This window comes from Shewanella sp. DW31 (assembly GCF_015767295.1).
Taxonomy (GTDB): Bacteria; Pseudomonadota; Gammaproteobacteria; order Enterobacterales; family Shewanellaceae; genus Shewanella; species Shewanella oncorhynchi.
In genome coordinates this window covers 1-199671 of the sequence record NZ_JADWMP020000007.1, presented here as the reverse complement: position 1 = coordinate 199671, position 199671 = coordinate 1, and the positions used below count along the sequence as shown (strand labels likewise).

Genomic DNA, 199671 nt, shown 5'->3' with positions numbered 1-199671 from the left:
AATTATCGAGAGTAAGTCAGTTGCGCTTTGTACTGAACACTTCAAATTTCAGATACAAAAAAGCCACTCATTGAGTGGCTTTTTTGTTTATATGGTGCCGGCACCAAGAGTCGAACTCGGGACCTGCTGGAATTATCGAGAGTAAGTCAGTTGCGCTTTGTACTGAACACTTCAAATTTCAGATACAAAAAAGCCACTCATTGAGTGGCTTCATTGTTTATATGGTGCCGGCACCAAGAGTCGAACTCGGGACCTACTGATTACAAGTCAGTTGCTCTACCAACTGAGCTATGCCGGCGTAAAGCACAGTAATAAACCCAATCGAATTCATTACCTTAAAAGTGGTGCCCGAACCCGGAATCGAACCAGGGACACGAGGATTTTCAATCCTCTGCTCTACCGACTGAGCTATTCGGGCAACTAAACTAAGCGTTAGTTAACTACTTTGAACTAAGTCGTGAAGACCTTGTTCGTTCGAAGTGCGCGTATAATATAGTGCTCGCTTTAGCTGTGCAAGCCCTTTTTAAGTGACTGATTAACTATTAAACAAAATGCGCTTATTTATTTGATTCTTTCGTTTTACTCTTATTTTACCGCTGAAAGTTTCAGCACTTTAACGCCAATAGGTGTTCCTTATGGCTGTTTATCCTAACTTCCTCATTCATTTATCTGCTATTGGGGAGAGAAAAATTAAGGTTTAAGCTCATCTATTGCAAGCAAGGAGCTGTGGAGCGCAGTGGGTATTGTTGAGCTTTGATTGATGTATTTATAGGGTGTAACTAAGCGGAGCAACTAAGAGTAAGCGAGTGGCTTCATTGTTTTATATAGTGCCGGCGGCACCAAGAGTCGAACTCGGGACTTATTGGTATTGTCAAGAGTAAGTCAGTTGCGATTGACCACAGACTTTGTGAGTTATTATTCAAATTTCAGATACAAAAAAACCACTCATTGAGTGGTTTCATTGTTTTATATGGTGCCGGCACCAAGAGTCGAACTCGGGACCTACTGATTACAAGTCAGTTGCTCTACCAACTGAGCTATGCCGGCTTAAATCTTTACTGCAATTTTTACTACAGAATAATGGTGCCCGAACCCGGAATCGAACCAGGGACACGAGGATTTTCAATCCTCTGCTCTACCGACTGAGCTATTCGGGCAACTAAACTAAGCGTTAGTTAACTACTTTGAACTCGTTGGCTAAGCCGTATCGTTCGAAGTGCGGCTATATTAGCTAGGGTGTTTGACCTCTGCAAGTGCTTTTTCCCGATAAATTACTCGTTCGGCTGTTTAATGCACATCTTGAGTGTTTTTTATCTCTTATTTTGCGAATTCAGTTCAATTTCATTCGTTGGCTGTATTTTTCAAGTCAGAGGGATACTGATGTTTACTATAGCTTTGTGCTCACAGATCATGATTTTTGGCTTACTTTCTAAAATTTAGAAAGATATAAGCGATTTTTACTGATTTTAGTTTTTAAATTTAGATTTATGATAATGAATATTATTTCATGGATAGCATGAAGAAAACGCGAGTACGGAGTCGCAGTATGTTTCGAAATAGTCAGTTTGCTTATGGAATTACCGCCATTGTGACCCATTGGTTGAGTGCGTTCGTCGTGATTGGGTTATTTGCAGTCGGTGTGTGGATGGTGGAGTTAACCTACTACAGTACTTGGTACAAGACTGCGCCGCATCTACATAAAAGTATTGGGATTCTGTTATTGGCTGCGACAATATTTCGTTTGGTATGGCGCTTAGTTAATCCCAAGCCTGTACCTGAGGCGAGTCATAAACCGTGGGAAAAGACGGCCGCACATTTGGCGCATTTTATTATTTATGTCTTGCTCTTTGTCATTATGACTGCTGGCATTTTGATCTCAACCGCAGATGGCCGTGGTATCTGGGTGTTTGATTGGTTTGAACTACCAGGATTGGGACTTTTGTTTGAAAACCAAGCTGATATCGCGGGTGATATTCACCAGTATGCGGCTTACAGCTTGATCGCGCTGGTCGTTATTCACGCGGCGGGCGCATTAAAACATCACTTTATCGATAAAGACACTACCCTACTTAGAATGATTAAATTTAAACGAGGATAATACAATGAAAAAGCAACTGTTAAGCGCACTGATTGGTGTATCTCTATTGGCTCCTGTGGCGGCTTCAGCTGCTGACTATGTGATTGATCATGAAGGCGCTCACGCTTCTATTACATTTAAAGTTAATCACTTAGGTTATAGCTATGTGGTGGGGCGTTTTAATGATTTTAGCGGCGATTTTAGCTACGATGCGGCTAAACCAACTGCGATGAAAGTGAATGTCACTGTGAATACATTAAGTGTCGATTCAAACCATGCTGAGCGTGACAAACATATTCGCGGTGAAGATTTCCTTAATACTGGCAAATTCGCTAAAGCGACCTTTGCATCTACTTCGGTGGAAGATAAAGGAAATGGCGATTTAGTGATTAACGGTAACTTAACTTTAAATGGTGTGACTAAACCCTTAGCGATCAAGGCCCATGCTGTGGGTGAAGGTCAGGATCCTTGGGGTGGCTACCGTGCCGGTTTTACTGGCACAACTACCTTTGCGATGAAAGACTTCGGTATCAAGATGGATTTAGGTCCAGCATCTAGCCATGTTGAATTAGATCTAGTGGTTGAAGGCGTGCGTAAGTAACTCTTTATTCTGCCATTTAGATAAACAAAAAGCGCCGAAGGGCGCTTTTTTGTAAGCTTTATACTTAGAGCCGACTAACGACCAGAATTAATCTTGGTCTTTTTCTGGTACAAAACCTTCAATTTCAACATCTTTACCTTCAAATAGGAAAGAGGTCATTTGTTCTTCAAGAAATTTACGATCATCAACATTCATCATGTTGAGTTTTTTCTCGTTGATCAGCATGGTTTGCTTTTTTTGCCATAGGCCCCAAGCTTCTTTGCTGATGTTATCAAAAATGCGCTTACCTAAATCACCTGGATACAGTTGAAAGTCTAGGCCGTCGGCTTCTTTATTTAAATATACGCAATTGACTGTACGCGCCATGATTATTCCTTACTGACTGCGGATTGAACGAGTGATCCCAAATTGGCTAGCACGCGCTCGGTGGCGGCGGCGAGTCCCACTTTGGAAGGATGACTTATGTTATACCAGAGAGACTGGTTTTGTTCCATGACAGCACCCACGCTCTGTTTATTGCCGAGGGTTTTATCGCCGTGAGTTTTATCTAAGTTAAGCATCATGGGCTGAATATCTAAATGAAAGTGGCTAAATGTGTGCCTAAAGCCAGTTAACCATTCGAGTTGCTGCGCATCAAACCCTTGCTCTTCAAGATGAGTTTCAAGGGTGGCTTGGGTAGCGAATTCAGGGAAACACCAGAGCCCGCCCCAAATTCCCGCTGGCGGACGTTTAGCTAGAAAGACTTGGTTGTCTTGCATCATCACTAACATCCACGCCGCTTTGGTTGGTATGGTTTTTTTAGGCTTTTTGCCAGGGAAATCGGTTTGTCTGCCAATCAGTTGAGCTTTGCAATCAATCGCTACAGGGCAAGCGGCACAGTTAGGTTTGCTACGAGTGCAAATACTGGCGCCGATATCCATCATAGCTTGATTATATTTCTGAATATCTTGCTGCGGTGTGAAGGCATCCGTCAGTTGCCAAAGTTGCTCTTCAACCGTTTTTTGCCCTGGCCAACCTGCGATTGCCCCATGTCTTGCTAATACACGTTTTACGTTGCCATCGAGAATGGGGTGATGTTGCCCAAGTGACAATGACAATACTGCGCCTGCCGTCGAGCGGCCGATGCCAGGTAGGGCGAGCACTTGTTCAAAATGTGTTGGAAATAATCCCTGATAATCATCGCGGATTATTTTGGCTGCTTTATGCAGATTACGCGCCCTAGCGTAATAGCCAAGGCCGGTCCAATGATGCAACACCTCATCGTCTGGCGCGTTAGCAAGTGCTAACACATCGGGGAAACGCGCCATAAATTTAAGATAATAGGGAATAACAGTCGCAACCTGAGTTTGTTGCAGCATAATTTCAGAAACCCATACGCGATATGGGGTTTTATCTTGCTGCCAAGGGAGGGTTTTACGACCGTGATTGTCGTACCAAGAGACGATACGTGTAGCGAAGGAGGCTGTAGATTTCATTGGCGCAGTGTAGCGGCAGTTATCTTCTTAGACAAGCGTCAAAGATAAGTTGGCAAGGGATCTAAAGCTAAAAATCGCTGCTAAATTCGCACTCTTAAATAATCTTGGTATACTTTCGCCCCATTAGTGCTTGCACTGTATGTTGAACTTTGGATAATGCCCTTCTTTTATGATGGTGTTGTCCACTAGACGAGGCAAAAATGAGCGAAGTCACTACCGCTGAATTTAATGAAGAAGGCAAGTATCTGCGCAAGATCAGAAGCTTTGTCCTGAGAGAAGGTCGCCTAACCAAAGGCCAAGCACACGCTATTGAAAGCCAGTGGCCAACAATGGGTTTAGATTACAGCCCAGTGCCATTGGTACTAAGCGACGTTTTTGGTCGTGAAGCTGATACTGTGCTGGAAATTGGCTTTGGCATGGGCGCCTCTTTAGTACAAATGGCTAAAGATGCACCAGAGCAAAATTTCATTGGTATTGAAGTACATAAACCGGGTGTAGGCTCTTGCCTCAGTGATGCCGCCATTGCTGGTGTGAGTAATTTACGTGTGTATCATCACGATGCCATGGAAGTATTAGAACATGCGATTGCTGACGGTTCATTATCCCGAGTGCAATTGTTCTTCCCAGATCCTTGGCATAAAAAACGTCACCATAAACGCCGCATCGTACAAGCTGAATTTGCCGAACTTATTCGTCGCAAGCTAAAAATTGGCGGTGTGTTCCATATGGCAACTGACTGGGAAGAGTACAGCGAGCATATGTTAGAGGTGATGCAAGCCGCACCGGGTTATCAAAACCAGTCGGCCGACGGCAGTGTTGTGCCGCGTCCTGATCATCGTCCATTGACAAAGTTTGAAGCCCGCGGCCATAGATTGGGTCACGGTGTATGGGATCTGATGTTTGAGCGTATCGCTTAATCACGAACTCAATTTTAGCTAATTTTAAACACAAAAGGGAAAATCACTATGGCAACTAATCGTAGCCGTCGTTTACGTAAGAAAATGCGCGTTGATGAATTCCAAGAGTTAGGTTTCGATATGGCTTGGACTTTTGATGCATCAGTATCTGAAGCCGATATCGATGCAACTGTAGATAAATTCATCGATGAAGTGATCGAAACCCGTAAATTAGGTTTCCATGGCGGCGGCCACATCGAATGGGAAGGCATTATCGCCACCCAAACGATTGGTAAATGTACCGAAGAAGATATTGCTGCAGTTAAGGCATTCTGGGCGACCCAAAAAGTGTCTCAGGTTGAAGTTAGCGAACTGTACGACATTTGGTGGGGTTAATGCCCGAGTTGGCATTACTTGAGGAAGTGGTCGAGAAAGTTCGACCCTTGCTCGGCCAAGGAAAGGTTGCAAATTATATCCCCGCACTGGCCAGCGTTGATGCTGGCAAATTAGGCATTGCCGTCACAACCGTTGATGGCGAAACCTTAGGTGCGGGCGATTACCTTGAGCCGTTTTCGATTCAAAGTATCTCCAAAGTTTTCAGCTTAACCTTAGCGTTAACTTTATATGAAGAAGCCGAAATCTGGAGCCGTGTTGGCAAAGAACCTTCGGGCCATTCATTCAACTCTTTAGTACAAGTCGAGTTAGAACGTGGCAAGCCACGCAACCCATTTATCAATGCTGGCGCGTTAGTGATTGCTGACTTATTGCAGAGTCGTTTAGGTGCACCTAAACACAGAATGCTTGAGTTAGTCAGGCAACTTAGCCAAAACGATAAAGTGTGTTTCGATAAACAAGTAGCAGATTCAGAATATCAGCATAGTGCGCGCAATGCGGCTATCGCTTATTTGATGAAGTCCTTTGGTAATTTTCAAGGTGATGTTGATACTGTGCTGCGCACCTATTTTCATTATTGCGCCTTGAAGATGAATTGTGCTGACTTGTCTAAGGCCATGTTGTATTTAGCTAATCGCGGCAAAAGTATCACAGGGACTGAGCTTATTTCTCAAGTGCAAACTCGGCAACTTAACGCTCTGTTGGCAACCTCGGGCTTATACGATGGTGCGGGTGAGTTTGCTTATCGTGTTGGTATGCCAGGTAAAAGTGGCGTCGGCGGCGGTATTATTGCCGTGATCCCTGGAGAACTGTCGATTTGTGTATGGTCGCCAGAACTCGATAATAATGGCAACTCACTTGCGGGCACAGCGATGCTTGAGCATCTAAGTCAGCGTCTCGGTCGTTCTATTTTCTAGTCTTATCTCTCGTTTTTTATTAGCACTATCAGACTAAATGTTAGCGAATTTCGCTAATGACCTTTTAGTGCTAACTTTAAAAATCCAATATAATCATATTGTTATAAGGTTGGCACGTCTCCTGCTATAAGCTATTCAGTAGTTTAGGTTTATCGAATTATTCAGATTAAAGGACGAACAAAAATGAAATTAAATAAGTTATTAACTGGATTTGCATTATCTGGCGTGATTTTAGGGGCATCTAGCGTACAGCTGGCGCAAGCACAAATAGAACCAAAAATAGATGAGCGCTGTGAGGTCTCCTTAAATTATGACGTTATGGTCGAGCCTAAAAAATTAGTCATGAGCGAGAAGGGCACAGAAAAGTATCGCATCGAAGTTGACAAGTTATTTGTGGAAGGTAAGCAAGTTAACTTAACCGACAAGCAGAAAAAATTGGTTACTCAATATGCCGATGAAGTTTCGACTCAAGTGCCAGAAGTGATTGAACTGGTGAATGAGGCAGTATCTCTTGCTTCCAAAGCGGTTGGTATGGCCTTAACACCTTTAATGGGTGATGCCGCTGGTGCAAAATTTGATGAAATGATGGCTGGCGTTCAAAAACGGGTTGATTCAGTGGCTTATAAGAATGGTGATAGCTTCTATTTAGGGGCGACTGAAGACTCGATGCAAAGTACATTTAACGATGAATTCGAGCAGGAAATGGAACAAATTGTCCAGAATTCAATTGGCGCAATTATGATGAACTTAGGTGGCCAAATCATGTCTGGTGGCGGTGAAAATTTTGAAGCTAAGATGGATACCTTCTCCCAAAAAATGGACAAGTTAGGCCAAGATATTGAGCAACAAATTGAGAGCCAATCTAAGGGATTAGAAGCTAAGGCTGACCGTTTGTGCGACCGATTTGAAAATTTGTTAGTGCTTGAAAATCAATTGCGCCAAGAAGTGCCAGAACTAGCGCCTTATGTGTTGACACAAAACTCAACCAAGGAACTGCGTGAATAGTTCTTGCAAATAGTTCTTGTAAATATCTCTTGCGAATCGCCCTTAGTTTTAACTGCAATAACTTCTATCTCCTTGTGCATGAGTCAAACTTGAATGCTACGCCCCTAGTCAATTTATCGACTAGGGGCTTTTTTATTGGCTACTGTTTAATCGTGGCGACAACCCTTATGGCTAAGTTGATGTGGCTTATAGGCTAGGCTTGCAGCGATTTAGTTCGGAATGTTACAGTCTAGAGACGAATATTTGGTATACTCTTAAAATATAATTAAAAGCTGGCATATCAGTCAGATATAACACCCTACTTTAGTGGACTTTTTCGGTCTAAATCTCTGCGTTATATCATTTTAATGCGAGATATCAATGCTATGGTTATTTTTAAGCGATGATTACGCTAACCATAGCTGCTCACCGAAAGTTAATATCATTGTCGTAAACAGCTTAAGGCGACTTCCATGTTAGAACTGTTAGAACCTATTGCGATTTTTACTCATGTGGCCAGAGCAGGTAGTTTTAGTGCCGCCGCAAGAAGGCTTGGGATCTCTAAGTCTAAGGTCAGTACACAAGTCGCCGATCTTGAACATAGACTTGGTGTTCAATTAATTCAACGTACCACCCGCAGCTTAAGTCTGACTGAAGCAGGGCATTTGCTGTATCTGCAAGGTGAAGAACTGCTGCGTGACGCTGAACAAGCGATAGCCAGCGTGCATAACTTAAATGATGCGACCCGCGGCGTGCTTAAGGTGGGAATTTCCCAATCCTTTGGGGTGATGCATATCATTCCTGCGTTGCCATCTTTTATGGCAAAACATCCTGAGCTTGAGCTACAAGTGAGCTTACTGGACCATAAAGTGGATGTCGTGAGCGAAGGCTTAGACTTACTGTTAACTATGTCTGAGCAATTACCGCTTGGCATGGTTGCTAGACCTCTGATGAAGTGCCAATTCCTGTTAGTTGCTTCGCCTGGCTATATTGCTCAACATGGCGAGCCAACTCGACCTGAGCAGCTAGTTGACCACAACTGTTTGGTCTATCAAGGCGAGTGGCACGAGCACAGCATGTGGCAATTTAAGAAGGGTGATGACTACTGTGAAATTGGCGTATCGGGTAATTTCAGGGTGGATAATGCGCCTGCATTAAAATCTGCTGCAATCAGTGGTCTTGGAGTTGTGTATCTTGCGAGTTATCTGATGGAGGATGAAATTGCCAAAGGGACATTAGTGCCTTTACTGAAGGATTGGCAATTGACTCACCATCTGCCATTGCAGGCGGTTTATCCCCGTCGTAAGCACTTAGCACCTAAGGTCAGTTCTTTTATCGAATTCATCAAAGATCACATAGGGACGCCACCGTATTGGGATGCTCCCTATGTCGAATTATTCAGTAAACGTCAGTAAAATAGGAAACATTGTTCTCAAAAGCAGTCTTATGTGGTTTTAAATTGGGCAGGTACTTTTCTGGCCATTTAAAATCAATACTTTAGATTGAGTTGATGAGTACATTTGTTGATGGTTTTTTAGGGGTTACTAAAGCACTTTTTTATAACATCCTTGAACTCTGTTCTTAATTGAATACAATGGTAACAGTTGATTCGGAATGATCTGAGTCCTATACGTTTATTGGAAATGACCCCTTTCAATTTTTGTATACAGGTCGGCGTTAATGCAGTTTTGGATCACAGCCAACAGAAGTTTGAGAACTAAAACAATGTTGGCTCTTTAAACCATCATCCTAGTTTTTGGTTTACCTCAGCCTTATCGCTGAGGTAATTTTTTTATTGATGGTTTGCAGCCTTGAGCACAAGTTTTGTCTCCCTGTACCCTAAAGTCGCAACTGTGTGTTAAATGATGTGAAGGCGAGTGCTAAAGCATATATTAATGCAACAAATATAGTGACCCACAGTGAGAAGGGTTCCGTTATCTAACGGGATAATGGTACCAATAAAAAAGCCACTTTCGAGTGGCTTTTTTATTGGGCGCAGCTTAAGACTTTCACTTATGTCGCTTTAGTCGTGAAGCAAGTTAACAGTGCTTCACGGCTAAGCATTAAGGCATTAGGCCTGCTTCTTACTGGCTATCCAGAGATCGACTTGTTGCTCTAACACATCCAGTGGTAATGCGCCGTTAGCAAGTACTAGCGTATGGAAGTCGCGGATATCAAATTGACTGCCAAGCTGTTGCTCTGCTTTATGTCTTAGCTCTAGTAGTTTAATCATACCTACTTTATAGGCTGTCGCTTGCGATGGCATAACGATATGGCGTTCAACCATTTTCACCGCATCTGATTTAGCATTTGGCGTATTGTCCACGTAATAGGTTATGCCTTGCTCGCGGGTCCACTTTTTAGCGTGGATACCAGTATCAACGACTAAGCGACAGGCACGCCACAACTCCATTGCTAGGCGACCAAAGTCAGAGTAAGGATCTGCGTAGAGTCCCATTTCTTTTGGGAAAGATTCGCTATATAAACCCCAGCCCTCAATATACGCGGTATAGCCCCCAAACTTACGGAACTTAGGAATATTTTGCAGTTCTTGGGAAATGGCTATCTGCATATGGTGACCCGGAATACCTTCGTGGTAGGCCAGCGCCTCCATTTGGTATTTTGGCATGGCTTTCATGTCATATAGGTTTGCATAGTAGCTACCTGGACGCGAACCATCCGGTGCCGGTTGTTCATAGAAGGCTTTACCCGCGGATTTTTCCCTAAAGGCTTCAACCTGCTTCACTACCATGGCGGCCTTAGGTTTTACTTTGAACACTTCATCCAAGCGCAACTTCATATTGTCGATGAACTTAGTCGCCTCAGCTAAATAGGCGGCTTTGCCTTCGGCGGTATTGGGGTAGTAGAACTGGGGATCGTCACGCATAAAGCTAAAGAATTGCTGCAAATCGCCTTTAAAATTGACTTTCTTCATGATGGCACGCATTTCATTATGAATACGTTCCACCTCAGAAAGACCTAAGTCATGGATTTGATCGGCGCTCATGTTTGTCGTCGTAGTACGTGCCAAGGCATTATTGTAATAGGCGGGGCCGTTAGGGAGTTTCCACGCACCATCGCGGTCATCAGCTTTGGCTGCTAAGGTTTTGACGTAACTGATGAGCTTGTTATAGGCGGGTTCAACTTGAGTAACGAGTGCTTGCTCAGCCTGTTTAAGCAGTGCTTGCTTCTCTGTCTCTTGAATCGTTAATGCGTTCACTTTACGGCGAAAATCTGCGAGTAGCGCACTATCGTCGCCCTTATCAAAAGGCGCACCTTTGATAATGTTTTGGCTGTCTGAAATCACATAAGCGAATACAAACTTAGGCGCGATAATGCCTTTATCTGCGCGAACGGCTAATACTGTCTGTAATTGACTTAAGCGTTTGGGCACGCCATTCAAGCGGCTGATATAGGCCTTGGCATCGCTGACATCTGTGATTTGATGTTGGTTAATTAAGAAGGAGGCGATCATAGAGTGGCCACCATACATCTGATTCACAGGGTAATTATGATAGCGCCATTGGTCATCTTCGATATCATTTTGCAGATTTTGCTTCAGTAACGTGAGGCTAAGATGAGTTTGTGGATCGAGTTTGGTCGCATCAATCTGATTGACCCGCGCCAGTTGTTTTTTTGTGCGATCTAGGGTTTTATCATCGGCGGCATCACCTAGTTCATCCCATTTATCATAGTCTTGCTTGATCCCCATATAGGTCTGCGAAATGGGACTCGCCATAATGTTTTCCATGAAGATGGTTTCGAACAGGGCATTGGCTTTTTCTGACTCGGTTTGCGCTACTGCATTCACAGGTTCGCTTGCACTGTGTAAGGGTGGCGCAGTTGATGCTGCATACGCGGGAATGGTCAGCAGAGCTGAAAGGGTCAGTGCGACTAAGCTGATTTTAGTTTTTATTGGCATGATCAGGCTTCCTAGATTGATTTGCATCAATACTAAAGAAGCGGAACAAGAATGTATGGATATTAGTGTTAGAAAATGTGTTAGCTGTAATAGTCTTAAACTGCACTATTGAAAGCTAACACATTATTTATAGAGCTATTTTAACGGCAGGCTTAGCAGAATTGTGTCAGTAAATCATTAACAAACATATGACCTTTACTGGTTAATTGCCAATGTTCAGCGGATTCTGTGAGTAAACCGCGTTGTTTGGCTTTTTCCATTCCTTCGGTCAATGTGTCTCTGTGTTGTCCGGTGCGCAGTTCAAATTCTTGCTTAGGAATAGGTGTCATCAGACGCAGGCGATTCATTAAATATTCGAGCGCGCGGTCTTCCTCTGCAACTTCAATCGATTCGAAGGTGTAGTTGTGGGCACTCAGATATCCCTTGGGATGTTTAATTTTTACCGTGCGTATGATGCGGTTTTCTTCTGGCAGCGTCACTTTGCCGTGGGCGCCACAGCCTATACCTAGATAATCACCAAACTGCCAGTAGTTGAGATTGTGCCTACATTGGTAACCAGGTTTTGCGTAGGCAGATATTTCGTATTGCTCATACCCTAATGCGGCCAGCTTTTGTTGACCTTGCTCATAGATATGCCAGAGCGCTTCGTCATCGGGCAGCTGCGGCGGTTTTGAGTGGAATAGGGTGTTGGGCTCAATTGTTAACTGATACCAAGATAGGTGTGGCGGGTTAAGCGCCGCTGCCGTGTCGATATCAGCCATAGCTTCAGCAAAACTTTGGTTGGGTAATCCATGCATTAAATCGAGGTTGAAACTTAAGTATCCCGCTTGACTGGCTTTTTGGGCGGCGACTTGTGCTTCGTTTTGATCGTGAATACGTCCGAGTAAGTTGAGTTTATCCTTAGAAAAGCTCTGCACACCAATAGATAAACGAGTGACGCCCGCTGCACGATAAGCACTAAAGTCATCGTGTTCTAAAGTGCCAGGATTGGCTTCCATAGTGATTTCGATATTGTCACTAAAGGGAATTAGCGCATTGGCACCATCGAGGATGCGTTTGATTTGTTTAGCATCGAATAATGATGGCGTGCCGCCACCGATAAAGATGGTATGGATCTGCCGCCCTTGGACGAGATGTAAATCTTGGCGTAAGTCTTCCAATAGCGCAGCAACATAAGCTTCCTGTGGCAGCTCACCATTTTGGCCATGGGAATTAAAGTCACAATAGGGACACTTTTGTACGCACCAGGGAATATGGATATACAGACTGAGTGGTGGCAGTTCGAGCTTCATCGTAGTAGTCACGGCAGTTGACGACATTATTGTGCATTCCCGCTTGTTAATACGCCTTGGGCTTGCATGGCAGCGATGAGTTGCACTAGAGCTTTACCACGATGACTTAAGGCATTTTTCTCGTTGCTGCTCAGCTCTGCCGCGCTACATTGATAATTTTCAGGGATAAAAATCGGATCGTAACCATGGCCATTAGCGCCGCGTTGGCTAAAGTCGATTTGGCCTTCCCATGAGGCTTGGCAAATAATCGGGGTAGGGTCTTTCGCATGGCGCATATATACCAGTATGCATTGGAATCTTGCCCCGCGAGGTGCTGGCTGGTCTTTTAACGTCTCAAGTAGTTTCAAGACGTTGTCTTGATCTTTGGCATTTTCGCCTGCGTAACGTGCTGAATAAATGCCTGGAGCGCCTTGGAGTAAATCCACTTCTAAACCCGAATCATCGGCAATGGCCGCAAGTCCGGTGATTTCGGCGGCATGCCTTGCTTTGATAATGGCATTCTCTACAAAAGTGGTACCCGTTTCTGCTACTTCGCTGACATTAAACTGGCTCTGCGGCAGTACAGTGACACCGTAGCTTGCGAGCATTTGATCGAATTCAGCGAGTTTGCCTTTATTACCGCTGGCGAGGACGATTTGTTGCATGGAATACCTATCATAAATGGGGCGACGTGCGTTGGCACTATGATACCCAAGCTCAATAGTAAAGGACAGGGAAAGGGGTTGGCGCTACAGGAAAGCAACGCCAACAAAGTTATAAAATAGGTTTATTCAACGTAGAATTTTTGCTTGAACTGTAAGTTCGTGTTCAGTTGATTGCCATATTTAATTGCGATATTGAAGTTGATTTCCTGATCATCGCGGTAGGGCACTTCGGCAATATAATAAATCGCATCACCTTCGCGGATCTCTTTAAACGTTAGATTGATTCGCGCATCTAACAAATTATTAGCAACTCCAGTAATTTCAACGGGTACTGCGGGCTTATTCGCTTCGCTAATATCTAATACGGCAATATTGATAATGCCAGTGTAGTTACTGCGCTTAATGCCATAGGATTTGGCTATGCTAGGCGTTAAAAATGTACTGCCAAGTGCCATGTAATGAATATCAAAATTGCCGACAGTTTCTTTTTGCTCGGCATTTGCAACACCGCAAAGGCTGGCCGTGAGGGCTAATACAGCGAGAAGATTACGGAACATGATGGGATACCTCATATTAGGGAATGTTGGATTATAGGGCCGCTGTGACTATTTTTTTCAATAAATTAATAGCATTCAAAGGATTAATTCGTTTTCAGTTGTACGATTCTTTAACTTATTGATCTTTCAACTAAATTACTTTTCACTATCTTGCCCCATCAGTTCAGTAATGACACTTGGGATGATCTTAGGGTCAATAATGCGGATTTGTTTATGTCGGCCAAGTTCACCTTTTATTATGTGAATGTCGCTCTTTGGCACTTTAAAAGCTTTTGCTAAGTACTTGCTTAAATGGGCATTCGCTTTGCCATCAATAGGCGGCGCAGTGATGGCTACTTTTAGCTCATCACCGTGCAATCCTACAATTTGATCTCGGCTAGCCTTAGGCTGAATGTAGAGATTAAGCAGCAAGTCACATTGCTGCAAAGTCACTGCACTCATTAGATCACAGCCCAATAAGGGATATATTGAGCAAGTAACATATTGAGGAAATTCATACCAATAATGACCAGCATTACGGATAAATCTAAACCACCAATTGGCGGTATGATACGACGTATTGGTGCTAATACGGGTTCAGTTAACTGACCCATGATCATTACAATTGGATTATAGCCTTGGTTAAACCAGCTTAAGATTGCGCGTATTAATAGCATCCAAAATAGCAGTACCCCTGCTTTTTTGACCACAGATACAACGGCAAACAGCAAAAATAACAGTATGTCTATGCCACCGCCCGCAATGAGACTAATTAGTAGCAGCTTGGCTATCACAACCAATAATGCGAGGACGAAAGATGCGGTATCAAATCGCCCTAAGGAAGGCAAGATACGGCGCATTGGTGCGATGAGCGGGTGAGTTGCTTTAACAATAAATTGGCTAAAAGGATTGTAAAAATCAGCCCTTGCCAGTTGTAACCAAATCCGCAAAATCACCACCATCAAATAGAGATCGAATAGAGTGGTGATTAAAAAGGTAAATGCATTCATCGAGATTTCTACCTATTAAAGTTCGATATAAAAACGTGTTAGTGGATCAAAATGTTTTAGCCATTTCTTCTGCACGATTAATACAGTTTTCCATGGCTTTTTTTACTAAGCCGCGCATATCCGCAGCTTCAAATGTCGCCAGCGCTTGTGCGGTGGTGCCGCCCTTTGAAGTAACATTCTCCCTTAAATTACCTAAGGTCAGTTGTGGGTTTTGCTTTGCCATCATAGCAGCGCCAAGCGCAGCTTGCTGCACTAAACTTCTGGCTTTTGTTTCATCCATTCCCATTTCTTTGCCTGCATCTATCATAGACTCCATTAGCAAAAAGAAATAAGCCGGTGAACTGCCCGATAATGCAATCACTTGATCTAAATCTGACTCTTCATTTACCCACACTATTTCGCCGCCGCTTGACATCAAACGATCGCAAATGGCTTTCTGCTCGGTAGTAATGCTTTGAGGCGCATAGAGGCCAGTCATACCAACACTAATTTGCATCGGCGTATTTGGCATGGCGCGGATAAGCTTGATGTCTTGTGCCAGATAGTCGGTATATCGCTTTGCCTTAATGCCCGCAGCGATAGTGATGACTAACTTATTCGACAGCTCGACTGTCTGTAATGCTTCACAAACTTGTTGCATCAATTGTGGTTTTACTGAAAGTACTATGACATCGGCAGCTTGCGCTGCGGCCAAATTATCCTGAGAAACCAAAATCCCAAAATCGTCTTTTAGTGCATCGAGTTTACCTTGGCTGGGATTAGTCGCTTGGATGAGTTGAGCTGGATAGCCGCTATTGATTAAGCCACTGATGATGCTGCGCGTCATATTGCCGGCACCGATAAAGCAGATTTTCTGTTGATCCATTTGATTCTCTTCAGTGTGTTAACCGTTAACTTGTAACATCTTCACCTTAAATTAAGATGATAAAACGGTTAGTCATTTGAATGACTGAGCCTGATTATCGACTCTCGCTAATTGCTCTTAAATCGTTAATGTTCGGTGTTCTTAAATACAGTATTTGGGCATAAAGTGCTAAAAACAAGGTTAAACTGACCTCTAACTAAATGCCGAACGTGGATTTTACGCAGCGTAATTGCGCTCACCAAAAATGGCACTGCCAATACGCACCATAGTTGAACCGCAGCTAATCGCTGTATCTAGGTCATTACTCATCCCCATTGAAAGCGTATCTACAGCGGGATAATGCGTTTTAAGTTCTTGAAATAGATTGTTTAACATGGAAAACTCTTTAAGCTGTAACTCTGTATCTGCGGTAGCCGTTGGAATTGCCATTAGGCCCCTCAGTGCTAAGTTAGGTAGCTGAGCTATCAGTTCGGCCAGTGGCAGCATTTGAGCCGCATCTATGCCAGATTTTGTGTCTTCAGCACTGATATTAATTTGAATACAGACGTTTAATGGCGCCAATTCGGCCGGACGTTGCTCATTGAGACGTAGGGCAATTTTGTCGCGTGAGAGGGTATGCATCCAATCGAAATGCTGGGCGACTATGCTGGTTTTATTGGATTGGAGTGGGCCGATAAAATGCCATTCTATGTCCGGGAAATCCCCCTTGAGCGCAGTAATTTTTTCAGCGCCTTCTTGGACATAGTTTTCGCCAAAGCAACGCTGACCCGCTTGGTAGGCTGCTATAATGTCTTCAATAGGTTTAGTCTTGCTGACGGCAAGTAAGCGAATACTGCTGGGGTGGCGGGCACATTTTTGCGCTGCTTGTGTGATCCTGCGCTGGGCGATTGCGAGTCTGTCTGCTATTGTTGTCATGATGTAATTATCTAGTTGCAAGGATATCCCAAACGATGGAAATCACTGAGTTATTGGCATTTAGTGTAAAACACAAAGCCTCGGATCTACACCTTTCTGCAGGGATATCTCCCATGATCCGTGTTGACGGTGAAGTGAGAAAAATTAACCTGCCCGCGCTCGATCATCAAGGTGTACACAGTTTAGTGTACGACATAATGAATGATAAGCAGCGCAAGGACTACGAAGAACATTTAGAAATCGATTTCTCGTTCGAAGTCCCTAATCTTGCACGCTTTCGTGTTAACGCATTCAATCAATCCCGTGGTGCAGCGGCTGTGTTTCGTACCATTCCAAGTGACATTTTGTCACTTGAGCAATTAGGTGCGCCGGAAATTTTTAAAAAAATTGCCAGTTTCCCTCGCGGATTGGTGCTAGTGACTGGACCTACTGGGTCGGGTAAGAGTACCACACTTGCCGCCATGGTGGATTACGTGAATGAAAATCGACATGATCATATCTTAACCATTGAAGATCCTATCGAATTCGTTCACCAAAATAAGCAATGTTTGATTAACCAACGTGAAGTTCACCGCCATACCCACAGCTTTAATGCGGCGCTTAGAAGCGCACTGCGTGAAGACCCAGACGTGATTTTAGTCGGTGAGATGCGTGACCTTGAGACCATCCGTTTGGCGATGACCGCCGCTGAAACAGGCCACTTAGTGTTTGGTACCTTGCATACTACTTCTGCCGCGAAAACGATTGACCGTGTGGTCGACGTATTCCCCGCCGGTGAAAAAGACATGGTGCGCACTATGTTGTCTGAATCGCTGCAAGCGGTTATTTCGCAAACCCTGATTAAAAAGGTGGGAGGAGGCCGTGTCGCCGCCCATGAAATCATGATGGGCACGCCCGCTATCCGCAACTTAATTCGTGAAGACAAAGTGGCGCAGATGTATTCGGCAATTCAAACAGGTATGGCCCATGGAATGCAGACCTTAGAGCAATGTTTACAGAACTTAGTCAATCGCGGTCTTATCACTCGTGAAGATGCAATGGCGAAAAGTTCGAATAAACAAGCGACATTTTAAGGATTTATGATGGATGTTCGTCCGTTTTTAAAAGTGATAGTGGAACGCAAAGCCTCCGACTTGTTCATCACAGCGGGTTTTCCGCCGAGTGCCAAGATTGACGGTGAATTGCGTCCCTTGGCAGAAAGTGCGTTTACACCAGCACAATCCCTGGATTTTGTTGAGTCGTTAATGACTGAGGCTCAGAAGCAAGAGTTTCATTCCACTCGTGAGTGTAACTTCGCTTTTGCGGCAAAGGATTTAGGTCGTTTTCGGGTGAGCGCTTTTTGGCAGCGTGAATCGCCTGGCTGCGTGATGCGCCGTATTGAGACTAAAATCCCTGATGTCGATGATTTAAAATTGCCGCCTATTCTAAAAGATCTGGTGATGAGTAAACGTGGCCTCATCATTATGGTAGGCGGAACGGGAACGGGTAAGTCAACGTCCTTGGCGGCCTTGGTGGGTTATCGCAATGGTCATGCTCGTGGGCATATTTTGACTATTGAAGATCCGGTTGAATTCGTTCATGACCACAGAAAAAGCATAATCACTCAGCGTGAAGTGGGTATAGATACTGAGTCTTTTGATGCGGCGCTAAAAAGCTCCCTTCGCCAAGCTCCCGATGTGATCTTGATTGGTGAAATTCGTACCCAAGAGACGATGGAGTTTGCGCTGTCATTTGCTGAAACGGGTCACCTTTGTATGGCAACCTTGCATGCCAACAACGCCAACCAAGCGTTAGACCGGATTATGCATCTCGTGCCTGAGAGTAAACACCAACAGTTATTGTTCGATTTATCATTAAATTTGCGCGGTATTGTGGCGCAGCAATTGATCCCTAAAGTTGATGGCACAGGGCGTCGCGCCGCGATTGAAGTATTGATTAATACCCCAAGGGTGGCGAGTTTAATTGCGAAGAACGAGCTGCATTTACTCAAAGAAACCATGGCAAAATCCAACGAGCAGGGCATGCAGACGTTCGATCAGGCCTTGCTGAAACTTTATGTCGATGGCGAGATTAGTTACGCCGATGCGCTGCACCATGCTGATTCACCAAACGATTTACGTTTGATGATTAAATTGCAGAATAAAGAATCCACGGGCTCAGGTTTTATGGAAGGTGTCACCTTAGACATGGACTAACGCGATAGTCAGGTTCTGGGTTAGGCAGCTCTTTATGGGCTGCTTTTTGTTTGTGTATCAGATTTTCGTTCAGCTCAATCGGTTCTACTTCATCGCTATGTTGCCATTATCCATAGCTTTTATTTTTTAATTCAATATGATCTTTACCTAGTGCGTTTGCGTAATGTACTGGTAAAGGAGAAAGCAATGAAAAAATTACCCATGATATTCGCTATGACAGCGAGCTTGATGAGTGTTGGCGCTATGGCAGCTACTTGTCCCGAGTATCTGAACCTTGAAGTACGAAAATTACATTCTGAAGAGACAGTTAATCTGTGTGAATTGACTCAGGGAAAACCAGTGTTGATTGTTAACACGGCCAGTAACTGTGGTTACACCCCGCAGTTTAAAGCGCTCGAAAAATTGCATGAAAACTACAAAGATAAAGGCTTAGTGGTCATTGGTTTCCCATCGGATGATTTTTTCCAAGAAGAAAATGATGAGAAAGATACGGCTAAGGTGTGTTACATCAATTACGGTGTCACCTTTACTATGCTGTCGACATCGCCAGTACGTGGTAGTGACGCTAATAGTGTCTTCAAATACTTAGCCGAAAAAACCGGTGCGCCTAAGTGGAATTTTTATAAGTATGTCGTCAGCGGTGATGGTGCGGTTGTGCAACAGTTCAATTCTAAAGTGAAGCCAGATAGTGAAGAGCTTAAGCAAGCGATAGAATCTGTACTTTAATCTTACGAATATTTATTAATTAAGAGGCTGTTTTGGCTAAATTTTCAGGCTTATCCAAAGAAGTTGGACACGGGCAGCGCGGCAAAGTAGGCGTGTTGTTGTTGAATTTAGGTACTCCAGATGAACCCACAGCATCTGCTGTTAGACGTTATCTTGCAGAGTTTTTAGCGGATCCCCGAGTCGTCGAAATTCCTAAATTAGTGTGGATGATTATTTTACACGGGATTATTTTGCGGGTACGTCCAGCAAAATCGGCGGCGTTATACCAGAAGGTATGGACTGCAGCCGGCTCACCGTTAATGGACATTAGTTTGCGTCAAACGGCAAAGTTAGCGGATAAGCTTAAAGCCGATAAACATGATGTTTCTGTCCATTTAGCCATGCGTTATGGCAGTCCATCGGTCGCCAGTACATTGCAAACTATGCATCAAAATGGCATTGATAAAATCGTGGTGTTACCTCTGTATCCCCAATATGCGGCGCCAACCACAGGTTCTGCATTTGATGCGATTGCGGCTGAGTTGTCCAAGTGGCGCTATATTCCAGCACTGCATTTTATTAATACTTATCATGACAATGCTGACTTTATTAACGCGTTAGCTAATTCGATCACGGCTGATTTTGAAGCCCATGGTAAACCGCAAAAATTGGTGTTGTCTTACCATGGTATGCCTGAGCGTAATTTGCATTTAGGCGATCCGTATTACTGCTTCTGCATGAAAACGACTCGACTGGTTACCGAAAAGCTTGGGTTAGGTAAAGATGAGTTTGTCATGACTTTTCAATCGCGTTTCGGTAAAGCCAAATGGCTACAACCTTATACCGATGCGACTTTGAAAGCGTTGCCGCAACAAGGCGTGCGTGATATTGCTATCGTCTGCCCCGCTTTTAGCGCCGATTGTTTAGAAACGCTGGAAGAAATTGTTGGTGAGAATGGTCATCTCTTTGCCGAGGCGGGTGGTGAGAAGTTCCGCTACATTGCTGCACTAAACGATGATGATGCACACATTACTATGATGGCAAACTTAGTGAAGCCACATTTTTGATCTGGTAATTTATCGGGTTAAACATCAAACTAAAAGGATAAGGCAACTTATCCTTTTCTTTTTATTGTAGTTTTATTTATTGTGGCATTACTTGCTGAAGTTATTTTCGAAGTAGCTTTCGATGATAAGGACGGCAGACACAGCATCGACTTGACCTTTGGTCAGTGCCTTAAACCCGCCCAATTCGAATAATCTGGCCTTAGCATCAGTGGTAGTTAATCGCTCATCTTGAGTGGCTATTTTGACTTTGAACTTAGCATTGATGCGATTAGCAAATTTACGCGCCCTGTGGGTCATATCTTGCTCTGTACCATCCATGTTTAAGGGCAGACCAACGACGACTAAGTCGGGTTGCCACTCTTTGATTAAATCGCCTATCTGATCCCAATTTGGGATACCATCGACGGCTTTGAGTGACAATAATGGTGTGGCGCTGGCGGTGATTTCTTGGCCTATAGCTACACCAATGCTTTTAGTGCCAAAATCAAAGCCTAATACGGTTTTCGAATTCATAGTGTGCGGACTTATATTAATAAATAGGCTTAAGCGTGACCCGCTTGAGCTGAAACTTGCCAAGCATCAAATCCGAGAGCACGGCTGGCCTGTGGCCAACGGTCTTCGTGTTTAATGTCAAACAAGAGCGCATTCGTTGCTGGAATTGTGAGCCAAGAATTATCGGCAAGCTCTTGTTCGAGCTGATCTTTACTCCACCCTGCATAACCTAATGCGACGAGGAACTTCTCGGGCGATCTGTTGCTTCCAATCGCGGTTAACACATCACGTGAAGTGGTTAGCATTAAACCACAACCCAGATCTGTGCTATTGGCCCAATAGGGCTGAGAGGTATGCAGCACAAAGCCACGATCTTGGGAAACGGGGCCGCCCATCATGACATTGGCATTGAGCACTAAATCCGCGGAGACTTGCTCTGCCGGCAAATCCATTTGTTCTAATAGCGAATTAACTTCGATACCGAGCGGTTTATTGATCACCAGTCCCATGGCGCCTTTGGCATCATGTTCACAGATATAAATGACTGAGCGTTCAAAAAACGTACCGTGTAGTGAGGGCATCGCAATTAAGAAATGGTTCTGCAAACTCTCCATTAAACTACTCCGTTTGATGTGGCTAAGTTGATCTAGCTTGCTGCTATATTGCTAAGTCGGGCGAGATTAACCGCCAGCTAATTTAACTTTGTAGTTCTGCTTCTCAAGCAATAGCTTTAATTGCTCGCGGTTATCGGTTTGGACCTCAATAGTGAAATCTTTAACCGTGCCACCACAACCACATTGTTTTTTAAGGGTTTGAGCCATTGCTTTTAACGCGGTTTCATCGAGACCTAGGCCTGAGATAATCGAAACGCCTTTGCCTTTGCGGCCCTTACTGTCTCTATGGATCCTGACTATACCGTCGGATTCAGGAATCGCTTTAGTGACGGGCTCTGCATTAATACGGCCTTTGTCGGTGCTGTACACTAAGGATACATTAGGATCTGCTTTCATAGATTTCATTCATTGGTGTTAAAAGATGACTTATACCCGTTGAGTTTATCAAATTTGCAGGGGTTCTGGGAGGTAAAAAAAGACCACTTGAGGATTATCCTTAAGTGGTCTGAACAAAATGCTAACTCTTTGCAGGGAAGTAAGCATATTTTTGAAAAAGGGAGCGTTTTCAGCCGTTTTAATTCATGCGCATAAAGACCATGACGATCAGCGCCACTGCGGTCAGTAAGGCGCTGGGCATAATAAATTTATGCAGCTTAGGTAACGCAATTAAGCAGGCGGTAGTCACAAAGCCGAATGCGGCGACTGTGGCATAATTAGTGCCATTCGCGACGGTATCAATGACCAACCAGCCAAGGACTAGGAGGGGTAATATCAGTAAACTGGTAGGCAAGTGACGTTTTATTTTGGCGTTATTGGCCTCGAGAGAAATTTTTTCTGGTGCAAGGAAAAAAATGGCAGATGCAACCATAAACGCGCTAATAAACCAGTACATTTCAACACCTCCCTCAAATCTTAATTGATAATCATTATCATCTTTGGTTTTGCTGAAGTCAAGCTGAATGAGATGCCGCTTTTTAATCAATTGAGTTGTAGATTAGGCTATTGCTCTGTAAGCTAAATTCATATCTCTGATACTTGTCTTTGTTCGGGTCGAACATCTGAGGAAATTAAGATGAAAAATATTTTTGTAGCATTAGCTGTGTTGGCACTCAGTGCCTGTAGTTCGATGAAGTCAGGTTGGGATTTTGATCCTAGCGCCAATTTTACCCAATATAAAACCTATGCTTGGGTTGCTCAGAAAACGGATTCTGCTGGATATCATTTGGATGGCTTGATGGACCAACGGGTCAGAGAAGCGGTGAATAGCCAGTTAGCGAGTAAGGGGATGACATTAGTTGATGCAAAAGATGCTGATGTACTTGTTAATTATCTGACCAAAGTTGATAAGAAGATTAATGTTGATACCTTCAATAGTAATTTTGGCTACAACCCATACTATGGTCCAGGATGGGGTTGGGGCGGCAATATGCAGACCCAAACCACAGTAAGAGAATATGAAGTCGGCACCCTGATTATTGATTTGGTTGATAATAAAACCACTAAACTGATCTGGCGTGGTTCTGTTGCCGATACCATTCGCGACAAAAATACCCCAGAAGAAAGAGTACAGATCATCAATCAAGCAGTGGGCAGTGTAATGGCAAATTATCCACCTAAGCCTGACACTAAGTAGTTCTGATTCAGTTTGAATGAACATTAAGCGGCCTAAGGGCCGCTTTTTTGTGGTTGATTTTTATGCTTTTTGTCCACGGTATTAGATGATCTGCAGTTATTTATCATCTGATTGGATTTACGTTATTAATACTTATCAAAAATTCTATTTTCATAGATGACAATGTGAAGGTAACATTTTTATAACTAGCTATTTTGTATAATATTTATCCTATAACTTAATAAGGTTGTAGGAATCTGCATCAGATTATTAATAAGATAATGAATTAATTTTTCTAATGATGAATTCAAAATAAAATCATTATAGAACTGAGAGGTTATCAGGCAGAATCAATTCTTTGAGTTGTTGGTAGTAGCAAAGATGCATGAGACGCAGATTATTGGATTACTTTGGCTGATTGGGATTATTGCCGAGGCGATGACGGGCGCTCTGGCGGCTGGCCGCAAGCAGATGGATTTGTTTGGTGTGGTGATCATTGGCTGCGCAACGGCAATTGGTGGCGGTACACTAAGGGATATGATGCTCGGAAATTACCCCTTAATTTGGGTTGAGCATGTGCATTACCTTATTGCGATTGCATTCGCTTCTTTGCTCACTGTCGCTATCGCCCCTGTGATGCGTTATCTGTCTAAGTTATTTTTGGCTATTGATGCCTTAGGCTTAGCCGTATTCTCCATCGTGGGCGCACAAAAGACGTTAATGCTGGGATTTAGCCCAACAATTGCCGTAGTCATGGGATTGGTCACTGGTGTCTTTGGTGGCGTTATCCGCGATATTCTGTGTAACCAAGTGCCTTTGATTTTTAAGAAAGAACTCTATGCGGTGATTTCACTACTGACGGCAGGCTTGTATATCGTCTTAAAAGCCTATCAGCTAACGGAATGGATTAATCTGGTTATTTGTCTAAGCGTTGGTTTTAGCTTACGGATGTTGGCGCTGCGATATCATTGGTCTATGCCAACCTTTGACTACCAATCCAGTGGCGATCAGCATACACATTAAATCGTAAAACCAAATCGTAGAAATAGAACCGTTAAACAAAAGGGCAGCTAAGGCTGCCCTGTTTTTAACTGTGAATTACTGCTGGGCTTGCAGGGTTTTCAAGGCTTCAAGCGCGGCATCATAGTTAGGATGCTCTGTGATGTTTGGCACTAACTCTTGGTATTGGAGCTTACCTTCTGCATCTATGATGAAAATGGCTCTAGCCAGCAAGCCGTAATCTTGAATTAACAAACCATACTTTTCACCAAAATCACGCCACACGCTATCTGATAGCACTTTGATTTTATCTACGTTTTCCACTTTACAGAAACGCTTTTGTGCGAAGGGTAAATCGGTACTGATCGTTAGCATGATGACGTCATCGGAAAAATGGCCAACTTCGCTGTTGAAGCGCTTCGTCTGCAGTGCGCAAACACCTGTATCTAGGCTTGGCACGGCACTTATCAGTACAGTTTTACCCTTAAAATCACTTAGCATCACTGGCGTGAAATGCTCATCAACGACTTTAAACCCTGGCGCCATTTGCGACAATTTTGGTCTTTTCCCTTCTAAGGTGACTGTTTTTTCACCCATTAAAACCTGTGTTTTCTCACTGGCGAGTGTATTGGGACTCATCAGAACTAGGCTATAAATACAGCTTGCGGCTAAAAATGAAACATATTTTTGCATTGGATTTCCTCACACATGAATATCTGTGCCTTCGCTAATATCTGTCCATTAAGGTACGCTAAAATGATGCGTAGAACCATAAAAAAAGGCCGGTAATTACCGACCTTTTTTATCCACTAATTGTTATTTGCTTAGCGGTAATTCTTTGACATGGATATCCATTTGTGGGAATGGAATACCTATATCTGCAGCGTCTAATGCATTTTTTATTTGCTCAAGCAGTTGGAAACGTGCAGTCCAATAATCAGATGTTTTTACCCAAGGACGAACCACGAAATTGATTGAAGAGCTAGCCAATTCAGAAAGTCCAACTGTATATGCTGGATCTTTTAACACATACTGGTTGTTATTTAAAATATCGGTCAATACTTTTTTAGTGAGTGCGATATCGGCGGAATAAGATACGCCGATCACTAAATCGATACGACGACTATCCATTGCTGAGTAGTTAGTGATAGTGCCATTCATGATAGATGAGTTTGGCGCTACGATAACTTTATTATCAGGAGTGCGAAGCTTGGTTGAGAATATGGTTATTTCATCAACAGTGCCTGCGATACCTGCAGCTTCAATATAGTCACCTACGCGGCAAGGGCGGAATAACACCATTAATACACCCGATGCAAAATTAGACAGAGAACCTTGTAGCGCTAAGCCTATTGCTAAACCTGCAGCACCGATAACGGCTACCAGTGATGCGGTTTGTACACCAATTTGGCCTAACGTGGCAATAACCGCGAAAACAAATACCACTGCCCAAGCGAGATTTGCGACAAATGAAACGACTGTCGGATCAACTTTACGGCTGTTAAGTAATTTACGAACAAGCTTCTGTGCTACGCCCGCAAAGTATTTACCAACAAAGAAGATGATAATGGCGAATAATGTTTTTAAGCCATAAGTCACAATCAGATCTGGTGCTTGCTTTAATAAACCTTCGAGGTTTTCCATTGAATAACTCCCTAAATATACGCTAACAAAAACTATTTATTATTGACGATAAATTCTACTCGTCGATTTAAACTGCGCCCTTCGCTAGAACGGTTGTCCGCTACAGGTTCAGATATACCTTTACCTATTACGGTAAAGCGATTTGGATTAAAGCCATAATCTTCAACCAAAATACGTTTTACATTTTGAGCCCGTTGAAGTGATAGTTGATAATTAAACTCTGGTGTACCAACGATATCTGTGTGGCCTACTAAGGTTAATTCAGCATCATTTGTTTCTAAGAATGCTTTTACTAAGGCTAAAGTTTTCCATTGAGAAAAGTCAACCTCGGCAATGGCAAATTCAAAATACACCATAGCTGCAGAAATATTATGACAATCTGTGTTTAACTCAGCATTTGAATGACTCATATCGCAAACTGGTGATGCAGTCATTTCCACAGCGGCTTCTTCCACACAGCCATTAGCCATAACAGGTGTATTTGGCTCTGTGTCAGGACAGGCATCTTTGATGTCAGGCACGCCATCTCGGTCAGTGTCAGACCAAGCAAATACCTGTGATGTTAGGCTTAAACTTAATAGCAAAAGCGCTAGCTGAATCCATCGAGATTGGGAGTTTTTCACTACAAATCACCTATTGAACGATAAGTATTAGTCAAAATTACTAAAGCGATCGCATTGTTGTAGCATGACCATCTTAGTGTGGCATTCTAACGAGTAAGACTCTTTTCGCCAAGCTAAACGCGTACAAACGTCCATACATCGACAGATAGATATCGGCAAGATCTTGAGTATATTTATGTTTTTATTAGTAGATGTCAGTATGTCGATACTTGCTTCAAGCATGAGCGAGGTTCTACATCGGTAAATTTGTCGACAAGTATGACGATAAACTATACAAAATAAGCCTTTAGCGCTAGAGTCTTGAGCCCATTATGCGCCAACCAAACTTTAAGTTGAGGACAAGATGATAGATTTACGCAGTGATACTGTTACCCAGCCAACAGCAGCCATGCGGTTAGCCATGTCCAGAGCCGAAGTGGGTGATGATGTTTACGGTGATGACCCTACGGTAAATAGTTTGCAGGATATGGCTGCGGAGATGTTTGGCTTTGAAAGTGCATTATTTACCTGTTCGGGTACTCAAGCAAATTTATTGGCTTTGATGGCCCATTGTGATCGTGGAGATGAGTACCTGTGCGGTCAGCAGGCTCACAATTATAAGTTTGAGGGCGGCGGCGCCGCTGTCCTAGGCAGCATTCAACCTCAACCTTTAATGAATCAATTAGATGGCACTATTGCATTAGCTGACATTGAAGCCGCAATTAAGCCTGATGATATCCATTTTGCTCGTACTCGTTTGCTTAGTTTAGAGAATACGATTGGCGGTAAGGTTCTCCCGCAAAGCTATTTGGCGGACGCGCAGGCATTAGCCTTTAATCGCGGATTAAAAATTCATTTAGACGGTGCGCGAGTTGCCAATGCTGCGGTGGCGCAGAATATCGCGATAAGTGATATCACGGCGCACTTTGATTCAGTGTCGATTTGTTTATCCAAAGGATTATGTGCGCCAGTCGGCTCATTACTCTTAGGTGATGAACGCTTGATTAAGAAAGCCATTCGTTGGCGTAAAATGCTTGGTGGTGGCATGCGTCAAGCTGGGATACTTGCCGCTGCGGGTAAGCTTGCTTTAACTGAGCAAGTACAACGGCTTAGTGAAGATCATGACAATGCGGCGTACTTAGCTCGGCAGTTGGCAGAATTCAGTGAGTTCGACGTCAATTTAGCCGCAGTACAAACTAATATGTTATTTGTTACATTAGCATCCCATATTGATGCGAACTTATTGGCTAAACACTGTCGAGCGGAAGGCATCCTGATAAGCCCAGGGCGTACGCTTCGGCTTGTGACTCATAAAGATGTCAGCCGTCAGGACATAGATAAAGTGTTGCGTGTTGTTAAGCAGTACCTCAAAGCCTAAGTGTGGATTGATTTTCAGTTTTACTGAAATGCCCGAGCTTTGTCTTGGGCATTTTTATCGGCAGATATTGCTTAATGTTGAATTATTAAGCAATTAATGAATGATTTGCTAAAACAAGCTTTAGACAACAGGCGAAATGTTTGCGTTTATCTATACTAAAAACAACAAGATTATATCGCTAAGGTAACTTTAGGTTGAAGCCTAATAACAATACTAATAAAGGGGTCGATTATTGGACAAATCGGATCAGTGAATTGGAAATGCCAGCACTGTGTTCGACTGTTAAATCGCTAGAAAAGCTCGCCAAGGATGACGTTTCCTCTCTCGCATTACTCGGGCGTAGCGTGATGCACGATAACGCCTTAACCTCTCGTATTCTTCGAGTTGCTAATAGCGCTATTTACCATAAAGGTAGTAGCCAAATCTCTACTGTCAGCCGAGCGGCTATAGTGCTTGGTTTCGATGCGGTGCGAAATATCTGTATCACAGCCAAGTTACTCTCAAGCTTGTTAGAGAGTAAAAATTTGGCACCTAACGTATATCAAAGATTAATAAAGTTGATGGCTAAAGCATTTCAAGCCGCCATGATTGCACGGATGATGTTGAGCCATTATGACGAAGAAATGCAGGAGGAAGCTTTTATAGCCTCTTTACTGTATCACATAGGTGAGAGTGCTTTTTGGAGTATTGGTGGTGAATTCACCGAAGAGTTAGATCTAAAACTGCGTGAATGTGCAACGCCAGCAGAGGAACGAAGTATAACCCGCGAAGCCCTCGGCACTTCTTTTTCACTATTAACTCAAAGTATTGCCCGCAATTGGGGATTGGGAGAACTGTTGGTCCATGCAGTTAATAATCCTGAAGACCAAAGACCTGAAATTCGGTCTATTTTTATTGCGGATAAGCTCTGCGATATTTTATCTCAACCTAATCTTGATAAGCAGGAATTAGGGAAACGTATCACGCAAGCGGCGAGTTTTACTGGACTAGAAGAAAATGAGTTTATGGTGCGGATGCAACGCTGCGCGAATGCGACCCATAAGTTAGCTGAAGTATATGGTGCTAAGGTGTTGCTAGACTATCTACCTGATCCCAAGCGTATGGTCACAGTTAAACCTGTTCCACTTCCCATTCCGTTAGATATGCCTGTCTATCAAGTTAACTTGAATATTCAGTTAGCTAAGCTACGAGAATTAACAGGCTTCGCCATTAATAAAGCCGATTTTAACCAAATCATGCAAACGGTTCTCGAAGGTATACTTGAGGGCGTTGGTGTTGACCGGTGCGGCGTGCTGTTATTGTCACCAAGCCGTAAACAACTTCAACCTAGAGTGATATTAGGTCGTGATGCCGATGCCATTAAGCAAGAGTTTATTATCGATTTGAGCGATAGGCGGGGATTATTTTATCAAGCGATGGAGCATAAGTTACCGCTTTGGGTAGATGATCCTAGCTCTAAGAAATGGCAAGAGCAGTGTAAAGAATTACAAGCGCAACATGTGTCACGTCAAGGCTTTTTATTGGCACCATTATTAGTCGATAGTAAAGTGATCGGGTTTTACTACGCGGATAGGGGTCCTTCGGAAAGGGCATTTGAAGACGTGGATTTTCAAAGTTTCATCCACTTCTCTCAATTGGCGAATGTGTGTTTTACTGTGTCCCTGAGATAGTGATATAGCTTAAGCAATTGTTTTTATTAATTTAATTTCAAGCTGTATTCTTTCGAAATTGCACTCTTTCAAACCGTATTTTGGGGAGTGCTGCGCTATTGTTTGTTTGCGGCTTTAATCTCGGCAGTTATTTGCTTGGCTACCTCATTAGGAATGGGAAAGCTTAAATGGTATTGTGCTATTTCCCAGTTGCCATTGGTTTTGATTAAAGTGCCTGTTCCTCGACTGACGCCATAGGCTGGACTATTTAATAACTCGTCAAACAATATGACATTACCGTGTTGGATTAAATGCCGCTCAGTTAAATCATAGCGCCAACCTTTTGTGGGGCGGGAGTAACGTTCAAATTCCGCCATTCCCCAGCGCTCACTCGCATCCGTGCCAATAAAAATGCCGTCTTTTCGGTACAGGGCAAAGTATTTATCCCAATTGGCATCGCTTGAATATTGGTTGAGTAAATCTAATACGTGAGCCGCCGCTTGTTGATCAGGATTCGAAGTCGTTTGAGCGTTTTGTGTTGGCGAGTCCTGTGCCTGTACGCTTACATTAAGGCCGCCAAGCATTAACGCGCTGAGCAGTAACCCCAAGGTAGCGCGATTAATATTGGAACCTTTAGCTGAGAATGCATGAGTGTCTTTGAGCATTTTGCGTGCCTCTACTTTTATGGGTTAATGCCAGTTTATCGGATCGAGTTGATAAAAGCGGCTCAGTTCCCGATACAAGTCTGGGTGTTGTTGGTAAAAATCCTCTGGTTTCTCAAAAAAGACTTCGGTGATGACGGCAAAAAACTCAGCGGGATTAGTCGCTCCATAGTAATTAAATAATGAGTGGGTGCCATAATTTGCACAGTGTTGTAATTGGGCAAATTCCCTACTTAGCACTTCAGACCAAGTGCTGTAGTCGGCAAAATGCTGCAGAATGGGGGCGCCATTGGCTTGGCCATCTTCTTGATCGAGCTGATGGGCAAACTCATGGATTACGACATTATTACCATCATGGGGATCGGCGGCGCCGTCTAAAGTATTTCTCCATGAGAGCACAACTTTACCGTATTCCCATGATTCCCCTGCCAGCACATTGCGTTGTTCCCACACGATACCGCTAGTGTCTTTATGTTGATTATTGACGATAAAGGCATCGGGATAGACCAAAATCTGTTTCAGTTTGGGGTAAAAGTCGGTTTTACGATTGAGTAGCAGTAGACTGGCTTGGGCCGCGATTGTGACTCTTACTTCATCCGTGATCTCAAAATTATCGCAGCCGATAAAGACTTTCTCATCGATGAAAATTTGGATATGCCGTTTGAGTTGCAGTTGTAGATCTGCGGGTAGAGCATGGAAGTAAGGCAGTCTTTTTTTGAGAATGCTGCGCCATTCTTTTGGAAAAGGTTTCATCGTGACTCGTCGACGATGTAAGGTCTTGCGCCAACGACTCGACAGTAGCCAGGTAATTGCGCCAATTCCTAGAATAAGCGTGATAACAATAGCGAGCATACTTCCCTGACTTTATCCTGATTAACTTAGTATTAGCTAATGGGGGTGAAGTCAGCGTAACTCAATCCTCTGGTGAAAAAAGAAACTGAACAGTCGCCGCATTTTATGGTTAGGAATAGCGAACTGGTTGGTTTAGTCGTGTCTCTGTACGATTGCGACCTGTTAGTTTGGCGTGATAGAGAGCCTCATCAGCTTGATTAATTAAGCTATTCGTATCCATAGGTTGTGATCGCTCCCAGCAAGTAATACCAGCGCTGATGGTCAGTATGCCGTCATGGGGGGAGTCTTCATGTGGCATTCTTAAGTTGATGATTTTATTGCGTAATACTTCAGCAAAATGATATGCCTCCTCGAGATTGCTCGATGGCAGTACTATCATGAATTCCTCTCCGCCATAGCGGGCAAGCATGTAAGTGGGTTGTTTCAAGATCGATTTGGTGGCATTAACGATTTTCTTAAGACATTGATCGCCTGCGACATGACCATACCTGTCGTTAAATTGTTTAAAATTATCAATATCAAACAGAATTATACCTAGGGGCATGTTGTGGTCCCTAGCATACTCTAATTCTTTTTGTAGTTGTAAATCTAAATAGCGGCGATTATAGCAGCCAGTTAATCCGTCGGTTTCGGCCATGCCTTTAACCTGAGCTGCGTAGCTTTTTAATGTCTCTAAGGAGCTGACCATTTGCTGGAGCTCTAGGTTATCAGTGACAGGCATTCTGGCGTCGAGTTTTTCATTGGCAATGGCATTCATTGCATCTCGAGTCGCCATGACAGGCTTGATTATTCCCTTAGTGATAAAGTGCCAACTGGTGAGCCAGATGAAGAAGCAATATAAGATGCCACTGCAGAAAATCAATACGATAAATGCGGTGCTATCGTTTTTAAGTTCGCGGCCTGTTTGCTGAATTTCATTTTCAACTTGGTTAACGAGATCCTGCGTATAGGTCGCAACGATTTGTGCGGCATCAGCTTGGTATTCTAAATGCGCATTGGCGATATGAGTGCTTCTAATTGCTTTGCGAGAAAGTTCAAAGAGGTTGTCTTCACCGACCATGGTCTGTTTTATTTGTGATAACAAATTAAAATATAAGTCTTTATCGCCACCGATACTATCAAGCATAGCCTCCATGCTTAACAGCAGCCGCATAGCATCTCTTTGGGTTTGGTTTAGTTCAACCAGATTGTCGATGATATTCACTTGAGTTAACTGGGTAAATAAGTGTTCTCCTAGATGACTAAATAAAGATAGCTTATAATTGGTATTGATATTTAAAGCAATCTGGTCAACGTTTTTCAGCTTAAGCTGACGTTCAGAGTCCGTATTGATACGCTGAAATTGGGTTTGCATTTCATCGCTAAATCCCGACGCCATTGACGTTAAGTTGGCTTGAATATTGGCTGCCTGTGAATTGGCTTGTAAGGCAGTATCGGTTAACGTGTTGAGTAATGGCAGTTGTTGTAAGTAATACAGTTGAGTATCTAAGGCGTAATTTAATTCTTGCTTATTGACAGTAGAAGTTTCTATTGAGGCCAGTAGTCGTGAGTCATTGATGAGTAATTCCCATTGTGTGGAAAGTTCGCCTAACAGGCTAGTTCTTTGTTTTTCATCATAATAATTATTCAAGCGTGCAGTAATGATTTGTAGTTTTTCACTGTTTTTTGCCAGTTGCAGCGCAGTGGTGACTTTTACCACATCTACCCCGACTAAGTGTTCAATTTCTGATTTGAGTTGCTGTGACAGTAATATGGCGACAACACCATTTAATAGCGCCATGCCCACTATGATATAGAAGGCTGAGGTTATTTTTTGTTTCAAACTTTTCAGTGGTTTAGTGCTTGGCATTATTTTCTTTGTCAATAGCAGGTACCTCTCCATAGGTATTTTGGAGGTGTTTTATCTCTGCACTTAATTTAATGAAAATATCTTCACTGTTAGCGGGTCTGCGGCTTGCGCTAAAACAGGCGTGGCTGAGTTCAGGGTAAATTTGTCCCATGGCAGTACTGGTGAAATGCCCAAAGGATAAGACCTTAGTAGACCAAAACATATTGGCTATGTGGCTTGCCTCAAATGCGCCTGCTATGCCTCTTAAAGATTCATCTTTAAATTCTGGGGCTGTTACTACATCCATACGACAGGGATTCCCCCCCCCCATAGCATAGGCATGTTGTGCCTCATAGGTGCCCATATATTTGAGCAGCCAATAGGCAGCTTGAGGGTTTTTGCTGTCGTAGCTAACGGCAAAGGCATAAGCGCCATTGTAGGAATAACCGCCAGGCACTTGGCTTACGGCTAGACGCGCGCCGAGAATGTTCTGTTCAACTTTAAAGGATTTATACCACAGATTATTGTAGGCAAAAGGCCACATTGCCGCTTGACCTGTCGCAATAGCATTAGCTGCTTCATTGAAAGCAAACTGCTCGTTAGCGGGAACGGCATAGGGCATTAATTCGCGATATTGCTTGGCCGCTTCAATGGCTTCATGGTTGATGGTAGGCACTTCAAAATGGGAGATCTGTTTCTGGCTGTTATAGACGGGCTGCATCCAAGTGCCCCCTAAGCTCCAAATCATGCTAGAGAATTCATCGTTAATATGGGGCTTATCACCCGACATTAGCGCTAGACCGTAAAAGTCATGAGTCAGTATTTTATCCGCCAATATAGTGCCTGCTTTACGAGTGAAGAACTGAGCTTGATCTCGTAACTCTGTTAAGGTTTTTGCTGGTGCGAGTGGATAGCCAAACTGACGCAGAAACTGAGCTTTTTCAGTTTTATTATCAAAGAGATCTGCTCGATAATGATTTCCCATAACATAATTGTTATAGGGAATAGCATGGATTTCACCTTGATAGGACAAGATGTTAAGTAGCGATGGGTAATAGGGTTCTAGGTATTTCTCCATGGCCTTTTCGCCATCGGGATCGTACAGTTTAGCGAGTTCAATTAAGGGCACTGTATAACCATTGGCAGCCCATTCTTTAGCCCAGCCCGCTTCCATTGTGAGTAAATCGTATTTGCCTGAACCTTGAAGTAAATTCTGGGTCTGTAAGTTAAACATATCCTCTAATTCAGTACTGACCACCTGCACTTTTACGCCGGTTTTAGCGGTGAATTTAGGTAACATTTCTTGGGTTAAATAGTCGGTCCAAAATCCTTTTTCAGCGACCAAAGTGATGGGGGTTTTGTTTGTTAGCGGCGGGATTTGTGCCAATGAAAATTCTGCGTAACAAGGCATTATTATCGCTGCGGTTAAACAAAGAAAAATAAATTTGATCTGATTTAACAAAAATAACACCTTAATGTTACGTATTGACTCTGAGTTAATATCATTAATTCAGTATTATGTACATTTAAGGATAGGTGGGATCAGAACTTATGCCGCGATTTTATGATGGTTTTTATTGTGTTTTTTTACTTTTTGAGCAAAAAGCCGGTAACTCGATCTTAGCTAAGTTACCGGAAAAGGGTGGGAGTAGTGTGAATCGTTAACGGTTTTGGCGTTGTTGTTCTCGTAATTGCCTCAAAGCAATAGGTAGATCGAAGTGTTGTTCAATCAAGAGTCGGAGCAGCTTTGATTTGGATATACTGCTTTCTTCTGCCAGTGTAGCAAGATGGGTTATAGCCGCTTCACTGAGGGAAAATGTTGCTTTGCGATAGTGTGTTTTAGTTTCTACTTTTGCCGGGAATAATACGTCTATTTCTATGCTTTGTTTGTGCAAGCTCAACACATTGGAATGGCTCCGCGCCATGTCAGTTGTGTCTGTGGTTTTTGTGACAGTTGCATCTGCTTTATGATCTAGATTGCTTTTTATCTTATTCAGACTTTGTCCCATTGCGTACAAGTTTGCCGCTTCAATAAACTCATCTAACGAAAGCGAGTGCTGTAAGCAGCTAGATGACATAGCGTTTTTCTTGAGATCGCTGAGTCCCATTTTGCCCCCTTCGTTGAGTAGTCGTGTGAGTGGATTGAGTTTGATGGGTCAAATGATGATGCATTTGACTCACCCCCTGAGCGTGTATCGCGGGATGTAGGAGATTGGCTAAGCTGGCAGCACAATCGACTTGGAATAGTTCGCAGGCGATAGTGCGAATTTCTTCGGCTGCTTTTCCTGTGGGCTCGATTTCAATTACCGATAATCCTGATTCTTCACTGTCATCATAAACATTGCGGCAATATGTTATCGCGTCAAGGACATGGATATCATAGCTTTTACAGACTTCTTTGGCCTCTAAAATTCGGTTAGCTTGATTGGGGAGACTTGGACATTGGGTGATCACAAAAGAAGCCTGTAACTTGGGATTAATCATCTTACACGTCGCGACGATATCGTCCATGTGACACACGGTTTTTAAATCGCGGCGCTTAGGTCTTAAGGGCATTAAAATGTAAGCGGCGACTGACATGGTTGCTCGTAGCGCTAGGTTATCTTGACCACCGCAGTCGACGAGAACGACATCATAGTGTTGCTCAAGACTGAGTAAGTCATTACGGATCTTACCGTAAAGTTGCACGCAATTGATGCTGGCAAGTTGCGGATTGTTGTTTCTTGCATGGATCCAGTCAGAGGTGGTGCGCTGGGGATCGCAGTCCACCATAATGACTGAGGCGCTACATTCTGTGGTTAGAAATACAGCTATATTTTGGGCCAAGCAACTTTTACCGCTGCCGCCTTTTTCTCCACCGATTAAGACTATCATGACGCATTCCTTAATTCTTTTGATGACCCTTGTGCAGCGAGTTGATGTGTTTGGAGCTATCCGCATTGATGTCCGAAATCGAATGTAAACCTAATGTTAATCTCGGTCAATTGGCTGATTTTTTGACGTTTTTTAATTAAATTGTCGTAGGCGTTTTTTTGTCAGTATTTGGTCATATGCCGTTAATTTGACAAAAAAGATAAGACGAGGAATTTATAAAAATGTTTTTTTATCTTATTGGTTTTACATTGTTTTATCTGTTATCCGTCTGCTAAAAGGTTTGTTTGTGGTGATCGGTAACTGTGCATAGAATTTAGGGTGTAGTTTTTTATTTCTTCCTTGGTACAAATGTTAATTTTATATTTCTAAATGTTATTTAATGATCTGAGTAAATTATCAGCTTCTCAGTCGAAAGTGGTCTTGTTTGGTGAGGCACTTGTCATCAAACTGCCAAATGCTGGCTTTATCATCTCTATAGACTGACGTCTAAATCGCTTGAAATTTCAACCATGGAGAAGGGATGCCAAATGGATATCAAAACTATTATGCCTATTAAGTTTGAACTCGTTGAAACTGCACCGTTATTTCATGAACTACTTAATCTGCGGGCCACAGTTGGCCTCCCTTCTATTGGCGTTGAACTTGCGGATGTACAGGCATTGTTCTGGGTCTCTATTCGATTAAGTGACAAGACTGAATTGGAGCATGCCGGCGCTGGGGCCGCTAAGTCTAATCTATTGGCAACGGCGTGTGTTTATGGCAACAAGCCCGGGCATTTGATGATTGAAGATTTTATTGTCTTACCCGAATACCAATCCTATGGGCTAGCAAAGATAATACTTGAGCGGGTGATGGCCTTTGTTGATGACCATGCGAGTGCGGGAACTTGTGTCAGTATGACCGCCCATGGTGAGCATGAGCGCTTATGTAGTGAATATGGTTTTCAGTATGCTCCCTGCGCTAATTTAGGGCCTAATTTGTTAAAAATTATCGCTTAATATTCATGTGAGAATGCCTTTTAGGTGTTAGCTAGCGCGTATTTTAGCCCTTGGGTATATAGTTACTTTTACGTAGTTAACGGCGACATTCGTTCGCTTATGTTGTAGCATCCGTAGGATTATCGTGACGTTCTGTATGAGATAACAACCTATGGATCAGCAACTCCTTATTGATGCTGTTAATCAAAAAATGCCCTTTGGTAAGTACGCTGGACGTAAGTTGCTCGAACTACCCGAACCTTATTTGGTGTGGTTCCATAAGCAAGGTTTTCCTCAGGGGAAACTTGGTGAGCAATTAGCGCTAATGTACGAAATCAAACTTAATGGCTTAGAAGGCATGCTAAAACCGCTGTTGAAATGAGTTCCCTTCTTTTAAGAAAAATACTGCTTTTGCGATAAGTGTTGTATTTCGTGATAGAGATTAGCGATTTATTGTTTTTAGCATGCTTTAATGCAGCATATTAGCAAAACAAAAGGAACGCAGGCATGATGGCAAAATGGGTAAAATTAGCGGCAGTAGCGACTTTAGCGTTAGGCATGTCAAGTGCCTGGGCTCAGGGTGTCACCCACGAAGGTACTGTTGTTGATACGATGAACGGTGGTGGTTACACCTACGTACAGATTAAAGAAGCTGATACCACTTTTTGGGCCGCGGGTCCTCAAACTGAAGTGAGCAAAGGCGATAAAGTGGCTGTGGTTGAGCAAATGTGGATGAACGAATTCACCAGCAAAACCTTGAACCGCACCTTTGATAAACTGTTATTTGTTGGCCAAATCGATAAGAAATAGTCAGCAGTATCGAGTGCGCTAACCTGAGCGCCTCTGTAATTCAACGGCTTCGATACTTTCGAGGCCGTTTTTGTTTTTAGCGTTCAATGCCGCTAAATCTGAGTTTGTGACTATCTCGATGGGGACAAAGGCGGCAAAATAGCGGCTATTTTTCTAGCCGTTATTACTCAGCAGGGGATCACTCAAGTGATGGCGTTTGAACAGTTCGAGATCCAGCCTTATCAGTCATGTTATGCACGTGAAGTGAGTGAGTTATTTCATCTTTGCGTGCACAGCATTACCCATGTTCGTTATGCGCAGGCGCAGCTTATGGCTTGGTCTGCGGCGCCAAGATCGGCTAAACATTGGGATTTACGGTTAAGCCGCTCGAAGGCGTGGGTGGTTTTAGCCATAGATGAAGCGACTGCTTCTTCAGTTTGTTGCGGTTTTATCAATGTCGAAACCCATTTCCCCCGCCAAGGTTACTTAGATAGCTTATATATACATCCAGATTATCAAGGTCAGGGATTAGGTGAGCGCGCTTATCTTGTTTTAGAAGCTTGGGCTAAGGCACAAGGCTATGTGCGCTTGAGCTTGGACGCATCTTATCTCTCTAAAGGGTTGTTTACTCGGATGGGATTTATTCAAATACAGCGCAGTTATCAGCAAAAACTTGGGCAAGTGATCCCCGGTTTCTATATGGAAAAGAATATAGGAAAGAATATTTAACGCGCGTTTACTATGGTTTCAGCTAGAAAGTGATGTAAGGTATTCCACAGTAAAACATTAGCTTAACGCCGTTTAGTGACACTATTTAACTAAATAAGCACTGTTTAGCTTAAATTAGAATTCGGTTAATCTAAGTCAATTAATGATTCAAGATGGAGGGCAGAGAATGAAGATTCGACTATTTACGCCATCGGATGTCTCGCAGTTGGCGGCAATCTTTGAGGCGAGTGTAATGCAAGGCTCTGGCGAGTTTTACTCGTTTGCCGAGCGCTCTGCTTGGGCTTATATCGAAGGTGAGATCCGCAGTGAGAACTATTGGCTTGAACGCTTACAGGGAACCACTATTTGGGTTGCCGAAACCGATAATATGCTGGTGGGTTTTATCAATCTTAAGATAGGCGCCGACAGCGATGTTGAAGCCGCTGCCGAAGTGGAATGCTTGTTTGTTCATCCAGAATATGCCCGTTCTGGGGTGGCTACCTCTTTGTATTTTGCGTTGTTTGAAGAAGTTAAAATCTTAGCGCTGAAACGATTAACGGTTGAAGCATCCTATCTCGCGCGACCTTTTTTTGAGAAACAGGGATTTCGCAGTATTCGTCGTAATGAACATAAGCGTTTTTTGAATGCGACGGATAAAGCACAGGGCCAAGCTCAAGTGTTGGTTAACTTCAGCATGACGCTCGCCCTCTAACTCAGCTTATCAAGGTGCTGATTTGGTTAGCTAAACGAGGCCGTCAGCACTGCTTTATAACATCGCCATAGAAGCGCCAATAAAAAACACTGCCAAAGATGACTTGTGGCAGTGCTTCTAGGTGAGTGCTTATAAAACTGGCATCTAATCACTTACTCAATCGTTTGCTTGGTAGTTTGCGAATAACGAATAACGAATAACGAATAAATAGTGAAGCTGAATTATTGAATCATTTGTATTACGCGTTAGGCGACAAGTCGAACACTAATGCGGTAACTGGGCCGCTTGTTGCAGTAAAGTCGACACTTGCGAGTTGTGTCAGATGCGCGCCATCCCCAGCCGTGAGTGTTGTGCCATTGATATCCAACGTACCTTCAATCAATTGAACATACAGATGACGATTTGCTTGAGCGGCGCTTCTGTCCATCGTTACTTTTTCGCCTTCACTCAACACTAAACGATATAGGGTCGCATCCTGTTGCACTTTGAGCGTGCCATTTTCACCGTTTGGCGTCACCACGGCTGTCAGTGGTGAGCTTTGCTCAAATGCTTTTTGCTGATAACCCGCATCTATGCCTAAAGTATCTGGGCGGATCCAAATCTGTAAAAAGTGCAGCGGCTCGGTTTTAGAGGCATTAAACTCGCTGTGGTAAATGCCTTTACCTGCGGACATCAATTGAAACTCTCCTGCGGGTAAGGTTTTGATATTGCCGAAGCTATCCTTGTGAGCGATAGTGCCGGATATCACGTAACTGATGATCTCCATGTCTTTATGACCATGGGTATCAAAACCTGCGCCGGGTGCCACTCTGTCATCGTTGATGACTCTTAGGGATGATATCCCCATGTGCTCTGGGTCATAGTAGCTAGAGAAAGAGAAGGTATGTTGACTCTTTAGCCAGCCTAAGTCTGCTTGACCGCGATCCTGTGCTTTTCTTAATGTGATCATCTTGCTTCTCCCTTTATTTGATGCGGTTAGCGAATACGTTATCTACAGCGAATTTGCCAGCACCTGATACTGTCAATGAGACTGTGGCTGCTAATAGGGCGAGACCAAATTCGTAACCGTTATTGGCAAGGAACAGACCGTTGCCTATATGTACCGAGAAAATCGCCACAACCATAGTGAATGACAAGACGAAGGCCGTTGGGCGAGTCAGCAGACCGAGCAACAGGAACAGGCCGCCGAAGAATTCACTTGAACCTGCCATCAATGCCATTAAGTAACCTGGCGTCAAACCAATGGATGCCATCCATTGTCCAGTGCCTTCTAAGCCGTAACCGCCAAACCAGCCAAACAGTTTTTGTGAACCATGGGCGATTAAGATGATCCCGATAGGAATGCGCAGTGCCAGTGGGGCAAAACTCGGGGCTGATTTCAGTGTTTTTGTGATCAGTGCTTTCATGGGATATTCCTCATTTCAAATTATTTAACGAATAGTTAAGGGTATTGTTCACTCAGTCTTAAGTCAGTTTGGCTGCAGTTCCGAAGAACTTCTCCATTGCTAAGCAGTGTAGACTTGACCTTTGGCAAAGAAAATCGGAACATTTTCAATGTCTACTTCAAATAATTTGAATGTGAGGTTTATATGTTGCCATCTATTAGTCTCGATGGATTAATCGTGCTCGATGCTATTGATAAGAAAGGCAGTTTTTCCGCTGCTGCTGAGTCTTTGTTTCGGGTGCCGTCGGCACTGACCTACACAGTGCAGAAACTGGAAAGCGATTTAGGCACAAAATTATTTGAACGTAAGGGCCAGCGTGCGGAGCTGACCTTAGTCGGTCAACTTGTGCTGCGCCAAGGCCGAGAAATCCTTGCGGCAACATCAAGGCTCGAAGAGGCGGTGCGTCAACTCGAGACAGGCTGGGAGTCTTCATTGACCTTAGCGATAGATACAGTGGTGCCGGATTTACCCCTGCTGCAGTTGATTGGTGAGTTTACTGAGCTGGGTAAGCAAGTGACTGTGAATATCAGCGAAGAGTCCTTAGGTGGCGGCTGGGATGCGCTCTATTCTGGCCGTGCCGATATCGCCATCGGCGTAACAGGGGAGTTGCCCAAAGGCCAATATCATGTGGTTGAAATTGGGGAGTTGGAGTTTGTATTTGCTTTAAATCCCGCGCACCCATTGGCGCAACATGCTGGCCCAATTCCGACCGAGGCATTGCTACAATTTCCTTCTATTGTGGTGGCAGATAGTTCGACCGCCCTAGCACAGCGATCAAGTGGTTTATTTGATAGTCGCCAAGTGATCCGAGTGCCGAATATGCAGACCAAAATTAAGGCGCAGCAATTGGGATTAGGTGTGGGTTACATTCCAAAGCACTTGATCTTAGATGCGTTGGCGGCGGGAAGCCTAGTGGCTTGTCATGTGGAAATGCCGCGCCCAACGCAAGCTGTGTTTATGGCATGGCGTAAATATGCTGAAGGCAAGGCGCAGGATTGGTTTACTGCGCGTTTACCGCAATGTGATTGGCAATTTTAAGCTCAGGTTTGGTTAGTGCTTTGTAAGCAGCCACTCACTTTGTTCCTCACAGCATTAATGCTTACGCCATGAGGAGCATAGCGCCTAACCGATACGTTGGCTGTGGCTGGTGTAATGCACATGCTGTGACAATAAATCAGACAGATTCGGTGAGCGATTCAAGAATCGAATAAAGGCCTGTGGCAAAGTCAGTGACTCCATCGACTCCTGCCAGCGGGCTTGCAGCAATGGAGAATAACCTTCTTTACCCGCAGCGGTATAAGATGTTGAAACTCCTACGTAAAGTGACTCAGGTTCAACGGGATACCATAGTGATTGGCTGTCTTGCTGCATCATCTCTAGTCTGAATAAACGCTCACCCAGTGGGCGTCGCCCATCGTAGTAATACCGTAGGCCGTAAGTGTAGGGGAAGCTGCCTGCACCTGTGCCACGGACACTGTTGTTGGTTGCCGCGTTAATCGCCGATTCGAGCGCTTGATAGAGAAACTGACCTTGAATTTCATACTTAACTAATGGTAATTCGAAGGGGAGTAATTGCCCCATCACATCGGCTAGTGTCAATTGTCCTTGGGCCACCGATTGGCGCACACCGCCAGCATTATGCAGAGCAAAGTTCACTCTTGGGTCGACCAGTTTGGCTTCTTGGAACATGCTGCGACTCACCCAAGGTGCTATTTCACTGCCGTGGGGCAGGGCTTTAGAGGGTAAGCGGGTATGGACTAAGTTCTTCGGCACCAGTGCTAACACTTTGTTTTCCATCTCTGCGATAGCCGGTTTGTAGATATCTCGGATCACGCCATCGATATCGGCATCGGCATCATCCCAAAGGATATTTGGATGCTGATTAAGCTGCTGGCGCACAGCTTGGTAATCTTGGTTATCGACGGCCGTGTTAGCACTTAAGATAAAGTGTTGATCTAGCATGAAGTAGTTGCCGCCCTTTAAATTCAGCACTTTCCCATCAGCGTCAAACGTTATCTCGGCTAAGCCGACGACTTCGGCATACTTACCCGCATGCACTATGGGCGTGTTATTGATGACTTCACCGTAGGGCAGGTTGCTCAAACCTAAGGCGCGAAAATCCCCCTGTAGCGTATGCGTGTGACCGCCGACGATAAGGCTAATACCATCGACTTCGGCCGCGAGGCGTTTATCCTGATCTAAGCCTAAGTGGCTGAGCACGATAATATGCTTAATACCTTGATTTTTAAGGTGCTCAACCGTGCGCGCGGTAGTGGCGATAGCATCGACAAAATGGGTGTCGGGATCGGGACGAGCGATCTCTTTCATCTGATCTAAGGTAATACCGACAATGGCTAATGTCTTATCGTGGAAGGGCTTAAGCAGGTATTTCGCGTGTTTTTGCTCATGATCATAATCCAAGATATTAGGCAAACCCCTCAGACAACCGGGTTTGTTTAGATCCTCTTGGCTTAAATCCATATTGCCCGCAAGCAATGGGAAATCAATTTGCCTGGCAAACTCGGCAAGTCTGGCGTTCCCTTCATCGATATCGTGGTTGCCAATGACCATAGCATCAGGTGCCAACAGATTGAGTAAGTGGGCGTTGGCCTTACCTTTAAAATGGCTGAAATACAGCGTGCCCTGGAAGCTGTCACCACCATGCAGGAAAATAAAAGGCGTATTGGTTTGTGCAGCGGTGTGACGCGCTTTTGTGATGTGATGGCCGATGCGGGCATAACCACCGCTATGGCTGGTCACATCTAGCTTATGTTGGCCTATGTTAAGGCTAAATTGGACGCGGCAGGGTTCAAAATTCGAATGGGTGTCATTAATGTGCGCGAGTGAGAGTGTGTAGCTCTGTGTCATAACTTACCTCTATTACGGCGGGTGAGTATATACCCAAGCAACCTGAAAATGCGAGTTTCAGAGGGTTCTGAGTTATCTGCATTCTAAAAGAATAAAGGGAGCTAGGCTCCCTTTATATTAACAAGCACTAAACTTGGTTAGCCTTCAGCCGGATTTGGCTTCGTCATCATCGGATGCGGCTTCAAAATCACCGTCATCGGATAGGCGAATGCCTTTTTGCTTCATGCGCTTAGTCCAAAGTTTACGTGCCAATTGCTGCATATCGGTCGCGGGGTCGTTTAGATCGACAATCTCTAATCCTAACATAGATTCGATGATATCTTCTTGAGTTACGATACCTTGGCTACTGCCGTACTCGTCGACCACCATCGCAATTTGGGTGTTACGTTTAATCATACGCTCAAAAAGTGGCAGAATTTTTGCGGTTTCAGGCACCACAAATAAACTTCGTTTAAGTTCACCAATCGGTGCTTCTGGCGTGTAACGCTCTGCTAGCAATACATCGGTGCGGGTAATGTAACCAATCACATCATCATGATCTTGGTCGTAAACTGGAATTCGGGTAAAAGGCTTGTCGCGGTATTGGCGCACAAACTCATTTTGGGTGAGATCTATGGGTAAAGAAAACATCACAGTGCGCGGCGTCATGATCGCCGTGACTGGCATATCTCGCACCTTCAGCATTTGCGTCAAAATTTTTGACTCTTGCTCATCAAGCTCACCGGATTCATGGCCGATTTTGGCCATAGCACTCATCTCTTGGCGTATGTAGTGGCCTTCATCACCTTTGCCCATTAGGCGAGTGACTTGCTGTGACATCCAGATCAGCGGTTTAGTGGTACGCTTCATCCACAGCACGGCAACAGAAACACTTGGTGCGAGTCGACGCCAATGGTTTGCACCCAATGATTTAGGAATGATTTCTGAGAAAAACAGGATAATAAAGGTTAATACGCCCGAGAAAACACCTAACATATCGTCACCAAATACTTTAGCCGCTTGCGCACCTGCAACGGCGGCACCGACGGTATGAGCGATAGTATTTAGGGTAAGGATTGACACCAAAGGGGCTTCGACATTCTCTTTCAATCTACGCAAGCGCGCGGCTGCGGCACTGTCAGTTTGTTCGAGTGATGCGATATAACTTGGGGTAACCGATAACAGAACAGCTTCGAACACACTGCACAGAAAAGAAACAGCAACAGCGACAAGCACTATAATGATGAGGGTTAACATATAGGTGGAATTACAACTCCGTATTTTAGGCCAATATTAGCCCTTGGAGATTCTATCATAGGTGAATTGAGTTACTGGCTAAAATTTATTTGCGTCTGTATAATTCGCCGCCCTGTTACAGGATCCGTTTTTTGGTGTTGAGGTTAGCTATATGAGTGAAAAGAAGATCAATTTATTAGACCTTGATCGTAAGGCTATGCGCGCATTATTTGCGGAAATGGGTGAAAAACCCTTTCGTGCCGATCAGCTCATGAAATGGCTATATCATTTCGGTGTCAGTGACTTCGAAGAGATGACCAACATCAACAAAGTGTTACGTCAAAAGTTGGCGGCCCGCTGCGAGATCGTTGCACCAGAAATTTCGAGTTTCCAAAAATCGACCGATGGTACGATAAAATTTGCAATTAATGTTGGCCAAGGCCAAGAAGTGGAAACGGTTTATATTCCTGAGGATGATCGTGCGACCTTGTGTGTATCTTCACAGGTTGGCTGTGCGCTGGAATGTACTTTCTGCTCGACGGGTCAGCAAGGTTTTAACCGTAACTTAACGGTTTCTGAAATCGTCGGCCAAATCTGGCGCGTATCGCACTTTTTAGGGTTTGCAAAAGACACGGGCGAGCGTCCGATCACTAACGTCGTGATGATGGGCATGGGTGAGCCATTACTCAATTTAGCCAATGTGATCCCTGCGATGGACATCATGCTCGATGATTTTGGTTTTAGTTTATCAAAGCGCCGCGTGACCTTATCAACATCAGGCGTAGTGCCAGCGTTAGACAAACTGGGCGATGCCATCGATGTGGCACTTGCTGTCAGTATTCATGCACCCAATGATGAGTTGCGTGACATTCTGGTCCCGATCAATAAAAAGTATCCGCTGGATGAGTTTTTAGCGGGTATTCGTCGCTATATTGCTAAATCAAATGCTAACCGCGGCCGCGTGACGGTTGAATATGTGATGCTAGATCATATCAACGACAGCACAGACCAAGCCCATGAGTTAGCTAAGTTAATGAAAGATACGCCATGTAAGGTGAATCTGATCCCATTTAATCCGTATCCTGGCTCGCCTTATGGCCGCTCATCTAATTCACGTATCGACCGTTTTTCTAAGGTTCTTATGGAATACGGTTTTACTGTCATCGTACGTAAAACCCGTGGTGATGACATTGATGCCGCTTGCGGTCAGTTAGCTGGCGATATTCGCGACAGAACGAAACGTTTAGCGAAAAAACGCATGCAAGAAAACCAGATTTCAGTCACAATGAATTAACTCTTTGTTTGCACAGATTTATAGGCTTGCCCATGAAGCATGGATTGCCAAGGTTTTCGTTGATTTTAAGCCTGTCATTATTGATGACAGGATGCGTCACTGAGCGTACTTATACTGGGACAGATATTCCTGTTTCGGAACGAAAGTTAGACAAAGTCGCCGCCGCAAGAGAGCGGATGCAGCTCGGTTTAACCTATTTAAATCGAGGTAGCACGGAACAAGCCAAATACAATCTTGATAAAGCATTAGAATATGCTCCAGAGCTCGAAGATGTGCATACCGCTCTGGCTTATTACTATCAAACCGTGGGCGATTTAGTGCGTACCGAAGAGTCGTACATGAATGCCATTAGTACTAAGGACGCCTCTGGCGATTCCATGAATAATTTCGGGGTGTTTTTGTGCCAACAAAAGCAATACAACAAAGCTGAAAAAATGTTTTTGGCCGCAATTGAAATGCCCAAATATACGCGCACTGCCTCAAGCTATGAGAACTTAGGTCTTTGTAGTCGCGAAGCAGGACAAGCAGAAAAGGCACGACAGTATTTTCAGATGGCGTTAAAGTATGACCCGAGACGCTCGGTGTCATTACTGGAGTTGGCAGAGTTAGAAGTCGATCAAGGTGATTTTATTCAGGCGCGAAACCAATTAGCACGCTATCACCAAGTGGCTGAGCAAACTCCAGAAAGTTTAGCGCTCGGGATCAAAATAGAGCAGGCAGTGAATGATGATGCCGCTGTGAAGAGATTTGGTATTTTATTGCTTGCCAAATTCCCAGCATCACCTCAGGCCAAGCAATACAGAGTTAATTTGCATCAATGAAAGATCATGAAACCAATGCGCCAGTTGAGTCGGTAGCACCGCAATCAGTCGCGCTAGATGTCACGCTTGGTACTTTATTAAAAGCCGCCCGCGAAAAAATGGGCCTTAGTATTCAAGATGCCGCTGTAAAGCTGCATCTACGTCCTCGTATTATTGAAGATATTGAAGCTGACAATTTTACAAATATAGCCTCATCGACTTATGTACGTGGCTATGTGAAAAACTACGCGCGTATGGTCAGTGCCGATGCGGCTTTGATTGAAGCTTGTCTTGTGCAGCAAGTGCCAGTTGTGACTGAGCCTGCAATGCAAAGTTTTTCACGCAAAACCACATATCAAGCTCGCGATACACGTTTAACTTGGCTGAGTATTTTTATCGTCATAGTGTTACTCGGTTCGTTAGTCGTCTGGTGGATGCAAAAAACCACCTTGCTAAGCACTATTGATGTGTCGCAACCCACGGCTGAAGAGGTCGCAGCAGCGAATCAGACGCTGCCAGGTGATGTGTTATTGACCGAAACGGATGCCAGTCCTCGTTTGACTGAGATTGCCGCAAACGGCTCAATGTCTATCGATGGTCCAATTAAAGATACTGATGCAAGCACTATTGATGTCAGCACAGGACCAACGGACAATAATTATCCTCAGACCGTTGATACGAGTAATGAAGATGGCGGTTCAGCAATCGCAGCCACTACGACAACGCCATCTGTTCCGCAAACGACAGATCCTGTAGTCCAACAGCCTGTTAGTGCAACGCCTTCACCCACCACCACAACATCAACGACCACTGCCACTGCAGCAAGTACTTTGGTTGCTGTTGCAGGACAATCGATTATAGATGTTCAGTTGACGGGTGATTGCTGGATAAACATTGTTGATGCTAAAGGTAAAGCGTTAGTCGATGGTGTTAAAGGCGCTGGCGCGACAGTGCAAGTGAGCGGTGTACCGCCGTTTAAAGTCATTTTAGGTGCGCCCCATGTAGCGACTTTAAGCTTAGATGGTCAAATTGTTAGCCTAGCGGATTTCCCCAAGGGACGAGTCGCGCGGTTAACCTTGCCTAAAGCCTAACGACCGCGTAATGATCTGCAGCACGTACCGAAATAGAGCGTATTAAGCATGTATAATGAAACTCCCATAAAAAGACGTCCTTCCACCCGCATTTATGTGGGTAATGTACCGATTGGTGATGGGGCGCCGATTGCTGTTCAGTCAATGACCAATACTAAGACCACAGATGTTGAAGCGACAATTGCTCAAATTCGTGCCCTAGAGAAAGTCGGTGCCGATATAGTGCGTATCTCTGTACCCACTATGGATGCGGCTGAAGCCTTTAAGCTCATTAAGCAAGCGGTCAATGTTCCTTTAGTGGCCGACATTCATTTTGATTATCGCATTGCTTTAAAAGTTGCCGAGTATGGTGTCGATTGCCTTCGAATCAATCCGGGTAATATAGGCAATGAAGAGCGTATTCGTAGCGTGGTGGAATGTGCCCGTGACCATAATATTCCCATCCGTATTGGTGTGAATGGTGGGTCATTAGAAAAAGATCTAATGGACAAGTACAAAGAACCCACACCTGAAGCCTTACTCGAATCAGCCATGCGCCATGTGGATATTCTGGACAGATTGAACTTTGACCAGTTTAAGGTCAGCGTTAAAGCCTCCGATGTATTTTTAGCGGTCGAATCCTACCGTTTATTAGCTAAACAAATTCGTCAACCCTTGCATTTAGGCATTACCGAAGCTGGTGGCGCGCGCGCGGGTTCAGTGAAATCGGCCGTAGGCTTAGGTATGTTATTGGCCGAAGGCATAGGTGATACCCTACGTATTTCCTTGGCCGCTGATCCGGTCGAAGAAATCAAAGTCGGTTTTGACATTTTAAAGTCGCTGCGTATTCGTAGCCGTGGCATTAATTTCATTGCCTGTCCATCTTGTTCTCGTCAAGAGTTTGATGTGATCAGTACAGTCAATGAGTTAGAGCGTCGCCTCGAAGACGTGACTACTGCCATGGATGTGTCTATTATCGGCTGCGTAGTGAACGGCCCAGGTGAAGCCTTAGTGTCGCACATCGGCTTAACCGGTGGGCACAATAAGAGCGGTTACTATGATGAGGGTGAACGTCAAAAAGAACGTTTTGACAACGACAACATTGTTGATTCCCTCGAAGCGAAAATTCGCGCAAAAGCCAGTCAAATGGCGAACCGTATTCAAATCAAAGACACAACTGAGTAATATGTACCCGCATTTGGGCATAGATTACGCCTAATGATGTTGAGCTAGGCCCCGAAACCGACGGGGTCGTTTTACGTTTTACGCTCAAAAGCCTATAATGCGTGACATTTTTATTAATTTAGCGAAATCGGACGAGTCGATACAGTGGCAAAACAGATCCAAGCGATTCGCGGAATGAATGACATTCTGCCAACTCAAAGTCCTCTATGGCAAAAAGTGGAAGCGGTACTACGTTCGAGCGTCAGTGCTTACGGTTACAGCGAAATCCGCACTCCAATAGTGGAAAATACCGATCTTTTTAAACGCTCTATCGGTGAAGTGACTGATATTGTTGAAAAAGAAATGTATACCTTCGCAGATAATAACGGTGACAGCTTAACACTGCGCCCAGAAGGTACCGCGTCGACAGTGCGTGCAGGTAACGAAAACGGTCTGCTATATAACCAAGAGCAACGTCTTTGGTATATGGGTCCTATGTTCCGCCACGAACGTCCACAAAAAGGCCGTTATCGTCAGTTTAACCAATTTGGCGTTGAAGTGTATGGCATTGGCTCGGCTGATATTGATGCTGAAGTCCTAATGCTATCGGCACGCCTGTGGGAAAAACTCGGTATTAGCGAGCACGTCTCGTTAGAGCTAAATACCTTAGGTGATCCTGCTGAGCGCGCTGTTTATCGTGATGCCTTAATAGCGTTTTTAGAGCTGCATAAAGATGCGCTCGATGAAGACAGTAAGCGTCGCATGTACAGCAATCCGCTGCGAGTATTGGATTCAAAAGATCAAAATGTCCAAGCCATATTGGTTGATGCACCTGAGTTAATGGATTTTCTCGGTGAAGAATCGAAGACACATTTTTCACAATTACGTGAACTACTTGATGCTGTGGGTATCAAATACACCATTAATCCGCGTCTAGTACGTGGTTTAGATTACTATAATCGCACTGTATTTGAATGGGTTACATCTAGTTTAGGCTCACAAGGTACTGTACTTGCGGGTGGTCGCTACGATGGTTTAGTCGCCCAGTTAGGTGGTAAGGATACTCCAGCGGTCGGTTTTGCTATGGGCTTAGAGCGCATTGTCTTGCTGCTTGAAGCCTTAGAGCTGACCAAAGATATTCCGCCAGAAGTGGATGTGTATGTCACGGCCATGGGTGATAGCTGTCTGGTTGAAGCCATCAAGGTCGCGCAGGAATTACGTAACGCACTGCCAAACCTTAAAGTGATGAGTCACTGTGGCGGCGGTAACGTGAAGAAACAAATGAAGCGTGCCGACAAAAGCGGTGCGAGTGTGGCACTACTGATAGGTGAAGATGAACTTGCCGAAGGTATGGTTAAGGTTAAACATTTACGCAATGACATCGAACAACAACGGGTAGCTCGAAGTGCCTTAGGCGCATTTTTGGCTGAACTGATCAAATAAAGGGGACGTGCGCGTGGAAATTTATAGCACAGAAGAACAACAAGTTGATGCTATCAAGCAGTTCTGGAAAGATTACGGAAATTCAATTTTAATCGGTGCCGTAGTGGGTTTAGGCGGCCTATATGCGTGGAATTATTATTCTGACGTTAAAGTGGCACAAGCGGAAGAAGCTTCAAAAGCGTTCCAAAATTTGACCACTAAATCTGCCGATGAAGCCGCAATGCTGGCGGGTGTCGCCGAGTTTTCTAAAAATCACGATCAAAAGGGCTATCAAGCCTTGTTAGAACTGATCGTGGCCAAAACTGCGGTAGAAGCGAAGGATTATCCAAAAGCGATTGATGCTTTGAACAAGGTGATTGCGGCTAAACCCGGTGCTGGTTTAGATGTGATTGCGACTTTGCGTTTAGCACGTGTACAAGCAGAGCAAGGTCAAATTGATGCAGCTCTAGCGACCTTAGATCAAGTAACAGATAAAGCTTTCTTCGCTCAGCGCGATGAGTTGAAAGGTGATTTCTTAGTACGTCAAGGTGAAGTTGAGAAGGCAAAAACAGCTTATCAAGCTGCCATGGACAATGGTGGTGTGGTGACAAGCCCTGCGCTTAAAATCAAACTTGATAGCCTAAATCAGGCATAAGGGATCCCTTGATGAAGTCTTGGTGCAAAAACCTGCTAGCCGCTGGATTAAGTCTGGCCATGTTATCCGCCTGTTCGTCGAGCGATGTCGAAGAAGAACCGGTAAGTGAGTTAACTGCCATTCAGGCGACAGTGTTTCCTGAAGTGAGTTGGAGCACCTCTGTCGGCAATGGTGTTGGAGATTATTATTCTCGCCTCGCCCCCGCCGTTAGTTATGGAAAAATTTTTGCAGCTGACCGTTATGGTGAAGTGGTTGCCTTCGATGAGGCCACTGGCGAGCGCGTTTGGACTAAAGATTTCAGCGAAGAGTTTCGTGATAACGCTTTAGCGAAAAATAAAGGTGCGCGTATTGCTGCTGGTGTGACTGCTGCGCGTAATAAAGTCTTTTTAGGTGGTGAAAGTGGGCTGCTTGCTGCACTGAACGCTGAAGACGGTCAAGTGTTATGGCATGTCGTTGCGGGCGGTGAATTGTTGTCTGCTCCCACTGTGGCCGATGACGTCGTGGTGGTCAGTACCAGCTCTGGTTCACTCGAAGCGTTTAACGTTGATACTGGCGCCAAGCTGTGGGTGTATGAAATGCAATTGCCGAATCTGACCCTGCGCGGTACAGGTTCTGCAGCTTACGAAGCGGGTGGTTTCTTCATAGGTACCGCCGATGGCAAAGTGGCTGTTGTGATTAAAAACAATGGTCAAGCTGCGTGGGAACAGGCGATTTACAATCCAACGGGCGGTAACGAGTTTACGCGTATGGCCGACGTGGATATGACCCCCTTGATCCTTGGCGACAATTTATATGCGGTGAGCTACAACGGTAACTTAGTGTCGATGGAACTGCGCACGGGTCGAGTTGTGTGGACACGTAAGTATTCTAGCTTTAACGAGTTAGCATCAGCGGGCCTAAGCTTGTACTTAGTTGACGATCACAGCCGTATCTACTCAGTTGATAAACGTAACGGTTTGGAACTGTGGAGTAATTCTGAGTTAGCTAACCGCACTCTGACATCTCCGGCTGTATATAAAGACTATTTAGTTGTGGGTGATTTCGAAGGTTATTTACACTTCATCGATCGCAGTACAGGGACGATTGTGGGTCGTGTCCAAGTGGACAGCTCAGGATTATACAGCCAGCCGTTAGTGGTGGATGATAAAATCTATGTTCAAGGTCGCAGCGGAAAGTTGGCTGTTGTAACACTTCCATAGTTAAAAGTGTTATCCTTGCTGAGCCCCTGGAAGTGTGTTCCGGGGGCTTTTTATTGAAAAGTTTTTTAGAGGCAAAATCATGATCCCTGTAGTGGCCCTTGTTGGTCGGCCGAACGTCGGTAAATCCACCCTATTTAATCGTCTTACGCGCACGCGTGATGCGCTGGTTGCTGACTTTCCTGGCCTAACACGTGACCGTAAATATGGTCGAGCATTCTTATCCGGCTATGAGTTCATTGTGGTCGATACCGGCGGTATCGATGGCACTGAAGAAGGGATCGAGACGAAAATGGCTGAGCAATCCCTTGCTGCCATTGAAGAAGCCGATGTCGTTCTATTTATGACCGATGCGCGCGCGGGTTTAACCGCTGCGGATCTGTCGATTGCACAGCACTTACGTAGCCGTCAAAAAACCACCTTTGTGGTTGCTAACAAAGTTGACGGTATTGATGCCGATTCAGCTTGTGCCGAGTTTTGGTCTTTAGGTCTAGGTGAAGTTTACCAAATGGCGGCGTCCCAAGGACGTGGCGTGACCAATATGATCGAATACGCGCTGACCCCTTATGCCGAAGCGATGGGCATTGTGCGTCAAGGTGAAGACGAAGTTACTGAAGAGCGTGAATATACCGAAGAAGAAGCGGAAGCTGAGCAAAAGCGTCTGCAAGATTTGCCTATCAAGCTGGCGATCATAGGTAAACCTAACGTCGGTAAGTCAACCCTGACTAACCGTATTCTAGGTGAAGAACGTGTTGTGGTATTTGATGAACCCGGTACGACCCGTGACAGTATTTATATTCCAATGGAACGTGAAGGTCGCGAGTACGTGATTATCGATACCGCGGGTGTTCGTCGCCGTAGTAAAGTACATCAAGTCATTGAGAAATTCTCAGTGATCAAAACCTTGAAAGCAGTTGAAGATGCTAACGTGGTGTTACTTATCATCGATGCCCGTGAAGGTATCGCCGAGCAAGATTTGGGTCTGTTAGGTTTCGCGCTCAATGCGGGTCGCGCTTTGGTTATTGCCGTCAACAAGTGGGATGGTATCGACCAAGGCATTAAAGATCGTGTGAAGAGCGAGCTTGATCGTCGTCTTGGTTTTATCGACTTTGCCCGTATTCACTTTATTTCGGCGCTGCACGGCACAGGTGTTGGCCATTTATTTGAATCGATTGAAGAAGCTTACGACAGTGCCACACGCCGCGTCAGCACTTCTATGCTGACCCGTATCATGCAAATGTCGCAGGACGATCACCAGCCGCCATTAGTGAATGGTCGCCGTGTGAAGCTTAAATACGCTCACGCCGGTGGTTACAATCCGCCAATCGTGGTCATTCACGGTAACCAAGTGAGTAGACTGCCTGACTCGTACAAGCGTTACATGATGAACTACTTCCGTCGTTCGTTGAAAGTGGTGGGTACGCCAATCCAGCTACGTTTCCAAGAGGGTGATAACCCATTTGAAAACAAGACTGAGAAGTTGACTATGAGCCAAGAGCGCCGCCGCAAGCGCGCACAAAGCCATATCAAAGACAGAAAAACCAAATAGTGTTTTTTACCAGACACATTTGAAACAAAAGGAACCTTAGGGTTCCTTTTGTGTTTTAAGATGATTTTAGCCTTGCTCTTGCTAGTGTTATTCGTTATTCGAGCGGCTTTATCTGAGTGACGGTTGAGATCACTTGTCCATGGCGCAAGCGGGTCTGCAAACTATCACCGATGGCCAGTTTATCGGCAGAGTCGACCACTTGATTGTGGATGTCAGTGGTAATGCTGTAACCACGGCTTAAAGTGGCAAGCGGGCTCACGGTTTCAAGCTGATGGGCCGCGTATTTTATCCGCTGTTCACTTTGGCTGAGTTTGTCCTGTAATGCATCCTGTAAGCGGCTCGCAAGATAATTTAAGCGGTTACCCTCAATGGCGAGTTTATGCTTGGGAGATTGCTGTTCAAGGCGGCTTGCGAGCAACTGCTGACGGCGGCTGAGCAGATGCAAGCGATTCGACAGCGCGGACTCTAGTCGTAATTGCATCTCATCGAATCTTTGTTCGAACTGCTGCAAAGTCCGTTTAGGGTCTTGGCGTTGCAGTCTGTGCTCTAGCAAACTAAGTCGTCTTTCTTGTTTAAGCTGATAATGTTTCGCGCTTTGTTGCAGGCGCGATAAGGCTGTGGCGAGTTTTTGCGCCTTATTATCATTGTCTTGTGATAATAGCTCCGCACCCGCAGAGGGGGTTGGGGCGCGGATATCGGCAACATAATCACTGATGGTTGTATCAACCTCGTGGCCGACGGCGCTGACAATGGGTAGGGCGCTGTTATAAATCGTGTGGGCGAGGGCTTCGCTGTTAAAACACCATAAATCCTCAAGCGAACCGCCGCCGCGGGTGAGCAATAATACATCGACTTCTAAACGTTGGTTGGCGATATTGATTGCCTGACAAATACTCTGCGCTGCGGTTTCGCCCTGAACTTGGGTCGGATAGATAATGACTTCGATGGAAGGATCGCGCCTTGCCAATACATGTAACACATCACGGATCGCTGCACCCGTAGGTGACGTAATAACGCCAATGCGCTGAATATTCTTCGGTAGCAATCTTTTGGTGTCGGCGGCAAATAATCCTTCTGCGGCTAGCTTCATCTTGAGTGCATCGAACTGCTGGGCGAGTAATCCATCCCCAGCGGGCAGCATGGACTCAATTAATAATTGATAGTCGCCTCTGGGTTCATAAACGCTGATCGCGCCTTTGACCAGCACTTGCTGACCATTGATGGGCTTAAAGCTGACCGTCTGGTTACGGCCTTTAAACATGGCGCAACGGATCTGCGAAGAGTGGTCTTTTAAAGTGAGATACCAATGCCCTGAGCTGGGGGAGGAAAAGTTGGATATTTCGCCATTGAGCCAGATTTTACCCAGTTGCCCCTCGAGAATTTGTCTGACTTCACCATTGAGCCGCGAGACAGTATAAATGTTGTTTTTGGTGCCTTGCATCGAATAACTCAATAAAATGGGGATATTTACTATTTTCCATTTACCAGTGGCGATATGCAAGGTATAATCCCGCCGCAATATTTCACCTCTAAATCCTACTCAACTGGGGAGATGTTGCATATGCTACGTTTAATTAAAGAAGCGCTTACTTTTGACGATGTGTTGCTTGTTCCTGCGCATTCGACTGTACTCCCAAATACCGCCATTCTAAAAACTCGCCTGACCAATACCATTGAATTGAATATCCCACTTGTGTCTGCCGCTATGGACACAGTTACCGAAGCTCGTCTTGCGATCGCGATGGCGCAGGAAGGCGGCTTAGGCTTTATTCATAAAAACATGAGCATTGAAAAACAAGCCGAAGAAGTTCGTAAAGTAAAAATTTACGAAGCGGGCGTGGTTCAACAACCTGTGACTGTGACCCCATCAACGACCTTAGCCGATCTGAAAGTGTTAACACTGAAGAATGGTTTTGCGGGTTATCCCGTGGTCAACGAAGCCAACGAGCTGGTCGGTATCATCACTGGTCGTGACGTACGTTTCGTGACAGATTGGAGCAAAACGGTAGAAGAAGTGATGACGCCTAAAGCGCGTTTAGTCACTGTTGCCGAAGGCACTAAATTAGATGAAGTGCAAAAATTGATGCACTCACATCGTATCGAAAAAGTTCTTGTGGTTGATGATAACTATAAGCTGAAAGGCCTCATCACAGTTAAAGACTTCGAAAAAGCCGAACGTAAACCTAATGCCTGTAAAGATGAGTTAGGCCGTTTACGTGTTGGTGCCGCCGTAGGTGCGGGCGCTGGTAATGAAGAGCGTGTTGACGCTCTGGTTAAAGCCGGTGTTGACGTTTTACTTATCGATTCTTCCCATGGCCATTCCGAAGGCGTTTTACAACGCATTCGTGAAACTCGCGCTAAACATCCTGATTTGCAAATTATCGGTGGTAACGTTGCTACGGCTGAAGGTGCATTAGCCTTAGTCGAAGCGGGTGTTAACGCAGTTAAAGTGGGTATTGGCCCTGGTTCTATCTGTACGACTCGTATCGTGACAGGTGTTGGCGTACCACAAATTACTGCGGTATCCGATGCTGCCGCAGCCATGAAGAGCCTAGGTATTCCTGTGATTGCCGACGGCGGCATTCGTTTCTCTGGCGATTTAGCCAAAGCATTAGCCGCGGGTGCATCTTGCATTATGGCGGGCTCAATGTTTGCGGGAACTGAGGAAGCACCAGGTGAAACTGAGTTATATCAAGGCCGTGCGTATAAATCCTACCGTGGTATGGGTTCATTAGGTGCTATGTCTCAAGGTTCATCTGACCGCTATTTTCAATCGGACAACGCTGCAGACAAGTTAGTCCCCGAAGGTGTAGAGGCGCGCGTGCCTTATAAAGGCAAGTTGAAGGAAATCATCCATCAACATATGGGCGGCCTACGTTCTTGCATGGGATTAACAGGTTGCGCCACCATTCTAGAGCTGAATGAAAAAGCCCAATTTGTGAAAGTGACTTCAGCGGGCATGGGCGAATCCCATGTACACGATGTGACTATCACGAAAGAAGCGCCGAACTACCGTTCAGGTTCTTAATCGTTTGATAAGAGGGGCGGCGTAAGCCGCCTCTTTGTAAAACGTATGATCCAATACTTAAAGCTGGCAGTCGCTGCTTTGAGCAATGTTAAAACAATAGATGAGATAAAGGTTACCCATGAGCGATATTCATGAGCACAAGATACTGATCCTCGATTTTGGATCCCAGTACACTCAACTGATTGCCCGTCGTATCCGTGAAATCGGCGTTTACTGTGAATTATGGGCTTGGGACGTAACAGAAGCCCAAATCCGCGAATTTGCCCCGAACGGCATTATTCTTGCGGGCGGACCAGAAAGTGTTACGGCTGAAAACTCGCCGCGTGCGCCTGAATACGTCTTTACCGCAGGTGTGCCGGTACTGGGCATTTGTTACGGCATGCAGACTATGTCTGAGCAGTTGGGCGGTAAAGTGATCCAAGGTGTGGGCGAAGGTGAATTCGGCTACGCTCAAATTGAAATGCTGACAGATTCATTGCTATTCAAAGGCATTGAAGATGCGGTTAGCAGTGACGGCAAACCCTTACTCGACGTATGGATGAGCCACGGTGATAAAGTGTCGGCTATTCCTGAAGGGTTTGTGGCGGTCGCTAAAACGGACACTTGTCCATTTGCCGCTATGGCAAACGAAGAGAAGCAATTCTTCGGCGTACAGTTCCACCCAGAAGTGACCCACACTCGCCAAGGCATGCGCATGTTATCGCACTTTGCCTTAGACATTTGTGGCTGTGCGGCGAACTGGAAACCTTCCTCTATCATCGAAGATGCGATTGAGCGCTTGAAGAAGCAAATCGGTGATGATGAAGTGATTTTAGGATTATCGGGCGGTGTTGATTCTTCTGTTGTGGCTATGCTGCTACACCGTGCTATCGGTAAAAAACTGACCTGCGTATTCGTTGATAACGGTTTATTGCGTTTGAATGAAGCCGAGCAAGTGATGGAAATGTTTGGCGATCATTTCGGCCTGAATATCATCCATGTTGATGCGGAAAACCGTTTCCTTGATGCGATGAAAGGCGAAGCCGATCCAGAAGCTAAGCGTAAGATCATCGGCCGCGTATTCGTGGAAATTTTCGATGAAGAATCGAAAAAATGCGCCAATGCCAAATGGTTAGCGCAAGGCACGATTTATCCAGACGTGATTGAATCTGCCGGTAGTGCCACAGGCAAAGCCCATGTGATTAAATCTCACCATAACGTTGGCGGTTTGCCAGCCGATATGGCGCTTGGTTTAGTCGAGCCTCTGCGTGAACTGTTCAAAGATGAAGTGCGTAAAATTGGTCTTGAGTTAGGCCTGCCATACAACATGCTTTATCGTCACCCGTTCCCAGGACCAGGTCTTGGTGTACGCGTATTAGGTGAAGTGAAAAAAGAATACTGTGACTTGCTGCGCCGCGCCGATGCTATCTTCATTGAAGAACTGCATAAAGCCGACTTATACAATAAAGTCAGCCAAGCCTTTACTGTGTTCTTACCTGTACGCTCAGTCGGTGTTATGGGCGATGGCCGTAAATATGACTGGGTTGTATCACTGCGCGCCGTGGAAACAATCGATTTTATGACAGCCCATTGGGCACATCTGCCCTATGATTTCTTAGGTCGCGTATCAAACCGTATCATTAACGAAGTCGATGGCATTTCCCGTGTGGTTTACGATATCTCTGGCAAGCCGCCAGCGACTATCGAATGGGAATAAGTTAATTATTTGAATTAACGATTAAAAGGCGCCTAGTGCGCCTTTTTTGTTGTTCGATGGATTAACTTAGGCTAATGAGTCAGCCGTGAAATATCTGTGCTTGACTGATATAATCCGGCTTTATTTTTTGCTAAAAGAGATAAAGGTGTAAGTGGTGCAAACGCAACAAGACGAACAATCTCAGCAAGATGAACATTGGATGCAAGTCGCGATGGAGATGGCAGAAAAAGCCGAGGCCGAGGGCGAAGTGCCAGTAGGTGCGGTATTGGTCAAAGGCGGTCAGCAGATTGCGACGGGTTACAATTTATCCATTAGCCAGCACGATCCTAGCGCCCATGCGGAAATTTTATGTTTGCGGGAAGCGGGGCGTTTGGTCGAAAACTATCGTCTTTTAGATGCGACTTTATATGTCACCCTCGAGCCTTGCGCTATGTGTGCGGGCGCTATGGTGCATAGCAGAATTGCTCGTGTGGTATTTGGCGCACGCGATGAAAAAACGGGTGCAGCGGGTACTGTGGTGAATTTATTGCGACATCCGGCGTTTAATCACCAAGTTGAAGTCACATCGGGGGTGCTGGCCGATGCTTGTAGCGCGCAATTGAGTCGTTTTTTTAAACGCCGCAGGGAAGAGAAAAAAGCCCTGAAACAGGCTCAAAAGGCGCAGCAAGCTATTGGGTAAGTGACGATTAACGTGACAGGATTAATCCTGAGACTGAATAAAAGTAAAGAAGAGTTTTTGACGATTTAAAATACGGCGATGACGAATTTTTAGCAAAGTACGACGACGCGCAACGGTATTGTTGATGGTTTTTCTTCTCATATTGACCCCATTAATTGTTATTATCGATGCCCTACAGAGATTTATCTTAGGTCATAACCCAAGACAGTAGCAGTTGCACAGGAGTGCAGCAATAGCACTGGTCAGATAAGCTGAACTAAACGATGTTTTTAATCGCAAATTTGAGTTAGGTTGGCAAACCTTAATTCAGCTTGCCTGTTGCTTAGTATCTGACCTTGTTGAAGACATCTACGTACATCTTGATGTTTTTATGTTGATGTTCTAATTGCGTAAAACTCTGTACTTGATATATAAGAAGTGAGTTGTTGGATTGTCGTTTGGCCCATGCACCTGAGCGCTAACGAGTTAAGCTATTTAGGTTGATCAGGACTTAACGTTCCCGCAGGAAGTACGGGTTCTTCCGCAGTAAGATCGCTCGAGTCTTCATCGGGGTCAGGTTGTTTCGACTGATTATCCACCCAGACTAACGTGTCATAGTAGCGACGGATGCTGTCGACGTAATGAACGGCTTCACTGCCTCGGGCGTAACCATAACGTGTTTTTTGATAATATTTACGCTTTTGCAGTAGCGGTAGTACCTTTTTTAAATCTCGCCAAGCATTGGGATTTAACTCCATCGATTCCGCAAGCTTACGTGCATCTTCAATATGGGCATATCCTATGTTGTAAGAGGCCAGCGCAAACCACATGCGTTGACTCTCGGGGATCGATTCTGGCAGGCGATTGATCATATCGTTCAAATACGCCGCGCCGCCGCGAATACTTTCTTCGGCATCGAGTCGGTTGGTGATCCCAATCTCTTTGGCGGTTGGCTGAGTCAACATCATCATGCCACGCACTCCTGTGGCCGAGCGGGCATTAGGATTCCAATGTGACTCTTGATAGCTGGTTGCTGCCAGTTTACGCCAATCTAAATTGCCTGCATGGGTTTCAAATAATTGTCGATAACGCGGCAATACTGTCTCAATGGCACGGATAAATGCGCGAGTATCGATATAATCGAAGCGTTTTACATGACCAAAGTATTTCTCGTTGAGATGATCCAGCGTACCGGCAAGCTTCTCTTGGTGCCAAAAGGCCAGCAATTTACTCATAAGTTCATCACTGTGAGTGGGAGGTAATAGCCAGATCACATCGAGTTTTTCTTCTAGCACAGGGCCTGAGCGTAGGTCGGGCAGGTAGCGACGGTTGATCTGTACGCTGCTGGAGTCGGCGATAGTGTAGTCAATTTCTTTGTTGGCAATCATAGCCAACAACTCTTCACTGTCTTTGTCGGTAATTTGATCCCACACCAGCGTTGGATAATGCTTTTGCAACTGGGTCAAGGTCTCGACGAAGGAAGAGTCGGCGATAACGGTGATCTTGCCTTTTAAATCACTGATGTCTTTTGGGGTTGGCATGCCTTCGCGATACACCAACACTTGATTCACCCGGTATAGCGGTGGACCTAAGCGGAACTGTTCTCGCCTTGTGGGTGTTTCTGTCATGCCTGCAGCAATAATATCGATTTCATTCTTTTTGAGGGCTTCGTACAACTCGATACGGTTTGTGTAGGGCACCATTTTTAAGGGCACATTTAAGTATTCGGCAAACAATACCGCCATATCGTAATCGAAACCGCTATCACCTTGGCCCGAGGTCATATAAATCTGTGGGCCGTAAAGTGTACCGACTCTTAGCTCAGTTAATTTTTTTGGCACGAATTCTGTTTCGTCCACGGTCACCTGCTGACAGGCAGTCAGTAGGAAACCTAAGATAAGAGCGAACAGAAATCGAGTCATTAAATGTACTTATAGTAAATAAAATCAATATTATAGATAGCGAGTTAACAGTGGGGCATTAGTGGTGAACTGGCTGACATTGGTGGGATTATATCCGTTTGTCTGCGATTTCGAAAAAAAATCATTCTGGGGGAAAGTGCAGTCGACACAATACTGGGCTTTTTATATCACAGGAAACACTGTTTTGCGTAAGGTCGCAGGTGATTTGTGACAGACATTTCCTTATAATAGCGCCACCTCTGACCCCTGCAATAATAAATAATAAGGTGAATAGACGTGATGGAGATCATCCGCGGAGCCCCTGCACTCTCGACGTTTAGGGTGCAAAAGCTGATGGAGGCCTGCGAAAACGCGGCGCTTCCGGTACGCCAAATCTATGCTGAGTATGTCCATTTAGCGGATTTGAGCGAGTTGCTCGACACAAATGAACGCCAGCAACTTGAAAAAATTCTCACCTATGGACCTGCGATAGAAGCTCATATCCCCCAAGGTTCGCTCCTGTTTGTCACTCCTCGCCCCGGTACTATTTCTCCTTGGTCTTCAAAAGCCACTGACATCGCGCACAATTGTGGCCTTGGTAAAGTGAAGCGTTTGGAGCGAGGCGTTGCGTATTATGTCGAGTCAGATGCACTGACAGCGCCTCAGCAACAAGCTTTAAATGCGTTGCTGCACGATCGCATGGTTGAAATTATCCTCGATGATTTTACAAAAGCCGATGTGCTGTTCAAACGTACTGAGCCTGCGCCGTTTAAGAGCGTCAATATTCTTGGGGAAGGTCGCCGCGCACTTGAAGTGGCTAACACTGAATTGGGGCTTGCTTTAGCCGAAGATGAAATCGATTATTTAGTCGAGAACTTCGTCCGTTTAGGCCGTAATCCCCATGACATCGAATTGATGATGTTTGCTCAGGCGAACTCTGAGCATTGTCGTCATAAGATTTTTAATGCAGATTGGACCATTGACGGTGAAGTTCAGCCTAAGTCACTGTTCAAGATGATCAAGAACACCTTTGAAACCACGCCTGATCACGTGTTATCTGCCTACAAAGATAACGCTGCTGTGATGGAAGGTTCGGTTGCGGGTCGTTTCTTCCCCGATCCTGATGGGGTATACAACTACCATACTGAACCAATGCACATCCTGATGAAAGTGGAAACCCACAACCATCCAACCGCCATCAGCCCATATCCTGGCGCTGCAACCGGTTCTGGTGGTGAAATCCGTGATGAAGGCGCGACGGGCCGTGGTTCTAAACCTAAAGCGGGTTTAACAGGCTTTAGCGTATCCAATTTAAAAATCCCAGGTTTTGTTCAACCATGGGAAGGTAACTATGGTAAGCCAGAACGTATCGTGAGCGCGCTGGACATCATGACCGAAGGACCACTCGGCGGCGCGGCATTTAACAACGAGTTTGGTCGTCCTGCGCTGGTCGGTTATTTCCGTACCTACGAGCAGGAAGTCAGCAGCCATAACGGCGTTGAAGTCCGTGGTTACCACAAGCCCATTATGTTAGCGGGTGGTTTAGGTAACATTCGTGAAGAGCATGTACAGAAGGGCGAAATCACCGTTGGCGCTAAGCTGATTGTGCTGGGTGGCCCAGCGATGAACATTGGTCTTGGCGGCGGCGCCGCATCATCTATGGCATCGGGTCAATCGAGTGAAGATCTCGACTTTGCTTCTGTGCAACGTGAAAACCCAGAAATGGAGCGTCGTTGTCAGGAAGTGATTGACCGCTGTTGGCAGCTTGGCGATAAAAACCCTATCCAATTTATCCACGATGTGGGCGCGGGCGGTTTGTCGAACGCTTTCCCTGAACTTGTGAATGACGGCGAGCGCGGCGGTTTATTTAATCTGCGTAATGTGCCTTCAGATGAGCCAGGCATGAGCCCGCTGGAAATCTGGTGTAACGAATCACAAGAACGTTATGTGATGTCAGTTGCCCCTGAAAACCTCGCGCTATTTACTGCCATCTGTGAGCGTGAGCGCGCGCCTTTTGCGGTGGTGGGTGAAGCGACGGCGGAAAAACACCTGACGCTTAGCGACAGCCATTTCGACAATAATCCTATCGATTTACCGCTCGAAGTCTTATTAGGCAAAGCGCCTAAGATGAGCCGCGATGTGGTATCGGCCAAAGCCGTATCGCCAGCGCTCGAACAAAACAAGATTGATGTTAAAGAAGCGGTTAAACGCGTACTGAGCTTGCCTACAGTTGCGGATAAAACCTTCCTTATCACCATTGGCGACCGCACAGTTACGGGGTTAGTGAACCGTGACCAAATGGTGGGTCCATGGCAAGTGCCTGTGGCCGATTGCGCTGTGACTGCGGCAAGCTTTGATACCTACGCCGGTGAAGCTATGTCACTGGGTGAACGTGCACCGCTGGCACTGCTTGATTTTGGCGCCTCTGCCCGTATGGCTGTGGCTGAATCAATTATGAACATCGCCGGTGCCGATATTGGTTCATTTAAGCGTATTAAGCTTTCTGCCAACTGGATGTCTGCCGCGGGTCACCCTGGTGAAGATGCGGGTCTTTATGAAGCGGTGAAAGCCGTAGGTGAAGAACTGTGTCCAGAGCTGAGCTTGACCATTCCGGTCGGTAAAGACTCTATGTCGATGAAGACCGCATGGCAGCAAGATGGCGCGGATAAAACCGTGACATCGCCTATGTCATTGGTTATCACTGCCTTTGGTGTGGTGCAAGATATTCGCAATACAGTAACGCCAGAGCTGCGCACAGATAAGGGCGAAACGTCTTTACTGTTAGTGGATTTAGGTGCGGGCAAAAATCGTTTAGGCGGTTCTTGTTTAGCCCAAGTGTTTGGTGAGCTGGGTGATGTTGCGCCGGATCTTGACGATGCAGCACTGCTGCGCGGTTTCTTCGAAACCATGCAAAATCTAGTGGCTAAGAAATCGGTTATCGCTTACCACGACCGTAGCGACGGCGGTTTATTCACAACCTTAGTGGAAATGGCCTTTGCGGGTAATACAGGTTTAGACATAGATGTAGAAGACTTGCAGGGCACTGATTTAGAACGACTCTTTAATGAGGAGCTCGGCGCTGTACTGCAAGTGAGTCGTGACAATGCTGCGAAAATTGCCGCTCAGTTTGCTATCGCTGGCGTGCCTTGCCATGTGATCGGAACTCTAGCCGACGATCAACGCATCACCATTAAAGATGGCGCGCGTGAAATCTTCAGTGATACCCGTGTGGCGCTGCGTACTGTGTGGTCAGAAACCACGTATCGTATGCAAGCTCTACGTGATAACCCAGCCTGCGCGCTTGAAGAGTTCAAACTTAAGCAAGACGAAACCGATTTAGGCTTAACTGTTAACTTAAGTTTTGATCCAAGCACAGATGTTGCCGCACCTTATATCCTTAAGGGCGCTGCGCCTAAGATGGCGATTTTGCGTGAGCAGGGCGTTAACTCCCACGTGGAAATGGCTGCAGCCTTTGACCGCGCCGGATTTGAAAGCCGCGACGTACACATGTCGGATATTTTATCTGGCCGTATCAGCCTAGAGGAGTTCCAAGGCCTAGTGGCCTGTGGTGGCTTCTCCTACGGTGATGTATTAGGTGCGGGTGAAGGTTGGGCTAAGTCGATTCTGTTTAATGAGCGAGCTCGCGATGAGTTTTCTCGTTTCTTTGAACGTGACTCAAGTTTCGCCCTTGGCGTGTGTAACGGTTGTCAAATGCTGTCGAACCTGAAAGAAATTATCCCAGGCAGCGAGCATTGGCCACGTTTTGTGCGTAACCGCTCAGAGCGTTTCGAAGCGCGTTTCAGCTTAGTTGAAGTGCAACAGAGCCCGTCGTTATTCTTCCAAGGTATGGCCGGTTCACGTATGCCTATCGCCGTATCCCACGGTGAAGGTTTGGCTGAGTTTGCCAGCCCTGAAGCGTTGGCGATTGCCGAAGCGTCAGGCACGATTGCGCTGCGTTTTGTCAATGGTAAGGGGGATATCGCGACTCAGTATCCACAAAACCCGAACGGCTCGCCAAATGGCTTGACTGGGATTTGTACCACCGATGGCCGTGTAACCTTGATGATGCCGCACCCTGAACGTGTGTTCAGAACTGTGGCGAACTCTTGGCATCCAGATGCTTGGGGTGAAGATAGCCCTTGGATGCGTATGTTCCGTAATGCGCGAGTGACCTTAGGTTAAGCGTTTAAAGTCAACGGCTTTTGCCTTTGTTGAGGGACAAAAGCAGGTTAATGAAAGCGTAAAAAAGGAGCGATAATTTCGCTCCTTTTTTTATATATAAAATGCATTTTATGGAAGTGATTGTATTTCAAATTATTAACGCTTATTGCAAATAATCTAATGGACTAAAGTGGCAAAATAGCCACTTTAATCGGTAAATACCTATTAATAGGTATGTTGCGCATTTGATACGGGGCGTGGTGTTTTATGGGGTTCTGGGGTTGTAGGGGAATGCTAGGGTCTTAATATAGAAAAAGCCCCCAATCTCAGGGAGATGGGGGCCCGTTTTGCGCTAACAAAACTTCACATAAATGCAATCAATTTCACGAGTAATTCTGGGGATTATTTCAGCTCATTAGCTGTATAAAGTTCAACAAAAACACGCTTGTAGCTGTTAACCAGACGTTCAAATAATTTAGTCATATCGATATCTCCACACCAAAAGTTAGTACCTATGTGCGCGAAGTTGGTCTTGGCTGGGCTACGACACCAGTTCTACCAAATTGTCTCCTTAACACAGGACATATATTAAACAACTTAGGTTAGCTTCTCAAACGAGAAAAAATACAAATATTCATTATTAAAACTAATGCATTTTAGCCTGTTCGATTGTGATTTTTTATATTTATATGTATTTATATTTGATTTTAAAGGTTTTAAATTATGGCTCACTTAAATTTGTGACAATATTTTTTAGTTAATTTGTTGCAACATTATTTGTTTGTTGGTTTTTTGATGATTAGAGCTGATTTTTACTGCCTAGTTGGTAAAAGTATGACTTTATATTAATTAATGGCTGCTCACTACTCTTGTTTTTCTCGATTGTCAATCCTCTCTGGTGGGGAAGTGTGTGCCTCACCGCAAAACCCACCTAAACCCCTGAGTTTGATTGATTTGCATCAAAGCGAGGTGGTATAAAATAGCCACAAATGAAAATGAATAAATATCTTAACTATCTGATATTTATATCGATGAAATCATTTGATTGAGTGAGTGGTAGGGTGTCGGTCTCAGTTACTTGTGATAGTGTGACTCGCGTCTCAATATGCAACAGATATTGGTACTTTTTAGCCCTTGCTGCTTCGAACTAATGCAAAAGATTAAATTTAACGGTTTATACTGTTGTCGCAGATATAAACACAAAATGAAAACTCACTATCCTACAAAGGCACTTGCTGTGATTGACGCGGGTTTTGTCATAGCAATTGGACGCACCAAGTAAGGAGTCACCGATGATTGTTGAAGAGGTTGTTGAGCTATCGCGGTTGCAGTTTGCGCTGACAGCCATGTATCACTTCCTATTTGTTCCCTTGACTTTGGGGTTGGCATTTTTGCTGGCTATCATGGAATCACTGTATGTGATGACAGATAAACAAATTTATAAAGATATGACTAAGTTCTGGGGTAAGTTATTTGGTATTAACTTTGCCTTGGGGGTTACCACAGGTTTGGCAATGGAATTCCAGTTTGGTACTAACTGGTCTTACTATTCGCATTACGTAGGGGACATCTTTGGTGCGCCTCTGGCTATTGAAGGTTTAATGGCCTTCTTCCTTGAATCTACCTTCGTGGGTATGTTCTTCTTCGGTTGGGATCGTTTCACTAAGCGTCAGCATTTAGTCGTGACTTGGTTAGTGGCCTTTGGTTCTAACATGTCGGCATTGTGGATTTTAGTGGCAAACGGTTGGATGCAAAACCCTGTGGGTTCAGTGTTCAACTACGAAACCATGCGTATGGAAATGACCAGCTTCGCTGAGGTTGTGTTTAACCCTGTCGCGCAGGTTAAGTTTGTTCACACCGTCGCTTCGGGTTATGTGGCGGGTGCCATGTTTGTACTGGCGATCAGTGCTTATTACATCCTCAAGAAACGTGACTTACCTTTTGCCCGTCGCTCATTCGCGATTGCGGCAAGCTTTGGTATGGCGGCGATTCTGTCGGTTATCGTGTTAGGTGACGAATCTGGCTATAAAGTGGGTGAAGCACAGCGTGTTAAGTTAGCAGCGATTGAAGCAGAGTGGCATACAGAGCCTGCTCCAGCAGCCTTTACTGCTGTCGGTTTTCCGAATCAAGAAACCATGAAAACAGATTTTGCAGTCAAAATTCCTTATGCGATGGGTATAGTGGCAACACGCTCGTTGGATGAAGAAGTGACTGGTATTCATGACTTGATTGCTGAGCATGAAGTGCGTATCCGTAACGGTATGAAAGCCTATGCCATGCTAGTGAAACTGCGTGCGGGTGAAGAAACGCCTGAACTACGTGCTGCTTTTGAAGAAGCGAAAGTCGACTTAGGCTACGGTTTCTTACTGAAACGCTACACAGACAAAGTGGTCGATGCGACTGAAGAGCAAATTAAAGCAGCAGCTAAAGATTCTATCCCGAACGTAGCACCGATTTTCTGGAGCTTCCGTGTGATGGTAGGTCTAGGCTTTATCATGTTGTTCGTATTTGCTGCGGCATTCTGGCAAAGCACACGTCATCAAATCGCCGAGAAAAAATGGGTACTTAAAGCTGCACTTTATAGCTTGCCATTGCCTTGGATCGCGATTGAGTGTGGTTGGTTTGTGGCTGAGTATGGTCGTCAACCTTGGACGATTTCTGAGGTACTACCGACCTTTATGTCTGCGTCAAGCTTAACGACTGGCGACTTATGGTTCAGTATCCTTTCTATCACCTTGTTCTACACTGTACTGCTGGTGATTGAGATGTTCTTGATGTTTAAGTTTGCCCGCATTGGTCCGAGCAGTTTGAAAACTGGTCGTTATCATTTCGAGAACCTAGAAGCCTAAGCAGAGGATTTCATTATGTTTGATTATGAAATATTAAGAGTTATCTGGTGGGCTCTGATCGGCGTACTGTTCATCGGATTTGCGGTTACTGATGGTTTTGACATGGGTGTCGGTGCGTTACTGCCAATTATAGGCAAAGACGATACTGAGCGCCGTATCATGGTTAACACTATTGCTCCCCATTGGGACGGCAACCAAGTGTGGTTAATCACAGCAGGTGGTGCGTTATTTGCCGCTTGGCCTATGGTGTATGCAGTGTCTTTCTCTGGCTTCTATGTCGCCATGATGTTAGTGCTGTTTGCCCTCTACATGCGTCCAGTCGGATTCGATTATCGTTCTAAAATCGAAAATCCAAAATGGCGTAAGTCGTGGGACTGGGCTTTGTTTGCCGGTGGTTTTGTACCTCCGCTAATCATAGGCGTGGCCTTTGGTAACTTGTTGCAAGGTGTGCCTTTTGAATTCGACGAGTTCCTACGTGCGACTTATCATGGTGGTCTGTTCGGCCTGTTGAATCCTTTCGGTTTGCTGGCAGGTCTTGTGAGCGTGAGCATGTTTATGATGCAAGGCGCTTCTTGGCTACAAATGAAGACTGACAGTGAGCTGCGTGTTCGTGCTGCGAAAGCCACGCAATTCTTCGCACTGTTAGTGGCTGTGTTGTTTGCTGCTGCGGGTGTGTGGTTAGCCAATGGTATTGATGGTTATGTAGTGACTTCAGTACTGGACCATAATGCGGTTTCTAACCCAGCCATGAAAACCGTCGCAATTGAAGCGGGTGCTTGGCTTGCCAACTATGACAAATACCCCATCACTATGCTGTTCCCCATCTTAGGTGTGGCATTGCCTCTGCTAGTGATTTTGGTTAGCCGCTTTAACCGTTCAGGTTTTGCGTTCCTATTCAGCTCACTCACTGTGGCTATGGTGATTTTGACTTGCGGTGCAGCAATGTTCCCATTCGTCATGCCATCATCACTTAACCCTAACGTCAGTTTGACTATGTGGGATGCAACAGCCAGTAAAATGACCTTAGGTGTTATGACTGCTGCTGCAGCGATTTTCGTACCTATAGTGTTGAGCTACACTGTCTGGACTTACTACAAGATGTTTGGCCGTATCGGCCGTAAGCATATTGAAGATAACAAAGCCTCACTCTATTAGGCATTAAGGAGCATCTGCTATGTGGTATTTTACGTGGATATTAGGGGTTTTGTTGGCCTGTTCTTTTGGGATTATCAATGCCCTGTGGCTTGAGAATACAGAGAACATGGACAGATCGGCAGAAGATGCCGAGTAACGTCTAAACTCGATTTAAAAACCTCGCATCAGCGGGGTTTTTTATTGGGATTTTTTGATGGGCTGAGGTTATTTTAGTTTGAAGTAGAGCGGCGTTATCGTATTAGGCCAAGCAGTTAACTTCGCTGCAGAGTGGTGATGTAACTGCAGCGAATAGGCCTGATATCATCGCTTTTTGATTGTGTTCTCTGCAGATGCTTGCTCTGCATGGTTTAAGATATTTTCTCCATTACTCCTTTAACGTCAGGATCCTAAATCAAAGTCCCAAATCCCATTTCTTAAATGTGGCTCCTATCGTTTTGATGTACTGCTGTTATAAAAAATGCCGCCCAGTTAGGGCGGCATTTAACGTTTGATAAAGCACTAACTCTGTATCTAACCTGAACTCGGGATAACGAGTGTCGAAAAATCTAAATTTAACAAATAAAATCAATGGTATAAAATTATTCGTTTAAAGCGAAAAATCTATTTCCTGACTGAATGCGCAGATTTTTGCGCATATCAAGGCGCTCTGTCGTACGCCATAGCGAGCTATGGTTAGACAGAGCAACGCAGAGAGGCCCGAAAAGATGCCTATTCAGCGGCTCTGCTTATCCCGAGCTCAGGTTATCTAAGTCCGTATTTGAGTTAGGCCTTAAACTGGCTTATTTGGCGTTTTAAGGCGGCGGCTAAGGAAGACAGTTCATTGGCAGAATGCACTGTTTCAGTGGCACGGTGCTCGCCTTCGTTAGCGAGTTCGCTGATCTGATGCAAATTGTGGGTTATCTCTTGTGCAACACTGCTTTGCTGCTCAGTAGCCGAGGCAATATTGCGTGAGCTAATCGCGAGTTCGCCAATCCTACGGGTGATTTCCTTCAGTTGTTCACCCGTTGCTTTACCCTGTGCTGCAGATTCCATTCCTAATTGATGACTTTGGCTCATTTGTTCTGTGGTGCTTTTCACTTGAGTTTGCAGCTTTTCAATTGTTTGGCCAATTTCTACAATGGATGACTGGGTCCGCTGGGCGAGAGTCCTCACCTCATCGGCAACGACGGCAAAGCCTCGACCTTGATCGCCTGCGCGCGCCGCTTCAATCGCTGCATTTAATGCGAGTAAATTAGTTTGTTCGGCAATGCTGTTAATGACTTCGGTCACTTTGCTGATCGCTTCACTTTCATGGCTGACTTTTTCAACCGATTGATGACTGTTACTGAGTTGCTGACTGAGTTTGAGTAAATCCTGCACCACTTTCGTCTGTTGGTTTTGACCTTCTTTGGATGCGGCATCCACTTGCTGGCTTTGAACTGCGCCATCTTGGGCATGATTAGCCACATCACGGATCGAGGTCGACATTTCTTCGATGGCAGTTGCGATTTGATCCGTTTGTAGCATTAGAGCTTGAGCTTCTTCACCATTTTGCTTCGCGATACTTTGTGCCTTGGAGGCCTGTTGCTCTAGACTCATGACTGAATCCTGCAATGCAATAATCAATTGCCTGAGCTCTGAGGACATAGTTGATACGCTGGTTGTAATTCGATCCACTTCGTTTTGACTCTGTGGTTCTGATGGCGCTAAGTGATGGCTAAAATCGCCACTGCCTAAATTTTCCATATGCACTTGGAGGGCATGCAAAGGTTTGAGTGCGCGAATTAAGACAACTGATAATAGCGCTGTGATCAGCGCGATCCCTGTGATGGCAACGATGGCGTTGATGGTGAGCAATTGCATACTTTCTTCATTAAGCTCACTTGCCTTGACTTGACCCACTAGCACCCAATTCCAGCCCGTTACGGTTTGGCTATAAGCAAACATTGGCTCATTTTTACTATTGCTGTAATGGGATTCCGCATCATTTTGGGTGGCATACGCAACACTTAAGCCATCAAGCATACTTTCGGTGATGATGTCACCTGCATTGAACTTAGGATGGGCGACCAACACATTGTCCGCTTTGCGTACTAATAGAAAATGGCCACTTTCTTCTAAGGTGATTCTGTTAACTGCTTCTTGTAATTGTTTTAAGGAACTGGTGATGTCGAAGCCAATATATAAGATACCAATAACTTTGCCCTGCGTGTCTTTCACTGGACGATAGACTGTCATGTAGTCTTTGCCGAAAAGTTTGGCATAACCTTCGTATTCATTACCGCTGATCAGCACTTGATAGCCTGGATGTGTTTTGCCAAGGGAAGTACCTAGTGCACGGCTGCCATCGGCTTTTTTAAGCGAAGTCGAAACTCGCATAAAGTCATCGCCATCACGTACGAATACCGTAGCGGTACCGCCAGTTAGATTAGCAAAACGATCGACTTTACTTTTTGATGAGTTCACTTGTTCTTGTTCGTGCATTAGGGCTGGAGAGCCTACTCCCATCACATTGACAGTTTTATTTTGCAGACTAAATTGTCCAGGATACATTTCCTTAAAAACATCGGCGTTGCGTCTCGCAAGCTGCAGAAGACTATCGTACTGCAGCTCTAACATGTCTGAAACTGCACGCATTTCAGATTTCATGGCACTGATACCTTTATCTTCTAATACATTTGAAGCGGCTTTATAGGAGACGGTACTCAGTACGCCAAAGATGAGAAGAGTGAGAATAAACGCGAGGGCGCCAATTTGTTTTGCAATAGGCCAATTTTTATAATTCATCGTAAGATCCTATAGGTAACGGTTACATCAATGTAGCCTAAGTTTTACTCTGTAGTCTTGATGTGGGTCTAAAACTTCTGCAATTTTAAACTCATTTCGTTGATATTTTTGCAGTTTTAGACTTGGACTCATCAGCTTATTTTGCAGAAATGTTAGCAGATAACATGCCCAAGTACTGGCTGTATTCTGAAGGTATAGACTAAGCTGCTTAAGGTGAATGGAGTTCATAGTGTTAGAACCACATTATAGGAGAAGTGAATATGCTAGGTGAGAATCATGCGTTGGTTTATGAGTTTCCTGATTTTGTCGATCAAATTAAGCATTTAAAAGTCAATAATACTGCCTTTGCGACCATGGCTAGTCGTTACCATGAGCTCGATAATAAAATTAGGGCGCTGGAGTTAACAAAAGTGCCCACCGCCGATGAGCACTTTTTAGCGTTAAAATTAGAGCGATTAAACCTTAAAGATAAACTGTACCAATATCTAGTTCATGATGCGATTTGAGCTTGAATCGCGGATGGGGTTTTTGCCGTACGGGTTTTCATCAGCAGCAAATACATAGTTGGAACCCATACCAGAGAAAGTAAAGTCGTCAGCAGGGTGCCGCCCGCGATAGCAATGGCAAAGGGAGGCCAAAACCCGCCGCCAGCAATGATGAGCGGAATAAAACCGCCCACGGTGGTAATAGTCGTTGAGCTGATATGACGACCACAGCTGCTGACGGTAGAGACTATGGTTTCCATATCGCCGAGCCGAGCGCTCGGCATATCTTCTAGTTCGGCCAAGATCACAATCGCAGCGTTAATGGCAAGTCCCATTAATCCAAGCAGTCCTATGATGACAGGGAATCCAAAGGGATAACCAAATACAAACACGGCTAATAGGCCAAGTCCTGCTGATTGTATCGCGCTCAATAGAATAATCGCCGTGAGCCGAAAGGAGTTGAACGACAGCACTACAGTGGCTAATAACAAGGTGACGACCAACATCATATTGGACAGTAAATTACCGACTGCTTCGTTACGCTTAGCACTTTCACCACCGATTTCAATGCGATAACCCGATGGCAACGGTAATTGAGCCACTTTATCTTTAACATCATTAAGTACTTGAGCAGGTAATACCCCACTGACGATGTAGGCTTCTATGGTATTCACCCTTTGGCCGTTGCGCCTTGGAATGGCGCCGCGGCTCACTTGCACTTCGTTGTGGGCGAGGGCGGATAATGCAACAGACTCACCCGAAGGTGTCATTAATTGAATTTCAGAAAGGCGGCTCACCTGCTCGCGACTGTCATCAGTAAGGCGAACTCGTACGGGTAACGATTCTGTTTGCTCAAGCACGCTGCCACCGATAACGCCTGTGGTTGACATTTGGATCTGTTTGGCAATGTCCGTCAGGCTTAACCCACTCATTAGACTGGCATCTTCATTTACCTGTAGCCACAGCTTAGGTGCACCGGCACTTAAGGTTGCACGTGTGTGAAGTACGTCCGGCGTTTGCGCGAGAATATTACGAACGTCGTCGCCCAATGATCGCAAAGTATCTAGATTCGGGCCGAAGATCATTAACTCCACTGGCGCATTAAAGGGCGGGCCTTGCTCGAGTTTTCGAACTAGTACTTGCGCTTCGGGAAAAGCGCTATCAAATTGCTGTTGTAATTCGGGGATTAACTCATTGGCACGCTCAAAGTCAGTCACTTTTACCATGGCCTGTGCATAGTTAGTCGCCCCTTGTTGGCGCTGCGTCAGGTTGTAATAAAATGAGGGCGTATTACCGCCCACCACCCAATCGACTTGAGTGATCCCTGTGACTGCGTGGAGTTTTTTATCCATCAACTGCACTTGGTTCAAGGTGTTTTCTAAACTCACATGGGGCGCAAGATAAATTTCAATTTGGAACATGTCCCTGTCCGATGGCGGAAAGAATTGCTCTGTCATCTTACCCGAGGCGAAAAACCCTAATACTGGTGTAATGCCGATAAGCAGCGCGCTAACGATAGGGCGTTTAAGGGCAATTCTCAGGCTCGCTTGAAAATATTGGCTCACTAGCGGGAGGTTGATCCCGTGTTGATACCAGACATCCTGTTTACCTTCATGACTAAAACGTCCCGCGAGCCCTGCAATTAACGTATGGGAAATCACGTAAGAGCCCAGCAGCGCAAACATCACTGACATGGCAATGCCACCGACAAATTCCCCCGCAGCACCGGGCATGAGTACTATGGGCGCAAAAGCCAAAATAGTGGTGATAGTCGATCCCGCTAAGGGCAGCCAAAGGTGGTGTAAGGTTTCGCTCACTGCGGCTAAACGGCTCATTCCTTGCTGACGCCTTTGTGATATGGCATCGACAATCACTATCGCATTGTCCACCATGATCCCAAGGGCGACGACGAGTCCTGTCACCGACATTTGATGTATCGGCAGACCGATATATTTCATGCAGGCCAAGGTAAACAGCGCTGTGAGCGGCAATGAAATCGCCACTATGATGGCGTTTCTTAGGCCTAGAGTGAGGAGTAATACCAGCAAGATGATGACAAATCCTTGCAGCAGGTTAACCACTAGCCCGCCAAGTCGTTCGCTGGTGTAACTGTTTTGCTCAAATAGCCATTGGATCTGGATATTGGCGGGGACTTCGCGATTGAGTTCGTCAACGACGTTATTGACTTGTGCTTGCCAAAGATCAACACGGGTATTATCGATCATTCGCACTGCAACCATTACGCCTTGTTCACCATCGACTAACGCTATGCTATCCGCTGGGGTTTGAGCTTGGCGAGTCACAGTGGCTATGTCGCCGAGGCGAATAATTTGCCCTTGGCTATCAATTTTAAGCGGCACTTGGCGAATACGGGTTAAAGAATCAAGCTCGCCGGAGACTTCAACTAAGGCACGAAATTCACGGTTGTTGATTTCACCGGCAGCAATTTTACTATCGGCGCCACTGAGAATATGGGCGATGGACGCAGGAGATAGCTGTAACTGGCTCATCTTGTTACCATCAAGCTGCACTAGCATTTCTTCGGTCGGTGCGCCGTAAAGCTTGACAAAATCCGTGCCCGATAACAGCCTGAGCCGACTCTGTAATTCTTTTGCGTAGCGGTTTAGCATGTCGACTTGTACGGGCGTATTACTATTCCACACTAAACTTAAGATGGCGGTGTAGGCATAACCAATTTGATCATCGAGTGTGGGAGATTGTATGCCCTCAGGTAAATTAATTTTCGCATCGGCCAATAAATCCCGCGCTCGAGACCATACGGGAGCCGTTTCTTTAACTGTATCTTTCAATTCTAACTGTATAACTGAAATCCCTGGTCGAGAGGTTGACTGGATCAACTTAATTTCTTCCAAACGTCTAAGCTGGTTTTCAATGACTTCAGTCACTAAGGCTTCGACCCGCTCGGCTGAGGCGCCAGGATAAGGGGTGATCACAGAGGCGAAACGGTTAGTTATGTGGGGATCTTCAGTACGCGGTAGGCTCGATATCGCACCAAAGCCTGCGACAAGTAATAGCGCAATAACGAGGCTGACTAAGCGGCCGTTTTCAACAAAGGCTTTAATCATAATTACCTCGTGGCTGCAGCAATGGGAGATACAGTTTGGCCTACGACCAGCTTATGCAGCCCTTGGCTGACATAGATTTCATTAGGCTGAATCGCGCCTTGAATGTAGGCCATGTCTTGGGTGGTGTAGAGGATTTCCACATCGCGGCGCTCTATGATGGATTGCTGTTCATCATTTACGATGACATACAGATTCCATAATCCGCGAATACCATCCGTCAATGCGGAAATGGGTACCCAATAGCCCGGTTGCGGGATTTGCTGTTGTTGATGCAGATACGCAATTTCGCCATTGATTACATGGGCATCATTTGGCAGGCTTATTCTCAGTTGTAGGGTGCGACTGATGGGATTGACTTCAGCGCTGATACCGGCAATTTCAGAGGTAAAGGTTTGATCTTGCACGCTGACTTGCACTTGCTGTTTGGTGTGAAATTGTTCTGCTAGCGCAACAGGAACACCAATATAAGCTTCAGGATTGATGTTACCCACTAAGGTGAAGATAGGACTGCCCGCGGCAATCACTTCGCCAAGATTATGTAGCCTTTGGCTGATGGTGCCGTCAAAGGGCGCCATTAAAATGGATTTGTCGAGCTTAAGTTGGTTGGCATGCTGCGAGGCAAATAGGCGGTTTTTCGCTGCGGCTAAGCTATTTAATTGTGAGCGGTTTTCATCTAATAGCTGCTCAGAGACATAGCCCGATTTTTTCAATTCTTGATTACGTTTTAGAGTGCTGGTGGCCAGATCAACATCGGCTTGGATTTGTGCCAGACTTGCTTGGATCTCTTGACGCTCGGCTTCGAGTAGCCGGGTATCGAGAACGGCAAGTATTTGTCCTTGCTTAACTTTACTCCCAGAATCGACCTGTAAATTGTTTAACTTCCCCGCTAGTTCAAAGCCTACACCTGTGGTGTTACCAGCACGGATGGTGCCAGTGAAGGTCTGAAAGTGTTCATAACTTGGTGTCTGGATCAACGTTTGGCTTGTGACTGTGGGTAGCGTGGCTGTCGTAGCGTGTTCGGTGACTTCCTTTTGACAGGCGGATAATGTGGCTAAAGCAAACACGCAGACGCTAAGAGTGCGCCAAGAAAGTCGGGCAGTTCGATCCATTTTAAAGGCTTCCACTGTAAGTTAAACGTTAATACTATGTAACTAGACTTGCTAGTCTAGTTGTACAAAACTAGACTGTCTAGTCTATTTTGTGCTTAACTAATGCCAATTAATTATGTCTATCCATTTGAGAGTTGATATGACGCATTCCTCTGAGACGCAATTACCTTTGAGCCGTAGTGAACAAAAACGTCAGCAAGTCCTTGTGGCTGCTATTGATTTGTTTTGTCGTCAAGGTTTCCCTCATACCAGTATGGATGAGGTTGCAAAGCTTGCGGGCGTGTCGAAACAAACCGTATATTCCCATTACGGCAGCAAAGATGAATTATTTGTTGCGGCAATTGAATCTAAGTGTGTTGGCCATAATCTTAATGATGATTTGTTAAGTGATCCCACTAAACCGGAATCGGCATTAACCCAATTTGCCTTGCAATTTGGGGAGATGATTGTCAGTCCTGAAGCTATTACTGTATTCAAAGCCTGTGTGGCGCAATCCGAAAGTCATCCTGAAGTGTCGCGATTGTTCTTTGATGCAGGCCCTAAACACATAGTGGGATTATTGGCGGATTATTTAGTCGCTGTAGAGGCGTTAGGGCAATATCGATTTGGTAATGCTCACCATAGTGCAGTGCGTTTATGTTTAATGCTGTTTGGTGAGCTAAAACTTAAATTAGAATTGGGGTTAGCGGCCGATGAGCTTTTTGACGACAGGAATCATTATATATTGGGTTGTGCTGACATGTTCTTGAGGGCGCATCGGGTAGAGTAAAGGCTTGTTTGTTTCAAAGGTATTAGTTTGTATCTTCATTTTGAAAGTGTGAACCTTTTTATTCAATAGCGCGTATTATGCACAAAAATTTATCCATTATTTTAAATGCAAGGAGCTAGCGTGGCTAATCGAAAACTCGCACCATTAAGCGTAAAACAGCGGTTGCTGAAAGGCAGTTTGTTATTGTTACCGTTAATGAGCTGTGCCGCTATTGCAGCGGATAAACCTTCGCAGGAATACAAACCTTTTAGATTAAGTGTCACGCAGATCAGTACCCAAAGCGCCGAGGTGGCCAATGGCAATACTGAGCTACAAAGGGACAGCTTATTACTGAATGCTGGGATGAATGTATCGCTGGATAAGCAATGGTCGCTAGGCTTTCGTGTGGGCTATGACAGACTTGATTATGACTGGCGTAACATCACGCTTACTGGCGCAAACAATGTCGCACCGCTGTTTGGCACCGACGGACAGAATTGGGATCATATTAATCGTTACCGTGCCGGAGTGTCGTTAAATTATCGCATGGATAAACATTGGGCCTTCTTTTTAGCGCCGCAGATCCAATATGCCTACGCCGATACTGCATCGGCTAGCCAAGCTCAGAGTTACGGTATTGTGGCATCGGCCATGTATGCATTTGATTCGGGAAACATGATTGGTTTTGGCGTCGCGTATCTTAATGATATCGATGAAGTTCGCACTGTGCCTTATCTTGCCATGCGTTGGCAGATAGATGAACATTGGGCTCTGGCTAACCCATTCCAAGCCGGTTTTAGTGGTCCAGCAGGACTAGAGCTCAGTTATCAATTCAATCCTGATTGGAATATTGGTTTGGGGAGTTCACGTCGTACTGAGCGATTCCTTATTGAGGATGATGATATTGCTGTAGAAACGAACGAATGGGTGAGCTATCTGCGTGGTGGTTGGCGAGCAACGCCTGCTTTAACCGTAAATCTCTATGCTGGTTATTACTTTGATGGTGAGTTAGAAGTGACAAATCAAGCTGCGCTTGAAATGGATAACCAAGGCGCAGCGGCCTTGGATATCGAATTCAAATTCTAACGTTAATGTCAGTTATTTGCCCAGCATGGCCTCTTTGAGGCTTTTCTGGGCTGGCTTATCACCTAGCCAAATTTTTAACAGTGCTTGACGGAACATTTCACCTTCGATGGTGGCTTGTTCCTGACCATTTTTATAGGCAGTCACGCCACGGGCTTTATTGGCGACTAAGGTAAATTGGTCACCTTCTTTAATTTCTTCCTTAAACAGTGCCATAAAGGTATCTATTTGCGGTTGAATATCGGCGGTGTTTTCTGCCGTCGCTTGCTCAAAACCTTCAGTGATCGCATCGCGCATTTTTTCTGAGGTAATCATGCCAGAGGTAATGTTAAGGCGTATCGCTGCAATTGGTGCATCAATAACCGCTGCTGTGCTACTCAATGCTGCTGGCAAATACAAACTGCCTACATATAAATCCATAAAGAACTTACTGCGAACGCCCGCACCATTGAGCTGTAATGTTTGGCTATCTAATGTCACTGTCTCGGCGACTTGCACTCCTGAGACTTCTTTGGCCATTAATGTGTGGGGTAATAGCAGCGCGCTTGCTAGGGTAAGAGTGGAGAGTAACTTCATAATACACCTCATTTTTCTATTTTAATTATTGGGTTTTAAGCAGATTTTTATGAGTATTTACAGCAAAAAGTTGACCCCAACTTCTCAAATACTCGGCACCGAAAACGGATGTTAATCTAAAGAAGAGGGGAGTGATAGGCTAATTGTGCTTACGCATCATTCAAACATGGTTAAATATGGCATACTCATCATTAAATATGAGCATGCCAACAAGATGACTCATCCCGCTAAATTATCGGCGTAAAAATGTTGGTGTAAAGCTATCGATGGGAAATCATCAGCGTTAAGCAACCTGTATAAATTATCCGCGAGTGCCTAGCTTGTACTGACCACTCTGTTCGAACATCACCGCTTGTTTCTGTTTTGGCGAGATCAAAATGGGACCGTCGTCAAAGAAAAGAAAACACTTCCAATTGCGGACGAACACATCCCAACGAGTTTCAATAATCTGATATTTTTCATAGCAAAAATACACTGGCGTCTCATCGGGCCATTGTATAAACTCAGCTAACATGGTGGGTAAACTGCTATCTTCACTATCCCAAGCGCTCTGCCAATGATCTGTTTCCACCCAAGCATCAGCCTTCGTCGCCCAGTCTCCCTTAGTAAATTGCTCCGCACGACTACTCTTGTTGCTGATCCATTGGTTCCAGATTTCCATCGCACTTTTATCTGTTAACGGCAGGATGTGCGCCTTGTCCTCGTCGGTGACAGGCAAGTCTTTGTGGTTGAAAATCCACTTACGGCGGTAAGTTTCTAAAGGTATATAGGTATGAGCCAAACAAAATCTCCTAGGATATGCAGATGAGCAATGCTGAAACGAGGCTAATTATACGGTCTAGCGAGGTAATAGTGAAATCACCGAACACGAATATGCGAGTTCGGTGATCTTGAGCCTGTTATTGTGAGACGTTCATTAGTCTTGTGAGTTCAGATAAGTAATCACGTGCCACTTGATTATCGGGATCGGCATTAATTGCATTAGAAAATGCAGTATGTGAAGCTTCTATTTGATTGATTTCAAACATGAATAATCCAAGTTTTATCCATGTTTGTGTATCCGATGGATACTTCTCTAGGTAATCTAGGTAGACATTAACTGAGTCTTGAATCTTGCCCTGGAGTTTTAAAATATGCGCATACTGAGGCATGTACTCATCACTATAAGCCAAAATTTTGACTAGAGTTGCTGTTGCAAGCTCAAGGTTACTTAGTTTGAGCGCCAGTAAAATAATATGCTTTAACTCCATCTCAGTACAAAGTTCTTCAGGCAGAGCAAGTAAAGCATCTAATGCCTGCTGCGGCTGCTGTTCAAGGCTGAGTTGGAATGATAAGGCGAGGTGATATAATCTTTTTGTTTCGTTATCTTTTTCAATGAATGGAAGCAAGTTACTCACAGTTATGGCTAAACCATAACTGTTTTTGGACTGATTTAGTCGTATTATTTTTGTGTAAACATGCTCTAGAGCGTCACCTGAGTTCAATTTATCGACGTAGGCTTGTCTGACTTGGGTAAGATTATTGCTATATAACAGATTAAGTTTTGATAATATATTTTCTTCATCAGCATTAAAAATATGAGACTCGTGCATTTTTTTCCATATAAAAGCTCTACCCGGTTGATTCTCCTCTTCCCATTTTATAGCTAATTCTATCAGAGGGGTATTACTGATCTCGTTTAATCTAAATTGGAGTTTTTGACATGCATTTTCAACCAATCTTAGAATAATCGAGCAAATTGATGAGAAAGCATTATAGTATCTAATTGACATAGTGTTTATATGATGCTGAGTCCAGCTTTCAGTATCTCTAGTTGTCAAGAACTTTGAAAACTCAAAATAGCCGTATACTTTTATTATTTTTGATAAGTCACCGTATTTATTATTTAGTTCCTCTTCTATCATGTTTATTTTATTAAGAGTCAATGCGGAAGATTTAGAGTTTAAATTTAAGGTTTGAGAAAGTCTTTGTGCTTTTTTAATTATTTCCAATGCTTTTGATAGTTCAGTTTTTTTTGTTAAACAATCGGCTAGTACATTAAGTAAATCATTTTTTTTATTTTCAATAAATATGTCTGTACAGTTTGTTTTTTTAGATTCATATTTATTAAGGTTAATTTCATTTTTATTTTTGTAAGATATGCCTTGTATTTTTGCCGCACTGTTGGATAAATTAATTATTTCAACATCAAGATAGACTCTTGCTTCATGTTCAAGAGACTCCATGGCATGTTTGAGTTGTAATAATGTTTCCGCTTGATAGCCATCATAGGTTTCTACCCATATTGTATTATGTCCTAAACTAGGGCCAAGACTCGCCTCTATTGTACCATTTGCATGACTGTAACCAGATTTTGAGTAACAAAAATCAACACCACTTAGTAATATTCTAGAAAATCCCATTTCAATGGCTAAACGCACAGAACTATTCGTTACTGTTGGTCCAACTGTAGGAATATTATCATTATCAATTTTATTGCTCCAAGGGAGCCTTTGGCCCATGTAAAGAGACTTTCCTTGCCATTGAGATAAAATTTTTGGACTAATATGATACGAGTTAACAAGAAGTGTTTTATCATGTAAATCAAACATACCACGACTTACATCAAAGCTTACTTCTTGTGGGTCTACGCTTACGATAATGTCTGGAACTATCCCTGAATTAACTAGTTTTCCTGCAATACGTGAAACTGAAATTATGTATAATTTATTTTGGTTATCTTTAATCCAGTCAATGTTTTCATCTAATGAAGGCCCACCTGCAATAATTATGCAGGTTTGTTCTTTAAATGTATTTCGCAGCAACTTAGATTGAGTGTGATTGTCTGCAATATTATCTAGTTGTGCATGGAAAAATATTTTTTGAGTAAAGTTCACTCGGTTATCAAAGTACTCACTTTGTAATCTTAACTCTAAAATGTTAAATAGAACATTGTAATCTTCGATGTGCCGAGCGGCAACGGCAAGAGAGGCATAAAGATAACATTCATCTTTAGCTATGAATAGCTTAATATCATCTTTGCTAAATAGCTCATCTAAGCCAGATTCATCGATAATAATTATTTTATTCTTAAGTTCTGTAGGAATGTCAATAACCAAAAGTGGAGTGATTGATGAGAGTTCTATAAAGACAAATTTACTACCGTCAGGGATGTTATTTTCAAGTATGAAATTTGTTAATAACCCAGAGTCCATACCAATGATAATGTTCAGTCTATCTTTCTTACTGAATGAATTTTTAAATTTTTTACTATAGATTGTTTTTGAGTCAGCTTTCTCAAAAGTATGGCGATTTACACTGGGCAAGTAGTACTCGTTGAAGCGACTTATTGCAAAGTTATTCAATATGTAGGTATGTAGTTGCATGTTTTCCTCTTTCTTACGAACAACTTAAAAGTGTGCTTTCAGAGTAATAACTATAGTGTCACTTCCCTGAGGTTCATTGCAAGAACGACACAGCGGTGCAAATTTCGCTCCAACAATATTTTGACACAATGAAGCTGGCTTTTTTTGTTGCATAAATGTAATATTTAAAGTCGTCTACAGTAATGGATAGATAAAATCTTCATATTTTATCTATACTTGTCTATAATCACATATCTTAAGTCGTATGATGTTCTTGTGTCATCACCATAAGTTTTTTTTGGCGCAAATTATGCTTAGAGATGCAGTATTGACAAATTTACTTATTGTTGTCTCATGTTGCTAATCGAAAATTTGGATAGTTTAGTGGGGAAAGTCTATGTTTGATGACAAAACGATTTTGATTACTGGTGGCACAGGGTCATTTGGGCAAAAATATACCAAAGCAATTCTTGAAAGATACAGGCCTAAACGACTTATTATTTTCTCCCGCGATGAGCTTAAGCAATACGAGATGCAACAGATATATAATGCGCCATGCATGCGATATTTTATAGGTGATGTGCGCGATAGTGACAGATTAAAACAAGCATTTAAAGATGTTGATTATATTATTCATGCTGCTGCGTTAAAGCAAGTTCCTGCTGCTGAATACAATCCAATGGAATGTATTAAGACAAATATCCATGGCGCTGAAAATGTCATTCGAGCCGCTATCAGTAACAATGTAAAGAAAGTGATTGCTTTGTCGACGGATAAAGCGGCAAGCCCAATTAATCTCTATGGTGCGACTAAACTAGTTTCTGACAAATTATTTGTAGCGGCAAACAATGTTGTTGGTGACGGTCAAACGCGATTTTCAGCGGTTCGCTATGGTAATGTTGTCGGATCGCGTGGATCTGTCGTTCCTTACTTTAAACAGTTAATTGCCAATGGTGCTACATCTTTGCCTATTACCCACCCTGAGATGACCCGCTTTTGGATTACGTTGCAAGATGGAGTGGATTTTGTGCTTAAAAATTTTTCTCGTATGCAAGGTGGCGAAATTTTTGTGCCAAAAATCCCATCCATACGATTAATCGACCTTGCAACGGCCTATGGCGCTGAACTTAAACAGGAAATTGTGGGTATACGACCTGGTGAAAAAATGCATGAAGTGATGTGTCCTGGCGATGATTCACATCATACTATTGAGTTTGAGGATCATTTTGTCATAACCCCTAGTATTAAATTCTTCAATCGTGAAAATGATTACACATCTAATTTGCTGGGTGAAAAGGGTAGATTAGTCGAACAAGGTTTTGAATATCATTCAGGTAATAATCCACACTTTTTAACTGTTGATGAAATCCTTGCTATGGATGCGACTGTATGATCCCTTATGGTAAACAAGATATTAATCAAGATGATATCGATGCCGTTGTTGCAGTGCTTAACTCCGACTATTTAACACAGGGGCCAAATGTGCCTGAGTTTGAACAAGCTATCTGTAACTATGTCGCTGCAAATTATGCAGTTGCAGTTAATAGTGCGACATCTGCTTTACATATTGCATGTCTTGCACTTAATGTTGGTATCGGTGATATTGTTTGGACATCCCCCATCACTTTTGTTGCTTCGGCAAACTGTGCGCTTTATTGCGGTGCCAAGATCGATTTTGTTGATGTTAACTCTTCAACTGGCAATATGTGTGCTCAAGCATTAGAAGCCAAACTTATCGTAGCCAAATCAGCTAACAAACTCCCGAAGGTTATTATACCTGTGCACATGGCTGGTCATAGCTGTGATATGCAAGCGATAGGACAACTTGCTAAACGATATGGTGTAAAGATAATTGAAGATGCATCCCATGGTATTGGTGGCTCATATCAATCGCAGAAAATAGGTTCATGTCAGTATAGTGATATCACTGTGTTTAGTTTCCATCCAGTTAAAATTATTACCACTGCAGAAGGCGGCGTCGCTACGACTAATGATACACAATTAGCTCAAGCAATGCAGAGTTATAGGAGTCATGGGATTACTAAATCTGCAGGAGTATTGGTACGACCCGACGAAGGGGATTGGTACTATGAACAACATCATTTAGGTTTTAATTATCGCATGACTGAGCTCCAGGCGGCATTAGGTAATAGCCAAATTAAGCGACTGGATGAGTTTGTAGAAAAAAGAAATAAGCTCGCTAAACATTACGAGTCGGTACTTACTCATTTAAATATTGAATTTATCCAGCCTCTTACTGATAGTCTGAGTGCTTATCATCTTTTTATTATACAGTTACCAACGTATATTGATCGTAAGTTAACATTTAACCTAATGCGTTTGGCTGGCATTTGTGTTCATGTGCATTATTTTCCTGTGTATCTTCAACCATATTATATGAAGATGGGCTTTGTAGAAGGGTATTGTCCAGGGGCTGAAGCCTACTATGCTAACTGTCTTACCTTGCCACTGTTTCCAGAGTTGAATGAAATTGAACAAGATTTTATCATTGATGAGCTTGTAAAAATTATAAATAAATAATAAATATTTCTTTCATTTTATTTTTCAAAGATATCTATGACATTACTGCCCCATTTTTGAGATATTTCTTTCATTCTACCGCGTGTTGGGGCATAAGTAGGGATTATATAGATTGGAATGTTGCTATTAGCAAGTTCTATACTTGATGAAATGTTTTTTCCTTTATAAGTATGACCAGATAGTTCGTAATCATAAAGTAAAATTAAATCTGATTTTATTGCATCAATCAATTCTGGATAAAATTCAGTTAATAGATAAAAATCGCCGCCGATCCCCCAAAAAACTATTTTTTCTTTATTATCAATTTTATGCTTTATAGCATCGAACAATTCTTTCTGGTATTGTCTATATTGAAAAAATCTAAGCTGAATAGCTTCACTTGCAGATTCTTCAAAAATTATTTTTCTCCATAATAACTCTGATGTAGATGGTTTTTTAATATCATTTTTGGTCAGTAGCACAAGAAGTCGTGGAACTTCATCTGTAGTACGTTGTTCTATATTTAAAACTTTAAGTCCTGATTTTTCTGCAAAAATACCGATTGAACTTCTACTAAAATAATGAATATGTTGCCCATGGACTAAATTTGTCAATGCCAATTTATCTAAACTGGCATTATTACTACAGTCAGGGACTTCAATGAAAATCACACCATTTTTATTAAGTAATTTTCCTATGTTTTTTAAGAACTTAATAGGGTCAATGATATGCTCAAGTACATGTGTGCTGATAGCTATATCAATAGCATCGTGCTCGAATAAGTGTGTGATTTTTTCGAGTTGATTTAAATCTGCATGAATATGCTCTATAGCGGGACTGTTAATATGATTATGAAAATCAACGCTTTTTAGATTTACACTATATTTGCTATTAATAATAATCTGCTTTAGGGTATTTCCTGCTCCAGCACCAAAGTCAACAATAGTCGCATTTTCAGTCAAATAGCTTTTGAAAAAGTCGTACATTTCTTCATAAGGAGATACCACTCCTGATTTTTGAGGTCGCCACATATCTGGTTCTGCTGTGTTTGAAAAATATAATGTATTAAAGATCTCATTTGTATATGGAGTGATTATCTGTATGTGATGGCAGTTTTGGCATTGAGATATAGTGAACGATAATTCTTTTCTAACTATTTCAGTATGATTTTTTTCCCATACTCCCGACACTAAGGTGTCGATATCTTTCCAATTTTTTTCATTACAAAGATTACATTCACTATATTTATTGTGAATTATGTTATTCATATTATTCCCTTAGATAGAAAGTACTATGTTAACTTCAGATCACTAAATAATCTGCATTGGGATCGTAGATTGTTAATTATATTAAATACTAGTTTGTTATTCCACCATCAATAGTGAACGTTTGTCCAGTAATAAATGCTGCGCCATCAGATAAAAGGAAGCTGATGGCTGGAGTGATGTCATCCACAGTACCTAGCCTATGCATTGGGGTTCTGCGGATGATTTGGTCTCGCTTTTTGTCTGTCAGGGTCGATGACATTTCAGTGTCTAAATAGCCTGGAGCTATGGAGTTTACGGTAATATTTCTGCGGCCATTCTCTCTGGCGAGAGCCCGTGTTAATCCATCAAGACCAGCTTTAGATGCTGAGTATGCGGCAAGACCTGTATAGCCACGGTTGCCGATAATTGAACTGATGTTGATAATTCTTCCTGCACTGTTTTGCCGTAAGAAAACCCGTAATGCTTCACGAGCTAAGTAGAGTGCACCATGTAGATTGACTTGCAGAAGAGTATCGGATTCAATATTTGGAAACGTCGCTAAAATTCCCTCTTTAGCAATGCCAGCATTGTTAATTATGCCCCACAGAGGAGTATCTTGGGCCCAATCACAAGCTTGTTTTACAAAGTGCGAAGTCTGTTCCGCATTACCTATCTCAGCATAAAACCATTGAAAAAATGGATATTGTGCTATGAGTTGATCAACTTCAGCTGTTTTTGTTCGGCTGCAAGTTGACACCTTATAGCCTTCTTCTAACAGAGTTTTGACTATTGCAAGCCCAAGTCCTCTGCTTCCTCCGCTGACAATGACATGTTTCATTTAATCGTTCTCTGTTTTTTCCCTGCATCAGTTAATGTTATCTGTTCAGAGAATATAATAATTCTAGGTTTGGCAGCCGGTTCTAGCTGATAACTAAAAGTATCTAGTTCAGCTCTAGCCAATTGTGGATCTTTCGCGCAGAGCTCAACACAGACTAATGCACCAGTAATGGGATTCGCTTTAGCAAATACTCGAGCATCAATAATATGTTCTAGTGCTATTATCTTTTGCTCTAAGATTTCAAGGTTAACTTTAACTCCACCAACATTAATTAGATTATCCAGACGCCCATTAAATAAGATTCGATCCCCCCTCTCTATAATACTGTCACCAGTATCTAGCTGCAGACCTTCTTTATTCAATATAAGTGTGTGTGTTGCTTTTAATTGCCAACCATTAAGGTACTGATTTAGCCAGGATTTAGGGAAACCTGCTAAACCATCTTTTACTGTAAAGACAACGCCAGCTTCAGTTGTTGCATAAATATGCCTCAGTGCTACTTTAGGGAAAAATTTTTTAATGTCATCTAAAATAGACTGTGTGGCTATTTCACCTCCCAGACTAATCAGTTTAAAATTGGGGAGGGAATCTCCCCAAGCAAGTAGCATTGCACGGAACATTGATGGTGTTGCACTTATGGCATTGATCATATAGTCGGAGGCCAATTTTGCTTTTTGCTTTATATTTGCATCGACGTTGGATACTAAAGTATCACCAGACACTACTGTTTGTAATATAACTTGTAAACCGGCAAAACTCATCGGGTGATAACATAAAAGCCAACGAGTCTGTTCTGAATGAGATTTACTATTTTTGGGGAGTAGACTACCAATGGAGTGAAATATAAGCTTCGGAGCTCCTGTTGTTCCCGAAGTGAATAAACCGACTTCAAATTTTTTTGGCAAATTATCACTGTCAAAAACTTGAGCATTTCGGTTAAATATAACGGGAATATCCCGTTGTTGACCTATCACTAGGGCTTTAAGCATTCTAGATACTAATGGGCCATTATTTTCGGGTTTACTACTTACTTCAATATAATCAAGTTGTTCATCAAATATCATTGAGTCAAGGTTTGCTATTGTATAGCAAACTTTATGTTCAATTAGTCTGAATTCCCTACTTAACTCAAACATTAGGTTAACATACCTTCATAAAGATTAATCAGTTCTCCAACTGTATGAAAAGTTTTAAATCCTTCTCTGAATGGATCAATCCCCGTTGACATCTCTAAGCTAACTATTAAAGTTGCAAGGTCCAAGGAGTCCATCGGCAAATCATTTAAAAAATGATTATTGAGTGAGATATTAGGACAGATTTCACCTTTAGCCTCAATAATTCGACGTGTTTCATCAATGATGGTTGTATTTAGGTTTTTCATACGAAGTTCCAATCGTTAAATGCGGCTGAAATTTTTTCTAGACTATAATGCTGTTTCTGACTAAGCCAATCCTCCTTGAGTTGTTCAAAAATATAAACATCTAAAAACTGGCCATTTTTAAATATATGCTGCTTTAAAAAACCCACTAATCTTGTTTTATGCAAAGTTTGTAGTTTAACGACTTTCTCATTTGCATTGAGCACATGATTAACAATTTTATTCATTTTTAATTGATAGAAGACATAATTACATATATAAGTATGCATTGTTACACCATACTTCAATCTTGCAGCTCTTTCATAAATATATGAGCCAGTACTGCAGCGTTGGTGTACGTAGTCGATATCGCTGAAACAGAGAAAACCTATAGACATTCCATCGTCTTGAATCATATAGCCTCTATAGTCTTTACGGTCTTGTAAAGATTCAATCCAAGCTTGCTGCTTCTTAAGTGATGGTTCTTTAAGGTCAGTAAACATATGTTGGGTAATTTCTGGTGATGTACGCCATTTCAATAGCTGTTCAGCATCATTTATATCAATGCGCTTAAAATTGAGTGCCATGTTTTACTTCTTAATTGGCGAGATAACCGCCTTCAACGGGTAAGGTTACCGCATTAATCCATTTCGCTGCATCACTTAATAAAAAAGCGACGGCATTTGCGACGTCTTCTGGTTGACCAATACCCATGGGATGTTGGTCTAGCATGTGCTGAAATTGAGCTTCCGTCATGCTGTTTTTTGTCCGCTGCGCCATTTCGGTGGCAACTAACGCAGGCGCCACACAATTAACCCGAATATTATCTCTTAGTAGCTCCATTGATAACCCTCTGGTTAATGACATTAATCCTGCTTTACTTGCACCATATAGAGTATTCCCAGTCTGGCCTATTAGACCAGCGATAGAGGAAACAAATACTATAGCGCCTTGCTTATTTCTATCTCGCTTGAGACGAAATCCCTTAGTAATAGCCATTGCACTAGCAAGGTTGACATGCATGGTTTCATCGAAAAACTCTTGGTCAAACAAGCGTATCGGTTTGGTTACTTGCATACCTGCACAGTGCACAAATCCGTCAAAATAACCCTCTGTTTTGCTCAGAGACTTAAACCATTCACAGAGCTCGTCAGTTTTGGCCATGTCAAATATAGCAATGCCATGTCCATCCCCTGACATTAGGTTTAATGTTTCTTGTAAGCTTTCAAGTTGGCGTCCATTGATAATGACTTTCGCACCAAGTTGTGAAAGCAAAATGGCACACGCTCTACCAATACCAGCAGAAGCACCAGTAATCAGTACACGTTTACCACTAAATTCCATTGGGTTATTTAATACCATTCTGACTACAATCCTAGGCTGTGAGATGTTCTTGTACTAATGCAACAAGATCATTAACAGTCTTTATTTGTTCTAACTTATCGCCTTGGATCACAATATCAAAATGTTCATCTGCCATGGCTATAACGCTTAGAAAGGCTAAAGAGTCCCATTGTTCAATATCAATCAGTACTTCATCACCTTGTAAAGTGTTGTTATCAAGCTCTAGGATATCTTCAAGTTGATTTAAAAATTCTTGTTTATTCATTTTATTTACCTCTGAGTATGGTTTTTTATCGTTTCTAATTTGTTATCGGCTTAACAGCTGATTGCATTAGGTCAGTGTGGCGCGCGTTGTATGATCTTGGCATTAATCTGAGCTATTTCAGGATGTTGTTGTAATAGTTGACATATTTTTCGGGGGGAAGCATTGAGCCAATTTTCCCCTAATAGTCCTATCAATGCTGTCGCTAATTGTAAGTCTTCACTTTCATCAACGCACAGTCGGAATTCATGCCAATCTAATTGGCCTGTTTCAACAGGCACGATAATGCAGTCAGGCTGAGTATAAAGGTAAAGCGTCACATGTTCGCGCTCTGCTGCTTTAGTCGCATTTTGATAAGCTTTGGTTAGGCTTGCCATGCTAAAAACTTCAACATCGAAGCCTCTAGGAAAGTAATTCAAACTAATATGTGTGTATTGTGAATTATCCCCTTGCCGATGCTTTGTAATTGCTTCATCAATCAAGGTAGCTGAAATTAATGGACAGTCGCCCGTAAGTCTAACGATTATATCGTCAGGTGTTGCTTTTGTTTGCAGAGCAGCGTGATAAAAGCGTGAAAGAACGTCTGACTCACTTCCACAAAAGAATGGCTGCTTCTTTAGCTGGCAAAATTTAACTATAGGTTTATCAATCTCTGTATCACTTGTAGCTAAGATATGTGAATTGACTAATTTAGCTTGGTGAACTCGTGCGAGATGATATTCAAGCATAGGCTTACCTTGTATTGGAGCCAATACTTTACCCGGTAACCTGCTCGAACCCATTCGAGCTTGTGTAATGCAGATCACTCTTTGCATTTTGAATTCTGCTTTTTCAAAGGTATTGAAAGATGTAGCTCAGATAAGGGGGTACCAAATGCAATGTCAACAATTGCTCGCTGATCTAATATTTGCGGTAAATAGCGAGTGTGCAGTCCCTTTGCTGGACGAACTGAACGAATGTTTTCCTCTGTAAAAGGTTCACCTTTTTTTATTGTTTTACTCACGTATAAAGAACGGCGAAAATCTCTGCCTCCAGCCTCACTTGGTTTTACATCATAACCTGCAATACCTAAGGCTTTGAAAACTTTAATTGTTTCTTGCTTTAACACTGCAAATTCATTCGGTTCAAGTGAGAATGCAGAATCGACAGAGCCATCAGTTTTATCAAGAGTAAAATGTTTTTCTAGCACTGATGCACCAAGGGCTACTGCAGTAATCGCTGCAGTGTTATCAATAGTGTGATCACTCAAGCCTATTGGAAAGTCAAATCTACGGCATAGATCGGAAATAGTACGTAAATTACAATCTTCAATTGGTGTTGGGTAGCCGCTTATACAGTGCAATAGCGCGAGTTGTGTTCCACCTGCATTGGCAATAGTGCTGACTGCTTCGTTGATTTCATCAAGTGTTGCGAGTCCCGTGGACATTATTATAGGTTTGCCAGTTTTTGCTATGGCTGTTATTAGCCCAATGTCATTAATTTCAAAGGAAGCAATTTTATACGCAGGACAATTAAGTGACTCGAGTAACTCGATAGCAGTTTTATCGAATGGTGAAGAAAATAAGGTAATATTGTTCTTTTGGGCTCGTTCAAAAAGTGCCTGATGCCATGACCAAGGAGTATGCGCCTCTTGATATAAATCATACAGAGTCCGACCTGCCCATAATCCACCTTCGAGCCTAAATTCTGGGCCATCATGGTTTAGTGTAATAGTATCTGCGCTATAGGTTTGAATTTTTATTGCATCCACTCCAGTTGCCGCAGCTGCATCTATCATTGCTAATGCCTGTGACAAATCACCCTTGTGGTTGCCTGATAATTCAGCAATGACATAAGGGGGATGTAATGGTCCAATTTTACGGTCATTGATCGAAATTGTAGCATCAAACATTGCTTTGCCCCTCTAATAGCTCATCTAGCTCAAGACGCCACTCATTATGAAAGTGACGGATCCTATCTTCACATTTACCGAGTAAGCCTGGGGTATTACTGCGGGCCATATTTTCTTGACAAGATTCGGCAACTACACGATCTTCTTCTAAGATCGTATGATTAAATTGTGTAAAGTTAATGTTGACGGCCATTTTGACGGCTTCACTTGTTGCTTTGCCGTTTGATCGCTTTATCATTCTTAATTGATAATTTAATTTTGTGTGTGTTGGGTCTATAGGATCATAGGTTTGCAGTGACATTAAAGAGCCATTAGTTAGACCAATTGCAAGATTTGGGTAAATGAAGAAATGATTATAATCTTTATAATCAGGATGTTGTTCAAGTTTCAAATGTTTTCTTGCACCAGCCCACCATTTGTGGGTGGCATCTTGTAATGGGGTGTTTCCTGTAGTGTGACCATTGAAATACTCTATTTCACATTCTGCTTTAGCAAAGTTTGCGAAGGTTTCTGGGTGAGTACCTGCGACGTGATAGACTTCAAGGACTGTTTCACATGCAATTTTCCAATTAGTATTCCAAAGGTAGCTACCTTCTTGGACACGATCTGTAAAATCTGTAGATATTCGCTGTAATATATTGAAATAGGGTCCTAAAAACTCAGTTAGAGAAGTTCCTGTATCAGTAACTCGTACGAAAATGAGTTCGCCACACATATCTAGTGCAAATTGCTTTAGAGCTAAGTGTTTTTTTTCTGTTTCATCTAGGCCAAAATCAGTCCTATTTTGAGGTACACCACTTAGTACACCATCGCTTTTATAGCTCCAGCAGTGATAGGGGCATCTCAGTGGGCGATTACCTCGAACATCTTGTTGAAGAGTCGCTTTTCTATGGCTACAAATATTTAACAGTGCACTTAGTTGGCCATTAAAGTTTTGCACGACCACAGGAGTATTGCCTATAGTGATTGTTATAAAGTCATTATTTTTTGAGAGATCATCTTTAAAGCCGACAAAAATCCAATTTTGTTCAAATACACGACTAAGTTCTTGTTTGAACGTTTGTAAATGATAGTAATGCTTTGGATGTATGGATAGTGACGAAATCATTGCTGTTCCATTTTATTCTTTAGGCCAATAATCAACTGTTCGATGATCCGCTGACAACCTTTAGTGTCAACCAATTGGCGAGCCTGTTCACTCATGTGAACCCTTTTGCAGGTATCATGCCAAAGAATAAGTACCTGTTCTTTGATTTGGTTCAATATGTCTTGATTCTGTGATGTGTCACTATCTTCATTCTCGAAGTTTCTAAGATCTATAGCATAATACCAAGTATTATTTAGTGGCGAGGTTAAAGCTGGTAACTGGTTATCTACAGTGATCAATGCTAAGGTCGGTACGCCCATTGATGCAAGTTCGCCAAGTGTTCCCCCTGCAGATGAGATAGCTAAACCTGAAAGTGACATTATTTCTGCAACTGATTTAGGATTATAGATTAAGTGAAAATTAGCATGTTCCTTTTGCAATTCTTCAAGTAACAACTGATGTTGGTGAACTGTGCCTAGTAATAGCTGGATTTCTATTTCTGGGAAGCTATCAAGTAACAGTTTGGATATGGGGAGTGCTAAAGATTTACTGTCTGTTCCACCTAAGGTTATGAGTAAATTTTTTCGCTTAGCTAAGGGGATGAAGCCACATAATGTAAATTCTTGGCGTAAATAGGTGTATTTTGTTCCTAAACAAAGGGTAGCTGTTGGTGCAAATTGTTTGTATCTATCTACAGGAGCATTAGGTGCTGGATTGATGATAAGATCTGCAGTAAAGGTATTATTATCTAGCGCATCATCTAACTTAATAAGATAGATATCTAAATTTTCTAGTATGCGCCATTCTGAAGTGGTTAAATAATAGTCATCAACAATCAGTGCCGTTGGTTTCAGATCCATTAATTCACGTCTATTTAATGGGCTATTTATTGCATGAGTTGAAAAACCTTGTAGGTGCAGTTTCTGTAATAGCAGATCTGAGCATGTCTTATAGATAAATACTATTTCAAATTGAGTTTGTGCCGCTTGCGCTAATGCTAACAACCTCATAATGTGGCCAGCGCCAATTTGCTGACTACTATTACCATATAAAACGATACGTGCTTTATCCTGCAAGAAAGCCCCCATCTACAATTAATGTAGTGCCAGTTATTTTTATACTCAAATCACTTACCAAAAAATATACACTATTAGCAACATCTTCTGGAGAGCAGAGCCCTAAAGGGTGGGCAGCGATCAGTGCTTGGGATTGTTGGTCACCTATGGTTTGAAATTGTTTATCTGCTTTTGTCCCGCTAACTACTGCAGGTGCAACACAGTTTACTCTTATGGACTTAATAGCAAGTTCTAGTGCTGCAGATTGAACCATTGAAGAGAGTGCAGCCTTTGATGCTGCATATAAAGTTCGAGCTTTCAATCCACGCTGTCCTGCGACAGAACCTATATATATAAAGCTAGCATTATGGGAATAAAATTTCGTTTTTGAAAACGCTGCGGTTAACATTACGGCTGCAGAAAAATTAACATCAAAATAGTTGCTAATTTGCTTTGCTGAAATGCTACGCAAGGGACTGTAACCTTGGAAGCTTGCGCTATGAACTAATCCATCAATAGGTCCATATTTCTCGTTTATAGTTTTTGCCCAAGACTGAATATCGTCGAGTTGGCTTAAATTATAAGGAACAACATGGTGAATACCAATCAACTGTGATTTTGTTGCTTCGAGAGCATCTTTTCGCCGGCCTATCAATATAAGCTTTGCACCGTGGGCATCTAATTTTTTACAAATGGCAAGACCGATATCAGAATCGAATGAAGCCCCTGTAACGATATATAGTTTATTTTTTAAATCCATCATAATTACTGCTGAATTAGTGATAGGGGCTCGAAATCATCTTTAATCTCGATAATCTCTGGCGCAATAATTGGTCCAATTTCTGTGATAATGGCCCCCCAAGACCAACCCACTCCAAAGCCGCCGAGCATAACTTTTCTAATTTTCTCAGAAAAAAAATCGCTTAATTGATGACAGATCGCTAAAGGCACCGAAGCACTAGATGTATTACCAAAATCTTTCATATCAATTAAGTATTTATCAATCGATATTTTTGCTTTTTTACGTAAGTGTTCCAAAATGAAATGGTTGGCTTGATGCATTACAACCATATCTAGATCATCTACTTCAAGTTGTGCAAGTGCGAGAGCATCTTTTACCAATTTAGGTACCACTTTTAAAGTGAAAGAAAATACTGCGGCACCATTTAAATACAGCCGTGACTCTTTGTAGAGCCTATCTTCCTCGTCGCTAGTGCGGGGCGATAACTCTGGCATTGTCGGATTTCGCCGACCTCCAGCTTTTACTGCAATGTGCTGCCCACCAGTACCATCTGTTCCAAAAACAGCATAAGAATCTGGCCAGCTTTCATCATACTCGAGTGCTGTTGCGACTCCTGCATCACCAAATAAAGGAAGTGTTCCACGATCATCTGGTAGTAAATGACGGCTGGATGTATCACCGCATAACACCAAAGCACGCTTGCCATTTGAACTATTAAGTAACTGACTTGCTATCCATGTACCATAGACAAAACCAGAGCACCCTAAGCTAACATCTAAGCAAGCAGCTGATTGAGGTAATCCAAGCCGATGCTGCATGAGACATGCTGTTGCTGGAAGTGCATAATCAGAATCTTGAGACACATAGATCAGTACATCAACAGTTTCAGGTGGCCAATTAAGTCTTTGAAGTAAGGTTTCTGCTGCTGCAATACACATGTCTGATGCACATAAATGTGAAGGTAATATTCGTCGGCTATGTATGCCGGTGCTTGAATAAATTTTTTCAGCTTCTTCTTGGGTAAAAATACCAGGTGTTTCAACATAGGAGTGTCTGTGGGGAGGAACTGCAGCTTGCATTCCTGCAATTTTGACTGACTTTATCACTGCTTCCATAAATAGCCTTGTTGAAATTAATGATTAATATTGGTTTTAACTATAACATTGAATAATATAGCTTGAAAGTGTATTGCACTCATCTGGAGTGCAATACACTTTCGCGAATTATAGCTGAAAATTTTAGGATAGAAGATGACTACAGTTCGAGTTAAAAATATCACTATATCTGGCATTGTGTCTGTTTTACCTGCATTGGAAAAAGTGAATGCAGATCTGTTATCAAGTGTTGGAGCACAAGAAATGGCTCGTATTGTTTCTTCAACAGGAATACATGCCAGACGTATCGTGAATCCAGGACAAACAGCATTAGAGTTAGGAGCAAAGGCATGTCAGTCGCTTATAAGTACAATGCAGTGGGAGAGTGATGAGGTTGGATTGATCATTTTTGTTACTCAGACGCCAGATTACCCCTTACCAGGAAACGCAGTTCAACTGCAGTATTTGCTCGGTTTAGACAAGAGTACTCTAGCTTTTGATGTCAATTTAGGATGTTCTGGTTTTATTTACGGCTTATGGCAAGTTTCCCAATTATTAACTAGTTTGAACAGAAATAAGGCAATATTAGTTGTTGGTGATACGACAAGTCAGCAATATAGTGAGTCAAACCGTACCGTTGCCCCTTTATTTGGTGATGCTGTTAGCGCCATTGCAATAGAGAAGAGTGAAGGCTGTGATGATATGGTCTTTTCATTAGGTAGTGATGGGTCTGGGGCTCCTTATTTGATTCAGCCTTTTGGTGGAGCTAAGAATCCCAATTCTCAGCTAGAACTTTTTATGGATGGAATGCAGGTTTTTGTATTTACCTTAAGAGAAGTTCCAAAGTCCATGCATGATTGTCTAGTTGAAAAGGGTTGGCAGATCAGTGATGTTGATTTTTGTATTATGCACCAAGCAAATGAAATGATGTTGAAACGTTTAGGGGATAAAATGGGATTTACAGATAAGCAATTAGTTATATCAATGGGTGAAGTTGGCAATACTAGCTCTGCATCAATTCCTCTAGCGCTTTGCTTAAGTCTCTCTAAAGATTTAACAAGAGTAAATAACAGGTTACTACTTTCAGGATTTGGAGTGGGTTGGTCTTGGGGGAGTGTTGCTTTGACTCTTGATAATTTAACTGTTTGTCATTTGCTGGATTTATCTATTGATGATTAACAGAGAATAAAAAATTAAATTATTTTAATCTAGTCGTTTTTTAAAATGGATGGAATATCAAATTCCAAATAATCAGCAAGTGAAAGCCAATCGAAGCGTTCCTGAGCTGCTAACATTGCTGGAAAAAAAAGAGTCATTTCATTCTCTTTGATTGAATTGTTAAGCATTGGCTCTAACAGGTTAATACACTCTCGAAATTGTACCGATCCTTCAGCCTCTTTTCCTAACCGAAATTTATGTGCTGCTGAAATTAATAAGCTTATAAGTGGTTGGTTTTTTTGGTCTTTCATTGTGAGAAATCCTTGTATTGTGCACCATGTATTCTCGCCCCATTTAAACTTGATTGGTAAAACTTGATATTTTTTTTAAGTTTTATATATTTTTCAAGACTACGTAAATAACCCCTAAAGTTTAAATCTGTTGGTACTCTTTCGCCATGCCCGTTAATTAACCAATGTTTGGCATTTTTGATTTTTGGTCCTAAATGGCCATCAGGCCAAAATGCATGAGTTTTATTATTAGTATAGCAGAAGTCACAGCCAAAGAGTGATACTTGGTATGCTCCTAAATAAACAGCAAGATCGATTGCAGGATGGACTACACTACCATTAGTAAATAGTCTCAACTTAGGATATTTATTTGCTAGCTCATCATAGAGGTGACTAGTAGAGTATGCACTGTATTTTGCACCTTTCCATTGTTCGATTATCTGAGGATTGATCTTGGGGAAATAAACTAATATGACATTTTTCGTATGTTCCATTGGGAAATGATCTGGCCTAATATTAGGATCAATACTTAGAATAATGTCAGGTATTATATTATGTTGGAATAAAGCCTTAAATGCCGTATCTACAGCAATAATAAGTGGTTTTGAGAATTTAGATTTTTGAGTGAGCTCAAATAAATAGGGATAATGATCTTCAAGTGTTGGGCCAGATGCAATAACTACGCAGTTAGCATTATGATGAGTGTTTAACAGAAGTGATGCATCGGGGTCATTGAGTAAGTTTGGAATATTTGCATTTAATCTTGCTAATGAAACTTCATCAATATGATGTTTTTGATTCGCAAAATTACGGTTAAGCTCATAAACCAGTAAATCTCGAGTGATTGCATTCTCATTACTGGTTAATACTAAATCTGGTGTTATCCCAACATAGGGTAACACTAGCCTACTCTCGGCGCGTTCTTTTAAGTTAACATTCGGATGACTTAACCATTCGCTTTGATCTGTGTAACTGATGAGGAGGGCAAAAACGCTGAGATTTAAAATGCAAACATCAATTGAAAGATACTGTGGATTATCGATAAGTAAACTTGGTACATCTCCCATACCGACACCGTAGACGGTTACGTGAGTTGCATCTGCAGGTAATGTACTGATAAAGAGCCGTGCTTCGGCGATGCGGTCATGACGACTACTGAGCTGAATACCATTAACACTGATAGTTTGATTGCGACCGTTGACAAGGTGGGCATCTAATTCATTGATGGTTTGGCTTTTGACCGCAGCAGCTACGATAGGCCAACGCTTAACGATAATATTGAGATTAGACGCAAATAGCTCGGTCATTCCGTTTCTCCGGAAGATTTCTGGGAGTTTGATATCACCAAGGTCACTATCTGGTCTCTCCACAGGGACTCGAACCCCGATCGGCCGCTTAGGAGGCGGCTGCTCTATCCTGTTGAGCTATGAAGAGACGACAGTGATTATACTGGTTTTATCTTTGATTAAAAGGCTTATGATTTAGTTGCTTAAATCTTAAGCGCTATGTCGTTTATCTGTACATTGTAGGCGGCATTTTGGTCTACAAGTACTGCGGTGGCGCTTTCTTCGCTTACTTGCTCAATTTTTACCGTTGCACGACTTTTGGTCGCGACGGCGCGCATTTCATTGAGTCTATCGGGTAAGTTTTGTTGTAATACTACTTGGAATTTATCACCGACACGAATGCCATGTTTACGGCCTAGATTTAATATAATCCTGTCTGCTTGTCGGCTAACGACTTGGCCAAGTAATGGCCTGCAATTAAGTGTGCTGTCTAAATCTCGGGTAGCTTGCAATATTAATTGAGTAATACTTTTTCCATAGGAGGAACGCCAGAATCTATTACTGTTGGGAGCAATGATAGCCTGTTCTTTGAATTCCCATGGGGCCGATGTGCTGTAGCTTTTGCTCCAAACCTCTTCGCCACTGATCCCATGATAGAGGCTGAGTTTGAATTGAAATTGCCTTAGCGGAGCTTCATCCCAAAATCCTAAGAAGGTGGGTTGTACAGGCTCTATCGATATATCAATGATCTGCGGTTGAAGAATATATTGGCTGTCGGTAATTTCACTGAGCCAGCTTGGGAGTCTATAACCGCGAATATCCACTAGGTCTTGTTCAATATCGAGTCGCTCGTTAGCATGGATGTGACTAAAGCCAGTTGAAGAGTAATCTTCTATAGTGTTCCCTAACGCCTCTGAAATGACCTCTTCAAAGCCTGAAAGTTGTCCATATCTAAGCTGAGAACGATCTTTTATTTGTGTTTGAGGTATTAAAATAGCGGCCTTTAATTGGCCATTAGGACACTGTTGTGTTGGATCATCATTTAGATCGAGGCGTAGGGATACATATATTTTATTTCCCTGAATTTGTTCACTAACGAGTTGAATGTTTATGGCTTGGGCGTTGCGATTTATCGCAAAGTTATTTTGTGTGAGGTTACCATTAGAGGTTTGTTGCTCACTGGAGATTTGAATACCTGTGCTTAATGTCGCATAGCTAACTGCTTGATTAATTGCTTCTTCCCTTGCTTGAGCTGTATTACCATTGATAATAGTTGCTTCTCCGCTGGCTTCTATCCATTCGGCTCTGGTGGGCAAAGAAAGTAGTAAAAGGCTCAAAATGATGAGCGAAGCTGAACCTGGTATGTGCATCAATTCAATCCTTATCGCTAAGCTAATGGCGATATTACCAATCGAGCCAGTTTTCTGACTCTTAATCTAATATGTCAATAAAGCAAATTTCGTGCCTGAGTATGAGAACTTTTGATAAAGTTTCCAGTGTTACAGTCGATATACTGCGTAATAGAAGAATATTGTCGGACTGAGGTTAATATTGGTCCAAAGATTGCTGGTTTTTGTTACTCATTAAAAATTTGAAGCTTAGAAAGTGAGTCACTTGACTGCCAATGCACCCATAGATGAGGTAAATCCAATGCTAAAGCGTGTGATTATTCCCTTAACATTGATAATGTTAGGTGGATGTGTAGCTAAACCGGTTACACCGCCCAAACCGAGTTTAGTGGATGGCAATGGGTTGCCGCCAACGGCAGTGATTAACCATTTAGCGCAGCGAATAGTGACTGAGCTCGTTAAGCAAAATGATGCTTTGCGTTCTGATCAACCTATCGTAGTTGCAACACCAGTATTAGTGGACGATTTGAATGGCACTAATGCGTTAGCACAACAGTTACAGCAAGGATTAATGACGTCGCTCCATAGTTTTCAGTTTAATGTGGTGGATTTAAACTTAGCTGATGGCTTGAGAGTCACATCTGAAGGGGATTTTATTTTGACGCGAGATTGGCAAAAATTGTCGAAAGATCTTCCTGTTGAGCATCTTGTCGTTTCGACTATGAGCGTAGTAACCAATGGTATGGCGATCAATACTCGGATTGTGAACATTAGTAACAATCGCGTGGTATCGGCATCTCAAACTTTTGTGACTCAAAAAGAGTTGTCAAACTACATGCAGCCTTCGGAGCAAATTGTGTCACAAAATGGCATCTTATATCGTCAGGCGAGTCCGGGCATGAATGAAGTACGTGTCTTAGGAGATGGAAAATGAAACACTACCTTTTATTACTTATCACGGGGCTAATGCTAACTGGCTGCGCTGCTAAAGATAGATATGTGCAATGGGAAGATGTGCCGCCGCCGAGTTTTCCTAAGTTAACGGCTATAGGATATGCGCCGTTAGCGACTCAACCGGCTAAAGAGCAATCACAAAGAGTGTTGATGGCTATGCAGGCATCAAAAATTGTGGCTTATCGTGAATTAGCGGAACAAGTTTATGGGCAGAAAATAACGGCAAACAGCAGTGTCAGTGATTGGATGTTGACGGACGATAATGTCAAAGCGTCAGTTTCTGGCGTGATCCGCGGCGCACGAGTCGTTAAGAGTTATCCAGCAGGCGAGCATTATGTCACTGAGTTAGAACTTGATTTTTCACAGGTTTGGGCGCTTTATCAACAACAGAACCGTCCACAACGAGTGAAGGAAGTGACGTATTTCTAGCGTTATTGAATGTATGTTCAACAGTATGTATTGAGCCGCGTATTTACGCGGCTTTTCTTTTTGTACAAGACATTAATATCTAATCAGAGCTTAGAAAAGGGAATGCTAAGTGGGAGTGATGCGCTTGTTAGGCCTTTAAATCATTGCCTAAACTTGAGATAGTCGAGGTCTTGCCTTTATCGTTATAGGTGAGGCTGGAGGCGTTTCTGCTGGCTTGTAAAGCTTGAGCAAAGCGATTTAAACTCGCTAAATTCATCTCAATTAAACTGGCATTTTGTTCGTTTAATTCTTTGCATTCAGTCAATGCGTCTTTGATCTCGGCCATTTTATGCACGAGTTCGACTTGCTGAGTGAGTAGCGATTTATCACTGTGTTTTGCCAGAATATCATCATTAGTCTTTAGTTCTTTCAGACATTGCGATTTTTCGTTAGCAAGGGAAAACAGTAAATCGGCGTTTTGGTCAACCAAAGCGCCTTTTTCCTTGAGTATGATTTGCTTAAGAACAGCCAAATGGGCGTGTTGTAGATCTACCAGTTTAGCTATTTCAGTCATAGTTACTCTTTATTTAAGTCATTAAGTTCGGCTTCAAAACTTGCAATATTGGCAGCCAACTTTTCAGGGTCAATTTTATAGCGACCTTCGGCAATAGCTTGTTTGATTTCTGCTACTTTCTTTTGATCAACTTCAGGAAGGCTAGCCATTTTAGTCTGAGCTCCTTGAAGTTGTTGTGCCTGGGCCGTAATGACCACTGAATCGCTTCTCTGTGGTGTTGTCGATTTTGTAGCAACTTGAGCAGATTGATCGCTGCTCGTTTTCGTTGCGCCTGAACGAACTTGCGCAGTCGTTGCAGTGTTGAGTTTGCTAATATCAATTGCCATTTTAGGCTCCAGCGTCGTGTGTACGGGATTTCTTAACTGGGGTATCGGCAGCTTACAAAAAAGCTTTAGATTATTTTACATTCTTACTTCAACTTCGCCAATGCCTGTGACTATAGCATCTAGTTCTTTGTTTGAACTGCTATTTTTGACTCTGATCCGATCACCTTTATTGCCATCTTGTAGGGCTTCGCCCACTGTTTTGAGCTCGAATGAGCCAGAACGAACGTAGATAGATACCGAATCATTTTTACAAACGAAGCATAAGTTGTTGCTTAATATGGGATTATCTTTTGCTACTCGTCGTTTTACTCGCACGCCAGCCAATTTACTCGGGTCATCGAATTCGGCACCTCTCAAGCTATTTTGTTCAATGTAACGGACTTCTACTTGACTAGGAGAGATGAGTTCGCCTGGTGCTAAGATTTCGGTTGAGACAACAACGGGGAATAAGATATCCACCCGAACCGAGATATAGATTTGCCAAGGGTAAGCTAAGTCTTGCGTATCACAGCTGACTTTTAAGGTGTTATTACGGCTAATTTCCCTATCGCTAGCCAGTTCAACTTTCATTGGAGACGAACATTGTGACGGCAGCATTCTTGCGTCAACCATCTGTGGCGAAATATTTACTTTGGCATTTTCTGGAACGGATATTTTTTCTGAAATAAGCGCTTTAGCTAATTCTGAGATTGCCGATACGGTGGGGACAATAGGCTCTGCACTCGCAAAAGCGGGCATGAAGAGGGTGAAAAGACTAAAAAAACAGACTAAATTTACTTTCATAATGAAGAGACTAGCTTGTAACGCCAGAATGCACCTATACTTTTATTAAGTTCGAAGCTGACCACTGTAATAATAATTTGCATCACTGTCAGAAGATTGACTCAGTTTCGACTATGTTTATCGATAGATAAGACGTAAGCAATTAATATGCCTATACTCAACTGAGTTATAGGGCCGAACATAAACAGAACAACAAGGCAGAGTTATGTCGAGTATTCTTGATTCAGTCAACAAACGAACCCAGCTCGTTGGACAAAACCGTTTAGAATTGCTGCTTTTTAAATTAAACGGTCGTCAACGGTTTGGGATTAACGTGTTTAAAGTGAAAGAAGTACTGCAGTGTCCACCACTGACCACTTTGCCTAAACTTAATCCTTATGTGAAGGGTGTTGCTCATATTCGTGGAACAACCATTTCAGTGATTGATTTGAGTGCGGCAACAGGGGGAAAACCTTTAGCGAGCACTGAAAACTGTTTCATCATTATTTCTGAATATAACCGTAGTGTTCAAGGCTTCTTGGTCAGTTCTGTTGAGCGGATCATCAACATGAATTGGGAAGCGATTATGCCTCCGCCGCAAGGTGCTGGCCGTTATTCCTATCTGACAGCGGTGACTGAAATTGAAGGTGAATTAGTTGAAATTCTCGATGTGGAAAAAATCTTAGATGAGATTTCACCGGTTAAAACGGCTATCAGTGAAGAAGCCAATGAAAAACTGACCCTCGACAGAACTCAGCATTACCATATTATGGTTATTGATGATTCTGCCGTGGCGCGTAAACAAATTATTCGTTCACTCGAGTCATTGAATTTACAAATTGATACCGCAAAAGATGGTCGCGAAGCATTAGACAAGCTTAAAGAGATCGCCAAAGAGATGGATAATGTGGCCGATGAGATACCCCTCATCATCTCTGATATTGAGATGCCTGAAATGGATGGCTACACCCTGACAGCTGAAATCCGAGATGATCCTAAGCTTAAGCATATTAAAGTGGTACTGCATACTTCGTTAAGTGGTGTATTCAATCAGGCAATGGTTCAAAAAGTGGGGGCCAATGACTTTATCGCTAAGTTTAATCCTGACGAACTGGCCGCTGCTGTGAATAAGCATTTAAGTTTGTAATTGCTGTAGGTTAGTACCTAGATACGCTTTACGCTATAATCTCGACTTTATAACATGATGGTTTCGCACTGATTTTGGTGCTTGCTATAGGATTTAGGATGTGAATGTGCCAAATAAATCACTCGCTGAGGCTGAATATAATCAATTTAGGTTGTTCTTAGAGCAACACAGCGGCATCGTACTGGGTGAAAATAAGCAATATCTTGTGCGCAGTCGTCTTGCTCCTTTGATGGGCAAATATAACCTGCCATCCTTATCTGATGTGGTTAAGCATTCGATGAAGCCTACTGAGCGTGCGCTCAGAGCTGAAGTGATCGATGCTATGACGACCAATGAAACCCTTTGGTTCCGTGATCGTTATCCATTTGAGTTGTTGAATAATGTCCTACTACCTGAATACAGTCGTCTGGGGCGTCCGCTCAAAATTTGGTCTGCGGCTTGCTCGTCAGGCCAAGAGCCATACTCATTGGCTATGACTATTCTTGAGTATCAACAGAAGAAGCCTGGTGCCTTGGCTGGTAGTGCTTCGATTCAAGCAACGGATCTATCTCCTTCCATGTTAGAACGCTGCAAAAATGCCGAGTACGATAGTTTGGCATTAGCTCGTGGTTTATCTGAAGAACGTAAGCGTCAGTTTTTTGATGCATTACCTTCAGGCAATATGAAGTTAAAGGATAATGTGAAGCGGTTGGTGAACTTTAGAGCGCATAATTTGCTTGAGAGTTATAGTCTGCTTGGCAAGTTCGACATTATCTTTTGCCGCAATGTGCTTATTTATTTTGCACCAGAGGCAAAGGCAAAAATTTTGCGGCAATTCGCTGCCGCTCTCAATCCCAAAGGGATTTTATTTCTCGGTGCATCAGAATCTATCGCTGGTTTAACGGACGAGTTTGATATGGTTCGTTGTAACCCTGGCATTTATTACCAGAAAAAGACTTAACTCAGCCGCTCTAAAGAAAATTACCGACAATTGTCGGTAATTTTTTACCCATCACTTGCTCATCCTTGTTGTTATTCTCAAAATTTTCCTGATGTTGGCACATGAATTGCTTTATTTTCGTGAGAACACGAGGAGGCAATTTTATGGCGATCAATTTTGATAATGCACTGGGTGTGCATCAATACACTCTCGGTATTAGAGCGCAGCGGGCTGAAGTCATTTCAAGCAATATCGCTAACGCAGATACGCCACATTACAAAGCCCGCGATGTTGATTTTTCTGCGGCAATGCAGGCCGCTCGAGGCCAACAGCAGCAGCGAAATAGTCTTGAAATGCAAGAGCCAGATAAGCATTTTGGGCTTGCGGAGTTGACTGGGCAATTTGTTAAGTTCCGTGTGCCAAATCAACCCGATACCGGTGATGGTAATACTGTTGATATCCAACAGGAACAATCGGCATTCATGCAAAATGCACTTGAATATCAAATGTCGCTAGGTTTTTTAGACAGTAAGTTTAGTGGCATGAAGAAAGCGTTGAGAGGGGATTAATCATGAGTTTATTTAGCATATTTGATGTTGCTGGCTCGGGAATGTCTGCTCAATCGGTCAGGCTAAACACCACCGCGAGCAACATAGCCAACGCGGATTCCGTCTCGAGTAGTGTAGATAAGACCTATCGTTCCCGTCATCCCATTTTTGAAGCCGAAATGGCTAAAGCCCAAAGTCAGCAACAAGCTTCTCAAGGCGTTGCGGTAAAAGGCATTGTAGAAAGTGATAAACCACTACTGAAAGAATATTCGCCCGATCATCCAATGGCGGATGCGGACGGCTTTATTTATAAACCGAATGTTAATGTCATGGAAGAAATGGCAGATATGATTTCTGCTTCGCGCTCATATCAAATGAATGTTCAAGTCGCTGAAGCAGCTAAGTCTATGCTGCAACAAACACTTGGGATGGGTAAATAACATGTGTTACTTAGGAGGTAAGCTGTGAGCCTCATTAATCAAATTAACCAAGCGTCGGCGCAGACGGCTCAAAATAAGAGTCAGCCAAATGCCGTTACGACGAATTCATCAACCAGCTCAACGGGTAATCCGTTTCTTGATGGCATACGTTTGCCAAAAGATTCAATAGTACCGGAAGCAAAAAGCCAGCAGTTAACTCAAGATGACTTTTTCTCGTTATTAAGCCAACAGTTATCGATGCAAGATCCCTTTAAGCCCGTCGACAACGACCAAATGATTGCACAGATGGCATCATTCTCGACGGTTGATGGTATTACTAAGTTGAATAAGGAAATCGTTAATTTAAACGGTGTTATGACATCAAGCCAAGCATTACAGGCATCAGGACTTGTTGGTCGCAAGGTATTGATCCCAACTGATACAGGTAACATTTCAGCTGAAAGCCCAACAATAAAAGGTGTGATTAGCACGCCAGCTAAAATTCCTGAAGTTACTGTACGTGTTGAGGATGAGAAAGGCCAAGTTGTGACCACCTTTAAAGTTGATGGCAGTAAGGGGGGCAATGTCGATGTTAACTGGGATGGCCTCGATAAAGATGGAAACCCTGTAACCGCAGGTAACTATACGATCAAGGCGAGTGGTTTAGTGGATGGGAAATCCCAAGAATTGCCAGTCTCGACCTATGCTCATGTGACCAGCGTTTCTCTCGGTACGGCCAGTACTGGCGCGATTCTTAACTTGAGAGGCGGTATGGGTATCAAGTTAACCGATGTGTTAGCTGTGTCTGAAACCTAAGTTTGCCTAAAAGAATTTTTGCAGTATCCGAATTGGGCGTAAGTCGCTCATAAATGAATTGAGTCAAGTGTAGAGGTGAATTATGTCGTTTAACATTGCATTGAGTGGCATTTCTGCCGCGCAGAAAGATTTAAACACTACGGCGAATAACATTGCTAATGCGAACACCATTGGCTTTAAAGAATCCCGTGCTGAATTTGCGGATGTTTACGCTAATTCTATTTTTTCAAATGCTAAAACTGCTGTCGGTGGTGGTGTTGCTACGAGTCAAGTGGCACAGCAATTCCATCAAGGTAGCTTACAGCTGACGAATAACTCCCTTGATATGGCGATTAAAGGTGGTGGCTTTTTCGTTACAGCCTCTGAACTGGGTACATTAGACCACTCGTTTACCCGTGCTGGAGCATTTAAGGTCGATAAAAATAATTACATGGTTGATTCTTCTGGTAATTATTTGCAAACTTTCCCAGTGGATAAAGATGGGAACTCAACATCAGTGAGTTTAACGACGGCTAAGCCGGTACAAATACCAGACACTGCGGGTAGCCCTGTAAAGACTGAGAATGTTACTTTACAAATGAACTTAAATGCTAAGGAAAGTGCACTCGACCCCGCGGCATTCGATCCTCTAGATGCAAAAACCTACAATAACGTTACATCAATGACAATTTATGACTCACTCGGTGAGCCACATATTATGACAACTTATTTTGTTAAGCCTAAAGATGGTTCGTACAATGGTGAGAACAATTGGGTGGCTTACTATGCTGTTGATGGAAAACAAGTCGATCTAGCCGGTCCTGCTGGTACTTATCAAACAGATACCACCGGCGATGGTACGCCTGATGCAACGGGCACAGCTCAAACTGCTGGTGGTTGGAAAGGCTCTGTACTCAAGTTCAATTCTGTTGGTGTCTACACTGGTAGTGATCCTGCTATAGTCAAGACTGAGGCTTTGGGCGTCAGTGGTGCGGGTGTTTTAGGGCCTGGTGCCGATGGTACTCAAGATTTGACTGTGAAGTTTAATGCCCCAACGCAATATGCGGCTCCTTTTGGTGCAACTGAGTTGACACAAGATGGTACGACTGTAGGTCGCTTAACTAACGTTGAAATCGGCGAAGATGGTTTAGTGACCGCGAGTTATTCTAATGGTTCAACCGTGCCTTTAGCACGGGTTGCTTTAGTTCGTTTTGCTAACGAACAAGGTTTAACGCAAGTGGGTAATACGTCGTGGAAAGCCAGTTTAGCTTCAGGTCCAGCGTTAGCGGGTGAGGCAAATAGTGGAACTTTTGGTAGCATCAGTTCATCGGCGTTAGAGCAATCGAACATCGATTTGACGACTGAACTGGTCGATTTAATTTCGGCGCAGCGTAACTTCCAAGCGAACTCCCGTACCCTTGAAGTGAATAACACGCTGCAACAAACCGTATTACAAATCCGCTAATCATTACTTTATTTAACTAAGTGTTGCCGCCAGTGGCAACACTTAGCCTTTATCTTGCTGTCAACTCACTTCATTTCCTTATTCTTCAATTTTATCAGTAAATTAAAATTAATTTTTATTGGCACGATGCTTGCTTTGATATCGTCATGTAGAAAATTTGACGGAGCAGTCTGTGGACAAATTCCTTTATGTCGCCATGAGTGGCGCTAAGCAAAATATGAATGAGCTGGCACTCCGTGCGAACAACTTAGCCAATGCTAATACCGATGGTTTTAAATCAGATATGGCGCAGGCCAGATCGATGCAAGCCTTCGGTGAAGGGTTGCCTTCAAGGGTGTTTGCGATGACAGAATCTCCGTCAGCTAATTTTCGCTCTGGTCCGATAAAAACCACTGGACGGGATCTCGATGTTGCCATTAAAGGCGATGGCTGGTTTGCCGTTCAGGCGAAAGATGGCAGTGAAGCTTATACCCGTTCCGGTAGTCTCAGTTTCGATGCGACGGGCATGTTGTATAACGACAGAGGCAATCCAGTAATGGGGGACGCTGGCCCGATAGTGCTGCCATTACCTATTGATAAAGTGTCAATTTCACAGGATGGCATAGTGTCTGTTCGCCCTCAAGGGGCGACTGCTGAAGTGATAGAAGAAGTGGCGAGATTGAAGTTAGTTAATCCCGGCAATGCGCAGATGATGCGTGGTGAAGATGGATTATTTCGACAAATGTCAGGCGAACCAGCACCAGCTGACCCTTTCGTCGCAGTTGAAAGTGGTGCCGTAGAGGGCAGTAACGTTAACCCTGTTGATGAAATGGTGTCTTTGATTGATCTTCAGCGCCAGTTTGAATTGCAAGTCAAGATGATGAAAACCGCGGAAGAGAATGATCGCGCTTCATCCTCATTAATGCGTATTAGTTAGGAGATAGATTATGCATCCGGCGTTATGGATTAGTAAAACTGGCTTAGACGCACAGCAAACTGATATTTCAGTGATTTCAAACAACGTAGCGAACGCTAGCACTGTGGGCTACAAAAAAAGCCGCGCAGTATTTGAAGATTTACTCTATCAAACAGTTAACCAAGCGGGTGGTGTTAGTGCATCTAACACTAAGCTACCCAACGGATTAAACATAGGTGCGGGTACGAAAGTCGTCGCCACTCAAAAAATGTTTACTCAGGGTAACATGCTGACGACGGATAACTCACTGGATCTCATGATTGAAGGTCCTGGATTTTTTGAAATCCAGCTCCCTGATGGAACCACTGCTTATACTCGAAATGGTCAGTTTACCTTAGACGATACGGGGCAGATTGTGACGCCAGGTTCTGGCTATTTGCTACAACCCGCGATCACTATTCCTGATAATGCGACCAGTATTACCGTTTCCGCAGAGGGTGAGGTTTCAGTAAAAACGCCGGGTACCGCTGAGAACCAAGTCGTGGGTCAGTTGACTATGACGGATTTTATTAATCCATCGGGTTTAGATCCTATGGGACAAAACTTATATACGGAAACTGGTGCGAGCGGCACGCCCATTCAAGGTACCGCTTCGTTAGATGGTATGGGTGCTATTCGTCAAGGCGCCTTAGAAACCTCTAACGTGAACGTGACCGAGGAACTGGTGAACCTTATCGAAAGTCAGCGCATTTACGAGATGAACTCAAAAGTGATTTCAGCGGTAGATCAAATGCTGTCTTATGTGACTCAGAATTTATAGAGGCAAACATCATGGCTAGATATCTTGTGTTGGCCGTCGCGTTATTGCTTGCAGCTTGTAGCTCGACGCAAAAGAAACCCCTTGCGGATGATCCCTTTTACGCGCCGGTATACCCAGAGGCACCGCCGACAAAAATTGCCGCAACTGGCTCTATTTATCAAGACAGCCAAGCATCTAGCTTGTATTCGGATATACGCGCCCACAAAGTCGGTGACATTATCACTATCGTATTGAAGGAATCGACTCAAGCTAAGAAGAGTGCAGGCAATCAGATCAAAAAAGGTTCAGACATGAGCTTAGATCCCATCTTTGCAGGTGGTAGTAATGTGTCCATTGGCGGAGTGCCAATTGATTTGCGTTACAAAGATAGCATGAACACTAAGCGTGAATCGGATGCGGATCAGAGCAATAGTCTAGATGGCAGCATCTCGGCAAACGTGATGCAAGTGCTAAACAACGGCAGTTTAGTGATCCGTGGTGAAAAATGGATTTCAATTAATAATGGTGATGAGTTTATTCGTGTCACTGGTCTCGTTCGCTCGCAGGACATTAAACCCGATAACACTGTCGATTCAACGCGAATGGCTAATGCCCGTATCCAATACAGTGGCACAGGCACTTTCGCAGATGCTCAAAAAGTGGGCTGGTTAAGCCAGTTCTTTATGAGCGACTGGTGGCCTTTCTAAGGAGTCGTATCATGAAATATAAACTGGTGTTAGCCGTTGCCATGCTAGTGTTTTCTCTACCTAGTCAGGCTGAACGAATTAAAGATATTGCCAATGTGCAAGGTGTGCGTAGTAACCAGTTGATTGGTTATGGCTTAGTGGTCGGTTTGCCGGGAACTGGGGAAAAAACCAGTTATACCGAGCAGACCTTTATGACTATGCTCAAAAACTTTGGGATTAATCTTCCTGACAACGTCAAACCGAAAATTAAAAACGTTGCAGTGGTAGCCGTACACGCGGATATGCCTGCCTTTATCAAACCTGGTCAAGATCTTGACGTGACAGTATCTAGCTTAGGCGAAGCCAAAAGCTTACGCGGTGGCACCTTATTACAGACCTTTTTGAAAGGGGTAGACGGTAATGTGTATGCCATAGCCCAAGGTAGTTTAGTGGTGAGTGGTTTTAGTGCCGATGGTTTAGATGGTTCAAAGGTGATTCAAAATACGCCAACTGTAGGTCGTATACCGAATGGCGCGATTGTTGAGCGTAGTGTAGCAACCCCATTTTCAACTGGCGATTATTTGACGTTTAACCTACGTCGTTCGGATTTCTCTACTGCGCAGAGAATGGCCGATGCGATCAATGATCTATTAGGTCCTGATATGGCGCGTCCTTTAGATGCGACGTCTGTTCAGGTAACTGCTCCACGTGATGTATCACAACGGGTCTCCTTTTTAGCAACGCTTGAAAACCTTGATGTTGTTCCCGCAGAGGAATCTGCCAAAGTGATTGTTAATTCACGTACTGGAACCATAGTGGTTGGGCAAAACGTACGCTTACTCCCTGCGGCGATTACCCATGGCGGCATGACTGTCACGATTGCGGAGGCGACACAGGTTTCGCAGCCTAACGCGTTGGCAAATGGTCAAACAACCGTCACGAGTAATAGTACGATTACAGCAACAGAAAGTGACCGCCGTATGTTTATGTTTAATCCAGGCACTACGCTGGATGAGCTGGTTAGAGCGGTTAACTTAGTCGGTGCAGCCCCTTCAGATGTGTTAGCAATACTTGAAGCATTAAAAGTGGCAGGAGCTTTGCATGGTGAACTTATCATCATCTAATTTCTGTCGGGAAAATCATGGAAAAGCTTTCAAGTTCATCACATTTTCTTGACTTGGGCGGGCTAGATTCACTCCGCGCCCAGGCTCAGAAAGATGAGAAGGGCGCCTTGAAAAAGGTTGCCCAACAATTTGAAGGTATTTTCGTGCAAATGCTGATGAAAAGTATGCGCGATGCCAATGCGGTTTTTCAGTCTGATAGTCCACTCAATAGCCAATACACTCAGTTTTACGAGCAGATGCGCGATCAGCAGTTATCGGTCGATTTATCTGACAAAGGTGTATTGGGCCTTGCCGATATGATGGTGCAGCAACTCTCTCCCGAAACAAGTCATTTCACGCCTGCATCGGTATTGCGTGACGATGGTGGCATGAAAATGCTCCACGACGATAAAGCGCTTAATGTGCCTATGCAGAGTTCAGCCGCTCCTGTGGTTGAACCCACAGTTGTAAATCATGGTGTGCCGGCTGCTATCGCTCGGCCCGTATTTGAACCGGATAGAGCTGAAGATGCCAATTCATCAATGGACATTGATGCGCCTAATCGTTCACTGGCTATCGATACGCCTAAGCCGAGCTGGAGTGAACAATCACTTTCAGTGGTAGAACCTGTGATTAGCGGCCAAGTTTTGCCGACGGCAGCATTTAGGGAAACCCAAAAGATTGTCAGGTTTGGTAGTCGAGAAGAATTTTTAGCGACCTTATATCCACATGCTGAAAAAGCCGCAAAAACATTAGGTACCCAACCAGAAGTATTATTGGCGCAATCAGCACTGGAAACTGGCTGGGGACAAAAAATCGTCCGCGGCAATAACGGTGCGCCGAGTCATAACCTATTCAACATTAAAGCTGATCGTCGTTGGTTAGGCGATAAGGCTAACGTCAGTACCCTAGAATTTGAGCACGGTGTTGCTGTTCAGCAAAAAGCTGACTTCCGAGTTTATAGTGACTTCGAGCATAGCTTTAACGATTTTGTGTCCTTCATTGCCGAAGGTGAACGTTATCAAGATGCGAAAAAAGTGGCCGCTTCCCCTACTCAATTCATCCGAGCTTTGCAGGATGCGGGTTATGCCACTGATCCTCGATACGCTGAAAAAGTGATTAAAGTGATGCAGTCGATCAGTGAAGAACTGAAATCAATTCTGCCAGGAGAAGACAAATGATGAATCTTACAACCCTGTTTGTTCATAGGAGTGTCAACTAATGGCCGTTGATCTACTGAATATAGCGCGAACTGGGGTGCTTGCCTCCCAGTCGCAACTGGGTGTTACCAGTAATAATATAGCTAACGCCAATACCGCTGGTTACCACAGACAAGTGGCAACCCAGTCGACTCTTGAATCGCAGCGTTTTGGTAGTAGCTTTTATGGCACAGGAACTTACGTTAATGACGTTAAGCGTATCTACAATGACTATGCTGCAAGAGAGTTACGCATTGGCCAAACAACGTTAAGTGCCGCCGAAGCCAGCTACGGTAAATTGAGTGAGCTAGATCAGCTGTTTTCACAGGTAGGTAAAGTTGTGCCACAAAGCTTGAATGACCTGTTTTCGGGGCTGAATAGTGTGGCTGATTTGCCTGCAGATTTGGGTATTCGGAGTTCGACCCTAACAAACGCACAGCAAGTTGCCAGCAGTCTTAATCAGATGCAGTCGTATTTGAATGGCCAGCTTAATCAGACCAATGACCAGATCACTGGTATGACTAAGCGTATCAATGAGATCAGTACAGAACTGGCAAATTTAAACCTAGAGTTAATGAAGTCGCCGAATCAGGATGCGCAGTTGCTTGATAAGCAAGATGCACTTGTTCAAGAGTTAAGCCAGTACGCTCAAGTGAATGTTATTCCATTAGAAAATGGTGCTAAGAGCGTAATGCTCGGTGGCTCAGTGATGTTGGTTTCTGGCGAAATTGCTATGACGATGGGAGTCCAAGCGGGTGATCCATTTCCGAATGAGCTCCAATTGACTTCAAGTATTGGTTCGCAAAGTGTCACTGTTGATCCGAGTAAACTTGGCGGTCAGTTAGGGGCCATTTTTGATTATCGTGATCAAACGTTAATTCCCGCGGGTCATGAGCTCGACCAATTAGCCTTGGGCGTGGCTGATAACTTCAATAAAATGCAAGCACAAGGTATTGACCTCAATGGGCAAGTTGGTGCCAATATCTTCAAAGATATCAACGATCCTATGATGTCTTTGGGCCGTGCAGCAGGATTTTCTGGTAATACGGGTAATGCAATGTTAGGCGTCACCATAGATGACACCAGTTTATTAACTGGTGGTGCCTACGAACTGTCATTTACCGCGCCTGCAACTTATGAGCTGAGAGATTCGAAAACGGGGGCAATCACGCCACTGACGTTAACTGGCTCAACTTTATCGGGTGGATCTGGATTTTCAATTGACATAAAAGCGGGCGCTATGGCATCTGGCGATCGTTTTGCCATTCGCCCGACAGCGGGTGCTTCAAATGGCATTGAAGTGGTCATGAAAGACCCTAAAGGCATTGCCGCCGCATCACCAAAGATTACCGCAGATGCAGCTAACTCGGGCAGTACCCAAGTGAAGTTGACTCAAATTAGCAATCGTAATGCCGCAAATTTCCCTGTAACGGGCAGTGAGTTGACGATAAAGCTCGATACCACAGTTTTGCCTCCAACCTATGAAGCATTCGACGCCGCGGGAACTTCCCTTGGGGCTGCAGCCCCTTATACGCCTCCGAGTATTAGCGCTTTTGGTTTTACCTTTGAAGTTGACAGCAAAGCGGCTGCAGGCAATGACAGATTTACCTTCGATTTATCCTTCGCAGCGGGGGATAACTCTAATGCTGTCGCTATGGCTAAGTTGAGCGAAAGTAAGGTGATGAATGGGGGAAAGTCGACCCTAGCTGATGTGTTCGAGAACACTAAGCTCGAGGTAGGCAGTAAAACGAAAGCGGCTGAAGTGCGTGTTGGTTCGGCAGAGGCCGTGTATCAACAAGCTTATGCGCGAGTAGAGAGTGAGTCGGGTGTGAACTTAGATGAAGAAGCAGCAAATTTAATGCGTTTTCAGCAAGCCTATCAAGCCTCTGCGCGGATCATGACGACTGCACAGCAGATTTTTGACACCTTATTATCCTCAGTGCGTTAGGAGATTTAACTATGCGATTATCATCCGCGCAGATTTTTAATCAAAGCATTACCAGTGTGCTGCAAAAGCAAACGGCGACCAGCAAAATTCTTGACCAATTGAGCAGTGGTAAGAAAGTCAATACTGCTGGTGATGATCCTGTGGCGTCACAGGGTATTGATAATCTGAATCAGAAAAATGCGCTAGTCGATCAGTTTATGAAAAATATTGACTATGCGACAAATCGTCTTGCTGTGGCAGAAAGTAAACTCGGTAGTGCTGAAGATTTAACTGGCTCTATGCGTGAGCAAGTTATGCGAGCGATAAACGGCACACTCTCAGGAACTGAGCGGCAAATGATTGCCGAAGAGATGAAAGGCAGCTTAGAAGAATTGCTCTCTATTGCCAATAGTAAGGATGAATCTGGCAATTATATGTTCTCTGGTTTCAGTACCGATAAAGAACCTTTTGCTTTTGATAACTCGACGCCGCCTAAAATAGTGTATAGCGGCGACTCTGGCGTCAAAAATAGTTTAGTACAAACGGGTGTTGCCATGGGGACAAACATCCCTGGCGATAGCGCGTTTATGAAAGCACCCAATGGACTTGGTGATTATAGCGTCAATTATTTGGCCAGCCAGCAGGGGGAGTTTAGCGTTAAAACAGCAAAAATTGCTGACGCTGCAACTTATGTGGCTGATACATATACATTTAACTTCACTGATAATGGTGCCGGTGGTACTAACTTGCAAGTGCTCGATTCTGCAAGTAATCCCGTCGCAAACGTAGTTAACTTCGATGCCACTAATCCCGTTAGTTTTAATGGTATAGAAGTTAAAATTGATGGAAAACCCAGCGCTGGCGATAGTTTCACCATGGAGCCGCAGGCCGAAGTCAGTATTTTCGATACGATCAGCAGTGCGATTGCATTAATTGAAGACCCTAATTCTGCCAACACTCCCCAAGGGCGAGCTCAGTTGGCACAGATATTGAATAACATCGATAGTGGCGTCAATCAAATTAGTTCTGCCAGAAGTGTGGCGGGGAATAATCTGAAAGTTGTCGAGAGTTACAAAGAGACTCATACCGAGGAGAAAGTGGTGAATTCATCAGCGCTATCACTCTTGGAAGATCTCGATTATGCATCAGCGATTACGGAATTTGAAAAGCAACAGCTTGCATTGAACGCAGTCTCTAGCGTGTTTAGTAAGGTGGGTTCTGTTTCCCTGTTCGACTTTATTTAACAGAAAGCAAGTACCTATCCATCTGTAAGATAAATTGTTAAAAATTTAGCCAAGCTCCAAGCCTTGGCGGTATAACTAGGAAGAGGAACTCAACATGGCTATTACAGTAAATACCAACGTGACTTCAATGAAGGCACAAAAGAATTTAAATACTTCCAGTAGCGGTTTAGCGACCTCAATGGAACGTTTATCCAGTGGTCTACGCATTAACAGTGCGAAAGACGACGCCGCTGGTCTAGCCATTTCTAACCGCTTGAACAGCCAAGTGCGCGGTTTAGATGTGGGTATGCGTAACGCAAATGATGCGATTTCAATTGCTCAAATTGCCGAAGGTGCGATGCAAGAGCAAACCAATATGTTGCAGCGTATGCGTGATTTGACTGTTCAAGCAGAAAACGGTGCGAATAGCACTGATGACTTGACTGCATTGCAAAAAGAGATGGATCAATTAGCAGAAGAAATTACTGCTATAGGTGATAGTACGGCGTTTGGTAATACCAAATTAATGACTGGTGGCTTTTCTGCGGGTAAAACCTTCCAAGTAGGGCACCAAGAAGCTGAGGATGTCACTATTTCGGTAGGGACAACTAATGCTGCAAGTTTATCTGTTAATTCGCTATCCGTAGCGACTTCAGCTGGTCGTTCAACTGCACTTGCGAATATTGATGCTGCCATTAAAACAATTGACAATCAACGAGCCAATTTAGGTGCGAAGCAAAACCGTTTGGCCTATAACATTAGTAACAGTGCTAATACTCAAGCCAACGTTGCTGATGCTAAGAGTCGTATCGTGGATGTCGATTTTGCGAAGGAAACTTCAGTTATGACTAAGAATCAAGTGTTACAACAAACGGGTTCTGCAATGCTTGCACAGGCTAACCAGTTACCTCAAGTTGCATTATCTCTTCTGGGTTAATGTTACTTGCGTGATGTTATATGAAGTGCTTTTGCCTACTTGTTCTAGAATTATCTAGAAAAGTAGGCAAAGTTTTATAGGAGTTTATATTTATGTTTATGATAATTAGAGTTATTTTTTAAAATCAAGATATTTTAAAAAATAACTCTAAAGTTAAAAAAGATGCTGCCGTTAAATATACTGTAACCACTAAGACCCGCCTGGCTTAAGTAGACAGGCAAGTTCACAAGCCAGGTATAAAGAGGAAACGATCATGGCCATTACAGTAAACACAAACGTCACTTCATTAAAAGCTCAAAAGAATTTAAATACTTCCGCAGGCGGTTTGGCCACATCTATGGAACGTTTATCCAGTGGTCTGCGTATTAACAGTGCCAAAGATGACGCTGCTGGTTTAGCGATATCGAACCGACTAAACAGCCAAGTGCGTGGCCTTGATGTTGGTATGCGCAATGCTAACGATGCCATTTCAATCGCCCAGATTTCTGAAGGTGCGATGCAAGAACAGACTAACATGCTTCAACGTATGCGTGATTTGACAGTACAAGCAGAGAACGGTTCTAACAGTACTGATGATTTGACAGCATTGCAAAGCGAAATTGATGAACTGGCATTAGAAATTACAGCAATCGGTGATACAACTGCATTTGGTAGCACAAAATTACTGAATGGTGATTTCTCCGCAGGTAAGACATTCCAAGTCGGACACCAAGAAGCCGAAGACATTACGATTTCAGTAAAAGCAACGAATGCTGGTGCGTTATCTGTTAATAGTTTGTCTGTTGCAAGTTCAGCTGGCCGTTCAACTGCACTCGCTGCGATTGATGCTGCCATTAAAACGATTGATAGTCAGCGTGCTAACTTAGGTGCTAAACAAAACCGTCTAGCATACAACATTAGTAACAGTGCTAATACTCAAGCAAACGTTGCTGATGCGAAGAGCCGAATTGTTGATGTGGATTTCGCGAAAGAAACATCACAAATGACCAAGAATCAAGTGTTACAACAAACGGGTTCTGCAATGTTGGCCCAAGCCAATCAGTTACCTCAAGTGGCCTTGTCACTGCTGTAGTTTAACGCAGAATAGTGAGAAAGTGATAAGGGAGGTTCGGTGACGGATCTCCCTTTGCCACTTTAAAGGTTAATGTAGTTTTATAGGGTAATTTTAATGTAACTATTTAAAGTTATTACTAAATTTGCTGAGGTATGGCTATGGATATCAATATAGCAAGTTCACCTTCTATGCTTCACAGTAAGGTTGATTTAGCTCAAACGCCACTAAAAGCATCTGCTCCAGATGCTGAGTTAAAGCGAAATACGGCTATTGAACAAGCTGCGGAACAAGATGTAACTAAAAATGAACAGAACCCGAGTAAGCTGGCTCAAGTTGCCACAGAGTTGTCTGATATGATGTCTATGATGCGTAAAGGTTTAGCATTTAAGGTTGATGAGAACTCTGGACAAGCTGTTGTGACTGTACTTGACCGAGATACTGGTGATGTGATTAGACAAATGCCGAGTGAAGAAGCATTAGCCTTGGCAGAAAAACTATCAGAAGTCACAGGGCTTTTGATGAAAACAGAAGCATAAATATTTGTAAGTACGTTTGATTGAGAGGTCTATATGGCATTAACAGCAACAGGCATGGGATCTGGCCTTAAAATTAGTGAAATTGTGCAAGTTTTAGTTGATGCCGAAAAAACACCGAAAGAAGCGATGTTTAATAAAACGGAAGACAGCATCAAAGCAAAAGTTTCTGCTATGGGAACCTTAAAAAGTGCGTTGTCTACGTTTCAAGATGCCTTAAAAAAACTTCAAACTGGCGATGCCCTCAATCTGCGTAAGGTTTCTGTTAGTAATCAAACTTATTTGTCAGCAACAACAGACAAAACTGCACAAGCGGGTAGCTATGGTATTAAAGTTGAGCAACTTGCGGTAAATCATAAAATTGCTGGAAAAAATGTTGCAGATCCTGCATTACCTGTAGGTGAAGGGAGCCTTGATTTTGGTATCAATGGTAAGAATTTCGCCATTGATGTTTCGGCTACCGATTCACTTGCTGCGATTGCTAAAAAAGTTAATGAATCCCCAGATAATGCGGGCGTAACTGCAACTGTTATTACCAGTGATGCAGGCAGTCGATTGGTTTTTAGTTCAGATAAGTCAGGTGAAGACAATCAAATTAGTATTACAGCTAATGACACGACTGGAACTGGACTAAATGATATGTTCGGTGCTGGTAATATCTCCACGCTTCAAGATGCTAAAAATGCAGTTGTTTATATCGATAATCAGAAAGTTACCTCGCAAACTAATGAAGTTAAAAATGCTATTGCAGGGGTGACGTTAAACTTAACTGATGCTGATGTTTCTAAGACGACTACGTTAAAAATTGAACAAGATGATGATGCAGTAAAGACAAATGTGAAAGCTTTTGTCGATGCCTACAATAGTTTAGCGACTGCAGTTGATAAAATGTCGTCTTATGATAAAGAGAAAAAAACAGCAGCTGCATTACAGGGCGACTCTATGATCCGTTCTATAGAATCGCAACTCCGAAGTATATCGAGTGAACGAGTGCCAACTGATAGCGGCAGTTCGATAGCATTATATGATATTGGTATAAAAACAGATAGATATGGTAAGTTGTCTGTCGATGATACTAAACTTAATAAAGTCATCTCTGAAGATATGGCCAGTGTTGAGGCATTATTCTCGACACCAGATAAAGGGCTTGCTAATCGCTTTAATGATCTTGCAGATAGTTATGTCAAGTCTCGAGGATTAATTGCGTCACGTCAAACCGGATATACTAATCAACAAAGCCAGCTTACAGATAGAAGAGAAGCTTTCACGCTTAAAATGGATCAACTAACAGCCCGTTTAACGAAGCAATTTAATGCGATGGATCTTGTCGTTGGAAAACTAAATCAGCAGAGCAGTGGTCTTGTTGATCGTTTGAATTCGCTTCCTGGAGCAGTTAAAAAACGATAGTGAAATTATAAATGAGTAAGGGGAGTATAAGTGAAACAACTCGATGAGCTTAATGTCCTTTTGAGTGAAATTTTAAATAAACTGACTCAGCTTCCTGCTGAAGCACCTCAATCTGACGAGTTGGTGTCGAACTTGCAGGTACTGGTTGGAGAGCGTCAAATTTTACTCAATGTATTAGTGGCTGATGCTAATATGACAGATGTTGATTATCTTCAACATCAGCTTGAACTTACTCAAGGGTACACAGGTAAAGCAAGTGTTGTTATGGCAGATAGACAAGCATTATTACATGCAGGTAATAAGAATAAGCGCCAGATTAGTGTTTATGAGACTATAGATTTAAACAGGTAGGTGTTTATGAGAGGATCACTGCAATCGTATCGTAAGGTGTCTTTAGAGAGTGAAATTACTGTTGCGTCACCACATCGTATTATTCAGCTTATGTTTGCGGGGGCACTGCAACGTTTAGCACAAAGTCGTCTTGCGATTGAACAAAATGACTTGTCTAATAAAGGTATGTACATTGGCAAAGCTATTGGGATTATTACTGGTTTAAACAATAGCCTAGATATGGATGCTGGTGGCCAGATAGCTAGAAATTTGAGTGATTTATATGACTTTATGTTGCGTAGAATTTCTGAAGCTAACGTAAATAATGATGTGAAAGCGATTGATGATGTATGTGATATTTTACGTACTATCAAAGAAGGTTGGGATGCAATTCCTGCAGATAAACATAATATTTCTGCGCATTCTGAAGCGGGTTAATATCTTATTTCGTGATTAAAAATAGACGCACTGGTTGCGTCTTTTTTTTGGCTAAAAGTCAAAGTATTGACGTTTTAGACTAGAATCATGATGTAAATGAACTAAAATCAATTCAGTTTGGCATAAACCTCATCTGAGGCTTGCTTCTCGTCTGCTGATAATACAATATTCATCACAAGTAGTGATGGTGGCACAGATTGTTACATTGAATTTGTTAAGCTTTTACAGCAACTAATCATAAATAATTAATGCGAATTAATACATATTAGAGCTTTACGGCCTACTGAATGATGCAAACAGATCAACGAATTTTACTTATCGGCCCTCCATCAGAGCGATTAAATCGCCTGTGTTGCATTTTGGATTTTTTAGGTGAGCAATTTGTACAAATTGACACCGAAAAATTAAGTGCTAGCCTCCAAGATACCCGTTTTCGAGCTTTAGTTATCCTAACTGATGTTATGGATGCTGATGGGCTTAAAAACATCGCAGGTCAACATCCATGGCAACCTATGCTGTTGCTTGGCAATGTTGACGATCTGCAAGTGTCTAATATTCTTGGACATATAGAAGAACCTTTAACGTATCCTCAGCTCACTGAATTATTACACTTTTGCCAAGTATTCGGTCAAGTTAAACGGCCTCAAGTCCCTACTAGTGCGAATCAAACAAAGTTATTCCGAAGCTTAGTGGGACGCAGTGATGGTATTGCGAATGTGAGGCACTTGATAAATCAAGTAGCAACATCTGAGGCAACCGTGCTTGTTCTGGGTCAATCAGGTACAGGTAAAGAAGTGGTCGCCCGTAATATCCATTATTTGTCTGAGCGCCGTGACGGTCCATTTATCCCTGTTAACTGTGGTGCTATACCGCCTGAGTTATTAGAGAGTGAGCTATTTGGTCATGAAAAGGGGTCATTTACGGGGGCAATCTGTTCTCGTAAAGGCCGTTTTGAATTAGCTGAAGGTGGTACACTATTTCTCGATGAAATAGGAGACATGCCACTACAAATGCAAGTTAAATTACTCCGTGTGCTGCAAGAGCGGGTATTTGAGCGCGTTGGTGGTACTAAGACTATTAATGCTGATGTACGCGTAGTTGCTGCGACACATAGAGATTTAGAAACCATGATCAGCGTTAATGAGTTCCGTGAGGATCTTTATTACCGCCTAAACGTATTCCCGATTGAAATGCCCGCGTTGTGTGATCGCAAGGACGATGTGCCTTTGCTATTACAAGAGTTAGTTAGCCGAGTCTATAACGAAGGCCGTGGTAAGGTGCGTTTTACGCAGCGTGCGATAGAGTCGCTGAAAGAACATGCTTGGTCGGGCAACGTGCGCGAGCTGTCTAATTTAGTCGAACGCCTCACCATTTTATATCCGGGTGGACTGGTTGATGTTAACGATTTACCTGTCAAATATCGCCATATCGATGTGCCCGAATATTGTGTAGAGATGAGTGAAGAGCAACAGGAACGTGATGCTTTAGCTTCTATCTTTAGCGATGAAGAGCCGGTTGAAATCCCTGAAACGCGTTTCCCTAGTGAGCTGCCGCCTGAAGGTGTGAACCTTAAGGATTTGTTAGCAGAACTAGAAATAGACATGATACGTCAGGCGCTAGAGCTACAAGATAATGTCGTAGCTCGCGCTGCTGAAATGCTTGGAATACGCCGTACAACGCTTGTAGAAAAAATGCGTAAGTACGGAATGACAAAAGATTAGTTTTCTATTTTATTGTTATATAAGTTGTTTTAACCTCTAAAGTTCAATTTCCAATTTGGCATAGATACTGCAGTCACCCCGTCATAAGCAATTTTTTGACGGAGTGACTATGTCAGCCAACCCACTAGCGCAAATTGAGTCATTCAAGCACACTAGCAAACAATGGAACCAACTGCGTGAGGCCGCGAATATGTCCAATCGAATGGAGCATATTTTACAGGCTATGCCATCCGGCGTGGTGATTATCAATGGCGACGGTATAGTCACGGATGCTAATCCGGTAGCAGTTGAATTACTTGAGCGTTCCTTATGTGGCGTTCGCTGGATAGATGTGATCCACAGTGCCTTTGCGCCACAGGACGATGATGGCCACGAAGTGTCACTGCGTAATGGCCGCCGCGTTAAATTAGCGATTACGCCATTGACGCCAGAGCCTGGTCAATTAATTGTGTTAACTGATTTGACTGAAACTCGGTTATTACAGAAAAATATCTCCCATTTACAACGTTTATCTGCACTGGGCAAGATGGTAGCAACTTTGGCTCATCAGGTGCGCACGCCTTTATCAGCCGCTTTGTTATACGCTTCAAATCTTGCGAGTCCTAAGTTATCCGATGCCGCTAAAGCGAAATTCCAGCAAAAACTTGTTGATAGACTCAATGAACTCGAGCGGCAGGTTAACGACATGCTATTGATGGCGAAAGGCCGTCAGGATGAACTTGGAGATCTAATCTCATTGGCTGAGGTTATCGACAATGTTTTGGCAAATTGTGAGCCGATAGCGGCAAAGCAAGGCTGTGACTTGTCATTTGATGATGCATCAAGCAGCTCGATGTTAGCTAATTCCAATGCGTTAAGCTCGGCGATTAATAATTTAGTCATGAACAGCATAGAAGCCGGAGCAACTGAAATTCGTATCCAAGCGAAGGAAGAGGGCGAACGGTTATTATTAGATGTCATCGATAATGGCAAAGGCTTAGACACCACTATGCAGCAGAAGGTATTTGAACCTTTCTTTACGACTAAGTCGCAGGGAACTGGGCTTGGGTTAGCTGTTGTGCAATCTGTGGTGCGCAATCATGGGGGGCAACTGCAACTCAGCTGTGTACCGAATAAAGGCTGTACTGTGTCTTTAGTATTCCCACGGGCTAAATCCGCGGTGATATTACCTTTGGAGATTACCCATGTCTGAAGCAAAGTTATTGCTCGTTGAGGATGATGCTTCATTACGTGAAGCCTTGTTTGATACCTTAATGCTGGCTCAGTATGAGTGTGTTGATGTTGCCTCCGGTGAAGACGCTATTTTAGCCTTGAAACAACATCAGTTTGATTTAGTTATTAGCGATGTGCAGATGCAAGGTATTGGTGGTTTAGGTTTATTGAACTATCTGCAGCAGCATCATCCTAAGTTGCCAGTGCTGTTGATGACGGCCTACGCGACTATAGGTAGCGCGGTGAACGCTATAAAATTAGGCGCTGTTGATTATTTAGCCAAACCTTTTGCACCAGAAGTGTTACTCAATCAAGTCTCACGCTATTTGCCATTAAAACAAAATGTGGATCAGCCCGTCGTCGCTGATGAAAAAAGTTTAGCCTTATTAGCACTTGCTCAACGGGTTGCCGCCTCCGATGCCTCTGTCATGATCTTAGGTCCTAGCGGTTCGGGTAAAGAGGTTTTGGCCCGTTATATTCATCAACACAGTAGCCGTGCTAATCAAGCCTTTGTGGCCATTAACTGTGCCGCTATTCCTGAGAACATGCTCGAAGCCACCCTTTTTGGTTATGAAAAGGGTGCATTTACGGGTGCCTATCAAGCGTGTCCGGGGAAATTTGAGCAGGCTCAAGGTGGCACTTTGCTGCTAGATGAAATCTCTGAGATGGATTTAGGCTTACAAGCTAAGTTGTTGCGGGTTTTGCAAGAGCGTGAAGTTGAGCGTTTAGGTGGCCGTAAAACCATTAAGCTCGATGTGCGCGTGCTTGCCACATCCAATCGTGATTTAAAGGCAGTGGTCGCCGCAGGGGGATTTAGGGAAGATCTCTACTACCGAATTAACGTATTTCCTTTAGCTTGGCCTGCGTTAAGTCAACGTCCTGCAGATATTTTACCTCTTGCGCGTCATTTACTGGCTAAACATGCTAAGGCATTGAATGTTGCCGATGTGCCTGAGTTGGATGAGAATGCGCGTCGACGTTTATTGAGTCATCGCTGGCCAGGGAACGTACGTGAACTCGACAATGTGATCCAGCGTGCTTTGATATTAAGAGCCGGTCAATTGATCACTGCCAATGACATTATTATCGATGCGCAGGATGTGATTTTAAGCGGTGAAGATCTAGACCCATTTTCTTCTGAGCCAGACGGTTTAGGTGAAGAGCTCAAAGCTCAAGAACATGTGATTATTTTAGAGACCCTTAATCAATGCCAAGGAAGTCGTAAGTTAGTCGCCGAAAAGCTAGGAATTAGCGCACGAACCCTAAGATACAAGATGGCAAGGATGCGTGATATGGGGATCCAACTGCCAAATTAGTCTATAAATTCAAGTTATCATCTCGCAGCCTCCATATTGAGTGTGAGGCTGTATTGATTAAAACACACAACCGCAAAAGTGGCTCATTTCATCCAAAATCCTTAGATATTGGCATCTTCTTTTCCCTTCAATTTATTATCAATCACGACCATCTGAAAACTTGGCCGTTATTTTGCATTATCCCGTTATCGGTATTTTGATCGTCAAGAATTCGACGACTGGGAGCTCAGCATGCAAATAGGCGCAAATTCATTCCTGCAGGAAATGCAGAAACTCCAAGGCGAAATAACGCCGTCGTTTGGCGTTCAGCCAAATATCATGCAGCAAGTGAATAACACCAGTGGTGCAGACTTCGGTCAGTTGCTATCGCAAGCCGTCGGCAATGTCAGCGGCTTACAGTCTGCATCGTCAAACCTCGCGACACGTTTAGAGATGGGTGATACTACCGTTTCTTTATCGGACACTGTGATTGCCCGTGAGAAAGCGAGTGTCGCTTTCGAGGCGACGGTGCAAGTGCGTAATAAGCTTGTCGAAGCCTACAAAGAAATAATGAGCATGCCTGTCTAGGCCAGTGAATAACCCAATTAGCAGGTACGAATCGTGAGTACAGAAATGATTGTCGGATCCAATTCCGGTTTAGCTGACCAAGGTGTCCAGCAAGAACATAAGTCAGGAATGATGGGAAATCTTGGCGGTGTCGATATGATGCGCCAAGTGACTATGATTTTAGCCTTAGCGATTTGTTTAGCCTTGGCGGTATTTGTCATGCTGTGGGCGCAGGAGCCAGAGTATCGTCCATTGGGTAAAATGGAAACTCAGGAAATGGTTCAAGTGCTAGATGTACTTGATAAAAATAAAGTTAAGTACCAAATCGACGTGGACGTTATTAAAGTTCCTGAAGATAAATATCAAGAAGTCAAAATGATGTTGAGCCGTGCTGGTATCGACAGTCCTGCAGCCAACCAAGATTTTTTGAATAAAGACAGTGGCTTTGGTGTCAGCCAACGCATGGAACAGGCTCGTCTTAAGCATAGCCAAGAAGAAAACCTCGCCCGTGCGATTGAGCAACTACAAAGTGTCAGTCGTGCCAAAGTCATTCTTGCGTTACCTAAAGAAAACGTCTTCGCCCGCAATGCCTCTAAACCGAGTGCAACTGTGGTGATCAATACCCGTCGCGGTGGCTTAGGCCAAGGTGAAGTCGATGCTATCGTCGATATTGTTGCTTCTGCAGTACAAGGTTTAGAACCATCAAGGGTGACGGTAACTGACTCTAACGGCCGTTTATTGAACTCTGGCAGCCAAGATGGCGCGTCTGCGACGGCTCGCCGTGAACTTGAATTAGTACAGCAAAAAGAAGCTGAATATCGCACTAAGATTGAATCGATTCTGGTGCCAATTTTAGGTCCTGATAATTTTACTTCTCAAGTCGACGTCAGTATGGATTTTACTGCGGTTGAGCAAACATCAAAGCGTTTTAACCCTGATTTACCAGCACTGCGCAGTGAAATGACCGTTGAAAATAACACCACAGGCGGCTCTACTGGTGGGATCCCTGGCGCGTTATCCAATCAACCGCCAATGGAGTCAAATATTCCAGAAGATGCAACAAAAGCGGCAGAGTCAGCAACGGCTGCAGCAGGTAATTCGCACCGCGAAGCGACCCGTAACTTTGAATTAGATACCACCATTAGCCATACTCGCCAGCAAGTTGGTGCAGTGCGCCGTATTAGTGTGTCAGTCGCGGTGGACTTTAAACCTGGTGCCGCTGGAGAAAATGGTCAAGTAGCCCGTGTTGCCCGTACCGAACAAGAACTGACCAATATCCGTCGTTTACTTGAAGGCGCGGTTGGTTTTAGTTCACAACGGGGTGATGTGCTGGAAGTGGTAACCGTTCCTTTTATGGACCAATTAGTTGAAGATTTACCCGCACCTGAGCTTTGGGAGCAACCTTGGTTTTGGCGTGCGATTAAGCTTGGGATTGGTGCGCTAGTGATTTTGGTGCTGATTTTAGCTGTGGTACGTCCTATGCTGAAACGCTTAATCTATCCTGACAGTGTGAATATGCCTGAGGATGGCAGATTAGGTAATGAATTAGCAGAAATTGAGGACCAATATGCGGCTGATACGCTAGGGATGCTCAATACTCAAGAGGCGGAATACAGTTATGCTGACGATGGCTCAATTCATATCCCTAATCTTCACAAAGATGATGATATGATTAAAGCTATCCGTGCGCTCGTGGCGAATGAGCCTGAGCTCTCTACTCAAGTCGTGAAAAACTGGTTACAAGACAATGGCTGAGAATAAAACGAAAGAAGTGGCTCCTGCGGCCGCACCTGCCTTTAATATCAAAGATATTAGTGGCGTTGAAAAGACCGCTATTTTACTCCTCAGTTTGAGTGAGGCTGATGCTGCATCCATTTTAAAACACTTAGAGCCGAAGCAAGTGCAAAAAGTGGGTATGGCCATGGCGGCAATGGATGAGTTTGGTCAGGAAAAAGTTATCGGGGTACATAAGCTGTTTCTTGATGATATTCAAAAGTATTCTTCAATTGGTTTCAACAGTGAAGAGTTCGTCCGTAAAGCCTTAACCGCCGCGCTGGGTGAAGATAAAGCGGGTAATCTGATTGAACAGATTATCATGGGCAGTGGCGCTAAAGGCTTGGACTCGTTGAAGTGGATGGATGCACGCCAAGTGGCGACCATTATTCAAAACGAACATCCACAGATCCAAACCATTGTTTTGTCTTATCTAGAACCCGATCAAGCGGCGGAAATTTTTGGTCAATTCCCTGAGAATACCCGCTTAGACTTGATGATGCGTATTGCAAATCTTGAAGAAGTGCAGCCCGCTGCACTGCAAGAGTTGAACGACATCATGGAGAAACAGTTTGCTGGTCAAGGTGGCGCCCAGGCCGCGAAAATGGGTGGCTTAAAAGCGGCTGCCAACATAATGAACTACTTAGACACGGGTATCGAAAGCCAGTTGATGGAAACCATGCGCGAGTCTGATGAAGAAATGGCGCAGCAAATCCAAGATTTGATGTTTGTATTTGAAAACTTAATCGATGTCGATGACCGCGGTATTCAAGCCCTGTTGCGTGAAGTGCAGCAAGATGTACTGATGAAGGCGCTCAAAGGCACAGATGATCAGCTGAAAGAAAAAATCTTGGGTAACATGTCAAAACGTGCCGCTGAATTATTGCGTGATGATCTTGAAGCCATGGGCCCAATTCGGATCAGTGAAGTGGAAGTCGCCCAAAAAGAAATCCTGTCTATTGCTCGTCGCTTAAGTGACAGCGGCGAAATCATGTTAGGCGGCGGTGGTGGCGATGAGTTCCTCTAATCCGAGCGACAATAAATTGTTGAATAAGGTCTTGAGCGAAGGAGATGTCGAATTTAGTCACTGGGCGCTGCCAGATGTGACTGAAGCCGATGATGATTCTATCTCAAATCTGTTCGGCCATTCGAATCATCAAGCCGCTAAGTCGACTACAGTGGAAAGTGTTTCTCCACCGACTATGGCTGAGATTGAAGACATTCGCGCCCAAGCCGAAGAAGAAGGCTTTAGCGAGGGTAAGCAGCAAGGGTATGAGCAAGGGCTAGAAAAAGGGCGTTTAGAAGGGTTAGAGCAGGGCCATACTGAAGGGCTCGCCCAAGGGCATGAGCAAGGATTAGAAACCGGTTTAGCCCAAGCAAAAATATTGCTCTCGCGTTTTGAAACCTTATTAGCTCAATTTGAAAAACCATTGCAATTGCTCGATGGCGATATTGAACTTTCGCTACTGAACCTGAGTATGACATTAGCGAAATCTGTCATTGGCCACGAATTAAAAACTCATCCTGAACAAGTGCTTTCGGCATTGCGCTTAGGTATAGAATCGCTGCCGATAAAAGAACAAACGGTCACAATCCGCTTGCATCCTGACGATGTTATTTTAGTCGAACAACTTTATTCCACCGCCCAACTGACCCGCAGTAAGTGGGAACTTGAAGTTGACCCTTCCTTAAGCCCAGGTGACTGTATTCTCAGTAGTCATCGTTCTTTAGTCGATTTGACCCTCGCATCGCGCATTGATGCTGTGTTTGAGTCTTTACGGAACCAACATGCTCACTTAAGTGACAAGCAGCGTCAATTGCAAGAGGCGATAGAGGTTGAAGATACCGCAAAACATGTTGCGGCTTCTGAGGCCGTGGGATCAGAGCTTGATGATCAGGTTGTCGATACGGTTTCTCAACATGCTGAGGATATACAATCTGCCTCAAACACTGGTGAGCAATTAGAGGCAAAATCAGATGCAAAATCGCCAACATCAACTGCTGAATAGACTTAATCATCATCAGGGTAAGGTGCCGCCATTTCGCGCTGTGGCCAGTGGTCAACTGGTGCGTGTTGTCGGCTTAACCTTAGAAGCAAGCGGTTGCCGTGCGCCTGTGGGCAGTTTATGTTCGATCGAAACCATGGCGGGCGAGTTAATCGCCGAGGTGGTCGGGTTTGATGGCGAACTATTATATTTAATGCCCATTGAAGAATTACGTGGTGTATTGCCTGGTGCGCGGGTTGTGCCTTTGGGGGAACAAACTGGACTCAATGTTGGTTTATCCCTGCTAGGACGCGTACTCGATGGTAACGGCGTGCCTTTAGATGGTTTAGGCGCGTTGCAAACCGACCAACAAGCGCCAAGACATAGCGCTGCCATTAATCCTCTATCTCGCCGTGCCATTACTGAACCGCTGGACGTTGGTGTTCGCGCTATCAACGCTATGCTGACTGTGGGCAAAGGCCAACGTATGGGCTTGTTTGCGGGCTCAGGTGTAGGTAAGAGTGTGCTCTTAGGTATGATGACTCGCGGTACTACCGCCGACATTATTGTGGTTGGGCTAGTGGGTGAGCGTGGCCGGGAAGTGAAAGAGTTTATTGAGGAAATTCTTGGTGAGAAAGGTCGAGCGCGTTCAGTCGTTGTTGCTGCGCCTGCGGATACATCGCCTCTGATGCGTCTTCGCGCCTGTGAAACCTCGACTCGTATTGCCGAATATTTCCGCGATTTAGGCTATAACGTTTTATTGCTTATGGACAGTTTAACGCGCTACGCCCAAGCGCAGCGGGAAATTGCTTTGGCTGTGGGTGAACCGCCTGCGACTAAAGGTTATCCGCCTTCTGTGTTTGCAAAATTGCCACGTTTAGTTGAGCGCGCCGGAAACGGTGGCCCTGGACAAGGTTCAATTACGGCATTTTATACTGTGCTGACGGAAGGAGACGATCAACAGGATCCGATTGCCGATGCTTCGCGGGCGATCCTTGATGGTCACATAGTCTTGTCACGTTCGCTTGCGGATTCGGGGCACTATCCTGCGATTGATATTGAAGCTTCTATTAGCCGAGTCGCGCCTATGGTGATCTCCAATGAACATTTGGAAGCCATGCGCCGCGTGAAACAAACCTATTCCTTGTATCAGCAAAATCGAGATTTGATTTCTATTGGGGCCTATGCCCAAGGAAGCGATCCTCGCATTGATAATGCGATACGACTGCAGCCAGCAATGAATGCTTTTTTGCGCCAAACCATGCGTGATGCATTTAGCTTTGCCGATAGCCAAGTCATGCTTGGGCAACTTGCTGCACAGTGCAAATAATGGCGTCATCGAATTAATCGAGGTCTAGTATGGCTAACGCCGATCCCTTGTTGTTAGTGTTAAAGCTTGCCAATGATGCCGAAGAACAAGCGGCGTTATTGTTAAAATCTGCGCAGTTAGAGTGTCAAAAACGGTTGAATCAACTCAGTGCTCTGAATAACTATCGCTTAGAATACATGAAGCAAATGCAATCCCAGCAAGGTCAAGCCATCAGTGCTAGTCACTATCACCAGTTTCACCGTTTTATTCGTCAGATCGATGACGCAATTATCCAGCAAAATCGCGTCGTAGCCGACGGTGAAAAGCAAAAAGAATATCGACAACAACATTGGTTGGAAAAGCAAAAAAAACGTAAGGCAGTAGAATTACTCTTAGCCAGTAAAGAGAAGAAGCGTCAAGTGGTTGAACAAAAAAGGGAGCAAAAAATGACCGATGAATTTGCTTCCCAGCAATTTTATCGCCGTCATCAACGTTAGTGAAATGATAGGCATCTTTACTGCTCGCTAGCCGGATAGGCTCTTTAGTTTTTTTGTATTGATGGCATAAGCATCAATTCGGCACCTCTCAGTGTTAATTCTTTTCGATATGCTGTCGTAAAATCTGATGTTTTGGCATCTTATTTGCTTTGATTTAGTCCATGACCCTGCAACCGCAGTGTTTAATTGACGTTTCTACCTAGCCATTTTCTTTTTTTTGCTAGGTGATGTTTGGGAGCACTTATGCAACAAATGACCAATATCCTGTTAAGTAAAACAGGCAACTCTGCGGCCAATTCCGCTAAGACATCTTCCCAAGAGTCTAATAATGAAGACTTTTCATCTACACTTGCGTCAGTCACCGCTAGCTCATTTTCTATTTCTGCGTCTAAAAAAACCATTGCTAACACTGATGATACTGTGCAGGTTACCTCTGCTGATAAAGTAAAAAATGACGATATATCAACTGAGGACACTGACGTAAATCTCATTTTTGCCCAAATTAGCATGGCAAATGATATGAAGAAAACGGCATCAGATGGAGATAGTTTGCCGCTAGCATTTTTAAATGCTGAAGAAGATATAACTGGTGAAGAAAATATTGATACTTCATCAACTTTATTAACCGGCTCAGTATTGGCACCTACTGTTTCTGCTGAGATTGAACTGGCATCAGATATAGATGCCGATGAAGCGGGTTTTTCTGCTGAATTACAAAAGTTAGTTTCTACTAGTCCAGATATGGCAGCAATTTCAATCGCAGATGACGTGAAACCATCATCTTTGACTGATAAGCCACTCGTACATATTCTCCCCATAGACCCAAATATACTTGAAGCGTCAGCGGATAGTGATGCTGTGATTGATCCAAATTTGACCGATGACGCTTTAGAATTACCTTCAGAAGACACTGAGCTTGTCTCTGCCACTGAAGTCGGGGTGAGTATAGATGAGTCTTTAGTTGAGAATGAGGTCACACTTAATGCTGTGATTAATCAAGCGGGCTTAGCGAACAGTGCAACGATAAAGTCGGCAACCAACACTGCGGCAAAAGCAACGACTAGCAGCTCGACAGTGAATAGTCCCAATACGGCTAATATCACTACCTCGGGAAATACTTTCGACCTGAATACCTTAGGCTCTTCAATTTCATCTGAACCATTAGATACAACATCTGTAACAGAAAGTGATCTTGATGGGAGTCCCAATTCCGATTTGGTTGCTAACCTATTACTGAAAGATGCTAAATTGACGGTTGCAATGGATATTCCCAGAGACGAAAGTTTTATGGATGATAGTAATACTTTCTCAGAACTTAAGTCGACATCATCCATACAGACACTCTCGATGTCACAATTAAATCGCCAAGAAACTATGCAAGTTCAGCTGTCATTGCGTCAAGGAGTAGAACAGCAAAACCAAATGCAGGAGATGATCCAACGATTTTCACCTGTGATGAAGCAGCAATTGATTACTATGGTGAGTCAAGGCATCCAACATGCGGAAATCCGGCTCGATCCACCTGAACTTGGACATATGTTGGTAAAGATCCAAGTGCATGGCGACCAAACCCAAGTACAGTTTCATGTTACTCAGCCGCAAACGCGCGATCTGGTTGAACAAGCTATGCCAAGATTACGTGAGTTATTGCAAGAGCAAGGGATGCAGTTGGCTGACAGCCATGTTTCTCAAGGCGATCAAGGTGAGCGTCGTGAAGGTAGTTTCGGTGATGGCGGCAGTTCAAATGCGGCAGATATGGATGAAATCTCGGCAGAAGAGTTACATTTAGGTTTAAATCAAGCGATTAGTGTAACTTCAGGTATAGATTATTACGCTTAAGCAGGTAACCTATAGCAATGACTGACATAATTACGTTTCAAATAAAACTGTAATGAGTTTCCGCCTAAATTAAAGAGAATAGTGATGGCTAAGGAAGAATCGTTAGAACTTGAAAGTACTGAAGAGCCTAAGAGTAAGAAGAAACTATTTATTTTTGCTGGTGTAGGCGTTTTAGTCGCGCTGTTAATCGGTGGCGGTGTCTGGTTCTTTATGGGAAGCAGTACCGAAGAGGTTCCCGCCGTAGCAGCAGATAGTGCTGTTCAGGCTGAAGTACCAGCATCAGGAGAAGTAGCTACCGCATCATACGTGCCTATGCCACGTCCTTTTTTATTCAACTTACCAGGGCCTGATAGGGCTCGTTTAGTTGAGATTAAAGTGCAGCTTATGGTGCGTGGTACCGATGATGATGTGCTAACACAAAAACATATTCCGCTGATTGAAGATGCGCTTTTAACGACCTTTAGTGGTGCAGATGTGCAAAAGCTCAGCACGCAAGCGGGGAAAGATGAGTTACGGCAGTTAGCACTTTTGAGTGTGCAAAATACTCTACAGTCAGTAACTGGGCGTAAGGTTGTCGAGAAAGTACTATTTACCGGTTTTGTAATGCAATAATCCTTTAACTTCAGCACCAAAAGAGGCGAAGGCAATATAGTGAGTGATTTATTAAGCCAAGACGAAATTGATGCGCTATTGCACGGGGTTGATGACGTTGATGATGACGAAATTGACGCTGTTGGAGAAGATGCCCGTTCCTACGATTTCTCTTCCCAAGATCGAATAGTTCGTGGGCGTATGCCGACGCTGGAAATCGTGAATGAGCGTTTTGCGCGCCATTTGCGCATTAGTATGTTTAATATGATGCGCCGAGCGGCCGAAGTGTCGATCAACGGTGTACAGATGCTCAAGTTTGGTGAGTACGTACATACGCTTTTTGTTCCTACTAGCTTGAATATGGTGCGTTTTAGCCCGCTCAAAGGCACAGCATTGATCACCATGGAAGCGCGACTGGTGTTTATCCTAGTAGATAACTTCTTTGGGGGCGATGGGCGTTTCCATGCCAAGATTGAAGGGCGAGAATTTACGCCGACAGAAAGACGAATAGTACAGTTACTGCTTAAGATTATATTTGAAGATTATAAAGATGCTTGGGCGCCCGTAATGGATGTTGAGTTTGATTATTTGGACTCTGAAGTCAATCCCGCCATGGCGAACATTGTTAGTCCTACCGAAGTTGTGGTGATTAATTCATTCCATATTGAAGTCGATGGAGGTGGTGGTGATTTTCATATCACTATGCCTTACTCCATGATTGAACCTATCCGAGAGTTACTCGATGCGGGTGTGCAAAGTGACAAGCAAGATACTGATATGCGTTGGTCACAGGCATTGCACGATGAAATCATGGATGTGAAGGTTGGGTTCGATGCCAATATTGTTGAACATGAATTAACGCTCAAAGAGGTCATGAATTTTAAAGCGGGCGATATTATTCCGATTGAGTTACCCGAGTTTATCATGATGAAAATCGAGGATTTACCGACATATCGTTGTAAAATGGGCCGTTCTAGAGATAACCTAGCGCTTAAAATATGTGAGAAAATCCCTCGGCCAGAGACAGTTAAATCTGAGCTGCAATTGGTGACGCGTAAGGGTAAATCTCGTGATATATCAGAATTATAAGGTGAAGTAAGATGAGCACAGACGATACGGATGATTGGGCTGCAGCAATGGCAGAACAAGCGTTAGAAGAAGCCAACGCAATTGAACTCGATGAGTTGGTTGATGATTCAAGACCTATTTCTAAGGCTGAAGCGGCTAAGTTAGATACAATTTTAGATATTCCTGTCACCATTTCGATGGAAGTGGGCCGTAGCTATATTAGTATTCGAAACTTATTACAACTTAACCAAGGTTCTGTGGTTGAGTTAGATCGAGTCGCAGGTGAACCGTTAGATGTGATGGTCAATGGCACGCTTATCGCTCACGGTGAAGTGGTGGTGGTAAACGATAAATTCGGTATTCGCTTAACGGATGTGATCAGTCAAACTGAGCGAATTAAAAAGCTTAAATAATACGAGATGTAAAAGTCGTTGGAACTTTAAATGAGCACATCGGTAATACAGAGTTTAGTGGTAGCGGTTCAAGCGAGCGCAGATAGCCTCGGTGGGGAAGGCGCAGCGAATATTGCTTCAATAGCGCCTGCTGCTACAAAAATGGCAGAACCTTCTCAAGTTGCGACCTTAGCAAGTATGTTAGGTGGCTTGATTCTGGTTTTATTATTAATTTTCGCGTTAGCTTATTTACTGAGAAGGTTTAATTTAGTCCCCACGACTAATGGCGTACTAAAGACCATTGCTGTGACTTCCCTCGGTCAAAAAGAGCGTTTAGTCTTGGTTCAGGTGGGCGAACAGCAATATTTGCTTGGGGTTAGCTCGCAGCAGGTGAGTTTGATTGATAAGTTAGCTGAACCTATCCATCTAGAAGCTGATTCGTTTGCGAGTCGATTACGCCAGGCGAAATTAAAACAATGACAACACGTATCCTCGCGTTAGTTGGGTTAGTTATGCTGCTATTGATGCCGTCAGCATGGGCCGCAGATGGCGTCTTACCTGCTGTAACAGTAACAACGGCGCCAGACGGCTCAACGGAATATTCGGTCACAATGCAGATTTTACTGCTGATGACATCGCTGAGTTTTTTACCTGCGATGCTCATCATGTTGACCTCTTTCACGCGGATTATCATTGTCCTGTCGATATTACGCCAAGCCATTGGATTACAACAGACTCCATCTAATCAAGTCTTAATTGGCATGAGTTTGTTCATGACTTTTTTTATCATGGCACCGGTATTCGACCGGATTTATGATGAAGGGGTGAAGCCTTATATCGATGAGCAATTAACCTTGCAGCAAGCGTTTGATAAAGGGAAAGAGCCGCTGAGAGGCTTTATGTTGGGCCAAGTAAGAACGACGGATTTAAAGACCTTTATTGAGATTTCTGGCTATAAGGATATTAAGTCTCCCGAAGAAGCACCCATGAGTGTGTTAGTGCCCGCTTTCATTACCAGTGAGTTAAAAACCGCATTTCAGATTGGCTTTATGCTATTTGTGCCTTTTTTAGTACTCGATTTAGTGGTGGCGAGTATCTTGATGGCTATGGGTATGATGATGTTATCCCCCATGATAGTGTCGCTGCCGTTTAAGATCATGTTGTTTGTGCTCGTAGATGGTTGGAGCTTAGTCCTCGGGACATTAGCGAATAGTTTCGGATAGCCAAGGGAGAGTAAACACATGAGCCCTGAGGCGCTAATTGATATTTTTCGTGAAGCTCTCGCTGTTATTGTCATGATGGTGTCTGCTATTGTGTTGCCTGGGCTGGGAATTGGGTTAATTGTTGCTGTGTTTCAAGCGGCGACTTCTATTAACGAGCAGACCTTAAGTTTCCTTCCGCGTTTGTTAGTGACACTTTTTGGCCTAATGTTTATGGGACATTGGTTAGTTGAAACCCTGATGGACTTTTTCATCGAGATGGTGAATCGCATTCCTCAAGTGATAGGCTAACGCGATGGAGCTGCTGCTCGATACCTTAATGCAAACCATTGCCGCTTATATTTGGCCATTGTTTCGCGTGGCGAGCATGTTGATGGTCATGGTGGTATTTGGGGCGGCAACGACACCAACTCGAGTGCGTTTATTATTGGCGATGGCAATTACCTTTGCGATAGCACCCGTTCTTCCTCCAACTCAAAATGTGGATTTATTTTCGTTAAGCGCAGTATTCATCACGGCGCAGCAAATTATTATCGGTGTTGCCATGGGGTTTGTGACTCAAATGGTGATGCAAGTCTTTGTGCTCACTGGACAGATCATTGGTATGCAGACCAGTTTAGGCTTTGCCTCTATGGTTGACCCTGGTTCTGGCCAACAAACACCCGTTATTGGTAACTTTTTTCTTTTATTGGCGACATTGATTTTCTTAGCTGTGGACGGCCATCTTTTGATGATCCGTATGCTAGTGGCAAGCTTTGAAACTTTGCCGATTTCTAATCAAGGCTTAACACTGACAAGTTATCGATCGCTGGCGGATTGGGGGTCGTATATGTTTGGTGCGGCACTCACTATGTCGATATCTGCGATTATCGCCTTGTTATTAGTCAACTTGTCCTTCGGGGTCATGACCCGCGCCGCACCGCAATTGAATATTTTCTCTATTGGTTTTCCGATCACTATGATTGGTGGACTGTTTATTCTGTGGTTAACCCTAACACCGGTAATGGCACACTTCGATGAAGTATGGTCGACGGCTCAAGTGCTGCTTTGCGATATGTTAGCGCTCCAATGTAACGCTGATGGCTTGATATGATGGGATTAGGAGAAGCCCATGGCTGAAGAATCAAGTGGCGAACGTACAGAGGAACCCACGGGGAGGCGTCTAGAACAGGCGCGGGAAAAAGGACAGATTGCACGTTCGAAAGAACTTGGAACTGCAGCGGTATTAATTTCGGCGGCATGTGGGTTTTATATGCTAGGCCCAAGTTTGGCCATTAGCCTAACTCGGGTGTTTGAAATTGTATTTACCATGGATAGGGCGCAAATTTTTGATACGAATGAAATGTTCAAAGTGTGGGGCGTTGTTGCGAGTGAAATAGCCTGGCCCATGGCTAAAATTATGCTACTGATTGTGGTTGTTGCGTTTATCGGTAACGTCTCTCTTGGAGGGATCAATTTTTCGACCCAAGCTATGATGCCAAAAGCCAGTAAAATGAGTCCCCTTGCTGGTTTTAAACGCATGTTTGGCGTACAGGCTCTGGTTGAACTCACCAAAGGCATTGCAAAATTTTCGGTAGTAGCGTTTTCTGCTTATTTTTTATTAAGCTTCTATTTCAATGACATCATGTTGCTGTCTAGCGACCATCTTCCAGGTAATGTTTACCATGCATTAGATTTGTTGGTTTGGATGTTTATCCTGTTATGTTCCTCGATTTTGTTTATTGTCGTCATCGATGTGCCGTTCCAAATTTGGAATCACAACAAGCAACTTAAGATGACCAAACAAGAAGTAAAAGATGAATATAAAGACACTGAGGGTAAACCTGAGGTGAAAGGGCATATACGGCAGATGCAACGTGAACTAGCACAAAGGCGTATGATGGCTGAAGTGCCAAATGCCGATGTGATTGTCGTTAACCCTGAGCATTTTGCTGTTGCGATTAAATACGATGTGCAGCGCTCTGCGGCTCCCTTTGTGATAGCGAAAGGTGTTGATGATGTGGCTTTTAAAATACGTGAGATTGCCCGCGCGCACAATATTGCGATTGTCTCGGCCCCACCACTTGCAAGGGCTATTTATCATACGACTAAGTTAGACCAGCAGATCCCTGAAGGTTTGTTTACTGCTGTCGCACAGATTTTGGCTTATGTATTCCAGCTGCGCCAATATCAAAAAGGACGCGGTCGTAAACCTATTCCTGTCCCACTCAATCAACCTATACCAGATGAATTGAAATATTGAACCACTAGTCTCAGATGGTAGTCATTGGTAAAGCTGATGATGTCGAGTTCATTTGTTTTTTATGGTTAATTTTATGTATATCAATCAGTCACAGTGCATATTTTTCCTTCATTAATGGCTTTAATCTTGTTGGCGCGTTTTTTGCTTTATGCTATTACACGTCAAAGTTTAGGTTATAGCGAATGGATGTTAAAGCGACTCTTGGTCAAGTAAAACAAATTAGGCTCAGCACTTTTAAAGGCATTGGCACGCCGGTGGTTGTGCTTGCTGCATTGGCCATGATTGTTTTACCTATCCCTCCATTTCTATTAGACATACTCTTTTCATTCAACATTGCGTTAGCTCTCATCGTATTACTGGTGGCTATTTATACTGATAGACCCTTAGATTTTGCTGCCTTCCCAACTGTGTTACTGGTGGCGACGTTATTACGTCTTGCGCTCAACGTTGCCTCTACTCGTGTGGTTTTACTTGAGGGTCATAATGGCGGTGATGCAGCGGGTAAGGTGATTGAAGCCTTCGGTTCTGTGGTGATCGGTGGTAACTATGCCGTTGGTCTAGTGGTCTTTATCATTTTGATTATCATCAACTTTGCGGTAGTTACTAAAGGTGCAGGTCGTATCGCAGAAGTTAGCGCCCGCTTTACCTTGGATGCTATGCCTGGTAAGCAAATGGCAATCGATGCTGACTTAAATGCTGGGACCTTAAATCAAGACCAAGCGAGAATACGCCGTGCCGAAGTGACCCGTGAAGCCGATTTCTATGGTGCGATGGACGGTGCGTCCAAATTCGTTAAAGGGGATGCGATTGCCGGTATCATGATCTTAGTGATCAACATCGTAGGTGGTTTCATCATAGGGATTGTGCAGCATGGCTTAAGTTTCTCTGAAGCGGTTGAAATTTATACCTTACTGACTATCGGTGATGGTTTAGTGGCGCAGATCCCTGGTCTATTATTGTCAATCGCCGCGGCCTTGATGGTGACTCGTCAAAACGAGTCGGGTGATATGGGCCAAATGATGATGAGTCAGATGTTTGACAGTCATAAGTCATTGGGTATCGCCGCCGGAGTCCTGTTTGTAATGGGTATTGTTCCTGGTATGCCACACATGGCGTTTTTAAGCTTTGCCTTTATGACAGCTGGTGCAGCTTATTTTGTTTATAAACGAAATGAAAACAAACGTCTTAAAGCGCTAGAACAAGTGAAATCAGGTCCTATAGAAAGACAAGATAAAGAGCCTAAAGAGCTGGGTTGGGACGATGTACATCATGTTGATACTATTGGTCTTGAGGTCGGATATCGTTTGATCCCTCTGGTAGACAAGGGCCAAGGTGGCGAGTTACTAAGCCGCATTAAAGGCGTGCGTAAAAAGTTGTCTCAGGAACTAGGCTTCTTAGTGCCCGCGGTGCATATTCGCGATAACTTAGATTTATCACCTAATGCGTATCGCATTTCATTAATGGGCGTCGTCGTCGGAGAGGCAGATATTCGTCATGATTGCGAATTGGCGATCAACCCTGGTCAAGTCTATGGCAAACTCGATGGTATCGAAACGCGCGATCCCGCTTTTGGCCTAGAAGCGGTATGGATCGCTCCTGAGTTACGTGAGCACGCACAAACATTAGGTTATACCGTCGTCGATGCCGCCACTGTTGTTGCAACTCATATTAGTCAATTACTCACAAATAATGCCGCTAAGTTGTTAGGCTACGAAGAAGTGCAACAACTGATGGATATGCTTGCGAAACACTCACCTAAGCTGGTTGATGGCTTTATTCCAGATATCATGCCACTAGGACATGTCGTAAAAGTGATGCAGAACCTATTAAATGAAGGGGTTTCAGTTAGAGACTTGCGTACTATAGTGCAAACTTTGTTAGAATATGGCACTAAGAGCAATGACACTGAAGTCTTGACTGCCGCTGTACGTATCGCTTTGAAACGTATGATAGTTCAGGAAATCTCAGGCCCAGAGCTCGAAATCCCCGTCATTACTTTGGCGCCAGAGTTGGAACAGATGTTGCATCAGTCAATGCAAGCAACCGGTGGCGATGGTCCTAATATTGAACCCGGTCTTGCAGAACGCATGCAGCAGTCCCTTGCCGATGCGGCTCAAAAGCAAGAAATGGTCGGACAACCCGCCATATTGTTGACGTCAGGTATGTTACGCGCGACGCTGTCACGCTTTGTTAAACATACTATTCCTAATCTCAGAGTCATTTCATATCAAGAAATACCTGATGAGAAGCAAATACGTATCGTATCTGCAGTCGGCCAGTAGAGGACGCATAAGTGAAGATTAAACGATTTTTTGCCAAAGACATGCGCGCCGCACTGGCCCAAGTGAAAGAAACACTCGGCTCAGATGCCGTCATTATGTCAAATAAAAAAGTGAACGGTGGCATCGAAATTGTCGCTGCCGTTGACTATGACGAACCTAAATCGAAAACTGCAGCCACTGCGCCAGCACCGACCTTTATGGACGTGAGCGACGATCTCGTGTCCCTCGGTGCTAAGCAGCCAGTTCGTGTAGAAACTCGCGCTAAGCCAGCCGCTCCTGCAGACTCATTACAAGCCTTACTTGAGAAGCAGCAAAGCCGTTTGAATCAACAAATGTCACATCAACAAGTTGATGCCGAGTTACCTGCATGGGCTAAGGGCTTACAAGCCCCTACTGCTGTTAAACCAGAACGTCGTGAAGCGCCTTCCTCGTTTGATAAAAAGCCACAAACATCACTAAAACAAAGTGCTGATATTGAAGCTATGCGTGATGAATTAGCATCACTGCGTAATTTACTGACACATCAAGTATCCTCCTTGATGACGGAACATAAAAAACGCATCGATCCCGTCGGTGCTATGCTCGAAGCCAAATTACTTGAGGCTGAATTCTCCCCTGCGGTTGCAAATAAATTAGCCGCGCTGAGTCAGCATTATACGCCGGCTGAATTAGTCAGAGCATTACCACAAAGTCTCGCTAATATGCTTGACAATCAGGGTGATGACATTGTGAAACAGGGCGGGGTGGTTGCATTAGTTGGTCCTACTGGCGTTGGTAAAACAACGTCATTAGCTAAACTTGCTGCCCGTTTTGCGGCACATCATGGTGCTGAACATGTTGCTTTAATTACCACAGATCATTATCGCATCGGAGCCTATGAGCAATTAGCAACTTATGGCAAAATAATGGGCTGCCCAGTAAAGCAAGCTCATGATCTAAATGAATTAGAGCAAATTCTCTATCAGTTTAGGAATCGCAAGCTAGTATTGATAGATACGGCTGGCATGGGACAGCGAGATATGCGCCTTTACCAGCAACTTGATAATTTAACTGCAAATAGCAGGATACCTATCCGCAGTTATCTGGTACTGTCTGCGACAGGGCAGCGCCGTGTGCTGCAAGATGCAGTCAATCATTTTAAACGCATTCCCCTATCTGGTGTCGTTCTCACAAAACTCGATGAATCTGTGTCGTTAGCAGGGGCATTAAGTGTGTTGATCCAAAACGGATTACCATTAAGTTATATTACTGATGGACAAAGAGTTCCTGAAGATATGAAAGTTGCGGATACCCTAGATTTAGCCCAGCAGGCACTCGCAGCGTTAGATAGTACAGAACAACAATCATTACAAGACACAGCGTGGTCAGATAATATGGCCTGTGCATTTGAGTAGATTTATGACCCTGGATCAAGCAAGTGGTTTACGTATGATGAATCAACCCTATAACGAAAAAGTGAAAGTAATCGCGGTCACTGGTGGCAAAGGAGGCGTGGGTAAAACCAGCGTTTCTATTAATACTGCTGTGGCATTAGCCGAAAAAGGCAAGCGTGTCTTGGTACTTGACGCTGACCTTGGCTTAGCAAACGTCGACGTCATGCTGGGTATTCGTGCCGAGCGTAACCTCTCTCATGTTCTCTCTGGTGATGCAGAGCTTGACGATATTATCGTGCGTGGTCCTAAGGGGATTGGCATAGTACCAGCCACCTCAGGAACACAGGGGATGGTGGAATTAAGCCCTGCACAACATGCTGGATTAATCCGAGCATTTAGCGAGATGCGGACTCAGTTTGATATTCTAGTCGTAGATACAGCGGCTGGGATCTCAGATATGGTGCTCAGTTTCTCACGTGCTTCGCAGGATGTGCTAGTCGTTGTTTGTGATGAACCCACTTCGATTACCGATGCCTACGCCCTGATTAAAATTCTCAGCCGTGAGCATGGCGTGTTCCGTTTTAAAATAGTTGCCAATATGGTGCGTAGTTTACGCGAAGGTATGGAATTATTTGCTAAACTCAGTAAAGTGACCGACAGATTTTTAGATGTTGCACTTGAATTAGTCGCTACGATTCCATTTGACGAAAACTTACGTAAATCTGTTCGTAAACAAAAATTGGTGGTTGAAGCTTATCCTAAATCACCAGCGGCAATTGCGTATCAAGGATTGGCAAATAAAATTTTGAGTTGGCCTGTGCCGCAGCAACCTGGTGGGCATTTGGAGTTTTTCGTTGAGCGTTTAGTACAACGACCAGATTTTCAAGAGGAAAAAACGAGTGAATAAAGCCGCTGCGTATACTTGTTTAGACAATAAATCGTCGATCGTTGAACAGTATGCTCCGTTGGTTAAAAGAATTGCGCATCATTTACTCGCCAGACTACCTGCATCTGTGCAGTTAGATGATTTACTCCAAGCTGGGATGATGGGGTTACTAGAAGCATCATCCAAGTTTGATGGTGGCAAGGGTGCGAAATTTGAAACCTTCGCCGGCATACGCATACGTGGAGCCATGTTAGATGAAATTCGTCGTGGCGACTGGGTCCCTCGTTCCGTTCATCGTAACAATCGTAAGGTTGCACACGCTATTGATGAGTTAGAGCAAGAACTGGGCCGTGATGCACGCGACACAGAAATTGCAGAAAAACTTGATATGACGCTCGATGAGTACCATCATATTCTTAACGATGTTTCTGTCGGAAAAATCATAGGGATAGAAGATTTAGGCGTATCTCAGGATATACTTACAGTGAGTGATCGGTCCGATGATGATTCATTTGAAGCATTAGCTGAGAACCAATTTCATTCTGCTCTGGTTGAGGCAATTAAATTATTGCCTGAAAGAGATGCATTAGTGTTATCCCTGTACTACGATGAAGCATTGAATTTAAAAGAGATTGGCGCCATTCTTGAAGTCAGTGAATCGCGGGTTAGCCAGATATTAAGTCAGGCAATGTTGCGATTGAAAGCTAAACTCAAGCACTGGACATAAGTATAATTATTAATCGAGCACAGAATGTCAGCTCACCGGAGGAAACCTTGGACAAGAATATGAAGATTCTCATTGTTGACGATTTTTCGACAATGAGGCGTATCATCAAGAACTTGTTGCGAGACTTGGGGTTTAATAACACCCAAGAAGCAGACGATGGCTCAACAGCCCTGCCGATGTTGCAAAAGGGGGATTTTGATTTTGTTGTTACAGATTGGAATATGCCTGGTATGCAAGGAATCGATCTGTTAAAAGCAATTCGCGCTGATGATTCGCTAAAGCATTTACCCGTATTAATGGTAACTGCTGAAGCAAAACGTGAACAGATTATTGCTGCCGCTCAAGCGGGAGTGAATGGTTATGTGGTTAAGCCTTTTACCGCTGCAACGCTGAAAGAGAAGTTAGATAAAATATTCGAACGACTCGCTTGAGCAAGGATGAGCTATGAAGTCACAAACATCAGGGCTCATCACGCTCGAGCAAGCTCAGCATTTAGTAGAATTATTAAGTGCAGGTGAGCAAAGTCAGGCAGATGATTTATTTCGGGAGCTTGCTGCTCCACTGCAACGAGAATTATTCGAAGAAGTAGGTAAATTAACTCGGCAACTTCATAGTGCGCTGATGGATTTTCAAGTTGATAATCGTCTTGCTGAATTAGCCAATACAGAGATCCCCGATGCCAAGCAACGTTTAAATTACGTTATTGACATGACCGAACAAGCTGCAAATAAAACCATGGATGCGGTTGAAGAATGTTTACCTTTGGCTAATGCCGTGACTGTAAATATTCAAAATGTCATGCCATCTTGGGACAGATTAATGCGACGTGAGATAGCGCTGACTGAATTTAAGGGCCTTTGTCACGATGTACAAGACCTTATGTCTCGTAGTGCAAATGACTCGACTCGATTACGTGAATTGCTTAATCAAATTTTGATGGCGCAAGATTTTCAAGACTTAACAGGACAAATAATACGTCGTGTTATTGATCTAGTAATGGAAGTAGAAAGTAATCTGGTTTCTATGCTGACGGTATTTGGTGAGCAACCTATGATTGAAAGTCAGATTGCTCAGAAAAATAATATTGAAGCAGAAGGCCCGATAATGAATGCCGAGCTTCGTCAAGATGTGGTAACGGGTCAAGACGAAGTGGATGATCTTCTATCGAGTCTGGGTTTCTAACTGGGAGTCAATTTGATGGCCTTTGATGTAGATGAAGAGATACTCCAGGACTTTTTAATCGAAGCCGGTGAAATTTTAGAGCTTCTGCAAGAGCAACTCGTTGCGCTTGAAAATAATCCTGATGATACTAACTTGCTGAACGCCATTTTCCGAGGTTTTCATACCGTTAAAGGTGGTGCTGGCTTTCTTAGCTTAACTCCCATGGTTGATGTTTGTCATGAGGCTGAGAATACCTTCGATTTATTGCGGACAGGCAAGCGTAGCGTTAACGCAGAGTTGATGGATATTATTTTGCAGGCTGTTGATGCAATTAATACCATGTTTGCGCAAACCCAGCAGGGCGAACAACAAGATCCCGCCGATTCAGGTTTGTTAGCGAGACTTAAAATGCTCAGTTCAGGTGCGCCTTTGCCATCTGAAGTCGCTTCTGTCAAGGTTGTAGAGCCAGAACCTGTTGTTGAAGTCATTATTGATACTCCTACCCTTCAAGAAATCCCTGCTGACATAAGTGATAACTCATCTTCCATTGAAAATACGTCTTCAAGTATCGATGATATCAATGATGCTGAATTTGAAGCTTTATTGGATGCGCTTCATGGTTCAGGAAAGGGACCTGCGGTCGCTGCTACCACATTTGTATCTGAGCCTGTTGCTGTCAAGCCTGCTGCACCAATTAAAACACCTTCAACATCAGGTGATGACATCACTGATGATGAGTTCGAGGCGTTACTGGATGAACTTCATGGTTCAGGTAAATTTAAAGCTGAGGCTGAAGTGCCTGTTAAGCCTAAGGTTGTGGCAACACCTGCGCCTCAACCGATTGTAGATGCTGATGAAATTACCGATGATGAGTTTGAGCGATTACTCGATGAACTCCATGGGAAAGGCGGAGCACCTGCGAAAGCTGAAGTAAAAGCGCCTACGCCCCCTGTTTCGACTGTAGCACCTACTGCTGCACCACATGCTCCTGCGCCAGTAAAAGCCGCAGTACCAGCTCCTGCCCCAGTCGTTGCTGCAAAACCTAAGGTGGAAATTGCGGTTGTCGATAAAGCACCTGCTAAGGCTAGCTCTGCGAATGTGCCTCAGGGTGAAACAACAGTACGTGTAGATACTGCACGACTCGACCAGATCATGAATATGGTGGGTGAGTTAGTGTTAGTGCGTAATCGATTGGTGAGCTTAGGCATCAGCCGTGATGATGAGGAGATGTCGAAAGCTCTCGCGAACTTAGATCTCGTTACTGCCGATTTGCAAGGCGCTGTGATGAAAACCCGTATGCAACCGATCAAGAAAGTGTTTGGTCGTTTCCCTCGGGTGGTACGTGATCTTGCTCGTACACTAAACAAAGAAATTGATTTGATCATGGTCGGTGAAGAAACTGACTTAGATAAAAACCTCGTTGAAGCGCTTGCCGATCCGCTCGTCCACTTAGTGCGTAACTCTGTGGACCATGGTATCGAGATGCCAAACGAGCGTGAAGCTAGTGGTAAGCCAAGAACGGGAACGATTACCTTATCTGCAAGTCAGGAAGGCGACCATATACTGCTGAAAATCGAAGACGATGGCGCAGGCATGGATCCTGAAAAACTCAAAAAAATTGCCATAAACCGTGGTGTGCTCGATGAAGATTCTGCTTCGCGGATGACAGACAGCGAAGCCTATAATTTGATTTTTGCACCAGGTTTTTCAACTAAAGTTGAGATTTCAGATATTTCAGGCCGTGGTGTTGGGATGGACGTGGTAAAAACTCGTATCACCCAGCTGAATGGCACTGTACATATTGATTCCATGAAAGGTAAGGGAACGATACTTGAGATTAAAGTACCGTTAACACTGGCGATTATGCCTACCTTAATGGTCGATGTCGCTAAACAAGTGTTTGCATTACCTCTATCTAGCGTGAATGAGATTTTCCATCTCGATCTCACAAAAACCAATATTGTTGATGGGCAATTGACTGTCATAGTGCGTAATAAGGCCGTACCTTTGTTCTATTTGGAACACTGGCTACATAGAAACAAAACGACCTTTAAACATGGCGATAAAAAGCATGGTCATGTGGTTATCGTGCAATTAGGCATGATGCAAATTGGTTTTGTAGTGGATGCCTTAATAGGACAAGAAGAGGTCGTTATTAAACCTCTTGGCGCTATGTTACATGGCACACCTGGGATGGCTGGTGCGACAATTACATCGGATGGTGGTATTGCACTGATCTTAGATGTTCCTGGATTGCTAAAGCATTATGCGAAAAGTAAGAGTTAGTTTCCAAGCTAAGGAATGGAATGGCCATTAAAGTATTAGTCGTTGATGACTCAAGTTTTTTCAGACGACGTGTTAGTGAAATAGTCAATCAAGATCCTGAACTGGAAGTTATCGCGACGGCCTCAAATGGGGCCGAAGCGGTGAAGTTGGCTGCTGAGCTTAATCCCCAAGTTATCACTATGGATATTGAGATGCCTGTCATGGATGGTATTACTGCTGTTCGTGAAATCATGGCTAAGTGTCCGACTCCGATCTTGATGTTTTCTTCTTTAACCCATGATGGCGCTAAAGCAACGTTAGACGCTTTAGATGCTGGTGCATTAGATTTTCTACCTAAACGTTTTGAAGATATTGCGACCAACAAAGATGATGCCATTTTATTGTTGCAACAAAGAGTTAAGGCATTGGGACGACGCAGAATGTTTCGTCCGATTGCACGTCCTGTGGTCGCGCCAACACCTAGTGCGCGTCCAACAGGTAGCGTTTTAGGTTCAACGAGTATATCGGCTCATACGCCTGTCGCAGCTCCTGTTAGAACGTCAACGGCAACGACGATTCGTGCAAGTGGTAAGCAGTATAAATTATTGCTGATCGGTACATCTACTGGTGGTCCGGTTGCGCTGCAAAAAATACTTACGCAGTTTCCGGCAAACTATCCGCATCCCATTCTATTAATCCAGCATATGCCTGCTGCCTTTACCCCTGCATTTGCGAGTCGTTTAAATGGCTTATGTAAGATTGAAGTGAAAGAGGCCGCTAATGGCGATCTTCTTAAACCGGGTTGTGCATATTTAGCGCCAGGTGGTATGCAAATGATGGTTGAACGTACTGGAACAACTGGCCGATTAAAAGTTATCGCTGGCAGTGCTGATATGAATTATAAGCCCTGTGTGGATATCACCTTTGCTTCTGCTTCTAAAGCCTTTAGTGGTGATGTGCTTGCTGTTGTATTAACTGGCATGGGGGCGGATGGCAGAGAAGGCGCACGGATGTTGAAAGCTGTAGGCGCTACCATTTGGGCGCAAGATGAAGCCAGTTGTGTGGTTTATGGTATGCCACAAGCCGTTGCGAGTGCAGGGATTGCCACCCAGTCAATAGCCTTAGACAACATGGCCGAATGTATTTTAAAAGAGTCTGTTCGTGTCTAAAAATCAATATCCGATGAGCACAAATAGTGTGCTCATCATCTTGTTGATGGGCATAGCCATTTTGGTTCTTGGTGCCTTAAGCCTTGATTACAAGCGTAAGAATAGTTTGCTGCAGGCGGATATAAAACGTTTGGAATCGACTCAGGTGCTGTTAATGGTACCTGACGAACAGGCTGAAGCCATTGCAACTTGGTTAGCGTCTCATCCCGATCAGACTAAAGCAATGTTGCAATTGGCGGCTCCTGGTGAGCAGAAGGCTGTAGCGATTGGTCCTGAGCCGGTACAAAATAGTATTCCGCCTTTGCTGGGCGAACCAGATACTGAAATAGATACGGCGAAGGAAAAAACTAATCTGGAATCCTCTATTCCTAAACAGCTTCAAGCGCCAGAAAAAGAGGTTAAAGCTGTTTCTCAGACAATTGCCCCCCAAAATGCAGAGATGCTGCCAGTGGTGATATCTGAGAATGCCGATGGTGTCAAAGTGATTAGTTTGCCCAATGGCGGCATTCGAGTCACGACCAGAAAAGAGCAGTAATTTTTAGAATTTGTGAACTCACAATTTTCTAGTTCATTAGCGTATTAACCAGTATAGGTAGGGGTTACTTCTTGAAAGTCTGGACCATAGCGAATCAAAAAGGTGGCGTAGGTAAAACCACGACGGTAGCGAGTTTAGCGGGAACTTTAGCTAAGCGTGGTAAGCGTGTTCTTATGATAGATACCGATCCACATGCTTCGTTAGGTTATTACTTAGGTATTGATTCTGAAGAGGTTCCAGGCTCGTTGTTTGATGTTTTTCTTGCCCATAAAAACCTTTCTAAGGAACTCGTTTTATCCCATGTTGTGCCAACCTTAGTCGATGGTTTAGATTTATTACCTGCAACTATGGCATTGGCTACCTTAGACAGAGCCTTAGGTCATCAAGAGGGAATGGGATTAGTACTACGTAATTTATTAGCACTGGTTGCTGATGATTATGATGTTGCTATCGTTGATTGCCCACCCGTACTCGGGGTATTAATGGTCAATGCGCTTGCGGCAAGTCAGCATATCATTATTCCTGTGCAGACGGAGTTTCTTGCCATTAAAGGGCTAGAGCGGATGATTAAAACAATGGAGTTAATGGGGCGATCTAAGAAGACGCGCTACAGTTACACAGTTGTGCCAACCATGTACGATAAACGCACCAAAGCATCACCTGCGGCTTTGCAAGTTCTTGGTGCCGAATACAGTGATACTTTGTGGAAAGACGTTATTCCTGTAGACACTAAGTTTAGAGATGCCAGTTTGGCACATTTACCAGCATCGCATTATGCGAGTGGTTGCCGCGGCGTTAAAGCCTATGAAAGATTATTAGATTTCTTATTAGTTGGGGAGTTTGGCCATGTCAAAATCGGTTGATGAAACTGTTTTTGATTTTTTCGCATTATTGCTACAGGAAGACGACAGTCCAAACCAGATTGTTTCCCCTCAAAGCATTGTAAAAGCAGACTCAAATCAAAATGTTGCCGTTAATCAAACGGAGGCAGCATTGCTCGATGCGGCTATTTTGGCTGAAAATGGTCGCACTGCCGCACCGCAGAATGTAGAGAAGGCCATAACGCCTACTGCGCAGTTGCAGCCAAAAGCTGTGCCGAGACAACATGAGTTTGTTGCTCCGGTAAGCCAGGTTGTAGCTCAAGTGAATAAGCAAGCGTTAGAGAAATTACTCGCGCCAGTACTAAAGACTGCAAGGTTAGAACCTATACCATCTTCAGTAGAGATAGCGCCACCTATTGATGTTCAACCTGTTGTGGTAGAAGTACCACAAGCTCAGCCTGTTGTTAATGAAACCTTTGTTGATGAAATCGTTGAGCCAGTGGTTGTGCCCGAAACACAAGTCGGCATTACGCCTCCTAGTGTGACAAAAGATTTGCAAGAAGTGCTCGATGATGAGTTTCAGGTACTATTCTTTAAAGTAGCAGGGCTGACATTGGCTGTGCCTTTGGTGAGTTTAGGCGGAATAGTAAAAGTTGAGCGGATAAACCACATCTTTGGTCGACCCGCATGGTTTCTTGGTGTACAGACGCATAGGGAGGAGCAATTGAACATTGTTGATACTTGTGCGTGGGTTATGCCAGAAAAATACACAGATAAACTGGCGCAATCAGTAAATTATCAATATCTTGTATTATTAGAAGGCAGTAACTGGGGATTGACTTGTGAGTCCTTGGTCAATGCGGTAAAAATTAATAAGTCGCAAGTCAACTGGCGTAGTCAAGCGGGTAAACGCCCTTGGTTAGCGGGTGTAGTGAAAGAACAGATGTGTGGCATTTTGCACGTACAAGCCTTAGTTGAAATGCTTAATGCGGGTTTAGGTTGTCAGGACTCAATTGGTTGAGGTAAACATGAAAGATACAAGAAATGTAGCAGCAGTCGCTGCAAGTAAAGATGATGCAGTATTACAATGGGTTACCTTTAAGTTGGACCATGAAACTTACGGTATCAACGTAATGCAAGTGCAGGAAGTGCTGCGTTATACTGAAATAGCTCCTGTACCTGGTGCCCCCTATTATGTACTAGGGATCATTAACTTACGTGGTAATGTCGTCACTGTAATTGATACCCGCTCACGTTTTGGATTACAGTCTGCTGAAGTTGATGATTCAACCCGAATCGTGATCATCGAAGCTGAAAAACAGGTCATTGGTATCTTAGTTGATAGTGTTGCAGAAGTGGTTTATTTGCGCCGCTCTGAAATTGACAATGCGCCTAATGTTGGAACGGAAGAGAGTGCTAAGTTTATTCAAGGCGTGAGCAATCGCGACAATGAATTACTTATCTTAGTTGATCTCGACAAATTATTGTCCGACGAAGAATGGGCCGAGTTGACTCAGATCTAATCAATGAGTGTGATAAGGCTGAATGATTAGAATTCATTCAGCCATTTTGTTTATTTGCGAATAAATCGATGATGTTGAGTATTTACGATTTATGGGTAGACGAAGTCTTTTTATCATAGCTTGAACAATGGCCAATTATATTGGTGACGTTAAGTGAGCACTTTGGAATAGATAACTCAATTGTAACCCAGCTCCAAATCTATGGCTTTGAGTGAGTATAAGGATTTTTGATGGGCGATGAATTTTTGATCGCAGCGTTAGTCTATGTCATCGCATGCTTAGGGTTAGTACTCTTTTTACAAAAGCAATTGAGTAAATTAAGAAGCAAAGTTGAGGCATTGACTGTGTTAGTTAAAGAGGGCGATCGGCAGCGAGAGTCTTTTAAACGCGAATTGCAAGAATTACGCAGTGGCACAATCGGTGTAGGCCGTCGTGTTATTGAATTAGAGAAACGCATATTGCAACAGTCTGAACGGATTGAAGAGACGACTCAACAGGATCCACAGGCAAAACTTTATACTCGAGCCATGAAGATGGTCGCGCTTGGTGCTGGCGTTGACGAGTTGATTAAGGAATGCGAATTACCTAAAGCTGAAGCCGAGCTGTTGATCCGTCTGCATCGTAAGTAATCGGTAGCCAATTGAACACTAAAAGCTAATTTTCTGAATTAGCTTTTTTATTTTATGCTTTCTCAACAATTTTTTTATGCATATTATTCCATTGCTCAGGAAATTTACCGTCGAGCATATACACAAATGCAATCAGTTCGGCGATAAGCAGGTAAAGCTCCTTGGGAATTTCCTCTCCTAACTCTAGCAATTGCAAAAAATGGCTCAGATGGGGATCTTGATGGATATAAACGCCGTTAGCCTTAGCTAAGGCAATAATTTCTTCTGCGATAAGCCCTTCACCAGTCGCAACTATTTTAGGAGCGTTACGGCCATCGTAGCTCAGTGCGACAGCTTGTTTAGGTTCACTCTCTTCGCTCATATTGTTATTCCCAATGTTTTGTATAATGAACTCAATATTAGTGTTGGAACATTGTCACTCATTAAGCTTTTGTCTTTACGAGGAAATGATCACCAGGTAATAAGGTTGCTGGTACTTGCGCTATTTGAGTTGATAATTCACCAGGCGTAAAACCCAGTTGTGATAGTTTTTGGCTTAAGGGCGTTAAAAAGTTATTAACCTTATTAAGTAGTATCTGACTATTGCCTTTAAACTGGATATCTAATTGTTGATTGTGGTTTTGGGCTGAAATCAGCAGAGGTCCTTGTGCTAGATTAAACTTCAGTTGTAAACGCCATCCCATTTTTTTATCTGGGTCATCAGGATCGGCTTCTTGCTCAAATTTCCCTTCCAGTTGCTCCTGTCGTTGGTTAATGCCATAGGGCAGGGCGAAGAACCACACTAAATTGCCTGCGCTCTCATTACTTGCCTGTTGGTATAAATGCAGGTTAGAGGCTAATAGTCCCATGCTATCAAGGCCTCCTGCTTTGCTCAGTTGCCTAAGTAGTTTAGTGGAGAAGCCCACTCTAGCTTGTAACTGTTCAAGGTAGTCGGCAAGCTTTTTGCTCACGGAACTCGAATTGTTATTGGCTTTAAAGCCAAGTAGCAGCTGAAAAAGTGAGGTAATTGCACTCCCATTCATGAGCATTGAGGCTTGATTTGATTGAGGCGTAGCAAGATTTAGACTCGCTAGACCGAGAATATTGGCTTTGAGCTCATCGATATCATTTAATTGGCTCAGTGGTGGTAGCCCTATATGCGGTAGGTGTTTCAATAACTCAGATGCTAAATTCGAGCTACTATTAGAACGAGATAACTCAATAGGAAGTGCCCCCGCTTTATTGAACGCTTTTTGTAAGACATCAGCCACTTTTACCGAAGTGTCAGTCTTAGCATCATTGCCTTGTTGTTCACTCTTTTGGCTACTGGATCCTAAAATATTATTAAGTTTGTTTATGTCTGTAGGACTCACACTTAGGATTTCTTGTGACGTTTTTGAGCCTTGAGATAACCCGTTTTTGCTATTTACGTTTTCACCCATTTGTGATGCCGGTGATTGACCCATAAGCCGATTTTCAAGGGCTGAGTTTTGGGTGCTGATCTGACCTAAGTCTTTAGTTGTTGGCGTTATGACTTGCGCGTTAGAGATATTCTGTGAGCCAATCGCAGTAGGCGCTGATGGAACATCACCTTTATTTTGAAGCTGCATAATATCGACTTTAGCCGTGATAATTTGTTTTGTGGGCTCAGGTAAAAAGTTGATATTTTCGAGTTTTTTTAGAAAGGACGCAATGATCTGGGCTGGTTCAATTTTCGCGATCACAAGATCAGAAGATGGTTTATTTGTGGGAACCTGAGTTTCATTTACTGGCGCCCCAATTATGATTTCGAGTTTGCTCTGTATTGGGGTGAGTAATAAAATAGGGCGCCCTTGTTGAAAGGCTATTTTCGCGATGAATTCACCTTGATTCAGCTGGGGTCCACGATCTTGTGCTACAACGGTACCATTAGCAAATTGAAACTCCTTGTTAACTATAGTGACGTTGGGTAATGAATAGCCCTGTGTGCGAGCCGCGAGCGCTGAAAGCTGCGTCTGAGAGATGCCATTTTGTTGTGCCAGATTGATCACTGCTTCAGGAATTTTCAGTACGAGAGGTGTCGCTAACGCGAGTAGTTGGCTAGTGGAGTTTTGCACTATTGTAGTTGGAGTTGAGCTGTTCTGCGCATTGGGTGTGACTAAAAAGCTATTAGCAGTCAACAATATTTGCCGCTGTTGAGCATTAACTAGCTTTAAATTATATTCTGTACCGTTTAGAATAATACTATCTCCCTCAGGTGATGTTTGCACCTGAGCCGGAATGGGGCGTGGCGTAGCATTGAGGGCATCAGTGTTAGCCATCGCAGTGTTTAACTGCGAATTTTGACTGCTGACAAGTGGAATCGACTCCATTTAATGACCTTATATAGTTTATCCTGCGATACATTCGTTTAGTAAAATTAACAATTGACCAATTTTTTTTGCCAAGTATGCTTATGCGCCTTGTGACAAAGGAACTGTCATACTGGATAGTATGCCACTAAGACGAATTATCTTTATATCGTCATTTTTGTATTGTCACTTTAGCGAAAATTTGATGTCTAAACTGTACATTTATATTAAGAGAGCGATATGAAGTTAAAATGGATGGGATTTTCTTTGGGGTTAATGCTGTTGCCTAAAGTGCAATCGGCTGAAGTATCCCTACCAGATACCATTCAGCAGGAAACACCTGCTAAGGTACAAATTACCTATGATGATCCCCGCGATCCGTTCGAAGGCTTTAACCGAGCTATGTGGGACTTCAACTATCTCTACCTAGATAGATATTTATATCGTCCTGTAGCCCATGGTTATAACGATTATATTCCTACGCCTGCTAAAACAGGTATCAATAACTTTGTGCAGAATTTAGAGGAACCTAGCAGCTTAGTAAACAATGTGCTGCAGGGTAAGTGGGGCTGGGCAGCTAATGCTGGTGGACGCTTTACAATCAATTCTACTGTCGGCTTATTAGGTGTCATTGATGTCGCTGAAATGATGGGTATGAGCCGCAAGCAAGATGAGTTTAATGAAGTGCTGGGTTATTATGGGGTGCCTAATGGACCTTACTTCATGGCGCCATTTGCGGGTCCTTATGTTGTGCGAGAACTCGCGTCTGATTGGGTTGATGGTCTATACTTTCCATTGTCTGAGTTAACAATGTGGCAATCCATTGTTAAATGGGGACTTAAAAACCTTCATTCTAGAGCATCAGCAATCGATCAAGAGCGACTTGTTGATAATGCACTCGATCCCTATGCCTTTGTCAAAGATGCATATTTACAACACATGGACTATAAAGTCTATGATGGTAATGTCCCTCAAAAGCAAGATGATGATGAGTTGCTCGATCAGTATATGCAGGAGCTTGAGTAACCCTATTGGCCGTACTTGACAGCATTTGTCTTTAGTCATCAAATGCTAGCCTTGTTAAATTTTGTTATTGGCATATTCACTTGAGTAATGGCTATGCGATGAACTTTATTCGGGAACCTTTATGGCGTTAAATGGTGTTGCGGTTCTTTTAGTTGAAGATGACCCCGTGTTTAGGCAGATTGTTGCAAGCTTTCTCGATAGCAGAGGTGCGCAAGTTACACAAGCCTGTGATGGTGAACAAGGATTGTCAGTTTTTAAATCGCAGCGCTTCGATATTGTTCTTGCAGACTTGAGTATGCCTAAGCTCGGAGGGCTCGATATGCTTAAGGAAATGACAAGGTTAGCGCCTTTAGTGCCTTCTATCGTGATCTCGGGTAATAATGTCATGGCTGACGTCGTAGAAGCATTACGCATTGGCGCAAGTGATTATCTCGTTAAGCCAGTATCTGATTTATTTATTATTGAACAAGCCATTAAACAAAGCCTTCATAGTTCTTACATTGATGATACTCAAGCCGCAGATTTTGACGCGCTATCCCACCAAGAATTAAGTGATAATCTAGCATTGCTTGAGCAAAGTGTTGCTGCGGCAAAACAAGTTCAGCAACAACTCTTTCCCGCTTCAAATATTAGTTATCCGGCAGCCAAGGTTGACTATAGCCTTTATAAAAATAGCGATATAAGCAGTTATTTCATTGATTCAACTATGGTAGGTAGTGATTACCTGATTATGTACATGGCCCATTTGTACCCAGAGGATAATCGAGCTGCGTTTGCCTGCGTTCTGCTGAGAAGTTTTGTTAATCAAAAGCTTAAAGATTTTAGGAATGGTCAGAGTCAAAGCATTATTGAGCCTTTTAACATGATGAGCTATTTGAACGAGCGTTTAGTGAAATCCGGTCTCGATATCAAAGCCGATATGATTTATGTTGCCATTGAGCTAACTAAGTACCGTGCAGCTATTGCACAGGCGGGTAAGGGGCTGCGTTGTTATCTGCGTAATGACGAGGGATTAAGCCCGTTAGCACTGTCTGAGAGTCTTCAGCTTGGCGTGTTAGACTGGGGTAAACCGAGCATTCAGTTCCGAAGTATTTTACCGCAAGAACAGTTGTGTATTGCGACAAGTGAGCCTGAGCATAAACAAGCTTTACTTGATAACAAGTTTAAGGGCTTAGTCTATGATGCAACGCTACCTGCTGGTGGTTTTCTACAGTTAAGCCTTTAGTTTTTTTGACGCTTTGGCGAAATTGAGTATACCGAATAGCTGACTTAACAAAAACGCCTTACTCTTGCGAGTAAGGCGTTTCGTTTTGACTGTTAAAACAGTTGAACAGGATAATTAACGTTTTATCGCTTCATGTTCAGCCGTCACTGCAATTTCACTTTCTAAGGCTTCGGCTTCAGTATGATGCTTGGTTTCTGCGCCATGCATCCAATCGACTAATTTGTCAGCCATAAAATACAGGATCACGCCAGACAGAGCAGCTGTAATCGCAATACCAGAGAAGATCGCCATTGCATTAGCCAGTTGCTCTTCTTTCTCTCCACCATGGCCGATGAATGAACCTACCACACCGCCAATCTTGTTAGCTGCTGCAACGAATAGGAACCAAGCTCCCATCATCAAAGAGGCAATACGCAGTGGTGCTAGCTTAGTCACCATAGATAAGCCTATGGGCGATAAGCAGAGCTCACCCATAGTGTGGAAGAAATAAGCGCCCACTAACCACCACATGCTCGACTTAACAGATGCATCGCCACCCATTTGCATTACTGCACCTATCATAAATAGGAAGCCGATAGCGAGTAAGACCAAGCCAAGTGCAAATTTCACCGGAGAGTTAGGTTCATTCTTGCCTAAACGGATCCAGATAGAAGCAATTACAGGGGCAAATAATACAATGAAGATAGCGTTTAACGATTGGAACCAAGTGGTAGGTACTTCAAAGGTGCCAACCATACGATCGGTAAACTCGTTAGTGAACAAGTTCATTAAACCGCCCGCTTGTTCAAAGCCCGCCCAGAAAATAATCGTGAATAAACCCATTACCATGATGACCTTAATACGATCACGTTCGACTTTGGTCAGTGGTTCCTTACGCACTTCGCCTTTCTCTTCCGCTTTTTGTTTTTCAAGTTTAGCGGCTGGCACTCTTCCTATATCGCCTAAGTATTTCTGCGCGAATAAAAATTGGATGATTAAAGAGAAAATCATCCCCACACCCGCACAGAAGAAGCCCGCTTGCCAGTTGTTAACAAACACTTCTTTACCATCGATAATAGAAGCATGGCCGAAGTTAGTGTAAGCCCAAGCGACGATAAAACCTGATAATGCTGCACCTAAGTTGATGCCCATGTAGAAAATCGTAAACGCGCCATCACGACGGTGATCGCCTTCTTCGTAGAGATCGCCCACCATAGTGGAAATGTTTGGCTTGAACAAACCGTTACCCAGAATGAGGGTACCTAGACCAATATAAAATACAGTAGTTTCTAGACCAGGGATCCAGCTATGCGGCGCAGCAAGCAAGAATTGACCTGCGGCCATTAACGCCCCACCAAAATAAATGGCTTTGCGTTGACCCAGTATGTTATCGGCTAACCAACCACCAATAAGTGGCGTCAAGTAAACCAAACCTGTGAATGTGCCGTAAAGTGACAAAGCTTCAGCTTGAGTCCATCCTAAGCCATGTCCACCATCACTTTGCACTCTATCAACGAGATAAAGCACCAAAATGGCACGCATTGCATAATAACTAAATCGTTCCCAAAGTTCTGTTGTAAACAGCAAGAACAATCCCTTGGGATGCCCAAGCATCGTTCCTTGTGGTTTTGCTACGCTCATGAAGTCTTCCACCTTAAGCTCGTGATTGCCTGTGGGCCCCTGAAACAGGATGATGTCACCACAGAAAAATGGTTGTTGCTCGTCCCAATATCGCCTGCAGGTTTAATCAACCATTAATTCCTGCTATAGCATTCATTAATTGTTGATTAACCGCTAGTTACGTATGGGTTATTGTTACGTTCTTATAATAAAAGTAATGTATTTAGCGGTAAAATGAGTATTTTCGCTAAAATCCCACCTTATATACCCCTTAAAAGCAACCAAAGTCAATTTTGGTAAGCTAAGTGGTGACATTATCAGCAGTATAGTGTTGTGATTTTAATTATGAATTAGTTAATGTGAGCGTCATTGTATGCATACCGAGCGAGAGACTGGAATAGTCGAAAAATTACTTCCACCGACTTGAGCATCTTTGCTATGATTGCGACCCGTGAATGGACGTCACTTATTTATAGGGTAGTGAGATTAGCTTATGAAGGCATGGTACCTTTTGTATTGTAAACCTCGTAGTGAAGCGAGAGCACAACAGAACTTAGCACTTCAAAATTTAGAGACGTATTTGCCTATGGTCTCTGAAGAGAAATCTCAGCGCGGGCGCAAACAAGTCTGTCGTGTACCACTCTTTCCTAATTATTTATTCATCAATTTTGACCCAAGTCAGACAAGTGTCAGGCAGGTCCATTCTACTCGTGGCGTTAATCGAATCGTCAATTGTCAAGAGAAAATGACGCCTATTGACGACAGAATTATCCATGCCATTCGCATGAAAGAACTAACGCCTTCCCAAACAGTATTAGCCGAAGCATTAGAGCTGAAAATGGGGGAAAAAATTCGTTTTACAGATGGCCCCTTTGTTGATCTCGAAGGCATTTTTCAAGAAAAATGCCCAAACAAACGTTGCCATGTTCTTTTTAACATTATGGGGCAGATAAAGACGGTTACTGTGCCACAGCAAAGTGTGGAACGAATTTGTGTTTAAGTGCACAAGTACAAACCTGTTTGTAGGAGTAATGCTGAGTATTCTGTAAGATATTAGCCATTCTCGAAGTTAGTAAAATATTTACCAAAGTGACAGGGTGTTTAATATTTACTTAAAAATCAATTGGTTGATTTTGTTTGAGGTTTGTTGTTACATTTTTAAAAATGTAACCTGTTAAGGTGTGACCTTAAAAACGACTGTTTGAACACTAAGTGTTCTATGGGTAGTGAATCTTTGAAGTAAGATTCGGTAATCATAAAGTTAGAATATAAGCTCTTATCTTAAGTGTTTGCATCCTATGGTTAAGGTGTTTTACTAACGTAACTAGATTTAGTTACGTTCTGTAACTGAATGAGTCTAGAGCTTAGCTATTTTTGTAAAATTGTTTTATGTTAATGAAAAATATGAATTTTCGCATCGCGAAGGGCAATATAGAAGCCGCAATCTATGGGCGGTAGCGTGTCTGAAAGCAAAGAAAGGACGGCCTTCGGTCTGCTAGAACGCCACTGCGTGGCTCTAGGTCGCTTAGCGCTAGACTCTAGCTATCGCGCAGCGATGCTCTGCTTTTTCTAGCAGGGCGTAGCGCGCTCTAGCCGCGTAGCGTCCTAGGCTCTAGAAGGAGCTAGCGACGCTCTGTTTTTTCTAGCAACTCTGCTTTTTATCATTTTAAATCCAATCGGAGATATCTGGTGTTACAACAAATCAAAAAATTCATCATAGTAGGCCTTGGCGCCACAATATTGATGGGCGCTCAGGTTCATGCCGTTACGCCATCTCCACAAATGATTGAGCAGTTCAAGCAATTACCGAAATCTGAACAGGCAAGGCTTGCTAAGCAATACGGTATTGATCCTAATATGCTTTCAGGCTCTGCGGCCCAAACTCAGGTTACAAATCCTGAAGTAGTAGGGGAAAGAGACACCAATCCTCGTGTGTCTGATGCCGATAAAAAAGCGGCTAAAGCTGAGTTAGATTTTTCTGAAGATCCCAGCAAAATAAAATTGCGTCGTTTCGGTTATGAGATGTTTGCTGGTGAACCTAGCACATTTGCACCTGTGTCAGATGTACCGGTTCCGGGAGAGTACCTCGTTGGTCCAGGTGATAACATTAAAGTTCAGCTTTATGGTAAAGAAAATAAAGAGTATGACCTCGTCATTAACCGTGAGGGGGTTATCCAGTTCCCTGAGCTAGGTCCAATACCAGTCATGGGGCTTAGTTTCTCTGAACTCCGAGACTCTTTATCCCAGCGTATTAGTGAGCAAATGATCGGTATTGAGTCCAACATCACTATGGGTGAGTTGCGCTCGATACGCATCTTTGTAGCCGGTGATGCCTATAAACCCGGTTCGTATACGGTTTCAAGCCTGTCAACAATCACTCAGGCATTATTTGTTGCTGGTGGCGTTAACGAGATCGGTTCATTACGTAATGTACAGCTGAAACGTAATGGCAAACTAGTTGGTACTTTAGATCTTTATGACCTGTTAATGCGAGGTGATGCCTCGGGGGATTTAAGACTCCATTCTGGTGATGTGGTGTTTATTCCTTCTATCGGCGGCCTTGTAAGCGTAACTGGCGAAGTAAGACGCCCAGCCATTTACGAGCTAAAACACAATGAGAGCATGGCTGACGTTATCGCAATGGCCGCAGGGTTAAATACAGGAGCATATCCTAAAAGCAGTTCAATAGAGCGTTATAATAGTAAATCTTTGAAAAGCATAGTGAATGTAGACTTAACTTCTGAGCAAGGTCGAAATACACCAGCCAAAGCAGGTGATATTGTTCGCGTGAAAAGTGCGTCGGAGCAATACGAGAGTGCCATCACTATAGCCGGTGCTGTTGTTCGTCCGGGTAAATATCAATGGTTTGCCGGTCAAAAAGTGAGTGACGTATTGCCTTCTCTGTGGGGAGATTTAGCGGCTTCTGCTGATCTCGATTACGCAATCGTGATCCGTGAAGTGAATCAGTACGGTGATATTGAAGTGCATCAATTCTCACCAGGGAAAGCAATTAGTGCTAAAGAAAGTGGCCAAGACCTTAGCTTAAATGCGCGAGATAAAATCATTCTGTTTAATTTTTCAGATGATATACAGAACCGCTATGAGCTAAATAAATTAGTAAAAGAGCGTGTTGAAAAAGTCACTTCTTTAAATACAAGTAATCTTTTAGGTTCAGATTTATTTAAAGCGGGCTTTGTGCAACTCGATAAAACTAAGTTATCGCAACGTACCGATCTTGCTGGTGTAGTACTAACAGATAAGAAAGAGTCTGAAGAAGCTGAGGTTGTTAAAGGCGTTGTCAATAAAATGTTGGCTAATTTATTTGACGATATAGAACTACTTAAACTCAGTAATCAGATGGGCCGTCAAGAGTTACTCTACCCAGTAATGGTTAAATTAAATAGCCAAGGGCGAGCAGGCTCCGGTATCCAAATTGTTGCTATTGATGGACAGGTAAGAGAGCCCGGAGTATATCCACTGACTGTGGGTGCTAGGGTGAATGATTTAGTGATCGCTGCAGGTGGTTTAAAAGAAGGTGCTTATACCGCTAGAGCTGAATTAACCACTACCTCAACCGATATCAATGGTTCGAGAATTAAGCATAATAATCTTGATTTAACACAAGCTTTGCAAGGAATTGAAACTGCCAATATCCGTTTAACTGGGCGTGACATGCTAACAGTGATGACGACTCCGGATTGGCAAGAATCTAAAGTTGTTGAAATCCGAGGCGAAGTAAAATTCCCTGGGCGCTACAATATCCGCCGCGGTGAAACACTTAACGATTTAATCGCTCGTGTGGGTGGGTTTACTGAATATGCTTATTTGCCATCAGCTGTATTTGTGCGCGAGTCTGTTCGTAAGCAAGAGCAAATTGAGATTAAAAAGTTAGCCGATCAATTGCGTCGAGATATAGCCACACGAGGTGTATCGCAGGATGGCACTATGGTCAATTATGCAGATGCGCAATTGATGTTGGCTGATTTAGAAAATATAAAAGCGGTAGGACGTCTTGTTGTCGATTTAGCGGCAATTTCATTAGGGATTGAACAAGCGAATATACAGCTTGAAGATGCCGATATCCTTTATGTTCCATCGACTAAACAAACCATTGCAGTGATGGGAGAGGTTCAGCACCCAGCAACTCACAGATTCAAAGATGGCTTAACTTTGGACCAATATTTAGCTATGTCCGGTGGTGCGCGTAAACGCGCTGATGAAGACCGCACTTACGTTATCCAAGCAAATGGTTCAGTACTCATGCCTGGTCGTTCGAGCTGGTTTACTAGTGAAGACCAGTTGCAAGCGGGTGATACCATTATTGTGCCATTAGATACGGAATATAAAGATAACCTAAGTCTCTGGACACAGATCACGGGCATTATCTATAACACCGCCGTAGCTGTATCAGTTATCGCAGGGCTTTAAAACGAAGATGCTAGGACGCTTGCAAGCTCGCTCTAGGACCTAGAACCTAGGACCTAGAATCTAGAACGGCCTTCGGCCTCTAGGACCTTCTCTAATTAAGGAACATCATGCGATTTGAACAATTGGATGTTTGGAAACGCGCTTGTCGCCTTTCATGTGATGTTTATAAGGAACTTAAAAATTGCCGAGATTATGGGCTCAGAGATCAAATGACCAGAGCGGCAGTTTCTATTCCCTCAAACATTGCAGAGGGGGAAGAACGTGAATCAACCGCTGAATCTGCAAGGTTTCTTTATTTTGCAAAAGGCTCATCAGGCGAACTGATAACGCAAATATATATTGCGATAGAAATTGGTCTGATAGACAAGCAAAACGGAATGACTCTTATCAAAGAGGCTAAAGAAATTTCAGCAATGATTGCTTCTTTGATAAAAAGACGAAAAGGCAGTGTCCGAGAAGAGTTCGCAGATTATAAAAGTACATAGAATCTAGGAACTTCTTTAAATATCTTTAAGCTTTCCTAGGGTCTAGCACCTAGGATCTAGGACCTATAACCTAAAAAAATGAACACACAAATTACTCAAAATCCAAATACATATAAAACAGACGCGCAATTCCCTCAAACCACAAGCGATGACGAAATCGATCTTCGTGAATTATTCTCTGTCATCTGGCAAGGCAAATGGTTAATCATTGCCATTACAGCTGTATTCGCTATTGGTGCAGTTATTTTTGCCATAAAACAGCCAAATATCTATAAATCTGAAGCCCTGCTTGCGCCTGCGTCAGAGGAACAAGGTGGCGGTTTAAGCGCTTTAGCATCTCAATTTGGCGGTTTAGCTAGCCTTGCGGGAGTAAATCTCGGCGGTAAAGGTGGTACTGATAAAACTGAATTGGCAATTCAAGTATTAAAGTCTCGTCAATTTACCAGCGAGTTTATTCAAAAGCACAATATTCTTGCCGATTTAATGGCGGCAGAAAAGTGGGATAGGGATGCGGATAAAATTATCTATGATCCTGAGCTATACAACGAGCAAACCAATACTTGGGTGCGCAAAGTGGAAGCGCAATTTAAGCCTGAACCGTCAATGCAAGAGGCCTATAAAGCCTTTAGCAAAATGATTGTTGTCAATAAAGCCAAAGATACGGGGATGGTGACTTTATCGGTAGAGCATTTATCCCCAACAGTTGCCCAACAGTGGGTTACTTGGTTAATTCAAGACATTAATAAAGTGATGAAGGAGCGTGATGTAGCTGAAGCGCATCGTAGTACTGAGTTTTTAAATAAACAAATCGCTTTCACCAATGTTGCCGATATCAAAACCGTGCTTTACAAATTGATTGAAGAGCAGGCAAAAACCATTATGTTTGCCGAAGTTCGTGATGAATATGTATTTAAAACCATTGACCCCGCATTAGCGCCTGAAGAAAAGGCAAAGCCTAAACGTGCTCTAATTTGCGTGTTCGGTACACTGCTTGGCTGTATGTTAGGCGTGATGTTTGTGTTGGTAAGACATTTTATGAGGAAAGAGCATCTAGAATCTAGAATCTAGATGCTCTGCATTATCCGTCATCCTCGCGACCGACTGTTTTGATGTAGTAGGTAGAATAACGCTGGGAACAGTTATCGATAGGGTGAGGCAGTTTTAGTTGTGTACTATCACTCGCAGCCTTCTACAATATATAAAATGTCTCGCACAAATTAAATTGGTGAGATGTATATGTCTAATTGTTCATCTCCATTGTAATTGAATTAATTAAATTAGGGTTTAGTAATGAATAGGAAGAAAGTTCTTACTGTATTTGGTACCCGTCCAGAAGCGATAAAAATGGCACCATTGGTTCATGCATTAGCTCAAGATGAACGTTTTAATGCAAAGGTATGTGTAACCGCACAGCATCGAGAAATGTTAGATCAAGTGTTGTCGCTTTTTGAAATAACCCCTGATTATGATTTGAACTTAATGCAAGCAGGGCAGACACTAAATGAAATTACTGCGCGGATTTTGCTTGAACTAAAACCAGTATTGCAAGAATTCAAGCCTGATGTTGTATTAGTGCATGGAGATACTGCAACAACTTTTGCAGCAAGTTTAGCTGCCTATTATGAGCAAATTGCTGTAGGGCATGTTGAAGCCGGTCTTCGTACTGGTAACATCTATTCACCATGGCCAGAAGAGGCAAATCGTAAGCTCACTGGAGCATTAACTAAATACCATTTAGCGCCTACTGAAACTTCTAAACAAAATTTACTCCAAGAAAATTATCCTGAGGAAAACATTATCGTTACTGGTAACACGGTAATCGATGCACTGCTGATGGTTAAAGCCAAAATTGAGCAAGAGAATGAACTTAAGGCCCAACTGGCTTCACTCTTCCCTTTTTTAGATCAATCTAAAAAATTAATATTAGTGACTGGCCATCGTCGTGAAAGTTTTGGTGGTGGTTTTGAACGAATATGCGAGGCATTAGCAATAACGGCAAAAGCTAATCCGAATGTGCAGATTCTTTATCCTATGCATTTGAATCCAAATGTTCGCGAACCAGTAAATCGTATTTTGGATAATATTGATAACATTATCTTAATTGAACCACAAGAATATCTCCCTTTTATTTATCTGATGATGAGAAGTTATATTATTTTAACAGACTCTGGCGGTATTCAAGAGGAGGCACCATCGTTAGGTAAGCCTGTTCTTGTTATGCGGGATATTACAGAGCGTCCTGAAGCTGTTATGGTTGGCACAGTGAGATTAGTCGGAACAAGTGTAGACAAAATTGTTTCTAGTTTAAATGTATTGTTAAATGATGCTGATGAATATGAATCTATGAGCAGATTACATAATCCATATGGTGATGGTGCAGCAAGCTTAAGAATTTTGGACGCTTTACTCAATTGATTTAAAACTAGATAATAAGACATATTTTAAAACTACACATTGAGTCACGCGTTTAGTTATTTATTAAAGTTAATTTTGCTAATTGGTTGGATTTTATGAGTGCTAAAAAAACAAAAGTTTGTATTTTGTATGGTGGTTATTTGAAAAATGGCGGTGGTGTTGTTACACATATAAAAGAATTGCAGTTATTTCTTCACGATAGGGATGTAGATGTAGAAGTTTTCTCGATGGATTCTATATCAAAATTTTTTCAGTTCGCGATTATTGGCTCGCAGTTTTTATTAAAAAAAATTGATGCAATTACTGCTTATAAAATTAGGATGTTGTTAACTAGATTTGTGTATTTTTATAAAATCCCTCAATCTGATTATTATTTCTTAGAGGATTACATGTTCATATATAAAAAGAATAAAGGACGGCAAACATTATTCTTGCATGCATTGAAAGTTGATAACATGTATGATTATATAATAACGGAAGAGAAAATGAATGACTTTTTAAATTGGGAAAAGAGTTATTTAAAAGATTGGCTTGATATAACCTATACGGTGTCTAAATCTTATTCAAAGCATGTTGCTTCAAAGTTAAAGGTGGATGATATTAAAGTAATTAATAATTTTATTAATTTTAATGGGGAAGTTGCAAATTTAAATAAACCTGTTAGTCGGAATATACTATTTGTTGGTAATCTTGAGGAAAGGAAAAATCCATTCTTTTTCATTGATGTTTTATCTAAAATGAGGGAAAGTTTTGATACGGCATTCATTGTTGGAAGAGAGGTAAGCATTTCTTATGAACAACTTAAAATATATGCTGAGTCAAAATTAATAAATGATAAAATTAAATTTTTACATCAAGTAAATAAAGAGCAGCTATTCAAATTGATGGATAAATGTGATGTATTAGCAATGCCGTCGCTAAAAGAGTCTTTTGGGTTTGTGATGCTGGAAGCTAAATTAAACAACATGAAGGTAATTGCATCACACGGACTTGAAGTACCCAATGAGTTAGTTGATAAATTCTGTCATTTGAATGTAAATGATTGGGTTTTATGTCTAACTGAACTGCTAAATCGTGATAACTCAACGTCTATTGATAAAGAAGTACTTGAAAATTTTACACAAGAGTATTTTCAAAGAAAAATAATAGAAAATGATATTTTTAATTCTTTAATGGTCATTAAACAATGAATTCATGTGCGATTAGTGTTGTAACGATAACATTTAACTGCCAAGAGAAAGTAGAGGGTACATTAAAGTCGGTGCTTAGGCAGGATTCTCAAGCTTTTGAATACGTAATAGTTGATGGAGGATCAACTGATGGTACTTATGAAAAGATAAAGGAATATAGTTGCAAATTCAAAAATAGAGGTATTAATCTTATTCATTGTAGCGAGAGAGATCATGGTATATATGATGCCTTAAATAAAGCTATAGGAATGTGTTCAGGTCAATGGATTATTTGTGTTATGGCTGGTGATTTTCTTTATGAAAATTCTACGCTTTCAAAGTTTTTTTTGGAATTCAAAAGTAGCAATGTAGACATTGTTTATGGTGATTCCGAGTATTATACTAATGGAATAACTAAGCGTTTACCGGCAATTGATGATGTAGTTCAAAATTTGTGGAAAGGGCCATTATTCAGACAAGGGTCAATGTTTGTTTCTCGTGATGTTTATAATCATAATCATTACAAAGTAACACATGATTTAAGGATCGCTGCTGACTTTGATTTTATCTTTGACATGTTCGTTCAAGGAAAGAAATTTGCGAAATTTAACAATGTAATCACTGTATTTGAGTTAGATGGAGTTTCAAATGATGGTGTTAGACAAGTTATGGACAATAAGCTTATAGTTTCTAAATATTTAAATGGTTTAAATAAAAAACAAGCTTTTTACTACCGAAAGGTTTTGTTAAAACAAAAGATACTCAATCTAACTGAGAGATTGAAGTTGTTGAAAATCTACAGACAAATTCGTTCTTTTTTTGAACACTATGTTTGCAATCATATTGTGAATAAGATCCCATTTTATTCAATTAGACATTTTTTTTACAGAAAAATTAAAGGCGTTTTAATCGGCTCGCGATCTTCGATACATTTAAATACATTCATCGATAGTGTAAATGTATCCTTAGGTAATAATTCAACAATCGGCCGTTCAACATATTTAGATGGTCGAGGTGGTTTAGTAATTGGTGATAATGTTTCAATTTCTCCTCGTGTCAATATCATAACGGCACAACATCATGTTAATTGTGAGTTTTTTTCTAACGAGATCAAGCGAGTAAAAATTAATGATTACGTTTGGATAGGTACTGGGGCTATTATCTTACCTGGTGTGGAACTTGGTCGTGGAGCAGTTGTTGCAGCTGGGGCCGTTGTATCAAAAGATGTTGGAGAGTTTAATATTGTCGCAGGAAATCCTGCAAGACTGATAGGAACTCGTAACAAAAATTTGGTTTACAGTGCGACTTGGCTCAAAGGTTTTGATTAATGGCTTATATAATTTTCATTCTTTTTGTGTATAACTTTCATGTACTCAAGCGCAGTGAAAATATATCTTTTGTTTTTCTTTTGTTTTCCCTTGTTTTATTTTCTGGCACTAGACTTGTGACAGGTTGGGATTGGTGGGAATATGAATTATTTTTCGACTCGCTTCCTACATTTAACGAAGCATTTCTAACTTATAATAACGATTTTTTTAATCATTTTTTCGAACCAGGATTTAAATTTTATACTCTAATATTAAAAAGTATTTTCAATAATTTTGAAATTTTCTTGTTTTTTAGCTCCTTAATTTCAATTTCTCTTGTAGGTATTTCAATAAAGAGAATTGCACCTTATCCATTTGAATCATTATTGCTCTATGTCGTAATTATATATTTATATGTTGAATTTAGTGTTGTAAGACAATCAATTTCCATTGGTTTTTTTATATTTAGCCTAAAATATATAAAGGAACAGTGCTTCTATAAATATTTTATGTGTTGCATAGTTTCTGGTTTATTTCATGTCAGTGGTTTTTTATTGTTATTTTTATATTTTATTTTAAATAAAAACTTCAATAAAAAGTTTTATCTTACATTTATTTTGTTAGGTTTTTTTGCTTTTAATTTAAATTTCATAAGCTTAGTGTTGTCTCCCTTAATACCTCATTTGGGACCTATTTCGTGGAAGTTACTTGAATATATTCAGTCAAATGCTCGTGAGATGTCACTGGGAGTTGTGGAAACATTTGTTATAACTATTGTATTTGTTCTTTTAAACAGTAAAATTAAATTAATGGTAAATGGATATGGTAAGATCTTCCTCAATATGCAATTGGTTTCATTTTTTTTGGTTTTTTATTGTCATGAGGTTTTTATCATGGCGGATAGATTTAAATTTTACTTTCTATTTTCTATAGTATTTATTTTCCCAGAATTGTTACGCATGTGCAAATTGCAAAATAAAAGAATTTTTGTTTCGCTTTCATTAGTTGTATTATCAATTCATTTTTCCTTAAAACCTTTTAAGACGGAGTCTAATCAAATTGTATATTTTCCATATCATTCATTTTTGTTAAATTCTGATGATGAAATTAGTCAACTTAAAATAAATAAAATGAGAGCTATAAATGATATTATTGAGTGAAGTTAACATGGTTGGTGAAGAACATTTATCATTTAATTCAGCTTTTGTAAAAAAAATACGTGAAACTGAAAATGTTGTGCTATTTTGTGAAGAAAATCATTCTTCAAAGCTTGATGTAAAACTGATAGAGAAAATCACGTTTAAAGAAACGACGTTAAAAGGTCATGTTCGAGATGTTTTTAGGTTTTGGTTGGTTTTAAGATCTTTTTACTTATGTAAGAAAAGAAACATTCACGAGTTAATTTTTTTATCTTTACATCCTCTTTCTCAAATTTATTTGTCCATACTTTCTCATTTTTTTACTAATACTTCTATTAAATTAGTGTTGCATGGAGAACTAGAAAGTTTTGTACCTCAAAGTCCTTATAAGTTAAGGCGTAGTTTGCTTAAATTAGCTTTTATTTTAAGAAATAAAAACATTAAATATATAGTTTTAGGTGAACATATTAAGCATAAACTCGTTTTTAATAAAATATTGAGCCAAGATGATGTTATTGCCATTAACCATCCTTTTATATTTGATTTTTCAAGCGGAAATCATATGGTTTTTTCTAAAACAATCAAATTTGGATGTTTGGGTGTGGCTAATTTAAATAAAGGTGTAGACAAATTATTTTTAATTGCAAATAAATTTAATTGTTTTACAAATAACGTGTCATTTCATCTTGTCGGTAAATTGACTCCTTCAATACTACCCTATATTAATGATAATGTTTCTTATATAGATTCTGAAGTAATGATACCTAAAGATGATTACATGAAAATGATAAAGGATTTGGATTATATATTGTTCTTCTATGATATTAATAATTATCAAATGACAGCAAGTGGGGCTCTTTTTGATGCTTTAAATGCAGAAAAACCTTTAGTTTATCTTAATAATACTTATTTTAGCTCTATAATAAATAAATATAATTTTTGTGTAGGTTATCCATGTGAGAACATAGAGCAACTTGAAGATGTTATATCAAAGTTAGTAAGCACTAGGGATGTGCAAGATTATATGTTTATGAAAGAAAATATCGTCAAATTAAAAAAGATATTATCATCAGAGAAAATATCACTTAATTGATTTTTTTAGAGTGTATTTTGAGGTTTATGTGAATTTAGCAAAGACATCCTTATTGAGTTTGATTGTTACAAGTATCAAACTTTTATCAAATCTAATTGTCAATAAGGCTATAGCAATACTCATTGGACCTGTTGGGTTAGTCTATATTGGAAATCTACAGAATGCTCTCCTATTGATAACAACTCTAGCTCAGGGAGGGATAAATATTGGAGTAACTAAGTATACGGCTGAGTTTTCATGTGGCGCTGAGCAACAGAGAATTAATTTGTTAAGTACTTCCTTTAAGATTACATTTTTTCTCACAATCTTAATTTCATTATGTTTGCTATTTTTCTCATCAGAATTATCTATTTTGGTTTTTATGAAAGTAGAGTATTCTTATATATTTGTAACGTTATCGATTTTTTTAATTCTGTCCTCATTGAATCAACTGTTTATATCAGTTATAAATGGACTGAAAGAAGTTAAGTTATTCATGTTGATATCAGCTGCTCAAAGCTTTTACACTCTGCTTTCAACATTGTTTTTTTTATATTTATGGGGGATTGAAGGTGTATTAATTAATCTCGTCACCAGTCAGTCAGTAATATTTATTTTTGTTGCCATTTATTTTGTTAAATATAATTCGATTAATTTCTCTTTCGAACAAATTTTCCGCTATAATTTTGACAAGATTATTGCTTCCAAATTATTCAAGTTTTCGCTAATGACACTTGTAACCGCGATTTTAGCACCTTCTTCGTTGTTCATTATACGTAATTATTTGTCAACTAATTTAACTCTGAATGATGCAGGTATATGGCAAGGGCTAATTTCTATATCGAATATGTATTTGTTGGTAGTTACAACTGCTTTGACTAGTTATTATTTGCCTAAGCTTTCTTCAACTTCTGATGGTGTTGATTTAAAGGTTGAGTTCTTTGCTGCATTTAAGTTTTTTATACCATTGGTTTCTTTAATTGCCGTTGTCGTTTATTTTCTTAAGGATCTTCTGGTCTTTATACTTTTTTCTGAAGACTTTGCTCCAATGTTGCCGTTATTCAAATGGCAGCTAATTGGCGATGTTATCAAAATTTCATCATGGTTATGTTCTTTTATTATTTTAGCAAAGGCAAAAGTTAAAATTTATGTTATAACTGAAATTTTTTTATATACACTCTATACTCTAACTTCTGTTATAATGGTTAGCTTTTTCGGTTTAATTGGAACAGTTTACGCTTTTGCACTTGTTTATTCAATTTATTTTGTGTGCATGCTTCTAATTGTTAATTTTGTTTTTTTTAAGTAAATAATTAATTATAGTTTTATGTACGTGTTATTCTAATTCATTTATGTGCCATGCGTTTTAACTTTTAGATTTACGGTTGTATATTAATTGTAAGCTTTTAGTTGCTTGGCTTTAGATTTTATAAATGATAGGTTTTTATTTTTATTTTTATTTTTAGTAGGTTAATGATGACAATGAAAAAAGCATTGATTACTGGAGTTACAGGTCAAGATGGTTCTTATTTAGCTGAGTTTTTATTGGAGAAAGGATATGAGGTTCATGGTATAAAAAGAAGATCTTCATCTTTTAATACAGAAAGAGTAGACCATATTTTTCAAGATAGGCATGAAACTGATCCTAAATTTTTTCTGCATTATGGTGATCTTACTGATTCTTCGAACCTAATCCGTATTATGAATGAGGTTCGACCTGATGAAGTTTATAATTTAGGTGCACAGTCACATGTAGCGGTTTCATTCGAGTGCCCGGAATATACTGCAGATGTCGATGCCATGGGTACTCTACGGTTATTAGAAGCTATTCGCTTTTTAGGGTTAGAAAAGAAAACTAAATTCTACCAGGCTTCTACTTCTGAATTATTTGGTGAAGTTCAAGAGATACCACAAAAAGAAACTACGCCATTTCACCCTCGTTCACCTTATGCCGTTGCTAAAATGTATGCCTACTGGATTGTGGTTAATTATCGCGAATCTTACGGCATGTATGCCTGTAATGGTATTCTGTTTAACCATGAGTCCCCTCGCCGTGGTGAGACTTTTGTTACTCGTAAGATTACTCGTGCTATTGCCAATATTTCTCAAGGTTTAGAGAAGTGTTTATACCTAGGAAACATGGATGCACTGCGCGACTGGGGTCATGCTAAAGATTATGTGCGTATGCAATGGATGATGCTTCAACAACAAATGGCCGATGATTTTGTTATTGCTACAGGTAAGCAAATTAGTGTTCGTGAATTCGTCATATTATCAGCCAAAGAAGTAGGTATTGAGTTAGAATTTACAGGAAAAGGACTTGATGAGATTGGCACTGTAAAATCGATTACAGGTAATAGTGCTCCTGCTTTAAAAATTGGAGACATCATTGTTAAAGTCGATCCTCGATATTTCCGACCTGCTGAAGTAGAAACATTGTTAGGTGATCCGTCAAAAGCAAAAGTCAAGCTTGGTTGGGTCCCTCAAATTACAGTTGAAGAAATGTGCAGTGAAATGGTTGCTAACGATTTGCAAAAAGCAAAACAACATGCAATTCTAAAAGCGCATGGCTATACCCAATCTGTTCCTGTAGAGTAATAAATGAAAATATTATTGACCGGTGCCAATGGAATGGTTGGCAAAAACATTCTAGAAGCCGCTGTAAATCATAGCCATGAATTTTTATCTCCAGGAAGTTCTGAACTTAATCTGTTGAATGGAAGTTCCGTTAATCAGTATATATTAGAAAATAAGCCTGACATGGTCATACATGCAGCAGGTATTGTTGGTGGCATTCAAGCAAATATGTCTCAACCTGTTAAGTTTCTTGTAGATAACATGAGAATAGGGTTAAATATATTAACTGCATCAAATGATAATAATGTTGTTAATTTTTTGAATTTGAGTAGTTCATGTATGTACCCTAGAGATGCTATTAATCCGTTATCTGAAAATTTGATTTTGAAAGGTGAATTAGAACCGACCAATGAAGGTTATGCTTTAGCTAAAGTAACTAGTACTCGTTTATGTGAATACATCTGTGCAGAAAATGAGCAGCGGAAGTATAAGACAATTATCCCTTGTAATCTTTATGGTCGTTTTGATAAGTTCGATCCAAGCCACTCTCACATGATTCCAGCTGTTATACGTAAAATAGATACTGCAGTCAAAGCTGGATTATCTGAAATCGATATATGGGGTGATGGTGAAGCTCGGCGTGAATTCATGTATGCAGAGGATTTAGCTGATTTTGTTTTCTATGCTATTGATAATTTTGATTCAATGCCACAAAATTTAAATGTTGGCCTTGGCGTAGATTATACAATCAATGAGTTTTATCAAACTATTGCAAGTGTTGTTGGTTATAAAGGGTCATTTAAACACGATTTAAGTAAACCCGTTGGGATGAGGCAGAAACTTATTGATAATAAAAAACTCACGGAATTTGGCTGGACCCATAAAACGAGCTTAAAAGTGGGCATTCAAAAAACATATGAATTTTATTTAGGAGAATATTGTAATGATTAATTATTCCTTAGCGAGTAGTACTTGGGATGATAAGGAATACTCTGCAATTCAGCGAGTCATAGAATCTGATATGTTTTCAATGGGTAAAGAAGTTGCCCAGTATGAAAAAAATTTCGCTGATTTTTTTGGCTCTAAATATGCGGTGATGGTCAGTTCAGGTTCAACAGCTAACTTATTAATGATAGCTGCATTATTCTTCACAAAAAATACTTCGCTTAAGTTAAAACGCGGGGATGAGATTATAGTACCTGCTGTTTCTTGGTCAACGACGTATTTTCCTCTTCAGCAGTATGGCTTAAAAGTTAAATTTGTTGATATTGACCGTAGCACATTAAATATGGATTTAGAAAAGCTAGAAGCTGCAATTACGGATAAAACTCGTGCTATTTTGTCTGTAAATCTGCTTGGAAATCCTAATGATTACAATCGCATGCATAAAATTATTGCCGGTCGTAATATTTTTATTCTTGAAGATAATTGTGAATCTATGGGAGCTACCATAGAAGGTAAGCAAGCGGGTACATTCGGCGTTATGGGTACCTTTAGCTCATTTTTTTCCCATCATATCGCAACAATGGAAGGGGGCTGTGTAGTAACTGATGACGAGGAGCTCTATCACATATTGCTGTGTATTCGAGCTCATGGATGGACTAGAAATTTACCAAAGTTTAACAAGGTCACAGGCGAGAAGAGTGATGATCATTTTGAAGAGTCATTCAAATTCGTCTTGCCAGGGTTTAACGTCCGTCCGTTAGAAATGAGTGGTGCGCTTGGTATTGAACAACTAAAAAAATTACCAGATTTCATTAATATGCGTCGTAAAAATGCAAAGATATTCCAAGATTTATTTACTGACCACCCGTTTATTGATATTCAGAAAGAAACTGGGAAAAGTAGTTGGTTTGGATTTTCATTAATACTAAAAGAAAATGCCCCTTATAAACGTTCTGATCTAGTCGAGATGCTTACTGAAAATGGTATTGAGTGTCGTCCAATAGTGACAGGTAATTTTCTTAAAAACACTACCGTTTTAGAATATTTTGATTATGAGGTTTTTGGTGAAGTTAATGCAGCTGAATATATTGATGAAAATGGCCTCTTTGTCGGTAATCATCATATAAATATAGAGAGAGAGTTATCACATCTTTTCGATGTTGTTAATCAGTATTAACTGGCTGGTAGTGTTTTATTAAGCTGATTGCATTAATTTTATTTTATACTGTAGGGCTAAAGTTTGTGAGTTTGTTCTACTTGGAAAAAATATTTTAAATGATATATTAAATATTTAATTTTATTTTTTAAAGAAATGGCTCCTATATTTTTTATAGTATTGATTTTCGCTTTGTTTTATATAGAGTTAAAGCAAAGCTAATTTTTAAAGGACTTTAAATGATTATACCTGTAGTTATGGCTGGTGGCTCTGGAACTCGTTTATGGCCATTATCCAGGGGGAATTTTCCTAAGCAGTTCCTATCGCTTTCTAGTAAAGCGACTATGTTACAAAACACTATTCGCCGTCTATCAGGTATGCAGCATTCGCCTGTAATGCTGATTTGTAATGAAGAACATCGCTTTATTGCTGCAGAACAGATAAGGCAGTTAGGTGTTAAACATAGTGGTATATTTTTAGAGCCAGTTGGCCGTAATACTGCACCTGCTATTGCTTTGGCAGCATTGAAAGCCGTTGAGTCTGGGCAAGATCCTTTACTGTTGGTGTTAGCAGCTGATCATGTCATCGAGAATGTTGATGCTTTTCAACTCTCAGTAAGTAAGGCTACTGAGTTAGCGTTAGTTGGAAAGCTAGTGACTTTTGGTATTGTTGGTAATAAGCCTGAAACAGGTTACGGTTACATTAAACGTGGCGAAGCTTGTCAACATGGTTACCTTGTTGATGGTTTTGTTGAAAAACCTAATTTAGCCACTGCAAAGGAGTATATTGAGAGCGGTGATTATTATTGGAATAGTGGTATGTTTTTATTTAAAGCAAGTCGTTATCTTACAGAATTAAAAACATATCGCCCTGATATTTATTCAGCTTGCGAGCTTGCGATGCTGATTCAGAATAATGACAGCGATTTTATTAGAATTGATAAAGCTGCATTTGAAGCTTGTCCTGATGATTCTATTGACTATGCGGTGATGGAGCATACCAAAGATGCCGTGGTTGTGCCCATGGATGCCGGTTGGAGTGATGTTGGCGGTTTTGCTGCTTTATGGGAAATATCAGCCAAAGATGCAGATGGAAACGTGTTCAATGGCGATGTTAAATCTGTTGATACTAAAAATACCTTAGTATTTGGTGGCAATAAGCTTGTCACTACAGTGGGTGTTGAGGACTTAGTGATTGTGAACACTAAGGATGCAGTGTTAGTGGCGCATAAAGATCAGTCACAACATGTAAAAGCCCTAGTGGGACAGCTTAAGGCTGAACTGCGCTCAGAGGTGACTTTCCATCGTGAAGTCTATCGTCCTTGGGGGAAGTATGACTCTATCGATAATGGTGACCGTTTTCAGGTTAAACGTATTACGGTAAAACCGGGTGCTAAGCTATCGGTACAAATGCATCATCATCGTGCTGAACATTGGATTGTTGTTTCAGGCACGGCGAAAGTGACTAACGGTGATAAGGATATTCTGTTAACAGAAAATCAATCTACTTACATACCTGTAGGTGTAATTCACGCACTTGAAAATCCTGGGAAAGTTGACTTAGAGCTTATTGAAGTTCAATCCGGTTCGTACCTTGGTGAAGACGATATCGTGCGTTTTGAAGATAGATACGGACGAGTAGAGGGGAAGTAATCTATGCCCAGTACCAGCTTAGTTTTATCACAAAGTAGCGTTGCCTTTGGTACTAGTGGTGCAAGGGGGTTAGTAACCCAGTTTACGCCACAGGTTTGCATGGCATTTACTCAAGCCTTTGTTAGCGTGATGCAGAAGAATTTCGCGTTTAATAGTGTTGCTATAGCGATAGACAATCGCCCTAGTAGCTATAAAATGGCTCAGGCCTGCGCTAGTTCGTTGATTGCACTTGGTTTACAGCCAATTTACTTCGGTGTTGTGCCAACACCTGCATTAGCATTTACAGCCATGCAGCAAAATATTCCTGCAATTATGGTTACTGGTAGCCATATTCCGTTTGACCGTAATGGGCTTAAGTTTTATCGACCAGATGGTGAAATCACAAAAGCTGATGAGTTATCTATTCTGGCTGGTGATGCTGAGTTGGTTGAGACTGAGCTTTATAAGTTACCCTCAGTTTCTGATGTTGCAGCAATGTCTTACATTGCTCGTTATCTTGATTTATTTAGTCCTACTTTATTAGTGGGTAAACGTATCGGGATTTATGAGCATTCTAGTGCTGGGCGTGACCTCTATGCCAAGTTATTTCTGAAGCTAGGTGCAGAGGTTGTTAGTCTTGGTCGTAGTGAGGAATTCGTGCCGATAGATACTGAAGCGGTAAGTTTACAAGATATTGAAATGTCGCAGCGTTGGCAAAAGGAGTATCAACTTGATGCGGTATTTTCTACGGATGGTGATGGTGATCGACCTTTGTTATCTGATGAAACAGGTACTTACCTTCGTGGTGATATTTTATGCTTACTCGCTGCTCAGTTTTTAGGAATCGAGGCCCTTGCTATTCCTGTGAGTTGTAATTCTGCGGTTGAAGCTTGTGATTCTTTTAAGCAAGTTTTACGTACTAAAATTGGCTCTCCTTATGTGATAGAAGCTTTTGCAACATTACAGACTCAATTCTCTCGTATAGCTGGCTTTGAAGCAAACGGTGGGTTTTTGCTTGGATCTGATATTAATTTGAATAGTGTTAAATTGAGTGCACTACCTACGCGTGATGCTCTGCTTCCAGCCCTTGCAGTTCTAGCTATGGCTGGTAATGGTCCAGTCTCACAATTGCTTGCGCAGCTTCCCGCTATTTTTACCACAAGTGATCGACTCCAAAATTTCGAGAGGGAGCGAAGTCTTGCGCTGATTGAACTGGGGATTGCATCGCCTAAATCCTTTTTAGCACAGTTATCTCTTGGCCAATTTGAGGTGTTATCAATTGATACTACTGATGGGCTCAGAATTACTTTGTCAAATGGCGATGTTGTTCACTTGCGTCCTTCAGGTAATGCACCTGAACTTCGTTGTTACGTTGAATCGACCTCATTAAAAAGATCAAATTTGCTTATTGATTTAGTCTTGAACTCAATTATTCATTTTAGAATTTAATAACAACGGCCTCATCCTGTGAAAAATAAAAAAATTGTCCTAGTAGCCAACACTGCTTGGTCTATGTTTAATTTTCGTCACGGTTTATTAAGCCGTTTGATTAACGATGGCTATCAACTCACTATTATCGCCCCATACGATGAGTTTTCGGATAAATTGCGCGCTATGGGGTGTGCGGTGGTTGATTTGCCGATGGAAGCCAAAGGCACTAACCCGCTGAAAGATCTTAAATTGATCCACACCTTGTATCAAATCTACCAACAGATCTCCTCCAATTTTATTATTCACTACACTATAAAACCTAATATATATGGCTCACTCGCTGCGAAATTGGCGGGCATTCCTTCACTGGCTATCACTACCGGTTTAGGGTACACCTTTGTTAACGATAACTTAGTTGCCAAGGTAGCGCGGGGGTTATATAAACTGGCGTTTCGCTTCCCCAAAGAAGTGTGGTTTTTAAATGAAGATGACCGTCAAGTGTTTTTGCATCACCAATTGGTTAGCCAAGACAAAGCGGTGTTGTTACACGGTGAAGGGGTGGATTTAGCTCATTTTGTGCCGCAAGCTTGCTTAACAGCTGCTGATGATGGCAAGGTGCGCTTTTTGCTGATCTCCCGAATGTTATGGGATAAGGGTGTGGATGAATATGTTGAAGCTGCGCGAATTGTTCGACAGCAATATCCACAAGCGGTGTTCCAACTACTCGGCGCGTGCGGAGTGGCTAACCCCAGCGTGATTGAGCGTGAGCAAATTGCCAAGTGGGAACAAGCAGGGCTGGTTGAATACTTGGGCACCACGCCAGATGTGCGGCCCGTTATTGCCAATGCTGATTGCGTGGTGTTACCGTCATTTTATCGTGAGGGTGTTCCACGTACTTTGATGGAAGCGGCTGCCATGGCCAAACCATTAATTACCACAGATAACGTTGGTTGCCGTGATGTGGTATTGCCCGGCCAAACTGGCTTTTTGTGCCCAGTAAAAAATGCTACAGCACTGGCCGCCTGTTGTGAGCAGTTAATTGCCATGACACCCGAGTCACGCGCCGAAATGGGCACTGCTGGAAGAGCCTTTATAGTTGATAAATTTGATGAAAAGCTTGTAATTGAGCAGTATTTGAAAACACTGGGGAAATATGGGGTGTGAGAAATAAAATGGTCAAACTCTAATTAACCTACTTGTTACAACTTAAATTAGCTGTTAATTTTTACGGTGTTGCAAATTACTCATTTTAGTTACTTTAGCAAATATGATTTTAATTATCTTTGAACTCTGATTTGAATAGTAATTTGAATAAAATTGTTGTTTCATCCAACATTATTTGGAGTATGTTCAGAACGCTGGTGTCATGTCTTTCATTTTGCATCCGGTTTATTAGGTAGCTAAATTTTACTCTGTTAACGTTTAATTCTGTAGGAGTTAATCATGAGTAGGCCATTAAGATTGGAGTTTAAAGGGCCTCTTTACTATATTGCGTCGCGCGGTAATACCAGAAAGACAATTTATCTTGAAGAGGCTGATTTTGAGCTTTTTCTAACCGTTTTAGATGCGGTTTGTTTGCAATGTAACTGGGTTATTCATTCCTATTTTCTTGAGTTGTGTCGTTATATCATGCTGAACCTTTTGGCGGGCTCACATGGTAGATACGTCGGAGGTATGATTGTGGAGCCGTTGGCGTTTTATGGTAAGCAAGCGCCCAAACTGGTTGGCTTGCGTTGCTGTTTTGTCTTAATTTTGCTAAAACTGCGTTGCCGATATTTGCATGCTAAGCTTGTTGCGGAAATGTTGGTCAAAACATTTTGGATACGCTGCAACCATCAAATTTTTTATGTGATGAGGCCTTTGTTGTCAAACATCAATTAATGCAAAGTGCGTTTGAGAAGGTGATTTTATCTGAAATTCCGTTCAAGCAACGTCGTGCGCCCCCGCTAGCCTTGTCTGATTTTCAGTAGCAATCAGCTACTCACAATAAGGCAATTATCAAGGCGTACCATTCTGGTAGCTACAACATGAAGCAGGTTGGTGCTTTTTCTGTGCATTATTTAATGTTCAGCCGCATTGTGTCTGCCGATGCTAAACATAAGCCACAGTGACTTATGCGTCAAACAAGACTTAAGTCTACTGTAAGGCCTAAAGGAGCAAATCATGTTAATTCATTGAGCCGAAGTTAAATCAACCGCTTTTCAGAATTTGTGCGTAATTTCCCCACCGAGCTAAAGCAGAAGTTTTTTGAGAAAATAGTGAAGGATACTATTCAAAAATAAAAAGAGATTATCGCTAAAGCGGCTCAAATTAATGGTTGAGTGATGAGTGCTTCGTTGTGAGTTGTTAATGATTAGCGCCCAGACCTTAATCTCACAACCCTGTTTTTGAAAACTGTACTATTTTCGCTGGGACAGTGTTTATCACTGTCCTTTTTTGATTTTAATTCCTTGACCATTTTTTACGTGTTTTATGTTATTTAGCTACGCAGCAGTATAAGGTGTTTTGTGACCTTTTTGTCGTTTACTTGCGATTCGCATAATCGTGCAATAGCTTTATTCTGTTGGTAACTACAATGAACGTAAACCACGCTACTACAACTGTTAGGTGATTTATGTTAAGCAACGAGATGAACTGTGTTAAATGACATTGATTAAATAAAATTGTAAATTTTAACTTCACATAAAGCACTTTTATTCAAATCTGATAAATGCGAGGTTGAAGTTTTAAATTGCTGCATTTTGAGGTTAGATGTTGAATGGCGTACATTTTTATGTATCGCTTGGTTTAATTAACTTTATTTGGTTTATATATGGACTTACCTAGTGACTCTTTCGATGAAATTGAAGATGTTAATCAGCTTAAAGAGAAAGTAAAGCGCTTTAGAACCCAGCGCCAAGTGCTGCGTCAACCTGTTATTTATGTTTATTGTCCGGAAGACCGTGAGCTTGAAATAGGACGCATAGTGAATGATTACTCATTTGACATGGTCGTTAATGATTATAGTGTGATCGACTTGAGTTATAAGGTGATTTGTCACTTTGAAAGTGCCCGATTGACCAAAGAACAACGGCAGTTTTTGGTTAAAGCAACTGAACTTGGTGCTTGGGTTGAGCCTTTGGTTAGTTATTTAGACGAACGCTTAGGTTACACTGAAGTGCGTTTACTCCATAGTGGCTATTTTTTGCACCAAAGAGCATTTTCAATTTTATCGACTAAACGTACCCAATTTGCTAAGCGTGCTATTGATATTTTTGCAGCATTGCTGCTAAGCATTGCTGCTGTACCTATTGGTTTAATTACTGCTGTTGTGATCAAACTTGAGAGTCCTGGGCCTGTTTTATATAAGCAACGTCGTACAGGGCAATTTAATGATGAGTTCGAGGTTATCAAATTTAGATCAATGCGAAGCGATGCAGAAAAATCAGGGGCACAATGGGCGATTAAAAATGACGTTAGAGTGACTAAAATCGGTAATTTTATCCGTAAAACTCGTATTGATGAGTTGCCTCAGATTATTAATATTCTAAAAGGGGAAATGTCGATTGTTGGGCCAAGACCCGAAAGAGAGGTATTCATCACCGAATTAGAACAAGAAATTCCATATTACCGTTTTCGTCATGCGGTAAAGCCTGGTGTAACTGGATTAGCTCAAGTGAGTTATCCCTATGGTGCCTCAGTTGAGGATGCGATTTGGAAGCATAAGTACGACATTTATTATATTAAGCACCATAGCACCTTGTTAGATTTAAAAATCTTACTCAAAACTATCAAAGTAGTGCTATTTGGTATGGGGCGTTAATTATTCAGTAAGTAATGGTCAGACTTATAGTAACTAGGCAATTTTAACATCTTTGCAAGCGCTTACTGTGTTTGCCTCAATGGATGTTTTTTGTGATTTTGTTTGGCAGCAAAAAATGATTTAAAGCTGTATGTCGTTAAATTTTTTTAAATTTTAAGTTGTTATTTTAAAAGCCAAATCTAATTTGATTTGGCTTTTTTCTTTTTAAGATTTTTAAAGAATTTTTTATGTCTAGGAAGCATTTTGGTACTGGCGGTGCTTATGGCGAGGTCGGAGAGTTTCCTATTACGCCTGATTTCGCGATGAAGTTAGGTTGAGCCGCAGATACCGTGCTAGCGCCCAACGTTTACCGTGAATTAGGTGCTGAAGTGATTAGCATCAACGACATGCCTAATGGGGTGAACATTAATGACCACTGCGGCGCCACGCATTTAGATAGTTTGCAAACAGCGGTTATGGTACATGAAGCTGATTTAGGTATTGCGCTCGATGGTGATGCTGACCGTGTTATGTTTGTCGAGCACAATGGGCATGTGGTTGATGATGATGAGATTTTATTCATCCTTGCCCAGGCTGCCCACCGCAAAGGTGAAATGTCTGGTGGAGTGGTTGGTACCTTAATGTCAAATCTTGGCTTAGAGTTAGCCTTAAGAAAGATGGAGATACCTTTTATACGCACTAATGTGGGCGATCGCTATGTGGTTGAACAGCTTAAAGCGACTGGCTGGCAATTAGGCGGTGAAGGTTCTGGACATATATTGAGCTTGCAATATGCTTCAACGGGTGACGGCATTGTTGCATCCTTACAGGTGCTTAAAGCTATATTAGAGTCCCAGAAGAGTTTGTCTGAGATTAAAGCTGGCATGATTAAACTTCCTCAAGTGTTAATTAATGTGCGTTTGGTCACGGCTGATGCTGACAGCATTTTAGCGACAAGCAGCGTACAGCAAGCTGTGATTAAAGCCGAAGGGATCTTAGGTGACCAAGGGCGTGTATTGTTGCGCAAATCCGGTACATAGCCGCTTATTCGCGTAATGGTCGAATCTACCGATAATATTATGACGCAGACTCAAGCAAAATATATAGCGGATGCAGTCCGAACAGCTTAGAACTGGAGTCTGTAAAGCCTAATGGCGCTAAGTGTCCATTCAGATCTTAATATGCTGAATTTTCAAGCCAGAAAGTTGTATACTTTCTGGCTTTTTGTTTTCTAACCTTTAACTTTTTTGGGTGAGTGATATGCGAATACTGATTACGGGAGGAGCTGGCTTTATCGGTTCTGCCTTGGTCCGTATGCTGATAGGGCAAACGACGTGCGTCGTGATCAATTTTGATAAGTTGACCTATGCCAGTGATCTTGAGTCTTTAGCCTCTATTGCCAATAGTGAGCGCTATCATTTTATTCAGGCTGATATTTGCGATAGAGTGAAATTAGATGCCGTATTTCAGGATTATCGGCCAGATGTGGTGATGCATTTAGCGGCCGAAAGCCACGTTGATCGCTCAATTGATGGGCCTGCTGAATTTATCCAAACCAATATAGTGGGCACTTATACATTGCTTGAGGCGTGCCGCTGCTATTTCCAAAGTTTGAATGCGGATAAGCGAAAAGTTTTTAGATTCCATCATATTTCCACCGACGAGGTTTACGGTTCATTAGGGGCTACCGGATTCTTTTCTGAGACTACAGCCTATGATCCTAGCTCTCCTTACTCAGCCAGCAAGGCATCGGCGGATCATCTTGTTCGGGCATGGCATCGCACCTACGGTTTACCGATAGTTATCACTAACTGCTCCAATAATTATGGGCCTTTTCAATACCCTGAAAAATTGATCCCTTTGATGGTCAATAATGCATTGGCCGGAAAACCGTTACCTGTCTATGGGAATGGTCAGCAAGTACGTGATTGGTTATATGTAGATGATCATGTGCGTGCCTTGTTTCTTGTTATAACACAGGGCAGAGTCGGGGAGACCTATAATATTGGAGGGGTAAATGAGCTTAGCAATCTAGCGGTTGTTTACCAAATTTGCGATTTACTCGAAAAGTTAGTACCCACTCATCCGCAAGCTCTTGTTATTAATGGTGTTGGTTTTCAAGGTTTGATAGAACATGTTACAGACAGACCTGGGCATGATGTGCGTTATGCTATTGATGCGAGTAAGATCCAGCGAGAACTTGGTTGGCAACCATTAGAGTCCTTCGATTCTGGGCTCAGAAAAACTGTCGAGTGGATAGTGGCTCGGTATTTTAACGCGCAAATTGAGTAATATTGGAGATTAACTTGTAAATACTGTTATAGAGGATTGGCAGTAATAGATACTTTAAGTAGTCGACTTGGTCTTGTTGATTTTAACCTTATACCATCGCCTTGTTGGAAAACGAGAATATCATAGGGTATGATCTTGATAACCTTGTCATTGTGCTCCCATGTCATGGTATCTAGGCAGCAAAGTATTTGGATGATAGGGACGTAAGCTTCAGTTTTTTGCAGTTCATTTGGATAGTTGTTTGAGGTTGCAATCTGTTCTTCGATAAACATGTTATCAAAGCTAAGCCTTTGCGTATGCGCTTTAAATGCGCCGCGTTTGGTCATGACATTGAAATCAATAACATTACTGCCTAATAATTGACTTGTTATTGAGGTTTCACCAGCAAAGCAGAATGGGTTATCAGCGGGCGTGAGTCGCTTATATTCAGTTGTATCTGTATTTCCTGATATCTTTTCTCCAGCTCCAAGGCCATTTATCTGTTTTGTCCCTTCATGACTATTGATGCTGAGTTCAACACCATCACCTTTCAGAATGACCAGTTGCCTGTCTATGCCAATAAATGAGAAAAAGGTCCGTTGCTGCTAATACTTGCAATGCTGATCCGATAATCAAATTCAGTAAGTTCGGCATTGATGGGGGAAATGAGTAGCTGTTTTGTGCTTCCACCACCATTTTTCCATGGCGTTGATGGGCAATCTTGATAGCGGATCAGTTGTATGCTGTTATTCAAAATAACCTCTTTACTGGTTAAGAAGGTTTGTTTCGCCTTTTTAGCTTCACAACTTCTAGAACGTCGCTTTGCGGTTGCAGAACATTTCTGCGTGACTTATGGATAACGGTACGGAGGCTTTGCTCTTACGGTAAGTGCAAAGCCTCCGTTATCCATAATCTAATACCGCAGTTGAGTGCTAGCTGCCAGCTCTGCTTTTATAGACCTTTCTTTTTCAGCACATAATTTGCAGCAAGTTCGCCGGTGATCCGTTTGCCTTCAGTGTCTAACATGATCAACTGATTTTCACCGACCAAATATTGTGTACCATCTTCTAGGGTGATTTTTTGGCCCAGTTCGTCCCATGTCACTTTACCCATCAGTTTTAAAATCTTTTCATCTTTACCTAAATAAACTGTTTCTTGAACAAAGCTATTATCAGCTTGCAAAGTGATTAGGGTTTGCATTCCTTCACAACTGGCGCAAGGCAATACGCCTTCATAACTACCTGCCCAATCGAGCGAGTTTTGGCTGGTATCACCTACTGGGACGGATTTTGCCGCTTCTGTTTGAGCTTGGGCTGTATTGACTGCCGTTTCTTCTTTTGGGGCTTCTGAGCAAGCCGTGGTGAATAAAGCCAGCAGTGCGATGTAACATAGTGATTTTTTCATAGTAGCTCCAATAGAAATTTTGGGAATTATGCATCAAGTGCACTCATCATACCCGCCAAGACTAGGTTAGGCTAACTTTTGCTATTTCTATTTTTATAACAATAGCTTAAGTTGTTTTTGTGTGTTTTTTAAGTGGCCAGTATGTTAGTTGTTAGTCCTAAGCGGTAATTAATGGGATGATAATTTATCCTTTGAAACTAGTCACTTTCAAGATTGAATCTATACTAAAACGTAACTATTCATCGCAAACGGTGGTTTTGTGGCGTTATTTAAGAAAAGTGCTGATGTTATCGAAGATACATCCCATAAGCCTAAACAAGGCATTTGGAAGGTGGCCATTATTGATGATGAACCTGGGATCCATGATGTCACTCGATTTGCGCTAAAAAATCTGACCTTAGATAATCGTGTCTTGCAGTTCTACTCCTGTTACAGCGCTGCTGAAGGTTTAACATTATTTCAAACTGAATCAGATATCGCCTTGGCCTTTATTGATGTCGTCATGGAAACCGATCATGCAGGCTTAGAGTTAGTCCAAAAAATTCGCTCTGAATTAAATAACCACAGTACCCGCATCATTTTACGTACGGGTCAGCCGGGGCAAGCACCTGAAGAGCAAGTTATTCGGGATTTTGACATTAACGATTATAAAGCTAAAACAGAGCTCACCGCGGCTCGGCTTAAGTCTTGTGTGTACACCTCATTGCGCTCCTATCGCGATATAAAAATTATCGAGCAAAGCCAAAAGGGGATGGAGAAAGTGATTGCTGCTTCCACCTCTGTACTTAAGAGCCATACATTGCATAACTTTGGTAGTGCAGTGCTCGAACAGACCTTGCAGCTGCTCAATCTTGAAAGCTCGGCTCTTTATCTCACGAGTTATCATCAAGACCTTTACCTCGATACTCAAATGAATCTGCTTGCCGCCACGGGAGATATGATCAGTTACTTTGAAGGTGGCAGCGTTGAGACTCTGCCAGGGGATGTGCGGGAACATATTATTGAAGCGATAGCACTAAAAACGTCGCTGATCCGTGACAATATTTATGTCGGATTTTATGAGCTTAGTGGACATGTCACCAGTATTTTATATTTACAACACAACACTAAGTTAACGGATTTTCAAGTCAGCATTCTTGAGCTATTTGCGGCAAATGTGAGCTTAACCTTTGAGAACTTATCGGGCCGCGAAAATGTGCAGCAGACACAAAGGGAGCTAATTTTAATCATAGGAGATGCCATTGAGCAACGCAGTAAGGAGACTGGAGCCCATGTGCGCCGTGTAGCGCGCATGACAGAAATGCTCGCGATTGCCATTGGTATGAAGGCAGACTTTATCGAAACGATTCGTTATGCGGCGCCTCTTCATGATGTAGGCAAAATCGGTATCCCTGAGAGTATTTTGCATAAGCCCGGTAAACTCGATGCCGAGGAATGGGCGATTATGCAAACCCACGCAGAGAAGGGTTATAACTTGTTGGTTGGCTCAAATCGTATCATTGCCAAAATGGGCGCTAGAATTGCTTATACTCACCATGAACGTTGGGATGGGCAAGGTTATCCCCGTGGGCTATCGCAGGAAGACATTCCTATTGAAGGCCGCCTGATGGCGATTGTTGATGTGATTGATGCTTTGCTTTCCAAGCGAAGTTACAAAGAGGCTTGGTCTGTTGAGGCGGTGCGCGAGTACATCTTAGCGCAATCGGGTAAACAGTTTGATCCCATGTTATGTGAAGCCAGCCTTGATTTGTTAGATGTGTTTGCCTCCCTACATATTCATATTCCGGACGAGCCGCTATGACCCGAATGCTTGATCGAATTTTATTTGATGTCAGTAAGTCTCAGGTTATTGATGAGGGTGATCTCATTCAAGCATCACAACTTATCGTGAGCTCAATTTGTAAGGGATTACTGATCTCTCGGGCGGGCATTTGGTTGTTGAGTCCGGATAATCAGAGCATCGCTTGTTATTATTCACTCGACAATCAGCAGCCACAAGAAGCGTTAGTGCTCACTCGCGCACAGTTTCCCCATTACTTTAGCCTGCTCGACAATGAGCGCACAATTGTCGCCAATAAGGCGCAAACGGATCCCGCCACTAAAGAATTTGTCGAAACCTATCTGAAACCGAATCAGATCAGCTCTTTGTTGGATAGTCCTATTCGTCACCACGGCAAAATGGTGGGGATTATTTGTTCTGAACATCAGGGCGAGGCGAGGGAATGGACTCGGGATGAGAAGGCCTTTGCCTCGGCACTCGCCGACCTTTTTGGTCGAGCCATGAGTGCTAAAGAGATCATTGAATATCAACAACAGCTCAAGCTCATTAATACCGATCTTGAGCATCAAGTTGAGCTGCGCACCGCAGAGCTTGAAACGGCATTATCGACTTTAAAATCAACCCAAAAGCACTTAATTGAAAATGAAAAAATGGCGGCCTTAGGCAGCTTAGTCGCCGGTGTTGCCCATGAAGTGAACACCCCCCTTGGCATAGCTGTCACATCCGTGACCCATTGTTTGGATGAGTTATCCCTATTGAAAGGACTCTTTGAGAAAAACGAGCTCGATGAGGATAAATTTGTCAGCTTTATCAATACAATGCAGGATGGTTTATGCTTAATTGAGCGTAACCTTTCCCGCGCTGCAGAACTGGTGCATAACTTTAAGCGCACTGCAGCAGACCAATCGATACTGGAACGCGAGCGCTTTAATCTGAAGAATTATATTTTTCAGATATTTAGTTCATTAAAACCCTTGATGCGTAAGAAAAATATCACTTTAAAAGTTGAACTTGACGATAATATTTTTATTGATTCTTACCCCGGTGCGATCGCACAAATTTTCACTAACTTAGTCGCGAACAGTTTTCGCCATGCTTTTCCCGATGATTTTGTCGGTGATAAGCAAATTGTGATAGTAGTTGAAAAAATGGCTTCGCAGATCAAGATGATTTATGAAGATAATGGCGTAGGCATGTCCGATGAAGTGAAAGCCAAAGCATTTGAGCCTTTTTTCACCACCGCAAGGCAGAGTGGCGGAACAGGTTTGGGGATGTCGATTATTTATAATCTGATCACCCAAAAACTGAATGGTAATGTGTCACTCTTCTCTGCGCCTAATCAGGGGTTACGTATTGAGATGCTGATCCCTGAAAGTAGTAAGGGTTGAGATAGGTTAGCGTCTTCTTATATGTTTATTAAGTAAAAGACGAATTGAAATCTTACTGAGCCAAAATGGTATTTAGCTTTTGCGGTTTACTATTCTGTTGCGTTGTTTTTCCTGCATTAACAGCCAGCAGCACTGTTATCTGTTCTTTCTGCTCACGACATTTTATATGCTACAATCTTGGCACTTCAACATGGCTTATCAATCCTAAATATTTCAATGAGAAAAGGCATTTTACTGGCGGGCGGTACTGGCTCGCGTCTGTATCCTATGACGCAGGTTGTCTGTAAGCAATTACTGCCCATTTATGATAAACCAATGATTTATTACCCACTTGTCACCCTGATGCAGGCTGATATACGGCATATCTTGATCATTTGTACTCCCCACGATTTACCACTGTTTTATGCATTACTCGGTGATGGCAGTCATTGGGGACTTAAGCTGCAATATGCCGAACAAGCCTCTCCGAAGGGATTGGCTGAAGCACTCATTATCGCCGAGCCATTTTTAGCGGGTGATGCCTGTGCGCTTATTCTTGGGGATAACTTATTCTATGGTCAGCACTTAACGGTAAATTTGCAACATGCTTGGCAAGGCCAATCTGGGGCGACCGTTTTTGGTTACCATGTGGCGAACCCTAACGCTTATGGTGTCGTTGAGTTCGATGACACGGGTAAAGTGCTTTCTATCGAAGAGAAACCTCTGCAGCCTCGTTCACGTTACGCTATGCCTGGCTTGTACTTTTTTGACGGCAGAGCTGCAACATTTGCAAAAACGGTTTTACCTTCGGCAAGGGGCGAGTTAGAAATTGTTGGTGTTATCACTCGTTACTTAGCTTTGGGAGAGTTACGGGTCGATATTCTAGGGCGTGGGACGGCTTGGTTAGATACTGGTACGCCTGATGCCATGGCCGAGGCGACACAATTTGTTGCTGCCATTGAGAAACGACAAGGGCTAAAAATCAATTGTCCTGAAGAGATTGCATTTCGCTGCGGTTGGATCAATGGGCAGCAGTTAGCGCAATTGGCTCAGCCTTTACTCAAGAGTGGCTATGGTGAGTATTTGCTCGGTTTACTCGATAAGCAGGTATTTGATGAAATGTAATGAAACTGAATTAGCCGAAGTATTGGTGTTTGAATCCCAAGTGTTCGGTGATGAGCGTGGTTTTTTTAAGGAAACGTTCAGGCAATCCTATTTTGATGCTTGTTTCACTGCAAGAGGACTTGAGCCTCCCGTATTTGTGCAGGAAAACCAGAGTCGTTCGCAATACAATGTCCTGCGTGGATTGCATTTTCAACAGCGTAAGCCACAAGGTAAATTGTTGCGAGTCTGTGCGGGGAGCATTTTTGATGTTGCCGTCGATATTCGGGCTGACTCGGCCACCTATGGAAAATGGGTTGGGCGAGTGCTATCGGCAGAGAATCATCTGCAAATGTGGATCCCACCGGGCTTTGCGCACGGTTTTTATGTTCTTAGTGATTATGCCGATGTTATTTATCAATGTACCCAATATTATGATTCTGAAGATGAAAGCGTTTTAGCTTGGAACAGTGCTGAGTTTGCCATTGATTGGCCATTAATTGCCGCACCGATTTTATCCACCAGAGATAGCATCGCCAGTGCACCCTCATAAAGCTAATCACTACTTGTATTAAATAAATGGCCAATAGAGTCGTGAGCTAATTTGGCAGTGCAGATTTTACTATTGTAAGTTAGTCCTAATGGCAGAAAACAAAACGGGCAAGAATTATCTTGCCCGTTTTGAGGTTTAGCTGCGTACTAACTATTTAATGGGGTCTACACTGGGTCTGGTATACCAAGGTGACCGCGCATCAGTCATATCAAATAAGTTGTATTTACGACCAAGCATTTGGCCACCGTCACGGGTCAACGGCATCCAAGAGAGGAAGCCACGGCTTTGAGTCGGTCTAATTGTCATTAAATCGAATGGGATCGAAATATAGAATCCCTTGGTAAAGCTACCTTCACCGTATTCTTCTGCCGACAAGTTAGTCTTAGTCGCAAATGCACCGACGATAACGCCACTATCAAACTGTTTTGAGAAATCGACCGTTATGCCTTTGTCCTCGGTAAGATATTGGCCTGCACTGACTTTTAGCAAGGTATTCGGGAACCACTTTGGCTGGTAATAAGCGGTCGCATGTCCTGTCACTACGCCTGTCTGCACTCGATAGGCGCGATTGGTCAGTGGGTCAAACTGATTTTCATCCTCGAAGAAACCGAACATACTGTCAGGATCTCTTTGTTTCGCATAGTTAACATCAAAACCGAATGCCCACTCACTGTTTAGCGGTCGATAAAGGAATTCGGTACCTACTCCGCCATACATCATCTCTAAATAACCACCATAGGCTTGATAGGAGATGTTATCGCTCAGATTATCCATCCAAGTTAGCTGTAAGTTAGTTGCTCTGACCGTTGAGTCATGGACATATTGACGAATAAGCGTTCTCACGCGTTTTAAGTCGGTACCATCAGGTGGAACATCGTACAAAAATTTATCGTAGTTATCATAGAGATTCAAATAAAGTGATCCCGAAAGCTCCAAGCGATCATTAAATCGATACGCTGCACTGCCAGTAACACCTATGTTGAACATATAGAAACCTTCTGAACCACCGAAGGATTGCACCATAGTGGGGGCAATATCAAAACTTAATTTATCCAACCAATCCACATGGGATTGGGTTACTAATGTTCCTTGAGGCGACCTTGGTACACTGATTTCTGTGCTATCCGTCATATCTGCATTGATATAACTGTAGGTCGCTACTTGAGCGAATTTATCAGCGTCGATACGAGTCTCTGTTATCGGCTGCTTATAACGGGTTTCAATAAGACGATATTCAGTAATTATCTGTTTGTTCGTGTTATTTGCCAGTATCGTCGCCGCTCTATGGTGGGCTTCTTTACGGTCCATATACTTTACTTGATCTGCAACCACGGTCACGCTGTGGTTATCAAGATAGATTTTTGGATTGTCGTAACCAGCGATAGTACTAAGCTCAGTCGCTACTCTGTCCCAATCAGTTTGGATGGGCATTTCAGCGTTGATCATCGTGTTTGTAACTGGTTTTGACTTTGATGACTCAGTTGTTACTAATGGCTGATTTGTTACCGTTGAAATAGCCGTATCGGTAGAGGATTGTGCTGTTTCTTCTGTACCGTCATGCGTTACTCTTTTACCCGACATAGGTACTGCTGCTATAGGTTTATATTTCTCTGCAGGAGTATCACGTTTAATTTGTCGTAAGTCATTGAAGTTGGTCTGCAGGCTAACGCCTAACGTCCAAGTATTACCACGCTCATAGCTTAGGTGGAAATCACTCCAGCTTGTTGCTCGGTAGAGTAAGCCATAGTTAAATTTACTGTCTTGTGACATATCGACTCCACCACCAGTGACGGGGAAATCTGCAAGATAATCATTGCCATCATATTCTACTTTTACTCGTAAAGGTTCCCACGGCGTTTGATATTCAATACCGCCATATAATGCAGCACAGCCTTTAAACCAACGTTGATAGTCGACAGTTCCGCCTTTTCCCCCATATGATGTATCTCGATCACAATTGTCATTAAGATCTTTTTTATCTGAAGTCAGGTTACCGCTATTTCCTATATAGCCCCAGCCTATCCCTAAGGTAAAGTCGACTGGACCAACACGTTTAGTGGCCGCAATAAACTCGCCATCAAATAAGCCTGTACCACCAAAATCTCTTATACCAATAGAAGTTTCTGGTAACCAGTAACTTTCTTCCACTAGACGGACTTTAAAATCGATACCTTTATCAGTGTACTTGGTGTTACCGCTGAAACTCGGATCGGCGCTGTAAAGTAGATCTTGTACTTGGGTATAACGAACCGTAGTTTCAAACCAAGGGAATAATTGCACTGAAGCTGAAAAATGCTGGTATTCAGAGTTATAAGTTGTTGCAAAATTAAACTCACCCTCAGGAGCCATACGTCCTGTAGGCATTTGCATTAATCCTACACCACCAAAGTCCGATTGTGAGGCTAAGAGTGGAGGATAGCTAAATTCATCGGCTTGGATATGGAATAAAGGGAAAAGAGCCAGAGCAATAGCTGAAAGTTTACTTAACGTAAGATTAGAATGGGTAGCGTTATTCATTACAGAGCCCGATTCCTTAATAATTCAATAATATTGGCGTTCAATGTGCTGTAGTCTTCTACTAAGTCTGAAAATTCAACATAAAGCACAGCTCCTGGAGCAATATCTTGCGCTTGAGCATTCCAATAGGCTATTGGTTGTTTTAGTGCTTTACCATCTGGTTGAACTATCCATACGAAGCTATTATCAGCGTTTTCTAATGGAATCGCTTTCGCTAAATAGTCTTTACTATTCTTATTGACTTGCCATTCAAAACTTCCCGCTTTAGCTACCGCACCTATGACAAGTACTGTCGTAGGTCTCTGAGGTAAGATAAGTTCGAAACGGCCATCAATTAGAGGGTTGTATGAGTCATTTATCCTAATTAGATCAGGATGTAATGGCTGCATTACGCGCTGTCCAAGCTTGATTTGTCGTAAAAACTGCGCAAGTTTTGCAAGCTTTGCTGTATAGATACTGTCATCTGCAGCTTGACCCATTTGTGCTAGTTGGGACAGGGTTTCTTTGCGCTTAGCTTCTAAAGCGGCAGTGTTTTGGATATCGAGTAGTGCTGCACCCAACCAATAAATAGGGGTTATCTCTTTATGATTGTTTTTATTATGTATTTGAAGTTGTTGTAAGCCGTCCAGTACTACTTTATCAAGACGAATTGATGTTGGATAAAGTAATTCAACTTGTGCATCTTGGTTTGACGACGTTGTAAGTAACAATTGGGTTTCAGCCTGAGCTACTGTCGCTAAAACAAAACTGAGCAGTAGCGCTAAGGGCATTAAATAGGATCTCATTGGGACTCCACTAAGACGCAAATGGCTTGAGTAATGTAATTTCGATAAAAGGCTGATTAGGGGCAATTTTTTGACGACTCTTAATCACATGACCTGTTTCTGGTGTTAGCCAAAATTCATTTTGATACTGAATATTGAGATTATCTACCGAAACTGATTCAAGGTAATGTAGCGCTTGGGTTGGAGTATCGTTGATGAGAATATTTTCTTTAGCAATAAAACTAAAATGTGAATTTACGCGGTAGCCAAAGTGATATCCGGGTTGCCAATCAATCGTTCGAGTCCATGTTTTGGGGGTGCTGTCTAAATGTAAGCCTAAGAGTATGGGATCTGGCTCATTGCTTTCTACTGCAATTAAATCACCTGTTAATAGGTTGCTGGTCCTAACCAATCGTCCATTTATTGTTACTAACATGGCTTTATCTGCAGAGAGCCATTTTAACTCTGTTATTGCAGGAGTCGGTGGCAGCGTTAAGGTGAACTTAGGCTCTGCAAGTGCAAGTACAATGAACGCTTGAGGTATACCATCGATTCGAGCATAGATACTGGCATAGGGGATATTATTAACTTGCTGTTCCGACAATTGAGTATCTTTGTCACCGATAAAGGCTAACTTCAAAGTATCGTTAAGTGCGCTGATTCTTTGGCTACAAGCGGTTGTGTTTACTAACACAATCGAGATTGTCAGTAGTGACAGTAATTTTTTATGTATACGCATCCGAGTTGCTTATTCTCAATTAGGATTAAATAGCGAATTTAAAGAGGTATCAGACAGATTTCAAGTTATGAAATTAACTTTGTAAACACTCAAAAAAAACAACCGCCCATAAGGCGGCTGTTTAGAAGCATACTAACAATAGCTTAGTTACCAGTGCCTGTAGTTGTACCTGTGCCAGTACCTGTATTGGTAATTGGGTTACCATCAGAACTGTTAGAGATAACAACTGCGCCAGCAATTGCAGCAGCAGCAGCTACGCTACCAGCAACGATAACACCAGTACTAGTGCTTGCAGCAGTACCAGTACCGGCAGCTTCGCCTTCAACTGCATTTGCAGCCATAGAGCTGAATGCTGTCATTGCAACGATAAGTGCTAGTGAAGTTTTTTTCATCGTGATTCCCTTTTTGAAAAAATGTGCATGATTTTTTGATAATCTAGTACAGCATAGTAAGCGATGCAAACAAAATTATCAATGTTAAATCCATCTTCTTGCTCATGCGAAAGTTTGAATTTCGGTACTAATATTCATGCTATATCTATCCATTTGGCATGATTTTTAGTGAAGAAACTGATTAAGTCGTTAGCTTATTTTAAACAAAAGAAATCTTTAAGTTCATCGATTTTTTCCATGGCATCTTTATAGCCTAAGTCGATTAAAGCGCTGGTATACGTTTTTTCGAAGAGTAGGTAGGACACAATACTTGAGTCTGACTGCCTGTCTATGCCGATGAAGCCGAGTAAGGTTTTGACGGCCCATGGCATGTCATCATAGAAGCGGGCAGCAATTTTGCTGAGATCTTCGCTAGGTTTGATGACTAGGGCCTTAATTGGATGCAAGGCGAGTTTGTTACGGCTTGACTCAGGAATCAGGCTTAAAGTGTTATTGATCCTTTCAAGTCGCTCAAGGTCGCTGTTTAAGGTATCTGAAAAGATAGTATCGAGTAGATGACCCGCTATGGTTGCTGTTTTTGGGTGATATTCTAGTTCCATAGGAAAGTGCTTGTGCGGGCTCTCTAAGTTAATGACTAAGAGTTTTTCGGCGCCTAAATGAATAGGGCTTGAGAGCGGTGCTAGCTGATGGACTGAACCATCACCATAATAGGCTTGGTTGAGTTTAATGGATGGAAAAACCATAGGGATTGCAGAACTAGCGAGTAGGTGCTCGGTATTGAGCATGATACGTTCGCCACTGCGACGGGCACGGGTCCAGTTTTCGATTTCTTTCGCGGCTTGGAAAAAGGTCACTGAGCGAGAGTTATTATAACAAGAGGCATCCACACTCAGCGCGGTCAGTGAGCCATTACGGATATTACGGTCGATACGTTTAAAGTCGATTAGCTCATTGAGTAAGCCTCTGAGCGGATCATTATCGAGCAGACTGCCTGCATCGGTATTGACCTTATCATCTTGCATGCCTTTGAGGGCCATTTTCGTTAGATGGCTGAGAACGCCTGTGATCGAAGCTCGGTAGACTTTTCGAGTTTCAAAGTGACGCCAAACCCATTCGAGTTTTCTGACACCAAGGTGAAAGCAAGAGGCATGGGTAGCGATAGCGGTGCCATTGATGGCACCCGCAGAGGTTCCGCAAATAATTTTAAAGGGAATACCATGATTGCGTGGATAAAGCTGGACCAGTGCTTTTAACACGCCGACTTGGTAGGCCGCCCTAGCGCCGCCACCGCCTAAGACTAATGCAGTTGATGTAGGCAATCTTCAGACTCAATTTATTGTTTTAATAGTTTTATTAAAGCAACGCCCCCCTATAAAAAGCAAGTCGGTAGACTCAATTAGTTGTAAATTTCGATTTATCGTTTATTCGATTGCTGGAACATTTCGCTTTAGACAATTAATCCGCTGTAACTTTGGTCGTTTTGCTGAGGCCAAAGCAATGCTCCGATGTTGGAAACTCACCCGTCCTCACTTCTTGGGCATATTGGGCGCAGGCCTTAGTGATCAATGGTCCTAAGTCGATATAGCGTTTAGCAAATTTAGGCGTGTAGTCAGAAAATAAGCCTAAGATATCCTCAGTCACGAGCACTTGACCATCGCAGGCGGGTGAGGCGCCAATGCCTATGACTGGGATTGAGACTCCTGCCGTCACTGTGCGCGCCGCGAGCTCGGATGTGCCTTCAATCAGTATGCTAAAAGCGCCTGCTTGCTCAAAGTCTTTCGCTAAACTAACGAGGGCTTCGATGGCGGCAGCATCCCTTGCTTGGGTTTTAAATCCACCCAATTGATTCACGTGTTGCGGCATTAATCCTATGTGTGGCATTACAGGGATCCCTCGCTGGGTTAAAAAACGAGTGGTGTCGAGCATCTCTGCGCCACCCTCGAGTTTTACCGCCTGCGCGCCTGTGCGTATTAATACTTGGCTGGCATGTTTGAAGGCTTGCTGAGGCGATTTTTGATAACTCCCAAAGGGCATATCGATAATAACGCAGGCATGTGTTGCGCCGCGAGTGACAGCAAGACCATGATTAATCATCATTTCTAAGGTGACCCCGAGTGTAGAGTCTTGCCCATAAACCACCATGCCGACGGAGTCGCCGACGATAATCATATCCACATGGGGATCGATAATTTCTGCCATCGGCTTTTCATAGGCGGTTAGAGCAACTATGGGGGTTTTACCTTTCATTTTTTGTAATGTAACGGGCGTTACGCGGTTTTTATCCATGTGGATACTCATGTCATCTCCAATTAATTCAGCCTGATATGACATGTTAGCGTTTGCTGCTTTGGCTTGAGCTCGATAGATTGACTTAATGTCTAGATAAAAAGACACTTATTTACAAAAGGTGCTTCTAAATAAAGAGGCGCTTCTATACGGAAGAGGCTCGATAATACGAAAAGAAGCTTCGATATAAAAATCACCTTGGGCGATAACACTTTGAATCAAGTCACTGACACGCATTTATCCCAGCAGCATATTACTCAGCACACGCAGGTCGCACCTTCACGTTTAGCCGCCGCAGGGCTAAGTGCCTCCATCATGTTGCTTAAGCGAACACTCAAGCCGTTTGAACATGTGCAGCGCCATAGTCATTCCTGGGGACAGGTCATTTATGCCAGTCAAGGTGTGTTGAGTGTGATCACGCCTGCGGGGCGTTACATTGTGCCGCCTGAGCAAGCGGTGTGGGTGCCTCCCTTTGTCGATCATGAGGTTATCGCGCTAGGTCAGGTGCAATTGAGTAGTCTGTATTTGGATGAAACCCGGATAGGCGGGTTTCCACCCGACTGTACTTGTTTGAGTGTGAAGCCTGTTTTGCAGTTATTACTGCAAGAGGTTAATGCCTTAGTGAAGAGTGAGGCTGGGCTAATTGATCCCGATTTTAAGGATAGCGTCATGCGGCTCTTGATGGTGATCCGTGATTTTATGGTACTCGCCCCTAAGGTCGCCTTGGATTTACCTTATCCTAAGGATAAAAAATTACTGCGCATTACCGAGGCTTTGCTTGCCGATCCAAGTGAGCAACGTACTTTGGTTGATTGGCAGCGGGAGGTCGGTGCCTCGGCCCGCACGTTAGCGAGATTATTTAAACAGCAAACAGGGCTGAGTTATAGTCAATGGTTGCAAAGGCTTAGATTGCAGGTGGCGATTCAAATGCTCAGCCGAGGTGAATCTGTACTCACTACTGCGTTATCCTTAGGTTATGCCTCGGGTTCAGCCTTTGGTTATATGTTTAGGCAGTTGATGGGCGTCGCTCCGAGTCAGTACCAGTTAGCGCAAAATACCTTGCCAAAAATACAGTGCCCAAAATACAGCAGTAAACAGCCGCATATAAAAAGTCATGTTGCGAGCCAATGTTAGCGACGAAGGTTAATAAAAGTCCAATAAAAAACGCACTTAAGCTGGGCTCAAGTGCGTTTCGTTTTTGATCTTCAGCTTGTCTACATTTCGCGTTGAGGTTTAGCCTTTAACTGCGTTTTTCAGGAAGTCGAGTAGTTGATCGAATGGAATATCTTGTTTTTCACCTGTGCGGCGGTTTTTGTATTCAAATACGCCAGCATCGATATTGCGATCGCCAATCACCACTGTATGTGGGATACCAATCAGTTCCATATCGGCGAACATCACGCCTGGACGCTCTTTACGATCATCCAATAACACTTCGATACCCGCTTCGTTTAAGTCTTTGTATAACTGCTCGGCGATATCGGTTACACGGTGCGACTTGTGCATGTTCATTGGCAGAATGCCCACGCTAAATGGTGCAATCGCTTCTGGCCAAATGATGCCACGGTCATCGAAGTTTTGTTCGATGGCTGCTGCCACAATACGGCTCACGCCGACACCGTAACAACCCATCAGTAGCACCTGTGACTTGCCATTTTCGTCAAGTACAGTCGCGTTCATCGATTTAGAATAGTTAGTGCCCAGTTGGAAAATATGGCCCACTTCGATACCACGCGCCATAGCATAAGTGCCTGAACCATCAGGTGTTGGTTCGCCTTCGACTACGTTACGGATATCGGCAACTTGCGCTGTCGGCAGATCGCGTTCCCAGTTGATACCAAAATAGTGTTGGTCATCAACGTTAGCACCGGCGGCAAAATCGCTCATGACGCTAACGCTGTGATCGATAACGATAGGGATTTTAAGACCGATAGGGCCAAGTGAACCAGGACCTGCGCCAATGGCGTCACGGATTAGGGCTTCTGGCGCCATTTCCAATGGTGATGCGACTAAGTCTAACTTGTCAGCTTTGACTTCGTTGAGTTCATGGTCGCCACGAACGATTAACGCCACTAGCGGAGCGGCTTCGGTCGCACCTTTAACGATCAAGGTTTTGACCGTTTTAGTGATATCCAAACCAAACTGCTCAACTAATTCCGCAATGGTCTTCGCATTTGGGGTATCGACTAAACGCAATGCTTCGGTGGCTGCGCCGCGTGGTTCGGTTGGCATAGGTGATTCGGCTTTCTCAATGTTAGCCGCATAATCGCTGCCCGTTGAGTAAGCAATTAAATCTTCACCGCTTTGTGCTAGAACATGGAACTCGTGTGACATGCTGCCACCGATTGAACCCGTATCAGCTAAAACTGGGCGGAAAGCTAAGCCCATGCGCGATAGAATGTTGCTATAGGCTGTGTACATAGCCTCATAGGTTTCATTCATGGTATCGACGTCAAGGTGGAAAGAGTAGGCGTCTTTCATCAAGAATTCGCGTGAGCGCATCATGCCAAAACGTGGGCGAACTTCGTCACGGAATTTGGTTTGAATTTGGTAAAGGTTCAGCGGTAATTGCTTATATGAGCTGACTTCTTTACGAATGAGATCTGTGATTACTTCTTCGTGGGTTGGCCCCAGTACGAAGTCGCGATTGTGACGATCTTTAAAGCGCAGCAGCTCGGGACCAAACTTTTCCCAACGACCTGTTTCTACCCACAAGTCTGCCGGTTGCACCATAGGCATTAGAATTTCAATTGCACCGGCTTTGTTCATTTCTTCACGAACAATGGCTTCGACTTTACGCAGTACACGTAAGCCCGTAGGGAGATAGCTATAAAGGCCCGACGCATTACGACGGATCATACCCGCACGTAACATTAATTGATGACTAATGACTTCTGCGTTGGCAGGAGTTTCTTTCTGTGTTGATAGCAGGTACTTGCTGACGCGCATTACCGATGTCCAAATTTGAGTTGAATGGTCGCCATTTTATCACCTGCTTTGGTGATGTCACCTAGGGATTTAGGTTAAATTCAACTAGCTGGGAGATAAATAGCATTTTTTGATGCTGGATAACGGATAACGGATAACGGATAACGGATAACGGATAACGGATAACGGATAACGGATAACGGATAACGGATAAC

At 42.8% G+C, this 199671-nt stretch carries 185 protein-coding genes, 5 tRNA genes and 2 pseudogenes; 121 read left to right on the top strand and 71 right to left on the bottom strand.

Annotation, left to right across the window (positions count from 1 at the left end; genetic code table 11):
* Positions 1-222: 222 nt before the first annotated feature.
* From GWI56_RS08635 to GWI56_RS08620, 4 genes are all read right to left on the bottom strand, one after another.
* Positions 223-298 (bottom strand) — tRNA-Thr (locus tag GWI56_RS08635).
* Positions 299-342: 44 nt separating this feature from the next.
* Positions 343-418 (bottom strand) — tRNA-Phe (locus tag GWI56_RS08630).
* Between the two features lie 553 nt (positions 419-971).
* A tRNA-Thr gene (locus GWI56_RS08625) sits at positions 972-1047 on the bottom strand.
* Between the two features lie 34 nt (positions 1048-1081).
* Positions 1082-1157, bottom strand: a tRNA-Phe gene (locus tag GWI56_RS08620).
* Positions 1158-1546: 389 nt separating this feature from the next.
* Here GWI56_RS08620 and GWI56_RS08615 point away from each other — a divergent pair.
* Positions 1547-2098, top strand: coding sequence for a cytochrome b (locus GWI56_RS08615; protein WP_198572673.1), 552 nt, complete (start codon positions 1547-1549; stop codon positions 2096-2098).
* Between the two features lie 4 nt (positions 2099-2102).
* Complete coding sequence (locus GWI56_RS08610; RefSeq protein WP_028761297.1) at positions 2103-2678, top strand: YceI family protein; 576 nt, start codon at positions 2103-2105, stop codon at positions 2676-2678.
* A gap of 87 nt (positions 2679-2765) precedes the next feature.
* Here the strand turns inward: GWI56_RS08610 and GWI56_RS08605 are convergent, their stop codons facing one another.
* Both GWI56_RS08605 and mutY read right to left on the bottom strand, forming a co-directional pair.
* Entirely contained in the window at positions 2766-3044 is a 279-nt protein-coding gene (locus GWI56_RS08605; protein WP_011788659.1) for an oxidative damage protection protein, read from the bottom strand.
* A 2-nt stretch (positions 3045-3046) separates the two neighbouring features.
* On the bottom strand, positions 3047-4153 hold the full coding sequence (gene mutY, locus GWI56_RS08600) for an A/G-specific adenine glycosylase (RefSeq protein ID WP_198572672.1): 1107 nt from the start codon (positions 4151-4153) through the stop codon (positions 3047-3049).
* A 200-nt stretch (positions 4154-4353) separates the two neighbouring features.
* Here mutY and trmB point away from each other — a divergent pair, with 200 nt between their 5' ends.
* From trmB to GWI56_RS08575, 5 genes are all read left to right on the top strand, one after another.
* The gene (trmB, locus tag GWI56_RS08595) at positions 4354-5070 is read left to right on the top strand and encodes a tRNA (guanosine(46)-N7)-methyltransferase TrmB (protein ID WP_198572671.1); all 717 of its coding nucleotides are present in this window, start codon (positions 4354-4356) and stop codon (positions 5068-5070) included.
* Positions 5071-5118: 48 nt separating this feature from the next.
* Positions 5119-5445: a YggL family protein gene (locus GWI56_RS08590; protein ID WP_028761293.1), complete on the top strand. Its 327-nt coding sequence runs from the start codon at positions 5119-5121 to the stop codon at positions 5443-5445.
* Positions 5445-6359, top strand: coding sequence for a glutaminase B (glsB, locus tag GWI56_RS08585; protein WP_113939414.1), 915 nt, complete (start codon positions 5445-5447; stop codon positions 6357-6359). The genes GWI56_RS08590 and glsB overlap by 1 nt, the downstream gene beginning before the upstream one ends.
* A gap of 183 nt (positions 6360-6542) precedes the next feature.
* A complete protein-coding gene (locus GWI56_RS08580) occupies positions 6543-7364 on the top strand; it encodes a YggN family protein (RefSeq protein WP_198572670.1) in 822 nt (273 codons plus the stop codon).
* A 452-nt stretch (positions 7365-7816) separates the two neighbouring features.
* Positions 7817-8758, top strand: a complete 942-nt coding sequence (locus GWI56_RS08575) for a LysR family transcriptional regulator (protein ID WP_006082526.1) — start codon at positions 7817-7819, stop codon at positions 8756-8758.
* Between the two features lie 656 nt (positions 8759-9414).
* Here GWI56_RS08575 and GWI56_RS08570 read toward each other — a convergent pair.
* The 8 genes from GWI56_RS08570 to GWI56_RS08535 form a co-directional block, all read right to left on the bottom strand.
* Positions 9415-11265, bottom strand: coding sequence for a DUF885 domain-containing protein (locus tag GWI56_RS08570; protein ID WP_198572669.1), 1851 nt, complete (start codon positions 11263-11265; stop codon positions 9415-9417).
* 152 nt (positions 11266-11417) lie between these two features.
* Positions 11418-12584 carry a radical SAM family heme chaperone HemW gene (hemW, locus tag GWI56_RS08565; protein ID WP_198572668.1) on the bottom strand — a complete coding sequence of 389 codons (1167 nt, stop codon included), beginning with the start codon at positions 12582-12584 and terminating at the stop codon, positions 11418-11420.
* Positions 12584-13201: an RdgB/HAM1 family non-canonical purine NTP pyrophosphatase gene (gene rdgB, locus GWI56_RS08560; RefSeq protein ID WP_198572667.1), complete on the bottom strand. Its 618-nt coding sequence runs from the start codon at positions 13199-13201 to the stop codon at positions 12584-12586. The genes hemW and rdgB overlap by 1 nt, the downstream gene beginning before the upstream one ends.
* A 122-nt stretch (positions 13202-13323) precedes the next feature.
* The gene (locus GWI56_RS08555; protein WP_105251872.1) at positions 13324-13758 is read right to left on the bottom strand and encodes a DUF4426 domain-containing protein; all 435 of its coding nucleotides are present in this window, start codon (positions 13756-13758) and stop codon (positions 13324-13326) included.
* A 135-nt stretch (positions 13759-13893) separates the two neighbouring features.
* On the bottom strand, positions 13894-14199 hold the full coding sequence (gene yggU / locus GWI56_RS08550) for a DUF167 family protein YggU (RefSeq protein ID WP_198572666.1): 306 nt from the start codon (positions 14197-14199) through the stop codon (positions 13894-13896).
* Positions 14199-14747, bottom strand: coding sequence for a YggT family protein (locus tag GWI56_RS08545; protein ID WP_105251874.1), 549 nt, complete (start codon positions 14745-14747; stop codon positions 14199-14201). The genes yggU and GWI56_RS08545 overlap by 1 nt, the downstream gene beginning before the upstream one ends.
* A gap of 46 nt (positions 14748-14793) precedes the next feature.
* Positions 14794-15612: a pyrroline-5-carboxylate reductase gene (gene proC / locus GWI56_RS08540; RefSeq protein WP_173497619.1), complete on the bottom strand. Its 819-nt coding sequence runs from the start codon at positions 15610-15612 to the stop codon at positions 14794-14796.
* A gap of 216 nt (positions 15613-15828) precedes the next feature.
* On the bottom strand, positions 15829-16527 hold the full coding sequence (locus GWI56_RS08535) for a YggS family pyridoxal phosphate-dependent enzyme (protein WP_198572665.1): 699 nt from the start codon (positions 16525-16527) through the stop codon (positions 15829-15831).
* A 35-nt stretch (positions 16528-16562) separates the two neighbouring features.
* On the opposite strand from GWI56_RS08535, the gene GWI56_RS08530 reads away from it, so the two are divergent.
* The 4 genes from GWI56_RS08530 to hemH all read left to right on the top strand — a co-directional run bounded on the left by GWI56_RS08530 (position 16563) and on the right by hemH (position 20494).
* Positions 16563-17600 (top strand): type IV pilus twitching motility protein PilT, encoded by a 1038-nt coding sequence (locus GWI56_RS08530; RefSeq protein ID WP_006082517.1) that lies wholly within the window; start codon positions 16563-16565, stop codon positions 17598-17600.
* Positions 17601-17609: 9 nt separating this feature from the next.
* Complete coding sequence (locus tag GWI56_RS08525) at positions 17610-18722, top strand: PilT/PilU family type 4a pilus ATPase (protein ID WP_028761282.1); 1113 nt, start codon at positions 17610-17612, stop codon at positions 18720-18722.
* Between the two features lie 186 nt (positions 18723-18908).
* Positions 18909-19448: a glutathione peroxidase gene (locus GWI56_RS08520; RefSeq protein WP_173243652.1), complete on the top strand. Its 540-nt coding sequence runs from the start codon at positions 18909-18911 to the stop codon at positions 19446-19448.
* A 32-nt stretch (positions 19449-19480) separates the two neighbouring features.
* Positions 19481-20494, top strand: a complete 1014-nt coding sequence (gene hemH / locus GWI56_RS08515) for a ferrochelatase (RefSeq protein WP_198572664.1) — start codon at positions 19481-19483, stop codon at positions 20492-20494.
* 87 nt (positions 20495-20581) lie between these two features.
* Here the strand turns inward: hemH and ruvX are convergent, their stop codons facing one another.
* The 4 genes from ruvX to GWI56_RS08495 form a co-directional block, all read right to left on the bottom strand.
* Entirely contained in the window at positions 20582-21007 is a 426-nt protein-coding gene (gene ruvX / locus GWI56_RS08510; protein ID WP_028761279.1) for a Holliday junction resolvase RuvX, read from the bottom strand.
* Positions 21008-21036: 29 nt separating this feature from the next.
* Entirely contained in the window at positions 21037-21600 is a 564-nt protein-coding gene (locus tag GWI56_RS08505; RefSeq protein WP_173243658.1) for a YqgE/AlgH family protein, read from the bottom strand.
* 66 nt (positions 21601-21666) lie between these two features.
* Positions 21667-21996, bottom strand: a complete 330-nt coding sequence (gene yciH, locus GWI56_RS08500; protein WP_037392612.1) for a stress response translation initiation inhibitor YciH — start codon at positions 21994-21996, stop codon at positions 21667-21669.
* A gap of 178 nt (positions 21997-22174) precedes the next feature.
* A complete protein-coding gene (locus GWI56_RS08495) occupies positions 22175-22492 on the bottom strand; it encodes a hypothetical protein (RefSeq protein ID WP_198572663.1) in 318 nt (105 codons plus the stop codon).
* Between the two features lie 180 nt (positions 22493-22672).
* Between GWI56_RS08495 and GWI56_RS08490 the strand changes: the two genes are divergently transcribed.
* Together GWI56_RS08490 and GWI56_RS08485 are read left to right on the top strand one after the other, a co-directional pair.
* Complete coding sequence (locus GWI56_RS08490; RefSeq protein ID WP_028761276.1) at positions 22673-23233, top strand: DUF4136 domain-containing protein; 561 nt, start codon at positions 22673-22675, stop codon at positions 23231-23233.
* Between the two features lie 360 nt (positions 23234-23593).
* Positions 23594-24235: a trimeric intracellular cation channel family protein gene (locus GWI56_RS08485; RefSeq protein WP_028761275.1), complete on the top strand. Its 642-nt coding sequence runs from the start codon at positions 23594-23596 to the stop codon at positions 24233-24235.
* A 75-nt stretch (positions 24236-24310) separates the two neighbouring features.
* On the opposite strand, the gene tpx is transcribed toward GWI56_RS08485, so the two are convergent.
* The 3 genes from tpx to GWI56_RS08470 all read right to left on the bottom strand — a co-directional run bounded on the left by tpx (position 24311) and on the right by GWI56_RS08470 (position 26478).
* The gene (tpx, locus tag GWI56_RS08480; RefSeq protein ID WP_105251878.1) at positions 24311-24904 is read right to left on the bottom strand and encodes a thiol peroxidase; all 594 of its coding nucleotides are present in this window, start codon (positions 24902-24904) and stop codon (positions 24311-24313) included.
* Positions 24905-25027: 123 nt separating this feature from the next.
* Positions 25028-25855 (bottom strand): mechanosensitive ion channel domain-containing protein, encoded by an 828-nt coding sequence (locus GWI56_RS08475; protein WP_198572662.1) that lies wholly within the window; start codon positions 25853-25855, stop codon positions 25028-25030.
* Positions 25856-25887: 32 nt separating this feature from the next.
* Positions 25888-26478, bottom strand: a complete 591-nt coding sequence (locus tag GWI56_RS08470; protein ID WP_198572661.1) for an OmpA family protein — start codon at positions 26476-26478, stop codon at positions 25888-25890.
* Between the two features lie 343 nt (positions 26479-26821).
* On the opposite strand from GWI56_RS08470, the gene ltaE reads away from it, so the two are divergent.
* Together ltaE and GWI56_RS08460 are read left to right on the top strand one after the other, a co-directional pair.
* The gene (gene ltaE, locus GWI56_RS08465; RefSeq protein ID WP_113939426.1) at positions 26822-27835 is read left to right on the top strand and encodes a low-specificity L-threonine aldolase; all 1014 of its coding nucleotides are present in this window, start codon (positions 26822-26824) and stop codon (positions 27833-27835) included.
* Between the two features lie 194 nt (positions 27836-28029).
* Positions 28030-29505, top strand: a complete 1476-nt coding sequence (locus tag GWI56_RS08460) for an HDOD domain-containing protein (RefSeq protein WP_113939427.1) — start codon at positions 28030-28032, stop codon at positions 29503-29505.
* Between the two features lie 95 nt (positions 29506-29600).
* Here GWI56_RS08460 and GWI56_RS08455 read toward each other — a convergent pair whose 3' ends face one another.
* The 6 genes from GWI56_RS08455 to GWI56_RS08430 form a co-directional block, all read right to left on the bottom strand.
* The gene (locus tag GWI56_RS08455; RefSeq protein ID WP_198572660.1) at positions 29601-30149 is read right to left on the bottom strand and encodes a nuclear transport factor 2 family protein; all 549 of its coding nucleotides are present in this window, start codon (positions 30147-30149) and stop codon (positions 29601-29603) included.
* 24 nt (positions 30150-30173) lie between these two features.
* Positions 30174-30998 (bottom strand): M90 family metallopeptidase, encoded by an 825-nt coding sequence (locus GWI56_RS08450; protein ID WP_198572659.1) that lies wholly within the window; start codon positions 30996-30998, stop codon positions 30174-30176.
* Between the two features lie 109 nt (positions 30999-31107).
* A complete protein-coding gene (locus GWI56_RS08445) occupies positions 31108-32847 on the bottom strand; it encodes a GGDEF domain-containing protein (RefSeq protein ID WP_198572681.1) in 1740 nt (579 codons plus the stop codon).
* Positions 32834-34237 (bottom strand): extracellular solute-binding protein, encoded by a 1404-nt coding sequence (locus GWI56_RS08440; RefSeq protein ID WP_198572680.1) that lies wholly within the window; start codon positions 34235-34237, stop codon positions 32834-32836. The genes GWI56_RS08445 and GWI56_RS08440 overlap by 14 nt, the downstream gene beginning before the upstream one ends.
* 250 nt (positions 34238-34487) lie before the next feature.
* Complete coding sequence (locus GWI56_RS08435) at positions 34488-34934, bottom strand: CopG family transcriptional regulator (protein ID WP_198572658.1); 447 nt, start codon at positions 34932-34934, stop codon at positions 34488-34490.
* Positions 34894-35700: an AAA family ATPase gene (locus tag GWI56_RS08430; RefSeq protein ID WP_198572657.1), complete on the bottom strand. Its 807-nt coding sequence runs from the start codon at positions 35698-35700 to the stop codon at positions 34894-34896. Before GWI56_RS08430 ends, GWI56_RS08435 begins: the two co-directional genes overlap by 41 nt.
* Before the next feature lie 527 nt (positions 35701-36227).
* Between GWI56_RS08430 and GWI56_RS08425 the strand changes: the two genes are divergently transcribed.
* The 5 genes from GWI56_RS08425 (at position 36228) to GWI56_RS08405 (ending at position 38886) form a co-directional block, all read left to right on the top strand.
* Positions 36228-36698 carry a GNAT family N-acetyltransferase gene (locus tag GWI56_RS08425; protein ID WP_105251887.1) on the top strand — a complete coding sequence of 157 codons (471 nt, stop codon included), beginning with the start codon at positions 36228-36230 and terminating at the stop codon, positions 36696-36698.
* 151 nt (positions 36699-36849) lie between these two features.
* The gene (locus tag GWI56_RS08420) at positions 36850-37059 is read left to right on the top strand and encodes a DUF3820 family protein (protein ID WP_006082494.1); all 210 of its coding nucleotides are present in this window, start codon (positions 36850-36852) and stop codon (positions 37057-37059) included.
* Between the two features lie 125 nt (positions 37060-37184).
* On the top strand, positions 37185-37487 hold the full coding sequence (locus tag GWI56_RS08415) for a hypothetical protein (protein ID WP_006082493.1): 303 nt from the start codon (positions 37185-37187) through the stop codon (positions 37485-37487).
* Between the two features lie 186 nt (positions 37488-37673).
* Positions 37674-38195, top strand: coding sequence for a GNAT family N-acetyltransferase (locus tag GWI56_RS08410; protein ID WP_198572656.1), 522 nt, complete (start codon positions 37674-37676; stop codon positions 38193-38195).
* Between the two features lie 166 nt (positions 38196-38361).
* On the top strand, positions 38362-38886 hold the full coding sequence (locus tag GWI56_RS08405; protein ID WP_198572655.1) for a GNAT family N-acetyltransferase: 525 nt from the start codon (positions 38362-38364) through the stop codon (positions 38884-38886).
* A 238-nt stretch (positions 38887-39124) separates the two neighbouring features.
* Here GWI56_RS08405 and GWI56_RS08400 read toward each other — a convergent pair whose 3' ends face one another.
* The gene (locus GWI56_RS08400) at positions 39125-39835 is read right to left on the bottom strand and encodes a pirin family protein (RefSeq protein WP_028761261.1); all 711 of its coding nucleotides are present in this window, start codon (positions 39833-39835) and stop codon (positions 39125-39127) included.
* A 13-nt stretch (positions 39836-39848) separates the two neighbouring features.
* Positions 39849-40292 carry a DoxX family protein gene (locus GWI56_RS08395; protein WP_198572654.1) on the bottom strand — a complete coding sequence of 148 codons (444 nt, stop codon included), beginning with the start codon at positions 40290-40292 and terminating at the stop codon, positions 39849-39851.
* A gap of 183 nt (positions 40293-40475) precedes the next feature.
* On the opposite strand from GWI56_RS08395, the gene GWI56_RS08390 reads away from it, so the two are divergent.
* Complete coding sequence (locus GWI56_RS08390; RefSeq protein WP_168824535.1) at positions 40476-41369, top strand: LysR substrate-binding domain-containing protein; 894 nt, start codon at positions 40476-40478, stop codon at positions 41367-41369.
* Between the two features lie 84 nt (positions 41370-41453).
* Here GWI56_RS08390 and GWI56_RS08385 read toward each other — a convergent pair whose 3' ends face one another.
* Both GWI56_RS08385 and GWI56_RS08380 read right to left on the bottom strand, forming a co-directional pair.
* The gene (locus GWI56_RS08385) at positions 41454-43199 is read right to left on the bottom strand and encodes a bifunctional metallophosphatase/5'-nucleotidase (protein WP_198572653.1); all 1746 of its coding nucleotides are present in this window, start codon (positions 43197-43199) and stop codon (positions 41454-41456) included.
* 144 nt (positions 43200-43343) lie between these two features.
* Positions 43344-44435 (bottom strand): hemolysin family protein, encoded by a 1092-nt coding sequence (locus GWI56_RS08380; protein WP_028761257.1) that lies wholly within the window; start codon positions 44433-44435, stop codon positions 43344-43346.
* 151 nt (positions 44436-44586) lie between these two features.
* On the opposite strand from GWI56_RS08380, the gene GWI56_RS08375 reads away from it, so the two are divergent.
* The 8 genes from GWI56_RS08375 (at position 44587) to der (ending at position 53564) form a co-directional block, all read left to right on the top strand.
* Positions 44587-45708 (top strand): bifunctional tRNA (adenosine(37)-C2)-methyltransferase TrmG/ribosomal RNA large subunit methyltransferase RlmN, encoded by a 1122-nt coding sequence (locus GWI56_RS08375; RefSeq protein ID WP_028761256.1) that lies wholly within the window; start codon positions 44587-44589, stop codon positions 45706-45708.
* Between the two features lie 32 nt (positions 45709-45740).
* Complete coding sequence (gene pilW / locus GWI56_RS08370) at positions 45741-46529, top strand: type IV pilus biogenesis/stability protein PilW (RefSeq protein WP_028761255.1); 789 nt, start codon at positions 45741-45743, stop codon at positions 46527-46529.
* Positions 46526-47599 carry a RodZ domain-containing protein gene (locus GWI56_RS08365; RefSeq protein ID WP_198572652.1) on the top strand — a complete coding sequence of 358 codons (1074 nt, stop codon included), beginning with the start codon at positions 46526-46528 and terminating at the stop codon, positions 47597-47599. Before pilW ends, GWI56_RS08365 begins: the two co-directional genes overlap by 4 nt.
* 48 nt (positions 47600-47647) lie before the next feature.
* Positions 47648-48763 (top strand): flavodoxin-dependent (E)-4-hydroxy-3-methylbut-2-enyl-diphosphate synthase, encoded by a 1116-nt coding sequence (ispG, locus tag GWI56_RS08360; protein WP_105251894.1) that lies wholly within the window; start codon positions 47648-47650, stop codon positions 48761-48763.
* Between the two features lie 144 nt (positions 48764-48907).
* The gene (gene hisS / locus GWI56_RS08355; protein ID WP_198572651.1) at positions 48908-50185 is read left to right on the top strand and encodes a histidine--tRNA ligase; all 1278 of its coding nucleotides are present in this window, start codon (positions 48908-48910) and stop codon (positions 50183-50185) included.
* Positions 50186-50198: 13 nt separating this feature from the next.
* Entirely contained in the window at positions 50199-50819 is a 621-nt protein-coding gene (locus GWI56_RS08350) for a tetratricopeptide repeat protein (RefSeq protein WP_168824527.1), read from the top strand.
* A gap of 11 nt (positions 50820-50830) precedes the next feature.
* Positions 50831-52018: an outer membrane protein assembly factor BamB gene (gene bamB, locus GWI56_RS08345; protein WP_028761250.1), complete on the top strand. Its 1188-nt coding sequence runs from the start codon at positions 50831-50833 to the stop codon at positions 52016-52018.
* 79 nt (positions 52019-52097) lie between these two features.
* On the top strand, positions 52098-53564 hold the full coding sequence (gene der, locus GWI56_RS08340; RefSeq protein WP_105251897.1) for a ribosome biogenesis GTPase Der: 1467 nt from the start codon (positions 52098-52100) through the stop codon (positions 53562-53564).
* Between the two features lie 94 nt (positions 53565-53658).
* On the opposite strand, the gene xseA is transcribed toward der, so the two are convergent.
* Positions 53659-55005 (bottom strand): exodeoxyribonuclease VII large subunit, encoded by a 1347-nt coding sequence (xseA, locus tag GWI56_RS08335; protein WP_198572650.1) that lies wholly within the window; start codon positions 55003-55005, stop codon positions 53659-53661.
* 120 nt (positions 55006-55125) lie between these two features.
* Between xseA and guaB the strand changes: the two genes are divergently transcribed.
* The 3 genes from guaB (at position 55126) to tadA (ending at position 58967) form a co-directional block, all read left to right on the top strand.
* Positions 55126-56592 (top strand): IMP dehydrogenase, encoded by a 1467-nt coding sequence (gene guaB, locus GWI56_RS08330; protein WP_006085677.1) that lies wholly within the window; start codon positions 55126-55128, stop codon positions 56590-56592.
* A 118-nt stretch (positions 56593-56710) separates the two neighbouring features.
* Positions 56711-58288 (top strand): glutamine-hydrolyzing GMP synthase, encoded by a 1578-nt coding sequence (gene guaA / locus GWI56_RS08325; protein WP_028761248.1) that lies wholly within the window; start codon positions 56711-56713, stop codon positions 58286-58288.
* 151 nt (positions 58289-58439) lie between these two features.
* Entirely contained in the window at positions 58440-58967 is a 528-nt protein-coding gene (gene tadA / locus GWI56_RS08320; protein ID WP_198572649.1) for a tRNA adenosine(34) deaminase TadA, read from the top strand.
* Positions 58968-59437: 470 nt separating this feature from the next.
* Here the strand turns inward: tadA and mltF are convergent, their stop codons facing one another.
* Entirely contained in the window at positions 59438-60868 is a 1431-nt protein-coding gene (gene mltF, locus GWI56_RS08315; protein WP_131523679.1) for a membrane-bound lytic murein transglycosylase MltF, read from the bottom strand.
* Between the two features lie 279 nt (positions 60869-61147).
* Between mltF and purL the strand changes: the two genes are divergently transcribed.
* From purL to cydX, 4 genes are all read left to right on the top strand, one after another.
* Positions 61148-65029: a phosphoribosylformylglycinamidine synthase gene (gene purL / locus GWI56_RS08310; protein WP_198572679.1), complete on the top strand. Its 3882-nt coding sequence runs from the start codon at positions 61148-61150 to the stop codon at positions 65027-65029.
* A 1271-nt stretch (positions 65030-66300) separates the two neighbouring features.
* On the top strand, positions 66301-67857 hold the full coding sequence (locus GWI56_RS08305; protein WP_028761244.1) for a cytochrome ubiquinol oxidase subunit I: 1557 nt from the start codon (positions 66301-66303) through the stop codon (positions 67855-67857).
* Between the two features lie 15 nt (positions 67858-67872).
* Positions 67873-69012 carry a cytochrome d ubiquinol oxidase subunit II gene (gene cydB / locus GWI56_RS08300; RefSeq protein ID WP_028761243.1) on the top strand — a complete coding sequence of 380 codons (1140 nt, stop codon included), beginning with the start codon at positions 67873-67875 and terminating at the stop codon, positions 69010-69012.
* A gap of 19 nt (positions 69013-69031) precedes the next feature.
* A complete protein-coding gene (cydX, locus tag GWI56_RS08295; protein ID WP_011788717.1) occupies positions 69032-69148 on the top strand; it encodes a cytochrome bd-I oxidase subunit CydX in 117 nt (38 codons plus the stop codon).
* 626 nt (positions 69149-69774) lie between these two features.
* Here the strand turns inward: cydX and GWI56_RS08290 are convergent.
* A complete protein-coding gene (locus GWI56_RS08290; RefSeq protein WP_198572648.1) occupies positions 69775-71778 on the bottom strand; it encodes a methyl-accepting chemotaxis protein in 2004 nt (667 codons plus the stop codon).
* Between the two features lie 260 nt (positions 71779-72038).
* Between GWI56_RS08290 and GWI56_RS08285 the strand changes: the two genes are divergently transcribed.
* Positions 72039-72284, top strand: coding sequence for a DUF465 domain-containing protein (locus GWI56_RS08285; RefSeq protein ID WP_105251903.1), 246 nt, complete (start codon positions 72039-72041; stop codon positions 72282-72284).
* On the opposite strand, the gene GWI56_RS08280 is transcribed toward GWI56_RS08285, so the two are convergent.
* Complete coding sequence (locus GWI56_RS08280; RefSeq protein WP_198572647.1) at positions 72269-75349, bottom strand: efflux RND transporter permease subunit; 3081 nt, start codon at positions 75347-75349, stop codon at positions 72269-72271. The genes GWI56_RS08285 and GWI56_RS08280 overlap by 16 nt on opposite strands.
* A 2-nt stretch (positions 75350-75351) precedes the next feature.
* Positions 75352-76458 carry an efflux RND transporter periplasmic adaptor subunit gene (locus GWI56_RS08275; protein ID WP_131523682.1) on the bottom strand — a complete coding sequence of 369 codons (1107 nt, stop codon included), beginning with the start codon at positions 76456-76458 and terminating at the stop codon, positions 75352-75354.
* Positions 76459-76597: 139 nt separating this feature from the next.
* Between GWI56_RS08275 and GWI56_RS08270 the strand changes: the two genes are divergently transcribed.
* Together GWI56_RS08270 and GWI56_RS08265 are read left to right on the top strand one after the other, a co-directional pair.
* The gene (locus GWI56_RS08270) at positions 76598-77227 is read left to right on the top strand and encodes a TetR/AcrR family transcriptional regulator (protein ID WP_131523683.1); all 630 of its coding nucleotides are present in this window, start codon (positions 76598-76600) and stop codon (positions 77225-77227) included.
* Positions 77228-77347: 120 nt separating this feature from the next.
* Positions 77348-78292 carry a DUF6268 family outer membrane beta-barrel protein gene (locus tag GWI56_RS08265; protein ID WP_198572646.1) on the top strand — a complete coding sequence of 315 codons (945 nt, stop codon included), beginning with the start codon at positions 77348-77350 and terminating at the stop codon, positions 78290-78292.
* 12 nt (positions 78293-78304) lie between these two features.
* Here the strand turns inward: GWI56_RS08265 and GWI56_RS08260 are convergent, their stop codons facing one another.
* From GWI56_RS08260 to GWI56_RS08250, 3 genes are all read right to left on the bottom strand, one after another.
* Positions 78305-78865: a chalcone isomerase family protein gene (locus GWI56_RS08260; protein WP_198572645.1), complete on the bottom strand. Its 561-nt coding sequence runs from the start codon at positions 78863-78865 to the stop codon at positions 78305-78307.
* A 301-nt stretch (positions 78866-79166) separates the two neighbouring features.
* Positions 79167-79646, bottom strand: a complete 480-nt coding sequence (locus GWI56_RS08255) for a DUF2947 domain-containing protein (RefSeq protein WP_198572644.1) — start codon at positions 79644-79646, stop codon at positions 79167-79169.
* 118 nt (positions 79647-79764) lie between these two features.
* Positions 79765-82230, bottom strand: coding sequence for a 6-hydroxymethylpterin diphosphokinase MptE-like protein (locus GWI56_RS08250; protein ID WP_198572643.1), 2466 nt, complete (start codon positions 82228-82230; stop codon positions 79765-79767).
* A 376-nt stretch (positions 82231-82606) separates the two neighbouring features.
* Here GWI56_RS08250 and pseB point away from each other — a divergent pair, with 376 nt between their 5' ends.
* Together pseB and pseC are read left to right on the top strand one after the other, a co-directional pair.
* Positions 82607-83602, top strand: a complete 996-nt coding sequence (gene pseB / locus GWI56_RS08245; protein WP_173243718.1) for a UDP-N-acetylglucosamine 4,6-dehydratase (inverting) — start codon at positions 82607-82609, stop codon at positions 83600-83602.
* Positions 83599-84750, top strand: a complete 1152-nt coding sequence (pseC, locus tag GWI56_RS08240; RefSeq protein WP_198572642.1) for a UDP-4-amino-4,6-dideoxy-N-acetyl-beta-L-altrosamine transaminase — start codon at positions 83599-83601, stop codon at positions 84748-84750. The genes pseB and pseC overlap by 4 nt, the downstream gene beginning before the upstream one ends.
* 17 nt (positions 84751-84767) lie before the next feature.
* On the opposite strand, the gene GWI56_RS08235 is transcribed toward pseC, so the two are convergent.
* From GWI56_RS08235 to GWI56_RS08175, 13 genes are all read right to left on the bottom strand, one after another.
* Complete coding sequence (locus GWI56_RS08235; protein ID WP_198572641.1) at positions 84768-85997, bottom strand: class I SAM-dependent methyltransferase; 1230 nt, start codon at positions 85995-85997, stop codon at positions 84768-84770.
* A gap of 88 nt (positions 85998-86085) precedes the next feature.
* Complete coding sequence (locus GWI56_RS08230) at positions 86086-86814, bottom strand: SDR family oxidoreductase (protein WP_173243730.1); 729 nt, start codon at positions 86812-86814, stop codon at positions 86086-86088.
* A complete protein-coding gene (locus tag GWI56_RS08225) occupies positions 86811-87950 on the bottom strand; it encodes a class I adenylate-forming enzyme family protein (RefSeq protein ID WP_173243733.1) in 1140 nt (379 codons plus the stop codon). The genes GWI56_RS08230 and GWI56_RS08225 overlap by 4 nt, the downstream gene beginning before the upstream one ends.
* The gene (locus GWI56_RS08220; RefSeq protein WP_173243735.1) at positions 87950-88195 is read right to left on the bottom strand and encodes a phosphopantetheine-binding protein; all 246 of its coding nucleotides are present in this window, start codon (positions 88193-88195) and stop codon (positions 87950-87952) included. The genes GWI56_RS08225 and GWI56_RS08220 overlap by 1 nt, the downstream gene beginning before the upstream one ends.
* The gene (pseH, locus tag GWI56_RS08215) at positions 88192-88758 is read right to left on the bottom strand and encodes a UDP-4-amino-4,6-dideoxy-N-acetyl-beta-L-altrosamine N-acetyltransferase (RefSeq protein ID WP_173243738.1); all 567 of its coding nucleotides are present in this window, start codon (positions 88756-88758) and stop codon (positions 88192-88194) included. Before pseH ends, GWI56_RS08220 begins: the two co-directional genes overlap by 4 nt.
* 10 nt (positions 88759-88768) lie before the next feature.
* On the bottom strand, positions 88769-89533 hold the full coding sequence (locus tag GWI56_RS08210; protein ID WP_173243741.1) for an SDR family oxidoreductase: 765 nt from the start codon (positions 89531-89533) through the stop codon (positions 88769-88771).
* A 13-nt stretch (positions 89534-89546) separates the two neighbouring features.
* Entirely contained in the window at positions 89547-89780 is a 234-nt protein-coding gene (locus tag GWI56_RS08205) for an acyl carrier protein (RefSeq protein WP_173243744.1), read from the bottom strand.
* A gap of 71 nt (positions 89781-89851) precedes the next feature.
* Positions 89852-90592 carry a glycosyltransferase family protein gene (locus GWI56_RS08200; protein ID WP_173243746.1) on the bottom strand — a complete coding sequence of 247 codons (741 nt, stop codon included), beginning with the start codon at positions 90590-90592 and terminating at the stop codon, positions 89852-89854.
* Complete coding sequence (gene pseI, locus GWI56_RS08195; RefSeq protein ID WP_173243749.1) at positions 90580-91668, bottom strand: pseudaminic acid synthase; 1089 nt, start codon at positions 91666-91668, stop codon at positions 90580-90582. The genes GWI56_RS08200 and pseI overlap by 13 nt, the downstream gene beginning before the upstream one ends.
* Positions 91661-92776, bottom strand: a complete 1116-nt coding sequence (locus tag GWI56_RS08190) for an aromatic ring-hydroxylating dioxygenase subunit alpha (protein ID WP_198572640.1) — start codon at positions 92774-92776, stop codon at positions 91661-91663. The genes pseI and GWI56_RS08190 overlap by 8 nt, the downstream gene beginning before the upstream one ends.
* Positions 92773-93831 (bottom strand): UDP-2,4-diacetamido-2,4,6-trideoxy-beta-L-altropyranose hydrolase, encoded by a 1059-nt coding sequence (pseG, locus tag GWI56_RS08185; protein ID WP_198572639.1) that lies wholly within the window; start codon positions 93829-93831, stop codon positions 92773-92775. The genes GWI56_RS08190 and pseG overlap by 4 nt, the downstream gene beginning before the upstream one ends.
* A complete protein-coding gene (locus GWI56_RS08180) occupies positions 93821-94573 on the bottom strand; it encodes an SDR family oxidoreductase (RefSeq protein ID WP_242068376.1) in 753 nt (250 codons plus the stop codon). Before GWI56_RS08180 ends, pseG begins: the two co-directional genes overlap by 11 nt.
* A gap of 2 nt (positions 94574-94575) precedes the next feature.
* Positions 94576-95667 (bottom strand): ketoacyl-ACP synthase III, encoded by a 1092-nt coding sequence (locus GWI56_RS08175; RefSeq protein ID WP_198572638.1) that lies wholly within the window; start codon positions 95665-95667, stop codon positions 94576-94578.
* A gap of 135 nt (positions 95668-95802) precedes the next feature.
* Here GWI56_RS08175 and GWI56_RS08170 point away from each other — a divergent pair, with 135 nt between their 5' ends.
* Positions 95803-96825, top strand: a complete 1023-nt coding sequence (locus GWI56_RS08170) for a ketoacyl-ACP synthase III (RefSeq protein WP_198572637.1) — start codon at positions 95803-95805, stop codon at positions 96823-96825.
* 29 nt (positions 96826-96854) lie between these two features.
* Here the strand turns inward: GWI56_RS08170 and GWI56_RS08165 are convergent, their stop codons facing one another.
* From GWI56_RS08165 to GWI56_RS08150, 4 genes are all read right to left on the bottom strand, one after another.
* Complete coding sequence (locus tag GWI56_RS08165; RefSeq protein WP_173243765.1) at positions 96855-97115, bottom strand: hypothetical protein; 261 nt, start codon at positions 97113-97115, stop codon at positions 96855-96857.
* Positions 97112-98401: a 6-hydroxymethylpterin diphosphokinase MptE-like protein gene (locus GWI56_RS08160; protein WP_198572636.1), complete on the bottom strand. Its 1290-nt coding sequence runs from the start codon at positions 98399-98401 to the stop codon at positions 97112-97114. Before GWI56_RS08160 ends, GWI56_RS08165 begins: the two co-directional genes overlap by 4 nt.
* Positions 98402-98452: 51 nt before the next feature.
* A tRNA-Arg gene (locus GWI56_RS08155) sits at positions 98453-98528 on the bottom strand.
* A 55-nt stretch (positions 98529-98583) separates the two neighbouring features.
* Complete coding sequence (locus GWI56_RS08150) at positions 98584-99750, bottom strand: flagellar assembly protein FlgT (RefSeq protein WP_198572635.1); 1167 nt, start codon at positions 99748-99750, stop codon at positions 98584-98586.
* A 280-nt stretch (positions 99751-100030) separates the two neighbouring features.
* Here GWI56_RS08150 and GWI56_RS08145 point away from each other — a divergent pair, with 280 nt between their 5' ends.
* Positions 100031-100663, top strand: coding sequence for a FlgO family outer membrane protein (locus GWI56_RS08145; RefSeq protein ID WP_198572677.1), 633 nt, complete (start codon positions 100031-100033; stop codon positions 100661-100663).
* Positions 100660-101112, top strand: coding sequence for an LPP20 family lipoprotein (locus tag GWI56_RS08140; RefSeq protein ID WP_198572634.1), 453 nt, complete (start codon positions 100660-100662; stop codon positions 101110-101112). The genes GWI56_RS08145 and GWI56_RS08140 overlap by 4 nt, the downstream gene beginning before the upstream one ends.
* A 127-nt stretch (positions 101113-101239) precedes the next feature.
* Here the strand turns inward: GWI56_RS08140 and GWI56_RS08135 are convergent, their stop codons facing one another.
* From GWI56_RS08135 to flgA, 3 genes are all read right to left on the bottom strand, one after another.
* On the bottom strand, positions 101240-101665 hold the full coding sequence (locus GWI56_RS08135; protein WP_198572633.1) for a flagellar protein FlgN: 426 nt from the start codon (positions 101663-101665) through the stop codon (positions 101240-101242).
* A gap of 2 nt (positions 101666-101667) precedes the next feature.
* A complete protein-coding gene (gene flgM / locus GWI56_RS08130) occupies positions 101668-101991 on the bottom strand; it encodes a flagellar biosynthesis anti-sigma factor FlgM (protein ID WP_107948432.1) in 324 nt (107 codons plus the stop codon).
* 75 nt (positions 101992-102066) lie between these two features.
* Positions 102067-102774 (bottom strand): flagellar basal body P-ring formation chaperone FlgA, encoded by a 708-nt coding sequence (flgA, locus tag GWI56_RS08125; RefSeq protein WP_028761212.1) that lies wholly within the window; start codon positions 102772-102774, stop codon positions 102067-102069.
* Positions 102775-102979: 205 nt separating this feature from the next.
* Between flgA and GWI56_RS08120 the strand changes: the two genes are divergently transcribed.
* From GWI56_RS08120 to GWI56_RS07875, 50 genes are all read left to right on the top strand, one after another.
* Positions 102980-103900 carry a chemotaxis protein CheV gene (locus GWI56_RS08120; protein ID WP_028761211.1) on the top strand — a complete coding sequence of 307 codons (921 nt, stop codon included), beginning with the start codon at positions 102980-102982 and terminating at the stop codon, positions 103898-103900.
* Positions 103901-104000: 100 nt separating this feature from the next.
* Complete coding sequence (locus GWI56_RS08115) at positions 104001-104840, top strand: protein-glutamate O-methyltransferase CheR (protein WP_168824478.1); 840 nt, start codon at positions 104001-104003, stop codon at positions 104838-104840.
* A gap of 143 nt (positions 104841-104983) precedes the next feature.
* The gene (gene flgB, locus GWI56_RS08110; protein WP_113939454.1) at positions 104984-105388 is read left to right on the top strand and encodes a flagellar basal body rod protein FlgB; all 405 of its coding nucleotides are present in this window, start codon (positions 104984-104986) and stop codon (positions 105386-105388) included.
* Positions 105389-105390: 2 nt separating this feature from the next.
* The gene (flgC, locus tag GWI56_RS08105; RefSeq protein ID WP_006085646.1) at positions 105391-105807 is read left to right on the top strand and encodes a flagellar basal body rod protein FlgC; all 417 of its coding nucleotides are present in this window, start codon (positions 105391-105393) and stop codon (positions 105805-105807) included.
* Positions 105808-105831: 24 nt separating this feature from the next.
* Positions 105832-106602, top strand: a complete 771-nt coding sequence (flgD, locus tag GWI56_RS08100) for a flagellar hook assembly protein FlgD (protein WP_168824475.1) — start codon at positions 105832-105834, stop codon at positions 106600-106602.
* Between the two features lie 82 nt (positions 106603-106684).
* Entirely contained in the window at positions 106685-108046 is a 1362-nt protein-coding gene (gene flgE, locus GWI56_RS08095) for a flagellar hook protein FlgE (protein ID WP_113939455.1), read from the top strand.
* 172 nt (positions 108047-108218) lie between these two features.
* Entirely contained in the window at positions 108219-108962 is a 744-nt protein-coding gene (gene flgF / locus GWI56_RS08090; RefSeq protein WP_105251930.1) for a flagellar basal-body rod protein FlgF, read from the top strand.
* Between the two features lie 10 nt (positions 108963-108972).
* Positions 108973-109761 carry a flagellar basal-body rod protein FlgG gene (flgG, locus tag GWI56_RS08085; protein WP_028761205.1) on the top strand — a complete coding sequence of 263 codons (789 nt, stop codon included), beginning with the start codon at positions 108973-108975 and terminating at the stop codon, positions 109759-109761.
* 11 nt (positions 109762-109772) lie between these two features.
* The gene (gene flgH, locus GWI56_RS08080; protein ID WP_028761204.1) at positions 109773-110447 is read left to right on the top strand and encodes a flagellar basal body L-ring protein FlgH; all 675 of its coding nucleotides are present in this window, start codon (positions 109773-109775) and stop codon (positions 110445-110447) included.
* An 11-nt stretch (positions 110448-110458) separates the two neighbouring features.
* Positions 110459-111550: a flagellar basal body P-ring protein FlgI gene (locus GWI56_RS08075; RefSeq protein WP_028761203.1), complete on the top strand. Its 1092-nt coding sequence runs from the start codon at positions 110459-110461 to the stop codon at positions 111548-111550.
* A 17-nt stretch (positions 111551-111567) separates the two neighbouring features.
* Positions 111568-112710, top strand: a complete 1143-nt coding sequence (flgJ, locus tag GWI56_RS08070; protein ID WP_028761202.1) for a flagellar assembly peptidoglycan hydrolase FlgJ — start codon at positions 111568-111570, stop codon at positions 112708-112710.
* Positions 112711-112750: 40 nt separating this feature from the next.
* Entirely contained in the window at positions 112751-114676 is a 1926-nt protein-coding gene (flgK, locus tag GWI56_RS08065; RefSeq protein ID WP_198572632.1) for a flagellar hook-associated protein FlgK, read from the top strand.
* Positions 114677-114687: 11 nt separating this feature from the next.
* Positions 114688-115899 carry a flagellar hook-associated protein FlgL gene (flgL, locus tag GWI56_RS08060; protein WP_198572631.1) on the top strand — a complete coding sequence of 404 codons (1212 nt, stop codon included), beginning with the start codon at positions 114688-114690 and terminating at the stop codon, positions 115897-115899.
* A 94-nt stretch (positions 115900-115993) separates the two neighbouring features.
* Positions 115994-116815, top strand: coding sequence for a flagellin (locus tag GWI56_RS08055; protein WP_028761199.1), 822 nt, complete (start codon positions 115994-115996; stop codon positions 116813-116815).
* A gap of 253 nt (positions 116816-117068) precedes the next feature.
* Positions 117069-117887: a flagellin gene (locus GWI56_RS08050; RefSeq protein ID WP_198572630.1), complete on the top strand. Its 819-nt coding sequence runs from the start codon at positions 117069-117071 to the stop codon at positions 117885-117887.
* Between the two features lie 140 nt (positions 117888-118027).
* Positions 118028-118405, top strand: coding sequence for a flagellar protein FlaG (locus GWI56_RS08045; protein ID WP_131523081.1), 378 nt, complete (start codon positions 118028-118030; stop codon positions 118403-118405).
* A gap of 33 nt (positions 118406-118438) precedes the next feature.
* A complete protein-coding gene (gene fliD, locus GWI56_RS08040) occupies positions 118439-119809 on the top strand; it encodes a flagellar filament capping protein FliD (RefSeq protein WP_198572629.1) in 1371 nt (456 codons plus the stop codon).
* Positions 119810-119839: 30 nt separating this feature from the next.
* Entirely contained in the window at positions 119840-120160 is a 321-nt protein-coding gene (locus GWI56_RS08035; RefSeq protein WP_198572628.1) for a flagella biosynthesis chaperone for FliD, FliT, read from the top strand.
* Between the two features lie 6 nt (positions 120161-120166).
* The gene (gene fliS / locus GWI56_RS08030) at positions 120167-120577 is read left to right on the top strand and encodes a flagellar export chaperone FliS (RefSeq protein ID WP_028761195.1); all 411 of its coding nucleotides are present in this window, start codon (positions 120167-120169) and stop codon (positions 120575-120577) included.
* Between the two features lie 287 nt (positions 120578-120864).
* Entirely contained in the window at positions 120865-122298 is a 1434-nt protein-coding gene (locus GWI56_RS08025; protein WP_105251936.1) for a sigma-54 dependent transcriptional regulator, read from the top strand.
* A gap of 109 nt (positions 122299-122407) precedes the next feature.
* On the top strand, positions 122408-123490 hold the full coding sequence (locus GWI56_RS08020; RefSeq protein WP_198572627.1) for a PAS domain-containing sensor histidine kinase: 1083 nt from the start codon (positions 122408-122410) through the stop codon (positions 123488-123490).
* On the top strand, positions 123483-124826 hold the full coding sequence (locus tag GWI56_RS08015; RefSeq protein ID WP_198572626.1) for a sigma-54 dependent transcriptional regulator: 1344 nt from the start codon (positions 123483-123485) through the stop codon (positions 124824-124826). Before GWI56_RS08020 ends, GWI56_RS08015 begins: the two co-directional genes overlap by 8 nt.
* Before the next feature lie 231 nt (positions 124827-125057).
* Positions 125058-125393: a flagellar hook-basal body complex protein FliE gene (gene fliE / locus GWI56_RS08010; RefSeq protein WP_028761191.1), complete on the top strand. Its 336-nt coding sequence runs from the start codon at positions 125058-125060 to the stop codon at positions 125391-125393.
* A gap of 45 nt (positions 125394-125438) precedes the next feature.
* The gene (gene fliF, locus GWI56_RS08005) at positions 125439-127127 is read left to right on the top strand and encodes a flagellar basal-body MS-ring/collar protein FliF (protein ID WP_198572675.1); all 1689 of its coding nucleotides are present in this window, start codon (positions 125439-125441) and stop codon (positions 127125-127127) included.
* Entirely contained in the window at positions 127120-128172 is a 1053-nt protein-coding gene (gene fliG / locus GWI56_RS08000) for a flagellar motor switch protein FliG (protein WP_028761189.1), read from the top strand. Before fliF ends, fliG begins: the two co-directional genes overlap by 8 nt.
* The gene (gene fliH / locus GWI56_RS07995; protein ID WP_198572625.1) at positions 128159-129154 is read left to right on the top strand and encodes a flagellar assembly protein FliH; all 996 of its coding nucleotides are present in this window, start codon (positions 128159-128161) and stop codon (positions 129152-129154) included. The genes fliG and fliH overlap by 14 nt, the downstream gene beginning before the upstream one ends.
* Positions 129123-130460 (top strand): flagellar protein export ATPase FliI, encoded by a 1338-nt coding sequence (gene fliI, locus GWI56_RS07990; RefSeq protein ID WP_028761187.1) that lies wholly within the window; start codon positions 129123-129125, stop codon positions 130458-130460. Before fliH ends, fliI begins: the two co-directional genes overlap by 32 nt.
* 29 nt (positions 130461-130489) lie before the next feature.
* The gene (gene fliJ / locus GWI56_RS07985) at positions 130490-130936 is read left to right on the top strand and encodes a flagellar export protein FliJ (RefSeq protein WP_028761186.1); all 447 of its coding nucleotides are present in this window, start codon (positions 130490-130492) and stop codon (positions 130934-130936) included.
* A 243-nt stretch (positions 130937-131179) separates the two neighbouring features.
* Positions 131180-132775 carry a flagellar hook-length control protein FliK gene (locus tag GWI56_RS07980; RefSeq protein WP_198572624.1) on the top strand — a complete coding sequence of 532 codons (1596 nt, stop codon included), beginning with the start codon at positions 131180-131182 and terminating at the stop codon, positions 132773-132775.
* An 84-nt stretch (positions 132776-132859) separates the two neighbouring features.
* The gene (fliL, locus tag GWI56_RS07975; RefSeq protein ID WP_028761184.1) at positions 132860-133387 is read left to right on the top strand and encodes a flagellar basal body-associated protein FliL; all 528 of its coding nucleotides are present in this window, start codon (positions 132860-132862) and stop codon (positions 133385-133387) included.
* A 39-nt stretch (positions 133388-133426) separates the two neighbouring features.
* Complete coding sequence (gene fliM / locus GWI56_RS07970; RefSeq protein WP_105251943.1) at positions 133427-134455, top strand: flagellar motor switch protein FliM; 1029 nt, start codon at positions 133427-133429, stop codon at positions 134453-134455.
* An 11-nt stretch (positions 134456-134466) separates the two neighbouring features.
* A complete protein-coding gene (gene fliN / locus GWI56_RS07965) occupies positions 134467-134847 on the top strand; it encodes a flagellar motor switch protein FliN (RefSeq protein WP_028761182.1) in 381 nt (126 codons plus the stop codon).
* A gap of 30 nt (positions 134848-134877) precedes the next feature.
* Positions 134878-135306 (top strand): flagellar biosynthetic protein FliO, encoded by a 429-nt coding sequence (gene fliO, locus GWI56_RS07960; protein WP_105251944.1) that lies wholly within the window; start codon positions 134878-134880, stop codon positions 135304-135306.
* Positions 135303-136049: a flagellar type III secretion system pore protein FliP gene (gene fliP, locus GWI56_RS07955; protein WP_028761180.1), complete on the top strand. Its 747-nt coding sequence runs from the start codon at positions 135303-135305 to the stop codon at positions 136047-136049. Before fliO ends, fliP begins: the two co-directional genes overlap by 4 nt.
* 18 nt (positions 136050-136067) lie before the next feature.
* Positions 136068-136337, top strand: coding sequence for a flagellar biosynthesis protein FliQ (fliQ, locus tag GWI56_RS07950; RefSeq protein ID WP_012587225.1), 270 nt, complete (start codon positions 136068-136070; stop codon positions 136335-136337).
* A 4-nt stretch (positions 136338-136341) separates the two neighbouring features.
* Entirely contained in the window at positions 136342-137139 is a 798-nt protein-coding gene (fliR, locus tag GWI56_RS07945) for a flagellar biosynthetic protein FliR (RefSeq protein WP_028761179.1), read from the top strand.
* Between the two features lie 18 nt (positions 137140-137157).
* Positions 137158-138288 carry a flagellar biosynthesis protein FlhB gene (flhB, locus tag GWI56_RS07940; protein ID WP_198572623.1) on the top strand — a complete coding sequence of 377 codons (1131 nt, stop codon included), beginning with the start codon at positions 137158-137160 and terminating at the stop codon, positions 138286-138288.
* Between the two features lie 182 nt (positions 138289-138470).
* Positions 138471-140570 carry a flagellar biosynthesis protein FlhA gene (flhA, locus tag GWI56_RS07935; protein WP_028761177.1) on the top strand — a complete coding sequence of 700 codons (2100 nt, stop codon included), beginning with the start codon at positions 138471-138473 and terminating at the stop codon, positions 140568-140570.
* An 11-nt stretch (positions 140571-140581) separates the two neighbouring features.
* The gene (flhF, locus tag GWI56_RS07930; RefSeq protein WP_198572622.1) at positions 140582-141964 is read left to right on the top strand and encodes a flagellar biosynthesis protein FlhF; all 1383 of its coding nucleotides are present in this window, start codon (positions 140582-140584) and stop codon (positions 141962-141964) included.
* Between the two features lie 4 nt (positions 141965-141968).
* A complete protein-coding gene (locus GWI56_RS07925; RefSeq protein ID WP_006082389.1) occupies positions 141969-142850 on the top strand; it encodes a MinD/ParA family protein in 882 nt (293 codons plus the stop codon).
* Positions 142843-143556 (top strand): RNA polymerase sigma factor FliA, encoded by a 714-nt coding sequence (locus GWI56_RS07920; protein WP_028761175.1) that lies wholly within the window; start codon positions 142843-142845, stop codon positions 143554-143556. Before GWI56_RS07925 ends, GWI56_RS07920 begins: the two co-directional genes overlap by 8 nt.
* A gap of 47 nt (positions 143557-143603) precedes the next feature.
* Positions 143604-143987 (top strand): chemotaxis response regulator CheY, encoded by a 384-nt coding sequence (gene cheY, locus GWI56_RS07915; RefSeq protein WP_007649667.1) that lies wholly within the window; start codon positions 143604-143606, stop codon positions 143985-143987.
* Between the two features lie 13 nt (positions 143988-144000).
* Entirely contained in the window at positions 144001-144738 is a 738-nt protein-coding gene (locus tag GWI56_RS07910) for a protein phosphatase CheZ (RefSeq protein ID WP_028761174.1), read from the top strand.
* Between the two features lie 15 nt (positions 144739-144753).
* On the top strand, positions 144754-147003 hold the full coding sequence (locus GWI56_RS07905) for a chemotaxis protein CheA (RefSeq protein ID WP_198572621.1): 2250 nt from the start codon (positions 144754-144756) through the stop codon (positions 147001-147003).
* A 20-nt stretch (positions 147004-147023) separates the two neighbouring features.
* Positions 147024-148151: a chemotaxis response regulator protein-glutamate methylesterase gene (locus tag GWI56_RS07900; protein WP_198572620.1), complete on the top strand. Its 1128-nt coding sequence runs from the start codon at positions 147024-147026 to the stop codon at positions 148149-148151.
* A gap of 13 nt (positions 148152-148164) precedes the next feature.
* Entirely contained in the window at positions 148165-148686 is a 522-nt protein-coding gene (locus tag GWI56_RS07895; protein ID WP_198572674.1) for a membrane anchored protein in chemotaxis locus, read from the top strand.
* Between the two features lie 71 nt (positions 148687-148757).
* Complete coding sequence (locus tag GWI56_RS07890) at positions 148758-149549, top strand: ParA family protein (protein WP_028761170.1); 792 nt, start codon at positions 148758-148760, stop codon at positions 149547-149549.
* Positions 149533-150528 (top strand): chemotaxis protein CheW, encoded by a 996-nt coding sequence (locus GWI56_RS07885; RefSeq protein WP_198572619.1) that lies wholly within the window; start codon positions 149533-149535, stop codon positions 150526-150528. Before GWI56_RS07890 ends, GWI56_RS07885 begins: the two co-directional genes overlap by 17 nt.
* A gap of 7 nt (positions 150529-150535) precedes the next feature.
* Positions 150536-151030, top strand: a complete 495-nt coding sequence (locus GWI56_RS07880; RefSeq protein WP_006082380.1) for a chemotaxis protein CheW — start codon at positions 150536-150538, stop codon at positions 151028-151030.
* A 230-nt stretch (positions 151031-151260) separates the two neighbouring features.
* On the top strand, positions 151261-151659 hold the full coding sequence (locus GWI56_RS07875; protein WP_028761168.1) for a DUF2802 domain-containing protein: 399 nt from the start codon (positions 151261-151263) through the stop codon (positions 151657-151659).
* Between the two features lie 52 nt (positions 151660-151711).
* On the opposite strand, the gene GWI56_RS07870 is transcribed toward GWI56_RS07875, so the two are convergent.
* Together GWI56_RS07870 and GWI56_RS07865 are read right to left on the bottom strand one after the other, a co-directional pair.
* On the bottom strand, positions 151712-152020 hold the full coding sequence (locus GWI56_RS07870) for an EscU/YscU/HrcU family type III secretion system export apparatus switch protein (protein ID WP_028761167.1): 309 nt from the start codon (positions 152018-152020) through the stop codon (positions 151712-151714).
* A gap of 61 nt (positions 152021-152081) precedes the next feature.
* Positions 152082-153989, bottom strand: coding sequence for a hypothetical protein (locus GWI56_RS07865; protein ID WP_198572618.1), 1908 nt, complete (start codon positions 153987-153989; stop codon positions 152082-152084).
* Between the two features lie 219 nt (positions 153990-154208).
* Here GWI56_RS07865 and GWI56_RS07860 point away from each other — a divergent pair, with 219 nt between their 5' ends.
* Together GWI56_RS07860 and GWI56_RS07855 are read left to right on the top strand one after the other, a co-directional pair.
* Complete coding sequence (locus GWI56_RS07860) at positions 154209-154994, top strand: VacJ family lipoprotein (protein WP_198572617.1); 786 nt, start codon at positions 154209-154211, stop codon at positions 154992-154994.
* A 121-nt stretch (positions 154995-155115) separates the two neighbouring features.
* Positions 155116-156219: a response regulator gene (locus GWI56_RS07855; RefSeq protein WP_198572616.1), complete on the top strand. Its 1104-nt coding sequence runs from the start codon at positions 155116-155118 to the stop codon at positions 156217-156219.
* A 114-nt stretch (positions 156220-156333) separates the two neighbouring features.
* Here GWI56_RS07855 and GWI56_RS07850 read toward each other — a convergent pair whose 3' ends face one another.
* Positions 156334-157839, bottom strand: coding sequence for a peptide MFS transporter (locus GWI56_RS07850; protein ID WP_113939478.1), 1506 nt, complete (start codon positions 157837-157839; stop codon positions 156334-156336).
* A 472-nt stretch (positions 157840-158311) separates the two neighbouring features.
* Here GWI56_RS07850 and rfaH point away from each other — a divergent pair, with 472 nt between their 5' ends.
* The 20 genes and pseudogenes from rfaH to rfbB all read left to right on the top strand — a co-directional run bounded on the left by rfaH (position 158312) and on the right by rfbB (position 183646).
* Entirely contained in the window at positions 158312-158818 is a 507-nt protein-coding gene (gene rfaH / locus GWI56_RS07845) for a transcription/translation regulatory transformer protein RfaH (RefSeq protein ID WP_198572615.1), read from the top strand.
* A gap of 689 nt (positions 158819-159507) precedes the next feature.
* A complete protein-coding gene (locus tag GWI56_RS07840; RefSeq protein WP_198572614.1) occupies positions 159508-162246 on the top strand; it encodes an SLBB domain-containing protein in 2739 nt (912 codons plus the stop codon).
* Positions 162247-162353: 107 nt separating this feature from the next.
* A complete protein-coding gene (locus GWI56_RS07835; RefSeq protein ID WP_198572613.1) occupies positions 162354-162731 on the top strand; it encodes a four helix bundle protein in 378 nt (125 codons plus the stop codon).
* A gap of 78 nt (positions 162732-162809) precedes the next feature.
* Positions 162810-163799: a Wzz/FepE/Etk N-terminal domain-containing protein gene (locus GWI56_RS07830; RefSeq protein WP_198572612.1), complete on the top strand. Its 990-nt coding sequence runs from the start codon at positions 162810-162812 to the stop codon at positions 163797-163799.
* A 222-nt stretch (positions 163800-164021) separates the two neighbouring features.
* Complete coding sequence (wecB, locus tag GWI56_RS07825; protein ID WP_198572611.1) at positions 164022-165146, top strand: UDP-N-acetylglucosamine 2-epimerase (non-hydrolyzing); 1125 nt, start codon at positions 164022-164024, stop codon at positions 165144-165146.
* Positions 165147-165241: 95 nt separating this feature from the next.
* The gene (locus tag GWI56_RS07820) at positions 165242-166336 is read left to right on the top strand and encodes a glycosyltransferase family 4 protein (RefSeq protein ID WP_198572610.1); all 1095 of its coding nucleotides are present in this window, start codon (positions 165242-165244) and stop codon (positions 166334-166336) included.
* Complete coding sequence (locus tag GWI56_RS07815) at positions 166333-167643, top strand: glycosyltransferase (protein WP_198572609.1); 1311 nt, start codon at positions 166333-166335, stop codon at positions 167641-167643. Before GWI56_RS07820 ends, GWI56_RS07815 begins: the two co-directional genes overlap by 4 nt.
* Positions 167643-168782: an EpsG family protein gene (locus tag GWI56_RS07810; RefSeq protein WP_198572608.1), complete on the top strand. Its 1140-nt coding sequence runs from the start codon at positions 167643-167645 to the stop codon at positions 168780-168782. The genes GWI56_RS07815 and GWI56_RS07810 overlap by 1 nt, the downstream gene beginning before the upstream one ends.
* Entirely contained in the window at positions 168766-169854 is a 1089-nt protein-coding gene (locus tag GWI56_RS07805) for a hypothetical protein (RefSeq protein ID WP_198572607.1), read from the top strand. The genes GWI56_RS07810 and GWI56_RS07805 overlap by 17 nt, the downstream gene beginning before the upstream one ends.
* 28 nt (positions 169855-169882) lie before the next feature.
* Positions 169883-171142: an O-antigen translocase gene (locus GWI56_RS07800; protein WP_198572606.1), complete on the top strand. Its 1260-nt coding sequence runs from the start codon at positions 169883-169885 to the stop codon at positions 171140-171142.
* Positions 171143-171315: 173 nt separating this feature from the next.
* Complete coding sequence (gmd, locus tag GWI56_RS07795) at positions 171316-172431, top strand: GDP-mannose 4,6-dehydratase (protein WP_198572605.1); 1116 nt, start codon at positions 171316-171318, stop codon at positions 172429-172431.
* Positions 172432-172434: 3 nt separating this feature from the next.
* Entirely contained in the window at positions 172435-173361 is a 927-nt protein-coding gene (locus GWI56_RS07790) for a GDP-L-fucose synthase (RefSeq protein ID WP_198572604.1), read from the top strand.
* Entirely contained in the window at positions 173354-174532 is a 1179-nt protein-coding gene (locus tag GWI56_RS07785) for a DegT/DnrJ/EryC1/StrS family aminotransferase (RefSeq protein ID WP_198572603.1), read from the top strand. Before GWI56_RS07790 ends, GWI56_RS07785 begins: the two co-directional genes overlap by 8 nt.
* Positions 174533-174750: 218 nt before the next feature.
* Positions 174751-176163: a mannose-1-phosphate guanylyltransferase/mannose-6-phosphate isomerase gene (locus GWI56_RS07780; RefSeq protein WP_198572602.1), complete on the top strand. Its 1413-nt coding sequence runs from the start codon at positions 174751-174753 to the stop codon at positions 176161-176163.
* A gap of 3 nt (positions 176164-176166) precedes the next feature.
* Positions 176167-177591 (top strand): phosphomannomutase, encoded by a 1425-nt coding sequence (locus GWI56_RS07775; RefSeq protein ID WP_198572601.1) that lies wholly within the window; start codon positions 176167-176169, stop codon positions 177589-177591.
* Positions 177592-177609: 18 nt separating this feature from the next.
* The gene (locus GWI56_RS21865) at positions 177610-178737 is read left to right on the top strand and encodes a glycosyltransferase family 4 protein (RefSeq protein WP_198572600.1); all 1128 of its coding nucleotides are present in this window, start codon (positions 177610-177612) and stop codon (positions 178735-178737) included.
* A 279-nt stretch (positions 178738-179016) separates the two neighbouring features.
* The gene (locus tag GWI56_RS07765; RefSeq protein WP_198572599.1) at positions 179017-179454 is read left to right on the top strand and encodes a hypothetical protein; all 438 of its coding nucleotides are present in this window, start codon (positions 179017-179019) and stop codon (positions 179452-179454) included.
* Positions 179455-180385: 931 nt separating this feature from the next.
* Entirely contained in the window at positions 180386-181375 is a 990-nt protein-coding gene (locus GWI56_RS07760; RefSeq protein WP_198572598.1) for an exopolysaccharide biosynthesis polyprenyl glycosylphosphotransferase, read from the top strand.
* 227 nt (positions 181376-181602) lie between these two features.
* A pseudogene (locus GWI56_RS07755) lies at positions 181603-182484 on the top strand (hypothetical protein).
* Between the two features lie 130 nt (positions 182485-182614).
* On the top strand, positions 182615-183646 hold the full coding sequence (gene rfbB / locus GWI56_RS07750; RefSeq protein WP_198572597.1) for a dTDP-glucose 4,6-dehydratase: 1032 nt from the start codon (positions 182615-182617) through the stop codon (positions 183644-183646).
* A gap of 26 nt (positions 183647-183672) precedes the next feature.
* Here rfbB and GWI56_RS21860 read toward each other — a convergent pair.
* Positions 183673-184361: pseudogene (locus tag GWI56_RS21860) on the bottom strand (HutD family protein).
* 215 nt (positions 184362-184576) lie between these two features.
* Entirely contained in the window at positions 184577-185029 is a 453-nt protein-coding gene (locus GWI56_RS07740) for a copper resistance protein NlpE (RefSeq protein ID WP_113940966.1), read from the bottom strand.
* 259 nt (positions 185030-185288) lie between these two features.
* On the opposite strand from GWI56_RS07740, the gene GWI56_RS07735 reads away from it, so the two are divergent.
* From GWI56_RS07735 to rfbC, 4 genes are all read left to right on the top strand, one after another.
* Entirely contained in the window at positions 185289-186830 is a 1542-nt protein-coding gene (locus tag GWI56_RS07735; protein WP_198572596.1) for a DUF3369 domain-containing protein, read from the top strand.
* Positions 186827-188197 (top strand): GAF domain-containing sensor histidine kinase, encoded by a 1371-nt coding sequence (locus GWI56_RS07730; protein ID WP_198572595.1) that lies wholly within the window; start codon positions 186827-186829, stop codon positions 188195-188197. Before GWI56_RS07735 ends, GWI56_RS07730 begins: the two co-directional genes overlap by 4 nt.
* A gap of 216 nt (positions 188198-188413) precedes the next feature.
* Positions 188414-189301: a glucose-1-phosphate thymidylyltransferase RfbA gene (gene rfbA, locus GWI56_RS07725; protein ID WP_198572594.1), complete on the top strand. Its 888-nt coding sequence runs from the start codon at positions 188414-188416 to the stop codon at positions 189299-189301.
* Positions 189291-189830 carry a dTDP-4-dehydrorhamnose 3,5-epimerase gene (gene rfbC, locus GWI56_RS07720; protein WP_198572593.1) on the top strand — a complete coding sequence of 180 codons (540 nt, stop codon included), beginning with the start codon at positions 189291-189293 and terminating at the stop codon, positions 189828-189830. Before rfbA ends, rfbC begins: the two co-directional genes overlap by 11 nt.
* 150 nt (positions 189831-189980) lie before the next feature.
* Here rfbC and GWI56_RS07715 read toward each other — a convergent pair whose 3' ends face one another.
* The 6 genes from GWI56_RS07715 to panB form a co-directional block, all read right to left on the bottom strand.
* Entirely contained in the window at positions 189981-192347 is a 2367-nt protein-coding gene (locus GWI56_RS07715) for a YjbH domain-containing protein (RefSeq protein ID WP_198572592.1), read from the bottom strand.
* Positions 192347-193132, bottom strand: coding sequence for a capsule biosynthesis GfcC family protein (locus GWI56_RS07710; protein WP_198572591.1), 786 nt, complete (start codon positions 193130-193132; stop codon positions 192347-192349). Before GWI56_RS07710 ends, GWI56_RS07715 begins: the two co-directional genes overlap by 1 nt.
* Positions 193133-193142: 10 nt before the next feature.
* Positions 193143-193850 (bottom strand): YjbF family lipoprotein, encoded by a 708-nt coding sequence (locus GWI56_RS07705; protein WP_028761136.1) that lies wholly within the window; start codon positions 193848-193850, stop codon positions 193143-193145.
* A 143-nt stretch (positions 193851-193993) separates the two neighbouring features.
* Positions 193994-194242: a hypothetical protein gene (locus GWI56_RS07700; protein WP_028761135.1), complete on the bottom strand. Its 249-nt coding sequence runs from the start codon at positions 194240-194242 to the stop codon at positions 193994-193996.
* A gap of 194 nt (positions 194243-194436) precedes the next feature.
* Positions 194437-195561 (bottom strand): patatin-like phospholipase family protein, encoded by a 1125-nt coding sequence (locus GWI56_RS07695; RefSeq protein ID WP_028761134.1) that lies wholly within the window; start codon positions 195559-195561, stop codon positions 194437-194439.
* 136 nt (positions 195562-195697) lie between these two features.
* Positions 195698-196540 carry a 3-methyl-2-oxobutanoate hydroxymethyltransferase gene (gene panB, locus GWI56_RS07690; RefSeq protein WP_198572590.1) on the bottom strand — a complete coding sequence of 281 codons (843 nt, stop codon included), beginning with the start codon at positions 196538-196540 and terminating at the stop codon, positions 195698-195700.
* A gap of 186 nt (positions 196541-196726) precedes the next feature.
* Between panB and GWI56_RS07685 the strand changes: the two genes are divergently transcribed.
* Complete coding sequence (locus GWI56_RS07685) at positions 196727-197662, top strand: helix-turn-helix transcriptional regulator (protein ID WP_198572589.1); 936 nt, start codon at positions 196727-196729, stop codon at positions 197660-197662.
* A 99-nt stretch (positions 197663-197761) separates the two neighbouring features.
* On the opposite strand, the gene GWI56_RS07680 is transcribed toward GWI56_RS07685, so the two are convergent.
* Complete coding sequence (locus GWI56_RS07680; RefSeq protein WP_168824371.1) at positions 197762-199477, bottom strand: proline--tRNA ligase; 1716 nt, start codon at positions 199475-199477, stop codon at positions 197762-197764.
* Positions 199478-199671: the final 194 nt, after the last annotated feature.

What these genes read in the sequence shown, in the direction of transcription:
- GWI56_RS08615 (WP_198572673.1), top strand. Translation starts at nt 1,547, where the DNA reads ATGTTTCGAAATAGTCAGTTTGCTTATGGAATTACCGCCATTGTGACC.
- GWI56_RS08610 (WP_028761297.1), top strand. Translation starts at nt 2,103, where the DNA reads ATGAAAAAGCAACTGTTAAGCGCACTGATTGGTGTATCTCTATTGGCT.
- GWI56_RS08605 (WP_011788659.1), bottom strand. Translation starts at nt 3,044, where the DNA reads ATGGCGCGTACAGTCAATTGCGTATATTTAAATAAAGAAGCCGACGGC.
- mutY (WP_198572672.1), bottom strand. Translation starts at nt 4,153, where the DNA reads ATGAAATCTACAGCCTCCTTCGCTACACGTATCGTCTCTTGGTACGAC.
- trmB (WP_198572671.1), top strand. Translation starts at nt 4,354, where the DNA reads ATGAGCGAAGTCACTACCGCTGAATTTAATGAAGAAGGCAAGTATCTG.
- GWI56_RS08590 (WP_028761293.1), top strand. Translation starts at nt 5,119, where the DNA reads ATGGCAACTAATCGTAGCCGTCGTTTACGTAAGAAAATGCGCGTTGAT.
- glsB (WP_113939414.1), top strand. Translation starts at nt 5,445, where the DNA reads ATGCCCGAGTTGGCATTACTTGAGGAAGTGGTCGAGAAAGTTCGACCC.
- GWI56_RS08580 (WP_198572670.1), top strand. Translation starts at nt 6,543, where the DNA reads ATGAAATTAAATAAGTTATTAACTGGATTTGCATTATCTGGCGTGATT.
- GWI56_RS08575 (WP_006082526.1), top strand. Translation starts at nt 7,817, where the DNA reads ATGTTAGAACTGTTAGAACCTATTGCGATTTTTACTCATGTGGCCAGA.
- GWI56_RS08570 (WP_198572669.1), bottom strand. Translation starts at nt 11,265, where the DNA reads ATGCCAATAAAAACTAAAATCAGCTTAGTCGCACTGACCCTTTCAGCT.
- hemW (WP_198572668.1), bottom strand. Translation starts at nt 12,584, where the DNA reads ATGTCGTCAACTGCCGTGACTACTACGATGAAGCTCGAACTGCCACCA.
- rdgB (WP_198572667.1), bottom strand. Translation starts at nt 13,201, where the DNA reads ATGCAACAAATCGTCCTCGCCAGCGGTAATAAAGGCAAACTCGCTGAA.
- GWI56_RS08555 (WP_105251872.1), bottom strand. Translation starts at nt 13,758, where the DNA reads ATGTTCCGTAATCTTCTCGCTGTATTAGCCCTCACGGCCAGCCTTTGC.
- yggU (WP_198572666.1), bottom strand. Translation starts at nt 14,199, where the DNA reads ATGAGTGCAGTGACTTTGCAGCAATGTGACTTGCTGCTTAATCTCTAC.
- GWI56_RS08545 (WP_105251874.1), bottom strand. Translation starts at nt 14,747, where the DNA reads ATGAATGCATTTACCTTTTTAATCACCACTCTATTCGATCTCTATTTG.
- proC (WP_173497619.1), bottom strand. Translation starts at nt 15,612, where the DNA reads ATGGATCAACAGAAAATCTGCTTTATCGGTGCCGGCAATATGACGCGC.
- GWI56_RS08535 (WP_198572665.1), bottom strand. Translation starts at nt 16,527, where the DNA reads ATGACAACAATAGCAGACAGACTCGCAATCGCCCAGCGCAGGATCACA.
- GWI56_RS08530 (WP_006082517.1), top strand. Translation starts at nt 16,563, where the DNA reads ATGGAAATCACTGAGTTATTGGCATTTAGTGTAAAACACAAAGCCTCG.
- GWI56_RS08525 (WP_028761282.1), top strand. Translation starts at nt 17,610, where the DNA reads ATGGATGTTCGTCCGTTTTTAAAAGTGATAGTGGAACGCAAAGCCTCC.
- GWI56_RS08520 (WP_173243652.1), top strand. Translation starts at nt 18,909, where the DNA reads ATGAAAAAATTACCCATGATATTCGCTATGACAGCGAGCTTGATGAGT.
- ruvX (WP_028761279.1), bottom strand. Translation starts at nt 21,007, where the DNA reads ATGAATTCGAAAACCGTATTAGGCTTTGATTTTGGCACTAAAAGCATT.
- GWI56_RS08505 (WP_173243658.1), bottom strand. Translation starts at nt 21,600, where the DNA reads ATGGAGAGTTTGCAGAACCATTTCTTAATTGCGATGCCCTCACTACAC.
- yciH (WP_037392612.1), bottom strand. Translation starts at nt 21,996, where the DNA reads ATGAAAGCAGATCCTAATGTATCCTTAGTGTACAGCACCGACAAAGGC.
- GWI56_RS08495 (WP_198572663.1), bottom strand. Translation starts at nt 22,492, where the DNA reads ATGTACTGGTTTATTAGCGCGTTTATGGTTGCATCTGCCATTTTTTTC.
- GWI56_RS08490 (WP_028761276.1), top strand. Translation starts at nt 22,673, where the DNA reads ATGAAAAATATTTTTGTAGCATTAGCTGTGTTGGCACTCAGTGCCTGT.
- GWI56_RS08485 (WP_028761275.1), top strand. Translation starts at nt 23,594, where the DNA reads ATGCATGAGACGCAGATTATTGGATTACTTTGGCTGATTGGGATTATT.
- tpx (WP_105251878.1), bottom strand. Translation starts at nt 24,904, where the DNA reads ATGCAAAAATATGTTTCATTTTTAGCCGCAAGCTGTATTTATAGCCTA.
- GWI56_RS08475 (WP_198572662.1), bottom strand. Translation starts at nt 25,855, where the DNA reads ATGGAAAACCTCGAAGGTTTATTAAAGCAAGCACCAGATCTGATTGTG.
- ltaE (WP_113939426.1), top strand. Translation starts at nt 26,822, where the DNA reads ATGATAGATTTACGCAGTGATACTGTTACCCAGCCAACAGCAGCCATG.
- GWI56_RS08455 (WP_198572660.1), bottom strand. Translation starts at nt 30,149, where the DNA reads ATGCTCAAAGACACTCATGCATTCTCAGCTAAAGGTTCCAATATTAAT.
- GWI56_RS08450 (WP_198572659.1), bottom strand. Translation starts at nt 30,998, where the DNA reads ATGCTCGCTATTGTTATCACGCTTATTCTAGGAATTGGCGCAATTACC.
- GWI56_RS08445 (WP_198572681.1), bottom strand. Translation starts at nt 32,847, where the DNA reads ATGCCAAGCACTAAACCACTGAAAAGTTTGAAACAAAAAATAACCTCA.
- GWI56_RS08440 (WP_198572680.1), bottom strand. Translation starts at nt 34,237, where the DNA reads ATGCCTTGTTACGCAGAATTTTCATTGGCACAAATCCCGCCGCTAACA.
- GWI56_RS08435 (WP_198572658.1), bottom strand. Translation starts at nt 34,934, where the DNA reads ATGGGACTCAGCGATCTCAAGAAAAACGCTATGTCATCTAGCTGCTTA.
- GWI56_RS08430 (WP_198572657.1), bottom strand. Translation starts at nt 35,700, where the DNA reads ATGATAGTCTTAATCGGTGGAGAAAAAGGCGGCAGCGGTAAAAGTTGC.
- GWI56_RS08425 (WP_105251887.1), top strand. Translation starts at nt 36,228, where the DNA reads ATGGATATCAAAACTATTATGCCTATTAAGTTTGAACTCGTTGAAACT.
- GWI56_RS08420 (WP_006082494.1), top strand. Translation starts at nt 36,850, where the DNA reads ATGGATCAGCAACTCCTTATTGATGCTGTTAATCAAAAAATGCCCTTT.
- GWI56_RS08415 (WP_006082493.1), top strand. Translation starts at nt 37,185, where the DNA reads ATGATGGCAAAATGGGTAAAATTAGCGGCAGTAGCGACTTTAGCGTTA.
- GWI56_RS08405 (WP_198572655.1), top strand. Translation starts at nt 38,362, where the DNA reads ATGAAGATTCGACTATTTACGCCATCGGATGTCTCGCAGTTGGCGGCA.
- GWI56_RS08400 (WP_028761261.1), bottom strand. Translation starts at nt 39,835, where the DNA reads ATGATCACATTAAGAAAAGCACAGGATCGCGGTCAAGCAGACTTAGGC.
- GWI56_RS08395 (WP_198572654.1), bottom strand. Translation starts at nt 40,292, where the DNA reads ATGAAAGCACTGATCACAAAAACACTGAAATCAGCCCCGAGTTTTGCC.
- GWI56_RS08390 (WP_168824535.1), top strand. Translation starts at nt 40,476, where the DNA reads ATGTTGCCATCTATTAGTCTCGATGGATTAATCGTGCTCGATGCTATT.
- GWI56_RS08385 (WP_198572653.1), bottom strand. Translation starts at nt 43,199, where the DNA reads ATGACACAGAGCTACACACTCTCACTCGCGCACATTAATGACACCCAT.
- GWI56_RS08380 (WP_028761257.1), bottom strand. Translation starts at nt 44,435, where the DNA reads ATGTTAACCCTCATCATTATAGTGCTTGTCGCTGTTGCTGTTTCTTTT.
- GWI56_RS08375 (WP_028761256.1), top strand. Translation starts at nt 44,587, where the DNA reads ATGAGTGAAAAGAAGATCAATTTATTAGACCTTGATCGTAAGGCTATG.
- pilW (WP_028761255.1), top strand. Translation starts at nt 45,741, where the DNA reads ATGAAGCATGGATTGCCAAGGTTTTCGTTGATTTTAAGCCTGTCATTA.
- GWI56_RS08365 (WP_198572652.1), top strand. Translation starts at nt 46,526, where the DNA reads ATGAAAGATCATGAAACCAATGCGCCAGTTGAGTCGGTAGCACCGCAA.
- ispG (WP_105251894.1), top strand. Translation starts at nt 47,648, where the DNA reads ATGTATAATGAAACTCCCATAAAAAGACGTCCTTCCACCCGCATTTAT.
- bamB (WP_028761250.1), top strand. Translation starts at nt 50,831, where the DNA reads ATGAAGTCTTGGTGCAAAAACCTGCTAGCCGCTGGATTAAGTCTGGCC.
- der (WP_105251897.1), top strand. Translation starts at nt 52,098, where the DNA reads ATGATCCCTGTAGTGGCCCTTGTTGGTCGGCCGAACGTCGGTAAATCC.
- xseA (WP_198572650.1), bottom strand. Translation starts at nt 55,005, where the DNA reads ATGCAAGGCACCAAAAACAACATTTATACTGTCTCGCGGCTCAATGGT.
- guaB (WP_006085677.1), top strand. Translation starts at nt 55,126, where the DNA reads ATGCTACGTTTAATTAAAGAAGCGCTTACTTTTGACGATGTGTTGCTT.
- guaA (WP_028761248.1), top strand. Translation starts at nt 56,711, where the DNA reads ATGAGCGATATTCATGAGCACAAGATACTGATCCTCGATTTTGGATCC.
- mltF (WP_131523679.1), bottom strand. Translation starts at nt 60,868, where the DNA reads ATGACTCGATTTCTGTTCGCTCTTATCTTAGGTTTCCTACTGACTGCC.
- purL (WP_198572679.1), top strand. Translation starts at nt 61,148, where the DNA reads ATGGAGATCATCCGCGGAGCCCCTGCACTCTCGACGTTTAGGGTGCAA.
- GWI56_RS08305 (WP_028761244.1), top strand. Translation starts at nt 66,301, where the DNA reads ATGATTGTTGAAGAGGTTGTTGAGCTATCGCGGTTGCAGTTTGCGCTG.
- cydB (WP_028761243.1), top strand. Translation starts at nt 67,873, where the DNA reads ATGTTTGATTATGAAATATTAAGAGTTATCTGGTGGGCTCTGATCGGC.
- cydX (WP_011788717.1), top strand. Translation starts at nt 69,032, where the DNA reads ATGTGGTATTTTACGTGGATATTAGGGGTTTTGTTGGCCTGTTCTTTT.
- GWI56_RS08290 (WP_198572648.1), bottom strand. Translation starts at nt 71,778, where the DNA reads ATGAATTATAAAAATTGGCCTATTGCAAAACAAATTGGCGCCCTCGCG.
- GWI56_RS08285 (WP_105251903.1), top strand. Translation starts at nt 72,039, where the DNA reads ATGCTAGGTGAGAATCATGCGTTGGTTTATGAGTTTCCTGATTTTGTC.
- GWI56_RS08280 (WP_198572647.1), bottom strand. Translation starts at nt 75,349, where the DNA reads ATGATTAAAGCCTTTGTTGAAAACGGCCGCTTAGTCAGCCTCGTTATT.
- GWI56_RS08275 (WP_131523682.1), bottom strand. Translation starts at nt 76,458, where the DNA reads ATGGATCGAACTGCCCGACTTTCTTGGCGCACTCTTAGCGTCTGCGTG.
- GWI56_RS08270 (WP_131523683.1), top strand. Translation starts at nt 76,598, where the DNA reads ATGACGCATTCCTCTGAGACGCAATTACCTTTGAGCCGTAGTGAACAA.
- GWI56_RS08260 (WP_198572645.1), bottom strand. Translation starts at nt 78,865, where the DNA reads ATGAAGTTACTCTCCACTCTTACCCTAGCAAGCGCGCTGCTATTACCC.
- GWI56_RS08250 (WP_198572643.1), bottom strand. Translation starts at nt 82,230, where the DNA reads ATGCAACTACATACCTACATATTGAATAACTTTGCAATAAGTCGCTTC.
- pseB (WP_173243718.1), top strand. Translation starts at nt 82,607, where the DNA reads ATGTTTGATGACAAAACGATTTTGATTACTGGTGGCACAGGGTCATTT.
- pseC (WP_198572642.1), top strand. Translation starts at nt 83,599, where the DNA reads ATGATCCCTTATGGTAAACAAGATATTAATCAAGATGATATCGATGCC.
- GWI56_RS08235 (WP_198572641.1), bottom strand. Translation starts at nt 85,997, where the DNA reads ATGAATAACATAATTCACAATAAATATAGTGAATGTAATCTTTGTAAT.
- GWI56_RS08230 (WP_173243730.1), bottom strand. Translation starts at nt 86,814, where the DNA reads ATGAAACATGTCATTGTCAGCGGAGGAAGCAGAGGACTTGGGCTTGCA.
- GWI56_RS08225 (WP_173243733.1), bottom strand. Translation starts at nt 87,950, where the DNA reads ATGTTTGAGTTAAGTAGGGAATTCAGACTAATTGAACATAAAGTTTGC.
- GWI56_RS08220 (WP_173243735.1), bottom strand. Translation starts at nt 88,195, where the DNA reads ATGAAAAACCTAAATACAACCATCATTGATGAAACACGTCGAATTATT.
- pseH (WP_173243738.1), bottom strand. Translation starts at nt 88,758, where the DNA reads ATGGCACTCAATTTTAAGCGCATTGATATAAATGATGCTGAACAGCTA.
- GWI56_RS08210 (WP_173243741.1), bottom strand. Translation starts at nt 89,533, where the DNA reads ATGGTATTAAATAACCCAATGGAATTTAGTGGTAAACGTGTACTGATT.
- GWI56_RS08205 (WP_173243744.1), bottom strand. Translation starts at nt 89,780, where the DNA reads ATGAATAAACAAGAATTTTTAAATCAACTTGAAGATATCCTAGAGCTT.
- GWI56_RS08200 (WP_173243746.1), bottom strand. Translation starts at nt 90,592, where the DNA reads ATGCAAAGAGTGATCTGCATTACACAAGCTCGAATGGGTTCGAGCAGG.
- pseI (WP_173243749.1), bottom strand. Translation starts at nt 91,668, where the DNA reads ATGTTTGATGCTACAATTTCGATCAATGACCGTAAAATTGGACCATTA.
- GWI56_RS08190 (WP_198572640.1), bottom strand. Translation starts at nt 92,776, where the DNA reads ATGATTTCGTCACTATCCATACATCCAAAGCATTACTATCATTTACAA.
- GWI56_RS08180 (WP_242068376.1), bottom strand. Translation starts at nt 94,573, where the DNA reads ATGATGGATTTAAAAAATAAACTATATATCGTTACAGGGGCTTCATTC.
- GWI56_RS08175 (WP_198572638.1), bottom strand. Translation starts at nt 95,667, where the DNA reads ATGGAAGCAGTGATAAAGTCAGTCAAAATTGCAGGAATGCAAGCTGCA.
- GWI56_RS08170 (WP_198572637.1), top strand. Translation starts at nt 95,803, where the DNA reads ATGACTACAGTTCGAGTTAAAAATATCACTATATCTGGCATTGTGTCT.
- GWI56_RS08165 (WP_173243765.1), bottom strand. Translation starts at nt 97,115, where the DNA reads ATGAAAGACCAAAAAAACCAACCACTTATAAGCTTATTAATTTCAGCA.
- GWI56_RS08160 (WP_198572636.1), bottom strand. Translation starts at nt 98,401, where the DNA reads ATGACCGAGCTATTTGCGTCTAATCTCAATATTATCGTTAAGCGTTGG.
- GWI56_RS08150 (WP_198572635.1), bottom strand. Translation starts at nt 99,750, where the DNA reads ATGCACATACCAGGTTCAGCTTCGCTCATCATTTTGAGCCTTTTACTA.
- GWI56_RS08145 (WP_198572677.1), top strand. Translation starts at nt 100,031, where the DNA reads ATGCTAAAGCGTGTGATTATTCCCTTAACATTGATAATGTTAGGTGGA.
- GWI56_RS08140 (WP_198572634.1), top strand. Translation starts at nt 100,660, where the DNA reads ATGAAACACTACCTTTTATTACTTATCACGGGGCTAATGCTAACTGGC.
- GWI56_RS08135 (WP_198572633.1), bottom strand. Translation starts at nt 101,665, where the DNA reads ATGACTGAAATAGCTAAACTGGTAGATCTACAACACGCCCATTTGGCT.
- flgM (WP_107948432.1), bottom strand. Translation starts at nt 101,991, where the DNA reads ATGGCAATTGATATTAGCAAACTCAACACTGCAACGACTGCGCAAGTT.
- flgA (WP_028761212.1), bottom strand. Translation starts at nt 102,774, where the DNA reads ATGAAAGTAAATTTAGTCTGTTTTTTTAGTCTTTTCACCCTCTTCATG.
- GWI56_RS08120 (WP_028761211.1), top strand. Translation starts at nt 102,980, where the DNA reads ATGTCGAGTATTCTTGATTCAGTCAACAAACGAACCCAGCTCGTTGGA.
- flgB (WP_113939454.1), top strand. Translation starts at nt 104,984, where the DNA reads ATGGCGATCAATTTTGATAATGCACTGGGTGTGCATCAATACACTCTC.
- flgC (WP_006085646.1), top strand. Translation starts at nt 105,391, where the DNA reads ATGAGTTTATTTAGCATATTTGATGTTGCTGGCTCGGGAATGTCTGCT.
- flgE (WP_113939455.1), top strand. Translation starts at nt 106,685, where the DNA reads ATGTCGTTTAACATTGCATTGAGTGGCATTTCTGCCGCGCAGAAAGAT.
- flgG (WP_028761205.1), top strand. Translation starts at nt 108,973, where the DNA reads ATGCATCCGGCGTTATGGATTAGTAAAACTGGCTTAGACGCACAGCAA.
- flgH (WP_028761204.1), top strand. Translation starts at nt 109,773, where the DNA reads ATGGCTAGATATCTTGTGTTGGCCGTCGCGTTATTGCTTGCAGCTTGT.
- GWI56_RS08075 (WP_028761203.1), top strand. Translation starts at nt 110,459, where the DNA reads ATGAAATATAAACTGGTGTTAGCCGTTGCCATGCTAGTGTTTTCTCTA.
- flgJ (WP_028761202.1), top strand. Translation starts at nt 111,568, where the DNA reads ATGGAAAAGCTTTCAAGTTCATCACATTTTCTTGACTTGGGCGGGCTA.
- flgK (WP_198572632.1), top strand. Translation starts at nt 112,751, where the DNA reads ATGGCCGTTGATCTACTGAATATAGCGCGAACTGGGGTGCTTGCCTCC.
- flgL (WP_198572631.1), top strand. Translation starts at nt 114,688, where the DNA reads ATGCGATTATCATCCGCGCAGATTTTTAATCAAAGCATTACCAGTGTG.
- GWI56_RS08055 (WP_028761199.1), top strand. Translation starts at nt 115,994, where the DNA reads ATGGCTATTACAGTAAATACCAACGTGACTTCAATGAAGGCACAAAAG.
- GWI56_RS08050 (WP_198572630.1), top strand. Translation starts at nt 117,069, where the DNA reads ATGGCCATTACAGTAAACACAAACGTCACTTCATTAAAAGCTCAAAAG.
- GWI56_RS08045 (WP_131523081.1), top strand. Translation starts at nt 118,028, where the DNA reads ATGGATATCAATATAGCAAGTTCACCTTCTATGCTTCACAGTAAGGTT.
- fliD (WP_198572629.1), top strand. Translation starts at nt 118,439, where the DNA reads ATGGCATTAACAGCAACAGGCATGGGATCTGGCCTTAAAATTAGTGAA.
- fliS (WP_028761195.1), top strand. Translation starts at nt 120,167, where the DNA reads ATGAGAGGATCACTGCAATCGTATCGTAAGGTGTCTTTAGAGAGTGAA.
- GWI56_RS08025 (WP_105251936.1), top strand. Translation starts at nt 120,865, where the DNA reads ATGATGCAAACAGATCAACGAATTTTACTTATCGGCCCTCCATCAGAG.
- GWI56_RS08020 (WP_198572627.1), top strand. Translation starts at nt 122,408, where the DNA reads ATGTCAGCCAACCCACTAGCGCAAATTGAGTCATTCAAGCACACTAGC.
- GWI56_RS08015 (WP_198572626.1), top strand. Translation starts at nt 123,483, where the DNA reads ATGTCTGAAGCAAAGTTATTGCTCGTTGAGGATGATGCTTCATTACGT.
- fliE (WP_028761191.1), top strand. Translation starts at nt 125,058, where the DNA reads ATGCAAATAGGCGCAAATTCATTCCTGCAGGAAATGCAGAAACTCCAA.
- fliF (WP_198572675.1), top strand. Translation starts at nt 125,439, where the DNA reads ATGATTGTCGGATCCAATTCCGGTTTAGCTGACCAAGGTGTCCAGCAA.
- fliG (WP_028761189.1), top strand. Translation starts at nt 127,120, where the DNA reads ATGGCTGAGAATAAAACGAAAGAAGTGGCTCCTGCGGCCGCACCTGCC.
- fliH (WP_198572625.1), top strand. Translation starts at nt 128,159, where the DNA reads ATGAGTTCCTCTAATCCGAGCGACAATAAATTGTTGAATAAGGTCTTG.
- fliI (WP_028761187.1), top strand. Translation starts at nt 129,123, where the DNA reads ATGCAAAATCGCCAACATCAACTGCTGAATAGACTTAATCATCATCAG.
- fliJ (WP_028761186.1), top strand. Translation starts at nt 130,490, where the DNA reads ATGGCTAACGCCGATCCCTTGTTGTTAGTGTTAAAGCTTGCCAATGAT.
- GWI56_RS07980 (WP_198572624.1), top strand. Translation starts at nt 131,180, where the DNA reads ATGCAACAAATGACCAATATCCTGTTAAGTAAAACAGGCAACTCTGCG.
- fliL (WP_028761184.1), top strand. Translation starts at nt 132,860, where the DNA reads ATGGCTAAGGAAGAATCGTTAGAACTTGAAAGTACTGAAGAGCCTAAG.
- fliN (WP_028761182.1), top strand. Translation starts at nt 134,467, where the DNA reads ATGAGCACAGACGATACGGATGATTGGGCTGCAGCAATGGCAGAACAA.
- fliO (WP_105251944.1), top strand. Translation starts at nt 134,878, where the DNA reads ATGAGCACATCGGTAATACAGAGTTTAGTGGTAGCGGTTCAAGCGAGC.
- fliP (WP_028761180.1), top strand. Translation starts at nt 135,303, where the DNA reads ATGACAACACGTATCCTCGCGTTAGTTGGGTTAGTTATGCTGCTATTG.
- fliQ (WP_012587225.1), top strand. Translation starts at nt 136,068, where the DNA reads ATGAGCCCTGAGGCGCTAATTGATATTTTTCGTGAAGCTCTCGCTGTT.
- fliR (WP_028761179.1), top strand. Translation starts at nt 136,342, where the DNA reads ATGGAGCTGCTGCTCGATACCTTAATGCAAACCATTGCCGCTTATATT.
- flhB (WP_198572623.1), top strand. Translation starts at nt 137,158, where the DNA reads ATGGCTGAAGAATCAAGTGGCGAACGTACAGAGGAACCCACGGGGAGG.
- flhA (WP_028761177.1), top strand. Translation starts at nt 138,471, where the DNA reads ATGGATGTTAAAGCGACTCTTGGTCAAGTAAAACAAATTAGGCTCAGC.
- GWI56_RS07925 (WP_006082389.1), top strand. Translation starts at nt 141,969, where the DNA reads ATGACCCTGGATCAAGCAAGTGGTTTACGTATGATGAATCAACCCTAT.
- GWI56_RS07910 (WP_028761174.1), top strand. Translation starts at nt 144,001, where the DNA reads ATGAAGTCACAAACATCAGGGCTCATCACGCTCGAGCAAGCTCAGCAT.
- GWI56_RS07905 (WP_198572621.1), top strand. Translation starts at nt 144,754, where the DNA reads ATGGCCTTTGATGTAGATGAAGAGATACTCCAGGACTTTTTAATCGAA.
- GWI56_RS07900 (WP_198572620.1), top strand. Translation starts at nt 147,024, where the DNA reads ATGGCCATTAAAGTATTAGTCGTTGATGACTCAAGTTTTTTCAGACGA.
- GWI56_RS07895 (WP_198572674.1), top strand. Translation starts at nt 148,165, where the DNA reads ATGAGCACAAATAGTGTGCTCATCATCTTGTTGATGGGCATAGCCATT.
- GWI56_RS07885 (WP_198572619.1), top strand. Translation starts at nt 149,533, where the DNA reads ATGTCAAAATCGGTTGATGAAACTGTTTTTGATTTTTTCGCATTATTG.
- GWI56_RS07880 (WP_006082380.1), top strand. Translation starts at nt 150,536, where the DNA reads ATGAAAGATACAAGAAATGTAGCAGCAGTCGCTGCAAGTAAAGATGAT.
- GWI56_RS07875 (WP_028761168.1), top strand. Translation starts at nt 151,261, where the DNA reads ATGGGCGATGAATTTTTGATCGCAGCGTTAGTCTATGTCATCGCATGC.
- GWI56_RS07870 (WP_028761167.1), bottom strand. Translation starts at nt 152,020, where the DNA reads ATGAGCGAAGAGAGTGAACCTAAACAAGCTGTCGCACTGAGCTACGAT.
- GWI56_RS07865 (WP_198572618.1), bottom strand. Translation starts at nt 153,989, where the DNA reads ATGGAGTCGATTCCACTTGTCAGCAGTCAAAATTCGCAGTTAAACACT.
- GWI56_RS07860 (WP_198572617.1), top strand. Translation starts at nt 154,209, where the DNA reads ATGAAGTTAAAATGGATGGGATTTTCTTTGGGGTTAATGCTGTTGCCT.
- GWI56_RS07855 (WP_198572616.1), top strand. Translation starts at nt 155,116, where the DNA reads ATGGCGTTAAATGGTGTTGCGGTTCTTTTAGTTGAAGATGACCCCGTG.
- GWI56_RS07850 (WP_113939478.1), bottom strand. Translation starts at nt 157,839, where the DNA reads ATGAGCGTAGCAAAACCACAAGGAACGATGCTTGGGCATCCCAAGGGA.
- rfaH (WP_198572615.1), top strand. Translation starts at nt 158,312, where the DNA reads ATGAAGGCATGGTACCTTTTGTATTGTAAACCTCGTAGTGAAGCGAGA.
- GWI56_RS07835 (WP_198572613.1), top strand. Translation starts at nt 162,354, where the DNA reads ATGCGATTTGAACAATTGGATGTTTGGAAACGCGCTTGTCGCCTTTCA.
- GWI56_RS07830 (WP_198572612.1), top strand. Translation starts at nt 162,810, where the DNA reads ATGAACACACAAATTACTCAAAATCCAAATACATATAAAACAGACGCG.
- wecB (WP_198572611.1), top strand. Translation starts at nt 164,022, where the DNA reads ATGAATAGGAAGAAAGTTCTTACTGTATTTGGTACCCGTCCAGAAGCG.
- GWI56_RS07820 (WP_198572610.1), top strand. Translation starts at nt 165,242, where the DNA reads ATGAGTGCTAAAAAAACAAAAGTTTGTATTTTGTATGGTGGTTATTTG.
- GWI56_RS07815 (WP_198572609.1), top strand. Translation starts at nt 166,333, where the DNA reads ATGAATTCATGTGCGATTAGTGTTGTAACGATAACATTTAACTGCCAA.
- GWI56_RS07810 (WP_198572608.1), top strand. Translation starts at nt 167,643, where the DNA reads ATGGCTTATATAATTTTCATTCTTTTTGTGTATAACTTTCATGTACTC.
- GWI56_RS07805 (WP_198572607.1), top strand. Translation starts at nt 168,766, where the DNA reads ATGATATTATTGAGTGAAGTTAACATGGTTGGTGAAGAACATTTATCA.
- gmd (WP_198572605.1), top strand. Translation starts at nt 171,316, where the DNA reads ATGAAAAAAGCATTGATTACTGGAGTTACAGGTCAAGATGGTTCTTAT.
- GWI56_RS07790 (WP_198572604.1), top strand. Translation starts at nt 172,435, where the DNA reads ATGAAAATATTATTGACCGGTGCCAATGGAATGGTTGGCAAAAACATT.
- GWI56_RS07785 (WP_198572603.1), top strand. Translation starts at nt 173,354, where the DNA reads ATGATTAATTATTCCTTAGCGAGTAGTACTTGGGATGATAAGGAATAC.
- GWI56_RS07780 (WP_198572602.1), top strand. Translation starts at nt 174,751, where the DNA reads ATGATTATACCTGTAGTTATGGCTGGTGGCTCTGGAACTCGTTTATGG.
- GWI56_RS07775 (WP_198572601.1), top strand. Translation starts at nt 176,167, where the DNA reads ATGCCCAGTACCAGCTTAGTTTTATCACAAAGTAGCGTTGCCTTTGGT.
- GWI56_RS07765 (WP_198572599.1), top strand. Translation starts at nt 179,017, where the DNA reads ATGAGTAGGCCATTAAGATTGGAGTTTAAAGGGCCTCTTTACTATATT.
- GWI56_RS07760 (WP_198572598.1), top strand. Translation starts at nt 180,386, where the DNA reads ATGGACTTACCTAGTGACTCTTTCGATGAAATTGAAGATGTTAATCAG.
- rfbB (WP_198572597.1), top strand. Translation starts at nt 182,615, where the DNA reads ATGCGAATACTGATTACGGGAGGAGCTGGCTTTATCGGTTCTGCCTTG.
- GWI56_RS07740 (WP_113940966.1), bottom strand. Translation starts at nt 185,029, where the DNA reads ATGAAAAAATCACTATGTTACATCGCACTGCTGGCTTTATTCACCACG.
- GWI56_RS07730 (WP_198572595.1), top strand. Translation starts at nt 186,827, where the DNA reads ATGACCCGAATGCTTGATCGAATTTTATTTGATGTCAGTAAGTCTCAG.
- rfbA (WP_198572594.1), top strand. Translation starts at nt 188,414, where the DNA reads ATGAGAAAAGGCATTTTACTGGCGGGCGGTACTGGCTCGCGTCTGTAT.
- rfbC (WP_198572593.1), top strand. Translation starts at nt 189,291, where the DNA reads ATGAAATGTAATGAAACTGAATTAGCCGAAGTATTGGTGTTTGAATCC.
- GWI56_RS07715 (WP_198572592.1), bottom strand. Translation starts at nt 192,347, where the DNA reads ATGAATAACGCTACCCATTCTAATCTTACGTTAAGTAAACTTTCAGCT.
- GWI56_RS07710 (WP_198572591.1), bottom strand. Translation starts at nt 193,132, where the DNA reads ATGAGATCCTATTTAATGCCCTTAGCGCTACTGCTCAGTTTTGTTTTA.
- GWI56_RS07705 (WP_028761136.1), bottom strand. Translation starts at nt 193,850, where the DNA reads ATGCGTATACATAAAAAATTACTGTCACTACTGACAATCTCGATTGTG.
- GWI56_RS07700 (WP_028761135.1), bottom strand. Translation starts at nt 194,242, where the DNA reads ATGAAAAAAACTTCACTAGCACTTATCGTTGCAATGACAGCATTCAGC.
- panB (WP_198572590.1), bottom strand. Translation starts at nt 196,540, where the DNA reads ATGAGTATCCACATGGATAAAAACCGCGTAACGCCCGTTACATTACAA.
- GWI56_RS07680 (WP_168824371.1), bottom strand. Translation starts at nt 199,477, where the DNA reads ATGCGCGTCAGCAAGTACCTGCTATCAACACAGAAAGAAACTCCTGCC.